Raw genomic sequence first — 224998 nt, 5'->3', positions numbered from 1 at the left:
GCACCCGCATCCTGGCTCGTGCCAGGTTGAGGGCGGCCGAGAGACCTGCTGGACCGGCTCCGACGACGAGCGTGTCCACGCGATTCGGATCTGTCATCGTCAGTGGCTCTGTGGTGGGAGTGCGCTGATGATGGGGTGGTCTTTGGCGATGACGCCGATCTTGGCTGCGCCGCCGGGTGAGCCGATGTCGTCGAAGAACTCGACGTTGGCGGTGTAGTAGTCGGCCCACTGCTCGGGGAGGTCGTCTTCGTAGTAGATCGCCTCGACGGGGCAGACGGGTTCGCAGGCTCCGCAGTCGACGCATTCGTCGGGGTGGATGTAGAGCGAACGCTCGCCCTCGTAGATGCAGTCGACCGGGCACTCGTCCACACACGCACGATCCTTGACATCCACACACGGAAGAGCGATGACATAGGTCATGGGGCGACCAATGCTCCCTCGCGCGAGATCTCGAGCTGCTCGTCGCGCGGGACGACCTTCACTCGTTCGCGCACCACCGTGCCGCCGGCCTCCTCGGTGAAGGCGGAGCCGAGGGCTCGCTCGTGGGCGTCGAGCGCGAGCCAGCCCTCCCAGGAGGTGTGTCGCACCTCGCGGCTGTCGAGCAGCTCGACGATCGCGGCGGGGTCGGCGTCCACGGGTTGCGGCAGTGTCTCGCGGTCGGCGACGAGGTTCGCGATCGTCTCCATCGCGTCGCCCTTGGTATGGCCGATGAGGCCGACGGGGCCGCGTTTGATCCAGCCGGTCGCATAGAGGCCGGACAGCAGTGCGCCGTTCTCATGCGTGACCCGCCCGCCGACGTTGGGGATGACCCCGGCGCGCTCGTCGAATGGCACTCCGGACACGGGCGAGCCGAAGTAGCCCACGGCGCGGTAGACCGCCTGCACGGGGTAGTCGACGAGCTCGCCGGTGCCGCGCACCGAACCGTCGCCCTGCGGTGCGTTCCGTTCGAACCGTATGCCCTCGACGCGGCCGTCGCCATAGATCTCGACCGGGCTGTGCAGGAAGTGCAGGTGCAGGCGGCGGGATGCCGCGCCCCTCTCCCGTGCGCGCCAGCCGTTGAGGGTGCGCACCATGACCTTCACCTGATTGTTGCTGGCCAGTAGCTGCTCGGCGTGCTCGTCGAGCACGAAGTCCTCGTCGTAGACGACGATGTCGACATCGGGAACCTCGCCGAGCTCGCGCAGCTCGATCGGCGTGAACTTCACGTGTGCCGGTCCGCGTCTGCCGAACACGTGCACGTCGGTGACGGGAGAGCCCTGCAGACCCGCGAAGACGTTGGCAGGGACGTCTGTCTGGAGCAGATCCGCCGGGTGCTTCGCCAGAACCCGCGCGACGTCGAGGGCCACGTTGCCGTTGCCGATGACGGCCACGTCGGTGGCGTCGAGCCGCCACTCGCGGGACACGTCGGGGTGGCCGTCGTACCAGGAGACGAGGTCGGCGGCGCCCCAGGAGCCGGGGAGGCCGATGCCCGGAATGTCCAACTCGGCGTCGCGGATCGCTCCCGTCGCGAAGACGACCGCGTGATAGTAGGCCCGCAGCTCGTCGACCGTCACATCGACACCGACGGTGACGTTGCCGATCAGGCGGATGCTGCCGGAGTCGAGCATCTCGTGCAGCGAGTTGACGATGCCCTTGATGCGCGGGTGGTCGGGAGCGACGCCGTAGCGGATGAGGCCGTATGGTGCCGGCAGCGATTCGAAAAGGTCGATCGACACCTCGCCGCCGATGTCGTGCACCGATCTGCTGAGGATGTTGCCGGCGTAGATTCCGGCCGGGCCGGCACCGATGATGGCGACACGGAGAGGGCGGGTCATGCGAGTGCCTTTCGAGGGATTCGGGAGTGTTGAGCGTGCGGGCTGAGGGTTACGACGTCGCCGATCACGATGACGGCGGGCGAACGGATGCCGCGTTCCGCGGCGAGCGCTTCGATCGTGTCGAGTGTGCCGATCGTCACGCGCTGTCTGGGGCCGTAGCCGTCTTCGACGACGGCGACGGGGCATTCTCCTCCGCGGTCTCCTGCGGCGAGAGCCGCTGCACTGGTGCCGAGGGCGCTCACCCCCATGAGCAGGATGACGGTGTGATCGCGCCCACCGGGGATGGCGGTGAGCTGCTCGTGTCCGGTGATGACGGTGAAGCCGTTCGCCACCCCGCGGTGGGTCACCGGGATGCCGACTGCTGCGGGCACCGAGATAGCACTCGTGACACCAGGAACGACCTCGACGGGGATGCCGGCGGCGCGGCAGAACTGTTCCTCCTCGCCTCCGCGCCCGAGCACGTAGGGATCGCCGCCTTTCAGGCGCACGACGATGTTTCCGGCGCTGGCGTGCTCGACGAGCAAAGCGTTGATCTCGTCCTGCGGCACGGGATGGTGGCCGGGCAGTTTGCCGACGTCGATCACGAGCACTTCTGGCCCGAGTTCGGAGAGCAGCGAGCGGGGGCCGAGGCGGTCTGCGACGACGACGTCGGCTTCGGCGAGCAGGCGGCGGGCGCGCACGGTGACGAGTCCAGGATCGCCGGGGCCGCCGCCGACGAGGAACACGCGGCCACCGGCGGCGGCGACTCGCCTGCCGGGGGCGCTTGTCGGCTGGCTGTGCGTGCCTGTCCGTCGGCTAAGCGCGTCCGTCAGCTGATCCTGCGTGCCCGTCCGCTGATCGAGCCTGTCGAAATCAGAGTTTGCGATGTTGGTTTCGACAGGCTCAGTCGGCGTGCGGGGCTCGACCGACATGTCGGGCTCCACCGGCGGCGGAGGCTCCTCCGCCGATGGGGATCCGATTCGTGCGGTGGTGCCGAGCGCTGTGCGCGACCCGGCGGTCGGCCGACGGTGGCGGCGCAGAGGAAGCTCACCTGTGTCGAGCGCGTGAGCCACCGCGTCGCGAATGGCCATGGCCCTGCGGGGGTCGCCGCCGGCGGAAACGCTCACGGTCACGTCGTCGCGGCGCGTCACCGCCGGCACCCAGGCAGCCGATGCGCGGTGGTCGGAGGCATCGACGCACCAGAGTCGTGCGGCTTCGGCCTCGGTCGCGACCCGTGTGTCGACGTCCCGGATTCCGGTGGCCGTGTGCACGAGCCACGCGCCCTCGAGGTCGGTCGTGCGGTAGGGGCGTGCCCGCCAGCTGAGTGCGCCGGTGCTCGCGAGCGCGCGCAGTTCCGCGCCGGCTTCAGGAGCGACCACCGTGACGAGTGCACCGGTGGCGATGAGAGCAGCCGCGCGGCGAGCGGCGACGGGTCCGCCGCCCACGACGAGGACGGGGCGACCGGAGACCTTGAGTCCGAGAGGGTAGAGCTCGGTCATCGTGTGCCTCCCGGCTGCAGCCCACGACGGCGCAGCAGGCGCCGTTCGACGGGGGCGAAGACGAGCAGTTCCACGAGGATTCCGATCCCGAGGATGAGCAGGATGGTCGCGAGCACGCTCGCGAGGTCGGCGAGCTCCCGACCTTGCTGTAGCAGTGAGCCGAGTCCGAAGCCGATCGTGCCGCCGACGGCGATGATCTCTGCAGCCATGAGGGAGCGCCAGGAGAACGCCCAGCCCTGTTTGAGCCCGGCGAGATAGCCGGGGAGGGCGGCGGGGAGCACGACGACCGTCGCGAGTTGGAGCTTGCTCGCGCCGAGCACTGTTCCAACACGGCGCAACTGCGGAGGCACCTGGTCGACTCCGGCGACGAGGCCGTTCACGATCGAGGGCACGGCGCCCATGAGCACGACGAAGTACACGGTGGCGTCGGTGAGGCCGAACCAGATGATCGCAGCGGGAACCCACGCCACAGAGGGCAGCACCTGCAGGCCGGAGATGAGGGGGCCGACCGCTCGTCGCAACGGGCGGACCTCTGCGAGCAGGAGGCCGAGCGGGGTTCCGACGGCAACGGCGATGAGAAATCCGAAGACGCCACGCTCGAGGCTCGTCGTCGCAGCGAGCTGCAGGCGACCGCTCTGCCAGCCGTCGCCGAGCGCCGCCACGACATCGAGCGGGCCGGGGTACAGATCGGGGCGTGGTTGGGCGATCACTACCCAGAGCTGCCAGACGGCGATGAGCGCCACGAGGAACACCACGGGCGGGAACACACCGTCGAGGATCCGGCGCCAGCCGCTCCGCACGACGATCGTGCCTGTCTGCAGACGGTCCAAACCGGCCTCGAGGGAGCGGAGCTCATCGGGGTCTTGGTTCGCGGCCGAGGGGGCTTCGACAGGCTCGGGCTGCGGGGTGGAGGCAACCGGCACGGTGGAGGCAACCGACACGGCAGGGTCGATTGGCGAGACGGGGTCGAGCTCAGGATCTGTGGTCGACCGGGTTTCGACAGGCTCAGCGGGTGGGGCGCTGTCAACCGGAGGAGTGGTCGGCGCCACGAGCGACAGGTCATGCGGCATTGCGGCGGATCTCCTTTCGGAGCTGCTCGGTGATCTCGATGGACAGACGCGAGACATCTGGCGACTCGATCCTGCGGGGCCCGTTGTCGGCGACCCGCCATTCGTTGACGACGCGGCCGGGCCGACTCGACATCAGCACCACGCGTTGTCCGAGCCGGGCGGCCTCGCGCACGTTGTGGGTCACGAACACGATGGTCCGCGACATCTCGCGCCACACCCGCTCGAGCTCCTCGTGCAGAAGGTCGCGCGTGATGGCGTCGAGGGCGGCGAACGGCTCGTCCATGAGCAGCACCTCACGGTCCTGTGCGAGAGCCCGCGCGAGTGCGACCCGTTGACGCATGCCACCAGAGAGTTCGTGTGGGCGCTTCTCCGCGGCGTCCGCGAGGTTGACCACGTCGAGCAGCTCGAGCGCGTGCGCGCGGCGCTCACCACGGGGTACCCCGCGCAGACGCAAGGCGAGCTCCACATTGCGGCGAGCGGTGAGCCAGGGAAACAGCGCGGACTCCTGGAACATGACCGCGGCGCTGCCGCTCGCCAGCTCTACGGAGCCGCTGCTCGGCTGTTCGAGGCCAGCGATGATGTTGAGCAGCGTCGACTTGCCACAACCGGATGCGCCGAGCAGGCAGACGAACTCGCCGCGCTCGATCGTGAGGTTCACGTCGTCGAGCGCAGGAAGCCCAGCCGTGCCGAAGCGCTTGCCGAGCGCTCTCACGGTGATCGCCGGCTGCGTGCCCACGCTCACTCCGTTCCGAGCCCGCCGGCCGAGACGGGGTCCTCACCGGCGTCGGCGCGTAGCGCATTGAGAATCGACAGCGCGAAGAGCCCATCGAGCTCGCCCTTCTTGGCGGTCCCGGCCGTCACCCCGGCCTCGAGCAGCTGGGGGAAGGCGGCTGCGACGGGGTCGGTCGTGAAACTCACGTGGTGGAGCGCCCGCTGCAACACCTCATTGGAGAGGGCCTTGCCCGTGTCCGCGGTGAGGCGCGCGTTGATCGAGGCTGCCGCGGCATCCGGATCATCGTTCAGCCAGGTCACGGATGCCGCGTGCCCGGCAACGAGGTCGCGCACCGTCTGCGGATGCGCGTCGAAGAACTGCCTGTTCACGAGCAGCACCGTCGTGGGGAACGAGCCGTCGTCCCAGAGCTCGGCCTCGTCGACGAGCACGTGGGCGCCCGCCTCGAGCACGAGCCGGGAGACCCACGGTTCCGGCAGCCAGGCACCGTCGAGCTGCCCCGACTGGAACAGGGCGAGCGCCTGGGCGTTCTCGGTCGGGGTGATATGCACATCCCCTCCGCCCATCGTGTCGGTGGTGTAGCCCTCGGCGGAGAGCCAGGAGCGCAGGGCGACATCTTGCGTGTTGCCGAGCTGCGGCGTCGCGATGGTCGTTCCGGCGAGGTCGTCGGCGCTATCGATGCCCTCGCGCACGACGAGGGCCGCGCCGCCGCTCGCCGCACCGGCGACGACGACCGCCGATGCGCCTCCGCTCTTGATGAAGGTGTTGATGGCGGGGTTCGGACCGATGTAGGTGGCGTCGATCGCCCCCGCGCTGAGTGCCTCGATCGCCGCCGGACCCGCGTTGAACACCTGCGTGCTCAGCCGGGTGTCGCCGAGGGCGTCCTGCAGGAACCCCTCCTCAACGCCGACGAGCGCCGGTGCGTGGGTCACGTTGGCGAAGTAGCCGAGGCGCAGCTCAGCGGCGGCCGTTCCGGCGCTCGTCGACCCTGAGGAGGCCGGAGAGCCGGCTTGGGTGGCGTTGGCGAGAGCAGCGCAGCCGCACAGCATTACTGCGGCGGCGAGTCCGAGTGCTGTTTCGATGATGGCTGTGCGGCGTCTCATGGGTGCCTCCTACGGTTGAGTGAGGGTGATGCCGGCAGCCAGAGTGGCGCCGGATTGGGGATCGATGACGAGGAAGGCGCCGGACCGCCGATTGACGGCATAGTCCTCGAGCGGCAGCGGGGAGGCCAGTCGCAGTCGAGCGTGCCCGATGTCGTTGGCGTCGAGCCGGTCGGCCGCCTCGATGGTGAAGGTGTCGAGGTTGTGGCGTCCCGTGATCTCGCTCACGAGCATCTGGACCGTCGCGGTTCCGGCCTTGATGAGCAGCCGCGCACCGGGCGCGAGGTGTCGCTGGTCGAGCCAGAACAGTGCCGCATCGACGTCCTGCCGGGGGTTCGGCAGAGTTCCGGATGCCGCAATGACGGCGCCGCGCGCGATGTCGAGCTCGTCGCGCAGGCGCAGCGCCACCGATTGCGGGGCAACCGCCTCGTCGAGCATGGCTCCCGCGACATCGATGCCCGTCACGACCGTCGTCGCGCCGCCGGGGAACACGCTTACCTCGTCTCCGACGCTCACCGACCCCGAGGTGAGCTGTCCTGCATACGCGCGGTAGTCGCGGTAGGCTCCCGCCTCCTCGGCGGGCACGGCGAGGGCGCCCTGCGGGCGGATCACGAGTTGCACGGGCAAACGGAAGTCCTCTGGCCCTGCTTCGAGGTCGTCGATCGCCGGCAGCTCCTCGAGCAGCTCGAGCAGGGCCGGCCCGTCGTACCAGGGGGTGTTCGGCGAGCGGTCGACGACGTTGTCGCCCTCGAGTGCGGATACGGGAACGATGTGCACCCCGTCCAGCCCGAGTTCGTTCGTGACATCTCGCACCTCGGTGGCGACGTCTGCGAATGCGCTCTCGTCATAGCCGAGCAGGTCGATCTTGTTGACCGCGACGATCACGTGCGGAACGCGCAGCAAGTGCACGACGGAGAGGTGCCGACGGGTCTGCTCGAGCACTCCCCTGCGTGCGTCGACGAGCACCACGACGGCGTCGGCCGTCGTCGCGCCCGTGACCATGTTGCGCGTGTACTGCACGTGACCGGGGCAATCGGCGAGGATGAACGATCGCCGACCTGTGCTGAAGTAGCGGTAGGCGACGTCGATGGTGATGCCCTGCTCGCGCTCCGCCCGCAAGCCGTCGGTGAGGAGCGCGAAGTCGAGGCCGCCGGCGTCGCCGCCGAAGCCGCGCTCGGCCGAGGTGCGCGCCACCGCTTCAAGCTGGTCGGCGAGGATCGCCTTCGAGTCGTGCAGCAACCGGCCGACGAGGGTCGATTTGCCATCGTCGACTGAGCCGGCCGATGCGAAGCGGAGCGGTGATCGGCCGGTGGGCTTGGTGTGTGCGATCGACGGTGCGTCGAGGGGGGCTGCAGGTGCGTCGAGCGCGTTCGACGGCATCTCGGACGAGTGTGTCGAAGCGTGGAGGTTGGATGCGCCGGCATGCGCGCCGACCGAGCCTGTCTGCGCGCCGGCCGAGCCTGTCTCGACGTTGATCGAGCTCGTCGAAGTCGTCGCCGAGGTTTCGACGGGCTCGACCGGTGGAGCGGTGTTCCCAGCCGGCGGAGTGGCATCCTCGATCAACGGTGAGTCCTCAAGCAGGTCGTGAGTCTGCGGCATCAGAAGTATCCGTTCTTCTTGCGATCTTCCATCGCCGCCTCCGAGATGCGGTCGTCGGCACGGGTGGCCCCGCGCTCGGTGAGGCGGGAGCGCCCGACTTCGCGCACGACGTCGGCGACGGATGCCGCAGACGACTCGACGGCGCCGGTGCAACTCATGTCACCGACGGTGCGGTAACGCACCGAGCGGATCTCCACCTTCTCGTCGGCGCGCGGTTCCGAGACGGGGCCGACGGCGCGCCACATGCCGTCGCGACGGTACACCTCGCGCTCGTGGGCGAAGTAGAGCGGCGGCAGTTCGATGCCCTCGCGCTCGATGTAGCTCCAGACGTCGAGTTCGGTCCAGTTGCTGATCGGGAAGGCACGCACGTGCTGACCGACGGTGTGCCTGCCGTTGTAGAGGTTCCACAGCTCGGGGCGCTGGTTGCGCGGATCCCACTGGCCGAACTCGTCGCGCAGGCTCAGGATGCGTTCCTTCGCCCGCGCCTTGTCTTCGTCGCGGCGCGCGCCGCCGAACACGGCGTCATGGCGCCCCGCGGCGATCGCGTCGAGGAGTGGTTGGGTCTGCAGCGGGTTGCGAGTGCCGTCGGCACGCTCCTGGAGACGGCCGTCGTCGATGTAGTCCTGCACGCGAGCGACCTCGAGGCGCAGGCCGAGGCGCCCGACCGTGGCATCCCGGAACGCGATGACCTCGGGAAAGTTGTGCCCGGTGTCGATGTGCAGCACCGGGAAGGGCACCCGGCCCGGCCAGAACGCCTTCGCGGCGAGATGCAGCACGGCGACCGAATCCTTGCCGCCGGAGAACAGCAGCACCGGTCGCTCGAACTCGGCCACGACCTCGCGAATGATGTGGATGGACTCGCTCTCGAGCACGTCGAGCACCGAGAGCCGGTTTCGGCGGGTCGTGGTCGTCTCGGTGGTGATCGAGTATGCCGCCCCTTCGGCCGGGACCGCGATTCCGGCCGAGCTTGTCTCCCCCTCGGTCCAGCCTGTTCTCCCGTCGGTCGAGCCTGTCGAAACCGGCTGAGCGACGCCGATTTCGACAAGCTCACTCGGAGTGGGGGTCGGCTTGAGCGGTGCAGAGCTCTGCGGCACGATGGTCGGATCTGGCGGCGCGGCGGCGGCTTCGAGCGGCGCCAGATCGGGTGTGATCGACGAGTTGGGCCGAAACAGATGTCTGGTCATAGATGCAGTCCGCATTCGGTCTTGGCGAGCCCGGCCCAGCGGCCGGAACGGGGGTCCTGGCCAGCGGCGACGGGCTGGGTGCACGGTGCACAGCCGATCGACGGATAACCATTGGCCATGAGCAGGTTCACGGGAACGGAATGCTGTCCGGCGTAGTCGAGCAACTCGTCGAAGCTCCACGCGGCGAGCGGATTGACCTTGACCACCCCGTTGCGCTCGTCCCACGCCACGAGTGGAGTGGTCGCGCGCGTCGGCGCCTCATCGCGGCGAACCCCGGTGAACCACAGCTCGTAACCCGCGAGGGCCTGTTGCAGCGGAGCGACTTTGCGTAGCGCGCAGCATTGAGCCGGGTCGCGTGCGAAGAGCTCTGCGCCATACTGCGCATCCTGCTCTGCCACGGTTTGCTCCGGCAGGACATCGACGACCCGCACCTCCAAGGTGCGAGAGACCTCGTCGCGAGTGGCGGTGGTCTCGACGAAGTGGTAGCCGGTGTCGAGGAACAGCACGTCGACTCCCGGCAGGTGCTGGGCGACGAGGTGCGGTAGCACGGCGTCGGCCATCGAGCAGGCCACGGCCACGGCATCCACCGAGAAGTTCTCGGCCACCCATTCGACGACCCGGGCGGCGGATGCCTTGGCGCCTGCTTCTTCGCCTAGCTCGCGCTGACCGACCTCGACGAGGGCCTGGAGATCCTCGGCGGTCCGCAGCCGGTCGGCCGCGCGCGGGGCGAGTGCGGTGGTCATCGCAAGGACTCCTCGTCGGCGCCGTGCGCCCACTCCGCGAAGGTCTCGCCCTCGGTGCGCTCATCGAGGAAGCGGCGCACGATGCGCTCCACGTAGTCGGCGAGATCGGCCGCGGTCACCTTGAGGCCGCGCACGGTCCTACCGAGACCGGCCTCCTCGCGGTCCACGGAGGCGAGGCCGCCGCCGAGGTGCACCTGGAAGCCCGGCTCCTGGCCGCCGTTGCCGTCGGGCAGGAGCTGGCCCTTGAGTCCGATGTCCGCGGTCTGGATGCGCGCGCAGGAGTTAGGGCATCCGTTCACGTGCAGCGTGATCGGATGCGGCACCTCGATGTCGGTGAGACGGTGCTCGAGTTCGGCGATGGCCTCGGCAGCCGTGGCTTTGGTCTCGACGATCGCGAGTTTGCAGAACTCGATGCCCGTGCACGCGATGGTCGAACGACGGAACAGGCTGGGCCGGGCCGAGAGCCCGAGGGCATCCAGCTCGGCGATGAGCGGTTCGACGTGCTCTTCGGCTACATCGAGGATGACGAGCTTCTGATGCGGCGTGGTGCGCAACCGGGCGGAGCCGTGCGCCTCCAGCGCATCGGCGATGGAGGTGAGGATGCTGCCGGACACACGTCCGACGGTCGGGGCGACGCCGATGTAGAAACGACCGTCCTTCTGACGGTGGACCCCGACGTGGTCGCCCTGGGTCTCCGGGCGCGGAGCGGCGGGCCCGTCGGGCAGTGGCGCGTCGAGGTACTCGTTCTCGAGCACCTCCCGGAACCTCTCGACGCCCCAATCGGCCAACAGGTACTTCAGGCGGGCCTTGTTGCGCAGCCGACGGTAGCCGTAGTCGCGGAAGATGGCGGTGACTCCATACCAGACATCCGCCACCCGGTGGGGTTCGACGAAGGCGCCGAGCCGTTCGGCGAGACGCGGGTTGGTGGAGAGTCCACCGCCGACCCATACGTCGTAGCCGATGCCGAGCTCTGGATGCCGCACCGCGAGGAAGGCGACGTCGTTGATCTCGTGCACAACGTCTTGGCTGGGGTGCCCGGTGATGGCCGACTTGAACTTGCGCGGCAGGTTGGCGAGCTCGGGGTCGCCGATGTACTTGGCGGTGATCTCCTCGATCTGCAGGGTGGGGTCGATCAGCTCGTCGGCGGCGATGCCGGCGACGGGGGAACCGAGCACGACGCGCGGCACGTCGCCGCACGCTTCCGTCGTGCCGAGGCCGACGGCTTCGAGCCGGCGCCAGATCTCGGGCACGTCCTCGACCCGGATCCAATGGAGCTGGATGTTCTGCCGGTCGGTGAGATCGGCGGTGTCACGCCCGAACTCGGTGGAGATCGTGCCGATGACGCGCAACTGCTCGGTGCTCAACTGGCCCCCGTCGATGCGCACCCGCAGCATGAAATAGCTGTCTTCGAGTTCGTGCGGTTCGAGGGTTGCTGTCTTTCCGCCGTCGATGCCGGGCTTGCGTTGCGTGTACAGCCCCCACCAGCGGAAGCGGCCATGGAGGTCCGTCCCGTCGATCGAGTCGAAACCCTGCTTGGAGTAGACCTGCTCGATGCGCTCGCGCACATTGAGCCCGCCGTCCTGCTGCTTCCACTCCTCGTTGCCGTTCAAAGGGGTGGCGCCGTCGACCTTCCATTGGCCGTGCGGCCGTGCTGCAGGGCGCCCGACTGGGCGCACCGGTCGATCCGTCGCTTCCGTCAGCTTGGTTGACACGGTTCTGCTCCTCAATGTTCCCCGGTGTTCTCCGGCGCGAAGGCGGTCTACTGCGCCGGAAGGGATGGGAGCGACGGTAGGCCATGGTGAATCCCCGCCGCCAGGGGTCACGTCACAGCCGGTCTCAGAATGTAGCGTGGCGTCACACGCGCGCGGCCTGCCGCGCAGCGGTCTAAAATGACCGGTTCGCCGCGGTCAGATAGCGGTCGAGCACCAGTTCGACGAGGCCGGGCGGCACGGGTTCGGTGTCGACGAGGAGCGGCGCGGTCGTCACATCGGCGCCGGCCTTCTCGGCGAGCGCCTGGAAGTAGCCGGGGGCGAGCAGATAGCTGCTCGCGACGACACGGCTGTCTGGGTGTTCGGTACGCGCGGCGGCGATCGCCGCTTCGAGGCGCGGTTTCGCGGCGGAGAGGAATCCGAGGGTGACGACGCGGCCGGATGCCTCGGTCAGGCGCTCGGCGACGGCCCGGCAGTCCGCCACGGCGCGTGCGTCGCTCGAACCTGCGGCGGCGAGCACGAGGGTGTCGTCGTCGGTTGCTCCAGCCTGAGTGAGGCGATACCGCAGCACATCGACCAGTCGATCGTCCGGGCCGAGGGCGTCGGCGAGTGCGACTCGGCGGCTGGGTTCGGCCCGCACGGCGCGGCCGAGGTCGACGTGAACGTGGAAGCCGGCCGAGAGCAGAAGGGGCACGACGATCGCGGAACGGCCGGGAGTCAGCTCCGCCAGCACCTGGGTGACGTCGGGGAGCTGTACGTCCACATGGCCGAGTGCCGTATGGAGGTCGGGTCGGTTGTGGGAGACGGCGCGCATGAGCCCGGCGACCGCGGCCTGGCCCGCGGGCGACGAGGTGCCGTGGGAGATGCCCACGAGCGCCGGGAGTGTTGTGTTCATGCCCTCATTGTCATGTCGTCGTGGCCCGACCGCTCACAGTATCTCGATTCGTGACGCCGCCGCGGTTCGTGGTTCGCTAGGGTTCCAGCGCCAGCGCCACCCGGAAGGGAGGCCTTCGTATCGAGGAGAGGTCAGTTTTCCGGATTGGGGCCTCCTCTCCGTGCGAAGGCCTCCCTTCCAGTGAGTTGGTTCCAGTGAGTTGTGAGTTGGTTCACGTGAGTTGTGAGTTGGTTCAAGTGAGTTGGCAGACGGGGCGGCCGGCGATGGGCGGAGTCAGTGGGACGAGAGTCTCTTCTGGCGCGGGTTGACCGGAATCAGCAAAGCCAGGCCCACGGCGAGCACGAGCACGATCCCGAGGATGCCCCAGTAGCTGGAGCCTCCGAGGGTGACGAAGATCGCGAAGGCCATCGGGGCGAGGAAGCTCACGGCGCGTCCGGTCGTCGCATAGAGGCCGAACACCTCGCCCTCGCGCCCCGGCGGGATGAGCCGGGCCAGGAACGTCCGGCTCGCCGACTGGGCCGGGCCCACGAACACGGCGAGCGCGAGGCCGGCCGTCCAGAACACGAGCTCGCCGCCGTCGTGCAGGAAGAACACGATCAGGCCGCACACAATCAGCCCGATGAGGGATGCCATGATCACGGGCTTCGCACCGAGCCGGTCGTCGAGCACTCCGACCGTGATCGTCGCGATACCCGCGACCACGTTCGCTGCGATCGCGAAGATGATCACCTGGCGGGGCGAGAAGCCGAAGACGGATGCCGCGAGCACCCCGCCGAAGGTGAAGACCCCAACGAGCCCGTCGCGGAAGACCGCGCTCGCCAACAGGAAGAACACCGTGTGACGGCTCTCCCTCCAGAGCCGCGCGATGTCGCCGGCAAGCACCGCGTAGGAGCGGAAGAAGCCGACCCGTTCGCGCCGCGCACCGGCCGGAGCCTCGTTCTCCGGTATGGCGAACAGCACGGGCAGGGCGAAGAGGCCGAACCAGGTCGCCGCGATCAGCATGGTGACGCGCACCGAGAGGCCGTTCTCGCCCGTCACCCCGAACCAGCCGACATCCGGCTGGATGAAACCGAAGTACATGATGAGCAGTAGTGCGATCCCGCCGATGTAACCCATACCCCAGCCGAATCCACTGACCGTGCCGATCGACCTCGGCGTCGACACCTGGGCGAGCATCGCGTTGTAGTTGACGGCCGCGAACTCGAAGAACACGTTGCCGGCGGCCAGCAGAAAGAGGCCGAGCAGCAGGAAGCCCGGCTCCGGCTGCACGAAGAACATCGCGAATGTGAGGCCGACCACGAGGTAGGTGTTGACGGCGAGCCAGAGCTTGCGGCGTCCCGAACTGTCGGAACGCTGGCCCGTGATCGGCGCGAGAAAGGCGATCATCAGACCCGCGATGGCGAGCGCCCAGCCGAGCTGCGCCTCGACGTCCGCTTCGTCGCCGAAGGCGTCGCTCGTGAGGTAGACCGAGAAGACGAAGGTCGTGACGACGGCGTCGAACGCGGCGGACCCCCAGTCCCATAGCCCCCAGGCGAGGATGCGCCCCTTTCTGGCGCCTTGCTGGGCGACGGCGGCTACCTGGGCGGTGTCGATGTCGACTGTCGCGGCTGCGGCATCCGCCCCGGTCAGGGGTGTCGGCGGAAAGCTGCGGGGGGTGCGGGCCTCGGCGGCCTCGTCGCCATCTCGCCCCGAGGAGTCGCTCATCGCACCAGGCTAGTGGCGCACAGTGAACTTTCGGTGTCGGAGCAGGAGGAGTTCTTCGGGCGGGTTCTCAAGGGATCCAGGCGGGAATGTCGTATCTGATGAGGCCGGCCCTAAGCGATCGTTGGTGACCCACCGCTCAGCCTGGCGTCGGCACCAGACGATGAGACTTGTCGCCGCGAGAGGGTGACAATCTCTCCGGACTGCTTGGTCGGTGAGGTTGCCGACGCACGCGCCAGTATCGAACTCGACACGGCAGGGATCCGCGTCGCGACCGTCGTGAACGATCCGGTGCTTTGTCGCCTCGCTTGAAAGCCGGAAGGGCTGCGCAGCGATGTGGGAACTCCCGTGGTCGAGTATCGGCGAGCCACAGCCTCGAGGGCTCGAGCCAGCTCTCGGATGCGATGTGACCACCAGTCGTGGATGACTGGAACAGGCGGCGACAGTGACGCCCGACGGAAGGTGCAGTTCATGGTGGCAAGGCGAAAGGAAGCGCAGGAGAAGGCCCTGCGGGTGGTGCTATATGTGCGGATCAGCAGCGATCCGGGCGGGTTGGAGAAGGGCGTGGACCGGCAGGAGAAGGATTGCCGTATTCTCGCGGACTTGCTCGGATGGCAGGTCGTGCGGGTGTTTCGGGAGAACGATACATCGGCGTATAAGCAGAAGACGATAACGCTGCCGACCGGTGAGCGGGTGCGGCGGGTGATCCGCCCGCAGTTCCGGGAGTTGCTCACTCTGCTGGGTCGGCGGGGTGCGGAGGCGTTGATCGCGTACGACTTGGACCGGGCTGTGCGTGACCCGCGCGATTTGGAGGATCTGATCGATACGAAGGTTCTCGCCGGGTTCCAGGTGCGCTCGACCACCGGAAGTCTGCGGTTGGAGAACGATGCGGATGTTGCAATGGCCAGGGTGTTGGTGGCGATGGCCAATAAGTCGAGTGCGGATACCGCGCGGCGGGTGAAGCGGGCATCGCAGCAGCAGGCCGAGGATGGCCGTTGGCATGGCGGGATGGCCCCGTTCGGGTACCGGATGAAAGACTCGTCCCTCATCCCCGTCCCGGAGGACGCTGTTTTGGTGCGGCAGGGTGCGGACAGGATTCTGGCCGGGGACAGCTTGTACCGGGTGGTGCGGGATTGGAACGACGCGAACATCCCCTCGGCGAAGGGAACGAAATGGGCAACCACCGCACTACGGCAGATCCTCACCAACCCGGCGATCACCGGGGTCCGCACGTACCGGCCGATCCTTGATGACGGCTCCCTGTCGAAAGAGGTGGTGTTGACGACGCAGGGGATCTGGGAGCCCCTCCTCGATCGAGAGGTGTTCGAGAAGGTCGGCCAGGTCATTGCCTCCCGGGGTGATGCGTACCGGGTCGAGAGGCGAGGGCGGACGCGCCTCTACCCGTTTTCGGGAATGATCCGCTGCGAGCGGTGCGGGATTGTGATGCGCAAACAATCCGACTTCTACGTGTGTTGCATGCCCGAGCGGGGCGCATGCTCACGGCGCATCAGCTTCGCCCAGACGAACGCTGTGATTCTCGCGCACTCACCGAGGCGTTCTCCGCGCCCGGGATCATGGATCGCCTGACCGGAGCGGCGACGGTGTCCGAGGAAGCGAAACACGTACAGAAGCAACTCGCCACGGACCGCGCCGCACTGTCCAGACTGGATGATGACCACTACGACGGGCTGGTGGATCGGGCGACATGGCTACGGCAACGCGCCCGCATCCAGGACTGCATCGTGAAGAATCAGGCGGTCATCGAGCAGACGACCGCGCTGCTGCCTACAGCCGCGTTTGACGTTGCCACCGTCGCCACTGAATGGGCCGAGCACACCCCGGCCTGGCAGAATCACGCCGCCAGGCTCCTGTTGGACCGGGTTGTGATCCACGCGCACCCGAGAGGGATGGCGTCGACCACGAACCGTCGGAAGGGCGAGACCCTCGAGGGCCATGACGCCCGGCACGCCGAGCTGAGGAAGGAGATCATGGCACACCGGGTCGACCTGATATGGACGCGTTGAGACACTTACCGGCCGCGGCCGGCGTCGGCATCCGCACAGGTACCGGGCGTGCGGAGGGGTCGGGGCGTTGCCACAGTTCAACAAACGCCGCCACGGCTTCCGCATCCTCTACGTGCGCTGGCAGGCCTTGTTCGCGTCGGCTGCGCCCGGCGAGTTCGCTGCCTGCCCCTGCCAGAGCCGCGCGCAGAGGCTCACCGAGCCGGGGTACATCACGTCGGGACTCATCCGATCGCGGCGTCATGGTCCAGGCTGTGGTCCGCACGCGGGAGTTCATACCTGACGGGTGCGCACCCTGACCCACCACATCTGGTGCTTGCACGATCATCGAGGTGCTATATCGCTCCATTGGAGTTGTGGCGGCGGACAACGCCGCGAGATGGGAGTCGGCTCGGGGGTGCCGATTCGGCACCCCCGTAAGGTCAGCCAGATTCTGGCTCACCACCCGGGTCGTTGCTTCCTGCATCAATCCTGGTGGCAAAGTGGGCTATCGGTGCAAGCGTTACCGCTGAATTCCCGGATGGGGCCGTGCCGTCACGATAGCAGGACCGGTGACGGTCAGTCGTTGCCTGGTCCTCTTCTGGCGCCCCACGAGATGCTGCGCGGGAATCGGGGTTGGTGGCTGGTCCGACGGCGGGGCGGCGGGCTGCCCTGCGATCACCCCGTTGCGGGACGACACTGCATTCCCCTGAGGAGGTTACATCCAGCCGGAGGCGTAGACGCCGGCACCGTTGGCTCGGAAGTACGCGATGGCTTCTTTGGTCGACCAGTTGCCTCCGAGTCCGGGAGCGGGACCGCGCTTGACGGTCACCTTGGCGCGAAAGAGGGCCTTACCTCCGCTGAGTTGAGGGGCATAGTCGGACGTCGAGATGTCGGTCAGGGGCTGGTAGTTGTAGAGCACCTGCGAGCCGTTGCCGCGTTCAGCACAGGGCCCTCGGGCGGTCGTGTCGCGAACTACTTGTTGGCGGTGGAGCGCTTCTTGATGCGGAGGTACCAGGCCGCAACAGACCGGCAAACGCCATCTGCACCAGGAAGACACCGATGTGCTGCCCGGTCGTGGATGCAATTGCTATCCCGAGAACAGTACTCCTGCCAGCAACCACGATGACTGTCACGTAGGAGGTGCGCAATTCATTCACCTTGGCATCAGCCGATCCCCGTTAGCCTAGTTGTAGTCCCGGGGATGGGCGTTGACGGGCTCTGACCGTCGAGCTTCATAGGTCTGTCGTACGTAGCCCGGACGAAAGAGCACCTGCATGAAGAGGGCGCCCACACGCGGTGCAGTCTCGCCCAGTTCCTTCGACCAGAGCAGCGTTGAGTATGCCGCTGACGCGAGGATGACGAGGGCAACGAACGTCAACGCAAGCCACAGGTTCGAGGGATCGAGCATAAACAAGGCAAGGGCGACGAGCACTGCCAAGACTGTGGCGCAGATGCCGGACACAATTCTCGGATGTGGCACGCGAGCACAGGCAGACAGGACCCCGATGCAGAGTCCTGCAATGAGTACGGCAGTTAAAAGCAAAGTGAGTTCCTTCCCGGGAAGCCTGAGGGGAGGCCCAAACTTCCTCCACCCAGGCTATTCGACTAGATGCGCAGTGCTAGCGGCAATTGTTGCTGATCCAGCGGAGCGCCAGCGGCGCAGGTACCGCCGCGATGAACACGCATGCATTGGCGTTGGCGGCAAGACTGGCTTGCAAGAACCACTGGGCACCGGCGATTCCGCATGCGAAGGCGAGGGGGCCGGGCAATGCGACACAGAACCCCGTGACCCCGCCCCAGACTGCGAGGTCCTTGGTCTCGTTCTTGCTGAACCCCGCACCGTACGCGGCACTGTACCATTCCCACGTCGGGTGCCGCCAACCGCACGAGTGCCACCGTTGAAGAAAGGGTCCGGAAACGATGGAGCACCACCCCGCACACCCCCGACGGGCTGCAGGAGTGGGCCGAGACCGTCGCTAGGAAGCACGCCGACACGCTCCCCACGGTGGTAGCCGCGAAAGAACATGTTACGCGAACCCGGGCACGCGCAACCGAAGCCGCCAACCGTCATCTCGTCGAGCGGGAACAACTTCGCAAACGCCTCTACGGACCGGCACGCCAGTATCTGCGAGGCGGCGCAGACACGCTCCTGTCTCAATGGCGCGAACACGCTGAGAGCCTCCGCGACGGCCTCAGTATCATCGCGACCCTCCCCGCTGAACAAGCCGCCCAGACCATCCGCGACCGACATGCCGAAGCAGAAGCCCGACAAGCCGCGGCAGAACATGCCCGCGCGCAGCGCCGAGAACAACTAGCCAGCCCGGACGACGGCCCCGACCGGCGGCCAGATCCACACGGTGACCGCGACCTCAGATTGTAACGCCCGCTGCTTCAACCGTAAGCGGTCGGACCCGCCCACCGCAGAGCATCGCGAAAAAATTATGACTTCGATCTCAAAGGCGTCGGTGCGATCCGACCAACCACGGTCCGTCGCGGGAGGATACTTTCGGATGCAAGAGAATAACTACCCGACCGCACCCGATCCAAGAACGCAAGCGCCCAGCGACGCTCAGCGACGAAGGACTCGTACGTCAGCAGCAAAACCTCTTTAGGTAGGACCGGCTGCCGTGATCTGCCGGGTCGTCGATTCGTCGCAGCATGTTGTGGATGGCCGCTTAGCAGTGTCGCTTAGCGTGGTGGTCCGCGGCTTTTGTGTGGCAAACGGCCAGGCGCCTGGCCGCCACGCTATTGTTCTGGATGCGTCCTCTGCTTGCACCTGTTATGATTAACTTGCGCATGCAAGGAGGCCAGCATCAGACTGAGCGAGGAAGTGGAAAGACTGACCGCGGTTGCCAGCGTGCAGCGGTTTCGCGTCATTGCGGAACTCGCAGCGGGGCCTACGCACGTAAGCGAACTGGCCCGGCGTGTAGGTATGTCCCGCGCGCTGCTCTATCTGCACTTGGAACGCCTCGAACAAGCCGGGCTACTCACCGGGCGCCTCATGTTGTCCGACGACGGCAAAGCTCTGAAAGTCTACGAGGTTGAGCCATTCACCATCACTGTGACCCCCGAGAGCATCCGCGCGACGGTCGAATCCGAACCCCGATCTGCAACCACGCGAGAAAGCGAGAACTGACATGAACGACTGGACATGGGTATCGGCACTAATTTGGGGGCTAATCCCTCTCACCTTCATCGTCACATGGGGCATCCGCCGAGTAGTGCCCTCAACGCGGGGGTCAGTAAGGCACAGCTCGACGCGATCAGGCAACAGCTCAACACAATCGACACGCGTCTGGCTTCCCTCGAGAAGATGCTCAACGACATCCCGTGAGCCGGTAGGCGAGACGCGAGCTGCCGCTGGCGCAGCACTGTGAACTCGATCGCAAGAGGAAGCGGAAGGCCAACTGCCGCCACCTACTGGCGTCAAAGGTCCCATGTGGTGTCACCGCGATCCCATACATGCTCGTTGTCAATACCCCTCAATGCCGCTCCGAGCATTGAGGAACCCTCCGGCTCTAAATCTCGAACTTCAGCCCAGGAGCCCCAATATGCGGGCTTTCCTGACGGCGTCGATCCGGGATGTGGCGCCGAGCTTCAGATAAATGTTGGTTGTGTGGCGCTTTACCGTGCCTTCAGCGATAACCAGCCTGAGGCCGATTTCACGGTTCGAGTGCGCTTGAGCCACCATCCGTAGGATCTCGATTTCTCGGATAGAGAGAACGCTCGACGGCTTTTCCACTGCAGGTTGAGGGTTCTCATCGAGGCCTGTGAGTTTCATGCGGGCCGTTCGCACACAGGTTGCCAGTTGTCGCGGGTCGACGTCCTTTGTGAGGTAGTCGACTGCTCCAGCCCCGAGAAGCTGGCTTCGAAGGACATGGTCGTTGTGCATGGTGAGGACAACGACAGCGCTCTGGTACTTCCTTCGCTACTGGGATGGAGGCCCGCATCTACGAGTCAGATTGAGTGGAGCATCGGAGGTCACCCTATCCGCACTCGCACAGCGCTGGAGGACCAATGCCGAGGTCGGGAGAGTGGTATCCACGATCGCCCGGAGAACTTCTACGCGCGATTCGAGGCGGTCTCCTTGAGTGCTTGGAACGACGACGGCATGGTTACTGTTGAAGGCTATGAACCCGAGACGGGCCGCTATGGCGGGCCTGCAGCCCTCCCGCGGGCCGAAGAGTTCTTCTGCGAAAGCTCCAGGATTTCCCTAGCGATCATCGCGAGCACTCGAGACAGCATGTCCAGGCGAGTAGCTATCGCCGCTGACCTGCTCCTCATAGCCTTCGATTCCGCGGGCTGGTCGAACGAGCAGATCGTGCGCGAAACTCGCCGCTACTACGCATCCTGGGACTACTCCGGTGAAGTTGTGGCGTGGGACGCGAGTGCGCTGCGTGCTCACGCCGACCGCAGTTCGAGTCGTCAGAGACCCGCTGGCTCGGTCGCCAGAAGCAGCTCACCGCCGTGACCGCGTTCGGCGGCGATGACCTCTACTCCATGTGGTCGCACTCGCTGCGCAGCTATCTCGAGGACCTCGCCGCAATGGCCCGACGCGAACCGCTCGCCAGCCCAAAAGAGCGCATCCTGTGGTCCCAGATCCACATGCTCCACAATCGGCTCGCGGTGGGGATCGATGATGAGCGGATGCTTGCCTGGCTGATGTCGCGAATCGCATCCGCACAGTACTTCGGCGCCGATCGGTCATCCGGCCCCACCCGCGCCGACCTCGCGTACCTGGACGCCAGTAAGTACGGAGCATCAAAGACAGATCAATTCCCGGTTGACACGGGGCTCCCGGAGTCCACGCGCCCCAGCCTCGGAGCCCTGTTCCCGCTCCTTCCTGGTTCGCTGCCCGGACTCTTGTCGGAGGCTGTCTTCGCGCGGCACAGCGCATACGGGAGCTACGCGGGCTCCCTCGACCTCGAGTGCCTCGCAACCCTGCTGTCATGGTCCGCGGGCATCGTGTCCGCTGGGGGGGCGGCTCGCTTACGCGAGCCCGGGCAAGCGACACCCCACCGAGATCGTCGTGTTGGCCCGCGGCGTCGATGGGCTCCCGGTCGGTGCTTACCGCTTCGATTCAATCACCTCGACCCTTCAGGGCATTCCGGTGCACGTCGAAGATTCGACGCTGCTCGCTGCCTCCCCGTACTTCAGCCTGGACCAACCGTCGACGGACAAGGTGTCGCTTGCCGGGCTGCCCGCGATCGTCTTCCTTATCGTGCGCCTCGATCGCCTCCTAAGATCGCTCTCCGCGAACTCCGGACTGCGATCATCCTTCTCCTCATCTACTGAACCTGCTCCCGGCGCGCCGGACTAACCGAACCAAGTTCTACTAGCCGCTTCAGTGGATACAGAAAGATAGATCGAGCAAGCCTGTGCCTGCGACGTTCCGTGTCGGTCACGCTTTCCGATGGCACGACCACGGTCTCTGTTTCCGTGGACGTCGTCGCGCGCCAGGTCCCGCCCTCACAAGAGGGTCGGAAGACTGACACGCGACCGACAGGCCTGGAAACCGACGAGATGACTCGGAACTACACGCTGCCTCAAGCCACCGGGTGTTCATGCCGTCGGGAGGCAGGCTTCCTGAGAGTTGAGTCAGAGTGACTCAACTCTTTCTCTGTCAGCTTGACAGGGAAAACGCTACCTGCGACACTTGAGTCGTTAAGGCTCAAGTCTTGACATAATGACTTCGGTCGCGGGCCAGGAAGGCCGGGCCAATCGTCGGTGGTGAGACAGGATCTGCGGCCGGCAGAAGGAGAAAACACATGTCACGTGCAGTAGGTATCGACCTCGGAACCACCAACTCGGTGGTCAGCGTCCTCGAGGGAGGTGAGCCCACCGTCATCGCGAACGCGGAAGGATTCCGCACCACCCCCTCTGTGGTCGCGTTCACCAAGGACGGCGAGGTGCTCGTCGGCGAGACCGCCAAGCGTCAGGCAGTGACGAACGTCGACCGCACGATCGCCTCCGTCAAGCGCCACATGGGCACCGACTGGAAGGCCGACATCGACGGCAAGAAGTACACGCCGCAGGAGATCTCGGCGCGCATCCTCGCCAAACTCAAGCGCGACGCCGAGCAGTACCTCGGCGACACGGTGACGGATGCCGTCATCACGGTTCCCGCCTACTTCAACGATGCCGAGCGCCAGGCCACCAAGGAGGCCGGTGAGATCGCGGGTCTCAACGTGCTGCGCATCATCAACGAGCCCACCGCCGCCGCCCTCGCCTACGGCCTCGACAAAGGCAAGGAAGACGAGCTCATCCTGGTCTTCGACCTCGGTGGCGGAACCTTCGACGTCTCGCTGCTCGAAGTGGGCAAGGACGACGACTTCAGCACCATCCAGGTGCGTGCGACCTCCGGCGACAATCGCCTCGGCGGCGACGACTGGGACCAGCGCGTCGTGGACTGGCTCATCAAGAAGTTCAAGGACACCACCGGTGTCGACGTCTCGAACGACAAGATCGCCAAGCAGCGCCTCAAGGAGGCCGCGGAGCAGGCCAAGAAGGAACTGTCGTCGAACATGAAGACGAACATCCAGCTGCCCTACCTCTCGCTCACCGAGAACGGTCCGGCCAACCTCGATGAGACGCTTACCCGCGCCGAGTTCGAGAACATGACGAGCGACCTGCTCGACCGCACCAAGAAGCCGTTCGAAGACGTCATCCGTGAGGCTGGGATCAAGCTGAGCGATGTCGCGCACGTCGTGCTCGTCGGTGGATCGACGCGTATGCCCGCCGTGAGCGATCTCGTGAAGAAAGAGACCGGTCAGGAGCCCAACAAGGGCGTCAACCCCGACGAGGTCGTCGCCGTTGGCGCAGCCCTGCAGGCCGGCGTGCTGAAGGGCGAGCGCAAGGACGTCCTCCTCATCGACGTGACCCCGCTCTCCCTCGGCATCGAGACCAAGGGCGGCATCATGACCAAGCTCATCGAGCGCAACACGGCCATCCCCACCAAGCGCAGCGAGACCTTCACCACGGCTGACGACAACCAGCCGTCCGTCGCGATCCAGGTCTTCCAGGGCGAACGCGAGTTCACCCGCGACAACAAGCCGCTCGGCACGTTCGAGCTCACCGGCATCGCCCCGGCTCCCCGTGGCATCCCGCAGGTCGAGGTCACCTTCGACATCGACGCCAACGGCATCGTGCATGTCTCCGCAAAAGACAAGGGCACGGGCAAGGAGCAGTCGATGACCATCACGGGCGGCTCGTCGCTCGCCAAGGACGACATCGAGCGCATGGTGCGCGAGGCCGAGGAGCACGCCGCCGAGGACAAGAAGCGCCGCGAGTCCGCCGAGACGCGCAACAACGCCGAGCAGCTCAGCTATTCGATCGAGAAGCTCATCAAGGAGAACGACGACAAGCTGCCAGAAGACGTCAAGTCCGAGGTGCAGGGTGACGTCGACGCGCTCAAGAGCGCACTCGCCGGTGACGACGACGACGCGGTGAAGACCGCGTTCGACAAGCTCAACACGAGCCAGGGCAAGCTGGGCGAGGCCATCTACGCTCACAGCCAGGCGGATGCGTCGGCCGCCGCCGGCAATCCAGGAGCCGGGGAGCATCCCGCTGGCGAGCCCTCCTCTGACGAGGACGTCGTCGACGCCGAGGTCGTCGAGGACGAAGAAGAGAAGAAGAAGTAGCCATGTCCGAGCAGAACCACGACCCTTCGACAGGCTCGGGAGAACCGGATCCGGAGACCGGTGAGGTTCGCCAGCCCGATGCCGATGGCGCCGACGAGAGCGTGCCGGCTCCCGAGGGCGAGGAGAGCGAGAGCGCGGAGGCCGACGGCCTGGCGGACGACGGCTATGAAGGCCCAGACGTCGAGACGAGCCTGAGTGAAGCCGACCTGAGCTTCCTCTCCGGCCAAAGCAGCGCCGAGGATCTCGCAGAGCAGCACCTCCACGACCTCAAACGGGTGACGGCAGAGTACGCCAACTACCGCAAGCGCACCGAGGCCAACCGGGAGGTGGAACGGGAGCGCGCGATCGGTGAAGCGGTGCGTGTGCTGCTGCCCGTGCTCGACGACCTCGATCGTGCCGAGAAGCACGGCGACCTCGAGAGCGACGCACCCTTCGCCACGATCGCGGCCAAGCTGCGTTCCAGCATCGAGCGGCTCGGTCTCACACCGTTCGGCAACGTCGGCGACCTCTTCGACCACAACATCCACGAGGCGATCTTCCAGCAGCCGAGCGACGAGGTCGAGGCTGAGATCGTCGCCGATGTCGTCGAGACGGGCTATTATCTCGGGTCGACGATGCTGCGCGCGGCCAAGGTCGTCGTGAAGGTTCCCGCGTAGCTTCGCGGGGAGGCCTCCGTTCGGGGCACCATTGACCACGCGGCGACACAACAGGAAAGGAGGCGTCGGTGGCGAGCCAGGACTGGTTTGACAAGGACTTCTACAAGATCCTCGGCGTCTCCAAGGATGTGACACCGGCCGAGCTCAAGAAGACGTATCGCACGCTCGCCCGAACGTATCATCCGGACTCCAACCCGGGTGACGCTGCCGCAGAGGCGAAGTTCAAGGAGATCAGCGAGGCGCATTCCGTGCTCGCGGATCCCGAACAGCGCAAGGAGTACGACGCCGTGCGCGCCATGGGCGGCGGCGCCCGCTTCACGGCGGGCGGGGCCGGCCAGCACGGTGGTTTCGAAGACGTCTTCGGCGGCATGTTCGGCAACGCCGGCCGAGGTCAGCAGTACACGTTCCAGCAGAGCGGCGAGTTCGACGACCTGCTCGGCGGCGTGTTCGGCACCGGGCGCTTCGGTCAGACGAGCGGTGGATTCCGCGGCTACGGCGGGCCGACGCGGGGCCGCGACGTGACCGCGACGACGACGATCGACTTCGTCACCGCGACGAAGGGCGACACGATCACCCTGCAGGCCTCAGACGGCCGTCCGATCAAGGTCAAGATTCCCGCCGGCGTCGCCGACGGGCAGAAGATCAAGCTGCGCGGCAAAGGTCAGCCGTCGCCGGACGGTGGCGAGGCCGGCGACATCGTCCTCACCGTGACGGTGCGCAAGCACCCCGTCTTCGAGCGCGACGGACTCAACCTGCGGGTCACCGTGCCGGTCACCTTCGCCGAGGCCGCGCTCGGCGCGACGATCGAGGTTCCGACGCTCGGCGGCGATCCGGTGAAGCTCCGGGTCGCGCCCGGAACGCCGAGCGGGAGGGTTCTGCGAGTCAAGGGGCGTGGTGTCTCGACGGCGAAGGGCACGGGCGATCTGCTCGTGGTCGTGCAGGTCGCCGTCCCATCCCGATTGTCGAAGGATGCCGAGGCTGCGCTCGAAGCGTTCACCGCGGCCCTTCCCCATGAGAACCCACGCGACGAACTGCTCGCCAAGGCGCGAGGCTGAAGCCCATGGACGAGTTCGCCCCGATCTTCGTGATTTCGGTCGCGGCCGAACTCGCCGCGATGCACCCGCAGACACTGCGCCAGTACGATCGTCTCGGACTGGTGTCGCCGACCCGCACCGCGGGCAAGTCGAGGCGCTATTCCATGCACGACGTTCTGCAACTGCGTGAGATCGCGCGGCTCGGCGCTGAGGGAGTGAGCCTTGAGGGCATCCGCCGCATTCTCGAACTCGAGAATCGGGTCACCACGCTCACCGCGCGCGTGCACGAGCTCGAGGCGGCGCTCGCCGATGAGATGCTCAACCGCCCCGGGCGGCGCGTTTTCGCCGCCGGGACGGAGGGCGATGTCATCTCACTCAAGACAGGCACCCGCGTGCGTCGGTCCAATGCGGTCGTCGTGTGGCGCCCACTCGATCATTCGTGAACGGGCGGACGCGACGATGCAGCTGACCGAGGCACGTCCCGGTGTCAGCGAGCATGTCGATCCGGTCGCGCTCGCCGATGTTCCGTGGCAGGTGATCGTCTGGAACGATCCCGTCAACCTCATGTCCTATGTGTCCTTTGTCTTCCGAAGCTATTTCGGATACGAGCGCGCGGAGGCGGATAGGCTGATGCTGCTCGTTCACAACGAGGGGCGGGCGGTCGTCGCGACCGGAAATCGCGAGGAGATGGAGCGCCACGCTGAGGCGATGCACGGTTTCGGGCTGTGGGCGACGGTCGTCAAGGCGGACGTGTGATCGGCGTGCGGCTCGAGGCGGACGGCCGGGTGCTCGTGCTTCTCGAGCCTCTGGAGGTCGAGGTCCTCGAGGATCTCGCCAGGCAATACGCATCGCTCCTTGACGGCGCACCGGTCGGCGGCGACCCTGCACTCGGCCGGCTCTTTCCGGATGCCTACCCCGATGACTCTCGGGCATCGTCGGAGTTCAGCCGATTCACCCGTGACGAGCTGCGGGCGACCCGTCTCGCGGGTGTCGACGTGGTCCGTTCGGCTCTCGCGGCTGCGCCACGCGACCCCCACTCGCCGGCGATCGAGATCGTGGTCGACGAGCCCGCGCGCTGGACCTGGCTGCGTCTGCTCACGGAGCTCCGGCTCACCCTCGCCGAGCGCCTGGGCATCCACGACGATGCGGATGCGCCCGACCTCGCGTCGGAGGCGGCCCAGGCCGTGTTTGGCGTCTACGAGTGGCTCGGCATGCTGCAGGAGAGCATGCTGGCCGCCATCGACGCCGAGCATCCGACCCGCGCCGATCGCCCTCCGCACCGGTAGTGCCCAGGGCCCGTGTGCACCTCAAGGGGGAGGGCGACAAGAATTCACTCGGAGGGTGATCCCTGTCACGAGTCATGTTGCAGGTCTCCCCCATAGAGCCGTCGTCGCGGGCTCCGGCCCCGCCCCGTGCAGAAACGCAGGACAAGAGGTGCGCTGGGGCTCCCCTGGTCTCAACGTGCCTCTAGTCCTGCATTCGCTTGGTGGTGAGATCGCAACCCGCGCTGCTGCGATCCCGGTGATGTATCAGAGGGTGATGTATCAGGGTGGGTCGTATGCGTCGGGGTTAGAAGAGCGTCGCTGAGGATGATCCCTTGTCCCAGAGGGCGCGGACGGCGCCGAGTGCTGAGGTGAGGTCGATCCGGTTGGCGTGCGCGGCATCGGCGAGGGCTCGCGCCGCTGCGACCACATCGGCGGGCACTTGCTGGTGGGGTTTGACGCGAGCGGCGCGTCCGCGTCTGGTTTCGATGAGTCCTTTGGTATCGAGTTCGGCGTAGGCGCGCAGGACCGTGCCAGGGGCGATCTGGAGGTCGGCGGCGAGTTGTCGCACGGACGGTAGTTTGTGCTCGGCAGGGAGCAAGCCGGTGCGGATCAGTCCATCGAGTTGGTGGCAAATCTGGTCGAAGACCGGAACCGGGCTGCTCTCGTCGATCGTGATCACGCGTTCACGGTTTCCGGCGTCCTCACCGTCCAGAAGGCGACGACGCGTTTGATCAGGCTCCCCAGCATGCCGGTTGCGGCAACTGCGAAGAGGATCGAGATCCCGATCTGCACGATACCTGCTACCAGGTCGTCTGCTGTCGTCACCGGTGTGCCACTTGCGTCGATGCTCGTAGCTATGCGTGTGGTGGCGGCGCCGCCGAAGGCGAGGACGCCCGCCGCATAGCTGAGTATCGCGCTGGTGGTCAGCAGCACGATGAACCGGGTGGTGCGCTGGCGCCAGTAGTCGTCCGCGATCGCGGACTCCTCATCGGATGGTGCCGGTGCAACTGCGATGCGTCGCAGCGCAATCCACGCGCAGAGAAGAAGAATGATGGTCATGGCGATGAGGGGGGCGGCGTAATACCAGCCGGGGTAAGGGGTCGTGACGCGAGTACTGAGCGGATCCGCTCGGGACAAAGCTCGCGATAGCCCGTCTTGGTCGAGGCTAGCTGAAAGGCCGGTCGTGACGAGGTAGGCGATGAGCGCGACTGCAGCGCTCACGGGCATCAGCAACTCCCAGCGGGCTCCGAAGCTCCACGGCGTGCGGCGGCGCAACGACGCAGTGCGCAGTGGGCTTTTCTGGATGGCAGGCGACGGGTAGACAACGAACGCGGCAAGACCCGCGATCGCAGCGCCGCCGGGAGCAAGCGCCAGAATAAGACCCAGTGCCGTCGGGTGAGATTGGTTGAGAATGACGGCGGTCGCCGCGGAAGCTAATGTCAGGGCGATGCTCAGCGTGATGCGACGCCGCGCAGACCGGATCAGCCCGGAGCGGTCGACGGGGACTGGTCGGGCGGCATCGCTGGCTTGCGGGACGAAGAAACGTAAACGCACCGCGGTCCATACCAACACGAGTATGAGTCCGGCGGTGACGGTGATGGCCGCGATTAGCATGCGGCTCTCCTCTCATCCTGAAAACACCTCTGAACTGTTTTAGGAACTTGATACAGTTCGAACTGTGTCGGTCGACTGTTACAGTTTAGCCGTGGTTAGGGTTTTCGCCAACAGGGTTAGCCAACGGTGATGGCTCGTGCGGCGCGACGGGGGGCGGAGTTCGTCTCCAGAAGTCACGGATCAAGGGAGACATCATCATGACTAGGAAGAGACAGCCTGGCCGGACCGCTCTCGCTTTGAGCGCGGTCGCGCTGCTGACGCAGCGCATCTTGACCCGATCCGCGACGTCGAAGCCGTCGAACGCGTCAATGTCTGGCTACAAGCCGGAGTCCAGGCCGCCGACGAGCGCCTCCGTGACAACGGCATCTCACCCATCCTTTGGGTTACCCCGCGGATATCCGGAGTGCAGCCGGCCGTGACATCACCCGCGCCTGAAGATAGATCCTGGTTTCGGGGCCGACCGTGCTGAGCAACGGAGACCTGGTCGGTTCTCACACCAGATATCCGATCGATCACCCCGGCGCAGACGTGCGATCGAAGACTCGACCGCACGCCTGCATAACCGAGGTCAGGCCTGCAGCTCGTACAGACCGACACCGAGTGGAGGCAGCGTGTCTTGGAACGCATTGTTCGGTGCCGCGATGGTCCGGTTCTCGGCCAAGGCAACGACCGACCGGGCGTGGATGTTGCCGAAGCTGAGTTGCTGGCTCTCCTTCGCGGTGTTCGCAGCGAAGATGAAACGTCGGCCGTCGGCCTCCCGAGTGGTCCAGGTGAGCAAGTCGTCGCTGGCCGTCGTCTTGATGTTCGGAAGCCGCCCGGTAGCGAGAATGATCGGCACCAGCGACCTGATCTCGCTGACCACAGCCTTGGTCTGATCGAGCAGCGTCTGAGGCGAGACACCGCTGCTGTCCGTCACGAGGTCGAAGTAGGAGTAGAAGGAAAGGCCGGTCGCGCCCTTGGCGATGGCTTGCCAGCACATGCTTCGCACTTCGACCTGGGTCGGAGGCCGTACCCCTCGGCCCGGACCGTAGTTGCCCTGGTTGGAAATCTGGATCACGGGCCAGATCATGCGGTTGGGCATCTCTTCCACCGTCGCCCCGACCAGTCGACTGACCCGTTGAGGCCGGTCCGTCGGCAAGCCGAAGATCGGGTACCCGTCGGTGCCATAGGCGTCGGTGACGTACTCCTCGTCGCCGCCGGGCCACACGCGGTAGTCGACCGAATAGGCAGGATGGTCGGGGTCGTTGTTCAAGACCGACTCATACCGTGCACGCAGCTCGGCAGGCCGCGTGCTCAGATCGCCCTCGTCGTTGATGTACCAGGCGAGCAGGGCCGGGTGATTCTTGAACTGCTGCACAGTCGACACGTCGGTGTTCTGATGGATATAGGCGACCGACAGCCCCTTAGCCTGCGTCAGGTCCATCTGGGCCTGGGTCGGCGCCCCGTACGAGATCAGGCTGTTGAACGAGGCGTACGCCAGGTCATCCAGGTTCTGGGTCGTGGGCGAATAGTTGTAGGCGGTCAAGGGGAAGAACAGCTCACCGTTGCGTCGCAGCCGGCCGTGTGAGTCGATATAGGAGGCGGGCACCTCGCTGCTGCGCAGCTTCTTCAGCGAGAGGGTCTCCTGCCGCCCCACGACGCTGCCCGCCGACGCCAGCGCGGACACCCGTAGCGTGTAGTCGCCGTAAGCCAGGTTCGAACTCGAGTACGTGTACCGCAGATCCTGCTGCCCGGCCAGGGTTCGCACATTGACCTGCCCGCCGTTCGCGTCGAGGAGTTCGACGCGCACCCGGTAGTCGTGTGGGGTGTCGTCCGGTGCGAAGAGCTGCACGCGAAGATCGATGTCCTCGGACTCGCCTGGAATCAGTAGGCCGCGATAGGACGGCGTCGCCAGCTTGGCGCGCAGCAGCCTCGGCGCGGATCGGAACACGGCCAGGTCGTCATACCACGCGGTGCCGGCGTGATCGCGGCCCAGGAAGAAGATCACCTTCATGTACGCGGCATCGATCGGCACCGCGAACGGTGCCAACGTCAGCTGCGTCCACTCCGTCGACGAGGTGGAGTTCGTGTAGTTGCCGGACAGATAGCAGTCGTCGGCGGTGTACCACTCGACGCAGAACGAGGCACCTCCGTCGGTGATGCCCGCGGTCTTCACCCAGACCGACGCCGAGATCTCGTCGTAACGTGACGTAGCTCCGGCGATGTGCGGGCCGGTGAACACGTAGCTCGTCGCGTCCGTTCGGGTGTACTTCAGCGACGCCAAACCGCTGTACTGCTGGGCCGTGTCGAAGCTGGTGGCCTGGGTCAGCCAGCTACTGTCAGAGGAGTCCTCGAACGACGTCTGGTAGATGAGTTCGGGGGTCGGCTCCGGCGGGGTGAGGAAAGGAGCTGCGGCGGGTTGGGCGCCTTCGCTGGCGAAAGCCCGGGTGGGGGCCAGCGCCGGCGCGAGCAGCCCCGCCGCGCCGATAGTGAGGCCGGCGTGCAGCACCGATCTTCGGGACGTCCCGCCCCGGGACGGCATGCCCTCGGGGGCGGTTGCCCCCGAGGCCTGCAATGGCTGCTGGTGTGCGTCGTTCATCATTGCTCCTTCGGATCGGATCGGTTACGGGCGGTTGCCGAGCGTCTTGAGTTCGCAGAGCCGGACGGCCAGTGCGGACATTGCCACCCTGAGCGTCGTGTCGGCCGTCTGCCAGCGGCTCTGGCCCAGCTCTCGGGCCTGGAACAGACCGGGAATCGTGAAGGTGGCCTGGCCCTGGTCGCCGTAAACGGGTTGACGGGGAAGAGGTCGTTGCGGCCGTGGCATACGCGAGTGGTCCACAGCACGGAGGGGGTGGTGCTGATGCCGTCAAGCCGCTCGACGGAGAGGATGACGTCGTCCAAGCCCCAGAGCTCATCCGCCACGGTCCGGGCCCGGTCCGGCAGGGAACGGTACGGCTCGCCGCCGGCGTCGCGCTGCAGGTCGAACAGGCCTGCCCGCCGCACCCAGCCGATGTTGTCGGTGGGTCGGCCGGTGACCGGGTAGCCGTCCCTCCTGATCACGTCGGTGGTTCGGAAAGCGAGCAGCAGGCATCCGGCGAGCAACAGGGACCGGATGGCAAGAAGGGGCTGGCACGATTCTGACTCCTGTCGACGGGTAGCTGACCGCGCACGTCACTTGGACATCGGACTGTCGTGTCGACCGCGCTGCTCATCATATACATCGGACTAATCACCGTCAGGTATACCGGATTAAGCGAGCTGGTGGCAAGACCTGCGGCAGATTAAGGATCTAGTCATCCGATGTATATGAGAGGCTGCCTCGAGTGATTGCACCAATTCCGGCGGCCTGACGCCGCGGTGGGAGTACCTCGAGGCGGGAGTACCTCGAGGCGGGAGAAACTGCGCGGCGGAGAGGGTAGAGACCCGCCACCGCCACCTGCGGGGCCCGGCCGAGCGAGCGGAGCTAGCGCCTCTCGACCCCGCCGCCCAGCCCGGTCTGCGATTCGAGCACGGCCGGTCGGGCCGCCACCCAGAAGACCGCCGTGACGGCGACGGATGCCGCGAACACCCAGAATCCCGCCCAACCGCCGTCATCGCGCACGGCGTCCATGTGGTTGAGGTTGCGGGGCGCCCTGTCGCGAACATGAGAGTCACATGCGCGATGACAAACGCCACGAAAGAGACCATGACGGCGGCGTGGATGCTCCTGGCGACGCGTAGCGGAAACACCCGGCCCAGGGCGCGAAGACGGACCGCGAGCCCGAGCGCTGTTCGCCGGAGTGACGATTCAGCGGCCCCTATGAGAAGCTTGCCTCAATCAGCGACTACCCGGTCTCGCAACCCTAGCCATTCTTAATATGCAATCAAGATGCAGATTTGATAGCGTGGAGCAATGCAGCTGACGGGATTCACTGACCTCGCTCTGCGACTCCTGATGCGGCTGGTGGTGCTTGAACCTGGCGTGTCCACGACCACGGAGGCGCTCTCTCAGGAACTCGACGTGCGCTACTCTCACGCTGTGAAAGCAATGGCGGCGCTGCAGAGACTGGGTGTCGTCGAGTCTCGTCGGGGACGCAACGGGGGTGTCCGGCTTGCGGATGGCGCCGGCAGCGTATCGATAGGTTTTCTCGCTGGGGAACTTGAGGGGCCTCGCGAGGTGGTCACGTGCGAGGGTGCAAGTCCTTGTCCCTTGCGCGGGGGGTGCGGGCTAAGGAGTGCACTTCGCGTAGCGCGAGAGGCGTTCTTTGCATCCTTGGACTCGGTGACCGTGGCAGATGTTGCCGCACCGCCTACCCGACAGTTGCTGTTGACCATCGCCGCTCGTCCGGCCTAATTGTCTTTCGTCATATCTTGGAAGGAAAGTCCTTGCTTTCGTCAGCTTCTGCCGCGGTTGTTCGCGCCACGCTTCCCGTCATCGGCGCCGCGATCGGCGAGATCACGCCGATCTTCTACCGCCGCATGTTCGCCGCGCACCCCGAGCTGGAGAAGAACCTCTTCAACCGGGGCAGCCAGGCACAGGGTGATCAGCAGCGTGCTCTGGCAGCCGCAATCGCCGCGTACGCGACATTGCTGGTGTCCGAGGACGGCCAGGATCCGGCCGAGGTGCTACCGCGGATCGCGCACAAGCACGCATCGCTGGGGATCACGCCCGGGCAGTACGTGATCGTCCATGAGCACCTCTTCGCTGCGATCGTTGAAGTGCTTGGTGACGCCGTAACCGACGAGGTCGCCGCCGCTTGGGACGAGGTGTACTGGGACATGGCCCACGCTCTTATCCGGATCGAACAGGACTTGTATGCCTCTGCCGGCGTTGAGCCGGGAGACGTGTGGCAGTCGGTGATCGTGCGCGAGCGTGTGCAGGAGTCGCCGGATACGGTGTCGTTCGTCTTCGCCGCTGCCGACGGCGGCGAGCTTGCCTCGGGCCGTCCGGGACAGTACATCTCCGTGGTGGTGACCGTGCCCGACGGCGCACGACAGATCCGCCAGTACAGCCTTACCGGCACCGCCGCACCGGGACAGGTGAGCATCTCTGTCAAGGCCGTCCCGATGCGCCGGGACGGGGCACTGGAGTCGCCTGCAGGAGAGGTGTCGAACTTCCTGCACCAGAACGTCTTCGAGGGCGATGTGCTGGAGGTGTCGCGACCGTTCGGCGAGCTGACCCTCGATGGCGGCGACGGGCCACTGGTCTTCGCATCCGCTGGGATCGGGATCACCCCGATGATCGGATTCCTCCGCCATCTCATGCGCACTGAGTCCACTCGGACAGTGACGGTCCTGCACGCCGACCGTTCCCCGGCCAGTCACGCGCACCGCACCGAGCTCGCCGCACTGGTCCAGGCGCTGCCGTCGGCGACCTTGCACCGGTGGTATGGCGACTTGGGGTCCCGCGAGCCCGACGAGCTGTTGCGTGCGGGACGCATCGACCTCTCCCACGTCGAGGTCCCGCAGGAGGCGGAGGTGTACCTGTGCGGGCCGTTGCCGTTCATGGCCAGCGTTCACCGGTTCGTGACCGAACGCGGTATTGCGCCCGAACGCGTGCACTACGAAGTCTTCGGCCCCGCCCGCGAACTCTCCGCCACCTGAACGACGAAAAGAGATGCCCAGAGGCGGTCATGCGCCCCAGGGCATCCTTGTCCTGCCCTCCTGCCCTCCTGCCCTCCTGCCCTCCTGCACCCACCCGCGGTGCGGGGTGGCGCGACCTCCGCCTCCCCGCCTCCACCGAGGACGCCCACGACGCGCTACGGGAAGCGCACACGCGAGCTGCATACGAACGGGTCGAGATCGCTTGCGGCGGTGGAATCGGCAGAACAGGAGCTGCGATCGCCGTCCTCGCCATGATGAGCGGACTCCCGGCTGACACCGTCGTTGCCTGGGTGCGCGCGAACCATCACCCACGGGCTGTCGAGACGCGACGTCAACGTGCCTGGATCACCTCCGTTGCGGCGTCGCTGAGCTGACAGCGAGACAGCCGCCTTCGGGCAGACTCTCCGGGTTCATGGCGCTAGACGGCGGTCGGCTCCCGCAATCCGAGCCACGCCTGACGGCGCGCCGCCTGCTCGACGGGGTCTGCAACCGGTGACGCCATAAGAAGCCGCCGGCTGTACGGATGGGCCGGCTCGCGCGTGATCGTCTCCCCCGCGCCCGCTTCGACGATCTCACCCCGGTACATCACGGCGACCCGGTGGCAGATCCGGCGCACGACGCCGAGGTCGTGCGATACGAAGAGATATGAGACGCCCGTGTCGCGCTGCAACTCGATGAACAGGTCGATGATGGCGGACTGGGTGGTGAGGTCGAGCGCGCTCACGGGCTCGTCGCACACGATGAGCCGCGGGCGGCGCACGAGGGCGCGTGCGATGGCGATGCGCTGGCGCTGGCCGCCCGAGAACTCGCTGGGGTAGCGGCCTACGACGTTCCCGGGCAGTCGCACCCGGTCGATCATCTCGGCAACGGCCTTCGCGGCTTCGCGCTTCGAGGTGCCAGAGGCGACGAGCGGCTCCGCGAGGATGTCGCCGACCGTCATCGTGGGATCGAGGGAACCGTAGGGGTCCTGGAAGACCACTTGGATGCTGCTGGCGAGCCGCCGCCGCGCCGCCCCCCTCGCATGCGTGATGTCCTGCCCGCCGAACAGGATGCGACCGCTCGTCACGGGGACAAGGCCCAGGATGGCCTTGCCGAGCGTCGACTTTCCCGATCCGCTCTCTCCGACGAGGCCCACGCATTCGCCGGCGGCAACGTCGACCGAGACGCCGTGCAGGGCGCGGAAGGAGCTCTTCTTGCGGGAATGCCCGTAGTCGATGACGAGGTCTTCGACGGTGAGCAGGGGTTGTGTGGTCATAGCTGCACCGCCTTTCCGGCGTCGGCCTTGGCTGCGTCGAGCTCGCTTCTGCTCTCTGCGCCGTCGAGCGAGGCACCGATCAGTTCTCGGGTGTAGTCGTTCTCGGGATGCCGGAAGATGGCCGACACCTCGCCGACCTCGACGATCTCGCCCTGTTTCATCACCACGACCCGATCGCAGATGTCGGCGACAACGCCGAAGTTGTGGGTCACGAGCACGAGGGCCATCCGATACTCCTGTTGCAGCTCGCGCAGTAGTTCGAGCACCTCGGCTTGCACGGTGACGTCGAGTGCCGTCGTGGGTTCGTCGGCGACGATGACCGACGGCTTGCCCGCGATGGCGCCCGCGATGAGCACGCGCTGCGCCATGCCTCCTGAGATCTGATGGGGATAGGAGCGCATGACCCTGGCTGGGTCGATGATGCCGACCCGCTCGAGCATGGCGACGGCCGTCGCGCGGGCCTCCGCACGTGGCAGTCTGTGCACCGAGCGCAGCGGTTCCATGAGCTGGTGGCCGATGGTGTAGGACGGGTCGAGGTTGGACATCGGTTCCTGCGGGATGTAGCCGAGTTCGGTGCCGAGCATCTTGTGCCGCTCGGCGGGAGTCAGATGCGTCACTTCGCGGCCCCCGATCCAGATGCCGTCGGTGACGTAGTCGCCTCCGGCTGGCAGCAGGTCCAGGATCGAGAACACCGTCTGTGACTTGCCCGAGCCGGATTCACCGACGATGCCGAGCACCTCTCCTGGTGCGACGTCGAGGGTGATGCCGTGCACGACCTCGGTGTCTTCACCGACGCCGGCATAGCTCACTCGCAGGTTCTCGACGCGCACGGCGGACTTCTCGGCGGCATGCGCGACGACACCGGTCGACACGGTCATGGCTCGCGACTCCTCGCCGGGCCTGCGGCTCGCACCGGCGGCGGCCGAACGGCTTCGCGCCGTGCGCCCATCGCGCTTCCTGCGCACTGTCGGCGTGCGCACGCTCACGAGGTCGGCCAGCGTGGAGCCGATGATCGCGAGCGCCGCGATCGTGAGACCGAGGGCGACGGAGGGCCAGAGCAGGATGAGCGGTTGCGTGAGCATGGTGCGAAAGCCGTCGTTCATCATGGCACCCCAGCCCGGGGTGTTGGCGTCGCCGATGCCGAGGAACTGGAGTCCGGCCTGGATGCCCATGGCGATTCCCGCGGTGAGGGCGGTCTGGATGATGACGGGAGCATAGACGGCCTTGACGACGTGCTGCGACATGATGCGCCCGTTGGTGAGTCCCGCGACCCTGGCCGCGTCGACGTAGGCCTCGTTGCGCACGGCGAGCGTCGTCGAGCGGGAGAGGCGGAAGTATCCTGGCGCCATGAAAGCGCCGATCGTGGCCATCAGGATCGTGAAGTCCGAACGGGTTCCTGCGGCGACGATGAGCAGGATGATCATGCCGGGGATCGCCTGCAGGGCATCGCTGATCCAGGTGGTCACCCGGTCGAAGACGCCACCGAAGTAGCCGGCCGCCACGCCGGTGGGAACGCCGACGGCCACGGCCGTGACGATCGTGACGAGCGCGCCGTAGAGCGTGGTGCGTGCGCCCCACAGCAGGCGGCTGAAGATGTCGCGGCCGGTGGAGTCGCCGCCCATGAGGTGCTCGGGGCTCGGTGGCGCCTTGGTGATCGAGAGGTCGACGAGGTTGGGGTCGTAGGGTGCGATCCAGGGTGCGACGAGCGCGACGGCGAGCGCGACGAGGAAGATCGCGAGCGCGACGACCCCGGCCGGCCGGCGTAGGAAGCGGGAGTAGATCGTGCCACGCCGCGTGAGGCGGACGTCGATGTTCTCTGTGATCGCGGTCGTCGTCATTGCATGCGTGCTTTCGGGTTGATCCAGCCGAGGATGACGTCGAGGAGGAAGTTCACGATCACGACGAAGACGACCGAGACGACGGTGATGCCGAGCAGGATGGGGATGTCGCCGATCTGCGATGACGAGTTCGTGAGCTGTCCGATTCCCGGCAGGCTGAAGATCGCCTCGACGACGATCGCACCGCTCAGGAGCCCGACGAACATGAGGGCGAGCACCGTCAGCGCGGCGGGAGAGGCGTTGCGCAGGAGATGCAGCGTCACCCGGGTGTTGGAGAGGCCGCGGCTGCGCAGCGTGCGCACGTAGTCCTGCTTGTTGGCGGAGATGACCGCGTTGCGCAGCTGCTCGGCGACGGAGACGATGGCGCCGAGGGCGAGCGCGACGGCGGGAAGCGTGATGGAGCGCAGCCAGCCGTCGACCGACTGCGCCGGTGTCACGTAGCCGACGGCGGGGAACCACTTGAGCTGTACGGCAAACCACATCACCAGCACGAGGCTCACCCAGAAGCCGGGGAGGGCGAACAGCACGACGGTGCTGGTCTTGACGATGCGGTCGATGACGCTGCCGGGGCGCAGGCCGGAGATAAGGCCGAAGACGGTGCCGAAGACCGCTGAGAGGATCGTGGCGAAGGTCACCACGGAGAGCGTGACGGGTAGCTTGAGCGCGATCTGGCTGCTGACGGGCTGGAAGTTGCGCCAGGAGGTGCCGAAGTCGCCGATCACAGCATGGCTGAACCAGTCCCAGAACTGCACGAGGATGGGCCGGTCGAGGCCAAGCCTAGCCGCGAGGGCCGCTTGCTGGGTTGGGGTCGCCATGTCGCCGAGCAGGCCGGCAGTCGGGTCGCTGATCGCGAGGTGGGCGAGAAAGAACGTTCCCGTGGCCACCGCGAGAAGCAGGATGACGCCCGAGATGAGTCTCTTGACCGTGAACCAGATCATGTCGATTCCTGTGTGAGGGGCGGGCCGTCGCGAGGCGGCGACGACCCGCCCGGCGGTGGGTCAGCCCTGCTGGATGTAACGCAGGGTTGGGAACATCATGCCCGTGACCGGGGTCACGGTGATGCCGTCGGAGCTGAAGTAGGTGTTCTCGGCCTGGTACCAGACCGACCACCAGGCCTTCTTGGTGAGCAGGGTGTCGAGCTCTCCGACGGCCTTCAGCTGGTCGTCGCCCTGAGACGTGGAGATCTCATCGACGAGGGCCTTCACATCGGGGAACTGGTCGTACTGCGGGGCGGGATTGAACCACTGGGCGCTCGTCACCTGGCGGGCGACGGTCGCGAGTGGGTTCGAGTCCATTGCCAGGAAGGTGATGAACATCGGGTAGGTCGGCGCGTTGAGCTGGTAGTCGGGCTGCTGCATGTCGTCCCAGGTCACGGTCACGCCGATCGCCGCCAGCGACTGCTCGGCCACGGCCTGCCAGGTCTGGAAGACGGGCGACATGGGCATGTTCAGCGCGAAACCGTCGGCGTAGCCGGCCTCGGCGAGGAGTGCTTTGGCCTTCTCGACGCTGTAGGCGTACATGTCGTCGAGCGATTTGTCGTCGATGGTGCCTCCGGCCGGGAACACCTGGTTGGAAGCTGCGCCAGCGCCGCTGCCGATCGACTGCAGGATGCTTGCGCCGTCGAAGGCGTAGTTGAGGGCCTGTCGCACGCGTTCGTCGCCGAGCGGCTTGAGCGTTGCGCCGGTGCGGTCGATGAACTGCAGTCCCACCCATCCGGACACCTTCGACGCCACGTTCCAGCCGTTCTCCTCGGCCTGCGGGATGTCGGTCGCGTTGGCGAAGTTCACGTTGATCTGACCCGAGAGCATGGCGTTGTGCCGTGCCGTGGCGTCGATGATCGGGAATATCGTGAGGGTGGTGAACGGATAGGTCTTCGAGTCCCAGTGGTCGGCGACCTTGGCGAAGTGGTACTCAGCGCCGGCGACGCTCGTCGACGCCTCCAGGGTGTAGGGGCCAGAACCGACGGGGGCGTCCTTGAGGCTGTTCGCCGTGATGGCGGAGGGCGACATCATGTAGCTGCGGCCGAGGCCCATGAAGTAGAGCAGGGTGTCGTCGCGTCTGGTGAGAGCGAACTCGACGGTGTCGTCGTCGACCGCAGTGAAGCTGGCGACGCTGAGGTAGGCCTCGCCGGAGCGGGGGCCTGCCTTGAGATGTTTGAGGCTCGCGACGGCCGCCTTCGCGTCGAAGGCCTCGCCGTCGCTGAACTTCGCGTCGGTACGAAGGTTCATGGTCACCGTGAGGAAGTCGTCGGAGACCTTCCAGTCGGTGGCGAGAGCCGGGATCGGGTTGCCGTCGGAATCGAGGGCAACGAGCGGGTCGTAGACGGCGGACAGGTAGGGGCCGTCGAAGCCGATGTCGGCGAGAGCGGGGTCCCAGGAGTTCACGTCGAGGAAGTTGCCGATCTTGAGATCGGTGGTGCCGGTGTTCGGGGAGCCGCTGTCGTTGCTGTCGCTGCCGGGGGAGCAGGCGGTCAGCATGAGTGCTGTTGCGGCCAGTATCGCCGCGAATGATGCCTTCTTCATCGTTTTCTTCTCTCGGTTGCCAGGGCGTTGGTGGTGGGGGTGTGGATCTATCGAGGAAATCGCTCGAGCGGTGCAGCTCGTCCCTCATTCGCGCTCAGCGCTCCGACGGAACGAGGTTCGCGAATGTCGCGGTTCCAGGAACCGAGTCAAACGCCACTCCGATGTGTCGTGGCGGTAATTCTACAGTTGTTGACGAGAAAGGCAATTCTTATTTTTGAACGGTTGCTTTCAGCCCCGATCGTTACGATCAGGGGGTGAATGCCATATGGGACGCCGACGCTCTCCGTCGTTTTCCCGATGTCGAGGCCGCCAATCTGCATGCGGTGGATGCCGCGGATCGTCTCCTGCTCGACGAGGCCGCCGGGGCTCTGAGCCTGCTCGGCCCGGGTGAGCTCGTCGTCGTCGGTGACCACTACGGGGGGCTCGCGCTCGCCGCTGCCGCCCTGCACGGTCTTCGCGGTATCCGGGTGCACCAGGATCCGTTGTCGGGCGAACTCGCGCTCTCCGCGAACGCGGAAGCTCTCGGGCTCTCAGGCAGCTACCGTTCCGCAGACCTCGACGGCGAGCTCTTCTCGGGCGCGCGGCTCGTGCTCATGCAGTTGCCGCGCGGGCTGGCCGCGCTCGAAGAGATCGTGGAACTGATCGCGCTCACCGCCGAGCCGTCGGTCGTCGTGTATGCCGGTGGACGCATCAAGCACATGACGCCGGCAATGAACGACGTGCTGAGTCGGCATTTCGTTCGCGTCGACGTCTCGCTCGCTCGCCAGAAGTCCCGGGTGCTGAGGGCGGGCGAGCTTCGGCGTTCGGTCGTCCGATCCCCGGTCCAGGGGCGGCAGCTCGACCCGGTTTGGCCTCGAGTCCAGTTTCATTCCGACATCGGAATGTATGTCGCGGCGCATGGTGATGCGTTTGCGGGTACGAGCGTCGACATCGGCACGAGGTTCCTGCTCCAGCACCTCGACGATGCGAGTCCTGAGGCGGAGACGGCGATCGACCTCGGTTGTGGCACGGGCATCCTGGGCACGGCGCTGGCGATGCGAAGGCCGGCAATCCGCGTGATCGCAAGCGACCAGTCGGCCGCCGCCGTCGCATCGACTCTGGCGACCGTGCGTGCGAACGAGGTGAACGACCGGGTGTCGGTCGTGCGCGACGACGCGCTCGGCGCGCAGGCAAGCAGCTCCGCGGAGTTCATCGTGCTCAACCCGCCGTTCCACCTCGGGCCCGCCGTGCACGCTGGAATCGCGCTCAAGCTCTTCGAAGACGTCGGCCGCGTGCTCGCGCCGGAAGGCGAGCTCTGGTGCGTGTGGAACTCCCACCTCGCCTATGTTCCAGTGCTCGAACGACTGATCGGATCGACGCGCCAGATCGCTCGGAACAGCAAGTTCACCATCACGGCCTCGCGGCGGCGTGGCTAGATCCCCCGCGGACGCCGGGGAGTCCTTTTCAGGCCACAGGATCCAGAGCATCGATCGCGGCGCCCGCCCGCCCGCGTCTTGCCATGATCCAGAGTTCGCGGATGCACCATCCGAGCAGCACCACGAGCAGGGCGTTGCGCGCCGTGAGCACTCCGGCGACGATCGGATTGAGGTCGATCAGAGCGAGATAGAAGATCGGGAAGACGAGGGTTGTGAGCGTGGCGATCACCGTGAGCAGCAGCACCGGGGCCCGCCAGTGGGGCCAGCTGCTCACGAGTCCGACGGCCACGATGGGCGCGAGCCACAGCATGTACTGCGGCGAGCCGACCTTGTTGAAGACCACGAACGCGCTCGTCAGTCCGAGGGCGCCCACGAGCAGCAGGCGCTGCGGGTCCGCTCCACGCTGCTTCGCCCAGACGACGAAGATCGCGATGGCTGCGACGACCGCGAGCATGAGCGGGGTGAGCACGGCGATCGCTGCGACATCGCCTGGCCCGGTGACCTCCCGCGTCGCGATGTTGTAGTTCTGGTAGACGCGAGTTTTCGGAACCCCGGCGATCGCCATCCAGAGCCAGGGTGTAGCGACGGGTGCTTCGAGCTGCAAGGCTCGGTCGGACTGCATCGTCGCGAAGCCAGCGAGGAAGGAGAGCCCTCCCGCCGCCCAGACGGCGCCCGCTACCCCGAGTGAGAAGAGGGCGGTCGTGACGATGATCGCCCTGCGGCGCACGCCCGCCGTGATCGCGGCCAGGATGACGGCGGCCGGCCAGACCTTGATCCAAGTGGCGGCTGCGAGCATGAAGGATGCCACGACGGGGCGACGCGCCAGCAGCACGATCGCGATGATGACGAGAGGGGCGGTGAATCCCTCGAGCCTGAGCAGGGCCACCGGCGAGAGCAGAAGCAGGATGAGCATCCACCACCAGGCGGCCGTGAAGCCTGCGGCACGTCGTCCGCCGTCGGTGATCACCCAGATCGAGGCCGCGTTCACCGTGGTGAGCAGCAGGAACCAGACCGTCAGGTAAAGGGCCGAGCCGAAGATGTTGGGCAGAACGATCGGCGCCAGTGCGCCGATCGGGTAGACCCATTCGAAGTCTATGCCGGGCCATGAGCCGCTCTCGATGGCGTCCATCGCCCAACGCCGGTAGAGCGGCAGGTCGCCCATCGTCCCACCGTCGATCATCGTCGGGAGCATCGCGCCGAGGAAGAGCAGATGCAACGCGACGAAGCCCCAGAGCAGTGTCCTGGGCCGCTGCATCCAGGCCCACAGTCGCGCCCGAGCGTTCGGCGGGAGACGCTTGCCGATATGCCTGAGTGCCGCCGAACGCCGCTTGTCAGGCGGTGGGGTGTCTGACGGCACGGGACCGGTCTGTGATCGACGGGTCTGAGGTTGGCGGATCATGGGCGAACTCTCGCTGCGGCGGCAGCCCGATTAGGCGCACTCATTGCACCCATCGTAAGGGGTGAGGGTTACGTCAAGCTGAGAATCCGACGAGCGTCGCGCGACGGCCTTCGGATGTGCCGCGCCGTCACTCTCGTGATCCGGTTCATTCCGCTCGGCGGGCGAGGAGGAACACCGGAATGGCGCGCGCCGTCTTCTTCTGGTAGATCTCGTAGTCTGGCCAGGCTGCGACCGCGCGCGCCCACCAGACCGCCTTCTCGTCGCCGAAGAGTTCCCGTGCGTCGTAATCGTGCTTCTCCGGGCCGTCCTGCAGCTCGACGTGCGGGTTGGTCACGAGGTTGTAGTACCACACGGGATGTTTCGGCGCTCCGCCGAGCGAGGCGACGACAGCGTAATCGCCGTCATGCTCGACGCGCATGAGCGGAACCTTGCGCAGCTTGCCGGACTTCGCGCCCACCGAGGTGAGCACGACCACCGGTCGACCGCGCATCGTGGTGCCTGCCGTGCCGCCGGACGACTCGTAGGTCTCGACCTGCTCGCTGGCCCAGTCGGCCGTTCCACGCTCGTACTCGCCCGTGAGTGGCATTCGTTCGCTCCTTCGTGTCGTCGCGCTCAGACGGAGAATCGCCGGGGATCCATGAAGCCCGTCTCGATGGACTGTTCGAGGCCGATGGCCGCCCTGGCGAGGATTTCGCCGAGCGCGGGTGCGTGTTTGAACGCGTGGCCGCTGTCGCCACCGCCCACCACCATACGACGGTGGAGCGGTGAGTGGCCGACGACGAACTGGTCGTCGGGGGAGAGGGTGATCATGCATGGGTCAACGCGCGCGGGCGCGGGATCGATACCCGGCAGGGCCGTGCGCATGAGCCCGGCCACCTCGCTCCAGTCGCTCGACCGCACTCCTCGATCCATCCGGTCGGGATCGAGGGTCGCACGCTCGTGCCAGATATCGCCGACTCCCGTCTTGACGAGGTCGCCGTGGGCTCCTGTACCGACGGAGCCGTGGCCCCAGAGCACATCTCGCAGGCCGAGCTGGCGCACGAAGACGGGGAATCGTTCGATTCGGTAGTCGTCGCCCCCCGCCTTCGGCTCGAACCAGGTCATCGGGGTGCGCACCGGCTGCAGTCGCAGACCGGGAACGGCGGCGGCGAGCCATGCTCCCTGGGTGAGAATCACGCGATCGGCGATCCACTCGCCCTCAGCGGTGCGGATGCGCACGTCGTCGTCGCCGGGGTCGACTTCGAGCACTCGCGTGTTCTCGATGGTGCGAGCGCCGAGCGCCCGAGCGCGTGCGACGGCCGCGACCACGGTTGCCTCGGGAAATGCGATCCCAGCGCCCGGCACGAGCACTCCGACATCGTCCGGGTCGAGGCCGGCGTGTTGGGGGTAGCGTTCGGAGAGCTCGGCGCTGCCGATGCGGGCGGTCTCGACCCCATGGGCGGATGCCGCGGCGAGCGTCCCGCGCACCACGTCGGAGTCCTCCCGCCCGATCATCACGCCGCCGGTCATTCGCAACAACTCCTCACCGCTGTGTTCCTCGAGTTCGCGGAACAGCTCACGCGAAAGCTGTGCGACAGGGGTGAGATCGGGGTGTTCGAGGCAGGCCTCACGGTAGAGCCGGGTCGCTCCGTGCGTGGACCCGAGCGCGTGGCCGACGGCGAACTGCTCGAAGCCGACGGCGGCGACGCCGTGTTCGGCGAGTCGCCAGAGGGCGCTCGCCCCCATTGCGCCGAGCCCCACGACGGCCACCTCGATGTGCTGTGCCGTCATTCCGTCCATCCTCTCTGCGTCTCCCGCATCCGTCTCTGTTTCCCCCGCATTCGTCCATCCTTTCATCCGCCGCGCGCCCACCCCCTCTCCTCCCTATCTCCCCTCCCTCCCCCTCGAGACTGCGTGAATCGTCGAAAAGGAGGCTCTTTTCGACGATTCATGCAGTCTCGAGGAAGGCGGTGAGGGTGAGGGAAGAAGAGAGAGGTCTGGCGAAACCGCGTCGCGCTTGATAAAGTTGAGTCATATCGACTCAACTTTGAAAGGAATTCGCTAATGCAGCCAGGGCAACAGCCTCCGCAAGAAGAAGCCAAGAGCGCCCTCGAGCAGTATGGCGTGAACCTTACGGAGATAGCGAAGAGCGGCAAACTCGATCCCGTGATCGGGCGCGACGCTGAGATTCGGCGGGTCAGCCAGGTGCTGACCCGGCGCACCAAGAACAATCCAGTGCTCATCGGCGAGCCGGGCGTCGGCAAGACCGCCGTGGTAGAAGGCCTTGCCCAGCGCATCGTCGCCGGCGACGTCGCCGAGTCCCTCAAAGGAAAGCAGCTCGTTGCGCTCGACCTCGCCGCACTCGTGGCCGGTGCTATGTACCGGGGTCAGTTCGAAGAACGACTCAAGGCCGTGCTCAAGGAGATCAACGACGCCGACGGCCAGATCATCACCTTCGTCGACGAACTGCACACCCTCATGGGCGCCGGCGGTGGCGAGGGATCCGTCGCGGCCTCCAACATGCTCAAACCGATGCTCGCCCGTGGTGAGCTACGACTCATCGGTGCGACGACGCTCGATGAATACCGCGAGTTCATCGAGAAGGACGCCGCGCTCGAGCGGCGCTTCCAGCAGGTCTTCGTGGGCGAGCCCAGCGTCGAGGACACGATCGCGATCCTGCGCGGACTCAAGGAGCGGTACGAGGCGCATCACAAGGTCGCCATTGCCGACAGCGCGCTCGTCGCCGCGGCATCCCTCAGCAATCGCTACATCACCGCCCGCCAGCTGCCAGACAAGGCGATCGATCTCATCGACGAGGCTGCGAGCCGCCTGCGCATGGAGATCGACTCGGCTCCTGTCGAGATCGACGAGCTGCGGCGCGGGGTGGACCGGCTCAAGCTAGAGGAGCTCGCGCTCAAGAAGGAGAAAGACGACGCGTCTAAGCAGCGACTCGAGAAGCTGCGAGAGGACCTGCACGAGCGGGAGGAGCGACTCGCCGAACTGCAGGCGCGCTGGGACAAGGAGCGTGCATCGCTCAACCGCGTCGGTGAACTCAAGGGTCGGCTCGACGAAGCGCGTGTGAACGCCGATCGTGCGCAGCGTGAAGGCGACCTCGAGCGCGCGAGCCGCCTGCTCTACGGCGATATCCCGGTGATCGAGCGGGAACTCGCCGTCGCGGAGCAGATCGAGAGCGATGGTCCGCTCATGGTCAACGATCAGGTGACTGCCGAGGATATCGCCGCCGTCATCGCCGCCTGGACCGGCATCCCGGTCGGCCGCCTGTTGCAGGGCGAGACCGAGAAGCTGCTCCATCTCGAGAGTGAGCTCGGCAAGCGGCTCATCGGTCAGAAGCGCGCCGTGAACGCCGTGGCCGACGCCGTGCGCCGCACTCGCGCAGGGGTCTCGGACCCTGACCGTCCGACAGGGTCTTTCCTGTTTCTCGGCCCGACGGGTGTGGGCAAGACCGAACTCGCCAAGGCGCTCGCCGAGTTTCTCTTCGACGATGAGAAGGCCATGGTGCGCATCGATATGAGCGAGTATGGCGAGAAGTTCTCCGTCTCCCGCCTCGTCGGCGCTCCCCCCGGTTACGTCGGCTACGAGCAGGGCGGGCAGCTCACCGAGGCGGTGCGCCGACGTCCTTACTCAGTGATCCTGCTCGACGAGGTCGAGAAGGCTCACCCTGAGGTCTTCGATGTGCTGCTGCAGGTGCTCGACGACGGGCGCTTGACGGATGGGCAGGGACGAACGGTCGACTTCCGCAACGTCATCCTGGTTCTCACCTCAAATCTCGGCTCTCCGATCCTTGTCGACCCAAGCCTGTCGCAGGATGAGAAGGAGCAGGCCGTGCAGCAACTCGTGCGACAGGCGTTCAAGCCCGAGTTCATCAACCGGCTCGACGACATCGTCGTCTTCTCCGCTCTGTCGCACGAGGAACTGGGCGAGATCGTCGAGCTCTACATCGACCGGCTGTCTCGCAGGCTCGGCGAGCGGCGCCTGGAGCTCGCCGTGACCCCGGATGCTCGGAGCTGGCTCGCCGAACGCGGCTACGATCCCGTCTATGGGGCGCGACCGTTGCGAAGGCTCATGCAGCACGAGATCGACGACCGCCTCGCACGGGCATTGCTCTCAGGAACGATCCGCGACGGCGACACCGTTCGGGTTGATCTCGCTGAGGGCGGCGAGGGGCTTACGGTCGTGTAGCCCCCGCCCCTCCCCCTTTTCCCCCTTGCGCGAGACTGCGTGAATCGTCGAAAAGAGCCTGCTTTTCGACGATTCACGCAGTCTCGGGGGGAGTGGGAGGCACGGGGGGAGTGGGAGGCACGGGGGAAGGGGGACGGGGGTTGGGGGTGAGGGCTGCGACCGTAGCCTCGGTTCGCGAATGTGTCCTTTTCCGACGACCGTGCCCCACATACCGGACATACTCGTCGGAAGAGGCCACATTCGGCGAGGGGGGCGCGAGGGGGGCGAGGGGGGCGAGCGAGGGGGGCGAGCGCTATGGGCGGGGAGGGAAGATCCCCTGCATGGCGATGATGTAGTTCACGACCAGGTACGGCGGCATGTTGTTGTGCGGAAGGTTACCCCCGGCCACGCCGATCGACTGCGGATGCATCGTCGTGTTGGATGTCGCTGCGTAGTTGCGCTCGGCGGCCCTGCCATAGCGCGGCTCGGCCCACGCGTTCTGGTTGGGTGTGCTCGTGGTGCCGAGCGCTGCGACCGCCTGGGCCACGTGAGAGTGAGACGGCATCTCTGCGGAAAGGAGGGTCACGGACTTCGACCCGCCCTGCTGACCGAGGTCGTAGCTGCTGAGCCCCTGCCCCTGACCCTGGCCGATCGGGCTCGCGCCCTGAAGGTTCGGGAGTGCGAAGGTGGTCTGACCGTTGCCGCCGTAGTTCGTTCCCAGCAGTGAGAAGAGCGCCGTGTTCTGCGAGATCGGCAGGAGCTGCCCGTTGCAGAGCGCCCATCCGGTCGGAGCGAAGTTGAACCCGACGGCTCGGATCTCGCCGACGAATGGATCAGTCATGTGCTGGCCTTTGCTTTCGGGTGCGCAGCTGCGCAATGTGTCGGGTCGTCATCAGTTGCGGCTCGGGAAGATGCCGGTGAGGGCGATCGCGAAGTTGACGACGAGGTAGGGCGGCAGGTTGTTGTGCGGCTGACCGCCGCCGCTCGAGGCGAGCGAGGCCGCGGCGAGCGGCGTGCCGGGGTTCGGTCCGTAGGCGGGCTTCCTCGGCCCTGCCCAGTAGGCGTTCGACGGCGAGATCGCGTCGGCGGTGGTCGCGGCGACCGCGCCGTGCGCGTGCGACGGGAGTTCGTCGATCGTGAGGACGTGGGCGGCTTCGCCTCCCGTCTGCCCCTGGATGAAGCCTGCGCCGACATGCAGGGGGATGCGCTCCCGGAGGTCGGGAAGGGCGAAGGTCGTCTGGCCGTTGCCGCCGTAGTAGGTGCCGAGCAACGAGAAGAGTGCCTGGTTCTGGGCGATGGGCAGCAGCTGGCCGTTGCACAGCGCCCAGCGCTTCGGGGCGTAGTTGAAGGAGACCATACGGATCTCACCGATGAAGGGTTCACTCATGGTCAGTCGCTTTCAGTTCTGCGTCGGGAAGATGCCGAAGAGCGAGATGATGAAGCTCACGGCGAGGTACGGCGACATATTGTCGTGCGGCCGGTTCGCGCCGCTCGGAGAGATCGCGGCGGCATTCATGGCCACCGTTGGTGCGACCGTGCTGTAGGGCACATCGGGCCAGGCTGCCCAGCTCGCGTTGCTCGGATCGCCCGTCGCCGCCGCTCCGGTCGCGGCGAGGGCCGTATGGCTGTGCGGGGGAATCTGGGCCGATGTCAGCGTCACGCTTTCGGTTCCGGAGGCCTGTCCGAGCGGGAGGCCGCTGCTCGCGTGCCTGGGAAAACGCGATTGCAGATTGGGGAGCCCGAATGTCTGCTGTCCGTCACCGCCGTAGGTGGTTCCAATGAGCGTGAAGAGGACATCGTTCTCGGCGATGGACATGAGCTGTCCATTGCAGAAGGCCCAGCCGGCGGGCGCGAAATTGCCTCCGAACAGCCTGATCTCTCCGATGAACGGGGTGCTCATGAGGTCCTCGCGATTCTGTTGTGACCGGCCGTTGAGGGGAGCGCGTCGGGCGCGCGGTGCAGAGAGAGGTAGTCCGGGCGCTCGGCCGCAACCGAGAACCCGAGCCGTTCGTAGAGCCGCCTGGCGGCCCGGTTGCCGGCCCAGACGGAGAGCTCGACCGGGCGACCGGATGCCGAGGCACGCTCGCACACCTCTGAGAGCACTGCCGTTCCGATGCCGCCGTTGCGATGCTCTGACGACACGGAGATGTCGATGAGTCGCCACGCCGTGCCGCTCTCGTCGACGAGGATGCGACCGGCAACGGCACCGTCGACCAGGATCACCTCGTGCCGTGCCTCCGGGTATTGCGCCGAGTACTGCGCCTGCTGCGCCCGGTACTGCATGTCCACAAGTGCGGGACGGAGCCCGGCCGGAAAACCGGAGAAGTCCGCGGACCGCGATTGCTCGAAGATCCGGCGCAGCAGAGACTCGTCGGCGGGCGCGGCGGCGCGCAGCGTGATCGCCCGTGCGGGAGTGAGCGTCGTCATGAGAGCCGATTGACAAGCGCCTGCAGGGTGACCCCCGCCGTGTCGGAGCCGACCTCGGAGAGGAACAGCACGGCCGTCGGCACGCCCGGTCGGGAGACCTCGTAGATGCCGGATGAGATGTCGAGACCCTCGGACTCGAAGATCAGGTTGAACCGGTTCTCGTCGTCCTCCTCGAGGAGGGGGAGCACGTCGTCGATCTCCGACAGCCTGAGCCGGGTGCGTGTCGAGCCGGAGTCAGCGGTGAACGACCGGCCGATGTGCGGGACGAAGTGCGACCTGACCGGAAGTCCGCCGGTCGGCGTCGCCCGCGCGTTCGCATTCGCCGCGAGTGGCTGGGCCGCAGCGCTGAGCGCCGCCGCTCCGGCGGAGCCGACGGCTGCGCTCACGACAGAGCGTCGGGAAATCTCGAGCATAGGTGGCCCCTCCGTTTAACATGAGAATTCTTGCACTTTCACAGTGTGGCTGCCACCATGTTCCTTGTCCAGCATGAACATGCGGAGACGGTCTCCTTCCGTTGCCCCGATCGGGCTACAGCGGTGGGCGCCTCTCAGCATGGCTTGCAGTCGCACCTCCCGCAGTCCGGGCACCCTCATGCTCGCCCAACGGCGTTCGATCCCCAACAGCGCCCAGTCCGAACAGCAGCTCCGGCAGCCCCCCCGGTGTTCGCAGAAAGCACGGTCCGATCCATGAACGTGGCCAGCCCCTCGACCTCGCCTCACGTCCGCGTTCGGGACCGCATCCTCGCCGTTCTGACGGCCTTCGGACTCGCGACAGCGGGAGCCCTGGTCGCCGCCGAGCCGGCTGCCGCGGCGGCGACCTCGCCGATCACGGTTCAGACGACGGCGGATGCCGACGGCAACGGCGCCTGCGCGGCGGGCAGCATCGTCGACACGGCTTCGCCCGTCACTCTCCGCAACGCGCTCTGCGTCGCGAGCAACCTCGGCACCGCCGTCGAGGTCATCGTGCCCGCAGGGACCTATCTGCTCGACGGCGCTCGCGGACCGCTCGCCCTCGGGACGCAGACGGGATCCGCTGTCACGGTGACGGGCGCCTCCGCGGCGGCGACGGTCATCACGGGCGACGGCACGCATCAGCTCATGAACATCGATCAGAATCTCGTCGGCTCGGTGACCGTCGAGCTCAGCGGGCTCACCTTCGACGGCGGTGTCGACAACACCTTCGGCGGCGGCGCGATCATCGCGGGCTCGGGCGGTTCGGCGGCCACGGGCGACACCCTCGTCGTGAACGACTCGGTCTTCACCCAAAACTCGGCCAACACCACCGCCGGCCCGACCGCGAACCCAGGAGGCGCGATCCAGTTCATCGGTGGCGCCCTCGAGGTCAATGACTCGACCTTCCAGAACAACTCCTCGGGCACCAGCTCGGGAGGGGCGATCGCCTACCAGGCGATGGGCCTTCCCGGTGAGCACCTGATCATCACCGGATCGACCTTCACCGGCAACGCCGCGACGTCGACCACCCCGGCCGCCATCGGCGGCGGCGCGCTTGACCTCGCCGTTCTCTCGGGCACGGCACCGCTCAGCATCACCGGCACCTCCTTCGTCGGCAACACGGTCACCGGCGCAGCGGCGAATCCGGCCCGCGGTGGGGCCATTCAGCTCAACAGCGGCACGCTCTCGATCACGGGCTCGAGCATCACCGGCAACCAGATCGCGGGTGGTCCGCCGGCCGCGGGTGCAGGCATCCATGTCGCCGGTGGTGCGCTCAACGCCCACTACAACCGGTTCGACGACAACGTCGGCGGCGTCGCTGTCTTCCAGGGCCCGGGTTCGGTCGACGCGACGAACAATTGGTGGGGCTGCCCTGCCGGCCCTGGGAACTCAGGATGCGATACGGTCGACGTGACGAACGCCTCCGCCTACACCCCGTACCTCACCCTGAACGCGCGTGCGACACCGGCAATGATCCTGCCAGGGGGAACCTCGACGGCCGTGACCGCCGATCTGCTGCTCAACTCCGGCGGCAGCGCGATCGTCGCCTCCGACCTCGGCGCGTTCGCCGGCCTCCCCGTGGTCTGGAGCGATCTCACCCCCGGTGCGTCGAGCGTCGCGTCATCGAGCTCGCCGATCGTGGCGGGGGTCGCCTCGACGACGTACCTCCCGAACGGCGCGCTCGGCCTGGGCTCGGTGAAGGCGAGTCTCGACGACGGTGGAGTGGTCGTGCCGATCGCCATCGCAGGGGCCTCGCTCTTCACGAGCGCCGCGTCGGCGAATGCTCTCGTCGGAGCGCCTTTCACGTTCACCCTCACGACGAGCGGATATCCGGTGCCGTCGCTCGCCCAGACGACGGGTGCCTTGCCGGCCGGACTGACGTTCTCCGACAACGGAGACGGCACGGCGACGATCTCGGGCACGCCGACCGTGACCGGCGCCGTCTCGCTCGCCTTCACGGCGACGAACGGTTACCTTCCTGACGCCGTGCAGAACTTCGCTCTACAGGTCGTTCAGGCGCCGTCGATCACGAGTGCGACGACGACGACGTTCACGGCCGGGGTCGCCGGCAGCTTCACCGTGACGACGGCGGGCTTCCCGATGCCCTCGCAGATATCGACGGCGGACGCCCTTCCGGCGGGAGTGACCTTCACCGACAACGGAGACGGCACTGCGACGATCGCAGGCATCCCGGACGCCGGAACCGGCGGACCTTATCCGCTTGCCATCGAGGCCGTCAATGGTGTGACGCCGGATGCGAGCCAGAGCTTCACCGTGATCGTCGACGAGAGCGCGACGATCACGAGTGCGGACAATACGACCTTCTCCGTGGGCGCGGCCGGAACCTTCACCGTCACGACCGACGCAGGATTCCCCGTCGCAACCACGCTCAACGTTACAGGGGCCTTGCCTGCCGGGGTCACCTTCGTCGACAACGGATCGGGAACCGCGACGCTCTCCGGAACGCCATTGTCAGGCGAGGGCGGCTCCTATCCCCTCACCTTCACCGCCTCGAACGGCACCGTTCCAGCCGTGCAGCCGTTCACGCTGACCGTGACAGAGGCTCCGGTCGTGACCCTGCAGCCATCGCCGCAGACCGTCAACGCAGGCAATCCGGCGAGCTTCTCGGCCGGCGCAAGCGGGTTCCCGTTCCCGACGGTGCAGTGGCAGGTGTCGACGACGGGTGGCGTGAGCTGGGCGGACATCGTCGGCGCAACCTCTACGACCCTCGGCTTCACAGCAGTACAAGCGCAGGACGGCAATCTCTATCGCGCGCTCTTCAGCAATGGGGTCGACGTTCTGTCGGTGTCTGCACTGCTGGTCGTCGGCACGCAGCCGACCATCACGAGCGCGGCGGCGGCGGCCTTCGTCGTCGGGGGCGGAGTGCAGTTCTTCACGGTGACCGCCACGGGCGTGCCCGACGCCTCCTTCACCACAGTCGAAACGCTTCCGGCCTGGCTCGCGCTTGACGACAACGGCGACGGCACGGCAAGCCTGCACGGAATGCCCCCGGCGGCGAGCGGAGGGCAGCACCCCTTCACGATCGAGGCGAGCAACGGCTTCCTGCCGATCGCTTCACAGCCTTTCGTGCTCACCGTGAACGAGGCACCGACGATTGTGGCGGCCACTGGCCTGACCCAGGACGTCGGTGACTCGATCACTGTGCCCGTCACGACGACCGGCTACCCCCTGTCGATCACGCTGACATCGACCGGTGCGCCGCCGGCTGGGGTGACCTTCGCCGACAACGGAGACGGCACCGCGACTCTCGCAGGCACTCCGGCAGTGGGAACGGGCGGAGTATATCCGCTCACCTTCACGGCCTCGAACGGAGTGCAGCCGGATGCGGTGCACGCCTTCACCCTCACGCTCAATGAAGGGCCGACGATCACGAGCGCCGACACCACGACGTTCGTGCGGGGCGCGACGATGTCTTTCACGGTGACGAGCTCAGCCGGCTATCCGTCCGCGGCGAGCTTCAGTGAGACGGGTGCGCTTCCCGCCGGGGTCTCCTTCACCGACAACGGCGACGGGTCGGCGACGCTCTTGGGCATGACGACCGCCATGGTCGGAAGCGTTGCGCTGTCGATCACGGCGAGCAACGGCGTGGTCGGCCTCGATGCCGTGCAGGCGTTCACCTTCGTCGTCGCCGATGCCGCCGTCGTGCCGTTGCCGCTCACGGTGCCTGTCGGCGACGGGGCGCTGGGCGGCGTGCCCTCGACTGTCGCTCCCGGGCAGGTGCTGAACCTGACCGGCACGGGCTTCGCTGTCGGCGCTCCGGTGACCTTCGGCATCTACTCGAGCCCGGTCGCGCTGGCGTCGGCCGTTGCGGATGCGACGGGTGCCGTGACCGTGACTGTCACGATCCCCGGGGACTACGCCGGCCCGCATTCTCTCGTGGCGAGCGGTGTCTCGGCGAGCGGCGGGCCCCGGCTTCTGCGGGCGGACACCGTCGTCGTCGCACCGGCGACGCCTGGCTCCGGCACGACGTTCGGCTCCGGTGCGAAGAGCGGTCTGTCGAGCACGGGGGTCGCGGGGAATGTGACGCTGCTAGCCATGCTGGCGCTGTTCGCCCTCGCGATCGGCATCGTCGCCCTCCTTGTTCTCCGCCGCCGGCGGGTCTGAATCGGTCGGCGGCGCACGAGAGAGTGGGTTGCCGCCGAGCCCTCGGTCTGATTGCCGTGTTCGCCTTGCCCCGGTTTAGCCTGTTACTGCGCCGTGCGACGAACCGTCGTCGGCGGCGAGGAAATGGAGCAAGTCATGGCCGAACACCCCCGCCCGCACGAGCGTCCGGTGCCGCCGGATCACGATCCTGTCGACGATCTCGAGAACAGCAGGGAACATCTCGGCGACCTCGCTCTCTCGGTGCAGGACTTCTCCTCGGAGCAGAAGGGCTACCACACCTCGCTCAAGCCTCGGCAGCTGCAGATGATCGCCATCGGCGGCGCGATCGGAACCGGACTCTTCCTCGGTGCCGGTGGTCGACTGAACATCGCAGGTCCTGGCCTCGTCCTGAGCTATGCGGTCTGCGGATTCTTCGCCTTTCTCATCCTCCGTGCGCTGGGCGAGCTCGTGCTCCACCGGCCGTCGTCGGGATCGTTCGTCTCGTATGCCCGAGAGTTCCTCGGTGAGAAGGCGGCGTTCGTCGCTGGCTGGATGTACTACCTCAACTGGGCGATGACGGCGATCGTCGATGTCACGGCAGTCGCGCTCTATGTGCAGTACTGGTCGGCGTTCACTTCGGTGCCGCAATGGGTGCTCGCCCTCAGCGCTCTGGCGATCGTGCTCGGCCTCAACCTCGTCTCGGTCAAGGTGTTCGGCGAGATGGAGTTCTGGTTCGCGATCATCAAGGTCGTCGCGCTCGTGATCTTCCTCGTCATCGGAATCGTGTTCCTCTCGCTCGGTTTTCCGACGGATGCCGGCGCGACGGGCTTCGGGATGCTCGCCGAGAACGGCGGCTTCCTGCCGCAGGGCCTGCTGCCTGCCGTCGTCGTGATGCAGGGCGTCGTCTTCGCCTACGCGGGGATCGAGCTCGTCGGAACGGCGGCTGGGGAGACGAGGGAGCCGCAGAAGGTCATGCCGAAGGCGATCAATACCGTCATCGTGCGCATCGCGGTCTTCTACGTCGGCTCGATCCTGCTGCTGTCGCTGCTGCTGCCGTACACCGCCTACTCGGCAGACGAGAGCCCGTTCGTCACGTTCTTCTCGCACATCGGCTCGCCCGAGACGGCTGCCTCAGCGGGAACCATCATGAACTTCGTCGTACTGACCGCGGCGATGTCGAGCCTCAATGCGGGGCTGTACTCGACGGGGCGCATCCTGCGCTCGATGTCGATGAACGGTGCCGCACCGGCGTTCACCGCGCGCATGAACAAGCGGGGAGTGCCCTATGGCGGCATTCTGCTGACCGGAGCGGTCACGCTTCTCGGTGTCGCCCTCAACGCCGTCGTGCCGCAGCAGGCCTTCGAGATCGTGCTCAACGTGGCGGCACTTGGAATCATCACCGGCTGGGGAATGATCATCCTGTGCCAGCTGCAACTGCAGCGCTGGGCGAAGCAGGGTCGCCTTCTTCGGCCCGCTTTCCGGTTGTTCGGGGCTCCGTTCACCTCGTATCTGACTCTCGCCTTCCTTGTGAGTGTGCTCGTGCTCATGGCCTTCGACTATCCCGTTGGAACCTTCACGATCGGTTCGCTGGTGCTCATCGTGCCGGCGCTCGTGCTCGGGTGGTTCATCGCCCGCAAGGGCATCGCCGAGGTCGCCGCCGCCCGCGAGGGCTACACGGGTGCGTTTCCCGTGGTCGCCAAACGGCCGGGGATCGACACGGTGAACCGGGTCGATCCCTCAGAGAGGTGACGACCGCTGTGCCTGTCCGGCCGGGTGTCGATCCTGTGCCGAGCCACCGGCGGCTGGCCTCTATACTCGGACAGACGGGCGCCCGAGCGGTCGGCGGCGCCATCTTCGTGAGGCGGCGGAAGGCGATACGTGGTGAGCGAAGCCCCGAGCAGCCCGCCGGACGGACGAGTGGAGCGGATCCCCGACAGGGAGCGTCTCGGGCTGCACGCAGACTGTGCGAACTGCTTCGGCCTCTGCTGCGTCGCGCTCGCGTTCACCGCCTCCTCGGACTTCCCCGTCGACAAGGCGGTCGGTGAGCCCTGCAGCAATCTGCGAGCCGACTTCGGTTGCGGCATCCACCAGCGCCTCAGACCAGAGGGCTTTCGCGGCTGCACCGTCTACGACTGTTTCGGCGCCGGGCAGAAGGTGGCTCAGACGAGCTACGGGGGTGTGGACTGGCGGGCCGCGCCGCGGACCGCGAAGAGGATGTTCGAGCTGCTGCCGATCATGCGGCAGCTCCATGAGCTGCTCTGGTACCTGGCGGAGGCGCTGACGCGCATCGAGGCCCGAGCGCTGGAGGTCGAGCTCAGAGCCGCTCTCGACGAGACCGAACACCTGACGCTCGGCGAGCCGGAGGTGCTCGTGGCACTCGATGTCGCCGCCCACCGTGCGGTCGTCAACGAACTGTTGATACGCACGAGCGGGCTGGTTCGCGCCGGAACCCGAGGCGTGGACAGGCGGGGTGCCGATCTCACGGGAGCCGCTCTCGGGGGTGCGAGGCTGCGAGGGGCGAACCTGCGTGGGGCGTACCTCATCGCGGCCGACCTCCACGATGCCGACTTGCGGACGGCCGACCTCATCGGTGCGGATCTCAGGGACGCCGATCTGCGCGGCGCCGATCTATCGTCATGCCTCTTCCTCACGCAGGCTCAGGTCAACGCGGCGATCGGGGATGCCGGCACGAGGATTCCGGCGCAGCTCGTTCGACCGCAGCACTGGTAGCCGCGGCGCGGCGGATGGCAGGGGTGCGGCTAAGCCCTGCGCAGAACGATCTCGTCGAGCGGCTTGCGGCTGCGGGGTGCGCTCTCGCGCTCCTGCAGGGCCGCGGGTAGCGTTTCGACATCGCCGAGCACTCCGATGGCCATGACCGAGACGACCTCGAGCGAGTCGTCGAGGCCGAAGGCCTCGTGCAGGTGTGCCGCCTCGAACCCGCCCATCTGATGGGTGTGCAGTCCTTCGTGCTGTGCTTGCACACTGAGGTGGGCTACGGCCTGCCCGAGGTCGTAGCGCCCCCAGGGGCGAGGCTTGCCATCGGCATCGGTGACTTCGGCGATGTTGACGATGAGCAGTGCCGCCGAGTCGGCCCAGGCCTGATTGAAGCCCAGGAGACCTTCGTGGATCGTGGTGAACTCGGCGCTGCCGCGTTGTGCGACGATGAAGCGCCAGGGCTGGGTGTTGCTGGCCGACGGCGCCCAGCGAGCCGCCTCGAGAATGGTCTGCACGGTTACGGGGTCGATCACCGCGGCAGGATCGTAGGCGCGCGGGCTCCAGCGTTCGGCGAGCGGGCCGATGAGCGGCGCGTCGGTGGCGGCGTTGCGGGTGGTGATGTCGGTGACGATGGTCATCGTCCTCCTGCTTTCTCTCGGGCGGAATACGGCGGGACGACACTGACCCCGGGTGACTCAACGCCCGGCGGCGGGAGTTATTCCGTGAGGACGCATCGAACTTCGCACGGATTTCGCGCTCCACGAGCGCGGCACCACCCGACTACGCGGCGAGTTCACGCTTGAGAGCCGCGACGAAGGCGTCGATGTCGGCCTTGGTGGTGTCGTAGCTGCACATCCAGCGGACCTCGTTCTTCGAGGCGTCCCAGTCGTAGAAGCGGAAGTTCTCGCGCAGCCGGTCGGCGACGCCGTCGGGAAGCCGTGCGAAGACGGCGTTGGACTGGGTGGCCTGCGAGAACGTCAGCCCCCGGATCGAGCCCTCGGCGATGCCGTTCTCCAGCGCGTCGCGGAGGCGGGCTGCCATGGCGTTGGCCTGGCTTGCGTTGCGCAGATAGAGGTCGCCGTCGAGGAGGGCGATGAACTGGGCGGACGCGAACCGCATCTTCGACGCGAGCTGCATGTTCAGCTTGCGCAGGTAGATCAGTCCGTCGGATGCCTCGGGGTTGAGCACTACGACGGACTCGCCGAACATCATGCCGTTCTTGGTGCCTCCGAAACTCAGTACGTCGACGCCCGCGTCGCGGGTGAAAGCGCGCAACGGCACTCCGAGCGCGGCGGCGGCGTTGGCGATGCGTGCGCCGTCCATGTGCAGTTTCATGCCGAGTCCGTGCGCATGGTCGGCGATCGCGGCGACCTCGTCGACGGTGTACACGGTGCCGAGTTCGGTGGTCTGGGTGATGGAGACGACGAGGGGCTGCGCGCGGTGCTCGTCGCCCCAGCCCCAGGCCTCTTTGTCGATCAGCGCGGGAGTGAGCTTGCCGTCTTCGGTGTCGACGGTCAGCAGTTTGATGCCGCCGATGCGCTCCGGGGCGCCGTTCTCGTCGCTGTGGATGTGCGCCGTGCTCGTGCAGATCACGGCGCCCCACCGCGGCAGCATCGATTGCAGGCCTGTGACGTTCGCACCCGTTCCGTTGAACACCGGGAATGCGTGGACTCCCGCGCCGAAGTGCTTCGCGAACACCTCCTGCAGGCGTGCCGTGTAGGCGTCCTCGCCGTAGGCGATCTGGTGGCCGCCGTTCGCGGCGGCGATCGCGGCCATGATCTCGGGGTGCACCCCCGAATAGTTGTCGGAGGCGAAGCCGCGAGAAGCGAGGTCGTGCAGGGTTTCGGTCACGCCCTCCAGTCTTCCAGACGCTGACGCTGACGCTGACGTATGCGTATGCGTATGCGCAACTGCAGGAGCTGACGCTGTTTCACGACGATCTCGGCAGTCGCCCAAGTGCGGTCTATCGAGCGCCCTCACCGTTGGCTGAGCCCGCCGGGCCTCCTCCACAGGCGGGAGCCTGCGGTCGCCGGCTCGTCGCTCGCACGTGCGACGCCACCACTCCGGTGGCGCCGCTCGCATCCCCTGTCGGTCGCGTCGCCGCCGCCTATCCCTTGAGGGCCTCCGTGAGCGTGACCCTCGCGCCGGTGCGCAGCAGCGAGTTGGAGTAGATCCGTGCTGCGAAGCCGAGCACGATCACGGTCGTCGCGACGAGGATCGCGAGCGAGAGCAGCGGCTCCCACCACTGGGCGGTGCCCAGGAACACGCGCATCGGCATGCCGACGGGTGCCGAGAACGGAACGTAGCTCATGATCGTCAGCACCGTCTCATTGTCGTTGAAGAAGATCACCAGGAAGTACGGGATCATCACGAGCATCGTCACCGGTGAGATGACCGCTCCGACGTCTTCGGCGCGCGACACCAGGGCGGCGGATGCGGCGAACAGGGCCGCCAGCAGCACGAAGCCGATTGCGAAGAACACGATGAACCAGACGATCGGGGCGCCGATGCTGCCGAGCAGCACACGTTGCCCCGTCGCCACCATGCCGATGACGGCGAGGGCTCCGATGGCGACGATCTGCCCGAAGGCCATGATCGAGTTGCCGATCACCTTGCCGGCGAGCAAGGTGCGCACCGGGATCGTCGACATGAGGATCTCGACGATGCGCGTCTGCTTCTCTTCGACGACGCTGAGCGCGATCGTCTGACCGAAGGTGAGGGCCGACATCAGGAAGACGAGGCCGAAGCCCAGGGCGACGAAATAGATGAGAGCGCCGTCCTGCGACGCAGGCTCGAGGATCTCGACCGTCGGGCGCAGGCTCAGGGCGTTGATCACCTCTCGCGGGGCAGAGTCCAGGCCGATGACGGTCACGCCGACGGGATCGCTTCCCGCACCGGATGACACGACGACCGCGGACACCTCGGAGGCGCGCAGCATCCGTTCGCCGGCGTCCCGGTCGGCGGCGTCGATCGCGGTGAGGCCGGGAGTGCCCGCCACGACGCCTGCGGCGGAACCGACCACGGCGACCTTGGGCGCCTCCGCATTCTGGCTGATGAGACCGCCGACGACCACGGAACCGAGCACAACGAGCATGAGGATGGCCGTCGAGATGATGAAGGACCTGCTGCGTAGGCGGGTCGAGATCTCGCGCCCGGCGACGAGTGTGATCGTCGCGAGGGTGCCCGGCGCAGCCGGTCGGGTCTCGGCCGGCGCATCGGCGCGGGCGGTGTTCCGCACGGTGCTCATTTCACGACCTCCTTGAAGATCTCGGCGAGGGTCGATTGCTGGCGGCCGAAGTTCACCACATCGCCGTGGCGGAGCGCGCGATTCAGCACCGCTTGCCTGGCCTCTTCCGAGTCGGACTCGAAGAGAGCCCAGCCGCCGTCGAAGTCCACGACGTGGATGCCGGGAACCTCCCGGAGCCACCCGGCGTCGCCTGAGAGCAGGATCTCGGTGCGGTCCTCGCTGTGCTCACGGCGCAGCCGCTCGCGGGGGCCGTCGGCGCGGATCTCGCCCGCTGCGATGATGACAAGGTCGTCGCACAGCCGTTCGACGATGTCGAGTTGGTGGGAGGAGAACAGCACGGGAACGCCTGCGGCAGTGCGCTCCTTGAGCACGTTCAGCACGACGTCGACGGCCATCGGGTCGAGACCGGAGAATGGCTCGTCGAGGATGAGCACCTCGGGGTCGTGCACGAGGGCGGCGGCGATCTGCGCCCGCTGCTGGTTGCCGAGGGAGAGCCGCTCCACGGGTTCGTTCGCGCGCTCGCCCAGGTCGAGCCGCTCAAGCAGGGCCGTCGCATTGCGCTGAGCGGTGGCCGGGCCGAAGCCGTGCAGCCGGGCGAGGTAGACGAGCTGCTCGGCGACCTTCATCTTCGGATAGAGGCCGCGTTCCTCGGGCATGTACCCGAAGCGGCGTCGATCGGCAGCGGTGAGCGGTGAGCCGTCCAGGGCGATGGCGCCGCCGTCGGCGGCGAGCACCCCGAGAATGATACGCATCGTCGTGGTCTTGCCGGCGCCGTTTCCGCCGACGAAGCCGGTCATCCGACCCCGACCGACGGTGAACGTCACCCGGTCGAGAACGAGCCTGTCGCCGTAGCGCTTGGTGATGTCATGGAGTTCGAGCATTCCTCCACGCTACGGGCAGGGCGGTCGCCGCAGGTCCGCTGTGCGACGGTTAACGCTCCGTCGCACGGCGGAGTCCGGTCGGAGTCCGTTTCTCAGCGTAGAGGGCTGCCAGGCGACCCGGTGTCGGTCGACCCACTCGGAGACCTCATCGAGCGGTGCGGTGCGAATGGTGCACCGCCGCCACTGGGCCTCCGTCGTGCGTTCGATGAGGCCCGCCGACCCGAGCACCGTGAGGTGCTGCGAGATCGCCGGGCGGCTCACCGAGAACGGCTCGGCGAGTTCACCGACCGTCGCCGGTCCCTGGGCGAGACGTGAGAGGATCGCGCGCATCGTCGGATCGGCGAGCGCCGTGAAGACGATACTCAGCTCGTCCCTCACGACCACCATGTAAGCCATTCCTTAATTAGCTGATTACTTAAATTCAGAACGACGGGGAGATGTGGTCAAGGGCTCGTTCGAGGTGAGGCGTCCGGGTTCGCCAGCCCGTGCTCGTAGGCGAAGATCACCGCCTGGATCCGGTCGCGCAGGTTGAGCTTCATGAGCACTTTGGAGACGTGGGTCTTGACGGTCGCCTCGCCGAGATAGAGCCGTCGGGCGATCTCGGCGTTGGAGAGACCGCCGGCGAGCAGGTGGAGCACCTCGCGTTCCCGATCCGTGAGCTCGACGATCGCCGGATGACCGCGTCGATGGCTCAGTCCCTCGCCGGAGACGTCGAACATCGCTGAGGACCGGGCGGGCCGATCGGGTGGCGCTCCGTGGACCGGACGCATCGGCTCCTGAGCAGCGGTCGCCCGCGGAACGGCATCCCGGGCTCGTTCGATCACCTGTCGGGTGACGTCGGGTGACAGCAGGGCGTCACCGCGCGCGAGCACCTGCACGGCGTGCACGAGCTCCTCAGGAGACGCGTTCTTGAGCAGGAAGCCGCTCGCGCCCGCCTTCAATGCGGTGAACAGGTAGTCCTCCCGATTGAAGGTCGTGAGCACCAGCACATGGGCGGCGATTCCGTCGTCGGAGGTGATCATGCGGGTGGCTTCCAGGCCGTCCATGCCCGCCATCTGCACGTCCATGCAGATCACATCGGGATGCAGCTCCCGTGCCAGCCGGATGGCTATCTCACCGTTCTCGCCCTCGCCGACGACCTCGATGCCCGGCTCCGACTCGAGGATGATGCGGAAACCAGCGCGCACCAGCTCCTGGTCGTCGATGAGGAGCACGCGGATCAGGGCAGGGTCAGTCACCGGATTCTCCCTGGCTGTGATCGTCGACCGCGACGGCCGGGGTCGGCAGCGGGAACCGGGCGCGCACGAGATACCCGCCGCGCGCTCGTGGCCCGAGCTCCAGTGTGCCGCCGACCGCGGCGACCCTCTCGCGCATGCCGATCAGTCCGAGGCCGGAGTTGCGGGCGGGGCCGGAGCCGTGGACGGGGCCGAGGGACGCCGTTCCGGTGCCGTGATCTCTCACCTCGAGCTCGAGACTGTCGGGCAGATAGCGCACCCGCAGGTCTGCAGAGGCATCGGGTCCTGCGTGTTTGCGCGTGTTCGTGAGTGCCTCTTGGGCGATCCGGTAGGCAGTGAATCCGATGGTCGTCGGCACGGTGCGCGAGGAGCCGACGGTGCTCATGGTGACGGAAAGGCCCGCCGCAGCGGCATCCGCCACCAGCTCGTCGAGCTGATGGAGGCCACGCGTGCTCGTGCTTAGAGTGGCACCGATGTCTGCCTCGTCTGCCTCGTCGGCACGCAGAGTTCCGAGCAGCAGGTGCAACTCGTCGACGGCCTCGCGCGCGTTCGCCTCGATCGCGCTGAGCGAGGCGGCGGCCTGTGCTGGATCGCGATCGAGCACGCGCCGCGCCGCGCCGGCCTGAACCCCCATGACCGACACGTGATGGGCTACGACGTCGTGCAGCTCACGGGCGATGCGCACCCGTTCGAGCGCTACGGCCTGAGCCTGGGTGCGCTCGCGCTCCGCGGCGAGCTCCTGGGTGCGTCGCTCGAGTTCGTGTCGTTCGCGCGCCGAGCGATAGGCCGCATTGCCGAAGTAGTAGGCGCCGCCGAAGTACAGCACATTGGTGATGATCTGGATGAGGCCGACGGCGAGGTACGGAGAGAGCGTTCCGCTGCGCGACACCTCGGGAAGGTAGTCCGGCTGACCGGCGGCGATGATGAGTTGCGCGAACAGCCAGCCGAACATGCCGACGACGATGACGCCGCGCAGCCAAGCGGCGCGCGCCCGGTTGCGTCCCCAGGCGCCCAGGGAGTAGATCGCCACGAAGAGGCAGATATTGGAGAAGAGCAGTTCGGCGACCTCGAGGGTGACCCCCGCGAAGAAGGCCGCTGTCACGATGATCGCGGCGGCCTCGGGCCAGCGGCGGCGAAAGGCGAGCGGCAGGGACATGCACGCGACCCAGACGGCCGATTGCCACAGCGGCGCGCCGTCGAAGATTCCGGCGGCGCGGGAGAGCAGCACGCTGAGGAGGGTCGCCCCCGCGAGCACGATCGCCACCAGGGCGTCTCGACGATACCCGGCCCGATCGGGTCTGGGCCTGCGCCAGCTGCTCTCAGGAACCACGGTCGTCATGCCGTTCACGCTACCGGGCGTGGGCGTTTGCGCGGATCCGCCGCCTGACGGATGCCATGTCGCGGGTCGGGTTCGACGGACCTAGGATGTCGCGCGATGGAACGATCTCCACGTCATCATGGTCATCGTGCGGCAGCGAGTTCCCCTCTCTGAACCAGGGGCTTGACAGGGCGAGTGGTCTGCGGTCACAGTCGGAGAAACTGTGCTGTCATACCGTGACTCCCCAGTGTTTTACTGGGCTGTTCGGTCAGTGTCGCCTTCCGCCACCAGCATCCGGGGGATGACCGCCCGGTCGCCGAGTCGGCGGGCATATCGGTGGGTAGACCGGGGCCGAGGCGGCGTCAAGCCGGCGTCAAGCCGGTTCGACGCGCGAGCTCGGACTCCTGGGTTCGTTCCGGCCGGTGACGGGGTGCTTCCCAGCGGGACTGGCTCGAAGCGCCCGAGACGAGGATGATGAGCATGTGAGGTGTCGTGGAGGATTCACGTGAGCGGCCAGGCCATGAACGCCGCAGCCCGCCGCATCCAACGCATCTATCTGACGTTGCTGTTGGGCAATACCCTCGCGGCCTCGTTCATCTGGGGCATCAACACCCTGTTCCTGCTCGACGCGGGGCTGAGCAACCTCGAGGCCTTCGCGGCCAACGCCTTCTTCACGGCCGGCATGGTGATCTTCGAGGTGCCGACTGGTGTCGTCGCGGACACCTGGGGGCGGCGTGTCTCGTATCTGCTTGGCACAATCACCCTGGCCGCATCCACCTACCTCTACTACGTCATGTGGCAGATCTCGGCACCGTTCTGGAGCTGGGCCGTCGTGTCGATCCTGCTCGGCTTGGGCTTCACCTTCTTCTCGGGCGCCGTCGACGCCTGGCTCGTCGACGCCCTGCACTCCGTCGGCCACGACAGCGGTCTCGAGACGGTCTTCGGGCGTGGACAGATGATCTCCGGCGCCGCGATGCTCGGCGGCTCTGTGCTCGGCGGGGTCGTCGCGCAGGCGACGAATCTGGGGGTGCCCTTCCTCATGCGCGTCGGTGTGCTGCTCGTCATGTTCGCGATCGCCGCCTGGTTGATGAGGGACCTCGGATTCACCCGCTCGCCCATGGCCCATCCGATCCGCGCGACGCGTACGGTGCTCTCCGAATCGATCGAACACGGCCTGAAGAACAAACCGGTGCGTTATGTCATGCTCGCCGCGCCTTTTACCGCTGGCGTCGGGATCTACACCTTCTACGCGCTCCAGCCCTACCTGCTCGAACTCTACGGCGACTCCCGCGCCTACTCGATCGCCGGACTCGCCGCCGCCATCGTGGCTGGGGCCCAGGTGCTGGGCGGCTGGCTCGCCCCGCGCATCAGGCGGCTGTTCCACAAGCGCACCACGGCGCTCATCCTCGCCACCGTCACGAGCGCTCTTCTGCTCGCGGTGCTCGGCGTGACGCGCAACTTCTGGGTCGCCCTCGTTCTGCTGGCCGTGTGGGGCATGGTCTTCGCGGCAAGCGGGCCGATCCGACAGGCGTACCTGAACGACATGATCCCTTCGAAGCAGCGGGCGACGGTGCTGTCGTTCGACTCCCTCATGGGCAGTGCGGGCGGGGTGGTCGTCCAGCCGGTGCTCGGCCGCTCGGCGGACCTCTCCGGCTACCCGACCTCGCTGCTCTTCGGAGGGGTCATCGAACTGCTGGCCGTGCCATTCCTCTTCGGCAGCCGTCGGCAGAAGGTCGCGGCCGACACGGCCAGTGATGCGTCCGGATCATCGACGCCCGAGGTGACGAGCGAGGTGCCTCCGCAGGCCACGGGATGACGCGGCGTCGTGCGAGGCGTGGCGCGAACTCAGGTGCGATCCGGCTCAGGCGCCGAGGCGGATGCGTGAACCGTTGAGCCGGGCGGCATCCGTCGACCAGAGATCGACGACGGATGCCGCGAGTTCGTCCTCGAGCCCGGCGAGCGCCTTCACCACGAAGATCACGGCTGCCGCGGGAGCCCCGGCCTTGCGAAAACCCTGCCCGACGGCCTTCGTCCACGCTTCGGCGGCCGCCTTCGCCGCCGCATAGTTGGCACCCCCGGCAAGCGGGTTGTCGACGGAGGTCGACGAGACCATCGCCAATCGGCCCGCGGCCGAGGCGAGCAAGTCGCCGTCGAAGACCCGGGTGGTATTGCGCAACGTCGCGAATCCGCTCTCGAGGAAACGCCAGTCCTCGTCGCTCTGACCGGCGAGCCCGCCGCCGCCGCGCCATCCCCCGACGAGGTGGATGACACCATCGACCGGGCCGAACCGATCGTGCACGCGTGCGGCGAGCGCCTCGACGGCGGTGAGGTCGGCGAGGTCGCACTGCTCTGTCTCGAGACCCGGATGCCGCGCCCGGGCCGTCGCGAGATGCTCGGCGTTGGACCCGACCGCGATCACCCGTGCCCCCGAGTCGAGAAGGGCCGAGGCGCACGTGAGCCCCGCGGCGCTGCTCGCGCCGGCGATGAGCACGGTGCGGCCCCCGACCTCGTGCTGTCCCGTGCCCTGTGCCGCGGTATCCGTCACGATGTTCGTCTCCATCCTCGGTCACTTCCGTTGATGCGGCAGAACCCGGGGGTGCGCGGACCGCCGCACCCCCGAAGCTCTGCACCTCGCCGCGAGCACGGGTCAGGCATGTCCGGTGATGCCGACGGTCGACTCGATCACGCGCTTCATCTTCTTGTCGAGTGCTTCGAAGAACATCGACAGGGGAAACTCGTCATCTAGCACGAGGTCGGTGTAACCCTTCGGGGCACCCGCGAGGACCTCCTCCGGCAGGCCTTTCGCCCACATCGAGGCGGGGTTCGGGGTCAGCGTCTCGGCGATCATGTCGTAGGCGGCGAGCCAGTGCGCCTTCTTGGGCCGGTCGATCGACTTCCAGTACAGCTCGTCGATCTGCGCGCCGAGCGCGACCACCACGTCTGGAACGGCATCCCAGTCGAAGGCGAGCTGCGTGTCGGTCCAGTGCAGCACATGGTGCTGGTGCATCCAGGCGAACAGCAGCTGGCCGCCGAGACCATCGTAGTTGCGCACCCGGCTCCCCGTGATCGCGAAGCGGAAGATCCTGTCGAAGATCACCGCGTACTGCACGAGCTTTGCGTGCTTGCGCGCCTCGGCACTCGCATTCTCGTCGCGCTCGATCGCGACCGACTCGCGGAACGCGGTCAGGTCGCAGCGCAGCTCTTCCAGCGAGTACAGGAAGAACGGCATCCGCTGCTTGATCATGAACGGGTCGAACGGCAGGTCGCCGCGCATGTGGGTGCGGTCGTGGATGAGATCCCACATCACGAAGGTCTCCTCGGCCAGGTGCTGATCGTCCAGCAGCGCCGCCGCGTCGTCCGGCAGCTCGAGTTTGGTGATCTCGGATGCCGCCCGCACGACCGCGCGGTAGCGGGCTGCCTCGCGGTCCTGGAAGATCGCGCCCCAGGTGAAGGGAGGTATTTCGCGCATCGCGACCGTCTCGGGGAAGAGCACGGCCGAGTTCGTGTCATAGCCGGGCGTGAAGTCCACGAACCGCAGCGGAACGAACAACTTGTTCGAGTAGGCGCCCGCTTCGAGTCCCTCGATGAACTCGGGCCAGATCACCTCGACCAGCACCGCCTCGACGAAACGGTTGGAACTGCCGTTCTGCGTGTACATCGGGAACACAACGAGGTGCCGCAAGCCGTCGACGCGGTGCTGTTGGGGTTGGAAGGCCGTGAGCGAGTCGAGGAAGTCCGGAACGCCCAGTCCCTCGGCCGACCAGCGTTCGAAGTCTGTCGCGAGCGTGGCCAGGTAGGCGGCGTCGTGCGGAAAAAAAGGGGCCAGCTCACCGATGGCGGAGACGATGGCGGCCACCTTCTCGGTCGCGGCCGGCTTGTCTTCGGTCTCAGACACGGAGCCGTCTTGCGACTGCAGCGACTGCAGCGCGGTCGCTGCAGCCTTGAGGCGCAGCCAGGCCGGGCTGTACGCGACCTCTGCGGCGAGCGCGTTGGTGTCCGATGTCGGCGTGAAGGCGGCGCGGTCCTCGAGAACCTCGGGCTCTCCGACAATAGCTTCGGCAGTGACCTGGGACAGTGCGGCTTGCGACATTGGAACCTCCGTTTCTCGTTGCTCGAGCCTCTTGGCATGACAGACATGACAGAGTCGACGCTGAGATGCGCCATATCCAGCGTAGCCGGGGGATTGCGGTCTTTTCTTGCGAATCGTCGCAAGAGAGTTGCGCGAGCGTTCGAAACGACGAGCACTCTCGGCCGCCGCACTGCTTCTCGTGCGCGGAACGATCGTCGGCGGTTCCCACGATCGCAACCGTTCGCGCGGGCTAGAGTGCGGTCATGTCTACGGATTCCACAGCCGAGCCGTCCACTGCGGCTGGGGTGCGGGCGGCACTTGCCGCCCTGGCCGATCCTGAGCGAGCACGCTCGAGTCAGCGGTTCTTCAAGACCGCCGCCGGGCAGTACGGCGCCGGCGACGTGTTCATCGGCGTGACCGTGCCGCAACAGCGCGTCGTCGCGAAACGGTTCGGGTCGCTGCCGCTCCGCGAGATCGACCTACTGCTCGACAGCGAAGTGCACGAGCATCGGCTCACGGGCGTCATCGTCGCCTCGGCGCAGTTCGAGCGCGCGAGCGGGCCGCGCTTCTGCGACGACGCCGTGCGTGCAGGACTCGCCGCTTGGTATCTCGCGGTCGTGCGCCGTGGTCGCGTCAACAATTGGGATATCGTCGACAGCTCTGCTCCCGTCATCCTCGGCGGATGGCTGTTCGACCGTTCGCGCGCTGTGCTCTTCGAGCTCGCGGGCAGCGACATCCTGTGGCATCGTCGCGTCGGCATGATCGCGACGCAGGGGTTCATCGACCGAGGAGACGCCTCGACGTCTCTCGAGCTCGCCGCCGTGCTGCGCGACGACCGTGAAGACCTCATCCAGAAGGCCGTCGGCTGGATGCTCCGCGAGGTGGGCAAACGCGTCGACCGTGCGCTGCTCATCGCCTTCCTCGACGAGCACGCGAGCAGGATGCCGCGCACCGAGCTGAGCTACGCGACCGAGCATCTCGACCCCGAGCTGCGCGCGCACTATCGAGGTCTGCGTTCCTGAGCCGGATGCGTCCGACCGTGAGCCTGCAGCGTGGTCGTTGACACTTCGGCGCGAGGCTGCCACGATGGCGAACGACAATTGTCAACTTGAGAGCAAGGATCATCATCATGACCGTTCCTCCCGCAGTTCCCTCGCCTGCCCCGGCGGCCCAGGCACCGTGGAACGTCCTGTCCATCGTCGGGTTCGTCCTGTCGCTTATCGGATTCAACGTCGTCGCCGTCATCCTCGGGTTCATCGGTCTGAGCCAGGTGAAGAAGTCGGGTGAGCGTGGCCGCGGATTCGCGCTCGCCGCGGTCATCATCGGCCTTCTCTCGATCGTCGTCTTCGTCATCGTGATGATCGTCGCCGTCGTCATCGCCGCGAGCAACACGGCCGTCACCGGCTACTAGGCTCCTGTGCCGGGCGCCGTCGCTTCGACGCCGTCGTCTTGCAACGAGATCCCCCGCACCCTTCGGCGCGGGGGGTCTCTCGTTTCGTGCCCGCCTCCTCCGGATGAAAGAATGGGCGCATGAGCCGAACCGTTGCCGGTGCAACCGTCCTCGTCACCGGAGCGGCGATGGGCATGGGGCGGCTCTATGCCGAAAGGGCGGTCTTCGAAGGCGCCAGGGTGCTCGTCCTGTGGGATCGGGACGGGGCGCGGCTGGCATCGACGGTGGCCGAACTCGGTTCGCAGTCGCGGGGACGCACCCGGATCCACTCCTATGTCGTCGATGTCGCCGATCTGGGCTCGATCGCACAGGCGGCGCAGAAGGTGCGTACCGAGGTCGGCAACCCCGATGTTCTCATCAACAATGCCGGCATCGTGCGCGGCAACAGCTTCTTCTGGGAGCATGACAACGGCGAAGACACCCGGGCGACCGTTCAGGTGAACACCCTCGCGCCCATGTACATCACTCGCGAGTTCCTTCCCGGCATGATCGCCCGCCCCTACCGCGCGGCCCGCATCGTCAACGTCGCCTCGGCCGCCGGCATGATCGCCAAACCCCGGATGAGCGTCTACGCGGCATCCAAGGCCGGGCTCATCGGCTGGAGCGACTCCCTCCGCCTCGAGCTCGAACAGCAGGACCACGGCAATGTCAAGGTCACCACGGTGTGCCCGAGCTACATCTCGACCGGCGACGGTGCGCGCGGGTCGCTGCTCGCCCCCATCCTGACCCCCGAACACGTCGTCGAGCGGGTGTGGCGGGCGATGCTCGCCGGCAAGCCCATGCTGCTCCTGCCCTGGTCTGTCGGCCTCTCCAAAGTGCTGCGCGGGGTGCTTCCGCTGCGCGCCTGGGATGCGATCGCCGGTCGTGTCTTCGGTGTCTACTCCAGCATGGACCGGTTCACCGGGCGCTGAGTGTTTCTGTGGGCAGCCGAGGCTAGAGCCCCCACTCGGCAAGCCAGTCGCTCAGCACGTGCAGGAACTCGGCAGGATGTTCGACGCTCGGAATGTGTGCGGCGTCGTGGAAGATGCATCCGGTCGCGTTGGGGATCGAGTCCACGAGGTACTCGTACTGGGCGAGCGCAGGCGTGATGTCGTACTCACCAACCATGACGAGTGCGGGGGCCTCGATGTCGACCACCCGATCATAGGCGGGCGGATCGAGTGGGAGGGGCGTCGAAACCTCCTCGGCGTGCACGACGTTGACGCGGTTGAGCGCATATGCCTGGCTGACGAAGTCTGGGTCCAGGTCGTGCTCGCGGCGGAGCGGACCGAAGTCCCAGAGCGAGGCCTCGAGTCGTGCGAGCTCCACCCAGTCGCCGGCCTCGAATACGGCGTCCAGCTCGTCGAAACGACGGTCCTCCTCGGCGGTCAGCTCGATCTCGGGAAAGCCGCTCGGTCCCGAGCCGATCGTCACGAGCCCGGCGACGCGTTCTGGCGACTCGACGGCGAGGTCGATGGCGATCGCACCGCCGCGGGAGCACCCGATGAGCGTCGCCCGCTCGACACCGAGGTGGTCGAGCAGGCCGAGCGCATCGGCGCGGTTCGAGAACTCCACGTCGCTCTGGGAGGTCTGCCCGAAACCCCGCGTGTCGAAGCGGATGACGTAGTGGTCGCGGGCGAGCGTGTCGACCTGAGGGTCCCACATGCGCAGACTCGCGATGCCGGCGTGGATCAGGAGCAGGGCGGGAGACGATGCCCCGCCCGCCGTCTCGTAGTAGAGGCTCGCACCGGGCATGTCGAGATGAGGCATGGTCAGAGCCTATGGGCTGCGAGTGGCGAGTGCATCCGCGGATTCCGGCGACCGGTTCGGCAGCGAGCGGGCCTCGGCGGCCGGGTGCCGCGACGGCTCAGAACGTCGCGCCGGGAATGGAGGCGATGACGAGCCACACGCCGAGGAACCAGACCCCGACGACGAGGACGATTCCGGCGAGCGGCACCCAGAACGCCCGGCGGCGCAGGATCAGCAGGATCACACTGATCACGAGCACGATGAGGGTGAACACCCCGGGCGAGGCAAAGGCGATGAGCCATCCGACGTCGAACATGCCGATGTCGCACTCGACGGACGACCCGCATGAGTCGGACGCCATCACCAGGAACGCGCTGAACAGGGTGGCGACCGCGGCGATCCCGACGAGCATGAGGTCGAGCACGATCGTCAGTACGAGGTCCCAGACGGCGAGGCGCCTGGTCGGCGTCGTCGTCGCGCTCATCGGTCCTCCCGGAGGGTTGGGTGTCGTCATCGGTGAAGCAGGCCCGTCATGGGCTCACGGTAGCACGCGACAAATATGCACTGATCGCGTCGCGATTGCGCGATAGGCAGGAGATCCGGCGTTCGAGCTGCTCGCGGCGCTGATCGAGGGTCTCGGCGAGCTCGCGCGCGATGACGGGTGCGTCGACGATCGCGGGGTCGCAGAGGCACGGGATCATGTCGCGGATGACCGCGGTAGGGATGCCGGCCTCGATGAGCCCGCGCAGCTGCGAGACGCGGTCCACGGCGTCATCGGCGTATTCGCGGTAGCCGTTCGTCTCACGCCGCGCCGAGAGAAGCCCCTGCTCTTCGTAGTAGCGGAGCAGGCGGGTGGGGACGCCGGTGAGTGAGGAGAGTTCGCCGATGCGCATGCCGCCTCCGGATGTCGATTTGACCTTAACACTAGTGTGAAGGTTCGACACTGTCGACATGGTATCCATTCTCGCCGATCCGGCGCCGTCCGTTTCTTCCCCGCCTCGCACCCGGCTCCCGCTCGGTGGCCTCCTCGCGCTCGCCGCCGTGGTGTTCACCGGCGTCGTCACCGAGATACTCCCCGCCGGGCTGCTTCCGCAGATGACCGCGGACCTCGGCATCTCGGAATCCCAGGTCGGCTCGCTTGTCGCGGTCTACGCGATCACCACGGCGATCACCGCCATCCCGCTCACGGCACTGACGCGAGGAGTACCGCGGCGCCTGCTGCTCGTCACGCTCGTGCTCGGCTTCGCCCTCGTCAACGCCGCGACCGCCGTGGCCGCGAGCTACGTCGTGATCCTCGTCGCCCGCATCGTCGGCGGGATGCTCGCGGGTCTGCTCTGGGCCATGGCTGCCGGCTACGCCATGCGCATGGTCGAGCCGGAACGCGCCGGCCGGGCGCTGTCGGTCGCCATGGTCGGGACCCCGCTCGCCTTCGCCTTCGGCTTGCCCATCGCGACGGCGCTCGGAACGGTCTGGGGATGGCGCGCATCGTTCGCGATCATCGCCGTCGTGAGCGTCGGTCTCGCACTGTGGGCTGCTATCGCCCTGCCGCGTTTCGCTGGGGAGCGCGCCGGACAGCGTCCGTCGCTCCTCTCGGTCCTGCGCCTTCCTGGCCTCGTCGGCGTGCTCGCGACGACGGCGGCCTTCGTGCTCGCACACAACGTCGCTTACACCTACATCGCGCCGCTCACGGTGGCGTCGGGCGTCGTCGTCCGTCTCGACGTCGCGCTGCTCGTGTTTGGGGTGCTTGCCGTCGGCGGGGTGCTCACGGCAGGCACCCTCGTCGACCGTCACCTGCGTGCCATGGTGCTGATAGCCGCGGCGCTGCTCGGGGCGGCGATGGCGGCGATGGGTGTCGCCGGTTCGAACCCGGCCGTGATGTTCGTCGCCATCGGGCTGTGGGGTTTCTGCTACGGCGGCGCGCCCGCGCTGTTCCAGGCGGCGCCAGCGCGCATCGCCCGCTCGTCCGCCGATGTGGCTCAGTCGATGGTCGTGGCGACGTGGAACGGGTCGATCGCTATCGGCGCCTTTGTCGGTGGAATCGCCCTCGACGGGTACGGGGTGGGGCTGCTCCCCTGGCTGACGCTCGCGCTGCTCGGACTGGCCGCCCTGATCGCGGTCGCTTCGCGTTCGGCCTTCGCCAGACTCGACTGAGCGCGCTGCGAGCCGGCGAGCCAGAACTAGAAGATCATCGGCCGGTCGTCGTCGTCCGCATCGAGTCCGAGATCGATGGCGATGGGAACGTGATCGCTGGGGGCGTCGCCCTTGCGCTCCTCGCGGTGGATGGCGGCATCCGTCACCGCCTCGGCGAAGGCAGACGAACCGAGGATGAAGTCGATGCGCATGCCTTCGTTGCGGGGGAACCGCAGCTGCTTGTAGTCCCAGAAGGTGTAGCCCTGCGGCACGAGCGGACGCACGACGTCCTGCACCCCAGCGGCCTCGAGCGCCTCGAACGCGGCGCGCTCAGGAGGCGAGATGTGCGTCGAGACGCCGGGAACGAAACTGGGGTCGCCCATGTCTGCGTCGGTCGGCGCCACGTTGAAGTCGCCCATGAGCGCGAGGGCGAGCCCGGGATGCCGCGCGAGCTCCTCACGCGTGTGCGCGGTGAGCGCGGCATACCAGTCGAGCTTGTAGCGGTAGTGCGGGTCGTCGAGCGCCCGTCCGTTCGGGACATACAAGCTCCACAGCCGCACGTCGCCAACGGTGACCCCGAGTGCGCGTGCCTCGAGCGGAAGGCCGGGCCCCTCCTCGCCCTTCAGGAATCCCGGCATGCCGGGAAAGCTCGTCGTCACGTCGTCGAGGGGCAGCCGGCTCGCGAAGGCGACGCCGTTCCACTGGTTGAGACCGTGCACGGCGAGTTCGTAGCCGGCATCCTCGAAGGCAGCGGCCGGAAACTGCTCCGGCTTGCACTTGATCTCCTGCATGGCGAGCACGTCGATGTCCTCACGCACGAGCCAGTCGACGACACGGCCGACGCGGGTGCGGATCGAGTTGACGTTCCAGGTGGCGATGCGCATGATCCCAGCCTATTGTCGACCGCCGGCATCCAATGGCGCCTGCAGACGGTCGTCGGCGCGAAGCTGACGGAACCGTTGCCCTGGAGCCGGCTTCACATCGGGCGCGGTCGCCCGACGCGGCTCCGGGGCATCCGCTGCGGGCCGCTGATCAATGCTCGGTTCCGGCCGACCGATGCGAGGACTCCCCGGCGACTCGTTCGAATTCGGCAGCGGATTGCTCGGTTGCAGGATCGAGCATCATCGCGAGCAGCACGGGGACGTCGGCGGTGATGTGGCTGACCCCGTTGAGCGCAAGGGTCGCCGCGGCGTTAGGGGAACGCACGCTTGCCACGAGCACCCGGGTGCGGGTTGAGGAGAGCACCTGAGTCATGTTCGACACCTTCGAGAGGCCGTCTTCTCCCGAGTCGACGAGTCGCCCGAAGTACGGAGCGACGTAGTCGACACCCAGTGCGGCGGCGAAGGTGGCTTGGGCGAGGCTGTAGACCGCTGTCAGCAGCACCCGTACGTCGCGTTGCTGTAGCTCGCGAGCCACTCGGAAGCCGTCGGGGGTCGCGGGAACCTTCACCACGATGCGGTGGCCGAAGTCGGCAATGCGAGAGGCATCTGCGAGCAGCTCTGCGCGTGAGCCGCCGGTCGCCTGCATGAAGATCTCGTCGGCCCCTGCGGCGCCGAACTCGTCGTACAACCGGGGCAGATCGTTGCGGGTGAGTCCGTCGCGAGCGATGATCGAAGGGTTGGTCGTCACCCCGCGAATGAGGCCATCGCGAAGCATCGGCACCACTTGCGCGGTGTCGGCGCTGTCTGCATAGAGCTTCACGGCGTCCTCCAGCCCGGCTCGGGGGCAGACGGTGTCAGCGATCGACACGAATACGGGAAGGTCGGCATCGGATGCCTAACGCGGACTCTTCGAGGGTGCCCTCTGCCCCCGGCGGTGGGGACTCGAACGTCGGTCGACATTGCTCTCCGCTCACAAGTGAATAGATAGCTCATAAGAGCATAACGTCACAGTACACTGGCTTTCGGGTCGCGTCAAAGGATCGGCGCCAGGCAAAGGACGAGGTGATGACCGACGAACCGCACCGCGACCGGCCGGCTGTCTCGCTCGAAGCGGCGATCGTGGCGCGACGCTACTATCTCGACGACAAGCAGAAGAACGAGATCGCCGCCGAGCTGGGGCTCTCACGCTTCAAGGTCGCCCGTCTGCTCGACGAGGCCAAGGCCAGCGGAATCGTGCGCATCTACGTCGATATGCCCGCCGACATCGACCTGCCCATCGGCGAGGAGCTCGCTCGCGCCTTCGGCATACATCGCGCCATCGTGGTGCGCACGATCGATCAGGCGCCGGATGCGACGGGCTCGCTGATCGGCGAGGCCGCGGCGCAATACCTCGGTGGCATCGTGGGCTCCGACGACGTGCTCGGCATCTCTTGGGGCACGAGCCTCACCGGTCTCGTGGATGCCGTCGCCACGCTCGCACCGGCCGACGTCGTGCAGATGGTCGGCGGCGTGCGTGCGGCCGCGATGGACGTGAGCGGCGTCGAGCTCGTCCGTCGACTGACTCGCAAGACCGGGGGGCGTGCGTATCCGCTGCACGCTCCGTTGCTCGTGCGCAGCGCGTCGATGGCCGAGGAGCTGCGGGGCGATCCGAGCCTCGCCGACTCGATCGACCGCTTCGCCCGGCTCTCGATCGCCCTGGTGGGCATCGGCTCTTGGCAGCCGCCGAAGTCCTCGCTCTACGGCGAGTTCACCGAGACCGAGCGCGCGCAGCTGCTCGCCGCGGGCGCGGTCGCGGATGTCTGCGCCGTCGTGTTCGACGCCGACGGCGTCGCCCTCCGGTCGCCGGCTCTCGAACGGGCGATCGGCATCAGCTCCGACGAGCTCCGAGCGGTTCCGGAGGTGATCGCCCTTGCCGGCGGCGAGCAGAAGATCGCGGCCATCTCTGCGGCGCTCCGCAGCGGCGTGATCACGACCCTGGTGACGGATTCGCGCACCGCGTCGGCTCTTCTCACGAAAGGCCGATCTCCTGCACCACGGTGAAAGGCGGGCGCGGCAGACCGGCGGCGTCAGGAGCCGCTACTCGCGGCCTTCGCTGCTTGTCGGACTACGTCGAGGGCTCCGGGTGGGCGGCGTTCTCGATGGTGGCGATCATGTTCTGGAATCGAGGTCACGCCGAGCGCGCGGCCGCCGAGAGCCGCGCCGGCAGAGGTTTGCCCGCCTCGAGCAACTCGGCCACCAGCAGGCGACCCATCGCCGAGGCGTCGAGCTCGCCGTACAGGCGGCGCTCGTCGGCCAGCGGGAAGTCGGGGTCGACGTCGACGATCCGCATCCGGTCTGTCTTGTAGCGCACGAGGTGCACGCCGCCCTGATGCCCGCCCGCAGTTTCGTTGTAGTCATTTCGAGCTCTGCAACGATCCTCGAGAGCGCACTATGACCGGCTGAAACAGCCTGCTCTCTCGACACGCCATCGGCCATCGGCCAACGCGCCTCACGTCTCTCGTAAGGTCAAGCGCTCTCTAGGCTGAGAGGATGCTGCGATTCGTGGACTGGTGGGGCGCGCACCAGGTCGCCCTGTACGTCGCTGCGATCGTCGTCGGAGGCGTGTTCGGCTTTCTCGCCCCGAGCGCAGCTCCCGTACTCGCGGCTGCGACGAATCCGGTGCTCGCGATCCTGCTGTTCGCCACATTCCTCGGCGTGCCCATGATCGAGGTCGGACGATCGTTCAAGGGCGCCCGATTCCTCGGGACCGTGCTCGTCGTCAACTTCGTGCTCGTACCGTTCGTGGTGTTCGGGCTGTCGCGATTCGTGGCCGATGACAGAGGGCTGCTCATCGGCATGCTCCTTGCATTGCTGACCCCGTGCGTCGATTACGTGATCGTGTTCACCGGGCTCGCCGGCGGCGCGAAAGCACGACTGCTCGCGGCGACGCCGCTCCTGATGGTGCTGCAGATCGTGCTCTTGCCCGCGTACCTGTGGCTGTTCGCAGGCGGCGATGCGGTGCAGCACATCGAGATCGAGCCGTTCATCGAGGCGTTCGTCGTCGTCATCGTGATTCCGTTGCTGGCGGCCGTGCTCGTCCAGGCACTGGCTCGGAGTCATCGTGCCGGCCGAGCCATCGAGCACGTCACGGCCGGCGCGATGGTGCCCCTTCTGATGCTCACCCTCGCCGTGGTGATCGGCTCGCAGATCGCCGCTGTCGGCGGCGAGGCACCCGCGCTGCTCCGGGTCGTACCGCTGTACCTCGCCTTCCTCATCGTCATGCTCTTCGTCGGACTCGCCGCCGGCCGGGTCATCCGGCTCGGCGTGCCTGAAACCCGCGCGCTGATCTTCAGCGGAGCCACCCGTAACTCGCTCGTCGTTCTTCCACTCGCGCTGGCTCTGCCGGCCGAGCTCGCGATCGCTCCGCTCGCGGTCGTGACACAGACACTCATCGAGCTGATGGGCATGGTGCTCTTCGTTCGACTGGTGCCGAAGGTCGCGGCAGAACGCCGCGAGGGTGCGGGCGAGTGAGCCGGCTGCGGCGCGGAGTGCGGGGGTTCAACCGAGTGCAGGGGTGGCATATCCGCCCTCCCGAACCCCTCGCGCCTCCTCCGTCATGCTGGTCGGTCTCTCGCCTGGGCCGAGACCATCGAACGGGTCTGAACGTCAGAGAGCGCTCCGGCCTGCCGGAGCGGAGGCCTTCGCGTGCTCGGGAGGGACATTTTCACCACAATGGCCTCCGCTACCGCCGAAAGCCTCCCGTGCGATGGCCAGACATGAGCGTCGAGCAGGCACGTGGTGCGGTCAGCTCGGGCTGAGTTGTCGCTGAGCTACGCTGCGACACCCGAAGCAGGCGCACGAAGGCGGCCCTCCCTGGGAGAGCCGGCCCTGGTCGTGAGCTCGAGTTATCGCTGCCGAGCGTGGTTGCGTCGACGCACCCAGATCACCAACGCAGTCACTACGCCAGCGAGCAGAACGACCTGTCCTGCGACAAGCAGATGCCATTCGAGCATCTAGATCACCACCAACTCTCAGTTGCCGTGCCGCCCGAGACCTGGACCTGAAGGTTGAACGACGTGGCGTAGGGCACGCCACACATCTGCGCGGAAACGGTCTCGAGGCCGGTGTTGCTGTTCGGACGTCCGAGGTAGGCCAACGACGACGAGCACGAGCCGCCGATCGTCCACGATGCACCCCAGACGCTGGATACGGTGTTGCTGCTGACATTGTAGTTGGCCTTGAGGCCCATCGAGACGAGCCCGACCCAGGTGTCGACGTTGCAGTTCGTGCGTGCGCCGCCGCTTCCGATGTCGTCGCTCTTGGCGAGTTACAGTCGCGCCGGGCGGCCGACTGCGAACCACACAATCGAGCCGATGAACGGTGCCACCAGGACTGCGAGGATCCAGAGCACACGCGTACTCGCGTCTGGGAAGTCAGCTCTGGCGATCTGCGTCAGAGCCAGGATTGCCAGAGTGACGTATGCGACGACCGCGACCAGGACGATCAGTCCGCTGACGATTGATGAGATTTCCATGTTGCGCCGATCCCGTCTGCGTCACCTCGACTATTACCCCGAGACTAGGCCAAGGAGTGCTGCGCTCGGATGCGCTGAGCCGACGTGACGTCCTCGCCGAAGCTGCTCGGACCGCAGCGATGTAGCTGACCCGACTGCCCTCTGGGCCGGCCGCGGTACAGCCCCGCCGTGCTGGTGACCGGCTCGGCGGTGTGGATGTTCGCCGCGGCCGACGCACTGCTTTCGTGGAGATCGAAGCACCTTCGTCACGGGCGAGGCTTGTCGGCTCCGTCGGCCGCGGGTCGTCGCGACGACGATCAGGCAGGAGCCGCTCGCGGGCTGAGGCGGGCCGAGGCGTTCGGGCTCCCGGATGTGGGAACGACGTGCAATGATCAGGAAACAAGCGACAGGCAGGATGGCCCCATGACGGATGTGCAGTTCGGTTACGCGGCGATGCTCGAGCAGTTCGCCCCCGCCGAGGCGGTCGCCCTCTCGCACTACGCCGAAGAACACGGCTTCTCAGGGGTCATGGCCGCCGATCATTTCCAGCCGTGGGTTCCGGCGCAGGGGCAGTCGTCGTTCGTGTGGAGCGTGCTGGCGGCGATCGCCGAGCGCACGAGGGGCGACCTCGGTCCCGGCGTCACCGCGCCGACGTTCCGCTGGCATCCGGCGATGGTGGCCCAGGCGTCGGCGACGCTCGCGTCCATGTACCCCGGCAGGCACTGGCTCGGCCTCGGCTCGGGCGAGGCGCTCAACGAGCACATCGTCGGCCAGTACTGGCCGGAGGCGCCCGAGCGCATCAACCGCATGTTCGAGGCGATCGAGATCATCAAGAAGCTGTTCGCGGCGTCGCTCGCCGGCCGCGACACGAAGCACGCCGGCCAGTACTACAAGCTCGAGTCGACGCGCCTCTGGACCATGCCGGAGGTCGCCCCCGAGATCCTCGTCGCCACCGCAGGCCCCGTCACGGCCAAGCGCGCCGGCAAGACCGTCGACGGCCTCATCACCGTCGGCGCCCCGCTCGAGAAGATCGCGATGCTGTTCGCCAAGTTCGACGAGGGTGCGCGCGAGGCCGGCAAGGACCCGTCGACAATGCCCAAGGTGCTGCAACTGCACATGTCCTGGGCGCCCACCGACGAGGAGGCGTCGCGGAACGCGATGGTCGAGTGGCCCAACGGCGGCATGAGGTTCCCGAAGGGCGACATCCGCTCCCCCTTCGAGCTCGAACAGATGGCGAAGCTCGTGCGCCCGGAGGACTTCGAGGGCCGGATGGTCATCTCCGCCGACCCCGATGTGCACCGGGCCTCCATCCAGCGGTTCGCCGACCTCGGCTTCGACCGCATCTACCTGCACAACGTCGGCCGCAACCAGCGCGAGTGGATCGACGTGTTCGGGCGGGACGTGCTGCCCGCCATCACGCGCTGATGCCGGGCGTCGTGCTCACCGTCTGGGCCCCTGAGGGGATTCCCGAGATCGTCGCGGGGACCGACCTCGCCGCGGTCATCGCGGAGGCCGTTGGCGGCGCCCTCGAGGACGGCGACATCCTCGTCGTCACCTCGAAGATCGTGTCGAAGGCGGAGGGACGCATCGTCGCTGCCGCCGACCGGGAGCGGGCCATCGCCGATGAGACCGTGCGTGTCGTGGCGACCCGCGACACCGGGAACGGGGTCACGCGGATCGTCGAGAACCGGCTCGGGATCGTCGCCGCCGCTGCCGGCGTCGACGCGAGCAACACGCCGCAGGGGACCGTGCTGCTCCTCCCGCTCGACCCCGACGCCTCCGCCCACGCGCTTTGTGCCGCGATCCGGCGACGGAGCGGGACGCGCATCGGCGTGATCGTGAGCGACACGCTCGGACGGCCGTGGCGGGAGGGGCAGACGGATGTCGCGATCGGGGCGGCAGGAGTGCACGTCGTCGACGATTTCCGTGGCAGCACCGACACGCACGGGCGGCCTCTGACCATGACCGTCGCCTGCGTCGCCGATGAGCTCGCCGCCGCAGCGGATCTCGTCAAGGGCAAGACGAGCGGATGTCCCGTCGCGGTCGTGCGGGGGCTCGCCCGGCTCGTCGGCGGCCTCGACCTCCCGGGGGCTGCGAGCATCGTGCGCCCCGCCGAGCGCGACCTCTTTCGCTGGGGAAGCGACGAGGCTTACGCACAGGGGCTCGCTGCAGCACGTGCGGAGGCCGCGCGGAGGCGGGCGTCGGAGTGAGATCGTCCGCCGTCTGGAGCGTGGTCGTCCCCGTTAAGCGCGTCGATGGGGCCAAGACCCGTCTCGATGCCGATCCGGCGGTGCGGGCGGCGCTGGCCTCGGCCTTTGCGCGCGACACGATTCGGGCGGTGCTCGCGGCGTCGTCTGTTGCGCGGGTCTTCGTGGTCGGAGACGATTCGGCATTCGTCGCTGAGCCGGCGCTTCTCGCCGACGGACGGCTGCGCATCGTGCCGGACCCGAACGCGGGGATGAATGCCGCCATCGCGCGCGGCATAGCCGAGGTGCGTTCCGGGCGACAGGATTCCGCTGTCACCGTGCTCGTGGGTGATCTGCCCGCACTCACGGCGGCGGATCTCGATGCGGCGCTCGCCGTCGCCGCGCTCCATCCGCTCTCGATGGTGCCGGACGCTTCCGGGGAGGGGACAGTGATGGTCGCCGCGACAGCGGGCGCCGCGCTGATCCCGTCCTTCGGCGAGGGTTCGGCGGCCAGGCACCACAGCCTCGGCTACGTGCCGCTGCCGGTCGATCCCGCCTCGACGGTGCGGCTCGACGTCGACACCGCCGAGGCTCTCGCCGCCGCGGTACTTCGCGGCGTCGGCCCGGCGACGACTGGCCTGCTTCGTCGGGATCCATCCCACACGAGATGGTTCCACCCGGGCCAGCCGCACTCACCGACTTTTTAGATGCACCTTAGATGCGCGGGTTCCCGGGTTCGAGAATGGCACCCGCCCGAGTGCGCCTGGCGCGACGAGAGGATCAGTACACGTCTCGCATCGACGGAATGCCGGATTGGCAGTGGTCACGGCTGCAACGGCTACGCCCAGCGCGAGTCGAGCGTGTAGCCGCCGTTGCCCGCGCGTGGCAGCGCCGCGGCCGCGAGGGCCGCCGCGACGCCCGTGGCGTCCTCGCGCACCATGCCGACCGTGATCCGCACGAATTCCGGGCTCTCCTGCTCTCCGGCGAGGAACGGCGATCCTGGCGCGACCCTGATGCCCGCCGCAGCGAGTTGCACGAGTGCCGACCGCTCGTCGGCGACCTGCAACCAGGTGTTGATACCGTCCGACCGCACGGTCTCGGCGCCCCACGTCGTCAGCGCGGTCGCGAGCGCACGTTGCCTCGCGTAATACTGCCGACGTGCCTCGCTCACCTCTGCGAGCGAATCGCCGTCGGTCAAGAGCTCGAACAGGATCCGCTGCACCATGCGGGAGGTCCAGCCGGGACCGAGCATGCGCCGGGCGACGATGCGGTCGATCAGCCGGGACGGGCCGCCGACCGCGGCGATGCGCAGATCGGGCCCGTGCGACTTCGAGAAGCTGCGCACGTGCAGCACCCGATCGGGCAGCCAACGACCGAGACTGACATCCGACGCCGTGCTGATCTGCCCGGAGTGATCGTCCTCGATCACGACCAGTTCGTCCGCATGACGGCTGGAACGAATGACCTTCGCCAGCTCGCGCGCCCGGTCCACCGTCATCGACGCGCCCGTCGGATTGTGCGCCCGCGGCTGCAGCACGATCGCGCGCGGGCGCAGCGCGAGGGCACGGGCGAGCTGCTCAGGCAGGATGCCCGACTCGTCGAGCCCCACCGGGAGGCGTTCGGCGCCGAGCGTGTCGACGAGGTCGAAGAACGCCGGGAAGCCGGGATTCTCGAGCACGACGCGGTCTCCGAAGCCGACCACGGCCTCGAGACTGCGCGAGACGGCGTCGAGCGCCCCGTCGACGACCGTGAGCGATTCGGCCGGATACGGCCAGGTCTCCCCAAGCACGCGGCCGAGCTCGGGGATGACGGGCAGCTCATGGTAGCTGCTCACCTCGGCGCGCTCCGAGACGCGGGAGAGGGCGGGACCGAGGGCGGGCAGCAGCAGCGGATCCGGGGTGCCGCGGGAGAGGTCGAGGTGGGCGTGGTCCACGGGGCCGGCCAGTCCCAGCATCCGGGGCGGCAGCCACCCGGGTCGGTCGGACCGCACAAAGCTGCCCGCTCTTCCCCGCGATTCGATGAGCCCCGCTCGCGCGAGCGCCTGCCAGGCATGGCTCACGGTCGCCGGGCTGACGCCGAGCGTCTCTGCGAGCTCGCGCACGGTCGGGAGCCTCTCGCCGGGCGCGAGCTCGCCAGAGGTCATGAGTCGGGCGAGCGCCGCGGCGATCCCGCGCGGCGATGTGTCGTCGATCCGTTCGAGAAAGGTGTCCATGAACTCTTGCCTCCCGACCGGTTGTGGCAACAGGATGATTAACGCGTGCGTCACATAGTGAAACAAAAGAGAAATGTTTACGCCGAACAATAACAGAACGGACGACGTGGTCCGGTTCGGCTCAACCGCTCGGCGTCGGTGACTGCAGGCAGTGCCATCGCCGGCTCGACCGTTTCGACTCGACAGCAGTGGAGGCAAAGGCATGACCGGCAGCAGTTCGACAATCCGCGCGGCGATCACCCAGGCCACCTGGACCGGCGACAAGGAATCGATGATCGCCAAGCACGAGGGATTCGTGCGTCAGGCCGCTGAGCAGGGGGTACAGGTGATCTGCTTCCAGGAGCTCTTCTACGGGCCGTACTTCGGCATCGTCCAGGACTCGAAGTACTACGAGTACGCCGAGTCGGTTCCCGGCCCGACCACCGAGCGGTTCGAGGCGCTCGCCAGAGAACACCGGATGGTGATTGTGCTCCCCGTCTACGAGGAGGAGCAGCCGGGCATCCTCTACAACACGGCCGCTGTCATCGACGCCAACGGAACGTACCTCGGCAAGTACCGCAAGCACCACATCCCGAACCTTGCGCAGTTCTGGGAGAAGTTCTACTTTCGTCCCGGCAACGCCGACTATCCCGTGTTCGACACCGCGGTCGGCAAGATCGGCGTGTACATCTGCTACGACCGGCATTTCCCCGAGGGATGGCGCGTGCTCGGCCTGAACGGCGCCCAGATCGTGTTCAATCCCTCGGCGACCAAGCCGGGCCTCTCCAACCGGCTCTGGCAGCTCGAGCAGCCCGCTGCCGCGGCGGCCAACCAGTACTACGTCGCCGCGAACAATCGCATCGGCACAGAGACCGAGGAGTTCGGGGACGACGCCGTCACCTTCTATGGCAGCTCCTATTTCGTCGATCCCCGTGGCAACTACGTGGGTGAGGTGGCGAGCACCGACACCGAGGAGATCGTCGTTCGCGATCTCGATCTCGGCCTCATCCGCGAGGTGCGCAACTCGTGGCAGTTCTACCGGGACAGGCGACCGGACTCCTACGGCCCGATCGTCGCTCCGTAACCGGCATCCGCGCAGAGGAGGCAGAGTCTGATGACCACGACACTCGTCACAGGCGGAACCGTCGTGAGCTCGACCGGCCGTGGCCGGGCCGATGTGCTCATCGACGGCGAGCGCATCGTCGCGGTACTGGAGCAGGGTAGCGTGCTGCTCGGCTCCGACCTCAAGGCGGGCGTCGATCGCGTGATCGACGCCACGGGAAAATACGTCATTCCGGGAGGGATCGACGCCCACACCCACATGGAGCTGCCGTTCGGCGGCACAGCGGCATCCGACACCTTCGAGACCGGAACCCGGGCTGCCGCCTGGGGCGGGACGACGACCATCATCGACTTCGCCGTGCAGAGCCACGGTCAGCGCGTGATGGACGGGCTCGCGGCCTGGCATGAGAAGGCCGCGGGAAACTGCGCCATCGACTACGGTTTCCACCAGATCATCGGCGATGTCGACGCCGACTCGCTGCAGGCCATGGACGGCCTCGTCGACGAGGGCGTCACGAGCTTCAAGCTGTTCATGGCGTATCCCGGGGTGTTCTACAGCGACGACGCGCAGATCCTGCGAGCGATGCAGAAGTCGCACGACACGGGACTGCTCACGATGATGCATGCCGAGAACGGCCCGGCGATCGATGTGCTCGTCGAGCAGTTGATCGCCCAGGGCAAGACAGACCCGTACTACCACGGAGTGGCCAGGGCCTGGCAGATGGAGGAGGAGGCGACGCACCGGGCGATCATGCTCGCCAATCTCACCGGGGCCCCGCTCTATGTCGTGCACGTCTCGGCCAAGCAGGCCGTCGAGCAGCTCGCCGCAGCGCGCGACGACGGCCAGAACGTCTTCGGCGAGACCTGCCCGCAGTATCTGTACCTCTCGCTCGAGGACAACCTCGGGGCTTCCAGTGCGGAGTGGGGCAACTTCGAGGGTGCCAAATGGGTGTGCTCGACGCCGCTGCGCTCCAGACACGAGCATCACCGGGACGAGCTGTGGAAGGCTCTGCGCACCAACGACCTGCAGATGGTCTCGACCGATCACTGCCCGTTCTGCATGAAAGGCCAGAAGGATCTCGGCCTGGGCGACTTCTCCAAGATCCCCAACGGCATCGGTTCCGTCGAGCACCGCATCGATCTGCTCTACCAGGGCGTCGTCGACGGTCGGATCTCGCTGGAGCGCTGGGTGGAGATCACGAGCGCGACGCCGGCACGGATGTTCGGCCTCTACGGCCGCAAGGGCGTCATCGCGCCGGGCGCGGATGCCGATGTGGTGATCTACGACCCAGACGGGCACACCTCCATCGGGTATGGCAAGAGTCACCACATGAGTATGGATCACTCGGCCTGGGAGGGTTACGAGATCGACGGTCATGTCGACACCGTGCTCTCGCGCGGCAAAGTCGTGATCGACGACGACGCCTACCTCGGCGTAGCGGGTGACGGACGCTTCGTCAAGCGCGAACTGAGCCAATACCTGATCTGAGTCACGAGCCGGTCAGGTCCGGAACCGAACTGAGGAGTCACATGGAATTCGGAGCAGTACTCCAGTGCAATCCGCCGTCGGCGCGGACGGTGCAGCTCGCCAAGCTCGCCGAAGACCACGGCTTCACGCACGTGTGGACCTTCGACTCGCATCTGCTGTGGCAGGAGCCGTATGTGATCTACAGCCGGATCCTGGCCGAGACGCGCAAGGTCATGGTCGGCCCGATGGTGACGAATCCGGCGACGCGCGACTGGACGGTCACGGCGTCGATCTATGCGACGCTCAACGAGATGTACGGCAACCGTACCATCTGTGGAATCGGGCGAGGCGACTCCGCGGTGCGGGTCACCAATGGGGCGCCGACGACGCTCAAGACGCTGCGCGAGTCGATCCACGTCATCCGCGAGCTCGCCAACTCGCGGCCGGTCGAGTACAACGGGGCCACCCTGCGGTTCCCGTGGAGCACCGGTTCGCAGCTCGAGGTATGGGTAGCCGCCTACGGCCCGCTCGCGCTCAAGCTCGCGGGTGAGGTCGGCGACGGCTTCATCCTGCAACTCGCCGACCTTGACATCGCGGCCTGGATGATCGCGGCCGTGCGGGATGCAGCCGACAACGCCGGGCGCGACCCGATGTCGATCACGTTCTGCATCGCCGCCCCGATGTACATCGGGGCGGACTGGGGGCACATGCGCGAGCAGTGCCGCTGGTTCGGCGGGATGGTGGGAAACCACGTGGCCGACATCGTGGCGAAGTACGGCGACCCTTCGACGGGCTCGGGCGGCGGTGGGGTGGGCTCGGGCAGCGGTGTGGTTCCGCAGGCGCTCACCGACTACATCCGCGGGCGCGAGGACTACGACTACAACGAGCACGGCCGGGCGGGCAACACCCACACCGCCTTCGTGCCCGACGAGATCGTCGACCGCTTCTGCGTGCTCGGCACGGCCGATGATCACATCGAGAAGCTCACCCGGCTCAAGGAGCTCGGCGTCGACCAGTTCGCCGGATACCTGCAGCACGACAACAAAGAGGAGACTCTGCGGGTCTACGGGGAGACCATCATCCCCGCCCTGTCTGAGCACATCACGGCGAAGGCATGACCGCCGGCGTGGCGCGCACGAGCTCCTACGGGCTGGCGGCCCCGAGCAGTGGGCCTTCGACGAGCCAAGCCGTGATCCGCGACCGCTCTCCCGGCCGGGCCTGGAGTCGCTTCGGCGTGGCTGCCGCCGGCATCCTGCTGCTGGCCGGGGCCTGGGAGCTCTACAAGTTTCTCGGGCCGGCCGATGGAGTCGTGATCGCGAGAGTCACGGTGCTTCCCCGCACGACGGATCTCGCGATGCCTCACGTCTTGGACATGGTCACCCGACTGTTCGAGCCCGTCTCGTCGGCTGCCGGTTCGCTGCCGATGTGGCTCGCCGTGCTGCAGGCGTCGGCCTTCAGCCTCGGCATCGCCGCGGTCGGCTGGTTCACCGGCCTCGCCGTCGGGTTGCTGCTCGCTCTGCTCATGCAGCGTTTCCGCACAGCCGAATCCGCGTTGCTGCCCTGGATCATCCTCAGCCAGACCGTTCCGCTCATCGCGCTCGCGCCGCTCGTGCGACGGTGGGGGTCTCAGCTCGAGTTCGGGGATCTCCAGTGGCAGAACTGGATGTCGGTCGCGCTCATCGCCTCTTATCTGGCGTTCTTCCCAGTCTCGATCGGCGCGCTGCGGGGGCTCGGCTCGCCCGACACGAACCACGTCGAGCTCATGCACAGCTATGCCGTCGGCTGGTGGCGCACCCTCCTGCGGCTCCGGCTGCCGGCTAGCGTGCCCTACCTCCTGCCGGCATTGCGTCTCGCAGCGGCATCCGCCGTGATCGGCACGATCGTCGCCGAAGTGTCGATCGGGCTGCGTGGCGGGATCGGCCGCATGATCGTGGAGTTCGCCGCGGCAGCCGGCGGCGACCCGGCCAAGCCGTGGGCGCCCATCTTCGGAGCTGTGCTCGTCGGACTGGTCGCCGCCGGCTGCGTCGGAGTACTCGGGCTTTTCCTGCGCCGATACCGTCGAGGAGAGGTGCCAGCATGATCGAGTCCGTTCCGGCCGGGTCCGGCGTCGCGTCGACCGATCCTCTCGACGCCGGATCGCCCGCCGTGGTCGTCTCGGGAGTAGGTCGCATCTTCGCGGGCAAGAGGGCCGAGAGAGCGGTGAACGCGCTCGAGCAGATCGACCTCGTTGTCGCTCCGGGCGAGTTCGTCTCGCTGATCGGCCCATCGGGTTGCGGCAAGAGCACGCTTCTGCGCCTCATCGCGGATCTCGACACCCCCACGGCCGGAACCATCACCGTGTTCGGCAAGAGTGCGCGTCAGGCGCGCATCGACCAGGAGTACGGCATCGCGTTCCAGCAGGCCGGACTGCTGCCGTGGCGTTCCGTCGCGGCCAACATCGAGCTCCCGCTCGAACTGCACGGGGTCGGCGCCGCGGTGCGCAAAGCCCGTGCCTCGGAACTGCTCGAACTCGTCGGCCTGGGGGACTTCGCCGAGAAGTTCCCCGACCAGCTCTCCGGCGGCATGCAGCAGCGCGTCGCGATCGCTCGTGCCCTCGCCGAGCGTCCCAGGCTGCTCCTCATGGACGAGCCCTTCGGAGCCCTCGACGAGATGACTCGCGAGCGCATGCAGAACGAGCTCGTGCGCATCTGCGCAGAGACCGGCGCCGCGGTGGTATTCGTCACGCACTCGATCCCCGAGGCGGTGTTCCTCTCCGACCGTGTCGTCGTGATGTCGCCGCGGCCCGGGCGCATCCGCGAGGTGCTGCCGGTCAAGCTCGGCACCGCAGACGCCCGAGGTGAGGCGCTGCGCGAGCACGCCGCCTTCTTCGAGTCGGTCGGCGCGGTTCGCGAACTGCTCCACGGGGCGCCGACGTCGGGTGCATTGGGGGTCGAGCGATGAAGGGCTCCGTCGCCCGGGGTCGGGCGGTCGCGGCCCCACTCGTGCTCGGCCTCGGCGCCGTGGTCATCTGGCAGCTGTCTGTGATTCTGCTGCAGATCAAGCCGTTCGTGCTGCCGAGTCCTGTCGCGATCGGAACGCAGTTCGCGAACAACCTGCCCACGGTGTGGGAAACGTCGGTCGTGACCGGTGCGAACGCCATCGTCGGCCTCCTCATAGGCGGCATCCTCGGCGTGTCGTTCGCGACCGTCGCGGCTGTCGCGCCCGTCGTCGACGAGCTGTCCGTCGCGGTCGTCGCCGCGCTCGCGGTCATCCCCATCGTCGCACTCGCCCCCGTGCTCTACACGATGTTCGGGGCTGGTGCAGAGACCGCGCGGCAGATCGTCGCGGGGATCGCCGTCTTCATCCCCGTCTACCTGAACTCGTTGCGCGGCCTGCGCCAGGTGCGTGCCGTGCATCGCGATCTGATGAAGGTCTACGCGGCGAGTCCATGGCAGGCCACCCGAGCCATCACCCTGCCCACGGCGCTGCCGTTCGTCTTCACGGGGCTGCGCGTCGCCTCGTCGCTCGCCGTCATCTCGGCCCTCGTCGCCGAGTATTTCGGTGGCCCGGTCGGCGGCCTCGGCAAGGCGATCACCTCGGCGGCGAGCGCGAGCAACTACGCGCTCGCCTGGGCCTACGTGCTCGGCTCGATCGTGCTCGGACTCGTGTTCTACTGCGTCACCCTCGGTCTCGAAAGCCTCGCCTCCCGGCACCGTCCGGCCGCCTAGACGTCCGTCCTGAACTCACGACGGCGAAGCACCACACCATGTCAGCACCAGTCAGCACCAGAAGGAGGAACAGATGAAGCACAGCACGAAGCTCATCACCGGGATCGGCGCGCTCGCCGCGGCATCCGCGTTGATTCTGAGCGGATGCAGCGCAAGCGGGCCGGCCACCGACAGCGGCAGTGGCGGCGGACTCACTCCCGTGAAGCTCCAGCTCCAGTGGTTCGCACAGGCGCAGTTCGCCGGTTACTATGCGGCCGTCGACCAGGGCTATTTCGAGGATGAGGGCCTCGACGTCGAAATCCTCGAGGGCGGGGCGGACATCGTTCCACAGGATGTGCTCGCCGCCGGCGATGCCGACTACGCGATCTCCTGGGTTCCCAAGGTGCTCGGATCGATCGAGCAGGGAGCCAACATCACCGACGTCGCGCAGATCTTCGAGCGCAGCGCCACGACGCAGATCTCGTTCACGGACAAGAACATCACCACCCCGGCCGACCTCAAGGGCAAGAACGTCGGCAGCTGGGGTTACGGCAACGAGTGGGAGCTCTTCGCCGGCATGCAGAAGGACGGCGTGCAGTTGAGCGACATCTCGCTCGTGCAGCAGGCCTTCGACATGAATGGATTCCTCGCGGGCGACATCGACGCCGCACAGGCGATGACCTACAACGAGTACGCCCAGGTGCTCGAGACGATCAACCCGACGACCGGCAAGCTCTACCAGCCGTCCGAGCTCAACGTCATCAACTGGAACGATGTCGGCACGGCCATGCTGCAGGACGCGATCTGGGCGGATGCGGACCGGCTCGCCGCCGACACGGCCTACCAGGACACGACGGTCAAGTTCATCAAGGCCGCGATCAAAGGCTGGATCTTTGCGAAGGACAACCCCGAGAAGGCCGCGGAGATTGTCACGGCATCCGGATCGACGCTCGGCGCGAGCCATCAACTGTGGATGACGAACGAGGTCAACAAGCTGATCTGGCCGTCGGCCGCTGGCATCGGGCTGATCGACAAGGCCTCGTGGCAGCAGACGGTCGACATCGCCATGAAGACGAAGAACGAGACCGGCGCGACCATCATCACGGCAGAACCGCCGACGACCGCCCACACCAACGAGTACGTGCAGAAGGCATTGGATGAGCTCCTGGCGGACGGCGTCGACGTGAAGGGTGCGGATTTCGCGCCCATCGAGGTCACCCTCACCGAGGGTGGCAACTAGTAGTCCGTACCGGCGCGGCGTGCGGCATCAGCGCACGCCGCGCCGCAAATGAAAGATGGAACAGACATGTCAGACACCCCGAGGCCGGAGCTCGACGAGCTCGCTCGTGAACTCGACCGGGCGCACGTGTTCCACTCCTGGTCGGCTCAGGCCGGTCCCGACCCTCTCGTCATCGCCGGCGGCACAGGCTCCCGCGTCTGGGATCATGCCGGACGCCGCTACCTCGACTTCTCGAGCCAGTTGGTCAACGTGAACATCGGGCACCAGCATCCTGCCGTCGTCGCCGCGATCAGGGAACAGGCCGAGCTGCTGACGATGGTGTCGCCGGCGACCGCCAACCTGGCTCGCGGTGAGGCGGCCAAGCGCATCGCCGCCCGGGCGCCAGCGGGGTTCGAGAGGGTGTTCTTCACGAACGGTGGCGCGGATGCCAACGAGAACGCGATCCGCCTCGCTAGGCTGCACACGGGTCGGGACAAGGTGCTCTCGACGTATCGCTCCTACCACGGCAATACCGGCGCGGCCATCGTCTCGACGGGTGACTGGCGGCGTTTTCCCAACGAGTTCGCGCGGGGGCACGTGCACTTCTTCGGCCCCTACCTCTATCGCAGCGAGTTCTGGGCGGAGACGCCGGAGCAGGAGTCGGAACGTGCTCTGCGTCACGTGGAGCGCGTGGTGCAGAGCGAGGGCGCCACGACGATCGCGGCCATCCTGCTCGAGACGATTCCCGGCACGGCCGGTGTGCTCATCCCGCCGCCCGGCTACCTCGTGGGGGTTCGGGCGATCGCTGATCGCTATGGCATCATGCTCATCCTCGACGAGGTTATGGCGGGGTTCGGTCGAACCGGGCGCTGGTTCGCCTTCGACGGCTACGACGTCGTGCCCGATCTGATCACCTTCGCCAAAGGAGTCAATTCCGGCTACGTGCCGGCGGGCGGAGTGGTCATCTCGGAGCCGATCGCACGCGACTTCGACGAGACCGTCTTTCCCGGCGGGCTCACCTACAGTGGGCATCCGCTCGCCATGGCATCGATCGTCGGCGCACTCGACGCGATGGAGTCGGAGGGCATCGTCGAGAACGCAGCGCGCGTGGGCAGAGAACTGCTCGCAGACGGTCTCGCTCACCTCGCCGAGCGGCATCCGCTCGTCGGTGAGGTGCGCGGTGAGGGCGTCTTCTGGGCGCTCGAGCTCGTGGCCGACCGTGAGACGCGCGAGCCGGTGAGCGCGGCCGTGATGGCCCGGCTGAAGGCCGAGCTTCTGCGGCGCGGACTGCTGCCATTCCTCGCCGACAACCGCATCCACGTCGTGCCGCCGTGCGTCGTCACCGACGACGAGGTCGCTGAGGCGCTCGCGATCTACGACGAGGTGCTCGGCCTCGATCTGCCGTCAGCCGGCTGAGCATGCCGGAACCCGGCCGCATCCCGTTGCTCGTCAGAGACCTCGCTCGTCGGAGATAGACAATTAAAAGGAGTCATTCATGACCGACATCCCCGTGCTCGACCACTGGATCGACGGCGCGAGCGTCGCGGGCGAGTCCGCCCGTACCGCCCCCGTCTTCGACCCGGCGAAGGGCGTCGTGCAGAAGAATGTGCGACTCGGCACTGCCGCCGATGTCGCAACGGCCGTCGCGGCCGCCCTGACCGCGTTCCCGGCATGGAGCGATACCTCGATCGGCAAACGTCAGCAGGTGATCTTCGCATTCCGAGAGCTGCTCGGCCAACGCAAGTCCGAGCTCGCGGAGATCCTCACCGCAGAGCACGGCAAAGTGCTCTCCGACGCGGCCGGCGAGATCGCCCGCGGGCTCGAGGTGGTCGAGTTCGCTACCGGCATCCCGCAATTGCTGAAGGGCGAGTACTCCGAGAACGTGTCGACCGGCGTCGACGTCTACTCCGTGCGTCAGCCGCTGGGGGTCGTTGGTGTCATCAGTCCGTTCAACTTTCCGGCGATGGTGCCGATGTGGTTCTTCCCGATCGCGATCGCGGCGGGAAACACGGTCGTGCTCAAGCCGAGCGAGAAAGACCCGTCAGCAGCCAATTGGATGGCGGCGCTCATGAAAGAGGCGGGGCTGCCCGACGGCGTGTTCAACGTCGTCCACGGCGACAAAGAGGCGGTGGACGCACTGCTCGTGCATCCTGACATCGCCTCGATCTCCTTCGTCGGCTCCACCCCGATCGCGCACTACATCTATGAGACGGCGAGCGCCAACGGCAAGCGGGTGCAGGCCCTCGGCGGGGCGAAGAACCATATGCTCGTGCTGCCGGATGCCGACCTCGATCTGACCGCCGACGCCGCCGTCAACGCCGGCTTCGGCTCGGCCGGCGAGCGCTGCATGGCGATCAGCGTCGTGCTCGCCGTCGACTCGGTCGCCGATGAGCTCGTCGCCAAGGTGAAGGAGCGCATGGCCACCTTGCGCACGGGCGACGGCCGCCGGTCCTGCGACATGGGACCGCTCATCACGCGGGCGCATCGCGACAAGGTGGCGACCTATATCGACGTCGCCGCAGCCGACGGTGCGACGGTCGTCGTGGACGGTCGGGTCGTAGAGGTCGACGGCGACGCATCCGGATTCTGGCTCGGCCCGACGCTCATCGACAACGTTCCCACCGACTCGAAGGTCTACACGGAGGAGATCTTCGGCCCGGTGCTCTCGATCGTGCGCGTCGCGGGCTATGACGAGGGCCTCGCCATCATCAACGACAGTCCGTACGGCAACGGCACCGCCATCTTCACGAACGATGGCGGCGCGGCGCGGCGGTTCCAGCGTGAAGTGCAGGTCGGCATGATCGGCATCAACGTGCCGATCCCCGTGCCTGTCGCCTACCACTCCTTCGGTGGCTGGAAGGCCTCACTGTTCGGCGACGCCAAAGCGTACGGTCGGCAAGGCGTGCAGTTCTTCACGCGCGAGAAGGCTGTGACCTCACGGTGGCTCGACCCGAGCCACGGTGGCATCAACCTCGGGTTCCCGAGGAGCCATTGAGCGTGCCGTGCCCGGCATGATGTCGAAGAGCTGCAGATCGCCCGCCGGCATCGGCCTCTCGGGGATGCCTGGCGACATACCTGCCTTTCGCCCTATCCTGGGCGGGCGGCCGGGGCGTGCGCGGCCTGCACGCGGGTGGCGTGCGAGAGCAGCGCGTCGGCGACGGTGCGCACGGCGAGTCGCTCGGCGATATCCGGACGCATGAGCGCCACGATCTGACGCTCGGCGTCGACGCCGAGCAGGGGTTTGAGCACAAGGCGGGCGGCCTGGCTGCCGCCTGATGTATACCGTGGAACGAGGGCGATGCCCAGGCCGGCCGTGATGAAAGCCTCGACGACGTGCATGTCGGAGAATCGCTGCGTGACGGTCGCCCGTCGCCCCACGATCTGCTCGATCTCGTGCAGGATCCGCTCGAAAGGAAACCCAGCCGGCACGCCCAGCCAGGTCTCGTCTATGACGTCGTCCGGTGTGAGGAAAGGGCGCTCGGCGAGACGATGGCCGAGCGGAAGGCCCACGTCGAGGGGCTCGGTCATGAGCGGCAGCACGCGCAAGCCCCGACCGCCCCAGGCGATCTGGCCGCGCATCGTGTGCGCGAGCACGATGTCGTAGTCGGCGGTGAGGGCGGGGAAGTCGGCGAGCTCAGGGTCGAGGTCGGTACAGCGCACGACGAGGCCGGGAACGGTGGCGAGGTCTTGCAGCGCGCCGGGCAGCAGCATCTGCCCGGCCGTCGGAAAGGTGACGAGGCTCACCTCGCCGCTCGGATGGTTGCGGAACTCGTCCCACAGGGCGGATGCCCGTTCGAGAGCGACCGAGACGTCTACAGCGCTGCGGGCGAGAGCGTGCCCCGCACTCGTCAGCACGATGCCGCGCCCAGAGCGCTCGGTGAGCGGCATGCCGGCCTCGCGTTCGAGAACCTTGAGCTGCTGCGACACCGCGGACGGCGTGCGGTGGGTCGCGACTGAGACCGCCGTGATGCTCCCGCGTTCGGCGAGCTCACGCAGCAGATCGAGGCGGCGCACATCCATGTAGTCAAACTATATGGTCAGCGCATAATTATGCGATTGTGCTGCACGGTTTATCGGCGTGTAATGGACGGGGTCGAATACGCGCAATGGGGCATCCAGAACTCGACGAATCCAACTCTTGAAAGGCACTGACGTGTTTGCATTCCTCGTCGTTCTCGGCATCATCGCCGCCGCCGCGATCATCGGCGGCCTCATGCTCGTCGCTCGCGACGGTTACGGTCGCGTTCCCGAGCGTTCGTTCGTTCGCATCTTCTGAGTGGTCGGCATCGCCTGAACATCGGCGGATGCCGCGCCAACGTGCCGTCCGGATGGCCAGCTCGCTGCGGGAGAGGCCGAGGTGATTGGCCTGCTGCGACGGCATTCTCTCCCGCCTGCATCCGCTCCGGCCGATAGAACCTCGCCGCGAGGGGCTCGCGATCTTCCCCATGCGGTTGCCGTCGTGTGAGAGCCGCAGCCGGGCGAACCGCCGTTCTAGAAGCGTCTTCTTCGGTGTGGGCAATAGAGTTGTGGGCGTGACAGATGCACGACAGCAGCTCATCGACTACATTTCGGCCGAGGCCGTGTTCCACGGTGACTTCATCCTCACGAGCGGCAAGAAGGCGAGCTACTACGTCGACCTGCGCAAGGTGAGCCTCGACCATCGCGTTGCGCCGCTCATCGGACAGGTCATGCTCGACCTCATCGCCGAGGTTCCGGATGTCGCCGCCGTCGGCGGAATGACCATGGGTGCAGACCCCGTCGCCGCCGCCATTCTGCACCAGGGTGTCGCCCGCGGCGCCTCCTACGACGCATTCGTCGTGCGCAAGGAGCCCAAAGACCACGGGCGCGGCAAGCAGGTGGAGGGGCCTGAACTCGCGGGCAAGCGCGTGATCGTGCTCGAGGACACCTCCACGACGGGCGGTTCCCCGCTCGCAGCGATCGAGGCCCTCGAAAAGGCCGGTGCCGAGATCGCGGCCGTCGCCGTCGTCGTCGATCGCGACACCGGGGCCCGTGAGGTGATCGAAGCGGCCGGATACCGCTATTACTCCGCGATCGGCCTGAAAGATCTGGGGCTCTCCGATGGCTGACGAACGCGACGAGCACGCGGGCCTCGAGCCCGAGCTGGGCGGAACCGACTGGCTGCTCTCGCAGTTGAACGGCGGACGGAATGCGGCCTCCGCTGCGGGCGCTGGCAGACCCGAGACCGGCGAGGATGCCACCGCGGACGCCGCCGACGGAGGCCGACAGGGTGCCCGGCCGATCACGGAGCCGGCTTCGGCCGGAGCTCCCGTGGCCGATGCGCCACCGATCGAGCCCATCGCCCCCACGACAGCGGGTCCCGCCCCGGCGCCGACGGTCTCGTTCGCGCCGCTCGAAGCCGCGCCCATCGAGCCGGCCCTCCCCGCCGAGACGACCGTCCCGTTCCCGCAGTCCCCGGTCGCGGCGACAACTCCGCCATTCGGGACCACCCAGCCCGACTTCTTCGAGACCGCTGAACCCGCCGCTCTCCCTGGTGCCGCCTCGCGCCCCGCCTCGCCCGTGGTTCCGAGCTATCCGCCCGCACCCCCGGCCTTCGTCCCGGCGAGCTACCCGGCTTTTCCCGGCGAAGTACCGCCGGTCGCCCCAGGGGCCAAGGCCTCGTCATTTCAGCCTCCGGCTCAGACCGATGCGGACGCAGAGCCACCGTTGTTCCAGCCTCGGGCGGCTCCGGCCGAGACTCGCGGTGCCGCGCAACCGCCGTTGTTCCAGCCCCCTGCTCCGCCGGATGAGCATCCGGCCGTCACTGCGCCGATTCCCGCGGTGCCGATCACCCTGTCGACGGATTCGGGGCCTCTGCCGCGCGCGTCTGAACCGGACCCTTCGGCGGACATCGAGCCGGATGCGGGAAGGCCTGGCAAAGCGGGTTTCACCTGGGGTCTCAACCCCGGAGACGCGGTGCCTACGCCGGCGCAGACCGCCGCGCCTGTCCCGGTCGCGCCTGTCCCGGTCGAGGAGCCGAAGCCGGAACCACCTCTCGCTGAACGGTCGCTCCAACCGCCAGAGCCTGCCGCCGGAGCGGGCTCTGACGACGATCTCGCCTATTGGCTCGCGCCGAGCGTGGCCCGTGAGCCGGACGCCGTCGACCGAGGCGGCGATGCCGCTCTGGAGGCCGATACGCCGACGATGCGTCTCGAGCAGTCGCAGTACCTCGACAAGACTGCGGCCACTCCAGAGGTCTCCGCCTCTGCGCTGCCTCCCGTCGGATTCGCGTCCGCCGCCGCTCCCACTGTTTCGGCTTCGATCGGCGCCCCTGGGCCAGAAGTTTTCACTGCCGCATCCGCGATCCAGCCACCCTCTGGGCCTGTCGCGCGTTCCGGCTCCAGAGCAGCTAGCAGGCCGGCGAGGGGGAGCAAGCGCACGACGCGCACGCTGATCTGGCTGGCATCCGCTCTCCTCCTCGCCGTGGTGCTGATCGGTCTGTATGTCTTCGGCACCAAGCTGCCTGCTCTCTTCGGGGGCCAACCGGTCGCGGCTCCTCCCTCGGCGACGACGAGTGAGACGCCGACGCCGACCCCGCCTCCCGTGCCGACAGGGCCGCAGGCCGCGGGAACGCACGACTGGGACACCCTCTTCGGCGGAGAATGCATCGATCCGTTCACATCGCCGTGGGACGGGACCTTCACGGTCGTCGACTGCGGTGCACCGCATCGTTCCCAGCTCGTCTATCGCGGCTCCTTCGTCGGCGACGCGGCGACCGTGTTCCCCGGCGAGGAGGCGCTCGCCTCGCAGATCAATCTGTTGTGCAGTGCCCCCGGTGTCATCGACTTCACCGCGGCGGCGCCGTTCCCCGATCTGCAGCTCCAGGGCAGCTACCCGGTCACCGCCGAGCAGTGGACGGCCGGGCAGCGCAACTATTACTGCTTCATCACGCGATCGTCGGGTGAGCCGATAACCGCGAGCGTGGCAGGTCCCGGCCCGGCGGCATGAGCGTGAGCGACGCGCTCATCGCCGTCGGCTCGCATCCCCGTCTCCTGGGCTGAGTTCCGCGCCATTTCGCGCCTTTCGCGCCGTTACCGCTGGCGCGGAAGGCACGAAATGGCGCGCATGACCCAGTCGCGGCGTCGCGGTACGCCTCAGAGATCGCTTTCGATGGGCTCGGAATGCACCAGCTCGTGCACTCCGCTCAGGATCTCGTCGGGGCGGAACGGATAGCGGTCGATCTCAGCCTGGTCGCTGATGCCCGTGAGCACGAGGATCGTGTGCAGGCCCGCCTCGATGCCCGCGACGATGTCGGTGTCCATCCGGTCGCCGATCATCGCCGTGTTCTCGGAGTGCGCGCCGATCTTGTTCATGGCGGAGCGGAACATCATCGGGTTCGGCTTCCCGACGACGTAGGGATCCTTGCCGGTCGCCTTCGTGATGAGGGCCGCGATGGCGCCGGTCGCCGGGAGCGGGCCGTCGGCGCTTGGTCCCGTGGCGTCCGGATTCGTGACGATGAATCGCGCACCGTCGATGATGAGGCGGATCGCCTTGGTGATCGCCTCGAAGGAATAGTTGCGCGTCTCGCCGACGACCACATAGTCGGGACTCGTCTCGGTCATGATGAAGCCGGCCTCGTGGAGCGCGGTGGTGATGCCAGCCTCGCCGATCACGAAGGCCGAACCGCCGGGGATCTGTGAGGTGAGGAAGGCCGCTGTGGCGAGCGCGCTCGTCCAGATCGCCTCCTCGGGCACGATGAGGCCCGAGGCGCGCAGCCGGGCGCTCAGGTCGCGCGGCGTGAAGATCGAATTGTTGGTCAGCACGAGGTGTGGTGCGCCCTCCTGGCGCCACTGCTCCAGGAGTTCCGCAGCTCCTGGCAATGGGTGGTTCTCGTGCACGAGCACACCGTCCATGTCGGTGAGCCAGCATTCGATCTCGTCGCGTCTCCCCATCTGCATCCTTTCGTCGATGTCTCAACCCTAGGGCGGATGCCGTGCCCACGGGTTAACGCGGTGTCACGGTTGCGTTTCCGCGCGATGGTCGGAATACATGCTCCGTGCCGTGCGCCATTTTCTGCGTTCTGCGCCGTCGGAAGTGGCGTGGAATGCGGGAAATGGCTGGTGGTGCGAGCGGAGAGGCGGGGGCTGGTGGTGCGAGCGGAGAGGATGCTGCTCGGGTGCGAGCGGGTGCGAGCGGGTGCGAGCGGGTGCGAGCGGGTGCGAGCGGGTGCGAGCGGGTGGCGGTGGATGCGAGCGGGGGCCGTTGGGGTGGACGCGGACGGGGCTACGACGTCACCCAGATCGACGCGTGGGTCTCGGGTGCGAGCGGAACCTCGGCGCCCGATGGCAGGCGCACGACGCCTGCATCCAGAAGTGTGAGCACGGCGTCGAGGCCGATTCCGTGTTCGGTGAGCAGGCGCAGCACTTCGGGGTCGCGGTCGCTGATGCGCACGACCGCACCGGTGTGGCCGGTCGCGGCGTCTGCCAGCAGCACGGTGCCGATGCGCGTGACGATCCCATCGGCCGAGGGGATCGGGTCGCCGTGCGGGTCGCGGCTCGGATGCCCGAGACGGGCGTCGATCGCCGTCAGCAGGCGGTCGCTCAGCGCGTGCTCGAGCACCTCGGCCTCGTCGTGCACGGCGTCCCAGGTGTACCCCATCTCGCGCACGAGCCAGGTCTCGATGAGCCGGTGACGTCGCACGACGTCGAGCGCCCGGCGGGTTCCGACATCCGTCAGTACGACCGCGCCGTAGGGAACATGGTGCACGAGCTCCTGCGCCGCCATCTTCTTCACCATCTCGGTGACCGACGATGGCGCCACTCCGAGCCGGCCGGCGAGCACCGACGGCGTGACGGGCTCCGGCTGCCACTCGGTGTGCGCGTAGATGGTCTTGAGGTAGTCCTCGACGGCTGGCGTGGTGTGCTTCATGGCCAGCCCAGACTATCGGCAGGCCGAAAACCTCACACCCGGCGTCTCACACCCGGGCGAGAAGCTCGATGTCCTCGAGGAACTCGGCGGCGATCTCCGCAGACACGGTCGTCCTCGTCGAACGGATGGCCTCCACGTAGTCGTTCGTGCTCGGGCCGTGCACGCCACCCGACACGGCGGAGAGGGCATCCTCGAACGCGCTCTGGGACGCCCTGCGTGCGGCGTACTCGATGTCGGCAGGGGAGAAGCCGGCGCTCTTCTCGACGAGCATGTCGAGGTTCACCGTGTCGACGATCGCCGATGGCACGTAACGCTGCCAGATCGCGAGTCGGGCCGCATCGTCGGGCAGGCCGATCGGAATCACGTAGTCGAAGCGACCATGGCGCAGGAACGCGGTGTCGAGCGCGCGGATGAAGTTCGTGGCGCACACGAGCAGGCGGCCGGGTTGCTCGCGGAAGGCCGGAATGATCTTGAGCAGCTCGTTCGTCACCCCCTGCAGCGCCGACGGCGGCTCGCCCTGACGCTGGGCCGCGATCTCTTCGACCTCGTCGATGAACACGACTGCGTGCTCGAGCTCGGAGATCTTGAGGAACGTCTCCCGCAGGGCTCCGGCCAGGCCGCGGGGGTCAGCCGCGAGGCGCGAGGGGAACACCTCGACGAACGACCATTCCAGGCGCGACGCGATCGCCTTGGCGAAGGTCGTCTTTCCCGTTCCCGGCGGGCCGAAGAGCACGACGGCACGTGGTGGCACGACCCCGTATTCCTCCGCGACATCGGGTTCGGCGAGCGGCATCACGAGGCGCCGCTCCAGCAGTTCCTTCTCGCGCTGCATGCCGCCGACGGACTCCCAGAGGTCCCGCGGCAGAATCCGCCCGCCGAGTTCTCTCAGCGAGCTGAGCTCCTGGCGTTGCACCGGAATCCGGCGCTCGAAGTAGCGCAGATTCTTCTTGACCTCGAAGCCCTGGTGCAGGAAGGCGTCGACCCGGGTCTCGCCTTCGGGGATGAGGGTCGAGAGCTTGGTCAGCCCGTGCGGCGCCATGCTCTTCTCGAGCGCGGCGAGCATGGCAGAACCGATTCCACGGTTGCGCCATTCCTCGGCGGTCGCGAGGAACACGATCCAGCCCTGATCGTGCGCTGCCCGACCGACGGCGGCGCCGACGACCTCGTCTCCGTGGACGGCGACGACGGCGTGGTCCTTCTGACAGGAGGCCAGCACCTCGGAGAGCGCGTAGACCGGTTCGGCCTTGGCCGCCCGTAGCGCCTCCCAGAGATGGAGAATACCGTCAAGGTCGTCCGCATGAAACTCCCTGAGCCGCCAGCCCGTCATTCCAGCTCCCTCGTCTCGGTGATCCGCGCCTCAATCTACGGCCAACGCGGCCGTGCCGGTGCCGGTGTTGCGCAGAAAGGCCATCAGGAGCCCGTGAAGACGAGCGCGAGCAAGGTCACATTGAGGGCGACGAGAAGCACGGATGCCGTGAGGCCGGCAACCGTGGTGAGCCATCGGTTGCGGTACTCGCCCAGCACCCCGGCCTGGGTTGTGACCCACACGAGAGGGATGAGCGCGAACGGGATGCCGAACGACAGTACCACCTGGCTGAGCACGAGCGCCTGTGTGGGTTCGAAGCCGCTGCCGAGGATGACGAGCGCGGGGATGAGGGTGACCAGGCGGCGCAACAGGATTGGGATGCGCACATGCAGCAGGCCGTGCATGATCTCGGCGCCTGCGTAGGCGCCCACCGAGGTGGACGCGAGCCCGGAGGCGAGCAGGCCGACGGCGAACAGGGTCGCCACGACCGCTCCCATCGACTGCTCGAGAGCCACGTACGCGCCCTCGAGGCTGTCGGTGCCCGCCATGCCCTGCAGGCTCGCGGCCGCGAGCAGCAGGATGCACAGATTGACCGAGCCCGCGATGACCATCGCGATCGAGACGTCCCACCGAGTGGCCGTGAGCAGACGGCGCGTCGTGAGGGAGGGGTCCCGCCCGACCCAACGGTCGCGGGCGAGGGCCGAGTGTGCGTAGATCGCATGCGGCATAATCGTCGCGCCGAGAATCGAGGCGGCGAGCAGCACCGAGTTCGCGCCGTCGAAGCGTGGGACGAGCCCCCCGAGCACTCCGCCCGGTTCCGGTGGCGCGATGAAGACGCCGGCGCTGAAACCGATCGCGATGATGGCGAGCAGGCCGATGATGAGGCGCTCGAAGGTGCGCGGTCCGTGGCGCGTCTGCACCGCGAGTACGGCCATCGAGACGGTGCCTGTGATGATTCCGCCCCAGATGAGCGGCAGATTGAAGAGCAGGTTGAGGGCGACGGCGCCGCCGATGATCTCGGCGAGGTCGGTGGCCATCGCCACGAGTTCCGCCTGCAGCCAGTAGGCGCGACGGGCGAAGCGATTGCCGATGCGCTCGCCGAGCAGCTCGGGCAGGCTCTTGCCCGTGACGACTCCAAGCTTGGCGGAGAGGTACTGGATGAGCCATGCCATTGTGTTGCCGGCCACGACCACCCAGACGAGCAGGTAGCCGTACTCGGCCCCAGCGGTCATGTTGCTCGCGACGTTGCCCGGGTCGAGATAGGCGACACCGGCGACGAGCGCAGGGCCTAGCAACCAGAGAATACGGTGTCCGGGTGCGACGGAGCTGCGCGACATCCGCTGGTCGACGGCGATCTCGCTTTCAGATATTTTAGGCATGCCTAAATATTAGTCATATTTAGGCAGGCCTAAAAGCTCCTCTCGCATTTTTCTCGCGGAGGGGACCATGCCGAGGGACTCGTGGCCTGACGGCCGCGCGGGGAGACTCGTGGCCCTGACGGCCGCGCCAGCGGACTCGTGGTTTCGAAGGCCGGAGTGCTGCGTCGACGGCGAGGTCGGCGGACGTGTCGGTGGCTGCGTCGAAGCGGGCCGCATCGGATAGCCGCATCGGGATACATTTGAGCGGTGGAAGAACAGCGGCCAGACGACGCGGAGCCGAGGGTTCCTGGGGCCGTGGATCGGCCGGAAGACCATGCGGCAGCGGCGGATGGGAACCCGAGCCACGAGCTCAGCACTCACGGGGTCGGGCCGTGGCGGGGAGAGTGGCCGGACGATCCTCACTACGACCAAGAGCTCCTACGCCATGGCGACACTCGCAATGTCATCGACCGCTATCGCTACTGGAGCATGGACGCCATCGTCGCCGACCTCGACGAGCACCGGCATCCATTCCACGTCGCCATCGAGAACTGGCAGCACGACATGAACATCGGCTCGATCGTGCGCAGTGCCAACGCCTTCGCAGCCGACACCGTGCACATCGTTGGCCGCAAGCGTTGGAACAAGCGCGGTGCGATGGTCACCGATCGCTACCAGCACGTCATGCACCACACGGATGTCGCCGCCTTCCTCGCCTGGGCGCGTTCCGATGGCCTACCCGTCGTCGCCGTCGACAACGTGACCGGTTCCGTGCTCATCGAGACCTTCGACTGGCCGGAGCGGTGCGTGCTGCTCTTCGGCCAGGAGGGACCGGGGCTCTCGCAGGAGGCCATGATGGCTGCCGACGTGATCGTCGAGATCTCGCAGTTCGGCAGCACCCGCTCCATCAACGCGAGTGCCGCGGCGGCCGTCGCCATGCACTCCTGGGTGCTGCAGCACGCCTTCGGGCGGTGAGGTGCCGCGGTCGTGAGTCGTGAGTCGTGAGTCGTGGGTCCATGGGTCGCGGACCCCCACCCCTCGAGACTGCGTGAATCGTCGAAAAGAGCCCCCTATCCGACGATTCACGCAGTCTCGAGGGGGTTGTGGTGTGAGCGGTGCCTCCGCCATACGATCTTCAGGCCCGACCAGGCGTCGTCGAGCGCGGCGACCTTGATGTCGACGAGGCCGAGTTCCAGTGCGCCGTCGCGCACGATGTTCTCGGTCATGGCGCTCACGTGTCCCGTCGCCTTGCGTGGCCATGCCACCCAGATGCATCCGTCAGGATGGATGCGTTCGGCGAGCTTCGGCAGCTCGTGCAGATAGTCGGCCGGTTCGCGGTAGAACGCGAGCAGGTGAGTTGCCTCGCCCTTGTCTGCTTCAGTCGGCAGCCAGCGCACCGCCGGCGCATCCGGCACCTGCCAGCCAGACGGCGCATGCACGAGCTGAGCGATGGACTCGTCCGTGAGCCCGAGCTTCTTCCAGAGCGGGGTTCCCGAGTATCCGGTCATGGTGCCATCGTAGCGACAGCACTTGAGCAGCCCTCACTTTGGGGGCAAAAGGGAGCAGCGCTAATCGTGTTCCGGCATTGTCGATCATGTCGCTCGAGTGCTTTGATTGGGACACGAGCACCCTCGTAGCCCAAGAGGATTCGTCTCGTTCGAGGCCGTGGTTACCCGAGCCCGGCCTCGAACGGGCAACTCTTCAGGATGCTGTCGCACAGCCGTTCGAGCCGAACCGCATAGTAGGCGTCGTTGAGTTCCGTGTAGTTCCCGCTCGTCACCGCGATCACCTTGCCTCGCAGGTTGAAGAGCGCTCCACCGGAGGAGCCGCCGTTGGTCGCGGCATCCGTCTGGTACTCGCGGTCGTCGAGGTAGGAGATGATGCCGGAGGTGACGGTGCCCCAATAGTCGTCGGCCGACGACACTGTGAAGACCTCCTCGCCGAGCTCTGCGGACGTCGCCGTCGCGACCGGTTCGAACGGAGGAGGCGACCGCGCACAGTAGGGCGACCAGCGGCGAGCACGAGGGCTGCTATGGCGAGACCTCGGCCCGGTTGCGGCGCGGGGGCGGCAGGCGCGTTCGGCGGCTGCACGAGGTTCTGAATGGGTGAGGAGCCGGGGTAGGCGGTGTAACCGGGATGCTCGGGAGCTGATCGATCGTACTGCAGCACGTCGCTCTGCAGCTGCGGCTGCAGCAGCGGCTGGGTTCGGGAGGCGGGCGGCTGGCCCGGCAGAGGAGGGTTCGGCGTCGGCAGAGAACGCGGGTCTCCGGGTGTCACGCTCATGTTCCCACGGTAGTGCCGCGATAAGGTGGAGTGTGACTGGCGACGATTCGCTCGGCTCCGCCGAGACACAGCTGCCCGAGATGGCGTCCGTGCGCGACGCTCTGGTTTCGACGAGCCGCGAGGACGTCGCGGAACTCGTCCTTCGGTATCCCGCATCGCCGCTCGTCTGGGCGGAGCTCGCGAACGTCGTCCACTCCGAGGGTCGTCTGCTCGAGTCCTACGCCTACGCGAGTGTCGCCCACCAACGTGGTCTCGACGCCTTGCGCGCCGTCGGCTGGAACGACGGTGACGCCGTTCCGTGGAGCCACGAGCCCAATCGCGGCATCCATCGGGCTGCCTATGCCTTGCGTCGGGCTGCGTTCGCGATCGGCGCCCACGACGAGGGCAACCGGTTGAGCGACTTCCTCCAGGCTGCCGATCCGGACGCCATTGCCCGCATCGAGGCGGAGCACACGTCGACCCAGCTCCTCGCCGTGATCAAGCCGGGGGCCGTAGCGCCGCCCACCGAAGCCTTCGTCATTCGAGGAGAGGACTAGCGGACATGCCAGCGATCGTTCTGATCGGCGCTCAATGGGGCGATGAGGGCAAAGGCAAAGCGACCGACCTGCTCGGTTCCCGCGTCGACTACGTGGTGAAGTTCAACGGCGGGAACAACGCCGGGCACACCGTCGTGGTCGGTGACGAGAAGTACGCGCTGCACCTGCTGCCCTCCGGCATCCTGACCCCCGGGGTCACGCCCGTCATCGCGAACGGGGTCGTCGTCGACATCGAGGTTCTCTTCGACGAGCTCGAGGCGCTCAACTCGCGCGGGGTCGACGTGTCCAAGCTCAGGGTCAGTGCCAACGCGCACGTCATAACGAGCTACCACCGCACCCTCGACAAGGTCACGGAGCGCTTCCTGGGCAAGCGCCAGATCGGAACCACCGGCCGTGGGATCGGGCCGAGCTACGCCGACAAGATCAACCGGGTCGGCATCCGCATTCAGGACATCTTCGACGAGAACATTCTGCGTCAGAAGGTCGAGGGCGCGCTCGACCAGAAGAACCATCTGCTCGTCAAGGTCTACAACCGCCGGGCCATCACCGTCGATGAGGTCGTGGAAGAGCTTCTGAGCTATGCCGACCGGCTGCGGCCCATGGTCGCCGACACCTCGCTGCTGCTCAACGACGCGATCGTCGGCGGCAAGACCGTGCTCTTCGAGGGCGGCCAGGCGACGATGCTCGACGTCGACCACGGCACCTATCCCTTCGTCACCTCGTCGAATGCCACCTCCGGAGGCGCCGTCACCGGTTCCGGAGTCGCCCCGAACAAGATCGACCGGGTCATCGCCGTCGTCAAGGCGTACACGACGCGGGTCGGCGCCGGGCCGTTCCCGACCGAACTGTTCGACGACTCTGGCGAGTTCCTGCGCGCCAAAGGGTTCGAGTTCGGCACCACGACGGGCAGGCCGCGACGCACCGGTTGGTACGATGCGCCCATCGCACGCTACACGGCACGCATCAACGGCGTCACCGACTTCGTGCTGACCAAGCTCGACGTGCTCACGGGACTCACGACGATTCCCGTCTGCGTGGCCTACGACATCGAGGGACGCCGCGTCGAGGAGGTTCCCGTCTCGCAGACCGACTTCCACCACGCGAAGCCGATCTACGAGGAGTTCCCCGGCTGGTCGGAGGACATCACGGGCGTGCGCGAGTTCTCGGAGTTGCCGAAGAATGCGCAGGACTACGTGCTCGCGATCGAGACGATGAGCGGTTCGCGCGTCTCGGCGATCGGTGTCGGCCCCGGCCGCGACGCGATCGTCGTACGCCACGATCTCCTCGACTGACGGCCCCGTGGCGTCGCCTCGCGGCGTGCTGCTCTCGATCACCGGTCTCGTGTCGCTCGGTCACCTCCGCTGCCCGGCGTTGAAGCCGGTAGGGCAGCCGTGGTTCGGGCATCGGCTACGCGATTTCGAGGCCGGCATGGCCTGCGGCTGCGACGGCCACTTCGCCGATCGCCTCAGCCACCGTCGTCACATCGCGCATGACTGTTCGAATCGCCCCTCGATACCGCGAGCACATCGGCGTAGCGTTGGCGACGAAGTGACGAGCCGAACAAGGGAGGTCTCCAATGGCCGAGCTCTCACCCATCCAGCCGTGTCTGTGGTTCGACGACCGGGCGCGCGCGGCGATGCAGTATTACGTCGACGTCTTCCCGGACTCCCGTATCACCTCGATCGAGGAGTATCCTGACGAATCGCTCGACGAGCACTTCGTCGGAATGACCAGGAAGGTGCTCAACGGGCAGTTCATCCTGAACGGGGTGAGTTTCGTCTGTCTCGACGGCGGCCCGTTGTTCACCTTCAACGAGTCGATCTCGTTCGTCGTGTCGTGCAAGGACCAGGACGAGATCGACTACTACTGGTCGAAACTCTCGCACGTGCCCGAATCGGAGCAGTGCGGCTGGTGCAAGGACCAGTTCGGCGTGAGCTGGCAGGTCATCCCATCGAACATGGACGAGCTCGTGCGCCGGCCTGAGCAGATCCAGGTGATGATGCGCCAGAAGAAGGTCGTGATAGCCGAGCTCGAGAACGCCTGAGTCGCGCGTCTTACCCGATGGTGCCCGTGTTATTCGGCGGCGGGGTTCGTTCGACGGGAAGTTCGCAGGCCGCGGCCTATCGTGAGGGCTTCGCGACCAGTGCAGGCGCGAGGCAGTAGAGCTTACGAAGCGCTACTCGTCGGAGAGCGTGATGAGTACCATCACCTCGCCGCGGTGCAGGGCGCGGTAGACGCGATCGCGTAGCACGTTGGCCTCGGCATCCGTCAGTGTGCGGTCGAGGGGTCGCAGGGTCAGCCGCACGAGGGCGTTCACCTGGCCCGGGCGGATGCGCAGGCGTCGCCGGGCGGCCGTCGGCAACTCCGTCGGCGCCGTCTCTGTCAACACCACGAGGGACTCGAGCACGTCTGCATCGCAGCCAAGAGCCTCCCGGGCAGGGTCGCCGAGCAGCTCGTCGAGCTGTTCCCCGTCGGCCGGTGCGTCGAGCACGAGCGAGAGGTCGCGCCGAACCTCGGGTTGCGCCGAGACCGGCTGCCACGGCTCGAGGTCGAGCATCTGCTTCGCGATCCGCGGGTTGGCGGCCCGTAGCATCCGAATGTCGGGCACTCCCGTGCGCAGCATGACGGCACGGTCCAGGCCCATGCCAAGCGCGAGCCCGTTCCACAGCCGTGGGTCCAGGCCCGCCCGCCGAAGCACGGGTGCTGCCACGACGCCGCACTCGGCGAGCTCGACCCACTCCTCGCCGCGTAGCACGTCGATCTGATGACCGTCGATCGTGTAAGGATGGGTGGCGGGCACCGCCCTCCACCGCGCTCCTGGGAGCACGGCCTCGACGAGCGCTTCAGCCATTTCGAGAAGTTGCACCCGGCCGAGGCGAGCGGAGTCCGTCACCCGCCAGAGGTCGAGCTGGTGCGGGGTTCCGACATGCAGGCGGTCGACCGAATCGCGGCGATAGCAGAGACCCGGGAGCGCGATCACCTCGTCGTGGGAGCGTGCCCGTCGGCGCGCAAGGTCGCGCAGCACGGGCGGAACGCCAGCGGAAGTGTGGCTTCGCAACATCACGTCGGCACTGAGATAGCGGGTGTAGCGTGCTTGCCTGGTGACATCCTCGGCGGAGTAGCCGAGGTTGTCGTAGTTGTCGGCGACGGTCGCGATGGGACTCGGGCGGAGGACGCGCACAGGAACGCGCCAGAGGGAGGCAAGAGCCTCGCACGCGCCGTCGAGCAGAAGTTGCATCGCGTGCGGGCCCGAGGCGGGGTCGCTGAGATCGCGAATCGCGAGCGCGTCAACGAGCTCGGTAGCACCGATCGGCGCGGGCGCGGTAGAAGGGATGACGGTGGCGGATGCCGAAGACATGAAGATACCTTTCGCGGGAGTTCGAGGGGGGAGTCACCCCCGACCGCTCGGTCGCGAAGAGGTTCGGCAGCGCGTGGTCGTCGCGAATCAGCGGGCGCGCGTCAACGAAGTCCCCGGACCGGAAACCGGTCGGGGGCTCGGAAATCGCTGCGCCAAGGCCATGTCGACACGTTAGCACGGCGCGGCGGCGTCGCCGTATGTTCACCCTGTCGTCATCGAAGCGGATACCCGGGCGGGCCGCGGCGTGGAAAACTGGTGGGATGACCGCCGTACGTCCGGAGCTCGCACCGATCGCGGGCCGTTTCATCAGGTTGGAACCGCTCACCGTCGAGTTCCTGCCGGAACTGCATGCCGCGATCGGGCATCCGCTGGTCTTCGCCGGCGGCTACGGAGGCGGACCGGCCGGTTACCGTGCGGAGGTCGGCGAGTTCGTCACCTGGGCGAAGGGATACCTCCAGCTCGGAGCGGGTAACGTCTACGGCGTCCGGCTGCTGGGCGGACCGCACGACGGCGAACTCGTCGGCACGAGCACGCTCGGGGACATCGACCTTGCCCGGGCGTCGGCCCACATCGGCTGGACGGCCTACGACCCGCGCGTCTGGGGCAGCGCCGTCAACGCGGAGGCCAAGCTCCTGCTGCTCTCGCTCGCCTTCGACCATGGCTTCGGCCGGATCAAGATCCAGGCGGACGCTGCGAACGCGCGTTCCCGGTCCGCCATCGAACGCCTCGGCGCCGTCTACGAGGGCACGATCCGTCGCGAGCGCCCGCGTGCCGACGGCAGTTGGCGTGACACCGCGGTCTACTCGATTCTCGCCGAGGAATGGCCGGGCGTTCGCGCCGGGTTGCTCGAACGTCTCGAGAGGTACACCGAACCCGTCGCCTACCGTGCCGCCGCTGAGCCGCTCTCGGCCTGAGCGTGATCCGAAGGGTGCCATCCTCCGGTGGATAACGGACAGCGTGCCACCGCCGGGTTCGCGAGGTCGGACCGGCGCGGTATGGTCTGTGGGTGAGCGTCCTCCCACTCGAGAACCGAAGCTTCGGCAGAGTCTCTATCGCCGTGCAATTCCTCGCGATGGGCGTCATCTGGGGTGCCAGCTTCCTCTTCATGAAGATCGCCCTCGACGGCGTCTCCTTCGGCCAGATCGCCTGGTCGAGACTCGTGCTCGGTGGGCTCACGCTCGGCCTCATCGTGCTCATCACGAGACCGCGGGTCGGCACCGGCACAGTGCTGCCGAGGGAGAGCATCGTCTGGCTGCACTTCACGGTGATCGCGATCAGCGGATGCGTCATCCCGCACCTGCTCTTCGCCTGGGCCGAGCAGTACGTGTCGTCCAGCCTCGCGAGCATCTACAACGCCGTCACGCCGATCACCACGGCACTCATGGCGACGCTCGCCTTCCGGGTCGAGAAGCTCGATCGCGACCAGATCCTCGGCATCCTCATCGGCATCGCCGGAGTCGTCGTCATCATCGCGCCGTGGCAGTATGCCGCGCTCACGGGTGATCTCTGGGGCCAGCTCGCCTGTCTCGGCTCCGCTACCTGCTATGGCTTCACCTTCGGATACACCCGCAAGTTCCTCAGCCAGCGGCCGATCGCAGGGTCGACGTTCGCGTTCCTCAACATCGGGCTGGCCGGCCTCGCCATGATCCTGCTCACGCCCGTCGTCGCCTGGCAGCCGGTCTCGCTGAGCTGGCAGATCGTTTCGAGCCTGCTCGCCCTCGGCGCGCTCGGCACCGGACTCGCCTATATCTGGAACATCAACGTGTTGCGCGCCTGGGGCCCGACGAATGCGTCGACGGTCACCTACGTCACGCCCGTGGTCGGGGTGCTGCTCGGCGTGCTGCTTCTGAGCGAACGCTTCTCGTGGCATGAGCCCCTCGGTGCGCTGCTCGTGCTGCTCGGCATCCTGCTGACGCAGCGGAGGATTCGGCTGCCCGGCGGGGCGTTGCGCGTGGCGCGTTCCGTCCGCGCCGAGGTCCGCGCCGTCGCCGAGACGGGTGCTGCGCTGCGTTCCCCGTTGGTGGCGGCAGATGTCATCCCGGCGAATGACACCTCCGACTCGCGATCAACCCTGCGAGCGACGCGCGGGTCGTAGCCGAACCGCGAGGGTGGAGGCATGACATCCTTCATCCTCGAGGCCGCAGGACTCGGCAAGACCTTCGGGGCGACGCCCGCGCTCGCCGGGGTCGATCTCGTCGTGCGTCCCGGTGAGTCGCTCGCGATCATGGGCGCATCGGGCTCCGGCAAGACCACGCTCCTGCACTGCCTTGCCGGTATCACCGTCCCGGATACCGGGCAGGTGCGCTTCAACGGCCCGAGCGGCTCCGTGCTCGTGAACACCCTCAGCGAGACGGTGCGCTCGCGCCTGCGACGTGAGGCCTTCGGCTTCGTGTTCCAGCAAGGACTGCTCATCCCTGAGCTCACAGCGATCGAGAACGTCGCGATCGCCCTCATGCTGCGAGGGATGCCACGTCGGGAGGCCGAGCGGCGGGCGGCGACCTGGCTGGCGGTGCTCGGACTGACAGGGCTCGAGCACCGGCGCATCGGTCAGCTCTCCGGCGGTCAGGCGCAACGCGTCGCCATCGCGCGGGCTCAGGTGACCGGGGCGTCCGTCGTCTTCGCCGACGAGCCGACCGGAGCGCTCGACTCGCGCACATCGACAGAGGTCATGGACGCCCTACTGGGCTCGACGGTCGGACAGGGCCGCACCCTCGTGCTCGTCACCCACGACGAGGAGGTCGCGGCGCGCTGCTCCCGCACGGTGCTCGTGCGCGACGGCCTCATCGTCGGCTCTCGCGAGAATGCCGCGGAGGTGATCGCATGATCCTCCGGCTCGCGTGGCTGCTTTCCCGTCCCGGTTCGACGAGCCCGGTGGTCGCCCTGCTGCCGATCGTCGCCTTTGGGGTCGTGACAGCACTGCTCCTTGCGGTTCTCGGCGGCGCGCAGCGCTTCTGGAGCTGGACCGACGATCTCGCCTTTGTCTACCAGGCACTCGCGGTGATCGCGCTCATGCTGCTCGTGATTCCGCTCGCGACCCTGGGCGGGTCGGCCGCCCGCCTCTCCGTGCGGCGGCGCGACGACCGGCTGGCCACCTTGCGTCTGCTCGGAGCCACGCCGCGCACGGTGGCGGCCATCACGGTCCTCGAATCCGGCGCGCTCGCTCTAGCAGGCGCGTTCGCCGGGGTGGTCGTCTACCTGGCCCTGCTCCCCGCTCTCGCTCTCATCCACTTTCGCGGCGAGGCGCTCGGAACGGCTTCGGTCTGGCTCGGCGTGCCCGTCGTGCTCGCGACCGTCGCGGGGGTGATCGCGCTCGCCGCGGTAAGCGCGGTGCTCGGGCTGCGCCGGGTGATCATCTCGCCGCTCGGCGTCCGCACCAGACAGGACGCCCCGAAGGAGCACCGGGTCAAGCTCGCCCTCGGAGCGGCCGTCATCGTCATCTCGGTTCTCGCGATGTCGGCGTTGCAACTCGCTGGGAGCGCCGTCGTGTTGATCGTCGTGCTCGCGGTGTCGTTCGGCGGCACGCTCGCGGTGCTCAACCTCATTGGTCCGGGGATCATCGGTGCCATTGCCAAGGGGCAGGCGCGCCGGGCGAAGACCCCGGAACGCCTGCTTGCGGCACGCGGCGTCCTCGAGTCGCCGAAGGCCGCCTGGCGGCAGGTGAGCGGCATCGCGATGACGAGCTTCATGGCGGTGTTCGCGGGAACCGGTGTCGCTCTGGTCGATGTGGTGAGCAACGGCGCCGGCGGCGAGTCGATGGATCCTGAGTCATACGCCCTCTTCTTCGACATCCGCACCGGCGTCGTCATCACGGTCGTTGCCTCGTTTCTCATGATTGCCTGCTCCGTCGGCGTCAACCAGGCGGCGTTCGTGCTCGACCGTCGCGAGTTGTACCTGAGCCTCAACCGTCTCGGCATGCCGGTGACGACGATGGATGCCGCACGCGGACGCGCCGTCATGTCGCCGTTGCGCATCACTGCCGTCGGCTCGGCCCTGTGCGCGACCGTGCTGCTGTTTCCGCTCGTGGGAATCACCCTCATCGTCGCACCACTCTCGTTGCTCGTGATCGCCGGGGTGCTCTCCGTGGGCATCGGCCTGGTCTGGCTCGGTCTGCGGGCGACGCGACCTGTGTTGACCCGCGTGCTCGTTGAAGCGTAGCGGGTGCTGCTCGTCCGAGTGCGGCACGCGTGCCCGGCTGGCTATTGGGGGCCGGCCGGGTTGCGGCGGGACTCGCCCGTCGAGACCTTCTTCTGCGGGGGGCAGGAAGGGCTCGATCGGGCGCGGCACTGGACTTCTCGCAGCCCGCAGTCCACCCGAGCGTTAATCCCTGCGGCTATGCGCTACTGGTGTGCGTGCAGTGTTCGGCCGCACGAGTAGCGCGCAGTCGGTGTCCGGTGTCCGGTGTCCTGTGCCCGGTGTCCGGTGTTTGGTGCCCGGCGCCCGGTGCCCGGATTTCGGGCAGGGACAGGGAGCGTCCGCCCGAGCTAGAGGTCGGCGATCCTTGCCGAGCGGCGTAAGCGCGGCGACAACAGCCGAAGCCGTCCGTGCGCAGCTCAGGCAGAACATGCACACGCTCGCTGCTTTTCGCCTGCCTCCAGGCGAGGATGCGGCCCGATCCGGACTCTTCCTGAGTTGTGAACCGCGAGGCTGGGTGACTTCCGGTGTCGCGCGGTTGCTCGATCCGGTCGTCTCCTCGAGGGGGCAGGCGTTAAGGTCGATGCATGGCAGTTGAGGAGAACCGGCCCGTCGCGGCAGACCCGTCAGTGCTCGAGGAGTTGCAGGGCATCCGGCGCAGCATTGACAACATCGACGCTGCACTCGTGCACCTGCTTGCGGAGCGGTTCAAGTTCACGCAGCAGGTCGGTCGCCTCAAGGCCGTGTATGGTCTGCCTCCGGCCGACCCGCAGCGCGAGGTCGAGCAGATCCAGCGGCTGCGCGCGCTCGCCGAGGATTCTCACCTCGACCCGGCCTTCGCCGAGAAGTTCCTCACTTTCGTGATTGCGGAGGTGATCCACCACCACGAGCGCCTCGCGGGTGAAGTCGTCGATGAGCCTCAGGAGACCTGGCCCGATGGTGCATCGGACGTGACGGCTGCCGCTCCGGACGCATCGCCGCCCGACATCTCTTGATGGCCTCGATGGCCTCGCGCGACGCCGGCCGCGCGACGCTCGGCTGGGATCCGGCGATCCTGCCGTCGCAGGCAGGCAAGGTCTTCGTCGTAACGGGCGGGAACGCCGGTCTCGGCTACTTCACAAGTGAGCAACTCGCCTCGGCCGGAGCGCATGTCGTGCTCGCTTGCCGCAATCCGCAACGGTCGGACGCCGCAGCCAACGCTCTTCGCGGGCGTGTGCCCGGCGCATCCGTCAGCGTCATCTCGCTCGATGTCGCCGATCTGCACTCGGTGCGCGCAGCCTCGAGTGCGCTGCTCGAACTCGACCGGATCGACGGTCTCGTGCTCAACGCCGGCATCGTTCACCCTCCCCGTGATCGACAGGTGAGCCTGGACGGTCACGAACTCGTGTTCGCCACCAACTACCTCGGTCACTTCGCCTTGGTCGCGCGGATGCTGCCCGCGCTCGTTCGCACGCGGGGGAGTCGCGTTGTCGCGCTCGGCTCGATGATCTCGCGCGTGATGGACTCGGCACTCGACGATCCGCAGCTCGAGCGTTCCTACCAGCGGTGGCGCGCGTACGCCCAGTCCAAGATCGCCATGCAGGTGTTCGGCTTCGAGCTCGATCGCCGGCTGCATGCGGCCAATTTGCCGGTGTCAGGGCTCGTCGCGCATCCCGGATACTCGGTCAGCGGGCTCTCCCCGCGCATAGCGGGCGTGAATGACCCGTCTCGTCTCGACCGTCTCGTCGACAAGCTGCAGGGGTGCACGGCGCAGAGCAAGGAGGCCGGGGCGTGGCCGATCGTGCGCGCTGCGATCGACCCGGATGCCGTCGGCGGACAGTACTGGGGTCCGCGGCTGCTCACCAAGGGGCGACCCGTGCTGCAGACCCCGACCCGCACCTCTCGCGATGCGGCCATAGCCGCCCGGCTCTGGCAGCGCTCCGAGGAGTACTCCGGGATCGAGTTCGTGATGTAGAGAGGCCGGTTTGGTGACTGCGATGTTGAACCCGGTGAGGAGCTTGTCGGCCGGCCGTGCTTCTGTGCTCGCACGGCCGGATTCTCCCGTGTCGAGTTCGGCTACCCGTTTCTAGACCGCTGGGGGGCTGGGTCGCGTGGACGATTGTCTCTGGGGCGGGTCAATGAGATCGCGGAGGAGCGGGAAGTGACCCGAGGCAGGGTCGGGGAGGGGAGCGACCAGCTTGGGCGCTCCCCTCCGATCGATCAGGTGAAGGTGATCGCAGTCTTGTAGGTCCAGTAGGTCGAGCTGCTGTCGTTGTCAGTCACCGCGATCTCGCAGAGGTTCCCGTCACAGTAATGGGTCAGCGGCTGACAAGGAAAGCCGACTCCGTAGTGCGTGTTGGTGAACGTCTCGGTCAACGTGATCGGGTGGGTTACCGGTCCACCGGTTCCGGTGAACGTGATCCCGAGATAGGCGCACGCGGGAACACCGCTGAAACTCGTCCTCGAACACAGACCGACGCGGTAGGTGTGTCCGACCTCGGTGTCGTTCACCGTGATTGTGGTTGAGAATTGCGCGGAACCGGAGTTCGGGGTCACCGAGACGGACGAGATTGCCGAGGCTGGCGTCGCCGTCGCGACTACCAACGCAACCGCTGCGAGAAGGCCCGCGACCGCACCGGCGAGACATCGTGTCATGGTGCGCTTTCTCCGTGTCTGATCTGTCATCTTCTCCACTCCTCCTTAGGGTGCGGGTTCAGCCTCGCGGCTTCGCCCATGCTCGCGGATCCACGAAGGTGGAACCGCCATGAAGCCGCGCGGTCGTCGGAGCGAACGTCTTTCCAGGGGCTTTCGCCTGGGCACCAAACCCTCTTTTGAGAACCTTTTGGCTTCACACTTCTGGATGTACAGGAGCATCAGAACCGAAACGCGCATATGGCCTGCACGGATTCTGTGATCCCCTATACCTCCGTGAAAAACGTGGGGTGACCTTTCACGCCCGACAGTAATACATGCAGAACCATTGAGGCAAGGCTTACCTAATCTAGATAGGGTGTCGCCACCTGAACCCAGCAATCTGTCCTACGACCTGTTCGCAGCCTGCGGTATTGCTCTTGTCGACGTGCGCGTGGGCGCCGAGCAGGCTTTGCGTGCTGCTGAAGACTGGAGCCCCGCGCTGGTCGCGGAGATGCGCGGAACGTCGACCGGCGCCGGGGTCGAAAGCGCGGCCCTCATCACAGGCCTACCCCACGTCGACGTTCCTGATCTCGGTCCCTGGACGGCTGTGGCCGCTGGGACGCCCCGAGCCATCGGCTCTGGGCATCCGCTCTATTGCGTGCGGTCAGGGATCAGCGGTGCACGCGCAGGTCTACCCACACGAGCCGGTGGTCGCTGCTCGGGAACGGGAACGTGCCCGTGAGCGCCGAGAGCGGTTCGGCCTGCACCGGCCAGAACACGCCCGCGTCGGTGACGCGCAGGTCGCGCGACGGCAGCACGTAGTCGGTGCGGAGGTTGCCCGGTGCGGGGTTGTCGTTGAAGTCGGCGGTGTCGAAGGCGGGGTCACCCTCGTGCGCGAGGTTCGCGCCGTTCTGCAGCAGTGCGGCCTCGACGGCGCCTTCCGACGTCGGCAGCGGGTCGGTGATGCGCGGGTGCTCGAGGAGCTGCTGAATCGCGGCATCCACCGAGTCGCCGTCGAGCGGATCGGCGTTCTGATCGCCGAGGATCACGAATGACTCGCCCGGCTTCAGCCCACCGGTCGTGCCGGCATCGTCGTAGATGTACCGCGATGCCTTGCCCGGCGTGACGTAGTCGGCCCAGAAGCGGATCTCGTCATGGTTGCGGAGGCCGTTGCGATCCTCGGCGCCGTCGAACGTTGGCGGCGTGGGATGCGAGGCGAGCACGTGCACGGTGTTGCTGCCCACCTCGACCGGGACATCCCAGTGCGACTTGCTCGACAGGCGGAACACCTCGAGTTCTTCGGCGGAGTACCAGTCGGCCGGCGCGGGCGTCGCGGGGTCGTCTGGGAGGAATGCACCCGGCATGTCCTTCCATAGAAAGTGCTGGAAAGTGCGCACCTCGTCGAGGACGATCGGGTACTTCGAGAGCACGGCCATACCGAACTGGCCCTCGAAAACGCCGAAGCCGAATGCGTCGTCGCCACCGGCGATCACGCCGTTGTTGTTGAGGTCGAAGCCGCTCGGGATGCCGGTATTCGACGGCGCGACGAACGCGTACGGGTAATCGACCGGGTCAGCCCCGCCCTGGGAGACCTCGAGGTAGTTGTCGCGGAACAGGTCGGCCGCAACGCCGCCCTCGACGAAGTCGAACTCGTTGAGCAGCACGATGTCGGGGTTCGTGCGCTGGATGATCTCGGCGACCGTCTTCGCCTGTGCGTTCGTGCCGGTGCTGAGATCGGCGACGAGCAGTCCGGGAGCGTTGCGGTTGAGGGAGAGGTTGTAGGTCGCGACGCGAAGGTCGGTCGGGCCGTGCGATTGCTCGGCGGCGGCTGGGCCGGCACCGAGTGTCGCTGCGGTCAGGACTCCGACCGCAGTCGCGGTCAGGGTAGCGATCATCGGGCGTCTCGTGGACATCGGGCTCTCCTTCGTCAGCGTTCGTCAGCGTCGGTGCAGCGAGTCGAGTGGCGCGAAGCGCGATCGACGCCTCCAACGGTAGGCGTGTCAAGTGACGACGGGAAGAAGCAGAGGTGAACTGGATGCCGCCCCCGACGCGTCTGCGCCCGGCCGGTGACTCCACGGTGAGACCCGTGCCGAGCATCCCGATGTATGCGGCGATCGTGTCGAGCATCGTCGTCGACGACAAGCATCGACTCGCTCTCGGAGCTCGCTCTCGGAGACGGCTTAGAGGCTGCGCAACGATTGCGTCGATCAGCGCCAGGCACGGCGAGGCAATTGCACTGAAGTTCAGCGCGGCAGTTCGGTGCGGTGGTTCATGTTGGGGTTCGGTTCCGCCGACGTCTACATCGACAGAGGGTGCTGGGGTGACGCCACTGTCATGAGTGTGGTCCTTTGTCATGAGTGTGGTCCTTTGTCATGAGTGTGGTCCTTTCGATGCCACGACGGTGGGTCGGTGAAGAAACCATATGGCGTTCGGTTTTCGAATCGCAAGGGGCTACCATGCAGTTATGGCACGCAGAGGCTCGTATGCGAAAGGCATCGCGAAGCGCGAGGAGATCCTCACCGTCGCACTCGACGTCATCGCGCGCACTGGCTACCGCCGCGCCTCCGTGCGCGAACTCGCCGAGGCCGTCGATCTGAGCCAAGCCGGACTCCTCCACTACTTCACCTCAAAGGAGGAGCTCTTCCAAGAGATTCTCCGCAAGCGCGACGACGTCGACCTGGCCACCTATGGCGGCGAGTCAGTCCACCCGATCGATGGACTCCTCGGTGTGATCTCCCACAATCAGGAGGTGCCGGGACTCGTGCAGCTCTATGTGCAGGTCTCGACCGATGCCTGCGACCCCGAACATCCTTCGCATGCGTTCTTTGTCGAGCGCTATGCGAGGATCCGCGATGTCTTCGCGCAGTTCGTCCGCGCCGAACAGGCCGCGGGCCGGATCGACGACGACGTCGACCCCGAACGCGTGGCCGCGCTGTTCGTCGCGGCCGCAGACGGCCTGCAGACCCAGTGGATGTTGGACCCGTCGATCGACATGGCGCAGCACATGCTGCATCTCTGGCACCTCATCACGCGCCGGGTCTGACGAGCGCTTTCGCGGTTCTGCGACAACGACCCCGCTGCACTCGGGGGTGTCGGGTGACCCCGGCGTTTGATGCTTAGCATCCTGGTCAAACGTTTTAGCTCGCGAGGGGGGTTGTGCGGATGTGGTCATCGGAAGCTAGTAGTCAGCCGTTGACCCAATCGATGAGGATTTGGGGCGATAAACTGAATGTGTTTTCCCGTGAGGGCTTGAGGAATCCCTGATGGGCTAGCGTGCTCCCCGCTCACGCGGGGATGATCCCCCGGGAGTGGGAAGACCGGGCCGGAGACTCGGGTGCTCCCCGCTCACGCGGGGATGATCCCGGTGATCCTGTGCATCTGGTTCTCGATGGCAAGTGCTCCCCGCTCACGCGGGGATGATCCCTCGAGCTGCTCACGCGTGACGACGTAATCGAGGTGCTCCCCGCTCACGCGGGGATGATCCTGCGAACATCAGGCCCCAGACGGCGTCGATCTTGTGCTCCCCGCTCACGCGGGGATGATCCCGCGTTCGGCGACTCGATCGTGACACCGCCAGCGTGCTCCCCGCTCACGCGGGGATGATCCCCCGTTCGACCTCATCATCTGGGCGCTCACGGCGTGCTCCCCGCTCACGCGGGGATGATCCGTCTGCCCACGGCCGAGCGACAGGCTGCCCGTCGTGCTCCCCGCTCACGCGGGGATGATCCAACTCGGTGCCGGGGTGGCGCAGTCGGTGGATTTCGTGCTCCCCGCTCACGCGGGGATGATCCCCAGCAAGGCCAGATGTCGCTCGAGATGATCGCGTGCTCCCCGCTCACGCGGGGATGATCCCCCGCGTACGCCCCGTTGCCTGTGATCTGCTCGGTGCTCCCCGCTCACGCGGGGATGATCCGTGCGGAGGCCGCCGCAGATCTCCGCGGCGTCCGTGCTCCCCGCTCACGCGGGGATGATCCCGGGCCTTGGAAGTAGACGACCTGGTCTCGCGGGTGCTCCCCGCTCACGCGGGGATGATCCCGCATTCGGCATGGTCCAAGCCGGCGTCCCCTAGTGCTCCCCGCTCACGCGGGGATGATCCCACCCGCAACACCACCGCACGAGCAACCCTCCTGTGCTCCCCGCTCACGCGGGGATGATCCGGCCCAACGGCAGTCACCATCGCAGCAGGCGAAGTGCTCCCCGCTCACGCGGGGATGATCCCCGATGTGGAAGGGGTCGACCGTGGCTGAGTGGGTGCTCCCCGCTCACGCGGGGATGATCCCTTCGAACCGGCGCATCCTCGGATGTTGATGATGTGCTCCCCGCTCACGCGGGGATGATCCGCGGACCGGCGTCATCAAGGCTTCGCCTTGGTCGTGCTCCCCGCTCACGCGGGGATGATCCCGACGGTTTGATTGACCTAATTCGTGCCATCAGGTGCTCCCCGCTCACGCGGGGATGATCCTGCGGCCGCGGCGTGCCTGGCATCCAGTGGCACGTGCTCCCCGCTCACGCGGGGATGATCCCGCCGGGCCGAACATCGCACCGGCCAGGAACAGGTGCTCCCCGCTCACGCGGGGATGATCCGTGACGCAGCCGGCCGCGCTCCAGCTCACGGAGGTGCTCCCCGCTCACGCGGGGATGATCCCATCCACACGCTGGCCCGGATGGTCTGTCCTCCGTGCTCCCCGCTCACGCGGGGATGATCCCCGGTCATATCCGGGTGGGATTCAAAGGTTCGCGTGCTCCCCGCTCACGCGGGGATGATCCGCAGAGAAGACTCCCGGATACAACCAAGACACAGTGCTCCCCGCTCACGCGGGGATGATCCGGCGTCGAAGGTGCTGGAGGGCACTCCCGAGGGGTGCTCCCCGCTCACGCGGGGATGATCCGTGGGATGCGGAGATTCGCCGGTTCGACACTGCGTGCTCCCCGCTCACGCGGGGATGATCCGGTCGACGATGTCGCAGAGTCATCCGTGACCCTGTGCTCCCCGCTCACGCGGGGATGATCCCATTCGGGCACAACTCCTCTCGTCGGGGTTATGGTGCTCCCCGCTCACGCGGGGATGATCCGCAGATGCTGCGGCCGACGCGTGGCGTGCCGGTGTGCTCCCCGCTCACGCGGGGATGATCCTCGACCATGCACTCCTCCAAGCCCCCGAACTCGGTGCTCCCCGCTCACGCGGGGATGATCCCGTTGAGGGGCCGGATGACATCGAGGAGTTCGAGTGCTCCCCGCTCACGCGGGGATGATCCCTCGACCCGGCGCATGAGCACGAGCTCCTCACCGTGCTCCCCGCTCACGCGGGGATGATCCCCGTTCGGGTAGCGGTCGGCGGCGAACTTCGAGGTGCTCCCCGCTCACGCGGGGATGATCCCTGACCGGGCGCTCCGTGCAGACCACGACACTGGTGCTCCCCGCTCACGCGGGGATGATCCCTGGTCGCGGGCCGCCTTCGCATGCTGCCTGGTGTGCTCCCCGCTCACGCGGGGATGATCCGACTGATGCGTCCACACCCAGCATCAGCTCACCGTGCTCCCCGCTCACGCGGGGATGATCCGTGACTGGCATCTCAATGTCGGTGCTCGAATCTGTGCTCCCCGCTCACGCGGGGATGATCCGAACGATGCGGCGAGCTTGTCGTTCGACCACTGGTGCTCCCCGCTCACGCGGGGATGATCCCTTCACGACGGTGTCCCAGTTCTGGACCAGCAGGTGCTCCCCGCTCACGCGGGGATGATCCCGGATTGTGCGATACAAAGTCGCTGGTCAGAGCGTGCTCCCCGCTCACGCGGGGATGATCCCATCGTGATGCCTGCGATTCAGGGCATCGGCGCGTGCTCCCCGCTCACGCGGGGATGATCCCTCGAAGGACACGGCGAAGCGCATCAACCAGACGTGCTCCCCGCTCACGCGGGGATGATCCCTTGGCGACCTCGTTCTCGCCGCTCGGGTTGGCGTGCTCCCCGCTCACGCGGGGATGATCCTGCGACGGCACCTGCGACCTCTGGGAGGAGTGCGTGCTCCCCGCTCACGCGGGGATGATCCGCGGAGGGTCGCTGAGGCCGAAGCTGAGAGGGTGTGCTCCCCGCTCACGCGGGGATGATCCCTGCTCTCGCACGCCGATTCAAGGTCGACGTTTGTGCTCCCCGCTCACGCGGGGATGATCCCAGCGACGCGCAATCGACTGCGCCTGCACCATCGTGCTCCCCGCTCACGCGGGGATGATCCGGACACGTCCAGGATGGTCCCAATGTCTCGGAGGTGCTCCCCGCTCACGCGGGGATGATCCTGGATCACCGTCGCCGAAGCGGCCACGCTCGTCGTGCTCCCCGCTCACGCGGGGATGATCCGATTCCGGCGCCGGCCGCGATGACACCGGCGATGTGCTCCCCGCTCACGCGGGGATGATCCGCGCGGAACGCTTGTGCCATTACTCGGTCTCTTGTGCTCCCCGCTCACGCGGGGATGATCCGAGCTACTACAGAATCCAGGAAGGACTCATCATGTGCTCCCCGCTCACGCGGGGATGATCCCGAGAGGCCTGGGACGGGGAAGGCGATGGCGGCGTGCTCCCCGCTCACGCGGGGATGATCCGCGCGGAACGCTTGTGCCATTACTCGGTCTCTTGTGCTCCCCGCTCACGCGGGGATGATCCCGAGAGGCCTGGGACGGGGAAGGCGATGGCGGCGTGCTCCCCGCTCACGCGGGGATGATCCGCCGGACTCCTCCTCGGTCGTTGCACCCGCCGAGTGCTCCCCGCTCACGCGGGGATGATCCTCCTCCCCGACATAACGAAAGGCACACCATGTCGTGCTCCCCGCTCACGCGGGGATGATCCGGTGTAGTAGTCGCCGACGATCTCACCCTGGAAGTGCTCCCCGCTCACGCGGGGATGATCCGCACCGCCTGAACGCCCGGCTCGTCGAGTGGATGTGCTCCCCGCTCACGCGGGGATGATCCCGGGGCGCCCTGGTTCGTGTAGTCAGCGGCGAGGTGCTCCCCGCTCACGCGGGGATGATCCGGACCATGTGGCGTCCCGGCCGCGCCCCAGCTCGTGCTCCCCGCTCACGCGGGGATGATCCCCTGCGGGGTGCGGACATGGAGGGCGCGAACCTGTGCTCCCCGCTCACGCGGGGATGATCCGCTCTTGGACTGCTTGCACCAGGGGGATGCACAGTGCTCCCCGCTCACGCGGGGATGATCCCATGACCGACGACTACGGCCCCCGTGCTGACACGTGCTTCCCGCTCACGCGGGGATGATCCCTCGGGTCGCCCGTCCGTGAGCCGCAGAACGATGTGCTCCCCGCTCACGCGGGGATGATCCCCGCTGGCGCTGGGGCCGCAGCATTCGCGCATGGTGCTCCCCGCTCACGCGGGGATGATCCCTTCCCCCAGCTCAAGGATCTCGCGGGTAAGAAGTGCTCCCCGCTCACGCGGGGATGATCCCGCGACCAGGCGTCGCCGAAGAGGTGAAACATGGTGCTCCCCGCTCACGCGGGGATGATCCGTACCGACGCCCCACGAGATAGTTTGTCGTGGTGTGCTCCCCGCTCACGCGGGGATGATCCCGCGCCTTCGTCGACGAGCGCAGCGCCGACGAGGTGCTCCCCGCTCACGCGGGGATGATCCCAGCGGTCGCTGACGCAGCCGGGATCACACGCCGTGCTCCCCGCTCACGTGGGGATGATCCCCATAGAGATACATGAATTGGCGCGAGTAACCGGTGCTCCCCGCTCACGCGGGGATGATCCGATGATCTCAAGCGACGCCTGCCGCTGCTCGTCGTGCTCCCCGCTCACGCGGGGATGATCCCCCACTCGGTTTTGTGTCGGTTTGGTCTGGGTTGTGCTCCCCGCTCACGCGGGGATGATCCGCGTGCCGCTGTCGTGTGGGCTGTAAGGGCGGAGTGCTCCCCGCTCACGCGGGGATGATCCCGGCGCAAAGCCTGTATTTCAAGCTCACGACACGTGCTCCCCGCTCACGCGGGGATGATCCGAACAGCAGCGGATGCGCCGCGAGGATCCCGAGGTGCTCCCCGCTCACGCGGGGATGATCCTCACCCGCGACGGACGCATGTTCACCCTTTGTGGTGCTCCCCGCTCACGCGGGGATGATCCCACGTCGAGGTTGGATGCGTTGGTTCGGTGGGGGTGCTCCCCGCTCACGCGGGGATGATCCCTTCCGGTATCGGGGTGCCCCATCTGGCGATCAGTGCTCCCCGCTCACGCGGGGATGATCCCCACGTGCCGACGGGCGGGCATCGGCTGCGCCGGTGCTCCCCGCTCACGCGGGGATGATCCCGGCGACACCGTCCTCGTCGGCGCCACAGCCCTGTGCTCCCCGCTCACGCGGGGATGATCCGGACTCCGATCGCGACGACTGTGATCAGGGTGAGTGCTCCCCGCTCACGCGGGGATGATCCGTACCCGCCCAAGGTGTCGTTCTACCAAGACCCGTGCTCCCCGCTCACGCGGGGATGATCCGTGGTAGGACAGGTCGCCACCGTCGACCTTCCTGTGCTCCCCGCTCACGCGGGGATGATCCCGCGAGATGGTAGGTCCAGATGATGTCCACGATGTGCTCCCCGCTCACGCGGGGATGATCCCAGGAGAAGAACCATGGATTTCACTCAGCTCATGTGCTCCCCGCTCACGCGGGGATGATCCCGACATGACGGCGCCGACGTCGTCGGCAGTGCCGTGCTCCCCGCTTACGCGGGGATGATCCCGAGTTCGCCCCTTGAGCGTTGGTGGTGGCGACGTGCTCCCCGCTCACGCGGGGATGATCCCCGATACCTGCACACGGGGTAGCCGAGGTACCTCAAACACACTCACCTGTGATCGTGCGCACGTGCGCACGTGCGCGGTTTCAGCGTATCGGCGAGTCGTGACACGCGGCCGAGCGGCACTCTCCTTGCCCACAACCGCGGGGCCGGGCGTCGTACCGTTGAGGGATGGAGAGTTTCAACGGGCGGTGGAATCACAACGTTCACTATCCCTCATGAGTCGTCTCATGAGAGGGAGGTGCGCACGCCCCACCCACGGTGGCATACGTGCATCAGCTCTAAACAAGGAACGCGCGTCTGACACCAGCCGTGCAGGGAGGTTTGTCGACGGCTCGTGACGGGCATGCCGATGGTCGACCGGCGCGGACAAGCAGCTCTGTCGGGGATCACCGTTCCGGGTCAGTCCGTACGGCAACCATCGAGTGGCTGCCGGCCGTGTGGAGTGCCGTGCACACTTACGGAACTCGCCTTGCGTCACGGACCGTTTGACGCATCGGCCGGGACGACCAGCGGGACATGAGGCGCACGACCTATCGCATGCACGCTTCATGCGCTCGGGGGCGCCCTGCCCAGACCCCGGTGGACATCCCACGGAACCACAGCGGGATCATCACCTGACTGGCCCTTCCTCATCGGCACCTCAAAGAAAGCCACCCTGTCGCCTGCACGTGAGGGAAGCCCTCGCCGATCGCCAGGTCGAGCAAAAGCGGCTGACCACGGACGCCCGTCGGCGCCAGCAAGACGAAGGCGTCAAGGCCCCGCAAGCCTCGTCGCCGCGGTGTCCAAGTGCTATTGGATTGCTGAGCGCTCGTCGACTCACCCACTCAGGGGCAGATCTGCTACATATGTAGCATAAAGCAACGCGTTGTGCTACATATATAGCAGTTGCTTCGCGGAGGGCGGGGCTCGCTGGTCGATGGGGTAGCGAAGTGAAATGGATGAAGTCGGGGTTATCGGTGCTGGGGGCCTTGGTCCTTGCGCTCGGATTTGCGATCGCGCCTACGGCAGGGGCGAGTGCAACTGAATCGACCCCCGAGCTTGATGAGCTCGAGGCGGATGTCCGCGCGTTCTTCACGGAGTACGGCGTCGCTGCACAGACTCAGAACGACCTTGTCGACGAGTTGCGTGCCGGAGAACTATGGGACTCGCTGTCGGGCGCGTCTCCTGTCAGCGAGGTGACGACACAGACAACGACCCACCATCAGGCCATCAGCACATTCGCAGACGGCTCGATAGCGGTCAGTCGGGTCGAGAACGCCGTTGCGTCTGAGAATGACAGTTCGGCGCGCGGCGTGACGGGGTGCTCCGCATGGACGTCAGGCGCCAACCAGCATCGCGATGGTTGCAAGGTCGACATGTGTGGGTGGGCGCGGTCGCGATGTCCTTCTACTCCGATTTCACGTTTGTCGACAACGGTTATGACTACATCCGGAGTGTCTACTCGGATGGATGGAGCGTCGGATGTGCAACGAGCGTGAGCCGACAGAGTTTCGGAATCGTCAAGCAGTACGAGAACGCTGGCGGCCCGGCCGATGCGCGACTGGTGATCAGCGCCCAGAACTGCGCCTACCCCTTCAAATGACGTTCACCCTCCGCCTGCGCGTCGGCGCGTCGGTGGGGGCGGCGTCAGCGACGAGTGGTGACACGGCGGTTGCTATGTCGTGTTGAGCGCTAGCCGGTTTCGTACGAGACTAAACGGAAGGAGATGAAAGAGATGAACTTGATCGTCTGGAACCTGGTGTCCATCGGCGGATCGATCGCGGCGGCAGGAGTCATCGCGGGAGTGACGGTGTTTGTTGTCGGTCGATACCGGCGTGGACGCCTCGCACCCGCGAGCGGACAGAACGACTAACGAGCGAGGGGCGGGGCCGTAGGACTGTCAGGTCCGCGGCCCCGCCATCCGATTTGAGAGGGGATCAAGACGATGAGAGTCACGGCAGCCTTCCTCGAAGTGCTCAGATACCTCACGTCACAGTCGGAGTCGATCTGGGGCCTACAGGTCTGCAAGGCCACGGGCCTTCCCTCCGGGACTGTCTACCCGATTCTCAGCCGCCTTGAGGAGTACGGGTGGATCGAGGGCGTGTGGGACGAGTCCGATAACAAGGGGCCGAGAAGGCGCCTGTACCGGTTCACAACGATCGGGAAGTCCGAAGTAGCGAAGTTGATCGAGTCGCGGGCTGAGAAGTTTCGAGTGGTCCCGCAACGGAAGGCCGTGACGACGTGATCGAGCGAATGACGTTGACGTTCGCCGTTGCGATCGTGCCGGCACGGCAGCGCAGGGATCGACGTGAGGAGTGGTCCTCTGACCTCACATTCGCGCGAGAGTTGGGGATGCGCCGAAGCTCGGTTCTCTGGGGCATCGTTCGTGTGGCAATGCGTGCCGCTCGGCTCAGGCCGGTCATTGCGATCGTGAGTTGCGCTTTCGTGGGGGTTGCGGTGATGCTCGCCACCGTGTCCGGCCTTCTCACCCTCATCGAGATAGTCCCCATCATCGCGTTGACGGGTCTGCTCGTCGTCCCGTCGACCGGTCCTTGGGACTCATTCACGGTTAAGAGCGGGATCGCTGCTGTCGTGTGTGTCTTCGTTCTAACGACCTTTTCTCGGGCGCCTCATCTGGTCGATGTGAGCAGTCCTACGACGGCGCTCGTGCTAGGCACGACCTACGCTGGGCTCTGGCTCGCCACCTGGCGGGTGGCCCTCTCCATCTTCGAGTCGTTCCTAGGTCTTCAGCGATGGCACCAGATGACCGGCTCAGGGGGATCATCGCTCGCTCTGCTCGGCCTGGCCACCGTCGGCCTTCAGCGGAGCACGTCACCGAGCGATCCAGCAACGACCATGGCGACCCTATTGGGGCTAGCGATGCTCACCCTGGGTATCCTCGTCGCGGTGGCGGTCACAACTCCGGCTGTGGCGCGGCGGCTGCGGCTCCGTGCGCGCGCGACGCACTGAGTCGCCCGGGGCGACATCCGTCAACCAGGGGTCTGTCCGCTAAACGGCGTGTGGGGTTCGGCGGTCCTCAGGCGCGGTAAGCAGCACGGCGGACGTGGAACGCCTCGACAGACTCGTTGCGGCGGCGTGCAGGTGTCGCACCGTTCATGCCATCCGGAAGGGCGTGGACGAGCACGGCTTCGAGGATCAGACTCGCCGCCTGGTACTGCCACAACGGAGTGCGGCCCACCCACTCCGCGGCAACGGTCGTCACATCGATGCCCGGCCCCGCCTGCTCGGGTAGTGCGGCGTTGTACTCGCGACGGGTGCGTTCGATCCGTTCCGCGATCCGCGCCCGCTGATGCACCCACATCGCCTTGTCGATCAACCCGTCGTAGTGGTCATCATCCAGCCTGGCCAGGCGTTCCCGGTCGATGTCGAGTCTCGTGGCGAGGCCGACCCGCGCGGCCGGATCCGCGGCGGGCGTCGCACGCCTGGCCGGGCCGAGGGTGATCTGCTCGAACGCCGCGAGCACCGCTTCCTCCACGAGCTTTTCAATGTCGGTGGAGCGGATCGAACGGTTGCACCCGCCCGTCGTAGCCTGCACACACTGATACACCCCGCCTCGATGAACCATCGCCCGCCCGCAATCAGAGCAGCGGATCAGCCCCGAGAACGGATACATGCGTTTCGCCACCCCGCTACCGGGCTGATGGAAGTTCCGAGCCTGCTTACGGGCCGCGACGTGCGCGATTGACCGGGTGCGGCACCGAGCCACCAATCGCATGCGGCCCTCGGGAGTCAGAGACGCATTGCGATGCGTGCGCGTCATGGCCGGAACCGATCACCCCACTGGTCGAGAGCGTTCAGCATGAATGCGCTGTCCAGTGAGTAGATCCGCTCTCGACCTTGCAGACCGACCCTGATAAGTCCCGCCTCTTCGAGCTGGCGGAGGTGGCGGCTCGTGGTCTGCCAACTGTTATCCATTCGGCCAGCAATCTTCCCTGAGGTCTGCGAACCGCCGTTTGCCAGCAGGGTCACCAAGATCGCGCGTCTAGTTCGGTGCGACAGCGCCGCGAACACTGAATCCAAACGGTCCAGGTCTGCGAGGCCAGGGATGCGGTCAGGCGTCGGCATTCAGCACAACCGGCACAAACTCGTCGAAGACCAGCCCACGGTCCACAACCTCAGGGGTATGGGGCTCGACGAGGTTCGCGAGCCGCGACCAGATTGGGATCAGATCGGGATGCTCGTGCGCGGGACCCATCACGCCGGGGACCCATTTAGCAAGCTCGATGTACCGCAGTGGGGCGGACACCGAACGGAACAGCAGCGGGGGCTCTTCAGCGATGAAGCCCAGCCGATGCAAGGCCGCCCAGCTTTCTGGCAGCACGCGCTCGAACTCTTCGGCAGCGCCCGTTGAGACGTAGTACGTGCCGAACGTCACCTCTTCTTCAAATCTTTGATCAGCCATGTTGCTTACTGTAAGCGAAATTGCTTAGCGACTCAAGGGCAGAAGGCGAAGCTTCAACAACCTCATGGCCAGCATCAGCACGTGCTCCCCGCTCACGCGGGGATGATCCCCGGGTCATCGTGGAGGCGTATCGGGCGAAACCACTGTTCGACGCGTACAAGGACGACCCCGAGTTCGGGCACCGGCTGCTTGCCGGCGACGCCCGCGACGCCCGCGACGCCCGCGACGCCGGCGAGCGATGGTGGACCGGACGGCGTGGCGGATCTGCACGGACAACTCCTGGTGGAGCGTGTTCGGGAAGAGGCGCGGCCGCAACGGCAAGAAGCCCGGCCCGCCGGTCCACGACGACCTCTGCACCGTGACCGACAAGACGTGACCGACGAGAAGGGTCGCGTCAGGCACGAGTTCACCGCCGACGGGCCGAACGAGCTCTGGCTGATCGACATCACCGAACACAGGACCGCGGAGGGCGAGATCTACCTCTGTGCGATCAAGGACGCGTTCTCGGGTCGGATCGTCGGCTACTCCACCGACTCCAGGATGAAGTCTCGGCTGGCCGCATCGTTGTGCGCGGCCCCGCGCGTCCGTGCAGCTACTCTCGCCGCCCGCTACAACACGTTCTGAGATTGCAACCATTCCACGAGTGGGGGTGAGGGGTGTGGCCCGTTTTCCTGTGCGATGGGGTTTGAGTTCTCGTTGAATCGAGAGTGATCGCGGTGGGTGACGCTGCCTCCAGTTGGCGGTGGTGCTCTGCTTAGCCGAGGATCAGAGTGATCACGCCCGCGAGGACGCTCACATGGACGATGGTCCAGGTGAGCGTTCTTCTGCGTGTTTTGTCGGGGTGTAGGAAGGGAAGTGACGGCCATCTCAGGGTGGTGGCCGCGATGCCTGTTGCGTACACTGCGACGGGCAGCAGCCACAACCATGGGGAGATGTTTCCCCATGGCGTCAGCGTGCGTGCGATCAGCAACAGTGTTGCGGCGTCGAGGGCGCTCATCGTCAGTTCGAGTCGGCTCTTCGGCGCGAACGGCTTGTTGCGTGTGAACGCGGTGATTGTGAAGAGCGCGGTGAACGCGAGAGCGAGTGTTCCGGTGAGGTATTCCATCATGAGGTGCCCAGCAGCATGAACCCGAGGTCGTCGACGGGTGCGGCGGTGTTGTTCAGGATAACGACGGCTCGTTCTGATTCGCGGTCGAAACCAATCCAGCTGGTGAATCCGCCGGTGGCTCCATTGTGCCAGGTGACGTTATCGGTCGTGATCCAGGCGTAGCCGATGGTGCGCCCCTTTCCTGCCTGGCTGTGCGGGAACGTGGCCTTCACCCCCGGCGCTGTCTGGTGGAGTTGCGCAGTGGCGTATCTGACCATGTCTGTCAGAGTCGATCGCACGCTGCCTGCGGGGGCGTCTGCGCCGAGGGTCCACGGATCGCTCGTCCGGCCGGAAGCGGTGTAGCCGGTCGGGGCATCGGGGGCGAGGTCATCGGGGGATGTGGGGGCGAAGGAGCCCGTCATCCCGAGCGGTTCGAACACTCTCTCTGAGAGAAGGGAGGGGTAATCGGCGTCGGCGGCTGAGGCAAGTGCTTGGCCCAGGAGCGCGAAACCGAAGTTCGAGTAGAGGAATTCCTTCTCGTTCAGCTGGGCGTCGCGAGCGCTTGCGAGCAGTTCAGCGACGCTGGCACCGTAAGGATCGCTGGCGCGAAGCTTGGAGATGATTGCGGAGAGAATCTGACCGGGAGAGGCGGCCAGTCGAGGTAGGCCGCTGTGATGGGTTGCGAGTTCGGTCAGGGTGATCGACGCTGCCGGGGTTGTGCCGAGATCGAGAAGCTCCCCAAGGGTTGTGTCGGCCGCAACCTCACCCCGGTCTATCGCCTCGGCGAGCAATGATCCCGTCATCGTCTTGGTCACTGAGCCGATCTCGTACTCCGTGCCGCCGGTGGCTCCGAAATGCGCTTCACGCACTGTCCCACCATCGATCACGGCGACGCTCACCCGGTCACGCACGCTTGGCGACTCCTCGAGCAGCTGACGCACCTCGGCAACGAGCTCGGAGTCGCCGCTGGTCACGGTGGAAAGCGCGGGCGGGCGGGGGATCGCCACCGCGCCGACAGTGAACGTGGCGATAGCAGCGACGATCGCGACCACGATCGTTCTCCGCGCGCGCATCATGAGGTTCTCCGGGCTGCGGCGAGGATCACGAGCAGGGGAACGACCCTCTCTGGCGGAATGGCGTACCGTCCCCGCCCAGCGGCGGCGAGCCATCCCTGCGCGAGGAGTTGATTGAGGTGGTGATAGAGCTGGCCCGTCGTACCCATGCCTTCGCCAGCCGACAACTCTGCGACAGAGCTGGCACCCTCGATGACTGCGTGCAGGAGCTTGAGACGAACAGGATTCCCCAGGGAGGCGAGGCTCGACGCGGCGACGCTCCACTCTTCTCCCAAAAGCCGCTCCACGGGAAGTCCGATCTGCCATTCGACCGGGCCAGCCGCGGTATGCACAACACCCGCATAGAACACCGCGCCCGGGGCTGACACACGTCGCTTGATGCCATCGAGCACCCACATCGTCCCAGACGATTCAGCTGGCGATCGTTCGAGAGCCTGCTCCGCGTTGGCCTCAAGAGCCTCCACCCTGCTCGCGAGCGCGGCCAGTGCCGCAGACACCCCACCATCCGGCTCCATAAGTCCAGTATTACGAAGTTACATACATGTCGCAAACTGAAAGCGTTGACGAGGAACTAGTCCAGGCCCACGGTCGCGGAGTGGATCAAGGACGATCAGTGGCGTCATCGCCGTTCCGGTTGTTCTCAGGCGGCCGGTTCTGAGCGGGCGGGCCCTCGGGTGGGCTGGACTCGCGCGGTGGGCCCAGGATTTCGTGGCGGAGTTCTTGGGGCATCCCTTGGGGCCGGTCGCCTGTCTTGCTTCGCCGTGAGTCCCGGACTTCCAGGCCGCCTAGTACTACGGTTCAGGACGAACTGTGCCTCTGTAGCCCTACAAGCCCATTCCTCGCTTGCGCATCTGCGAGGCTTTGCTCCAGCCGCTGCGGCGTCCGCCGATGCTTTGTCGGTCTTCGTCAGGCCTCATCATGAGTGTGATCCCGTCGAAGTCGACGGGCTCCCAATGATGACCATGCACCCGAAACTCGAGTCGCTGTTCATTGCGCGCAGAGATCACGAGAATGGCGCGACCTGCGCCCACCATCATGATGGTTTTCTCCCACATAAGTTCGCGCACGCGCTTCGACACGTGCCCCACGAAGACCCCTGCCGATACCTCGAGCAACCACCGGGTGAGGTATCCGCGCAGGCCCGGTGGACAAGCGGTGAGGACGAGCACCATCATGGCTCGTCGTCTCCATAGGCTGTGCCACCTGCAACCGCCTTCCTGGTGCCATCCCAAAGCTGCACGACATTCTCGCCCAGACCCATGTCGATATCGTCAGGGTTCTCTGTTGGTAAAAGCAGGTGCTGGATGTCTCGCACACAACGATTCAAAAATGCCCCGCCGCGAAAATGATCGCGCAGCGAGTGGCGTGCGGCGCTCGCGATGTCGAGCGCCGACTGAGCTGCGAGGTCGAAGGCGAGGGGGATCGTGAGTTCGGCCTTGTAGAGATCTGCGACATCATAGACGAACGAACGAACATGGCCGGTGTGGACGAAACCAAGTCCAGGTGAGCAGCCAAGCGCCACGACAACGGAGTGCACGACCCCATAGAGACTTGTGTTCGCAGCCGACAACGCTTGGTTCACGGGGTCGCTGTCCTCGAACACGTCGATGTCGTAGTCGCGACCAGCCCACGGGATACCTGTTCGTTCGGAGTGCTCCCGATAGGCGCGCCGAACTCTGGCTCCCTCACGCCCGCGCAACTGCTGCATCGTCAAACGACTTGTGTCTTCCCCGGGAAAACGCATTGCGTACATTTCACGTGCGACACGCAGCCGGGAACTCTGATTGGCGAAGAGGTTCGCCTGAGCTTCGAGAAGCCGTGAACTGTGAGCGAGGCTTCGCCCGTGCGCGTAGTAGCGCACCCCCTCTTCGCCGACCCATACTGCGGTGGATCCGCTTTCCGCGAGGAGCACCATGGCCTGCTGGCTCACTGTAGTACCTGGCCCAAGAAGCAGGGTGCCGAGCGAGGCGGCGGGAATGTGCACGGTTCCGCGCTCATCGCGTGCTGTGATCGCGTTGCTCTCCCGGTGGATCACACATCGTTCCAGGTAAAGAAAGGAGAGCCTGTCTTGTGCGCGAACAAGCTCTGGAAGTGACGGTGGTGGCGCTCCCCGGTTTGGCATGTCAACGCACCGGTGCCACCGTGAGCAGTCCGCATCCGTAGCCCTTTGCGCGGCCTAGGCCATGGGTCAGCGTATGTATGAAGCGTTCCCGGTCGGAGACGGTGAGTATTCCGTCGAAGGTCGCGATTCGCAGTGTGACAGCGGCTGTTCCCCGCCGAAAATTCAGTGTTTCCCGTCGCGTGACGCCAACGGATGCTTCTCCGCCGGCGTTCCTCATGACGGCGAAACCTGCGGCATTCTCACGCTCGAGAAGCCAGCCGAGTTGCTGCGACGGGGTGACGTGGCCGAGTGGTTTTCCTCGTTGTCCCGCTTGCACGCGCACGTTGCGCACGGGGTTAGCCGTGAGTCGGAACGCCCATTCCTGACCCGTTGCTAACTGTGCAAGAAACTGTGAGTACGGCCGGGACTCCCACGAGATGAGGCTTGGCCAGCCAGCCTGTTCATTGAGATGCTCGAGGTCGGGCTGGTCCGGGCTCGAGATGTAGAGCACGGCACGTGGGCCACCGGAGTCGAGCCGCCAGAGAATCCGTCCGCGTTCCGAACCGGACTCGGGCTCCGGGAATCCCGCGAGCACGGCAGCATGCATCGCGTGAGGCGAGGAGAGGAGCTTCGCGGCCCCGCGTCGACGCGGGTTTATGGGAAAGCGCGTGAGAAACATCATTCGCCTTTCTCGAGATGGCCGATGGGGTCGTGGGGGTCATCGATGGGATCGACGGGACGACCTTTCCGGTGGGGGTTCTCGACGTCGATGTAGAACGAACGGACGCTACGCCAGCCGTGCTCACGCCGTCGAGGGTCGAAGCTTAGCGGAACGTCTCGCTGTAGTCCGGTCGAAGCGTCTCCCTGGGCGGCATCCACGATGATCTCGATCGAGCGCGTGGCCTCCGCCACCGAGCGTTGATAGCGTTCCCGCGCTCGCCAGGGGGTCTCACGAAGGGCGTCCTCGATCGTGCCGTGGTGATGCGACACCCATAGTGGTCCTGCCGGTGGAAAGGCGCGACGCCCCAGATAGAGCGGATACACCGGTCGAGCGAGCGCTTCTGCGAAACCGCGCAGCTGCGCTTCCGGACCTTCTAGCGCCGCGAGGAAGACCGCATCGGCAAGGTAGTAGCGCTGCGAAATGGGCATAGCCTTACCGCCGTCAAGCGGGACCGCGGTGTGAAAATCGCGTTCGACCGCACCGGGCTGGTCCACGCGAACGCCGAAGCGAAGCCCATCGAACTCGTCCAGACCCTCACTACGATCCATGCCGAGTGCGGCCGCGATGAGACCGATCACTCCGCTCTTCGTCGGTGCCATCTCGGTGGCTCGTGTGGAGAAGCGGCTGCGGGACCCCCACGATTGCATGGGACCGGTGAGCTCGATGAGCAGTGTGCTCACTGCTGCTCCGGAAGTCGGGATGCCACGAACTCGCCCAGATTGGCCACGAGAGCGTCGAGGGTGACTTTCTCACCGAGTTCGTTGAGTGCGTCCGTTTTCCCCGTCGATACAACCCAGCTCTTCACGGGCTTGGTGCCGTAGTTGCCATCGATGTCCTTGACGTGCTCGACGAGCCGCTGTGCCGCGCTGCGGATGCGGTCGGTCTCGACCGGCTCCTCGAACGCGCCCACAAGATTCACGGGCTGCGTGTCGCGCACGCTCACCACGACGGCGTCCGGAAGCGTGCGATTGGCGAAGGTGTTCTGCTTACCGGTGGGCATGCTCGTCACGAAAGCAAAGAGGAAGGCCTCCACGGCTCGGCGGGTCACCTCGGTATTGCCGAGGTTGACGAACAGAGCATTCGCGTCGATCGTCGCGTAGCGGTAGAGCGTGGAGGAATTGAACTCGACTGTGCCGATCATGCCAGCGCCGGCATCCTCTTTCTCTTTATCGTCGGCCTTGTGATCGTCGATCGCCGTGAAGTAGTCGAATTCGCTCTCCACTTTGTGAACGCCGATCGCATGAGCGACCTGAACGGAGGCATCCACATTGAGGTCGCTCATCTCGGCGACCATGCGACCGAAAAGCGAGATGTCTACCGAGTGCTCGGTGTTAAGTGCTTTCTTGAGTTCCGCCGACTTGAGGGACGCGATCGCGTCATCGCTCGAGTTCGCGGTCACTGCTGCTTCGGCGAGATGGTCGAGCTGGCGGTTGCTGAGGAACACCAGGTACCCGGTCTCCTCGGGGAGCGGATTCTCCTTGGTCGACTTGCGGGGCGCCGTCAGCTTGAAGCCGGCGGCCTTGAAGGCTTCGGTGGCGAGTTCCTGAGCGCGTTCGGCCTTGATCGAGGCATCCGCGGCGACGATTCTCTCGCCGAGAAGCTCTACAACGCGTTTCGTGCGCACTCCCAACTCGCTCACAGCGAGGCGCTGGTTGAACGCGAGTCGCGTGGCGCGCTTCCACGCCTGGCTTGAGACGCGTGCGCGCTGCACGCCGCCGAAGAGAGCGGTTTTCGGACTCCCGGTGTCGTCCCGGTTGAGGTTGCTCGGTGGAACGGTGTGGAGGATGCTGACATCGATGATGGTGCGGTTCATGAGATTGCTCCTGTCGTAAAAAGGTGTGCGGGTCCGTGGGTCAGTTCGTCGGGCTCAGGACGGCATCGCCGTCGGAGTCCTGAAGGGAGGTGTCGTCGGCATCGTCTTCGACCCAGCGAAGTCGGTAGAAGTCGCGCCCCCATGAATTGCGCACCGCCGCGGCGAAGCGCGGCTGCTGCAAATGGAGCAGATCGCGGGCGAAGCGCTCGTAGTCGAGGGGGACCGAGTGCGCCCGGAATTGCTGGACGAGCCCTCGCGCATGGCGTGTGAGTTCATCCCAGCCTGACGCCGTCGCGAGCGCGGTGAAACGCCGCCGCACCGCCTCCTCGCTCGTGTGTTTGGCCAGGAGGCGGGCCGAGCGGCCGAAGGAATAGCCGGTCCGGTGCATCCTGCCCTCGCGCTGCGACTGCTGATGCACGGCGAAGAGGGTGAGAGCGGCGTAGACGGCTCGCTCCGCGTCTGTCGGTGCATCCGGCAGCCGGAGATCGTCGGGGTAAAGTCCGGCCGTGGTGTACTCGATGAGCCGCACGTCGTCGCCAGGAGCTTTTCCGACGCCGCGTCGCAGCAGCGCCAAACGCGCGACATCCGATGAGGCGTCACGATCGACGTATCCCGACTGCAGCCGGCGAATGATCGTGCCGACGTGCGTGCCGACGTCCGGGTAGAGGGTCTCCCTGTGTTCGCTCGTCATGCCGTTTCCTTCCGTGTGGTGAGGTCGAATGCCGCGTGGATGTCGCGCTGGAACCAGTTGTCGGCGCGCGAGCTGGTGATCAGTTCCGTGTGACCGCCTAGGCCTGACACGTCGCGCCCGGCCCAGGCAGCCGGCTTGGCATTGGCGAGCAGGGCGCCGCCAAGCGCGAGCAGGATTCCGCGTGCGATGGACTTCCATTCCTCCAGTGCATGCGTCGGGTCGGTCGCTGTCGAGAGCTCGGCCAGCCAGCGGCGGTAGGGGACGTCGAGGCCTGCATAGGCCGCCGTCTCGGCGGATGACCTGGCCGCGTCGGCCGCACCACCCGCGGCCTTCTCCAGGTTGCCCGCGAGATTCTTGAGCGCACGCACCCCCTCGTCGGCCAGAGAGACCGCACGTTCCGCACACTGCCCCAGCTGAGGCTGCTCGCTGTTCAGCACGGCTAAGGGGACGAGCATGCGGTCGTCGATCACCTCGTCGATCACCGAGTTGTTGCTGCCGTAGATGACTCCGATGGCCCGTATCTGCACCCCGAAGTCGCGGGGGAGTCGCTCGTTGTTGACGAGCTGGGAGACCCACTGAACTGAGGTGGGCGGAAGAAACCTGTCGGCGGTCTTGCCCGTCGTTACGAACGTCGTGCGCGGAAGGAGCGCAGAGATGCCGCGCCATAAGGCACGTGCAGGCTGATGCTCCCGAGGCATGTAGACCGTGTGTCCCGCTTTCTTGCTTTGGGGATCGCTGAAACGCCAGGCCGTCATCGGCTCCTTGAGTTGCATGCTCTGCGGCGTGAGAGGGTCGCCATAGCTCAGCAGGGTCTCTACGATGCCGTCTCCATCGGAGACGAGACGGATACGTCTGCTCTGCCAGGTATAGAGGCTCACCGGCCCGTGGGGAAGTGCGTCGCGGCGCCCCGAGGAGGTGTCGGCCTCAGCTCGTTCCCAGGGTGCGACGTCTCGATCCGCTTCCGGCTCGAGATAGCTTCCGGCACCGACCAGATTGAGCAGCAGGGTCTCTCGCAGAGAGGCGCCCTCGAGCACGAGCCCGCCCAGGTGGCCGGACCAGGCGATCCCGAGTGGATAACCCTTTCCTCCCTTGACACGTTCGTCACCGACCGCCCCCGACTTGATGCCGCTCGCGTCGAAGGCCTGCGCATTCACGAGCCAGCGGGCGGCTTCGGCAAAGCTCAGCCGATCGATACCATCTCCGGCCCGGTTCGTGAAGAGCCGACTGTTGCTCGGCAGATCGAAGATGAGCTGGGTGACATCTTTCAGCTCGCCTTTCTTTGTATGCAGATCGGCGACCTGAAAGAAAGGACGCGTCGGATGGAGAAGGTCGAACCGCTCGCGACATGGCGTCAAGTAACGCTCCACCACACCGGCGGGCAACCCTTCGTTCCACATCCGCTCCCAGCTTGCCGAGCTGAGGTCCTCGTCGAGGGCGCGGTAGAGGATCGCGAGCAGCAGGCGGGTGAGGGCGAAGCTCTGCGTGGCGATCTCTCCGGTGATCTCGCGAATGTCGTCGGCTTGTCGAAAGGCTTCGAGTAGCGAGACATCGTGTTCTCTGCCGTCGCGATAGAGCACGGTGATCCATGGTTCATCGAGGAGATTGAAATTCGTAGTGCGCTCTGGAGTCATTGTCATCGGGGATCGCCTCCAATCCGGTTTCGGGGTTGTAGTGAAGGGCGTGGTGTGACAGCCGGGCGTTGCCGTCCTGGTCGAGCACGACGAGGAGCTCCCGTCTGAGGGCGTAGCTGGAGTTCCAGGCGGCAGGTCTGTGCGGACTGTTCTCGAGTTCGGTGATGAGACCGTCGATCAGCCATGGACGTGACATTCTGGCGGGCAGGCGGATGGCGCATCCCAGGATCGTCTCTGCGAGCCATTGGGGAGGCGGCGCGTCCTGCGGCACCTCGAGATCCTTGTTGTTCGCCAGCCATGTTGGGGTTCGAAGCACGCCGTTCTCGTCGCGTTGCAGGACGAGCACTTCTACGGTGTCTTCGCCGTCTCGAACCGAGGCACGCCCGCGCTGCTCTGAGGCAGGGTCGTCGGCGTGCGCATGCACCCAGCCGATCATGCTCGCGTCATTGCCGGGTTTCGGCACGGGGCCGAGCAGGAATGCGCCGGCATCGTTGCGCTTCTTGTCTTCTACCCGTTCGTGGGTGTCATGGGCGTTCGCGATCACATCTTGCCACTCAGCCGGTCCGAGCTGCTCCTCGCCGTACACTGCCTGCACCAGCCGAGGGATGTCGTCGGGGAGCGAAAGCTTGGTCACCTCGCCGATCGCCGCGAGTGTGCGATAGAGCACGTACGGACTGTAGACCGCCATCGAGCCTCTGACGGGCTCGGGCGGCGTCTGCGCCCAGTCGACTCCAGTGAGAATGAGCCGGGCGGTGCGCGCCGGCACCGGGCGGTTGCTCTCCCCGGGACCGCGTCGATGCCGATGCAGTCGGCCGGCGCGCTGCAGCAGCAGATCGACGGGAGCGAGGTCGCTGACCATGAGATCGAAGTCGATGTCCAACGATTGTTCGATCACCTGGGTGGCGACGACGACGAAGCGCCGCGGTCGGTTCGCCCGCCCAGGCGGGCCGAAGAGGTTCAAGAGGCGGGCATCCTTGGCCGCGCGGTCGAGCGCCAGAAAGCGCGAGTGGGCGAGCAGTATCTCAGTATCGCTATCTGCGAACTCAGCCGCGAGGTGTTTCGCTGTGTCTTGAGCACGCCCGACGGTATTGCGGATCACTGCAGCGCAGCCACCGTCTCTGAGCGCGTCGCGCAGGGCGTGGCCGAGAATATCGAGTGAGTCGTCGAGACGGTCGATGACGACCACTCTGCTCTCGCCGCTCGGTTCCGACACCGTGGTGCGGGTGCCGTCAGCGCCCAGCGAGAGCGTGACTGCTGGGTATCCGCTCGACGTCATGTCACGCTCCGGATCTGAGTTCCGTCGGCGGGAATAGCCGCCCGCGGCCTTTTTACCGCTCTGGTAGGCGGCAACCAACTCGGCGCGGCGGGCCGTGGGGAGAGTGGCTGAGAGCATGACGACAGGCACCTCGTAGGCCGCCAGCCAATGTAGAACTCGGTCAAGGTAGCGGCCCATGTAGGCGCTATAGGCATGGACTTCGTCGATGACGACCACTTTTCCCGCAAGTGAGAGGTGGCGCAGCATCAGGTGTCGGCTGCGCAATCCGGCGAAGAGCGCCTGGTCGATCGTTCCGATCACGAAGCTCGAGAGCGGGCCGCGTTTTGGACTGGAGAACCAATGGTGCGCGACTGCGCTCTCAGCCGATATGAGGTCGCTCGAATTCGACCTCTTACCGGTTCCGGCTGAGTCCTGCTCGCCCGAGAGAAAGTGGAAGTGGCGGCCTTCTCGACTGAGTCTTGCGAACTCCTGGTTGAGCGCATTCTTGCCGTGGGCCAGATAGATACTCTGCGGCCGATCGAATCCCAGCTGCTGGGTCCATTTCATGATGCGAGCGAACATGCCGTCGGAGGTCGCCTGCGTCGGCAAGCCTATGAAGACGCCTCCAAGCTTGAAGCGTGCGGCGAGGATCTCGGCGGCCGCGAGAGCTGCCTCGGTCTTGCCAGCACCCATCTCGGCCTCGACGATGAGAAGCGACGGCGACTCCATCTCCCATGCCGCCGCAGCCACGTCTCGTTGAACGGGGCGCACGCGTGCACCCGCGGGGAGTGCGAAACGCGCTGCGAAGAGTTCATTCGCAGCGCGCGGTGGGGGCTCCGGTACCCACGGGCCGGGCAGATCGAGTCTCGACCATGCCGCCTCCAGCCGGCTCGCAGTCGAAGTGCCAGGATGCTCGTCCAACGGTGAGAGGGGAAAGAGCTCGTCGTTGCTTGCGATCCAGTCGGCCACGATCACAAGGCCACTCAGGATCACCTGGCAGTGGAGGGGAATCTCGGTGAACCGCAGATGCTTGGCGAGTGCCGGTGTGCCGTGCAGGCGCCAAGCTCTGTCGAGGTATTCCCTTCGCACGGATTCCCAGAGCCCGTCGCCCACGAGCCAGGGTTTGGACTGCGTGGCCTTGAGATGCGTGTCGCTCGTCGCGAGGCCGTGATGGGCCGCAAGCACGCTCGCGTACGGGTTGGCCACGTGCTTCTTGGTACTGAAACGGTCGACGAGCCAGTCTCGGGCCGCTATATGGCTGACGATCTCGTGCCGGGCCGTGCGTCGTTCGTCGCTCCCGGCGAGCGTATGATCGAGATCGAAACCGCTACGCACCATATCGCGCGCGAGTTTCGGCACCTGCACCGCGAAAGCGGGAGAGACCTTGCCGACATCGTGGATGGCTGCGAGCCATGCGAAGAGTGCTCGCGCGGCGGAGTCGTCTCCATCGATCGCGCGCCCGACCACGTGCTTGAGGGCGTTCGGCACCCACTCGTTCCAGAGTCTTCCCGCCACGGCCGCAGTGTCGTCCAGATGCTGGTAGAGCGGAAGCCACGCGACGACCTCGACATGCCTCTCATCGTCGGACTTGCTTTTCGCCCACGCGCTCAGCGCTGCCTCGCTCAACGAGGGTGCTCCCCCCTGTAAGGGAGGTATGACGCTGTCTGTGGTCACTGGCATCCTGGCCTTTAGACGGGGGGTGATGCGTTCACGGTAGCAGAGATGATGTGCGACGGCTAGCTCAAGTTCGCCCTTACATTATCCCACAAGCTCACAACTTGGATTATTGGCTTGACCTCCAACGCGCCTGCAGAATTGACTTACTCCATGGGGCAGTTTCAACTCTCAGAACCCCGCGTAGGCAGGGAGCACCGCATCCCACTAGCACACAATGGATCACCTGCGCCGCGGCGCAGAAACAAGACAGGATGCCTAACAATGCTACGGCTGCTTCCGGAGCTTGATTGTTCATTGTTCGGGGCGTCGAACCGCATGAGATCTGTGTTCGCGGATGAAAGCAAGAGGGCGAACTACCTGCTTGTCTCTGTGTTTGTAGTTGTTTCTGTGTTTGTAGTTGTCTCTGGGCTTGTAGTTGTCTCTGGGCTTGTAGCCGACGAGCCGCAAAAGATCCAACTGCGTAGACTTAATGACTTGACTGCGGTGCCCCAGGCAGCGGCGCATCCATTTTGTCAATGGGAGTGACGGCTCCGGTGATGCGATTCACCGTCAGGCCGTTCGGCTTCGACTACACACCTGGCTGGATGTCGACGCCCGAAACGAAGGATCCGCTGCCGACGAACTCGGACCCGATGGACCGCTGGTCGGGCTCGGTGGTCTTAGTAGGTGGCGGCGACTCGTCCGTATCATCGTCAGGTGGTTGTGGGAACGCGCATCCGGACAATAGACCGACGATGGCAACGGCGGCAATCAGGTGTCTCATGCGCCCAACGTAAGACGCGAGCTACTGGTTTCGCAAGGAAGTGCTCCCCGCTCACGCGGGGATGACGCAAACGACCGGTGCGAAGGCCAACGGGGCGACAAGTGCTCCCCATTTCATGTGGGGATGATCCCACGCGCGGCACCTCGTCCGGCCCAGTCGGAGTGTTCCCCCTTCAGCAGGGACAGGCTTCAGTAGGGACAGAACCGCGAAAGGGCGGTACTCATATGCTGGATGCCTTCTATGCTGGATGCCCTCGGCGCGAGCGGCGGTCGCTGACCGCCAGCAGCATCACCGAGATCGAGCTGATTCTCTGCGCCGCGCTTGCGCCGTGAACCGAGCACTGAGCGAACGAGCACTGAGCGAACGAGCCATCCGATCACTGTGGCCTCGGCTCCGATCCTCTATCGTCCTCGCGACCGACATATGCTCCCCCTCCCTCATCCTCGCGACCGATGCGCGCTCCGCCTCCGTCCTGTGAGGCTGAAAGCATGAAACGTGCAATCCTTCCGACAGCCATCGCCGTCACCGTGACGGCTGCCATGACCTTGACCGCTTGTTCCGCCGTGTCCGCGTCGTCCGCTTCTTCGCGGGCGGGCGGGGTCGAGTGGGGCAGTTGTGCCACCTTCCTGAAGGAGGTCACGGAGGCGTATGAGCTGCCCGAGCAACCCTCGACGCTAGTGGAAGACCGGGAGAGGCTGGAGTGTGCCTCGATAGAGGTTCCGGTCGACTACGGCAAGCCAGACGGACGCAAGCTCGGCATCCAGCTGACCCGGCTTCCGGCGACCGACACGGAGGCGGGCGTGGTCGTCACGAACCCGGGCGGGCCGGGGCTGGAGGGGCGCACGATGCCGATCGCTCTGCTGTATTCGAGGATGGCGTCGCTGAACAAGACGCGGACGATCGTCGGCATGGACGTGCGCGGCACGGGTAAGGAGGCGCGCTCCTGCGACGCGGTCGACAAGGTGGAAGCGCCGGCCGAGAAGCCTGTCACCGAGTCTTCTGCGAGCATCTACGCCGGTGAGCTCGCGAAAGCCACCGCGAGCTGCGTCGAGACCGATCCCGAGTTCTTCGCCAACCTCACGACGGCGAATGCGGCACGTGACCTCGATCGGGTGCGTGAGGCGCTCGGACTGCAGAAGATCAGCTACTACGGCGCATCCTGGGGCACCGAGCTCGGCATCGCGTATCGTTCGGCTTTCCCCGAGCGAGTCGACCGGATGCTGCTCGACAGTGTCGTCGACATTCGTGGCAACATGCGGCTGGCGTTCGACGACCTGGTGGCGACCGCGGCGGAGTTCCCGATGCCGCCGGAGTCGGCCGGCGACGGCCAGGCGATCCCGGGATACCTTACCCTCTCGCGGTTCACCCGGACGGCTTACACCTGCAATGGCACGACCGACGCCACCGACTTCACGCAGCAGTGGGCCGACTTCCAGCGGCGCGCAGCCGAGTATCCGACGACGGGGACAATGCGTCCACGTCACCCGGTGAGCGCTGACATCCCCGGCGTGACGATGTGCATGGGCTGGCAGGGCACGGCCAAGCCGGTCGAGGCGAAGCGGATCGACGGTTCGCTTCAGCTGGTCGCGCATCGCACCGAGACGACGACACCGGCCGCGTGGGCGCGGCACGCTCAGGAGACCGTCGGAGGGCGGCTCTTCACGCTCGACGACGGAAACCACGGATCGTTGAACTCGAGCGACAAGGCTGCTGCCGCCGTCGACTATCTCACCACCGGCAAGTACATCGAGTAGTTGGGGAGGGGTTGGGGGTGGTGAGGAGGGTCGGGATCGATAGGCGGGCGGCAAACGAGTGCTGGCCGATCGTCTCTTCGAGGTCGTTCTCGTGCAGCTCTTCGCTGGATGCTCGACCACGCCGAGGAGCTTGCGCCGCCCTCCCGGCTGACCGGGCACTTCGATGAATGCCTCGCCCGCACGCTCGTCGCCATCCACGAATCGCCGGGCCGGCTCTGGACGCTCGTCACCATGGCTTAGGAGACGTGCACGTCCTGCTCCTTCGCCGCCTAGGACCCGCCGATCGCCCCGAAGTGCTCGGCGAGCGTGCCGCGATGCGTGTCGCGCAGCTCGGCGATCGGAATGGAGAACAGCTCCTGCACGTCGAGGCAAGCGGCGGCGGCGTCCGTCACGCCGATGCGCAGCACGGGGTAGTCGCGTCCCTCGCACAGACCGCGAAACTTCACGTCGTCTTCGCGCGGCACCGAGACGATGACGCGACCAGTCGACTCCGAGAACAGCGCGGTCGACACGTCGATGCCGTCTCGCTCGCACACTTCGCCGAGCCAGACGCGCGCGCCGACGCCGAAACGCAGCACCGATTCACCGAGCGCCTGGGCGAGGCCGCCGTCAGCGAGGTCATGGGCGCTGTCGATGAGGCCTTCGACGGATGCCGCATGCAGCAGCCCTGCGAGACGCGCCTCGGCCGCGAGATCGACGGCCGGCGGGCGACCGCCGAGATGGCCGTGCACGACGCCGGCCCACGCCGATCCGTCGAGCTCGAGCGCGGTGGCGCCGAGCAGGTAGATGTTGTGGCCGTCGTCCTGCCAGCCGGAGGGCACTCGGCGAGCGACGTCGTCGATCACGCCGAGCACGGCGACGACGGGGGTCGGGTGGATCGGCACGTCGCCGGTCTGGTTGTAGAAGGAGACGTTGCCGCCGGTGACGGGGATCTCGAGCTCCAGGCATCCGTCTGCGAGGCCTTCTACGGCCTCTTTGAACTGCCACATGACCTCGGGGTTCTCCGGCGAGCCGAAGTTGAGGCAGTCCGAGACGGCGACGGGCACGGCGCCGGTGCTGGCGACGTTGCGATACGCCTCGGCGAGGGCGAGCCGCGCACCCTGCTTCGGGTCGAGCTGGCAATAGCGGCCGTTGGCGTCGGTCGCGACGGCGAAGCCGAGTCCGGACTCCTCGTCGACGCGCACCATGCCGCCGTCGTCGGGGAAGGAGAGCGCGGTGTTGCCGAGCACGTAATGGTCGTACTGGCCGGTGACCCAGCCCTTGTCGGCGAGGTTCGCACTGCCGAGCAGCCGCAGCATCTCGGCACGCAGCGCATCCGGTGCGGTCGCACGGGGCAGCGCCGCGGCGGAGTCGGCCTGCAGCGCGTCGATCCAACTTGGGTAGGCGACGGGGCGCTCGTAGACGGGCCCATCGATCGCGACGGTGCGCGGGTCGACGTTGACGATCTCCTCGCCGTGCCAGTCGATGACGAGGCGGCCGGAGTCTGTCACCTCGCCGAGCACGGATGTCTCGACATCCCACTTCTCGGTCACGGCCAGGAACCCCGGGAGCTTCTCGGGCGTGACGATCGCCATCATGCGCTCCTGGCTCTCCGACATGAGGATCTCCTCAGCGGTGAGGGAGGGGTCGCGCAGCAGCACGCGCCCGAGCTCGATGTGCATGCCGCCGTCGCCGTTGGAGGCGAGCTCGGAGGTCGCGCACGAGATGCCGGCCGCGCCGAGGTCCTGGATGCCCTCGACGAGCTCTCCTCCGTAGAGCTCGAGGCAGCACTCGATGAGCACCTTCTCGGCGAAGGGGTCGCCGACCTGCACGGCTGGGCGCTTGGTCGGCCCGCCCTCGTCGAACGAGTCGGAGGCGAGAATGGATGCTCCGCCGATGCCGTCGCCGCCGGTGCGGGCGCCGAACAGCACGACCTTGTTGCCGACGCCGCGGGCGTTGGCCAGGTGCAGATCTTCGTGGCGCAGTACGCCGACCGCGAGCGCGTTGACGAGCGGGTTGGCCTGGTAGACCGAGTCGAAGTAGGTCTCGCCGCCGATGTTGGGCAGGCCGAGGCAGTTGCCGTAGAAGCTGATGCCGCTCACGACGCCGTGCACGACGCGCGCGGTGTCTGCGTTGTCGATGGCGCCGAAGCGCAGGGCATCCATGATCGCGACGGGGCGGGCGCCCATCGAGATGATGTCGCGCACGATGCCGCCGACGCCGGTCGCGGCGCCCTGGAACGGTTCGATGTAGCTCGGGTGGTTGTGGCTCTCGATCTTGAACGTGACCGCCCAGCCCTCGCCGACGTCGACGACGCCGGCGTTCTCTCCCATGCCCACCATGAGGTTCTTCTTCATGGCCGGGGAGACCTTTTGGCCGAACTGGCGCAGGTAGATCTTCGACGACTTGTAGGAGCAGTGCTCGCTCCACATGACCGAGTACATGGCGAGCTCACCCGAGGTGGGGCGGCGGCCGAGGATCTCGCGGATCCTCGCGTACTCGTCCGGCTTCAGGCCCAGCGCGGCGTAGGGCTGCTCCCTCTCCGGGGTCGCAGCGGCGTTCTCGACGGTGTCCGCGACGCCACGGGTTCCCGGGGCTGACGTCATAGACATGGCGGGGGTTTCGGTCACGAGTGGATCTCCCAGTACAAGGGCACGGCTGACGGATGCCTGCGCCCCCAAGTCTATCGGCCGGTTCTGGTGTCGCTGAGAGGGTCGCCTTCGCTCACGCTTCGCCCACACGGTAAGGCGGGATGACCACCCGGGTCATCCCGCCAGCACCCTCAAGCCGTGGCGTACTGCGCGGGATTGGCGTCGAAGAGGGGACCGCATCCGGCGCAGCAGAGCCAGTACTGCTTGCCCTCATACTCGCGTACGAGACCGGCGGCCTCCGCCTCTGCCTTGTCCACCATGCTCCCCTTCATGACCGGGCATTCGGCCACGTCGGCGCCATCGGTGGCGAGGAGGTTGTGCGCGGACTCTGACATCGCGGCGTCGGTGGTGTCGGCGGCCTGGTGGCCACAGCAGCTGTCGCTCATAGGGGTGTTCCTTCAACGGTGAAAACATGACGGTCATGCGTTCTGGAGGGAGCGCGGAGCGGGAGTGCTCTGCGAGGCGGCACCGGTGGTGTCAGCGTGGGAGCGGAAGGATCGCAACCGCAGGCTGTTGCCGACCACGAAGACACTGGAGAAGGCCATCGCGGCACCAGCGAGCATGGGGTTCAGCAGTCCGATCGCGGCGAGGGGGATTGCCGCGACGTTGTAGGCGAAGGCCCAGAACAGATTCGTCTTGATGGTTCCGAGTGTGTGGCGAGCGAGGCGGATGGCATCCGCAGCGGAACGAAGGTCGCCGCGCACGAGGGTGAGGTCTGCGGCTTCGATGGCGACATCGGTGCCCGTTCCCATGGCCAGGCCGAGGTCGGCCTGAGCGAGAGCCGCCGCGTCGTTGACACCGTCGCCGACCATCGCCACGACCTTGCCTTCTGCCTGCAGGCGGGTGATCACATCGACCTTGTGCTTGGGGAGGACCTCGGCAAAGACCTGATCGATCCCAAGCTGCGCGGCGACTTCGCGGGCGACGGTCTCATTGTCGCCGGTGAGGAGCACCGGGGTGAGGTCCAGCTTGCGCAACTCAGCGATCGCTTCGGCGCTCGTGCTCTTGATCGCGTCTGCAACGACCAGCACACCGCGGGCGGCGCCATCCCAGGCGACCATGACCGCGGTCTGCCCCTTCGACTCGGCGTCGGCCTTGGCCACGCTGAGCTCCGGATCGATCGCGACGGCCCATTCGGCCAGCAATGTCTCCCTGCCGACGAGAGTGAGGTGGCCACCGACGACGCCCTGTACGCCCTTGCCTTCGATGTTCACAAAGGACTCGACGGTCGGCAGCGAGCCGATGCGCTGGGTGGCGCCCTTGGCTATTGCTTGGGCGATCGGATGCTCGGAGGCATCCTCGATGGCGCCCGCGATACGAAGCAGGAGCCCCTCGTCGATGTCGCCTAGAACATGGATCCCGACCAGCGTCATCTTGCCGGTGGTGACGGTGCCGGTCTTGTCGAGAACGATGGTGTCGATCTTGCGTGTGGACTCGAGCACCTCCGGGCCCTTGATGAGAATTCCGAGCTGGGCGCCCCGTCCGGTTCCCACAAGCAGGGCGGTCGGCGTGGCGAGCCCCAGCGCACACGGGCACGCGATGATGAGCACGGCCACCGCCGCGGTGAAGGCGGCTTCGACGGGGAAGCCTCCTCCGAGCCACGCGGCGAGGGTGGCGACGGCGATCGCTATGACGATCGGAACGAACACGCCGGAGACACGGTCGGCGAGACGCTGGACCTCGGCCTTGCCCGACTGCGCGTCTTCAACGAGCTTCGCCATCTGCGAAAGCCGGGTGTCAGACCCCACCCGAGTGGCATGCACCAGCAGCCGTCCGCCGGAGTTGACCGTGGCGCCGACTATGGGGTCGCCCTCTGAGACCTCGACAGGCACGGATTCGCCGGTGAGCATCGAGGCGTCGACGGCGCTGCGGCCGTCGACGATGATCCCGTCGGTGGCAACCTTCTCGCCCGGGCGAACCACGAACTCGTCGCCGACCTTCAGGTCTTCAATGAGGACACGGGTTTCCACGCCGTCCCGGATGACGGCGACATCCTTGGCGCCGAGCTCTAACAGGGCGCGAAGCGCGGCGCCGGCCTGTCGTTTGGACTGCTTCTCAAAGTAGCGACCTGCGAGCACGAACATCGTGACACCAGCGGCCACCTCGAGGTAGATGTTGGCGGCGCCATCGCTTGGTGCGATTGAGAGCTCGAAGGCGTGCGTCATACCAGGCATCCCGGCTGTGCCCAAGAAGAGCGCATAGAGGGACCACAGCAATGCGGCAAGGGTTCCAACCGAGATGAGGGTGTCCATGGTCGCGGCTCCGTGACGGAGGTTGGCGAACGCGGCCTTGTGAAACGGCCATGCGGCCCAGACGATCACCGGCGCGGCGAGGGCGAGGGACAGCCACTGCCAGTACGTGAACTGGAAGGCGGGAACCATCGCCAGCACGATTACGGGAGCCGAGAGAATGACGCTGCCGATGAGGCGGTGCCTGAGGGCGATGAGCTCGGTGTCTGGGCGCTCCTCGGAGTCGGCTTGCTTCGACCCCTGTGCTGCAGGCAGGCTTGCCGTGTAGCCGGTCTTCTCGATCTCGCCGATGAGCACAACCGGGTCGAATCCGGTGGGGACCGTGACCCGCGCCTTCTCGGTCGCGTAGTTGACGGTGGCGAGCACGCCGTCGAGCTTGTTCAGCTTCTTCTCGATGCGCATTGCGCACGATGCGCACGTCATGCCACCGATCTCAAGCTCGATGGCACCACCCGGTGTGAGGGGCCGAGCTGGGGGCGTCGTCATTGAAGGTCTCCTGAGTCTACGGTGGTCAATGGCCTGCGGAATCGCCGCTCATGTTTGAGTGGTCCATCGGCAGTTCCCAGCTCGCCGACCACTCAGCAGGGATGAGCAAGTGGGCGGCGGTGAAACTGGCCACGAAGACGATGGCCAGTCCCGCCGTGTAGAGCGTGAGCTTCAGAAGCGCGTTCATGTCAGCCACGTACCGCCGAGTAGCCGGCCTCCTCAACGGCGGCAGGCACTGCCGTGTCGTCGAGGTCGCTCTCGCTCGTGACGATGAGCGCTCCGCTTGCGTGAGAGACGTCAACGCTCTGAACACCGGCGATCTGGGCGACCTCTTCGCGGATGGACATCTCACAGTGTCCGCAGGTCATTCCGGTCACGTGGTAGGCGGTCGTCGTTGTCATGATCTTTTCCCTAATCTAATACGGGGGTAGGGTATTCAAGTTCTCTTGAACATAATACCCCTGGTGGGTATTGTTGCACGTGCTTTCAAGAAAGAATTCATGTCATCGAAGAGGCCAAGGATTGTCGTCGTCGGACGGGGGCGGCGTCTGGGAGGTGACGCCGGGCACCTTCACGAGCACCCGGGTCGGTTACCACAAGATGTGCCAGATCGTCGCGGGTTCGGCCACCATCGTGGAGCCCGATGGTCGCGGCTTCGAGATCTCGACGGGTTCGCTCTTCATTACGCCGGAGGGTTGGGAGGGAACCTGGACCGTGCACGAGACCCTGCGCGAGAGCTGGGTTGTGATCCCGCTTCTGCCGTAGGGAACGTGCCGAGCGGATGCGGGCGGGCTCGAAGGGCAAGCGTGCTGACGTGGTACGAGTTGGAGCGCCCGCTGTGAGGGGTGGTTCGAGGCGTCGGTGAGCCGATTCGTTGTGAGGGGCTCGCAACTGTTGTTAATCTGGTGGGATGGGCACAAGCTCCCCCTCTCCCGTGCCCCGCCTGCGATCGGTCGGGTTGCGGGTCACCGCGTTGCGGGTCGCCGTCGTCGAGTTGCTCTCCGGCGGCGGTCACCTGAGCGCTGAGGTGGTGTTCCAGCGGGTTGTCCAGCGACTTCCCGGCACCTCGCTCCAGGCGGTCTACAACGTGCTCGCCGTTCTCGTCGAGAACGGGATCGCCCGCCGGGTCGAGCCGGCCGGCTCGCCCGCACTCTACGAGCTGAGTCTCGGCGACAATCATCACCACCTCGTCTGCCGCGTCTGCCGCCGGGTCGTCGACGTGCCGTGCATGGTCGGCGCAGAGCCGTGCCTGACGCCGGGTGAGGCGCATGGCTTCTCTGTCGAGACCGCCGAGGTCACCTTCTGGGGCGTCTGCTCCGATTGCGCATGATCAGACTGCGCCTGCTCTGATTGTGCCTGAGCGAACCCGCCGCTGCGTGTGTGCGGTCTTCGCGCCGCCCGGCGCAGACAACCCGCTGCCTCACCATCTTATTTCTCTTGAATAATTCAAAACACCACGTAGCGTAGTAGTCATGACTTCACACGATCGGGATGGCGCGTACGGTTCTCCGAACGACGCAGGGGGCGAACTCGACCGGCAGCGGCTGGCCAGGGGATTCGCCGCTCGGCCCGCGAACAGCTCGCGAGTCGACACATCGCCTCCTGAACCGACAGGTCATCCGGACGATCCCGTCTCCGCGCCGCAGCGCGACCGCGCCAGGCAGGGAGTTCGTCCGGGCGAGATGCCTCAGCATCCGGATCGCCCGCCGGGCGGTCTCAGTCGAAGCACAGAAAGGCAGCAATGAGCGACCACACCACCACTCAGTCCGGGATGCCCGTCGCAAGCGACGAACGCTCCCTCACCGTCGGGGCCGACGGCTCCACGGTGCTGCATGACCAGTACCTCGTCGAGAAACTCGCCCAGTTCAACCGCGAGCGCGTTCCTGAACGGATCGTGCACGCCAAGGGCGGGGGCGCCTTTGGGCGCTTCGAGGTCACCGGCGACGTCACCGCATACACGCAAGCGGCCGTGTTCCAGCCCGGCGCGAGCTGTGAGACCCTCATGCGCTTCTCGAGTGTCGCAGGCGAGCAGGGCTCGCCCGACACCTGGCGCGACGTGCGCGGTTTCTCAGTGCGTTTCTACACCGAGGAGGGCAACTACGACATCGTCGGCAACAACACCCCCGTCTTCTTCGTGCGCGATGGCATCAAGTTTCCCGATTTCATCCGCTCTCAGAAGCGCCACCCCGGCTCCGGTCTGCGCGACGTGACCGCGCAGTGGGACTTCTGGACGCTCTCTCCGGAGTCGTCACACCAGGTCACCTATCTCATGGGCGACCGCGGCCTTCCCGCATCCTGGCGGCAGATGCCGGGGTACAGCTCGCACACCTTCCAGTGGGTCAATGCGGCCGGCGAGCGATTCTGGGTGCAGACGCACTTCCGGCCGGAGCAGGAACCGCATCTCAGCGGCGATGAGGCGGTCGTGATCGCGGGCGTAGACGCCGACTTCTATCGTCGAGACCTCTATGAGGCGATCGAGCGCGGCGATTTCCCCAGCTGGACGCTGTCTGTGCAGGTGATGCGGTACGAGGACGCCAAGAGCTACCGCTTCAATCCCTTCGATGTCACGAAGATCTGGCCGCACAGCGACTATCCGCTCATCGAGGTGGGCCGGCTCACCCTTGACCGCAACCCCGAGAACTTCTTCTCGGAGATCGAGCAGGCCGCCTTCTCCCCCGGCAACCTCGTTCCGGGCATCGGCCTGAGTCCCGACAAGATGCTGATGGCACGAGTCTTCGCCTATCCCGACGCCCAGCGTTACCGTGTCGGCACCAACTACAACCTGCTGCCGGTCAACGCCCCTCATGCGGCCCCCGTGCACAGCTATGCCAAAGACGGCGCCCAGAGGCACACCTTCAATCCGCCGAGCGTTCCCGTCTACGCGCCGAACTCCTTCGGAGGCCCCGTCGCCGATTCGCGCCGCGCTAGCGAGGTCGGTTGGGAGAGCGACGGCGAACTCGTTCGCGCCGCCGCCACGCTCCACTCCGAGGACGACGACTTCGGGCAGGCGGGCGCACTCTACCGGCATGTGTTCGACGACGCTGCGAAGGCCCGACTGCTCGAGACGCTCACCGGTCAGTGCATGCAGATCACCGACGACGGCGTGCGTGAGCGCTTCTTCGGCTACTGGACGAATGTCGACGCCGGGTTGGGGGCGGCGCTCCGCGCGGCCTGAGCACTCGCTGGAGATCCGCGGCTTTGGCCCCGCATGCAGCGGGGCCAAAGCCGCGGGCTCGCAGCTAACCCCGGGGTGATCCGGAACCCGACGTCGTCGATCCGGTGCCCTGGATAGCTGCTCCGGCGGCACCGTTCAGACGATCCATCCGAGTGTGTCCGTTTCCGACGAGAATCCCCGGTGTGCCGGCCACCCTCGTCGGAAACGGACACACTCGGGCGGATAGGCCAGGCGCGCGGCTCAGGCGTCGACGAGGGCGGTGCGGATGACGCTTGTGAAGAAGGTGAGGCCGTCGACGCCCGAGCGCATGGCGAGCTCCGTGTCGGGTCCGAAGCCCGGCTCGACCGCGTGCTCGGGATGCGGCATCAGCCCGACCACGTTGCCACGTGCGTTGCTGATGCCCGCGATGTCGTTGAGGGACCCGTTCGGGTTGAGGCCCGTATAGCGGAAGACCACCTGACCCTCGCCCTCGAGCCTGGCCAGCGTCTCGGCATCGGCGATGAAACCGCCCTCGCCGTTCTTGAGCGGGATGGTGATCTGCTGCCCCTGCTCGAAGCCCGAGGTCCAGGCCGTCGAGGTGTTCTCTACACGCAGTCCTTGGTCGCGGCAGATGAAGGTGCCGTGGTCGTTGCGGATGAGTCCGCCCTCGACGAGGCGCGCCTCGGCGAGCATCTGGAAGCCGTTGCAGATGCCGAGCACGGGCATCCCACCGCGGGCCGCGTCGATGACCTCGGTCATGATGGGCGAGAGGCTCGCGATCGCGCCGCAGCGCAGGTAGTCGCCATAGCTGAAGCCTCCGGGAAGAACGAGCGCATCGACGTCTTGCAGTTCGTGGTCGCCGTGCCAGAGGGCGACAGGCTCGGCGCCGGCGAGGCGGATCGCGCGCTGCGCGTCACGATCGTCGAGGGATCCTGGAAAGGTGACGACGCCGATACGCATCAGTGGGTCTCCCCGGCCGGTGCGTCGTAGCCGCCGGAGGTGTGCGCCGCCGCGAGGGCATCCGCCAGGTCGCCGGCGTCTCTGTAGTGGATGCCGACGACGTCTTCGATCACCGAGTTCGAGAGGATCTCGGCGGCGATGGCCTCGACATCGGCACGGACGGCGTCGTCGATCGGTCCATCGACGGTGATCTCGAAGCGTTTGCCGATGCGCACGCCCGCGAAGCGGTCCTTGCCGATGCGGGCGAGGGCGCTTGCCACGGCCTTGCCCTGCGGGTCAAGCAGTTCTGCCTTCGGCATGACTTCTACGACGATGGTGGGCACCGAGTATCTCCATCCGGAGTCGAGAGGGGCTGGATACCTCAGATTCTACCTGCCGCGCGAAAACGCCGCCGCCGCCGGTCCCGGCCACGGAGGACGCATCCGAGCGGTCATCCACCATTGCCCCTGTCGGCTGCAGGCGGTAGCGTCGCGCGCATGAACTTCATTCAGGCTCGAGGCCTGGTCAAGATCTACACTCCGAAAGGATCGGAGCCGGTGCATGCCCTCGACGGCGTCGACCTGGATGTCCGGCATGGCACGGTGCGTGCCCTGCTCGGCCCGAACGGGGCCGGCAAGACCACGATGGTCAAGGTGCTCACGACGCTCATCAAGCCGGACGCCGGCACTGCGACGATCAACGGCATCGACGTCGTCAGGCGCGGCCATGACATCCGGCCCATCATCGGGGTGTCGGGGCAGTACGCCGCCGTCGACGAGAACCTCACGGGGCTCGAGAACCTCGACATGGTCGGCCGGCTCTACCACCTGGGGGCACGCGCCTCGCGTCGGCGGGCGAGGGAGCTCATCGAGCTCTTCGACCTGACCGAGGCGCAGAATCGCCCGGTCAAGGGGTTCTCGGGCGGCATGCGCCGCCGTATCGACCTCGCCGGGGCGATCTTCTCACGGCCGCAGGTGCTCTTTCTCGACGAGCCGACGACCGGGCTCGATCCGCGCAGCAGGCTGAGCATGTGGGATGTCATCACGAGCCTCGTCGGCGAGGGAACGACCGTCTTCCTCACGACGCAGTACCTCGAGGAGGCCGACCGTCTCGCCGACGACATCTCGGTGATCGACGGTGGCAAGGTCATCGCGGAGGGCACGGCCGACGAGCTCAAGGCGCAGGTCGGCGGCCAGCAGATCGAGCTGACACTCGTCGACGACGCACAGTCGGAGACGGCGAGGGCGGTGCTCGAGCGTTTCGGCTCGGCGAGGCCCAACGCCTCGGCCGACGGACGGAACCTCTCTGTCGGCGTCAACGACGGGCCGCTCGCGCTCGAGCGCGTGCTCGGCGAGCTCAACCGGGGCGGGGTGCGTTTGCACGACGCCGGCATGCGGCGTCCGACGCTCGACGACGTGTTCCTCAAGCTCACCGGCCACCTGGCCATCGACGAGAACGGCGAGGAGGCGGCATCGTGACGACGACATCGACGACGACTGCGGTGGATCCCGCCGATCGACTGCCCCACGCCGCGGCCGTCAAGCCCTCCCTCGCCACCTGGCTGAACGATGGCTGGATCACCACGCGGCGCAACCTCATCAAGATCAAGCGCGTGCCCGACATCCTCGTCTTCACGACGTTGCAGCCGATCATGTTCGTGCTGCTCTTCACCTATGTGTATTCCGGGGTCATCAAGATCCCGGGCACGACGTACACCGAGTTCATCATGGCCGGGATCTTCGCGCAGACCGTGGTGTTCGGCTCGACCTATTCCGGCTCGGCCATGGCGCAAGACCTCAAAGACGGCATCATCGACCGGTTCCGCACGCTGCCGATGAGCTCATCGGCTGTGCTGATCGGGCGCACGAACGGCGACCTCTTCATCAACACGGTCTCGATGGCGGTGATGATGACAACCGGTCTCATCGTCGGCTGGCGAATCAACTCGAGCTTCTGGGAGGGGGTCGCGGGGGTCGCGCTCCTGCTGCTGTTCGCCTACGCCTTCTCGTGGGTGATGGCGTTCCTGGGGATGAGCGTGCGCAGTCCCGAGGTCATCAACAACGTCTCGTTCCTCGTGCTCTTTCCCCTCACCTTCATCTCGAACGCCTTCGTGCCGAGCGAGACGCTTCCGACGCCGCTGCGTATCTTCGCCGAATACAATCCCGTGTCGGCGCTCGTGCAGGCCGCGCGCGAGCTTTTCGGAAATGTGCCGCCCGGCACGCCGGAGTCGGATGTCTCGACCCAGCAGTACCCGATCGTGACGGTGCTCGTCGGCGTGGCCCTCATGCTGATCGTCTTCGTGCCGCTGTGCATTCTCAAGTTCGCCCGGGTGAGTTCGCGCTGAGCTCGTCGAAGCGCTTTCGGCTCAGGGCTCTCCGCGCCGAGGGGCGTGCATAGGAGACCGTTGCCAGCTCAAGCGACGAATAAGTGCCAGAGGCCTACGCGCTTCTCAGAAAGTTCTCAAGGCTGTCCTGCTGCAGCACCATGCTCGTGGGGCACATGTGGCTCGCGTGAATTTCTGGGGAGAGATCGGGCGCATGACAGAGAGAAATGAAGGGAAACGAATTTCTCTGTCGATTGAAGTCCTTGAGAAGCAGCTCGAGAACGTTGAGCAGACTATTCGCGTCAGCGCCAGGCCCATTGGGCTCACTGACTCCAATACACCCATTGTGGGGGTCTGGGGGCACGCCGCAATGGGTCCATCGACAGTGTTTCGATCTGACGCGCAATCCCGTTGCGTCGGGAAGGAAGCAACGGGTCTGTACGAATGACAGGGGCGACCCGGTCGCATGGCTCGGCTTGACCCGCCCACTCTCGACGTCGGCACGGCTTGCGGTGTGAGACGGTACCGAGTCCTCGAGACGGTGTCGGGGGCGAACGATAGCCTTGAGGACCGTGGTTCTTTTCAGGCTTTCAGCCGACGACGTGGTCGCAGCTGGTCGGGGCCTTTTGGCGGCCGGCTCCCGATGCACGTATAGCTCCCAATGCACGCACAGAACGAAGGAGTGACGATGGAAAACGTAACCAGACCCTGGCCGGCCTTATGGGCGCTCGTGTTGGGATTCTTCATGATCCTCGTCGACTCCACGATCGTCTCGGTGGCGAACCCCGCCATCCTCGAGGATCTCAAGGCCGACATCAACAGCGTCATCTGGGTGACGAGCGCCTACCTCCTCGCCTATGCCGTGCCGCTGCTCATCACCGGGCGACTCGGCGACCGATTCGGACCGAAACGGCTCTACCTGATCGGACTCGTCGTCTTCACCGCGGCATCCGCCTGGTGCGGTTTCGCCGGCGACATCGACGGCCTCATCCTCGCCCGCGTCTTCCAGGGGCTCGGAGCCTCCATGATGACTCCGCAGACGATGGCCGTGATCACCCGCATCTTCCCACCCGACCGGCGCGGTCAAGCCATGGGCCTCTGGGGCGCCGTGGCAGGCGTGGCCACCCTCGTCGGACCGATCCTCGGCGGAGTGCTCGTGGACGCCGCGGGCTGGGAGTGGATCTTCTTCATCAACGTTCCCGTCGGCGTCGTCGCCTTCGTGCTCGCTTGGCGTCTCGTGCCGACCTTGACGACCCACAAGCACCGCTTCGACATCCTCGGCGTCGTGCTCAGCGCCATCGGCATGTTCCTGCTCGTCTTCGGCATCCAGGAGGGCCAGAGCTACGATTGGGGAGTGATCTGGGGGCCGATCACGGTGTGGGGTCTCATCATCGCCGGAGTCGCCGTGCTGATCGGATTCGTCGTGTGGCAGGCGTTCAACAAGGGGGAGCCGCTGCTGCCGCTCTCCGTGTTCCGCGACCGCAACTTCTCGCTCTCCAATGTCGCCATCACGACAGTGGGCTTCGCGATCACGAGCATGGCCCTGCCTCTCATGTTCTACACCCAGATCGTGCGCGAGCTGACGCCGACGCAGTCCGCGCTGCTGCTCGTTCCGATGGCGATCCTCTCGGGTGGCCTCGCCCCCGTCGTCGGCAAGCTCGTCGACCGCACGAATCCCAAGTACATCGCCACCACAGGCCTGGTCTGCTTCGCGGTGGCGCTCGGATGGCTCGGAACCATCCTCTCGGCGGATGTTCCGCTGTGGATGCTGCTCTTTCCGATCGCACTGCTCGGACTCGCCAACGCCGGCATCTGGGCGCCGCTCGCCTCCACGGCCACGCGCAATCTGCCATCGCACCTCGCCGGCGCTGGTTCCGGTGTCTACAACACGACGCGCCAGTTCGGGGCGGTGCTCGGAAGCGCGAGCATCGCCGCGCTCATGCAGGCCCGCCTCTCGGCGGAGCTGCCGGGCTTCACCGAGGGCGGCGCGAGTGGTCCCGGAGCCGCAGGCGCGGCCCTGCCCGAGCAGTTGCATATGGGCTTCAGCGCCGCAATGGGGCAGTCGCTCCTGCTGCCGGCGTTCGTCGCCCTGCTCGGCGCCGTCGCAGTGGCCTTCTTCGCCAAGCCCAAGCGCAAGGACGGCTGGGCGGACGTCGCGACCGGGGCGGTGGATGCCGCTCCAACCCCCACCGCTCCGGTCGCCACCGCTCCGACTCCCACCGCGGAGTGACCGTTCCGTCTTTGCCGCACTCGCTACCCCTGCGGCCGTCCACCCTGCGGTCGTCCGCTACTCGTATGCGGGGCAGGCACGTCCGTATGGAGCGCGCACGGGTGTCTTAGGGGCTCGGCGCGATCGATCGGCTCGCAGCCGGCTCACAGTCCTCTCCCCGCCGGCACCGCGCCTCAGGCGAGTCCGGACTGCTCGAGCAGCACCCCCTTGAGGGTGTCGCGCACGGCGGCCATGCCCAGATACGTCTCCTCGAAACTCGTGCTGAGCGGCGAGAGCCCGATGCGCAGGCCGTGCGGATCGCGATAGTCGGGGATGACATCCCGCTCCCAGAGTCGACCAGTCACCTCCCGCATCGCCGGGTGATTGATCGTCACGTGCCCACCGCGGCGCGCGGCATCCCGCGGGCTGGCGATCGTGGCGCCGAACGGGGCGAGCCATTCGTCGGCGAGAGCGATCGTGAACTCGGTGAGCGCGATCGACTTGCCACGGACGGCGTCGATGCCGCACTCCTCGATCATCGCGATGGTGTCCTGCATGGCGAGCATGCCCACGATCGCGGGCGTTCCGCTCATGAACCGACGGATGCCGGTAGCCGGCACGTACTCCGGCCCCATTGCGAAGACGTCCTCGGTGCCCATCCAGCCCTGCACAGGTTGTGCGAGCACCTCCTGCAGATCGGCACGGACATAGCCGAAGGCTGGTGAGCCCGGCCCGCCGTTGAGGTGCTTGTAGGTGCAGCCGACGGCGAGATCGACCCCCCAGGCGTCGAGCTCGATAGGAACCGAACCGGCCGAGTGGCAGAGATCCCAGAGCACCAGGGCTCCGGCCGCATGTGCGATACGGGTGATCTCGGGCAGTTCGGCGAGATGACCGGAGCGGTAGGCGACATGGCTCAGCAGCACGAGCGCCGTCTGCGGCCCGACGATCGCTGCCACCTGGGCTGGGGTGACTCCGGCACTCGGGTCCGACTCGATCCAGCGCAACGTCATGCCGCGTTCCGCTGCGATGCCCTCGAGCACGTAGCGGTCGGTCGGGAAGTTGTCGGTGTCGAGCACGATCTCGGTGCGCGGGGTGGCCGAGCCGTTCCGTCGGCCGCCGACCCTGGCGTCGACGGCGGCACGCGCGAGCTTGTAGAGCATGACGGTCGTCGAATCCCCGACGAACGTCTGACCCGCGGCGGCGCCGAGAGCGGCATGTCCGAGAGCGTCGCCGATCGTGAGCGGCAACTGCATCCAGTCCTCGTTCCAGCCGCGGATGAGCCGCGAACCCCAGGCCTCGGTGAGGAACCGCCCGATGCGGTCGATGCTCGCGAGCGTCGGGCGCCCGAGTGAGTTGCCATCGAGATAGGCGACGACGGAGGCGGTCTCGCCCGTTCCGGCGGAGTCGTGCACTCCGAAGAATCGCCGACGGAAGTGCCCCAGGCCGTCGCTGCGGTCCATACGGCGGGCGAAGGCCCGGTGGGCGTCCATCCCGCCTGAGTGCGTCGGATTCATACGAGGGTCTCCTCCAGATAGTCGATCGTCGTCCCGCGTGCGGTCGCGAGCCAGCGTGCTGCGTCGTTCGCCGCCCCGGGCGGCTGCCCGGGGACCCAAGCGAACCGCGGGCCGATGGTCGAGGGATGCCAGGAGCCCGCGATGCTCGCGACGAGGGCGTCTCGGCTCAGCCCGGCGGCGGCGAGCGCCAGTAGCTCCCGCTCGTTCACGCCGAGGGAAAGCGGACCGTTGCCGAGATCTGTGCCGTAGAGCATTCCGCCGCCGAGGGCTGTGAAACGGCGCACGTTGTCGCTCGCGACCGAGAACTCCGGGGTCTGCTCGCCCCAGCCATGGATGTCGAGCGTCGAGATCCAGACCATGTCGGCACGTCTCATCTCCAGAAGGAGTCCATCGTCGAGCCGTTCGGAGAACGGCGCATGCGCGAGCATGGTGGCACCGGCGGCGAGAGCGCGAGCGGCCTGCCCGATGCCCTGTGCATGGGCGGCCACGGGTACGCCGTGTGCCTGGGCGGAGGCGACGACCGCTGCCGCGAGTTCGTCACTCGGCGTAGGACCGGCATCGCTGTTGAGGGTGAGTTTGATGACGGATGCGCCGAGCGACAGCTGCGCGGTGACTGCGCGTTCGACCTGCGCGACACCGGAGAGCTCCACGGTCGCTCCGGCAGGCGCCCACCCGCTCCATGCCGGATACCCGCCGACACAGCTCAGGAGGCCGCCGGCGATGCGCACCTCTGGCAGGGTCGAGCCGGGGTAGGCGCTCGCCGCGTGCCAGGCGGCGGCCACGGCGGGGATCCAGCCCAGGTCGACGACCGCCGTGATCCCTGCGGGCAGCAACGCCTCGGCGTCGATCAGGCCGAGGTGCACGTGGTGGTCGGTGAGACGTGGAAAGAGAGTCCCGGGGAGTTCGATGTCCGCTGTCGGTGGAACGGAGCCCGCGGGGGTGACCGCAGGGCGCAGGAGGCCGTCGCGCGCGACGAAGACGGTCGGTCCGCGCTATCCGCCCGCCCAGTAGTCCTCGGTCGAGATGAGCTGTCCCTCTTCGATCACCGCTGAACCTCGCGGTCTGGTCGTGTCACCTCGGTGCCCCGATCTCGGTGCGCACCGTGTAGAGCTCGGGGAAGGCGCTGAGTTCGAGCGTCTTCTGCAGGAACGCGGCCCCGCTGGGTTCCCCTGTTCCCGACTTCATGCCGATCGTGCTGCAACAAGAGCGGCTCATCGTGGCGTTCCGGCAGGCCGATGGTTCTCTGGGCGCTGGCAGGGTCGTGAGGTCGAGATGCCCGCTGTAGCCCATGCGCTCGCCGAAGTCGGCGGTGATGTCGGGGTCGAAATCCCGGGTGTCCTTCTCGACGGTCACCCTTGCCTCCTCGCATAGCGGCTCGGGCGGTCACTTCATGAAGCCGGCCTATTGCATCCTCGTGCCGATGCTATGCGATTGCAATCTCGGATCCGTGGGAGCGCGGGGTCCCTCGTACCGTGGTGCTGCATGCCGTGGCCTGTCGTCGAGTCGCCTTCGCGAGCTTTGTCTGCCCGACCGCCGTCGCGGTCGGGCAGACGGGCCGCCGAGTCCCCGGCGACCGGATCCTCCTACTTTCGGGTAAGCGGAGGATGTCCTCCTAATGTTAGCGGGGCGGCGACATAGACTTGAATCCATGAATGCACAGTCCGGCATGGATCCATGGCCGGAGCGGAGGCCTCTCAGGCGGGATGCCCAGCGCAACTATCATCGTCTGCTCGACGAGGCGCGCGTGGTCATGGCCGAGCAGGGACCGGACGCCTCGCTCGAAGAGATCGCCCGCCGCGCGAGTGTGGGCATCGGCACCCTCTACCGCCACTTCCCAACCAGAGACGACCTCATCCGGGCCCTCTACGACCGTGCGCTCGCCGAACTCGCCGACATCGCGCCCGAGGTGCTGGGAGCGCCGACGGCGTGGCAGGGGCTGGTGGTCTTCATCGAGCGCGTCTCCGAGTGGATCATCGCCGACCCCGGGTTGCCCGCGATCATGCAGCGCATGGCCGTGATCACCCCAGACTACCGGCCGGCCGGCCGCTTCGAGGAGCCGATCGCCGCGCTCGTGGCGCGCGCGAAGGCCGAGGGCGAGTTGCGGGCGGACGTCGATCCGGTCGACGTGACCGTGATCGTCACTATGCTCGGTTCGCTCGGACGCTACGGCGACGGCTACCGCGAGCATTGGCGACGTCAACTCGCCATCGTCCTCGACGGGTTGCGAGCGCCGGGGCACGAGCCGACCGAGCTGCCGGGCGTCGCGCTGCACGTCGACGACTTTCACCGGATCGTGCACGACGCGGAGCGGGTTTCGCCCGAGTGAAGGGGTTGCCTTGTCTTGCGCGACGACGGTGCCTCTCCCCAGGCCCTAAGCCCCGCGCGACGAGCCCGAGCGACGAGGCGCGCAAGAGAGCCTAAGCCGTTCGTACCACCACGCGGTTCGCCCAGGGGTCGTCGAAGCTCAGCATGCGCCCGTCGTCCCTGGTCTCGACGCCGTAGTGCCGCATCCGCTCGCCGAGCGCGCCGAGGTCGTCAGTGCCCGGCACGACGATGTCGACCTCGCCGAGACCCAGCGTGAGACGTCGTCTTCCGGCGCCCGAGCTGTTCCAGGTGTTCATCGCCATGTGGTGGTGATAACCGCCCGCAGAGACGAAGAGAGCCGAGCCGCCTATCTCCATCGTGGTCTCGAAGCCGAGCTTGTCGACGTAGAAATCGCGGGCGCTGGCGATGTCACCGACCGAGAGGTGCACGTGGCCGACGGCCGCGCCGCCGATGATGGGGTCTGCGATGCCCCCCTCCGTCAGGTGCTGCCGGAGGTAGGCGTTCGGGTCGAGGTAGAGGGTCGCCATCGTGATCGTGCCATGCGCCCAGCTCCATGCGGTGCGGCTGCGGTCCCAATAGAGCTCTATGCCGTTGCCTTCCGGATCGGTGAAGTAGAACGCCTCGCTCACGAGGTGATCCGCGCTGCCGATGAAGGTTCCCGGGTGCTTCGTGGTGACCGAGTATACGGCCGCGGCGAGCGCCGCCTGTGTCTCGAACAGGATGGCCGCGTGGAACAGGCCCGCCGCGCGTGGTTCGGGGGCGGTGAGTTGCGGAGCATGCTGGAGGATGACGATCGGCGTGGATCCGCGGCCGAGCACGGCAGAATCCGTCGCCTGGCTGATCAGCTGCAGTGTGACTGCGTCACGGTAGTAGTCGATCATGGCGTCGAGGTCGCCGACGCGCACGGTCACCGCACCCATCCCCGTATCCGGGGCGAGCACGTCATCGGCGGATCGGGTCATGAGTGCTTCAACGGATGCCGCAGCGGCGCTATTCCGCTGCGCTCCGCCGCCGGTCGAGCCCAGGCCGCCGGTCGAGCCCAGGCCGCCGGTCGAGCCCTGTCGGGACGGGGCCAGCGTGCGCGATGGGTTTCGCTGGTTGAGCGTGTCGAAATCGGCATGCGGGGCTCGTCGATTTTCGACAAGCTCAATCACCGGACGAGACACGCCCTGCTCGGCGAATCGTGCGGCCCGCACGCGCCGTTCGGCTGGGGCTCGTTCCTCGACTTACCCGACCAGGGTCCGTTCGTCCTGGTGCAACTGGATGAGGTTGCCGCAGGTGTCGTCGAAGATCGCCGAGACACCATACGGATCGCTCGTCGGTGCTCCGAGAAAGCGCACTCCGAGACCGCTGAGACGATCATACTCGGCCTGCACGTCGGGCACGCCGAGCACGATCGCGGCCATATCGCTCGCGTACAGTCCTTCCTTGTAGACCTTGGCGATCGGGTTGTCGCTCGGCTCCAGAAGCAGGCCGACGCCGTTCCGGTCCTCGGGAGACCGCACGATGTAGAGGAAGTACTCCGGCTTCACCATGAGCGGGTCGAAGCCGAGCACCGTCGTGTAGAACTCGAAGGCCGTGGCCGGATCGTCGACGTGGACACTGCACATCTTCACTCGCATAACGGAAGAATATGCCCGGCGCGGGTATTCCGTCATCAGGGTGTCGCCACGCGCTCACGACGTGAGCCCGCTCCTCGGCCGGTCGAGCCCACCGAAACGGACTGCGTGGGTCGGCGTCGGCCGAGGGTACCGAAACGGGACTGCCGCCTCGGTGATCTCGACGAGCTCGATCATCGGATACGGTGCCGGGATCACGGGGATTGATGCGCCCGTTCGCCGGTGGCCGTAGCCCGTATCGGGCGTGATCGCTCAGCTACGCGTCAGGCGCTCCAGCAGCTCCCGGTAGCGGGCGGCCGTCTGTGTCACGATCTCGGGTGGCAGCCTTGGCGGTGTGCCACCCTGGTCCCAGTTGGCGGTGAGCCAGTCGCGAACGATCTGCTTGTCGAAGCTCGACATGCGCTCCTCGGGCGTCGACCCCGAGGCGTAGGCCTCGGCATCCCAGTAGCGGCTCGAATCGCTCGTGAGCACCTCGTCGGCCAGGCGGACGACGCCGTTCTCGCGGTCGGCACCGAACTCGAACTTGGTGTCAGCGAGGATGAGCCCGCGGGCTTCGGCGATCGCCGAAGCCTCGCTGAAGATCCCGAGCGAGAGCGAGCGCAGTTGGCTTGCGACGTCGGCGCCCACGAGTTCGACGGTGCGCTCGTAGCTCACGTTCTCGTCGTGCTCGCCGAGCGGGGCCTTCCACGCCGGAGTGTAGATCGGCTCGGGCAGGCGGTCGCCGTTCCGCAGGCCGGCGGGCAGCGCGATCCCGCACACCGTCTGAGTGGACTGATACTCCTTCCAGCCGGAACCGGTCAGGTAGCCGCGTACGACGCATTCCACCGGATACATGTCGAGTGTGCGCACGAGCATCGCCCGACCGGCGACAGCCGAGGGGATGAGGCTCAATACGCCGCCGTCGAGAGTATGGTCGGCGAGCAGCTGGTTCGGCACGTCGAGCCGGTCGAACCACCAGAGGCTCAAGGTGGTCAGCAGTTCGCCCTTGCCCGGGATACCGGGTTCGAGCACATGGTCGAAGGCGCTCACCCGATCCGTAGCCACGACGAGCACCCGATCGCTCGTGGCGAGAGGGTCGCCCGTCCAACTGTCGTCGTCGGACATCGTCGTCGTCGGAACATAGAGGTCGCGCACCTTGCCGGAGTAGACATGGGTCCAGTCAGGGAGTTCGTCGGTCACCGCAACAGTCTACGGGCGGGACCGCTCGCGTCGTCTGCGTCGTCTCGTGGCCGTTCGCGCTACCCGGCGTCGCGCGCTGACCGAGAAAGACGCACGGATGATCGGTTGCTAGCCGGCGACGCAGGCCGCGATGTCGGTGCGGTACTGGGCGCCGTCGAGGTGGATGCGGCCGAGCGCGTCGTAGGCGCGCGCGCGGGCTGTCACGAAATCGGCGGCGACCGCGACGACGTTGAGCACGCGACCGCCCGTAGCGATGAGCGACCCGTCGGACTCGGCGGTCGCGGCGTGCGCGAGGTGTACGCCTTCGACGCCCAAGGCATCCTCGAGCCCTTCGATGGCACGACCGGTCACCGGGACGTCTGGGTAGTTTTCGCTCGCGAGCACGACGGTGACGCAGCTCTGTGCCGAGAACTCTGGGCGTTCCCGACCGGCGAGAGCACCCGTGGCCGCGTCGACGAGCAGGCCCGAGAGCGGGGTCACGAGACGCGGTAGCACGACCTGGGTCTCGGGGTCGCCGAAGCGTGCGTTGAACTCGATGACGCGGATCCCGGCAGGGGTGAGGATGAGCCCGCAATAGAGCAGCCCGATGAACGGGGTCTGCTCGGCGGCGAGCCGGCGCACAGTCGGCAGGGCGATCGTGTCGATGACCTCGTCGACGAAGGCCGTCTCACTGCCGAATCGCTCGTCGAGCCAGGGCAGCGGCGAGTACGCGCCCATGCCGCCGGTGTTCGGTCCGGTGTCGCCGTCGCCGAGGCGTTTGTAGTCCTGGGCAGGAGAGAGCGGCAGCACCGAGTGGCCATCGCTCAGGAAGAACAACGACACCTCCTGGCCGTCGAGAAACTCTTCGATCAGCACGCTGCCGTGTTGCAGCCACCGGGTCGCGTGCGCGATGGCGGCGTCCCGATCCCGACTCACGAGCACGCCCTTGCCTGCTGCGAGACCATCGGCCTTGACGACGTAGGGAGCGCCGAACTCGTCGATCGCGGACACGGCCTCGGTGAGAGTCGAGGCGCGCGCGGCACGGCCCGTTGGCACGCCGGCCTCGTCCATGATGCGTTTGGCGAACGTCTTGCTGCCCTCGAGCTGGGCGGCGGCCCTGCCCGGCCCGAAGGCGGGTATGCCACGGGTGCGCAGTGCATCGGCGACACCGGCGACGAGTGGAGCCTCTGGGCCGACCACGACGAGATCGATGTCATGCTCGATCGCGTAGTTGGTGACGGCCGAGGGATCCTCGATGTCGAGGGCGACGGTCGCGACGTCGGCCGCGATGCCTGCGTTTCCTGGGGCAGCCGTGATGTGGTGGCCCGCGTTCTCGGCGAGGAGCGCAGTGATGATGGCGTGCTCGCGTGCACCCGAGCCTAGAACGAGGATCCTCACCGCATCAGGCTAACGGATGCATCATCCGTACGGTGGTGAAAGTCGCTCGACCGGTGCGAGGTGCCCGTTCCCGGGCGTGGAACGTCCGCTCTCCGCGCGGGTCGACTCCGAGTGCGCTCCGGCGAACGCAGCTGACGGGGTCGTACCTGCTGTCGCGTCCCCGGGTGCACGCCGAGAGGCATCGCCGCCGCAGACAGCGACCGGGCGCTCGGGTAGCGTGATGGCATGGCCCGGTCACGCATCGACGACGCGCAGGGCACGGCGGCCGTGCGGGCGTGGCAGACCGGCGTGGCCGGTGCACGCCGCGACATCCTGGCCCTCGCCGTGCGCTACACCCTGCAACTCCTCGCCGAGAAGGCGCCGGGCAATGCCGTTGAGATGCGCGTTCCGCCATTCGGAGCGGTGCAGTGCATCGAGGGACCGCGGCACACCCGTGGCACCCCGCCGAACGTCATCGAGACGGATGCCGCGAGCTGGCTCGCCCTCGCCCTCGGCTCCCTGCCGTGGGCCGAGGCCGTCGCCTCCGGTCGCGTGCACGCCTCCGGCCAGCGCGCCGATCTCATCGGGCAGCTTCCGTTGCTCTAGCCATGTGCGGCAGACCCGCTCATGATGGCCTGTTGGTCAGGGTAGCGCTCCCGGGGCACTGAGTAGCGCGCAATACCGACCGTCGTCGACGTGCTCGGCCGCTGCCCAGCAGGACCGCTTGGTGACGGGCGTGTCGGGGGAGCTGTTTCGCGATCTCGATGAGGCCCTCCGCGACTGTTTCTGAAGTCCCTGTCATATCCAGAATCCGAAGGGCGTTCACGATGGCCGGCTGGAGGCTGATGGCCGGCCCCGTCCGATGGATGAGACAATGGACTCGTGAGCGATATCGAGAACGAACCAGAGGGAGCTGTCGACGAGGTCACCGCAGGCACGGTGATCGTCCGTCGTGCGCCCCGTTACTTTCGGTTCATGCTCGTCGGTGGCGTCGTCGGCGCGATCGTCGCTCTGATCCTCACCGTGGAGTTCCCCGAGAATTCGCAGTACGACAGGGGGCAGGTCTTCGGCTTCCTGCTCCTGCTGTGCGCCACCGTCGGTGTCGCGCTCGGCTCGCTCATCGCGCTCTGGATCGATCGCCGGGCGTCCCTGTCCCCTGCCACCGTCGTGGCGGATAGACTTGACGTGCATTCGAGCGGCAACTCACAGTAAGGGGACCTCGGCTTGGCCGGAGGCGACGGACTTCTCAGCCTGGATCTACTCCAGGGCGAAAAGGGCCCGCAGGATGCCTGCGGCGTCTTCGGAGTCTGGGCTCCGGGCGAGGAAGTGGCGAAGCTCAGCTACTTCGGTCTTTATGCTCTCCAGCACCGCGGCCAGGAGTCGGCCGGCATCGCCACGAGCGACGGCAAGAAGATCCTCATCTACAAAGACATGGGACTCGTCTCGCAGGTCTTCAACGAGACCGCGCTCAACACGCTCGTCGGCCACATCGCCGTCGGACACACCCGCTACTCGACGACGGGCTCGTCGAGCTGGCAGAACGCTCAGCCGACGCTCGGCCGCACGGCCGGCGGCACGGTCGCGCTGGGACACAACGGCAACCTGACCAACACGGCGGAGCTGCTGCAGCTCGTGCACGATCGCCACCCCGAGACCGATGGTGAACTCGCGCGTGGCAACACGACCGACACGGCCGTGGTCACTGCGCTTCTCCGCGGCGATCTCGACCACACCCTTGAGGCCACGGCACTCGAGGTGCTTCCGCGGCTCCGCGGCGCCTACTGCCTCGTCTTCATGGACGAGACCACGCTCTACGCAGCCCGTGACCCGCAGGGCGTGCGCCCGCTTGTTCTCGGCCGCCTCGAGCGCGGCTGGGTCGTCGCATCCGAGACCGCGGCTCTCGACATCGTCGGCGCGAGTTTCGTGCGCGAGGTCGAACCGGGCGAGCTGATCACGGTCGACGAGAACGGTCTGCGCTCGCAGCACTTCGCCGAGCCGAAGCCGGCCGGATGCGTCTTCGAGTACGTCTATCTGGCTCGTCCCGACACGGCCATCGCCGGTCGCGGCGTGCACGAGGCCCGTGTCGAGATGGGCCGACGGCTGGCTACGGAGCATGCGGTGGAAGCCGACCTCGTGATCCCGACTCCGGAGTCGGGAACCCCGGCAGCCATCGGCTACGCACAGGCCAGCGGCATCCCCTTCGGACAGGGCCTCGTCAAGAACTCCTACGTCGGCCGCACCTTCATCCAGCCGTCTCAGACCATCCGCCAGCGTGGAATCAAGCTCAAGCTCAATCCGCTCAAAGAGGTCATCAGGGGCAAGCGTCTCGTCGTCGTCGACGACTCGATCGTGCGCGGCAACACCCAGCGCGCGCTCGTCTCGATGCTGCGCGAAGCCGGTGCCGCCGAGGTGCATGTGCGCATCTCGAGCCCGCCCATCACTTGGCCGTGCTTCTACGGCATTGACTTCGCCTCCCGTGCGGAGCTCATCGCGACAGGTCTTGGTGTCGACGAGGTGCGCCAGTCGATCGGGGCGGACTCGCTCGGCTACCTCTCGCAAGACGGCATGATCGCCGCGACGGAGCAGCCGCGCGAGCGGCTGTGCACCGCCTGCTTCACCGGCGAGTACCCGATCCCACTGCCGGAGGCGCAGCATCTGGGCAAGAACCTGCTCGAGCGCACGCCATCTTCCAACGGCTGCGATCCGGGTCCGGATGCCGATCTCGAGGGCATGCTCGAGACGACGCCGGCGTCGGATGTCGCACTCGCCTTCGGCGACCCCGGTCGCCAAGAATAACTGCTCGCGCGTCTGCTCCTGAGCACACTGATGGCTTGATGGCTCGAGGAACGAGCAACCGAAGCCTCCCTGCCCTGCGCCGCTCAGGCGATCTCGGAGATGATCGGCCGCAACGCCGTGGCGTAGGCCGTCGCGTCGTTGCGGAGCGAGTCCGTCACGGCGACCGTCGAGTTGCCGATCCACCACGCGCCCCGCTCGGCGAGCGGCAGCACCTCGACGTTGAGCTCGAAGGCGTGGGCGCGTCGCCCGGTGGTGCGTTCGTGCTCGGCGACGAGCCCGGCATAGGCGAGATACTGCGAACCGTGTGGTTCCGTGGCGCGCGAACTGAACTGTTCGTGCGTCGTCCTGGTCCATTCCTCTGCGGCGGCTGCGAATGGCACGATCGCACGCCTGAGCAGTTCGGCCCCGCCGATCGGCAACGCGATGTCGAAACCGAACTCCTCGACGAGTTCGAGGGGAACGAGCGAGGGATGCCGTTCCGGCTCGATGGCGGTGAGCCACCAGCGTTCCCACTGCGCGTCCAGCTCCTCCTGCTCCTCCGGGGTCAGAACGAGGCCTTCGCCGGCGCGGACATCCCGCAGCCGAGGCAATCCCAGCGGCGTCTCGATCGCGAGCGCGTCGCGCAGATAGAGCGCGAGGAGGATCTGGCGACTCGCATCTTCGCGAATGGTCCACGATCCTGCACCGGAGGCGTGCATGACGCCAGTGTAATCGGCGGGCCGGGCGTTGCGCCGGTAACCTAGTGAAGTGACCGAAAACTCCTATGCCGCCGCCGGTGTCGACACCGCCGCAGGCGACCTCGCGGTCGAACTCATGAAGGCGGCCGTGGCCAGGACCCACGGACCGAACGTGCTCGGCGGCGTCGGCGGTTTCGCTGGTCTCTTCGACGTCTCCTTCCTCACCTCCTATACGCGTCCATTGCTCGCGACCTCGACCGACGGCGTCGGAACGAAGGTCGCGATCGCCCAGGCGATCGACAAGCACGACACGATCGGTCAAGACCTCGTCGGCATGGTGGTCGACGACATCGTCGTGGTCGGTGCGAAGCCCCTGTTCATGACCGACTACATCGCGTGTGGCAAGGTCGTTCCGGAGCGGATCGCCTCGATCGTCGCCGGTATCGCGCAGGCCTGTTCCGACACTGGCACTGCGCTCGTGGGCGGCGAGACGGCGGAGCATCCGGGTCTGCTCGGAGCCGAGGACTACGATGTCGCCGGTGCGGCCGTCGGCGTCGTCGAGACGGATGCCTTGCTCGGGGCACAGCGCGTGCTGCACGGCGACGTCGTGGTCGCGATGGCCTCGTCCGGCCTGCATTCCAACGGTTACTCGCTCGTTCGTCATATTCTCGCGCAGCGTGGCATCGGCTATACCGATCACTCCGCTGAGCTCGGTGGCGTGGTCGGTGAGGTGCTGCTAGAACCGACCCGTCTCTACACCGGACCGCTTGTGCGTCTGCTCGACGATCCAGCAGTCGGGGGCGCCGTGCATGCTTACAGTCATGTGACAGGTGGCGGGATCGCCGCGAATCTCGCGCGCGTGCTCCCTGTGGGCTCCTGGGTCGAACTCGACCGCTCGAGCTGGTCGCCGAGCCCGGTCTTCCGGGTGCTGAGTGACTTCGCCGGTGCCACGCTGGAGAGCACTGAGGGCACCTGGAATCTCGGAATCGGCATGTTCGCGGTCGTCGCCCCGGATGCCGCGTCGAGCGTGATAGCCCGACTCGAGGCGGAAGACATCCATTCATGGGTGGCCGGTCGTGTCTCGACGAGCCCGCGTGATCTCGGCGGTTTCGAGCAGGGTGCCAAAGGCGTCGATGGTGGAGCAGTGCGTCTGGTCGGGGCATACGCCTCGTAGTCGGGGCCTGCGCCTATTCAGTGGTGCACAGCTTCAATGGTGCACATCGTTGCCCGTCGCGCCGATCTGGATGCCCGATCTGGATGCCCGATCTGGGTTGCCCGTCCGTCCGTGCCTAACTCAGGCGGTTTTCGGATCTAGTCGGAAACGTGTCCGCACCGACGGTGACGGCTCCGCTCCTCGCCGAAATCTGCCTGAGTTGTGAACACTGGAGTCGATCTGCGATGACGCTACGCTCTCGCGGGAGCGGATCGAGGAAGGCCAGGAGCGCCGCCAGCATCGATGCCCGCAGGATCGATGCCCGCAGGATCGATGCCCGCAGGATCGATGCCTAGTGGGTGGCTAGGCGCGCTTCTGCTCGTCCTCGGGGGCGTAGTGGTCTTCGTACTCGTCGGCTTCGTACTCCGGCCATTTGGCCAGGTCCTCGTCGAGACGGTTGTCACCGTGGTTGGTGAGCTCTCGCTCGAGCGCGCCATAGTTGGTGTCAGGGCTGAAGTACTTCAGCTCGCGAGCCACCTTGGTGTGCTTTGCTTTTTGACGGCCGCGCCCCATGCGAGACCCCCTTACGATGCCAGGCCGGGTACGTGGCGAACCCGGGATTTACCGAACGGACAGTGTGAAAACTAGCCGCTAGTTTAGCATGTAGGGCTCCCTGCCCCGATGGGCGCTTCGCGGGTCGATGTGCTGGGATGAGGTGTGATGTCAAGCGACCAGATCGTCAAGGTCGTCGTCATCGGCGCCGGACAGGCCGGACTCTCCGTCGCGTACTACCTCAGGCGCTTCGAATTGGAGGCCGGAAGCGATTTCGTCGTCTTCGACCGTGGGCCTGGTCCGGGTGGCGCCTGGCAGCATCGCTGGGAGTCGCTGCGTCTGGGCACTGCGCACAAGGTCAACGATCTGCCAGGAATGTCGGAGCTTGGACTCAGCTTCGAGACCGCGGATCGTGCCTGGCCGGCGAAGGAGATCGTAGCGGCGTACTACGGGAGCTATGAGCAGCATTTCCAGCTGCGCGTGCAGCGCCCGGTTGCGGTGACGGCCGTCGAGAACCGCGGGGCGGACCTGCTGGTGCGGCACAGCCGCGGCGAGACGATTACGCAGATCGTCGTCAACGCGACGGGCACCTGGGGAGCTCCCTTCGTGCCCTACTACCCGGGGATGAACACTTTCGAGGGACGGCACGTCCACACGGCTGACTACGTCTCGGCCCAGCAATTCCGGGGTCAGAATGTCGTGGTGGTGGGTGGGGGAACCTCGGCGATCGGGTTCATGCTCGAACTCGAGGATGTTGCCGCACAGCTCACGTGGGTGTCGCGACGGCCGATCGACTGGCTCGACACCCAGGAGCTCGACGTCGAGGGCGCGTCTGCCGCCGTCGCGATGCAAGACGAGGCCGCACGTTCCGGGCGGGCGTTGCCGAGCATCGTGAGTGGCACAGGGGTGCCGAAGAGTCGCCGCATCGCCGCGGGCATCGCGCGCGGCCTGCTGGTCGCCAGACCTATGTTCGACCGGATAGAACCGGATGGGGTTCGCTGGTCGGACGGCACATTCGCGCCGGCGGATGCCATCGTCTGGGCGACCGGCTTCCGGCCCGAGCTGCGCCAGCTCTCTCCGCTCAAGCTGCGCGAGAAGGCGGGCGGTCTCACAGTGGCCGCCGGAGCCTCATGGACGGATCCGCGCGTCTTCCTCGCCGGTTATGGGCCGCAGGCGAGCACGATCGGCGCGAGCCGGGCCGGGCGCATGATCGCTCGCCAGATCATGGCGATGATGTGAACGCCTTTCGCGATTCGGGCCGAGGTCACGCGAAACGCTGAAACACGGATGGCGCAGTCAAGTGGTGTGCGGCGCGGGGCTTCTAGGCTGCCTCGAGCAGTTGAGCAAGCCGTTGGGCGGGGGTTTGCAGATCGAGTGCGGGGGCCCGGGGGCGTCTCAGCGTGCGATCAGGTAGGCGGTCGCCGTGACGATAATGCCGAGTGTGAGAGTGAGCCCGGCGTTCAGCAGGGCGGCGCGCCAGCGGCCGCTGGCGACGAGCTCGATGGTCTCGACGGTCCACGTGCTGAAGGTGGTGAGCCCGCCGCAGAGGCCGGTGAGCAGAACGAGCCGCCACTCGGGCGAGAGAGCAGCCCGTTCGGCAAGGCCGAGGACGCCGCCGCCGACGGCCGAGCCGAGCAGGTTCACGGACAGGACGCCCCAGGGCAGATGCCTGGCGCGCACCGGGAACGCGCGAGCGAGCAGGTAGCGCGCGACTGCCGCGAGGGAGCCGCACGCGAGCACGGCGACGACAAGCCATCCGTTCACAGCGTGCTGCCCTCATCCGTGATCTCGCTCGGCAACGGGCGATGGGCGATGTGGGAACCCGCCCAGAGTCCCAGGGCCGCCGCGCCGAAGCCGAGCACGATGCTCACGCCTGCATAGCCGGCGGCGAGCCAGAACAGGCCGGCGGACGTCTGGGCGACGAGTGAGACCATCACAGCCGAGAATGTCGTGAAAGAGCCGAGCAGACCCGGACCGATACCAGCCTTCACCCAGTGCGGCACCGAGGGTCTGGTCCAGAGGCCGCCGACGAGCCAGCCGAGCGCGAGGGCGCCCAGGATGTTGATCGCGAGTGTCGACCAGGGGAAGTCGGCGTCTCCGTGTGGGAGTGCGGTGTCGAGGGCAAGCCGCAGGCCGGTGCCGATGGCGCCCCCGAGCAACACTCCGATCAGCGCAGGCATGATGCCCAGAATAGCGTTGTCGCGACGGACGTCGATTCTTCGAACCGCTCCGCGTTCGGTGGGCTGTGCTTATGGGCGTGGGTTCGTGGGTCTGTGGGTTCGAGCTTGTGGGCCTGAGCTTGTGGGCCTGAGCTACTCAGGGGAGGAATTGGGTAGCAGGGGAGGCCCAACTCAGGGGTCGGGGCCTCCGTTCCGTGCGAACGCCTCCCTTTCGGGTCGGCGGTGGTGCCTGCTTGCACTGCGGTGTCTGCTGTACTCCCTGTTTGCGCTTGCGGCGATGCCTACTTGCGCTTGCGGCGACGCGATGCCGACGGACGCGAGGTGGTCACTTTCGGAGGCTGCGCCTGCGGTGCGCCTCCGGCGACCGTCGCGGGTGCGATCGGTTTGCGCGGGACCGGGCGCACCGGCTCGCCACGACGGTCCTGGCCGGGGATGGGCCGCGAACGGCGCCCGTAGATGAGCTCCGAGGAGTCGAGCAGCCAGGGCACGAGCGCGATCGTCACACCGTGCACGAGCATGAGCTTCTGGCGCACGCGACGAGCCTTGTGGTTGTGCAGCAGGCTCTCCCACCAGTGCCCGACGATGTACTGGGGCATGTAGATCGTCGTGACCTCGGAGCCGAACTCTTCGCGGCGGCCCTTGATGTACTGGATGAGCGGATAGCTGAGATCGCGATACGGCGACGAGATGATGCGCAACGGAACCTGGATGTTCATGCGCACCCAGTCCTTCTTGAGTCGCTTCGTCTCGTCGTCGTCGATCGAGACGTGCACGGCCTCGAGACTCTCGTGACGGGCCGCGATCGCGTAGTCGATCGCCTTCAGCACCGGCTTCTGCATCTTGCCGACGAGCACGATCGCATGGTCGTGGGCCGAGCCGAACGTCGTGGTCGGGTCGACCTCGACCTCCTTCGCGACATCCCGGTAGTAGCGGCTCACGCCCAGCATGAGCATGAACAGGATCGGCATCATGAGGAACACGAGCCAGGCGCCGTGCGTGAACTTCGTGATCGTCACCACGAGCAGCACGACGGCGGTCATCCCGGCCCCGAGGGCATTGATCGCCAGGCCGCGCACGACCGAGCCGCGGTCGGCCTTGGGCTTTCTGAGTTCGAGGATCCAATGCCGCACCATGCCGATCTGCCCGACGGTGAATGACACGAAGACGCCGATGATGTACAGCTGGATCAGCACCGTGAGGTTCGCCTGGAAGACGATCAGGATGATCGCGGCCGCGAGGGCGAGCAGCACGACCCCGTTCGAGTAGATGAGGCGGTCGCCGCGGGTGCTGAGCGACTTCGGCGCGTAGCCGTCCTTCGCCAGCACCGATCCGAGCAAGGGGAACCCGTTGAACGCGGTGTTGGCCGCGAGCAGGAGCACGAGGGCGGTCGTCGCCTGGATGAGGAAGAAGGGAAAGGAATTGTTGCCGAAGGTCGCTGCGGCGACCTGGGCGATGAGGCTCCGCTGCGGCTCGGTCGCGCACCCTGCCCAGCCGATCAGATTGCACGGGTTCTCGGCGTAGTGCACGTGCGAGATGAGCGCGATCGCCGTGAGGCCGGCGAACAGAACGATGGCGATGCCACCCATGAGCACGAGGGTGCGCTGCGCGTTCTTGATCTTCGGGAGCCGGAATGCCGGCACGCCGTTCGAGATCGCTTCGACGCCGGTGAGCGCCGAGCATCCGCTCGCGAAGGAACGCAGCAGGAGCAGCACGATCGCGGCCTGCGTGAGCTGTTCGCCCCGCACGTCGAATCCGGCGGATTCCGCGATGGGCGCGTCTCCCATCAGAGTGCGGGTCAGACCGACGACGATCATGACGAAGACGCTGCCGATGAAGAGGTAGGTCGGCAGGGCGAAGGCTTTACTCGACTCGCTCACGCCGCGCAGGTTGATCGCCGCAAGGATGACGACGAACACGACGGCGATCTCCACGCGGAACGGGTTGAGCTCGGGAATCGCCGAGATGATGTTGTCGACGCCCGATGCGACCGATACCACGACGGTCATGACGTAGTCGACGAGCAATGCGGATGCCACGACGAGCCCGGCCTTCTCGCCGAGGTTCTTGTATGCGACTTCGTAGTCGCCGCCGCCGGAGGGGTACGCCTTGATGAGCTGCCGGTAGCTCGCGACGACGGTGACGAGCAGCACGATGACCGCAAGCGCGACCCACGGCGCGAAGGTGAGGAAGGAGAGGCCGCCGATCAGGAGGATCAGGACGAGTTCCTGCGGTGCATAGGCGACGGAGGAGAGCGGGTCGCTCGCGAAGATGGGCAGGGCGAGGTGCTTCGGAAGCAATTGGCCTTCGAGATACTCGCTCGGCAGCGGGTCGCCGATGATCCAGTGCTTCGCCGATTTGAGCTCAGGAGGAGGGGTAGTCCCGTCGTTCGTCACGGGGGTTGACATTACTCCCGCGCCGCGCGCTGTCAAGTTCCTTGTGGTCCCCTAACGGTTTCTTAACACGGCTGGACAGTCGGAAGTCGGGTCTCATGGCCGTCGAACGGCTTCGATCATTCGGGTGAGCGAGTCGCGCATGAGCCGCAGCTCATCGAGACTCATGCCGAGTCGTTCGATCACCTGCGGCGGGATGCGCAGTGCCTCGAGCCCAGCGCGGTCCCGGCGTCCGTCCCGTTCGTCGAGCGCCGTGAGTCCCGGTCATTGAACCTGCCGAAATGAAGCCGCCGACACCTGAGGAGCTGACTTCGACAGGCTCGATCGGCGGGTCGGCCCGTCGATCCGTGGACGGTCCCGTCGTTCGTGAACGGCTCCATCGTTGGAGCAGACGACGAGGAGGTTCGTCGGGCGATCCAAAGAATTACATAGACCGGATGATGCGCGCGGCGGGATCATCTGCCTACGGTTGATCAGTGAGCGCTTCTGAACTGACCTCATCCTCTCCATCCGGCCGCCGTCAGATGACCGGCCGCATCGTCGGCATCGATCTCGCCCGGTTTCTCGCTCTCGCCGGGATGATGGCCACTCATCTCTGGACAATACTGGCCGACGATCCTTCGGCGAGGACATGGTTGAGTGAGGTCTTGGCGGGTAAAGCTGCGGCGCTGTTCGCGCTGCTCGCCGGAGTGGGCATCGCCATCACGACGCGAGGCTATCTCGCCGCGGGTCGAGCGGCTTCGGCGCGTTGGGCGGTGTTCGGGCGCGGCTTTGCCCTCGTGCTCATCGGCATGACGCTCGGACTGGTGCCGGGCGGGATCATCGTGATCCTCGTGTACTACGGCGTCACATTCTGGTGCGTGATTCCCATGCTGCGCTGGTCGAACACCGTGCTCCTCGTCGTTGCCGCGGCCTGGGCGGGGTTATGGCCGTTCTTGTCGTCGCTCATCCGCAACGGTCTCGAGCAGCAGTCTGGGCTCGGCTCCGCGAACTGGGCGAAACTCGATGATCCGGCTGGGTTCGTGCGCGGACTCCTCGTGACTGGCGCCTATCCGGTGGCCACCTGGGTGGTCTACACGATGGTGGGCATCGTCGTCGGCCGGCTCGTGCTGGCTGCCAACAGGCAGCAGGCCAGGCATGCGCTCGGATTCCGTCTCGTCGTCGTCGGCTCGGCGCTCGCGGCGGCCGCCTTAGGGCTGAGTCTTCTGCTGCTCGGCCCGCTCGGCGGGATCGACAACATCGCATCCACCCTGCCGAGCCTCCCCGAGTACCCCAATCCTCAGGAGAGTGCGCGGATGTTCGTCTACGGCGCGATGGTAGGGACCGTTCCAGGGGGAAGCATCTGGTGGCTGGCCTCTCCAGCCCCGCACAGCGGCACCTTCTTCGACCTGGCGATCACCAGCGGCATCGCTGTTGCCACGATAGGACTCTGCCTTCTCGTCGGCGCGATGCTCCGCCCGCTGGCTCGGCGCATCCTCTCGCCGGTGTCCAGCGCCGGGTCCGCGCCGCTCACGGTATATGTTCTGCACGTGGTCATCGTCGGGGCGGTGACGGGGCGTTATTACGAGACCGGGATTCCCGAGGGTGTCGTTCCCTGGGACTATTCGAGTCTGGAGCTCTGGCTGCTTCACATCGCGGGCGCGCTCGTCATCGGAACGCTGCTCGTCCTGCTCGGCCGGCGCGGCCCGCTCGAAACGCTCGTGAGCTGGGTGGGCAAGCAGGCCGCGCGCCTCGGTCGTCGGCCGGCCGGCGCGGATGCCTCTGCGGAGCTACCTCCCACCGAGCGAGGCGAGCACGTCGGCGCGTAGTTGCGCGAGCCGTAGTCGCAGCGTATCGACCGTCTCGGCGGGCACCCGGGACCGGGCGGCGTGGGTGCGCAGATCGGTGCGCACCTGCTGACGAAACTCGTTGAGAACGAGGTCAGCGTCGTGCAGGACGCGGTTCGACTCGGCGTGCAGGTTGACGGATGCCGCCGACTTCGACGAGCGCTTGGACTCCCGCGCTGCGCTCGCCAGGTCGGCGCGCAGGCTCCGCATCGCCTCGTTCACGCCGGCCCGCACCTCGTCGGCCAGGCGCCGCACCGAGTCGGTGAGCTCGTCTTCGATGGACCCGAGCTCGCCCTCGCGGACCGTGAGTTCGGCGCGTCCGGCATCCGTGATCGAATAGGTCGACTTGCGTCCGTCCGACTCCTTGGTGACGAGGCCTTCCTCGTCGAGCTTCGCGAGGCGCGGATAGATCGTTCCGGCGCTCGGACTATATGTGCCGCCGAAGCGCTCGCTCAATGCCTGGATGAGCTCGTAGCCGTGCCGTGGCCGCTCGGCGAGCAGGCTCAGCAGGTAGAGCCGCAGCTTGCCGTGGGCGAAGACGGGGGGAGTCATTCCGTGTCCTCGCCGGCGGGGGAAGCGTCGTCTGTGGCGCCAGCGGAGGCTGATCCGTCCCGAACCGTCGGGCCGCTCGGGGAGCGCCGCACGACGGAGATGTCCCCCGAGACCGAGTTTGCGGCAAGGTCGAGCCATTCGCCCTCGAGTTCGCCGACGACGCGGTCGAAGCCCTTGCCGAGGGTGCCCTTGATCGTGATGTCGTCGAGGTGGAGCGTGCCCGAGACGGTGTTCACGCGATAGCGTTCCCCGCGTCCAGGATCGAGGCGCAGGGTGAGGTCGCCCGAGACGGTGTTGGTGTTGACCGTTGACGGGGTGCCGGTGATGTCGAGGACCATGTTGCCCGAGACGCCGTCAGCGTTGAAGGTGGTGATCGCCCCGCTCGCTGTGATGTCGCCCGAGACCGTGTGAGCCACGATCTTGCCGCGGTGGTTGCGCACCGAGATCTCGCCACTCACGCCGTTGAGTTCGAGCTCTCCTGCCATGTCGTCGACGACGATCTCACCGGTGACGGTGTTGAGCTTGGCGTCGGTCTCGAACCCGGTGACGAGGGCATCGGCCGAGACGACTCCGAGTTTGATGGCGACATCGCGGGGCACGAGCACGCTTACCTCGGCCTTGGCGTTGCCGCGGAATCCCTTGAAGACCTCCACGAAGTTGTCCCAGCGCAACTGTGGATGATCGATCTCGAGGGTGTCGCCGTCGATCTCGATCTTGAGTTCCTTGCCGCTGACCGCGTGGACTTCGACGCGGGCACCTGGCTCCTCGTGCGCGACCACATCGATCTTTCCGCCAATGAGTCCTACCTTGAGCTTGCGCACGACCTCGAGGTCGATGACCTTGCTCTGACCGGGCGCGACCACCCATTTCTCGATTGCCATCGTTTCTCCTCTGTCGGGGTGTCCGCGACGGCTCGGCGCTGGAGCCACGGATACCGGAATCCTCTTATTCGCGATATATCGCGTCTATTCGTAACTCACGATATATCGCGTTTTTGGATTCCGCAACCCTCGTCGCGGCGCGTTTGCGTCGTCTGGAGCGGAGGACTTCGCACGCGCGGGAGGCCCTTCTTCGCGATTGCGGTCTCCGCTTCCGCCGAAGGCCTCCCCTGCGGTTGCGCTCGGCTGTTCACGCCGCTCTCGTGGCCTGTGTCAGTCGACGCGACGCGACGGCTGCCGACGGTAGCCGTCGCGCCAGGTGACCGTCACCGTCGCGACGATGCCCCAGATCGCCACGATGCCGAGAAAGCAGAGGAATGCGAAGAGGGCGGTGGTCATGTTCTGGTCTCCTTCAGATCGCGGGGGAGTCGAGCACGGCCGGTGCTCCGGGTGCGGTCGAGCCTTCGAGCTCGGCCTCTGTTGCGTCCGCGGCGGCGGCGCGAGGCAGGCGGACGGCAAAGAGCGGGATCGTCCACTGGCACAGCGGGCCGATGAGCAGCGCGAAAGCGAGCGTTCCGAGGCCGACGTTCCCGCCGAGAAGCCAGCCGGCGGCAAGGACGACGACCTCGACGATCGTGCGGCCGACCCAGATCGGCCATCCGGTGCTCCGGTGGATCCCCGTCATGAGGCCGTCGCGCGGGCCGGGGCCGAAGTGGCTGCCGATGTACAGGCCGCTCGCGACGGCGAGCAGAAGGAGGCCAGCTGTGAAGACGAGGATTTGCTGCCAGGGCTCTGTAGCCGGATGGATGAGCCAGAGCCCGAGTTCGATGCTCGGGCCGATGAGGAGGATGTTCAGCACCGTCCCGATGCCGGGCCGCTGGCGCAGGGGGATCCAGAGCAGGAGCACGAGGAGGCCGATGACGTTCGTGAGCCAGCCGATGCCGATGCCGGTGCGCAGTGAGACGCCCTGCGCGAAGACCGTCCAGGGATCGACCCCGACCGCCGCGCGGATCATAAGGGCGTCAGCGAGGCCATAGAGAACGAGACCGATGAACAATTGCGTGGCTCGTCGTGGCAGGAGCAAGCGACTGGAGGCGATGACAGTGGGCATAGAAGCAATCCAATTTCATGATTGGCTCTTGCGTATATAGCCAATTCATCTAAAGTGGCTATATGGCGGGTACCCAGCTCAGCGCGCGAACCCTCGCATCCCTTCTCGGCGACTGGCGCGATTCCGGTGCCGCCTATGCCTCCCTGGCCGATCGCATCCGCTTGCTCGTGATCGACGGACGCGTTCCCGTAGACAGTCGGCTCCCGGCCGAGCGCGAGCTGGCCGAACGCCTGAGCCTCAGCCGAACGACCGTGACGGCCGCCTATCGCCGGCTGCGGGATGCGGGCTTTCTCAGCAGCGTGCGCGGCTCCGGGAGCGTCACCCGCCTCGCCGGCGCCCCGACCATGTTGTCCGTTCCGGGCGACGGCGGATTCCTCGACCTGAGCAAGGCGACGATGCCTGCCTTGCCCGGCCTCGTCGACGCCGCGCGTCGTGGGCTCGATCAGCTGCCCTGTCACCTCGGCGGCCCAGGCTTCGATCCCGTCGGCACGCCGGAACTGCGCGCCATCATCGCCGACCGTTACACGGCCCGCGGTCTGCCGACCCGATCCGACCAGATCATGGTGACGATCGGCGCACAGCATGCCATCGCGCTGCTCGCCCGCACCCTCATTGGCCGGGGCGACCGCGCCCTCATCGAGCAGCCCACCTATCCGCACGCCTACGAAGCCTTGCGGGCGGCGGGAGCCCGGCTCGTGCCCGTGAGCGTCACCGCGGACCCGGACGCCTCCGCGGGCGGCGGCGCCGAGGGATGGGACGTCACCGAGATCGAGCGGGCCATCCGACGCACCAATCCTGCCATGGGATATCTCATGCCCGACTTTCACAACCCGACCGGTCGCTCGATGTCCGCCGGGCAGCGCGAGCGCGTGCTGGCCGTAGCGGCCCGGCAGGGCACCGTCGTCGTCGCGGATGAGACCACGGCCGAGCTGAACATCGATCGAGAGGATTCCCCGCTGCCCATGGCCGCCTATGGCGATGCCGTGCTCATCGGATCGGTGGGCAAGACGGTGTGGGGCGGACTGCGGGTGGGGTGGATCCGCGCCGAGCAAGCGCTCATCCGCAAACTCATCGGAGTGCGGGCACCGAACGATCTGGGCACTCCGATCCTCGAACAGCTCGTCGTCACGGAACTCCTCGGCCGTATGGGCGAGATCCTGCCGTTGCGCCGTGAGCAGTTGCGCGCCGGACGTGATCGTCTCGAGAGTCTGCTCGTCGCACGCTTCCCGGAATGGCGGGTTCCGCATGTGCATGGTGGTCTCGCCACCTGGATCAACCTCGGTTCGCCTGTGAGCTCTCAGCTCGCCCTCGCCGCACGCAGTCACGGCCTGCTGATAGCGGCCGGTCCACGATTCGGCATCGACGGGGCCTTCGAGCGCTTCCTTCGTGTTCCGCTCTGCTATCCCGTCGAAGAGACGGAGCGTGGGGTCGACGCCCTCGAGGCGGCCTGGGGCTCGCTGCTGCGGCATCCGGTGCCCGAAACGGGCTACCTGGCCGACGTCGTCTGAACATGCTCGAACGGCGACCTGACGCCGCAACCCTCGAGGCGTCGACGGCGTTCGCAGCGCTGCGGCATCGACCAGCTTCGATGTTGTCGAGAGAATATCGCCGGATCGGCGCGGTCGTCTAAGGCTCGATCCAGTCGTAGCACCTCCCGAAGGGGGCGATGTTCAGCCGGCCGTTACATGACCAATGACATACTGAGCGCGTGCATCTCCTCGCCGTCCTCAGCATGAAGAACCGTGCCCTCATCGCCCTCGTCACCGTCGTCGTGGCGGTCTTCGGCGGTATCGCTCTCACCAGCCTGAAACAGGAGCTGGCGCCGTCCATCAGCTTTCCGCAACTCGTCGTGATGACGCAGTATCCAGGCGCGGCGCCCGAGGTCGTCAACGACGACGTCTCGAGCCCGATCGAGAGCGCGATCCGGGGGATCGCGGGCCTCGAGTCGACGTCGACGACGAGCACCACCAACCTCTCGATCGTCAATGCCACCTTCGCCTATGGCACGAACCTGTCGACGGTCGAACAGAAGATGACATCGGCGATCAACCGGATCAAGTCACGGTTGCCTGAGAGTGTCGACCCTCAGGTGATCAGCGCGAGTTTCGACGACTTCCCGGTGCTCCAGATCGCGGTCACGGGTGCTGACGACGCGAGCACGCTCTCCGACGAGCTCAAGCGCACGACCCTCGGCGAGATCCAGGATGTCGACGGTGTGCGCGAGGCTGCCCTCGTCGGCGACGTCGGCAAGCGGGTGACGATCACACCGGATGTCGCCGAACTTGTCGCATCGGGGCTCACGAGCCAGGCCATTCGCGACGCGCTCCAACAGAACGGTGTGCTGATCCCGGCCGGGTCGATCACGCAGAACGACAAGACCCTCTCCGTTCAGGCGGGCTCCAAGCTTGCTTCAGTCGACGACATCGCCGGGCTTCCGCTCGTCTCGAAGACGGTCGCCCCCGGCGGAACGCGGATGATCGGCGATGTGGCGTCCGTCGCCGTGACCGGCAACCCCGTGACGAGCATCTCGCGCGTCGACGGGAAGCCGGCTCTCACGATCGCGGTGACCAAGCTGCCTGCCGCAAACACCGTCGAGGTGTCGAAAGCGGTGCGCGCGATCCTGCCCGACCTCGAGGCGTCGCTCCAGACGACCAATCCCGGTGCTACGCTCACCGTGGTCTTCGATCAGGCTCCGTTCATTCAGCAGTCCATCGATTCGCTCGCGACCGAGGGTCTGCTCGGCCTCTTCTTCGCCGTGATCGTGATTCTTGTGTTCCTGCTGTCGGTGCGTGCGACGCTCGTGACCGCGATCTCGATCCCGACCTCGGTGCTCATCACCTTCATCGGGTTGCAGGTCGCCGACTACACGCTCAACATTCTGACGCTCGGTGCGCTGACGATCGCGATCGGGCGTGTCGTCGACGATTCCATCGTGGTCATCGAGAACATCAAGCGGCACCTCGTCGACGGGGTCGACCGTGGGTCGACGATCGTGCGTGCCGTGAGGGAGGTGGCCGGCGCGATCACGGCGTCGACGATCACGACGGTCGCCGTCTTCCTGCCGGTCGCCCTTGTCGAGGGCGTGACGGGCGAGTTGTTCCGGCCGTTCTCGCTCACGGTGACGATCGCCTTGCTCGCCTCGCTCTTCGTCGCGCTCACGATCGTGCCCGTGCTCGCCTACTGGTTCCTGCGGCCGGCGCTGCGTCACAAGCATGCGGGCGAGTCGACCGAGGCGCTCGAAGTCGAGGACGGCGTCGACGAGCTCGAACACCCGAGCCGGCTGCAGCTCGGCTACCTGCCGATCATCCGCTGGACCCTCAGGCACTCCGTGGTCACGATCGTCGTCGCACTGCTCGTGCTGGGCGGAACGGTCGCGCTCACCCCCCTCATGAAGACGAACTTTCTCGGCGACAGCGGTCAGAACACCTTCCGGGTGTCGCAGACGCTTCCGGTGGGCACGAGTCTCGAGGCGATGGACGCCGCGTCGAAAGAGGTCGAGCAGGTCATCCGCGGCGCGACCGGGGTCGAGATCGTGCAGACCTCGATCGGCTCGAGCGGTAGCCCCCTGCGCGACGCCTTCTCCGGCGGCGGCTCCGGCGCGATCACCTACTCGGTCACGACCGACGAGAATGCCAACCAGGTCGCGCTCCAGGACGAGGTGCGCGCCTCGCTCGGCAGGCTTGGCGATGTCGGCGAGATCTCGATCGCGGCGTCGAGCGGTTTCGGGGCGTCGAGCGATATAGAGGTCGACGTGACGGCGTCGAACCAGGAGGACCTCTCTGCGGCGACGGATGCCGTGCTCGCCAAGGTCTCCGAGCTGTCGAGCATCAAGCAGGCCAGCTCCAACCTCGCCGAGTCGCGACCGTACATCGGTGTGGTGGTCAACCGTGCGTCCGCCGCATCCGTCGGCTACAGCGAGGTCGCGCTCGGAGGTCTCGTCGCCCAGGCCATGCAGCCCTCATCGGTGGGCTCGGTCGTGATCGACGAGACCTCGCTCACGATCTACATCGCAACGGAGACGCCGCCGGCGACCGAGGCCGAGCTCGCGGCGTTGCAGATCCCCACCCCGGCCGGCCCCGTCGCCCTCGACACTCTCGCGACGGTATCTCAGGTCGACGGACCCGCATCGATCACGACGGTGCGGGGCTTGCGCAGCGCGACCGTCTCGGCGACACCGGACAGCGACAACCTCGGCACGGCGAGCACCGACGTGCAGCGGGCCGTGAACGCTGCCGGGTTGCCGAACGGCGCATCCGCCTCCCTTGGCGGGGTGACGGCCGACCAAGGCGACGCTTTCTCGCAGCTGGGTATCGCACTGCTCGTCGCGATTCTCATCGTCTACATCGTGATGGTGGCGACGTTCCGCTCGCTGCTGCAGCCGCTGTTGCTGCTCGTGTCGGTGCCGTTCGCCGCGACAGGCGCGATCGCGCTGCAGGTCTTGACGGGAATCCCGCTCGGAGTGGCTTCGCTCATCGGCGTGCTCATGCTCATCGGCATCGTCGTGACGAACGCGATCGTGCTCGTCGACCTCGTGAACCAGTACCGTCGCCGAGGGATGTCGGTGGAGGACGCGCTCGTGCACGGCGCATCCCGTCGTCTGCGGCCGATCCTCATGACGGCCCTCGCGACGATCTTCGCACTGCTGCCGATGGCCATCGGGCTCACCGGGCACGGCGGCTTCATCTCGCAGCCGCTCGCGCTCGTCGTGATCGGCGGACTGGTCTCCTCGACAGCTCTCACCCTCGTGGTGCTGCCCGTGCTCTACAAGTTGGTTGAGGGTGGAAGGGAGCGCAGAACGGCCAAGCGCGCCTCTCGCGGCGCGACCCAGGCCGATGCCGACGACGCGGCCGAGCTCGTTCAGCCCTTCGTGGACTGAGCGCTCGTCCTGTCACTCGACATGACGCAGACCGTCGACCGATCCGCCTCGGCGACAGTTCGCGACATCAGAGTGTGCGGAGCGACCGGAGGCGACGGCGACGATCGTTCCGACATCCGACATCCGAGATGGTGTCGGGTGGGTGCCCGTCCTCCTGGCATCAGCCTACGAGCTCCGCGTAGCCGCCCGTGCGGCCGGAGCCGACCCGTGTGTCGGGTCGGTCGACATCGCCGAGGTCGATGCCACAGCCGATGCGGAGGACGGACGCACGGTGCGTCTCGCAGCACTGTGCGTTCTCGAGGTCGCGGCCGGCGTCGCCCTGCGCTGAGCCTCGCCGCTCGAGTCCGATCCTGTTCGAGTCTCGCGGCCGACGGCCGCTACTTCACCTGCTATTCCATCGTGATGCAGCCAGCCATGACCACCTCTTCGAGATCCACGGCCGGATGCCCCTCCTCATCCCTTCCGACTGCACACGCGAGTGGCCGACAAGCGATGAGCCGGCTCGATCACTCACGGAAGCGGCGCTTCAGGCTGCCCACCCTTTATCGCACGTGTCAACGTCCACCTGGCTGCCGCTCAGTGACGCCGCTGTGGCTCCGGGAACGCCTCAGCGCCGGGCCGCCGCCTCCATTGCCGAGCGTCGTGTCGAGGCACCACAGCCGGCAGCGCAAGCACCGTGAATCCACAGAGAACGATGAACACCGGGGCGGCCGTGGCCACGAGCGAGCAGTACGCACTCGGACTGTCGAACGGGCCGGCCAGGTCGCCGGAGATCACGCCTGCGCTTGGAAGGCTGGACAACGCAGCATCGAGCAGCACGCTGCCGAACGGTGTGAGCAACCAGGCCATGAACCACGCCAGGCACATGACGGCGCTGACCTGAACCCGCGTTTTCGCGACAGTCGGCCGCTCTCTGAGAGCAGTGAAGGCTGCGCCCGCCCCAATGACGAGCGCAACCGGGACCACTCCGAGGACGACATACAGAAAGAAGATGCTCACACCCGGGGCGAAGAGGAACGGCAGGCCCCCGAACGCCGTCACTCCCAGAATCGGGAGCGCGACCGCCAGGGTCCGCTTTCCAAGCGACAGATGAGCGGCCGGGCTAGCTTCAGCTGGCCCGTTGATGTTGTCGGTCCCGGCGATGATCTATTCCCTTAGTAGTTGGGATTCTGGGCCAACTTCAGCCACTGCCACCACACAATGTTCGTGTAGGTCCCTGCGAGTTCCCTTGGGAAGCTGGTCTGGCGCGTGCGGGATGCATTCTTGAGGGGCCCGTCGAGATTACATCTGCGCTGCTTGACGTTTCTTTGCGATGGTAGGCCGTGACGCCTTCGTGGGACGCTCGGGGCAGGCGCCGGGGCGGGGGCAGGACAGTCAAGGAAACCACGCTTCGCCGATCCGGCCGGGCTATCGAGCTCTAACGCAACGATGTGTTGCATTTACGGCGGCTCAGCGGGAGGAGTGCTCCACGCGCGGGATGCCGTCCTTCCAGACACGCGAGATCAGTGGCACGCCCGGTCGGTAGGCCAGGTGCACGTAGGACGGCGTCTTCAATTGCACCAGGTCGGCCCGGGCGCCGGGCGACAGTCGGCCCACATCCGTGCGCCGAAGGGCCTGTGCACCGCCTGCGGTCGCCGCCCAGACCGCTTCGGCCGGGGTCATGCCCATCTCGCGCACGGCCAGGGCGATGCAGAACGGCATCGAGGAGGTGAAGCTCGACCCCGGGTTGGTGTCGCAGGCGATCGCCACGGTGACCCCGGCATCGATCAGCCGTCGCGCATTCGGATAGGGCTGCCGGGTCGAGAACTCGACGCCGGGCAGCAGGGTCGCGACGGTCTCGGAGCCGGAGAGGGCGGCGACATCCTCGTCGTCCAGATAGGTGCAGTGGTCGACGGACGCCGCACCGAGCTCGACCGCGAGCCGCACCCCCGCGCCCGGCCCGAGCTGACTCGCGTGCACACGCGGACTCAGTCCGGCGGCCATGCCGGCTTCGAGCACTCTCTTGCTCTGCTCAACCGTGAACGCGCCTGTCTCGCAGAAGACGTCGATCCATCTCGAGTGCGGTGCACAGGCGGTGAGCATCTCGCCCACGACGAGGTCGAGGTAGTCGTCGGCGCGGCCGGCGAACTCGGCCGGGACGACGTGCGCTCCGAGGAAGGTGACCTCGTCGGTCACCATCGCGGCCAGGCGAACGAGCCGGGCCTCGTCGGCGGCCGAGAGTCCGTAGCCGCTCTTGACCTCGATGGTCGTCGTGCCCTGCGCGATCATCTCCTCGACGAAGCCGTGCAAACGCGCGAGCAGCTCGTTGTCGGTCGCTGCCCGTGTGGCCGCGACGGTCGAACGGATACCGCCCGCCTCATAGGGGCGCCCGGCCATCCGAGCCTCGAACTCGGCGGAGCGGTCGCCGCCGAACACGAGATGGCTGTGGCTGTCGACGAAGCCGGGGATCACGGCCGAGCCGCGCATGCTCGTGACGTCGGCGGAGTCGAGCATGGCAGCCGGGATCTCGGACGAGGCGCCGACCCACGCGACGCGACCGTCCTGGATGAGCAGCGCGGCATCCCGGAGCTCGCCCGTCTTCTCGCCGGCACCTCCGAGGCGGGGGTCGTTCGTGACGAGCAGCCCGATGTCGCTGAGCAGTGCGGCGGTCATGGCCTCTCCCATTCTTCGCGCCGGGATGCCCGATTCACGGTGCGCGCATCGACGTCCAAGAAATCGAGTATCTCAATGGTGTCACGGATCGCGGATCCAGGATCGGAGTGCGCGGGTTGCGCTCGCGGGCGATCTCGATGGCACGGTGGTCGGAGCGATCGACGGCCCGCGTCCGTCGATCCGGCCGAGGCGGATGGCGCCGCCACGCACTCGATGGACGGATGAGGCGTCCGCTGGTCTCGCGCTGCGTTGCTCGGAGTCGTAGCGTTGGAGGCGCCACGACGAGAAGAGGTGCTCAGTGAGGACGCTCGTGCTGATCCGCCATGCCAAGTCGAGTTGGGATACGGTCGGGCTCGCCGACCACGACCGGCCGCTGAACGACCGAGGCAGGAGAGACGCCCCGCGCATGGGTCGGCGGCTTGCCCGGCGAGGCACCGTGCCTGATCTGATCGTCACGAGTTCCGCGGTGCGGGCGCGTTCGACCGCGGAACTCATCGCGAGCGAGCTCGGCGCGGGCACCGTCGTCGAAGCTGCTCGTATCGCCGTCGACGAGCGGCTCTATGCCAGCTCGGTCGAAGAACTCGCCCTGGTCATCCGCTCGCTCGACGACGATCTCGGGTGTGTCGCGCTCGTCGGGCACAATCCCGAGATTTCCGAGCTTGCTCGCCGCTTCTCGAACGAGATCGACGAGATGCCGACGACCGCCGTGGTGGAACTCTCATTCGACCTCGCCTCTTGGGCAGACTTCGGGGTGACCGCTCCGACGATGGTGCTGTTCGACTCGCCGCGGAGGTCGCAGTAAGCATCTCGGTCGCGGTGGGCGTCGACGATCGACCGGGCTAGGCACGCGAACTACTGTAAAGGTAGCTTGACAGTGGCCCGTCTGTGTGTAAAGCTACCTCTACAAAATCGAAGGGGTGGATATGGCGAGGAGATGGCTGGCGGTCGGTGTGATCGCGATCGTGGCGGGCGTCGGTATCGGGCTGCTTGCAGGTGCGTTCACGCCGAGCACGAACAACTACTGGATCAGCGCAATCGCGAGCGGTGCGATCGGTGCACTCGGAGCCGGAGCGGTCGCCTGGGCGCTCCTCGTAGCCCCGCACGACGCGACGGTGAAGCTTGCGCAAGCAGAGAACTCGATCGAAAGGTCCTGGACGATGCAGGCATCCGCCGGAGCGTTCACCGACACGATCATCGTTCTCGGGGTCATGCTGAGCATCGTGAGCATCACGGGGTTGAGCATCGACACACGCACCGCCATCAGCGTGCCGCTCGTCATCGGCCTGCTCGACATGGCCATCCGGCGGCAGTGGCTGCAGTCGCGGCAGTCGTGATGCTGAACTCGGTCCTCCAGCGACGCCAGGAAGCCGGGTGGTCGCAGCAGCGACTGGCTGAGCTTCTCGGCGTCTCGCGCCAGACGATCATCTCCATCGAACGCGGTCGTTACGACCCCAGTCTCGACCTGGCCTTCAAGCTCGCCGTCACTTTCGAGTGCGCCATCGAGGACCTCTTCTCCCCCGAGCTCGATGCTGGGCGGCGGTGACCGTCACGGTTCCGTTTCTTCCGGGCCGGATCACCGGCCCGGCCGGTCTGCGAGGTACACGGGACTCGGCGCCCGCTGGGGCACGAGGCAGGGGCACGAGGCAGGGGCACGAGACTGGAGTATGAGGCAGGCGATACCCGCGAGCGCGGTACCGGATGCCTCGGCTATTCCTGCATCGGAATGCGCAGGCCGCGCTCGCGGGCGACCTCGATTGCGCGCTCATAGCCGGCGTCGACGTGCCGCATGACGCCGGTCCCCGGGTCGTTCGTGAGCACACGCTCGATCTTCTCGGCGGCGAGCGGGGTGCCGTCGGCGACGATCACCTGGCCGGCATGGATGCTGCGGCCGATGCCGACGCCGCCGCCGTGGTGGATCGATACCCACGTCGCTCCTGACGCCGTGTTGAGCAGGGCATTGAGCAGCGGCCAGTCGGCGATCGCATCGGAGCCGTCGGCCATGGCCTCGGTCTCGCGGTAGGGCGAGGCCACGGAGCCGGAGTCGAGGTGGTCGCGGCCGATCACGACGGGTGCCGAGAGTTCGCCTGAGGCGACCATCTCGTTGAACCTCAGTCCCGCGCGGTGGCGTTCCTTGTAGCCGAGCCAGCAGATGCGGGCGGGCAGTCCCTCGAAGTGCACCTTCTCGCCGGCGGCCGTGATCCAGCGCCGCAGGTGCTCGTCCTCGGGGAAGAGCTCGAGGATGGCCCTGTCGGTCGCGGCGATGTCGGCGGGATCTCCTGAGAGCGCCGCCCAGCGGAACGGGCCCTTCCCCTCGGCGAAGAGCGGGCGGATATAGGCGGGCACGAAGCCGGGAAAGTCGAAGGCGCGGTCGTAGCCGCCGAGCGCCGCCTCGGCACGGATCGAGTTGCCGTAGTCGAAGACCTCGGCCCCGGCATCCTTGAACTCGACCATCGCCTTGACCTGCTTGGCCATGGATGCGCGCGAACGTTCGGTGAACTCCTCGGGCTTCGCTGCGGCGTATTCCCGCCACCCTTCGACGGTGACGCCCTCGGGCAGGTAGGCGAGCGGGTCGTGGGCGCTCGTCTGATCGGTGACGATATCGATCGGGGCGCCGCGGTCGAGGAGTTCGCGGAATACGGTGGCCGCATTGCCGACGAGTCCGACCGAGAGGGCGCGGCGCTCGTTCTTGGCTGAGACGACGCGGGTGACGGCGTCGTCGAGGTCGCTGGTGTACTCGTCGAGATAGCCGTGCTCGACGCGGCGGGCGAGGCGGCTCTCGTCGACGTCGACGACGAGCACGGCCCCCGCGTTCATCGTGACGGCGAGCGGCTGCGCGCCGCCCATTCCGCCGGCGCCGCCCGTGAGAGTGAGGGTTCCGGCTAGAGACGCACCCACGGTGTCTTCGCCGCGCCGGGCGGCGACCTTCGCCGCTACCGCCGCGAAGGTCTCATAGGTACCCTGCAGGATGCCCTGCGTGCCGATGTAGATCCAAGAGCCGGCCGTCATCTGGCCGTACATGGTGAGGCCGAGTGCCTCGAGGCGGCGGAACTCGGGCCAGGTCGCCCAGTCGCCGACGAGGTTGGAGTTGGCGATGAGCACGCGCGGTGCCCACTCGTTGGTGCGGAACACGCCGACGGGCTTGCCCGACTGCACGAGGAGCGTCTCGTCTTTCTCGAGTGTCTCGAGCGTGCGCACGATCGCGTCGTAGGCCTCCCAGTTGCGGGCGGCCTTGCCCGTTCCGCCGTAGACCACGAGGTCTTCAGGGTGCTCTGCCACCTCGGGATCGAGGTTGTTCATGAGCATGCGCAGGGGACCTTCAGTCTGCCAGCTCTTCGCGGTGAGCGTCGTGCCGCGTGCGGCGCGGACGGTGCGGGATTCTGACACGGTGTCACTCCTCATGGTGGCTGCGACGACCACGCTCGATCCGGAGCGGATGCGGCGGGCGCCGTGAAAGTCGTTAGTGAGATTGCACACCACCGGAGGGCGGCGGGCAACGGAGTATGCTCGGCCTGTGTCTGGGATACAAGACGCGCTACCCGGTCGGCGGGATCGTCGGCCCTGGCACGTCTCATGACATCCCGATGGGCCCTGGGCGTGCGCGAGCTCGCCCCGTGGCGACCTCCGCGTGAGCGGCCGAAGACTCCTCTTTCCGGCCCCTCGCGCGCTCGTGACTCGTGGTCTCCCACGCCGGTGTGGCGTGACCTCAGCCGCCCAGCACGATCCCCCGAGCGAGCATGAACGGTTCGGGATCGACCCTGGCGCCGTTGATGCGCACCTCGAAGTGCAGATGACAGCCGGTCGAGGTCCCCGTCGAACCGGTCAGCGCGATCGGCGCTCCGGCCGTCACGGTGTCACCCACCGAGACGACGATCCCGCCGTCGACGATGTGCGCATAGCCGGTTTTGACGCCGGCGCCGTGATCGATGAGAACCCAGTTGCCGAGCCCGCCGTTGGGGCCTGCCTCGACGACAGTGCCTGAGCTCGCCGCGCGGATCCAGGCATTGCAGCCGCTCGAGATGTCGGCCCCGTAGTGAAAGGGACCGGCGCCGGCCGGCCGTGCCGGACGCGGACCGAAGCCGTCGGTGACGGCGCCTGCGGTGGGAAGAGCCCAGTTCTGGTCGCTCAACTGCCCGGTGTCACTCGGGACCACGGGCAGGGGGCGCACCTCGATCGCGGCGACGACGCTGGGCTGCAGGGCGGAGAGCTCTGCGGTCGCCGTGTCGACGGCGGCTTTCGCGGCGTCCATAGCCGATCGTCGCTCGTCGAGCGGGATGTCGGCGGTCGCCGCGTGAGCCGCATCGGCCTGCGCTCGAAGAGTCGTTGCCCTCTCGCTGTCGCGGTTGGCACGTCTGGCGAGACCCTCGAGGTCTCCGGAGACCTCGGCGAGTCTGTCGGCGGCGCCGAGCTGGTCGAGCAGCCGGCCATCTGAATTGCCGCCGAAGAGCACGTCGAGCGAGCCCGGCGTGCCTCCACCGGGCCGCAATGACCGGAGGAGGAGGCGGGTCGATCCGTCGGCCACCGTCTTCGCCTCGAGGGCGAGGGCGTCCAGCCTGGCGGCGGTGGCGGCGGTCGCGTCGTATTCGGACTTCGCCGAGTCGTAAGCCTGCTTCGCGAGCCCATAGGCCGACCGGGCGTTGGCGAGCGTCACGTGCGCAGCGGCGTAGGCGACCGCCTGTTGGAGTGCGGCTGCCCTGGCCGCGGTGGTCGATGCCGCGTTGTTCGGTGCCGTGGAAGCGGAACCGCCGGTGCGCGGGGTCCTGATCTGTGGTTCGGCTGGTGGCGTGGGCGGGTCGGACGGGGGCGCCGCGACAGGGGGCGCTGTGAGTGTGTCCTTCGGTGGAGAGGTCGCCGGGTTCGCGGGTGGCCCGGGGGGTGGGGTAGGGGGTGAGGTAGGCGGTGTCTTGGGCGGGTCTGTCGGTGCTGCTATAACGGGCGGGTCTGTCGGCGGGATGTTCGACGAGGTCGGCGGCGGCGGGGTGGTCGTCGTCGGGTCGGTCGACGGCGTCGCGGGCGAGTCGGGTGGTGTCGTCACCGAGTGCGTTGTGCCCTCCGGGGCAGGACCGGAGGGCGGTTCAGAAGACGAGTCCCCTGGAGCGCTCTGCATCGACGTGGGAACGCCCGCGTCGGCCGTGGGAACTTGCGGGGCGGGACTCGATACGGTGGGATCGACGACGTCGGACGATGCGCTCGTCGTCTCAGGCGCAAGAAAGCCGTCGGCGAAAGCGGGCGCGGCGGTTTCGCCGAAGATCAGGCCGACGGTCGCTACCGCGCACGCTACGGTCAGCCGGACGCGTTTCGTCGAGAGGCGTCGCAGCCCGAAAGAAGACGCTCGTTCATGATGTGGCGACATGACAAGAAACCATCCATCTTCGGGTTATGGACAGCCGGCTCGATAGGCTCAGCGTCGCCAGTCTGGCATGCGTCGTGCGATGACACAATGCCTCGACCAGTGAACATTCAGGAACGTGATGCCGGCGTTTTGGCGATCCTCACCGAAGCCCGCCGATGACGGACGCCGCCGCTGCGGCGATCGCTCCCGACTGCACGCTCCCGACGACGCCCTCGATCTCGGGTGAGAGGAAACGGTCCTGGCCGGGGCCGTCCGCGACGGTGCGCACGAGCGCGACGACCGCACCGGTCGCGACGCCCGGCACGAGGGGGGCGCGCAACTCGAGACCGCGGGCTGCGGTCATGATCTCGATCGCGAGCACGCGGCCGAGGCCGTCGATCGAGCGCCGCAGCTTGCGGGCGGCCGCCCATCCCATCGACACATGATCCTCCTGCATCGCCGAGGACGGAATCGAGTCGACGGAGGCCGGAACCGCGAGTCGCTTGAGTTCCGACACGATTCCCGCCGCGGTGTACTGGGCGATCATGAGACCGGAGTCGACACCGACCTCGTGGGCGAGGAACGGCGGGAGGCCCTGGTTGCGGGCCCTGTCGAGGAAGCGGTCGGTGCGGCGCTCGCTCATGCTCGCGACGTCGGCTGCGGCGATCGCAAGGAAGTCGAGCACGTAGGCGATGGGTGCGCCGTGGAAGTTCCCGTTCGATTCGACCCGGCCGTCGAGGGTGAGCACGGGATTGTCGACGGCCGAGGCCAGTTCGCGCTCTGCGACGATGGTGGCGTGCGCGATGGTGTCGCGTGCAGCACCGTGCACCTGCGGGGCGCATCGCAGGGAGTAGGCATCCTGCACGCGCGTGCATTCCGGGCCACTATGGCTTGCGACGATCGGCGACCCGGAGAGCAAGGCGCGCAGGTTCGCGGCGGAGAGCGCCTGCCCCGCCTGCGGGCGCAAACGATGCAGATCCTCGGCGAAGACCGCGTCGGTGCCCAGGAGGCCCTCGACGCTCATGGCCGCAGAGATGTCGGCGGTCGTCATGAGCCGACCGAGATCGTCGAGCGCGAGCGCGAGCATACCGAGCATGCCGTCGGTGCCGTTGATGAGAGCGAGCCCCTCCTTCTCGGCGAGCCTGAGCGGAACGATGCCGGCAGCGGCCAGCGCCTCCCCCGCGGACATCAGGGTTCCGGCGTCGTGGCCGGTCGCACGTGCCGTGCTTGTTGCCGCAGCCTCGAGGGGCGCTGACCGGGCTTCCGCCTCTCCGGGGTGAGTCTCGCCGACCCGGACCTCGCCCTCGCCCATCGCGACGAGCGCGCAGTGTGCGAGGGGGGCGAGATCCCCGGAGCAGCCGAGCGAACCGTACTCGCGCACGACGGGGGTGATCCCCGCGTTGAGGATGGCCGCGTAGGTCTCGGCGGTCACGGCACGCGCTCCCGTGCGCGCCGTCATCACCGTGGAGAGGCGCAGCAGCATGAGCGCGCGCACGACCTCGCGTTCCACCTCGGCGCCGGAGCCGGCGGCATGCGAGCGGACGAGACTCGCCTGGAGCTGCGCCCGGCGCTCCTCTGCGATGAACGTCGTCGCGAGGGCGCCGAAGCCGGTCGAGATTCCGTAATGGGGCTCGACATCCTGGGCGAGGTCTTCGACGATGCGTCGGCTCGCCGCCACGGATTCGAGCGCGGACGGATCGAGTGTGACTGTCGCGCCGTTGCGGGCGACGGCGACGACGTCCGCGATGGTCAGCGCCTCCTGGCCGACGACGACGGACGGGGACGCGGAGGTGGCGTAAGCGACGGGGATGCTCATGGTCTGATTGCACAGCATGAGCGGTCGGTCGACAACGGGTCTAGACTCTGTACTGTCTGGGATTCCAGACTCGAGTCATGGTCTGCCGGCACGGAGATCGCACGAGACGGAGGAGAGACGGGATGACGGCCTCGCAGGTTCCCGCGGCCGATGCGACGCTCCGCATCCTCTCGCATCTGGCCGCACAGCGGGGACCCGTACAGGCGTCGACGATCGCGACGGCGCTGAACCTGCCCCGGTCGACCGTCTACCATCTGTTGGCCGTTCTGCAAGAGCATGGATTCGTCGTGCATCTTCCCGAGGCGCGCCGGTACGGACTCGGCGTCGCGGCCTTCGAGCTGAGCTCAGGCTTCTCCCGTCAGCAACCGCTCTCGTTGCTCGGGCGGCCGCTCATCGCCCAACTCGTCGATCGCATCGCCGAGAGCGCACATCTCGCCGTTCTGCACGGCAGGGATGTGCTTTACATCGTTGAAGAGCGCGCACCGCGCCGCCCTTCTCTCGTGACGGACGTCGGGGTGCGACTGCCCGCCTACTTGACGGCGAGCGGACGGGCGTTGCTCTCCGCCCTCCCGCCGGCGCAGTTGCGTGCGCTCTATCCGAACGCGGCTGCCTTCGCCAAGCGCGGAGTGGTCGGCGCCGCGGGCGCCCCGAGGAACTCCGCCGAGCTTCGTGCCGTGCTCGAGCGGGTGCGCTCCGAGGGATTCGCCGTGGAAGACGGAGAGGTCACCGAGGGGCTCGCCTCCGTCGCCGTCGTCGTGCGCGATCATTCTGGCTGGCCGGCCGCCGGGATAGCGACGACATTCCCGCGTGAGAATATTTCCCGTGAACACTGGTCGGAGCTTGCCGCGCAATTGGGCCGCACCGCCGCGGAGCTGTCGCGCCGCATCCGCGGACGAAGCTGAGCCGCACCGGATCCGTGCTCGCGTGAGCACGGCTCGGCTTGGCGCGACACGGCTTCGGCGCGGCGCGGCTTCGGCGCGAGGATGCGAGGATGCGAGGATGCGAGGGGAGGACGATCCGGGCGTCCACCCCGCCGGCTATGACGGTTGCGGGTCGGGGCCGGTCTGCGTCGGAGCCTCGACGATCTCGCCGCGCAGGGCATTCAGACGCGAGCGCACCTCCTCGACGACATCCAGCGAGGCGCCAAGAGCGAGCAATGTGACGGCAAGGTGCTCGGCGAGGGCGTCGAACGCCGCATCCGTCACGCCGAGTCCGGCATGCGCCACGCGCAGCGATCGCCCGCCGTACTGAGCCGGTCCGCCTAGGGCGGCGGTGATGAAGGCGCGCTGATGCATCGCGAGCCTGTCGAGATCGACGCCCTCGAACCACGCCGAGAGCGTGTCGTCCTTCAGGACGCGTTCGTAAAAGACGGTCACGGCTGTCCTGACAGCCGTAGCGCCGCCTACTTTTTCGAAGATGGCTATGACCTCCCCCCTTGGACGGTCTCTCCCTCTGCGGTATTCGATTGAACTTGCGCAAGATTGTCGCAGAAGAACGGGTCGAGGGCACTACCCCAAGCATGGGGCCATCATTCAGGTGTCGGGCAGGTGAGGCATCCGTTCGGCGGAGCGTGTGGGGATGTGCACGCGAAGAAATCCGACATCCGCTCCCGCATCCGCCCGTCGAGGATGCCGATGCGAAGAGCGTGAGCCGAGCCGAGATCAACTCCAGTCCGCGCCTGTCGACCGCTGACGCGGTCAGGCCGTGTCGAGGTCCTTCGCGAAACACACGCTGAACACCTCGCCGACGTACTGACCGAACTGGGGGATCGGCAGGTAGCCGTGCCGGGCGTAGAGGGCGAGGGCCGCCTCATGCCTGGGTCCGGTCTCGAGCAGTAGGCGTCGGATTCCGCCGGCGCGGGCATCCATCTCGATCCGTTGCAACAGCAGGCTAGCCACTCCGCGGCCCCGTGCGGCCTCATCGACGAACATGCGTTTGAGCTCGGCCTCTGGGCCGATGGGGAGCGCACTCTGGGTTCCGTCGAGTTTGATGAGCCCGGCGACGCCGACCGCTATGCCGGCTTCATCGCGGGCGACGTAGAAGGAGACCCCCGGGCGTTCAAGCTCCTCGATGCTCAGCAGGAAGTTGCTCTCGGGCGGGTAGAGCGCCTGCGCGAAGCTCGTGCTTCGGTCCAGGAGATCGAGGACCTCCGCCTGTCGGGGGGCTTCGATGGCGATCGTCACGGACATGCCGTCACACTATGGCTGCAAGATTTCGCCGATGTTTCGTCGGATCGTGCATCGCGTTTCACCGGCGTCGAGGCGGAATCCGGCCATCTGGAGGTCGGTCGCTCCGCGAAGAACTCCACGGCCCTGGCGAGCACGAGGTCTGGTCTCTCGTCGACGATGAATGCGCTGCCCCGTCGACGAAGGAGGCCTCGAGCCGGTCGGCATACGCCTCCTCGCCTCGCGGGGCTGGCTTTCTATATATGACTGACGCATAGATATATGGGCGTCAAGTGTTTCCTGCTTGGAGGCCCGTAACAAGTGACCGTTATTAGCCAATAGGGGGAAAAATATGTTCTGAGTGATCAATGGAATCAGTGTTGACGAGCTAGACATATGATCAACGCATATATATTTTGAGAAAATGAACAGAACGTCCAATTTGCTCGGCGCCTTGTCGATGGTGCTCGCCGACGAGATGCGCGAAGCCGTCAACGACACACTCCGCACAACGGGCGAAACGGCCGCCGCGCTCATCATGGTTGGCGCCCATCCGGACGTTCACATCGCAGAAGTGGCCGAAGCACTAGGTCTCACCCATAGCGGCGCCGTGCGCCTTGTCGATCGGCTGGAGAATGAAGAGCTTGTTACGCGCAAGCCCGGACCGGACTCGCGGACTGTTCTGCTCCGCATCACGCGCGAAGGCGAAAGGCGACGACAAGCAGCTTTGCGCCAGCGCGCGCGTGTGCTCGGGCGCGCCCTCGCGCATCTGTCGGCTGACGAAGCGGAGCTTCTCGGGTCCTGCATGGACAAGATTCTGCGCGGATATTTGACCGAGCGACAGCAAGGCTACCGGTTCTGCAGAATGTGCGACGAGGACACCTGCGTTCCGTACCACTGCCCCGTTGAAGAGAAGTGGGAGGAACTTTTCGGATGACAAGCGAAGGAGCCGCGACATCGATCACCGAGACAGCAACGAAGCGGCGTTGGATCGCCGTTGCCGCAATGATCGGATCCGCGGCGTGCTGGGGGTTCGCAACCGTCATGTCCCGCGACCTCCTCAGCACAATGACATCAACGTCGCTGCTCGTGATTCAACTGGTCGCAAGTGTCATCACCCTCCTCTGCCTCGCCATCCCGCATATGCCATGGCGATACCGGTCGACGGGCATTACGCGCGCGGCGCTGATTGGTATCCTCGAGCCTGGCCTCACCTATTCGATCGGACTGGTCGGGCTTTCTCTGACGTCCGCCGGCAGTGCTTCGGTCATCAGCGCCACGGAACCGATCCTGATCGTCCTGGTCGCCTGGCTGCTGCTACGACAACGTCCTTCGCTGCGCCTCATCGGCTGCATAGCCGTTGCCGTCGCTGGCCTCCTCATGGTGTCAGGGGAGGCCCTTCTCGAACCCGAGCAAGCTAGTCCCCTCGGAGACGGGCTGATTGTGCTCGCGACCCTTTTTGGTGCGAGTTACGTCGTTCTCTCCTCCAGGGTCACCGCCAACTTTCCCGCGGCGACACTTGCCTCCGCGCAACAGATCGTCGGTCTCATCTTCGCGATAGGTGTCTTCGCCATCGTTCAGGCACTGGGTCTTGAGCGACAATTGTTTGCGCAGCTCTCTGCTTCAACCGTCGCCTATGCCGCCCTGTCTGGTGTCGTGCAGTACGCGCTAGCCTTCTGGCTCTATCTGATAGGCCTTCGCTATCTTACCCCCGCGGCCGCGGGCCTCTGGCTGACGCTCGTGCCCGTGTTCGGGCTCTTCGGTGCCTATGTCTGGCTTTCTGAGGTGCCCTCGTTCCTCATGCTTGCCGGCGCGAGTATGATCATCGTTGCGGTCGTCATGGGGAAGGCGGAGGAGTAGCCGTTCGGGCGCGACAACTTGTTATGACATTGCACGGATGATGCGACTCTAACCACGAAATGAGAAGTCGCGATATGCAGGAATCCCTACCCCAAACGCCTGTCACCATCCTACCGGCTACCTCGGCGCCGGGAAAACTACGCTCCTCAACCGAATTCTGACCGAGAACCACGGCAAGAAATACGCCGTCATCGTCAACGAATTCGGTGAGGTCGACGATCTGATCGTTAATGCCGACGAAGAAATCTTCGAGATGAACAACGGCTGCATCTGCTGCACCGTGCGCGGAGACCTCATCCGCATCATCGACGCAGCACCGAACAGCAGCACCGAACAGCAGCAGGGCGGGCATGCGGAGCCGCAGAAGTGAGGGCCTCACCCTGCATCGGATCGCCGTGAACGACTCTGTGGAGATCCGCCCACCGGTCGTGGCCATCGTGCGCGCTTGTTTCAATCCCGGTCTTTCGATCCCTGTCGCGAGCGGTGAAAGCGCCCGGGCACGCGATCGCAAGATTGTCCGTGACTTCTCAGGATTCATCCGGTAATGTAGCGGAGTCGGCTCTAGGCACCGCGAATGAACGCGGATGGGTTTGTAAGTCTGGTGGGCCGGTTTCGCAGCAATTCTGCTGGCGAATGATCACTGTATGTGAACGGCCCCGGTCGAAGACTGCCCGGGTTCTCAGTTGCGATACGCGCAAGCGTAGCGCTGTTCTGCCATGTACTCGAGAACAACCCAGGAAAAATGTCTATGCCCAAGAACAAGAAGCCCGCCGGTGATCGTCCGGCCAAGAACTTCGATCCTTCCTATGCCAAGGGCGGAAGCAAGGGCGGCCCCAAGGCCGGCTCGCGCAGCCCCGGGCACCGTGGATTCCGCGCCGATGAGGGCGCGCCCAAGAAGCAGCGCTGGAACGCGGATGAGCGTGCCACTCGTTCAGCGTCCGGCACCGCTGGCCGTTTCGAGCGTCCGGCGTACAGCGAGCGTCAGGACCGTTCCGAGCGTCCGGCCCGCGGCGAGCGTCCGGCTTATGACGGCCGTGCCCAGCGCGGTGAGCGTCCCGTCTACGACGACCGCCCGCGTCGCGACGTCGGCGCTCGTGGCGATCGACCCTCATATGGTGATCGTGCTCCACGTGGTGACCGTCCGGTGTACGGTGACCGCCCGCAGCGTTCCGAGCGTCCGGCTTATGATGGCCGTGCCCAGCGCGGTGAGCGTCCCGTCTACGACGACCGCCCGCGTCGCGACGTCGGCGCTCGTGGCGATCGACCCTCCTATGGTGATCGTGCTCCACGTGGTGACCGCCCGGTGTACGGCGACCGCCCGCAGCGTTCCGAGCGTCCGTCGTACGGCGACCGGCCGCAGCGTGGTGACCGTCCGTACGGTGACCGGCCGCAGCGTTCCGAGCGTCCGGCCTACGGCGACGACCGTGGCCACCGTCCCGTGCATGGCGCCGCCCGCCAACGTCGCAACGACGATGAGCGCCCACTGCGTCGCGACGGCTTCGACCGCCCGGGCCGTGATTTCGGTCAGCGTGGTCAGCGGAGCGACCGTCGTGACTCCGCGTTCTATCCGAACCGCGACGAGAAGTCCCGCTTCACGCCGCAGGACGACGTGGTGCTGGAGCGCCTCGAGGCTGAAGCGATCCAGGCATCCGACGTCGAAGGTGTGACCTTCGCCGACCTCGGGCTCGGCGGCAACATCTCTGCGGCGCTCGCCGAACTCGGGGCCCTCGCCCCCTTCCCGATCCAGGCCGCGACCATTCCCGATGTGCTCGCAGGCAAGGACGTTCTCGGTCGCGGCAAGACGGGCTCAGGAAAGACCATCGCCTTCGGCGCCCCGGTCGTCGAGAGGCTCATGGAGAACGGTGGAGGCAAGAAGCGTCAGATGGGCCGCAAACCCCGTGCGCTCATCCTCGCCCCGACGCGTGAGCTCGCCCTGCAGATCGACCGCACCGTGCAGCCCATCGCGCGCTCGGTCGGCCTCTTCACCACCCAGATCTACGGTGGGGTCCCCCAGCACCGTCAGGTCGGCGCGCTGCAACGCGGCGTCGACATCGTGGTCGGAACCCCCGGCCGCATCGAAGACCTCATCGAACAGCGTCGGCTCGATCTCAGCGAGGTCGCCATCACCGTCCTCGACGAGGCCGACCACATGTGCGACCTGGGCTTCCTCGAGCCGGTGCAGCGAATCCTTCGCCGCACCGCTGACGGCGGCCAGAAGCTCCTCTTCTCTGCCACTCTCGACAAGGGCGTCGCCGCGCTCGTCGCCGAGTTCCTCGTGGACCCGGCTGTGCACGAGGTCGCCGGTGAAGACCAGGCATCATCGACGATCGACCACCGTGTGCTCGTCATCGAGCACCGCGACAAGGGCGCCATCATCGAGCAGCTTGTCGACCGCGAGGGCAAGACGCTGATCTTCGCCCGCACGCGTGCCTTCGCCGAGCAGCTCGCCGACCAGCTCGACGACGCCGGCATCCCCGCCGTATCGCTGCACGGCGACCTCAACCAATCCCGCAGGACGCGCAACCTCCAGCAGCTCACCTCGGGCCGGGTCAACGTGCTCGTCGCAACGGACGTCGCCGCTCGCGGCATCCACGTCGACGACATCGACCTCGTGATCCAGGCCGACGCGCCGGACGAGTACAAGACCTATCTGCACCGTTCCGGCCGCACTGGCCGCGCCGGAAAGCAAGGCACCGTCGTCACGCTCATCCCGAAGCAGCGTCAGCGTCGCATGTCTGAGCTGCTCGACCGCGCTGAGATCACCGCCGAATACGTTCCCGCGTACCCCGGAGACCAGCTCATCTCGGACCTCGCAACCGCGTAGACGTCTCACCGGTCCTCCCGTTTGGGCCACCGCAGGGGAGGCCTTCGGGCGAGACGGAGGCCGCAATCGCAAAAGAGGGCCTCCCGCTCGTGTGAAGTCCTCCCCTGCGGTGGCTTGTTCGGCTGTGCAGAGTTCAGCGTTTGCTTCTAGCAGGATCGCTCAGCCCCGAGGCGGAGCCGGCGAAAGCCGGGGAAACGGCGTCAGCCGGAGCGGACCCCTGTTCCGACGAGGGTCGTCACGTCGATGTCTTGCGCGCCCCGCGCGGCCAGCCCGGCGAGGTACGAGGCACGTACCTCCTCGAGCACCGGGCCTTCGAGTTCGCCGAACATCGCTCGGAACGCCGTGCCGCGTGCCCATGCCCAGGCGGTTCTCGGAGTGAGCTCGAGGCGCCTCTCATGCACTCCGACGCTCACAGAGGTGAGTCCGAGTCCCCTCAGCCAGTCCTCGAAGTTGTCGGCATCTCCGATCGTCTCGATGAGTGGTCGCTCGAGCGGCCGGCGATATTCGGTCATCTCAGGGCGATGCGGGCGCAGCGCCTCGACGAGGGCATCGCCGACGGGGCTGATCGCTCCTTGCCGCCAGATCGTGAAGGCGATCCGGCCACCGGGCATCGCCTTGGCGATGAGCGTCTCCGCACCACGGGTGAGATCGGGCAGGAACAGGATCCCTAGCACGCACTGCACGAGGTCGTAGTCGCGGCCGGGCCAGTCGAGAACGTCGCCGACCGAGAGATGCAATTGAGGCAGCTCAAGCGCTCGAGAGTGGGCCAGGGCGAGGAGCGGCGCGGAGAGGTCGACCCCGTCGACGCGTCCGCGCGGTCCGACGAGCATGGCTGTCGGCACTGCGGATGCGCCGCTGCCGCAGCAGGCATCGAACACGCGTTCGCCGGGCCGAGGCCGACTCATCATGAGTGTTCCGAGCGAGATCGGAAGCCAGAGGCTCGTGTCGAGCGCCGAGTAGGCGTCGGCGTCGGTGAACGATCCCGCATAGTCGGGCTGCAATGCCTTCATAGCTCCAGTGTGCCGCTTTCCGCACCTGAGCGTTCGACATGGAGCGTTCGCCGAGATGAGCCGTCGGCATCTGTGGAGTGCGAAGCCGGACGCAGTCCAGGAGGTCCTTGCCGCGGTGCCACGATCCGGCTGATAGGCGCGGGAGCACTCCCGGAACGGATCGCCACAACAGATCGCGGACTGACGGCACGATCGAGGAATACGACACACGGTGGTCGCGTTGTATCGATGTTCGTCGGAATCCGTGCGCTCGGAGTCCGTTCGGCAGCAACACGAGAGGAGCGGGCCATGAGCACCAACTACGTCGACATCGAAGACGAGCACGGTGTCGTGCTGCGCTACCGCCGTCATGCCAACGGGCGGGGCCTGGTCGCAGCCATGGCTCACGCCGATGCCTCTGCCTTCATTGGGAGCGGCGCCTACGTCGACCCCGGGGCCGAGATCGGCAAGCTCGTCATCGTGGCAGCAGGCGCCTGGATCGAGCATGACGCGATCGTCGCGGAGGCCGCCGAGATCGGGGCGGGCGCTCGTGTGGGTCATGGCGCCGTGGTCGGCCGAGGCGCGGTGATCGGGGCACGAGCCAGCATCGGCGCGCGTTCACGTGTCGTCGACGGCGCACGCGTCGAACGGGACGCGGTCGTCGCGGAGGACGCGCTCTTCGGTCGCGCGCGGCGACCAGGTTCCACGCTCGGCGTCGCTGCCTAGATCGCCGCTGCCACCCGGCCCGAGGAGTGGGAAAGCCACGGCCGGGCCTGCCGACATGCTCGTGCTGAGCCTGCCGAAGTACTGGTGCTGAGCCTGCCGAAGTAGAGCGCCCGCCTCCACGAGTCGGTGCCGTGGCCGGCCTGCACTACGCTCGGACGGGTGAACCCTGTGCTGCCCATCGCCGATCCGGTGGGACCATGACGGGAGTGCTCACCGGCTTCGCCGTCATCGGTGTTGCCATCGTCGTGGGCTACCTCGTCGGACGGACGAACGTGCTCGGCCCGCATGCTCGCGCCGTGCTCAGCCGCCTCGTGTTCTTCGTGCTCTCGCCGTTCCTGCTGTTCAGCGTTCTCGCCACGGCCGACGTTCGCACGCTGTTCTCGGCGCTGCTTCCTGTGTCGGCGTTCGCCGCCATCGCGATGTTCGCGATCTTCTCGGCGATCGCCCTCCTCGTGTGGCGCCGGCGTCTCGCCGAGACCGTGATCGGCTCTCTCGCTTCCGGCTATGTCAACGGCAACAACATGGGCATCCCGATCGCGCTCTACATGCTCGGCGACGCGGCGTTCGCGGCGCCGATCGTGCTTGTGCAACTGCTGGTCTTCACCCCGATCGCCCTCGCGATTCTCGATGCACGCGTGAACGGCTCGACCTCGATGCCGCGTATCCTCGCCCAGACGTTTCGCAACCCGATCATCATCGGCTCGCTCGCAGGCCTCCTCGTAGCGTTGAGCGGTCTCAGCCTGCCGGCTATCGTGCTCGACCCGATAGAGCTCATCGGGCACGCGGCTGTGCCGATCATGCTCATCAGCTTCGGGATGTCGCTCTCCGGTCAACGGCTATTGCGCCCAGGGAGCGGGCGCCGCGACATCCTGACCGCCTCGACTCTGAAACTCGTGTTCATGCCGCTTGCGGCATGGGCGCTGGGCGCCTTCGTCTTCGGGCTCGAGTCGCACGCTCTCTATGTGGTCACGGTGCTCGCGACGCTGCCGACCGCGCAGAACGTCTTCAACTATTCACAGCGCTACGGGGTCGCGGAGATCGTGGCTCGCGACACGGTTTTCATCACGACCATCGGATGCGTCCCTGTGCTGTTCGTCGTCTCGCTGTTCCTCGGGTGAGCGGCCGGAGCCTTCGCACCGCAGATGGTGGTGCCCGCGGTGCGAAGGCTCCGGCCGCTCGTTCCTCGGGCCATCGGTGCATGAGTCACTGGACAGTGTGTCGCGCTCGGGCCATCGGTGCGTGACGGATGCGCCGGTCATCCGTCCTCCTCGCGACCGTGTGACTTCCCATCCCCGCCTTCGACGAGACGGATGAAGGCACTCAACTCCGCCACTCCGCGTGGCGTCGGCGGCAGGTATTCGGTGAGCGCCGGCGAATGCACGAGGTAGGCGGCCCACTGTGCTCGCGAGACGGCGACGTTGAGCCGGTTCTTCATGATGAGGAACTCCATGCCGCGCGGCACGTCAGCGGCCGACGACGCTGCGAGTGTGATGATCGCGACCACCGCCTCCTGGCCTTGGAATCTGTCGACGGTGCCCACCGGAACCTCCGCGAAGCCCGCGGCGTCAAGCGCCTCCCGTACGAGCAGGAGTTGCGCGTTATACGGCGTCACCACGATCACGTCACCCTGGGAGAGGGGCACAGACGCCGCACCCGCCGCCGCTCGCCACGGCCGCCCGAGCGCCGTTCGCACGAGACCGACCACCGCCTCGGCCTCTTCGGAGGAGGCGGTCGCGTTGCCCTGGTGCTGAACCTGCACCGTGTGCAACCCCGGCTCGACCCCGCCCAGAAGCCGCTCCCCCGCATCCGGATGCGACCGTAGCTCGCCCTCGTAGGACAAACGCGAAACGGGCGCGGCCACGGCCGGATGCATCCGTCGGCTCTCGGCCAGGAAGTATCCGAGATCGTGCGGAAGCACCTCGTGCCCATCAGCGATCCAGCCGAGTGCCGAGGTGTCGATCGGCTCGGGATGCGTGCCCTGGCTCACCTGTGGGAGCTGTTGCGGGTCGCCGAGGAGCAGCAGCCTGCGTGCGGAGACGCTCGCGGCGATCGTGGACGCGAGCGAGAACTGCCCGGCCTCGTCGACGACGAGCAGGTCGAGGGAACGTCGTGGAACCCGCGCGGGGTTGCTGAAGTCCCAGGCGGTGCCACCGACGACGAAGCCGGACGCCGCGTGTTCGGCGGCGAACAGCAGCTGACCGTCTTTGGGGAGCAGGGTGTACGGAGCGTTCGCGACCGGCTTGCCCGCCAGCGGCTCTCCGGCCTTCGGAACCTTGCCGACGAGCCCGGGATCGAGTCCGGCGGCGGCGACGGCCCGTAGCACGTTCTCTACGACGGCGTGGGACTGCGCGACGACCCCGACCTTCCAGCCGTGGTCGCGCACGAGTCGCGTGATCACGTGGGAGGCCAGGTAGGTCTTGCCGGTTCCGGGTGGCCCCTGCACCGCGAGGTAAGAGGCATCGAGGTCGAGCAGGCTCGCGACGACCGCGGTGTCGTAGCGTTCGTCGACCATCGACGCGAGTTCTCCGCTACGCGTGCGTGGAGGCATCCGACGCAGGATGTCGACGACGGGGTCGCGCGGCCAGCCTCCGTTCACGTCGACGATCGCTCGCGCCCACCATTCGATCGCCGGCTTCTGCTGGCCGGGAAGAGGCGGAGCCGCCGGTGCGAGGGCGGTGGGTTCGTGGGCGTAGCGCGCGACATGCTTGCCGAGCGTCTCCTCCACGAGCACATCGCCCTCGTCCGTGACCTCGAGCACGCGCACCGCTCGCGCCGAACGTGCGCCGGGGTCCGCCAGCGGATCCACGAACGGACCCGGGAACTCGTAGAGCAGGAACGGTCCCGTCCGGTCCGCCGCGGGTAGGCCGCTGCCAGGCGCCCAAACTCCTTCGAGCAGCAGGTGGCGACGCTCCGAGCGCTGGCCGTCTTCACGATGCCAGTCGCGCACGAGCCTGCTCCGTGTGACGCGCAACACGTCGCGGGTGTCAGCCCACTCCTCGATCGGATCGACAAGGCGCGCGAAGTGACCCCACCAGAAGCTCTTCTGCTCTCGACGGTGGTAGTCGATCGCGGCTGCGGCCAGCGCGGTGGCCGTCTGGTCGTGGTTCCGTTCGTGCAGGGCATCGCCGGATCGGGCGAGCAGAGCCAGAGCGAGAGGCGAGGGTTCCAACTCGGCGCGGGCATCGGCATCGGGTTCGTGCACGCCTGCGCGGATGCCGTGACTCTTCGCTTGTGCGAGCAGCCAGTCGCGCAGGGCGCGCGTCGACCGGCAATCGTACTCGTTGTAGGCTGCGATCGAGTCGAGCATCCGCTGCCCGCCTGCGGTGTCACCCGATGCGGCGAGCGCCCGCGCCTCGACGTACTCCGTGATCGAATCGCCCGCTGTCGTGACCTCGCCGCTGCGCCCGCCCCGCATGTAGAGCGGTTCGAGCTTCTTGATCGAATAGGAGCGACTGCCGACGCGGAGGGCCTTGCGAACGACGGGGTAGAGGTCGACGAGTGCATGGTCGCGCAGCAGCCTGTCGACGGCGTCCTCTCCTACACCGTGCCGCGCCGCCAGCGAGAGCAGATGGGCGCGCTCATAGCTCGCGTAGTGGTAGATGTGCATGTCGGGATGCCTGCGTCGACGCTCGGCGATGTAGTCGAGGAACCCCTCGAGAGCCTTGCGCTCCTCGGCGAAGTCGTGCGCCCACCAGGCGCGGAAGGCGCCGTCGGCCTCGACGAGGCCGAACAGGTAGTCGAGACCCCACCGATCGGCGGTGCCCTCCGTATAGAGCGGGTCGCCCTCGAAGTCGAAGAACACGTCGCCGGGGTTCGGCCGTGGGAGGGCCCCGAGCACGCCGGGGTGGTGGAACTCGAACGGCGGTGGGGCGTCGCCGGATGCCGCGAGCTGCAGCCGAGCCTGCGAGCGGAGTGCGGCCAGCGTCGATGGCCCGATACCGTCTACATCGCTCGTGCCCTCGGCGAGCTCGTCGATCGTGATGATGCCCGCGGTATGCAGACGTTCGCGCTGCAGCACCCGCAGACCCGCGACGAGCAGCACATCGCGGTGCGCCTCGACCTCGGCTGCGCACGTTTCGCAATGCCCGCAGACGGTGTAGCGCGGATCCCCCCACGCCACCGCGTCGTCGTCGGCGAGACGCTCGGCCACGATCCGCAGCAGGCGGTGCCGCCGTTTGCGGTACACGGGCATGATGTCGTCGACGCGGTGCTCGCTCACGATGCCGTCACCGAGCAGCAACTGCACGGTCGGCGCATGCGGTATCCCGGCCCTGGCGAGCTGATCGACGTAGGCGGCGAGTTGCAGCAGCGCTGTCACGCGAGCCCGGCGCGCGAGTTTCGTGTCCTGCACGAGATAGCAGCCGCCGGGTTGTCGCACGATGAAGTCGGCGAAGCCGAGGAAGGACCCGTCGAAGAAGGTGGCCTGAAAGACCACGTCGGCGCCTTCGGCGAAGGCCTGTATCGTCGCGTCGACAGCGTACTCGAGCGTTTCGGCGGTCAGGCGTGGTGGACGAGCGATCTCGGCAACGCCGTTGCCGAATCGGTCGCGATAGTCACCCAGCACTCGCTCCTCGTGGCGATCGCCGAGACGGGCGGCGCGTTCGAGTATCGCGTCAACGGCATCGGGGACCGCTTCGATGCGCCCGAGTTTGGCGTCGAGCTTGCGCAGGAAGGCGAACTCGCACTTCGAGGCGCTCGTGAGGTCGCTCGCGCTCGTGACGACCACTCCGTCGAGCAGGAACACGGTACCTCCGATCCCGGCGCTCCCACACGCCTGTTTCGACGATAACCCTCGGAAACGACATCGGCACGGCGACATCCGTTCATCGTCTATCTCCAGCATTGAGACGCTCGCGCACGGTAGCGTCAGTAGAGAACGAGTCGTTGTAGAGGCGGTGGGCGATGTGGTTTCGTCGAAGACGCAGAGCATTCACGCCCTTTGACTATTCGGCGCTGCCTGAGCCAGCGACGGCCAGCCTCGACGAGGCTGCCGACGAGGGGGTCATGCTTGCGGAGTTCGCCGGCCGGATGGCGATCAAGAACCAGATCCTGGTCGGAACGCTCACTGAGCCCGGGCCGTACGATGCGGCCCGCTATGCCGAAGCCGCGCGAGCCGTGCTCTACGAGCTCATGCAGGAGTCGGACGAGTCGGCGACCCGCATAGCGGGACAGCGTGCGACCGCGGAGCTGCGCGCGGGTATCGCCCGGGACCACCACGACTACCGGGCTGACGACGCCGAGAACCTCCGCCGGCGGGAACGGATGTTCGCTGATGTCGCCGAGCGGCTGTGGCGGCTGCGTGGCGATGACGCCTATGTGGACCGATTCGTCGAACGCGCCCGTGAGGACGCCTGGGGGGAGATCGCGGCCGAGATCGAGGCGGCGCTCGATCGGATCGCAACGCCCGTCGTGCTCGATGACGATGAGCGTTCGCGCGCCAAACGGATCCGGCAGTTGCAGAAGGACCTCGCGCGGCTCGTGCGCGATCACGCGAACTGACGATCCGGTCGTAGGGTCGCCGCTCTCGTAATCCGACTCCCGTTCCCCCGGTTAAGTTCCCCCGTTAAACGGACAAACCCGTACCCGCGCGCGAACCGGCAGTAGTGGCCCTTATCCGTCGTCTATTGCGGCATCTGCTGCCGGTTCGACGGCGGTGGGAGGAGGGGTGCCGGAAAGGGAGAGGATCAAGCTCGCATGCGCCGTGCCATCCGCCGCCGTGTGATCTCACCGTAGCCAGCGAAGAGCCGCGGCACCACGAGGTAGACCGCGATCGGGACCACGATGAGCGTGAGCACGAGCGCGCGTAGCACGGGATGCCAGGTGTCGGTCACGGGGCCGAGCAGCGTCATCCCGACGGCGACGAGCGGGAAGATGGCGAGCCAGGTGATCGCCGCGCGCACGTGCACCGAGGGTGTCGGGTGTGTCGTCGGGGTGCCGAGGGCTGTCGGTGGTGACGGGGTCGGGGTCGGCGCCGGAATAGCGGGCCCGGTCGGAGCATCCTCGCTGGACCCGGTGTGCGTGGGGGTGATGACGTGAGCCGTCGCGGTCTCGGGGTTCGGGAAGGTCATGATATCTCCAACTAATTAGTTGCTTATGAATGAGTTCAGGATAGCGTCTCGTCCGCGAGTTCGCAACTATTCGGTTGGAGTCGATTACACTGGACTCATGGCCTGGGATACCGAACGCACCAGACGCCTCCTCCTGGAGGCCGCGGCCGTCGAATTCAGCGCTCGCGGGCTCGCGGGTGCCCGGGTGGACCGGATCGCCGCCCAAGCGGGCGTGAACAAGGAGCGCATCTACCAATACTTCGGCAAGAAAGACGAACTCTTCGACACGGTGATCTCCACACAGCTCAAACACGTGATGGATGAGGTGCCGATCGAGGGTTATGGTCCGAAGGCGATGGCCGACTATGCCGGGCGCCTCTTCGAGCATCATCGGGCGGACGACTCTTTGCCGCGCCTTCTCTTCTGGGAGGGTCTTGAGCGTGGTGAGTACGTGATCGATCGAGCTGACCGTGCCGACCGCTGTGCGAGCAAGGTCGATCGCGCTCTCGAGGTGCTTCCCGGGATCTCCCGCGAGGATGCCGCCGACCTGCTGCTCACGATCATCTGCCTGTGCGACGCGTGGGCGGTGCTCCCCGAGCTCGACGGCCTCATGGCGGGCAAGACAACGGGGCGCGTCGAGCGACGGCGGGTCGCAGTGATGCGAACGGTCGAGCTGATGGCGGAGGCCCTCGTCGTCTCGCTCGAAGGCTCGCGATAGCACACGGCGAGGACGGGCGACTGCGCCCTCGTCGTCTCGCCTGCCTAGCCCAAGCCGCGGCCGTCACACCCTACGCAGGAACCACGCCCCGCGCAGGAACTCTGCGACCGGCCCGGCCAGCGATGCTCCGACAGCCTCAGGTGTGCGTCTCTGGCCTGCGATCTTGAAGGAATCGTGGTGTCGCTGCTGGACGGCTTGGTCGTGAACCTGTACGAGCTGAGTGGAATCGACAGTGAGCGCCAGGCGCTCGTCCTCGCTACGATGGCTCACGCGAACGGCTCCCATGAGCACAGCGGCATCGCGTTCGACAGCGACGGCAAGCCGACCGGGTTCTACAAGCTCGACTCGCTGTTTCCCTCGCCTGACACCGACGCCACACCCAGCCCGGCTTGACAAACCTCGAAGGGTCCTCAGGGAACAGCTGGCGCGCGTAGCGCCGGGACGCACGAGCCCAACAGCAGGGCCGAAACGGGCTGCCTCAACGTCGCCGAGGCAGCCCGTTGGGACTCGGCCAGTTTGACCGGATCCCTCCCGATGCTCGCGGTGTCGCGCGAGTCCAGGGCCAGATGCTACGACACCTGGTTGTTGTTCTCGCCACGGTCCCGGCTGATCTCTGTGCGCAGCGCGCCGAGTTCGTTCTGAAGTCCGCGCATGCCGCGAACGAGGACGACGAGCACTACGACGGACAAGACGGTTGGGACCGACAGGATCAGCACGCCGAAAAGCTGCAGCAGCGGGTTCATGGTTGGTTCTCCTCTTCGACTATTCGATCTACCAGTTCGCGTTCACGTTGGCGGCCGTCGACGTGACATCGAGGTCAAGGTAAGGGTAGGACGAGCCGATCCCGGTGACAACGGTGCAGTGTGCACGGAGTCGCGACTTCTGGCCCTTCTGCTGGTTGGCGGTGCCGCGCTTGCACGCACTGGCGTTGCGATCGCCGACGACTTTGGGGTAGAGGTCTGCGCGGACAATACCGTGAGCGCGGTCGAAGCTACTGGCAAGCCGCTGGATTCGGCCCGCCTCGACCTGATGGTTGCCGCCGTGCAGAGAATCTGCGATGCCGAGTCAGGGAAGACCGCTGTTCGGAGCAAAGCCTTGACCTGCGGCATCCCTCGACGTATGCTCTTAATCAATCAAATAATTGATCAAGTGAAAGATTGATAATGATTGTCGACCCGGAGGCAGAGAACCGGCTCGGCCGTGCCTTCATGGCGCTGGCCGACCCGGTGCGGCGCGGGATCATCGCCCGTCTCAGCCGAGGCCCGGCGACGGTCAATGAGCTCGCGGAACCCTTCGACATCAGCAAACAGGCGGTGTCGAAGCACATCCAGGTGCTCGAGCAGGCGGGGCTCGTCACGCGCACGCGCGACGCGCAACGCCGGCCAGTGCACCTGGATGCCGCGGCACTCGAATCGCTCACCGCCTGGATCGACAAGTACCGGTTGATTCACGAGCAGCGGTTCCGGCGTCTCGACGCCCTGCTGAGCACGATCGCACCGAACACCAACAAGGAGGAAGAGAAATGACCAACGCAACCAACCCCGTCACCATCACGGCCCCGGAGGGCGTGCCGTTCATCGACATCGAGCGCGAGTTCGATGCCCCGGTGGCCGCCGTCTACCGCGCTCACGTCGAGCCCGAGCTCGTGAAGCAGTGGCTCGGTCCCAACGGCTACGACGTGGAGATCGAGCGCTACGACGTGCGCACGGGCGGCGGCTACCGCTACGTGCACACCAACCCAGCAGGTGAGTCCTACGCCTTCAACGGCGTGTTCCACGTGGCCCGGCCGAACGAGTTCATCATCCAGACCTTCGAGTTCGAAGGCTTTCCGGATGTCGTCTCGATCGAGTCGGCGACCTTCGAAGACCTCGAAGACGGTCGCTCCCGGGTGCGTGCCCATGCCGTGTATCCGAGCCTGGAAGCCCGCGACGGCATGATCTCGAGCAACATGGAGGTCGGTCTCACCGAGGGCTACGAACGTCTCGACGGAGTGCTCGCCGCTCTCTAGCGGCGGGCGATCGCAGCACGGAGGGGAGGGGACGGGACAATGGATTGGACTCTCGAAGTCGTCGTGCTCCCCGTGAGTGACATCGACGGCGCGATCGAGTTCTATCGCGACAAGGTCGGATTCGAACTCGATCACGACACCACGAACGAGTACATGCGGGTCGCGCAGCTCACACCGCGTGGCTCCGGATGCTCCATCGTCGTGGGGGATCTGCCCTCGCAGAGTGAGATGGCGCCGGGATCGATGCGTGGCCTTCAGCTTGTCGTCGCCGACGCCGCGGCCGCACGTGCGGAACTGCTCGAGCGTGGCGTCGAGGTGGGCGAGATCACGGTGTTCGACGAACGGGACGGCGGAACCCTCTTCGGGTTCGCCGATCCGGAGGGCAATACCTGGGCGGTGCAGCAAATCCGCGCCCGTGCGGACAGGCCGCTCATCCCTGTGGAGGCACGTGGTCGCTTCGGCGAGGGCTGAGGAGGCGCCGGCATCCGAATGCCGCGACCGCCCTCACACCGGGGCGGCTCGCGGCATCGGTCTGCGCCGCGACCGCCTAGAGTAGTGCCGTGCCGATCCTCGACAAGGACATGACCCTGTGCATCTCGCTCTCAGGGCGACCGAGCAACATCGGAACGCGCTTTCACAATTACCTCTACGACGCGCTCGGCCTCGCCTACGTCTATAAGGCGTTCACCACAACAGACCTCGCCTCGGCGATCGCGGGCGTTCGCGGCCTCGGCATCCGGGGCTGCGCCGTCTCGATGCCGTTCAAGGAGGCCGTGATCCCTCTCGTTGACGAGCTGGATCCCTCGGCCGCCGTCATCGAGTCGGTCAATACGATCGTCAACGACGATGGTTTCCTCCGCGCCTACAACACCGACTATCTCGCGATCGTGCGCCTCGTGGAGCGCCATGGGATCGCGCGCGGCAGCGTGATCGTGCGCGGCAGCGGTGGCATGGCCAAAGCGGTGACGGCGGCACTGCACGATTCCGGCTTCGTCGCGGGCACAATCATCGCCCGCAATGAGTCGGCCGGCAGGGCGCTCGCCGCACGACACGGCTACGCCTGGCAGCGGGAACTCGGCGAATCCACCGCTGATCTTCTCGTCAACGTCACTCCGATCGGCATGGCAGGCGGGGCGGACGCCGGTGGGCTCGCGTTCCCCACCCCCGCGATCGCCGCCGCATCCACGGTGTGGGATGTCGTGGCGATGCCCGTCGAGACCCCGCTCGTGCGTGCGGCGCGCGCTGCAGGCAAGCCTGTCGTGACCGGTGGCGAGGTGATCGCCATCCAGGCCGAGGAGCAGTTCGTGCTCTACACGGGCGTGCGCCCGAGCCGGGAACTCGTCGCCGCGGCCTCTGAGTTCTCGCGCGCCGGGTAGCTCGGTAGTTCGGTGATGGAAGGCTTCGGATCGACCGTGGGTGCCGGACGGTCGGGGTGCCGGGTGGTCGGGCGCGCGGGTGGCAGGGGTGCCGGGTGGTCGGGGTGCCGGGTGCCGGGTGCCGGGCCGGCGTGGCCGCGGTCAGTGTCCGGCGCGCCAGTAGCCGCTGAAATGGATGTGCTCCTTCGGCACGTGCGCCGCGACCAGATGGCGGCGCACCCCCGTCACGAGCGATGACTCGCCGATCGCGAAGACGTAGCGCTGGGGCGAGGGTATCGGCAGTCCCCTGATGTACTCGAGCGTCGCGGCTCCTGGCGTCGCGCCCGGGTCGTGGTGGTCGGCGCGCACGACCCAGTGCACGGTGAAGCCCGTCGGCTCGCCGAGATCGCGACGGTCGGCGGCATCCGGGATCTCGACGACCGCATCGCCGCCGGTGTCGCGCGGCAAGGTTCGCAGAATGCCCTCGACGGCGGGCAGGCCCGTCTCGTCGGCCACGATCATGCTGCCGTCGGCGGATGCGTGCGGCGAGTACATCGTGCCCTGGTCGAGGAGGCCGAGCGGCGCCCCAGGCTGCGCTGCGAGGGCCCATGAGGCTGCGACACCCGTGACGTGCCATTCGCCCGGTGGGGTGTGCAGCACGAAGTCGATATCGAGTTCGCCTGCCTCGGGGCGGATGGCGCGCACCGTGTAGTTGCGGCAGTCGGGCCGCTTGTCGGACGGGGTCGCGAGCCATTGCGCATACCAGAGCGCCGATGTCCTCGTCGGGAGCCGATAGTCGGCCTGCCCGGCCCGAGGCAGGAACATGCGGAACCACTGGTCGTAGCCCATCGGCGCGAAGTGCCGCAGACCGTCGCCGCCGACCGTCACACGTTGAAAGCTCGGACTCACGCGTTCGCTGCGCAGAACCTCGAGCCGGAGCACCCGCGGGTCGCTCGGCTTGCTCGTTTTGACGCGGACGGAACGGGACATGGATCTGATCTCCTCAGGTGCGAGCGAGCTGGCGGATCGACGAGGCGACTAATAATAAGGTTAGCCTAAGCTAACCAATGAGGGAACTTCGTCCGATCCGTACCCGCGTCCGCCCCCGGCCCCGCCCCCGCGAGCACTTCCTCCCGCTATCCGTGCGGACGAGCGCGCCTCGCAGACGGAGAGCGACCGACCGGTCGGATGGCGCTCGGGGAGACGAGGAGAGGAGAGGGGAGAGGGAGCAAATGATGAGGTGGGAGAGGGAGGATGAGCGTGGAGAGGGGGTCGTAGAGGCGAGGGGGGGCAAATACCTATGGACATTACCTATTAATATAGGTAATGTGGGACTCGGTGACGCGATGAAGCGTCCCGGCTGAGAGCGGAAAGGACCTCGATCAGTGGCACACACCACCCCCGCACCCCACAGGGCGGCACTCGAACTCGTCGGTGACTTCTCCCTGGAGATGACCGGCAAGGACATCCCCGGGCTTGTCGAGGCGAGGCACAGCATCCCCGCGGGGACGAAGATCAACGTCACTTTCCTCGGCAACGAAGACCTCGACATGCGCGTCGCGGCTGCCGGTGCCGTTCGCGATCTCGGATTCATCCCGGTCCCGCACATCTCCGCGCGGCGTCTGCAGTCGCAGGATCAGCTCGAGGAGTTCCTCTGGCGCCTGCAGGAGGTCGGTGCGACGGAGCACGTCTTCGCTGTCGGTGGTGACCCGGCCACTCCGGCGGGTCCCTACGAGGACTCGTTCGCGGTCATCCGCTCGGGCGTGCTCCCGAAGTACGGTGTGCGCGAGGTCAGCATCGCCGGCTACCCCGAGGGCCACCCGGACATCTCGCAAGAGACGCTGTGGCGCGCGCTGGAGGACAAATCCGCGTCGCTGAAGGAGCAGGGCCTGGATGCCGTCATCCTGACGCAGTTCTCCTTCGACACCGATCCCGTCATCGAGTGGATCGAGGCCGTCCGAGCGAAGGGCATCGACTCGACCATCCGCATCGGAACCCCCGGTCCGGCCGGTGTCAAGCGGCTTCTCGGCTTCGCGCGCCGCTTCGGCATCGGCGCGAACGCGATGATCGTCAAGAAGTACGGATTCTCGCTCACCAACCTGATGGGCACGGCCGGTCCCGATCGCTTCGTGACCGACCTCGCGGAGCAACTCGCCGCACATCCCGCCTCGGGCAGCGTCAAGCTGCACTTCTACACGTTCGGCGGGCTGCTCGCATCGTCGGAGTGGGCACGCACCTACGTCGCGTCGCGTTCGTAGCACGAGGACCGCAGCGATGGCCATTCATCAGGAATCCCTCCGCGACCACGCGTGCCTCATCGTGCACGGCCCCGACCGGCCGGGCATCGTCGCGGCCGTTGCAGCCTTGTTGACCCGCAACGAAGGCAACATCGTGTCGCTCGACCAATACTCGGACGATGCGAACGGAGGGGCGTACTTCCAGCGCGTCGTCTTTCACCGGCCCGGCCTCACGGGGGCGATCCCCGCCATCGAGGCCGATCTGACGAAGACACTGGGCGAGTTCGGGCTGGAGTGGACCCTCACCGATCAGTCGATCCCGAAGCGGATGGCGATCCTCGCCTCCACCTCGGATCACTGCCTGCTCGAGCTGCTCTGGCGTCACCGGCGAGGGGAACTGCCCGTCACGATCCCGATGGTGATCTCGAATCATACGAATACCGCGGAGGACGTGCGCTCGTTCGGCATTCCCTTCTTCCACGTGCCATCGCAGGGCGCAGACAAGTCGGCGGCTGAGTCCGAGATCATGAAACTGCTCATCGGAAACGTCGACTTCGTCGTGCTTGCGCGGTATATGCAGATCCTCTCTCCCGACTTCCTCGACGGCATCGGCGTTCCGGTGATCAACATCCACCATTCGTTCCTGCCCGCCTTCATCGGCGCCGCGCCCTACCGCAAGGCGAAGGAGCGCGGGGTGAAGCTCATCGGCGCGACCTCGCACTACGTGACCACCGACCTCGACGAGGGTCCGATCATCGAGCAGGACGTCGCGCGCGTGACCCATGCGCATTCCGCGCCCGACCTTCAGGCCCGTGGCGCCTACGTCGAGCGCGCGGTGCTCTCGCGAGCCGTGCAATGGCACGCGGAGGACCGCGTCATCCGGCACGGCAATCACACGATCGTCTTCTAACCACGGGCGTCTCAGCCGAGGCGCTCATCGACAGAACAGAGAGGTTCACATCGTGGCCAAGAATCTTCAGGAGCTGCTGGACGAGAAGGGCAGCGCGGTCGACCTGCTGCGCAACTCGCAGATCGGCTCGTACATCTACCCGGTCGTCCCGTCCGACTTCCAGAACTGGATCAAGGAGCAGACGGCATGGCGCAACACCGCCGTGCTCTACGACCAGTCGCACCACATGGACAACCTGTTTCTGAAGGGCTCGGATGCGATCCGGTTGATCTCCGACACGGCGATCAACTCCACGGCGACGTTCCCGGTCGACAAGGCGAAGCAGTACGTGCCGACCACAGCAGCGGGCCACGTCATCGGCGACGGCATCCTGTTCCGTGAGGCCGACGACGAGTATGTCTACGTCGGCCGTGCTCCCGCCGCGAACTGGCTGCTCTACCATGGCGAGACGGGCGGCTACGGCAACCTCGACATCACCGTCGACCGTCGCTCGCCCTCGCGTCCATACGGCCACCCCGTGACACGCCAGTACTATCGCTTCCAGATCCAAGGCCCCAGCGCCTGGGCGGTCATCGAGAAGCTCAATGGCGGCCCGGTGGAGCAGTTGAGGTTCTTCAACATGGCGACCATGAACATCGGCGGCACCGAGGTGCGCACGCTCCGGCACGGCATGGCCGGAGCGCCAGGCCTCGAGATCTGGGGTCCATACGCCGACCACGATCGCATCCGCGATCTGATCGTCGAGGCGGGTTCGGAATTCGGACTGGTCCCCGTCGGTTCACGCGCCTACCCGTCGAACACCCTGGAGTCGGGCTGGATCCCCTCTCCGCTCCCCGCGATCTACACGGGCGAGGCAGAGCGCGGCTACCGCGAGTGGCTCGGTGCCGACAGCTATGAGGCGACCGGCACGCTCGCCGGCTCGTTCGTGTCCGAGAACATCGAGGACTACTACCTCACGCCCTGGGAGCTCGGCTATGGCTCGTTCGTGAAGTTCGACCACGACTTCGTCGGCCGCGACGCGCTCGAGAAGATCGACCCGGCGACCCAGCGCAAGAAGGTCACGCTCGCCTGGGATGCCGAGGACGTCACGAAGATCTTCGCATCGCTGTTCGACGTCGAGGGAACCAGTTACAAGTTCTTCGACCTGCCCCTGGCGAACTACGGCTCGGCGAACTACGATTCGGTCGTCGACGCCGACGGCACGGTGGTCGGCCACTCGATGTTCACCGGCTACAGCGCCAACGAGCGTCGAGCGCTCTCGCTGGCCACCGTCGACCCGAACGTGCCGGAGGGCACCGAGCTGAAGGTCGTGTGGGGTGAGCCGAACGGCGGCTCCAAGAAGGCTGCCGTCGAACCGCACCGGCAACTCGAGGTGCGCGCGGTGGTGAGTCCCGTGCCGTACTCGAACGTCGCCCGGCAGGCGTACCAGGGTGGATGGCGCACCAACTACCAGTCGGCCTGATCTGCAATACTTGAGGGGGTCCGGGCGGTGCTCGGGCCCCCTCGCACCGCACCAAGAGTCCGTCTAAGGAGGCCACGATGAGCCTCCGCTACGCCCTGCTCGCGCTGCTGCGGGTTGGGCCTCTCTCGGGCTACGACCTGCAGAAGCAGTTCTTGGCATCGGTGGGGCATGTCTGGCACGCTCCCGACTCGCAGATCTACCCCGAGCTTCGCAAGATGGCGGTCGAGGGGCTCATCGAGGCTGAGGAGCAGACTCGCGGCGAGCGCGGCACGCGGCGGATGTATCACGTGACGGCTACGGGCGAGCGGGCGTATCTCGATTGGATGGCCTCGCCGCTGGAGTACCAGCGCGTGCGCGATCCGGCGCACCTTCGCGCAGCCTACCTGGAGACGACGACCCCCGAGGCGGCGCGCGCGTTCTTGAGCGCGCATATCGCGCAGTGGGAAGGCGAGCTCAAGCAGTGGGAGGGCGAATTGCGCCGTATCGACGCGTTGGAGAACCCCATGCTGGTGCGGCGGCTCGCCGCGACGCCGGACTCCGAGCGTGAGCGTACGGTCGCATACAAGCGGTTCGCCTACGAGGGCCTCGTGGAGCGGGCCCGCGGCGAGATCGAGTGGGCTCGGCGAGGGCTCTCGCTCGTCGACCGTCTCGGCGACTGAGACGCGCCTTCTGCGCCTCCACCGTGATCGCCGACTTGTGCCTCTCCGATGTGGAACCCGCCGCCGAGGCGGGGTCGACTTCTCGGCTATAGACGACATCTATATCGCTCATAGTCGATTGGCGTCTTCCTCGCCGTCGCTCCCGCGCGGATGCTGGTGAGACGCAAAGGCGCGTCGAGGTGGCCAGTCGATCTGGCCCGCGCTGGTACACGATGAGGAGTCCCGGTATGAACAGATCTATGTTGTCTCGACGAGGTGGCGTGGTCGCCACGATCGCCTCCATCGCGCTGGTGGTCAGCGCGTGCAGTCCCGGCGGTGCCGAGCCCACCCCGTCCGGCGGCGCCAGCAGTGACAAGCCGATGGAGGCGGTGGCGCTGACCGTCGGCGCGGTGTTCACGACGGCCGCCGTTCCCCTGTGGATCGCCGATGAACAGGGCATCTTCGAGAAGTACGCGCTGGATGTCACGATCACCCAGTCGCCGAACTTCGCCGCATCCGCCCCCGCTCTGCTGAACGGCCAGATGCAGTTCGCGAATGCCGCGACGGCGCCGGTCATCACGGCGGTCGACCAGAACATGCCGATTCAGATCGTCGCTGGTGTTCAGGCCGAACAGGACGACCCGAGCATCGGCACCAACCAGGTCATGGTGCCGAAGGGGAGCACCGTCAAGCGCCCCAAGGATCTCGAGGGGAAGACGGTCGCGACCAGCGCCGTGGGCTCCGGGCCCTACGTCGGCGTGATGGCCAACTACCTCGCGGACGGCGGCGCCAAAGACGGCATCAACTGGGTCGTCATGAGCCTCAGCGAGCTGCTGCCGGCATTGGAGTCGGGACAGATCGACGCGGCTATCATGTCCGAGCCCTTCACGGCGTCCGCGCGGGACGCAGGATTCACCGCAGCGTTCAACGCCTACCACGCGAAGGGCGTCGATGCCATACCGGTAGGGTTCACCGACGCAGTGCTCGTGGCGAGCTCGGACTACCTCGCCAAGAACGCGGGGGTCGCCGAGCGGATGCGCAGCGCGATGATCGAAGCCAACCGGTACGCGCAGGACAATCCCGACGCGGTGCGCGCCCTGCTGGTGAGCAGACTCCAGCTTGACAAGACCACCTCCGAGAAGGTGAACCTCCCGGCCTTCGTGGGCGAAGTCCAGCCAGCCGACATCCAATCCATGGTGGACGCGATGCTCAAGGTCGGCCTTATCAAGGCTGAGCACGACGCCGCAGACATCGTCTGGCTCCCGTGAGGCGAGCGCCCCGGGCGGCGGGTTCGTTCCCGCCGCCGGGGCCCACCCACCACGTCCAACCCGAGTGAGACGCGATGTCCGAGAAGAGCGGAGGAAACCGATGGGACGCATGAGCGCCGGCCACCTGAAGGGCGGTCTCTCACGGCGCACGGAGGCCTTTCTCGGGGTCGTCGGACTCGCCGCCATCATCGCGATCTGGTGGATCGCAAGTGCGACGGGGGCCCTGTCGCCGAATGCCGTGCCACCTCCTGGCGAGGTCGCCGTGACGTTCGGCCAGCTCTTGACATCGCTCGACTTCTGGGTAGCTGTCCTGAACACCGTGCTGGTCGCTCTGATCGGCGTGGTGACGGTGATCGTCATCGCCGTGCCGCTTGCGATGGCGATTCACCGCAGCCTCCTCTTCCGTGAGTCGACGTGGTTCCCGCTCGAGTTTCTAAAGCCGATCCCGCCCGTCGCTCTCATTCCGCTCACCATCCTCCTGTGGGGACCGACCAAGACCGTGGAGCTCTTCCTCGTCGTCTTCGCGGCGCTCTGGCCGATGCTGACCCAGCTCGTCTACGGTCTCCGTGAGGTCTCGGGAACAGCGCTCGACATGGCACGCGTTTATCGACTCACCTCCTGGCAGCGCACGACGCGCATCGTCGTGCCGAGCCTGACGCCGTTCGCCATGACGGGCCTGCGCATCTCGATCACCATCGCGCTCGTGGTGGCCATCGTCACCGAGTACATCGTCGGTATCCCGGGTCTCGGGGCCATGCTCTCCACCAGCCAGATCAACGGGCTGATCGACAGGATGTACGCACTGATAGTGGCGATGGGCTTGCTGGGCATCGCGTTCAACGGAATCCTCGCGGCTCTGAACCGGCCCGTTCTCTTCTGGCACGCCTCGCAGCGAGAGCGGGTGACGGCATGATGAACACGGCGCTCTTCCATCTGCGATCGTTCTTCCTGCGGGCATGGCTCCCCCTCGCGATCGTGCTCCTGTGGTGGTTCACGAGCCAGGCGAATCCCTCCCTCTATTACCCCCCGCTGTCAGAGATCGTCGAGGAGATCGTCGGCCAATGGATCTTCGGCCCGCGTCTGACGAAGGATCTCCTCCCTACTCTGGCGAACTTCGCCATCGGCCTGGTGATCGCGCTCGTCGTCGGCACCGTCCTCGGGGTGATCCTCGGCCGGAGCCCCGTGCTCCGGGCATTTCTGGCACCGATCATCAACTTCCTGCGATCCCTCCCCTCCCCCGCCCTGATCCCGATCGTGCTCGTGCTGTTCGGGCTCGGAAACTCGATGAGCATCGCGCTGATCGCGGTCGGCGCCGTCTGGCCCACCCTCCTGAACACGATCGACGGGGTTCGCAGCGTCGACACGCAGGTGCGGGACATGGCACGTTCCTATCGCCTCAGCCCCTGGCAGAACATCCTCAAGGTGGTTCTGCCCGCCGCGGGTCCGCAGATCGTGGCGGGGTATCGTATCTCGCTGCAAATCTCGATCATCCTCATCGTCGTCAGCGAGATGGTCGGCGCCACCCGCGGGCTCGGCTACTTCGTACTTGAGTCCCAGCAGTTGTTCCGCGTGCCCCAGACCTGGGCGGGCACCATCATGCTTGGCCTGCTCGGCTATGCGCTGACCTCGATCTTCGTGATCGTCGAGCGACGGGTGCTGCGCTGGCAGATCACGATGCGGCAAGCGACCGGGGCGGCGTAAGCGGGCTGCACCACACCCCGGCACGAGAAGAGAAGGTGAGACCACATATGGCTGAGAACCACATCCTGGCCGTCAATGAGCTCGGCAAGGCCTACGTCACGAATGACACTCGTGCAGAGATCCTGGATGGCGTCGACTTCGTCGTCGACACGGGTGAGTTCGTCTGCGTGGTCGGGCCCTCCGGCTCAGGAAAGACGACGCTCCTGAAGTGCATCGCGGGTCTCATCCCGCCGTCGAGCGGCAGGGTAGTGTTCGAGGGCGAGACGGTCACGGAGCCGCCTGCGAAACTCGCCGTGATCTTTCAGGACTACTCTCGGAGCCTGCTGCCGTGGATGACTGTCGAAAAGAACGTCGAGCTCCCTCTGCACAAGGCGAAGTTCCCCAAGGCCGAGCGCCCGGCGATCATCGCCGAGGCCCTCGCGAACGTGGGGCTGGCAGGCAAAGGCAAGCTACACCCTTGGGAGATGTCCGGCGGAATGCAGCAGCGCGCGGCGATCGCACGAGGCCTGGCCTATCAACCCGACGTGCTTCTGATGGACGAGCCGTTCGCGGCCGTCGACGCTCAGACGCGCATCGAGCTGGAAGATCTCGTTCTCGAGATGAGCCGCCGCCTGAAGATGACAGTGCTGTTCGTCACCCATGACATCGACGAGGCGGTGTACATGGGCGACCGCGTGATCGTGCTCTCTGGCGCGCCTGCGAAGGTCGCGCGGGACATCGCCGTCGATCTTCCCCCCGAGCGCCACCAGCTCCACACGAAGAACCTACCGCGCTACGGCGAGCTGCGCGCCGAGGTGTTCGAGCTCATCCAGCAGGCGAAGCGTCCGGTCACTCAGAACGTCGGCGTGGTTCGGGCATGAGCACTGCGCCTCACGTCATCGCCCTCGGCACGGCGGGCGGGCCGGTGTGGAGTGCCGATGGCAGTAGGACCGGCATCGCGACGGCCGTCGTGGTCGGCGACCGCACCTATCTCGTGGACGCGGGTTCCGGCGTCGGAAGACAGCTGGTGCGCGCGGGGCGACCGCTGGGCGGCATCCGGGCGGTCTTCATCACCCATCTGCATTCCGACCACATCGTCGATCTCGGTGCTCTGATGGTCTTCGGCATCATGCGCATGCCGAGCTCGCCCACCCACCGCATCCCGATCGTCGGCCCGGGACCGCGCGGGATGCTTCCGCCGGCGAGCGTGCGCGCGACGGGGGGCATCGAACCGGTCTTTCCGGAGAACCCCACTCCCGGCATCTGCGACAGCGTCGAGCTCCTGCTTCGCGGCTTCGCGACCGACATCAACGATCGGCGGTTCGACTCGTTGCGGCCGACGCCCCTCGACTGGTTCGAGCCACGCGAGGTCGACATTCCCACCGCGGTGGGCTTTCATCCCAACGACAACCCGACACCCGACATGGAGCCTTTCGTCGTCTACGAGGATGACGCTGTTCGCGTCTCGGCCACACTGGTCAAGCATGCCCCGATGGCACCGGCGTTCGGTTTTCTGTTCGAAACAGAGGGCGGCTCCGTCGCCATCTCGGGCGACACCGGACCGACCGACAACATGGTGCGACTGGCCTGCGATGCCGACCTCCTACTGCACGAGGCCCTCGACTTCGAGTGGGTCGAGGAACAGTACGGGCGCATGAGAGATGAATCGGCCCGCGCGATTCGGGATCATCACTACGCCGCCCATACGTCTCCGCGCGATGCGGTCGTGATCGCGGAGGCCGCGGGTGCGCGTCAGCTCGCACTGCACCACCTCGTGCCCCGCTCGTCGCCCGGCGTGCTGTGGGAGCGGGAGGGGGGCGCCTTCTCGGGCCGGTTTCTTGTGCCTTCAGACCTCGACGTCATCGGCTTGCGTTGAGGATGCCGCGAGGCCTCCCGCGCGTGCGACCTCGCGTGCGACGAGCGCGAACTTCTGCACGGACGGCGTCACAGCGCGACCCGGCCGATGCAACAGCGAGATGTCGAGCGGCTCCGGACCGTCGATGATGCAGCGCAGCGCGAGCTCGGGCGAGGTGATGGCATCGCGCATGCCCTCGGGAATGATGCTGACGGCGATTCCTGCCATCGCAAGCGGGATCGCCTCGAACAGGGAGGGGACGTCGCGTATCCGCGGCGTCGGGAGGTTGGCGAGATCGAACGCACGCAGGAGTCCGGCACGCAGGCCGTAGGTGCGGGCGGACGGGGGCGGGAGCGCGATCTCCTCGTGGGCGAAGTCGGCGAGCCGGATCGGGTCTGGGCTGCTCGCATAGCGGTCCGGCAGTGCCGCGATCAGATCGACCGTTCCGAGATGCTCCACCACGAGGACATCCCGGTGAAAGTCGCGCAGGTGCGCGGTCGACGCTGTCGCCACGAGGCCCACATCGACCACCCCTTCGAGGAGCAGCTCGATCACCTCACTGACATTGCGCTCGCTCAACGAGAGCACGACGTCAGGTGAGGCGGCCGTGAACGCTCGCATGACGCTCGGCCCGAACTGCCATGCGAGAACCGGCACCAGACCGAGCGTGAGGGAGCCAGCTGTGCCACTGACCATCGACCGCACCGTGTCGCGCATGCCCTCGACGTCGCGGAGCATACGCTGCGCTTGACGGACGACGTAGGCTCCCGTGGCGGTGAGCGACACCCCTCGGGTGCTGCGCTCGAACAGCTGGGCACCGAGCTCCCGCTCCAGTTGGGCGATCGCGGCGCTCAACGACGGCTGGGTCATGCGCAGATCGGCGGCGGCGCGAGAGAACGAGCCCGCTTGCGCGACGCGCACGGCATATGAGAGGTGGCGCAGTTCCACGGCATGTTCTCCCTCCGTAGGATGGCCATGATTCGAACGCTACAGCAGTTGCCTCGGCGGTTGCTGCGACCGTTCGCTCAACGCGCGATCGCGGTCGAGCGGGCTCTGCGCCGTGACGGTTTTCCAGGCGGCCGACACCCCGCTGGAAGCCTTCCTGGCCCGCTCCGGCCCTCGGACCGTCCTGCACTCAGTCGAAGCGCGGCGGAGCGAACCTCTGCTTGAAGACCGAATAGCCGTCGTCGACGTGCACGACGGTGCCGTTGATGGCGGAAGCCTCATCCGAGGCGAGGAACGCGACCGTGTCGGCGATCTCCTCGGGCTCGGTGAGCCTGCCGCTGGCCTGCTGCTCCGCGAAGAGGCTTCCCAGCTCGGGACCCAGCCGCTGGATCATCGGGGTGTTGACCCGCCCGGGCGTGATCGCGACGGCGCGGATGCCATGCGGGCCGAGCTCATAGGCGGCCGAGCGGGTGAAGGAGATGACGGCGGCCTTCGCCGCGCCATACGCGAAGGCGTTCTCGGCCGCGGACTCGCCGTAGATCGACGAGGTGCTGATGATCACGCCGGGGGAGCCCTGTGCGACGAACTGACGGGCCGCCGCGAGGATGCCGAAATAGACGCTGTCCTGATCGATCCTGATCATCGGGAAGTAGTCTCGCTCCGGATCGTGCTCGAGGAGGGGGCGCCCACCGGCGATGCCCGCGTTGTTGAACATCACGTCGAGTCGCCCGAAGGCCTCGACCGCGCGCGCGACGAGTGCCTCGACCTCGGCGAAGACCGAGACGTCGACGCGTTCTGCTATGGCCGCGTCCGCCCCCACCTCGTCGACAACCGCCTGGGCCTGGTCCAGCGCCAGGTCGGCGACGACGACGCGAGCCCCCTCCGCCACGAGTTTGCGCACGGTCGCCCGGCCGATGCCGCCAGCTCCGCCGGTGACGATCACGACCTTTCCGTTCAATCGCATGTGCTTTCCTTCCTGTAGCCAGGTTCCATCATCGGATGTCTCCCAGATCGTTGCAGCGGATGACCACCTTGGGGTGGCGACCGCTCAGGTGCGCCTCGAACGCTTCGCTCGCGTCCTCGAGGGGGAAGACCGCCTGGGTCAGTTCTGTCAGTTGCAGCTGCGGCAGGAGCTGCATCGCCCGTGGGAACGCATATGGCGCGACGAAGACGCCGGTCAGCGTGAGTTCGCGCTGATAGAGGTAGTCGGCGAGATTGAGGGGCAGTTCGTAGTCGTTCGGGTACATCGCGCCGTACAGGACCGTTCCGCCCTTCGCCGCGAGATCGAGCAAGCCGCGCACTGCGCGCGTGGATCCCGAGGCATCCACCACTAGGTCGTAGCCCCGATCGTCGGTCAGCTTACGCATGCGTGTGAGCTGGTCTTCGGCGGTCGGGTCTATGACGTGCTCGGCTCCGGCTCGCAGGGCCATCTCGCGACGCTCGGCGACCGGCTCGATCATGGTGAGGCTCGTCGCACCGCCGATCTTGAGCACCTGGAGGGCGAGTTGGCCGATGGGTCCGCCGCCGCAGATCGCCACGCGATCGCCGACGCGGATGCGCGCCTTGTCTGCAATGCGCACCGCGATCGAGGTGGGCTCAAGAAGACATCCCTCCAGCAGGCTGACGCTGTCGGGAAGGCGGTACACCTGAGACTCGTGCCAGACCACCTCCTCGCTCATGCCGGGGCGGCGGTAGTCTCGCGTGTGCTCGCAGAACTGCTGCCGCCCGTCGAGGCACGGACGGCAACCACCGCAGAACCTGAGAAAGTTGCACGCGACACGGTCGCCCACCGACAGCGCCAACTTGGTCGCGCGCTCCCCGAGTTCCGTCACGAGGCCGGACACCTCGTGGCCGAGCCCGAAGGGCACGTCCTTCCGGAAATAGCCTTCGGCGACGTGCGGATCCGATCCGCAGATCGCCGCGTATGCGACCCTGATGCGCACATCCTCGGGCCCGAGGTTCTGTCGTGGGAAGTCGACGACCTCGATCCGCCCACAGCTGGACTCGTTTGGGTCGCGTAGGCTGCCGATCTTCGTGACGGCGACGGTTCTCATGCTTGTTCTCCTCACGGTCTCAGGCCCGCGCGATGCGTCGCGCGGTTTCGATGGACTGGGTCAGATCGTGGCCGTGCCCCTCACGCAATTCCGCGGTCGTCGACGAGGTCGTTGATCGAGAGGTGCTTCTCGACTCGTCTCATGCCTCTCCTTCGAATGACACGGATGCCGCCGACGACGTCTGCGGGGTCGGCCGGACGATCTCGCCGACGACAATGTGGAATCTACCATAAACACGTATAGATATAAACATGTATAGGAGTAAACTTATCTTTCGCCGGGTGTCCGCCCGACCGGTCGAGCGAAGACGCGAGAGAGGTGGGGTCCGATGCCAGAGACCACCGCACGCGAGTGCATACGTACGGGGCTGTTCATCGGCGGTGAAGAGCGGTGGACGGCCGAGACTCTGCCGGTCGGCGACCCTGGCAGGTCGGGCGAAATCGTCGGCCGTGCGGCGTCCGCATCGAAGGAGGACGTCGCGGACGCGGTCGCGGCTGCGACCGCGGCGTTCCCGCTGTGGGCCGCCCTCTCACCACAGGACCGGGCGCGACTGATCTCTGAGTCGGTGGTCGTGAGCCAGGTGGACCGGAGCGAGGATGCGCGGATCCTCTCGCGCGAGAACGGCAAGATCCTCTCCGAATCGCTGCGCGACACGTCGATGCTCGAGCGGCGGACGCGCCAGACGACGGCGCTCTCCGACGAGATCGACCGATGCTGGATCCTGCCGGTGGCCCCCGGAATCCCTGTCACGACGGAGGTGGCCTATCAGCCGCTCGGTGTGGTCACGATCATCGTCCCATTCAACTGGCCCATCGGCATTCTCTCCTCGGCGCTGCCGCATGCGCTGCTGGCTGGGAACACCGCGATCGTGAAGCCGCCGCCCTCGGCGCCGCTGGCCACGACCCGGCTCGTGCAGCGGGTCGCAGAGAAGC

The 224998-nt window shown here is 66.7% G+C and carries 214 protein-coding genes, 3 pseudogenes and 1 CRISPR repeat array (1 of these 218 cut by a window edge); of the genes and pseudogenes, 104 read left to right on the top strand and 113 right to left on the bottom strand.

What is annotated here, in order from left to right:
* From ACFQB0_RS08740 to ACFQB0_RS08680, 13 genes are all read right to left on the bottom strand, one after another.
* Positions 1-97 carry the beginning of an NAD(P)/FAD-dependent oxidoreductase gene (locus ACFQB0_RS08740; RefSeq protein WP_386730270.1) on the bottom strand. Its footprint begins 869 nt before the window's first position, so only the first 97 of its 966 coding nucleotides appear in the window; it begins with the start codon at positions 95-97; its stop codon lies off the left edge, out of view.
* 2 nt (positions 98-99) lie between these two features.
* Positions 100-420, bottom strand: a complete 321-nt coding sequence (gene fdxA / locus ACFQB0_RS08735; protein WP_386727262.1) for a ferredoxin — start codon at positions 418-420, stop codon at positions 100-102.
* Positions 417-1814: an FAD-dependent oxidoreductase gene (locus tag ACFQB0_RS08730; RefSeq protein WP_386730268.1), complete on the bottom strand. Its 1398-nt coding sequence runs from the start codon at positions 1812-1814 to the stop codon at positions 417-419. The genes fdxA and ACFQB0_RS08730 overlap by 4 nt, the downstream gene beginning before the upstream one ends.
* The gene (gene cobA / locus ACFQB0_RS08725; protein WP_386730266.1) at positions 1811-3292 is read right to left on the bottom strand and encodes a uroporphyrinogen-III C-methyltransferase; all 1482 of its coding nucleotides are present in this window, start codon (positions 3290-3292) and stop codon (positions 1811-1813) included. Before cobA ends, ACFQB0_RS08730 begins: the two co-directional genes overlap by 4 nt.
* Positions 3289-4362, bottom strand: a complete 1074-nt coding sequence (locus ACFQB0_RS08720) for an ABC transporter permease (protein ID WP_386730264.1) — start codon at positions 4360-4362, stop codon at positions 3289-3291. Before ACFQB0_RS08720 ends, cobA begins: the two co-directional genes overlap by 4 nt.
* On the bottom strand, positions 4352-5098 hold the full coding sequence (locus ACFQB0_RS08715) for an ABC transporter ATP-binding protein (protein WP_386730261.1): 747 nt from the start codon (positions 5096-5098) through the stop codon (positions 4352-4354). Before ACFQB0_RS08715 ends, ACFQB0_RS08720 begins: the two co-directional genes overlap by 11 nt.
* A 2-nt stretch (positions 5099-5100) precedes the next feature.
* On the bottom strand, positions 5101-6195 hold the full coding sequence (locus ACFQB0_RS08710) for an aliphatic sulfonate ABC transporter substrate-binding protein (RefSeq protein WP_386730259.1): 1095 nt from the start codon (positions 6193-6195) through the stop codon (positions 5101-5103).
* Positions 6196-6204: 9 nt separating this feature from the next.
* The gene (locus ACFQB0_RS08705) at positions 6205-7791 is read right to left on the bottom strand and encodes a sulfate adenylyltransferase subunit 1 (protein ID WP_386730257.1); all 1587 of its coding nucleotides are present in this window, start codon (positions 7789-7791) and stop codon (positions 6205-6207) included.
* Positions 7791-8714, bottom strand: coding sequence for a sulfate adenylyltransferase subunit CysD (cysD, locus tag ACFQB0_RS08700; RefSeq protein WP_386731523.1), 924 nt, complete (start codon positions 8712-8714; stop codon positions 7791-7793). The genes ACFQB0_RS08705 and cysD overlap by 1 nt, the downstream gene beginning before the upstream one ends.
* 257 nt (positions 8715-8971) lie before the next feature.
* On the bottom strand, positions 8972-9718 hold the full coding sequence (locus ACFQB0_RS08695) for a phosphoadenylyl-sulfate reductase (protein WP_386730254.1): 747 nt from the start codon (positions 9716-9718) through the stop codon (positions 8972-8974).
* On the bottom strand, positions 9715-11430 hold the full coding sequence (locus ACFQB0_RS08690; RefSeq protein ID WP_386730252.1) for a nitrite/sulfite reductase: 1716 nt from the start codon (positions 11428-11430) through the stop codon (positions 9715-9717). The genes ACFQB0_RS08695 and ACFQB0_RS08690 overlap by 4 nt, the downstream gene beginning before the upstream one ends.
* 172 nt (positions 11431-11602) lie before the next feature.
* On the bottom strand, positions 11603-12322 hold the full coding sequence (locus tag ACFQB0_RS08685; RefSeq protein ID WP_386730249.1) for a sirohydrochlorin chelatase: 720 nt from the start codon (positions 12320-12322) through the stop codon (positions 11603-11605).
* A 273-nt stretch (positions 12323-12595) separates the two neighbouring features.
* Positions 12596-14026 carry an MFS transporter gene (locus ACFQB0_RS08680; RefSeq protein WP_386730248.1) on the bottom strand — a complete coding sequence of 477 codons (1431 nt, stop codon included), beginning with the start codon at positions 14024-14026 and terminating at the stop codon, positions 12596-12598.
* Positions 14027-14494: 468 nt separating this feature from the next.
* Between ACFQB0_RS08680 and ACFQB0_RS08675 the strand changes: the two genes are divergently transcribed.
* Positions 14495-15610: a recombinase family protein gene (locus ACFQB0_RS08675; protein WP_386730245.1), complete on the top strand. Its 1116-nt coding sequence runs from the start codon at positions 14495-14497 to the stop codon at positions 15608-15610.
* Positions 15598-16047 carry a hypothetical protein gene (locus ACFQB0_RS08670; protein WP_386730243.1) on the top strand — a complete coding sequence of 150 codons (450 nt, stop codon included), beginning with the start codon at positions 15598-15600 and terminating at the stop codon, positions 16045-16047. Before ACFQB0_RS08675 ends, ACFQB0_RS08670 begins: the two co-directional genes overlap by 13 nt.
* 694 nt (positions 16048-16741) lie before the next feature.
* On the opposite strand, the gene ACFQB0_RS08665 is transcribed toward ACFQB0_RS08670, so the two are convergent.
* Entirely contained in the window at positions 16742-16945 is a 204-nt protein-coding gene (locus tag ACFQB0_RS08665) for a hypothetical protein (RefSeq protein ID WP_386730240.1), read from the bottom strand.
* A 264-nt stretch (positions 16946-17209) separates the two neighbouring features.
* A complete protein-coding gene (locus ACFQB0_RS08660) occupies positions 17210-17458 on the bottom strand; it encodes a hypothetical protein (RefSeq protein WP_386730238.1) in 249 nt (82 codons plus the stop codon).
* A 1398-nt stretch (positions 17459-18856) separates the two neighbouring features.
* Between ACFQB0_RS08660 and ACFQB0_RS08655 the strand changes: the two genes are divergently transcribed.
* Positions 18857-19162, top strand: coding sequence for an ArsR/SmtB family transcription factor (locus ACFQB0_RS08655; RefSeq protein WP_386730236.1), 306 nt, complete (start codon positions 18857-18859; stop codon positions 19160-19162).
* A gap of 396 nt (positions 19163-19558) precedes the next feature.
* Here ACFQB0_RS08655 and ACFQB0_RS08650 read toward each other — a convergent pair whose 3' ends face one another.
* The gene (locus ACFQB0_RS08650; RefSeq protein ID WP_386730233.1) at positions 19559-19807 is read right to left on the bottom strand and encodes a response regulator transcription factor; all 249 of its coding nucleotides are present in this window, start codon (positions 19805-19807) and stop codon (positions 19559-19561) included.
* A gap of 109 nt (positions 19808-19916) precedes the next feature.
* On the opposite strand from ACFQB0_RS08650, the gene ACFQB0_RS08645 reads away from it, so the two are divergent.
* From ACFQB0_RS08645 to ACFQB0_RS08610, 8 genes are all read left to right on the top strand, one after another.
* A complete protein-coding gene (locus tag ACFQB0_RS08645; protein WP_386730230.1) occupies positions 19917-20117 on the top strand; it encodes a lantibiotic dehydratase C-terminal domain-containing protein in 201 nt (66 codons plus the stop codon).
* A 20-nt stretch (positions 20118-20137) separates the two neighbouring features.
* Positions 20138-20497, top strand: coding sequence for a lantibiotic dehydratase C-terminal domain-containing protein (locus ACFQB0_RS08640; protein ID WP_386730228.1), 360 nt, complete (start codon positions 20138-20140; stop codon positions 20495-20497).
* 1297 nt (positions 20498-21794) lie between these two features.
* Positions 21795-23666 carry a molecular chaperone DnaK gene (gene dnaK, locus ACFQB0_RS08635; RefSeq protein WP_386730225.1) on the top strand — a complete coding sequence of 624 codons (1872 nt, stop codon included), beginning with the start codon at positions 21795-21797 and terminating at the stop codon, positions 23664-23666.
* Positions 23667-23668: 2 nt separating this feature from the next.
* Positions 23669-24322: a nucleotide exchange factor GrpE gene (locus ACFQB0_RS08630; protein WP_386730222.1), complete on the top strand. Its 654-nt coding sequence runs from the start codon at positions 23669-23671 to the stop codon at positions 24320-24322.
* Between the two features lie 68 nt (positions 24323-24390).
* Positions 24391-25377: a DnaJ C-terminal domain-containing protein gene (locus ACFQB0_RS08625; RefSeq protein WP_386730219.1), complete on the top strand. Its 987-nt coding sequence runs from the start codon at positions 24391-24393 to the stop codon at positions 25375-25377.
* A gap of 5 nt (positions 25378-25382) precedes the next feature.
* On the top strand, positions 25383-25799 hold the full coding sequence (locus tag ACFQB0_RS08620) for a heat shock protein transcriptional repressor HspR (RefSeq protein ID WP_386730216.1): 417 nt from the start codon (positions 25383-25385) through the stop codon (positions 25797-25799).
* 16 nt (positions 25800-25815) lie between these two features.
* Positions 25816-26112, top strand: coding sequence for an ATP-dependent Clp protease adapter ClpS (gene clpS, locus ACFQB0_RS08615; protein ID WP_386730214.1), 297 nt, complete (start codon positions 25816-25818; stop codon positions 26110-26112).
* Positions 26109-26642, top strand: coding sequence for a DUF2017 family protein (locus ACFQB0_RS08610; RefSeq protein ID WP_386730212.1), 534 nt, complete (start codon positions 26109-26111; stop codon positions 26640-26642). Before clpS ends, ACFQB0_RS08610 begins: the two co-directional genes overlap by 4 nt.
* Positions 26643-26925: 283 nt before the next feature.
* Here the strand turns inward: ACFQB0_RS08610 and ACFQB0_RS08605 are convergent, their stop codons facing one another.
* The 4 genes from ACFQB0_RS08605 to ACFQB0_RS08590 form a co-directional block, all read right to left on the bottom strand.
* A complete protein-coding gene (locus ACFQB0_RS08605; RefSeq protein ID WP_386730210.1) occupies positions 26926-27300 on the bottom strand; it encodes a GntR family transcriptional regulator in 375 nt (124 codons plus the stop codon).
* A complete protein-coding gene (locus tag ACFQB0_RS08600; RefSeq protein ID WP_386730208.1) occupies positions 27297-28235 on the bottom strand; it encodes a hypothetical protein in 939 nt (312 codons plus the stop codon). Before ACFQB0_RS08600 ends, ACFQB0_RS08605 begins: the two co-directional genes overlap by 4 nt.
* A 568-nt stretch (positions 28236-28803) precedes the next feature.
* Complete coding sequence (locus ACFQB0_RS08595) at positions 28804-30816, bottom strand: hypothetical protein (protein ID WP_386730206.1); 2013 nt, start codon at positions 30814-30816, stop codon at positions 28804-28806.
* Positions 30817-30837: 21 nt separating this feature from the next.
* Positions 30838-31038, bottom strand: a complete 201-nt coding sequence (locus ACFQB0_RS08590) for a hypothetical protein (protein ID WP_386730204.1) — start codon at positions 31036-31038, stop codon at positions 30838-30840.
* Here ACFQB0_RS08590 and ACFQB0_RS08585 point away from each other — a divergent pair.
* Positions 31032-31355, top strand: coding sequence for a hypothetical protein (locus ACFQB0_RS08585; RefSeq protein ID WP_386730202.1), 324 nt, complete (start codon positions 31032-31034; stop codon positions 31353-31355). The two genes, ACFQB0_RS08590 and ACFQB0_RS08585, sit on opposite strands and share 7 nt — an antisense overlap.
* A 322-nt stretch (positions 31356-31677) precedes the next feature.
* Here the strand turns inward: ACFQB0_RS08585 and ACFQB0_RS08580 are convergent, their stop codons facing one another.
* Complete coding sequence (locus tag ACFQB0_RS08580) at positions 31678-31824, bottom strand: hypothetical protein (RefSeq protein WP_386730199.1); 147 nt, start codon at positions 31822-31824, stop codon at positions 31678-31680.
* A 282-nt stretch (positions 31825-32106) separates the two neighbouring features.
* Here ACFQB0_RS08580 and ACFQB0_RS08575 point away from each other — a divergent pair, with 282 nt between their 5' ends.
* Genes ACFQB0_RS08575 through ACFQB0_RS08565 form a run of 3 tightly spaced genes read left to right on the top strand, consistent with a single transcriptional unit; the run spans position 32107 to position 34171 of the window.
* Positions 32107-32547: an Rrf2 family transcriptional regulator gene (locus tag ACFQB0_RS08575; RefSeq protein WP_386730197.1), complete on the top strand. Its 441-nt coding sequence runs from the start codon at positions 32107-32109 to the stop codon at positions 32545-32547.
* A gap of 32 nt (positions 32548-32579) precedes the next feature.
* Positions 32580-33797, top strand: coding sequence for a globin domain-containing protein (locus tag ACFQB0_RS08570; protein ID WP_386730194.1), 1218 nt, complete (start codon positions 32580-32582; stop codon positions 33795-33797).
* A gap of 29 nt (positions 33798-33826) precedes the next feature.
* Entirely contained in the window at positions 33827-34171 is a 345-nt protein-coding gene (locus ACFQB0_RS08565) for a protein-tyrosine phosphatase family protein (RefSeq protein WP_386730192.1), read from the top strand.
* A gap of 44 nt (positions 34172-34215) precedes the next feature.
* Here ACFQB0_RS08565 and ACFQB0_RS08560 read toward each other — a convergent pair whose 3' ends face one another.
* From ACFQB0_RS08560 to ACFQB0_RS08545, 4 genes are read right to left on the bottom strand one after another with little or no spacing between them, the layout of a single operon-like run.
* Entirely contained in the window at positions 34216-35052 is an 837-nt protein-coding gene (locus tag ACFQB0_RS08560; protein WP_386730189.1) for an ABC transporter ATP-binding protein, read from the bottom strand.
* Positions 35049-36890 (bottom strand): dipeptide/oligopeptide/nickel ABC transporter permease/ATP-binding protein, encoded by a 1842-nt coding sequence (locus ACFQB0_RS08555; protein WP_386730186.1) that lies wholly within the window; start codon positions 36888-36890, stop codon positions 35049-35051. The genes ACFQB0_RS08560 and ACFQB0_RS08555 overlap by 4 nt, the downstream gene beginning before the upstream one ends.
* Positions 36887-37828 carry an ABC transporter permease gene (locus ACFQB0_RS08550; RefSeq protein WP_386730183.1) on the bottom strand — a complete coding sequence of 314 codons (942 nt, stop codon included), beginning with the start codon at positions 37826-37828 and terminating at the stop codon, positions 36887-36889. The genes ACFQB0_RS08555 and ACFQB0_RS08550 overlap by 4 nt, the downstream gene beginning before the upstream one ends.
* A 60-nt stretch (positions 37829-37888) precedes the next feature.
* Positions 37889-39412 (bottom strand): ABC transporter substrate-binding protein, encoded by a 1524-nt coding sequence (locus tag ACFQB0_RS08545; protein WP_386730181.1) that lies wholly within the window; start codon positions 39410-39412, stop codon positions 37889-37891.
* Positions 39413-39666: 254 nt separating this feature from the next.
* Here ACFQB0_RS08545 and ACFQB0_RS08540 point away from each other — a divergent pair, with 254 nt between their 5' ends.
* A complete protein-coding gene (locus ACFQB0_RS08540; RefSeq protein WP_386730178.1) occupies positions 39667-40827 on the top strand; it encodes a class I SAM-dependent methyltransferase in 1161 nt (386 codons plus the stop codon).
* A gap of 28 nt (positions 40828-40855) precedes the next feature.
* Here the strand turns inward: ACFQB0_RS08540 and ACFQB0_RS08535 are convergent, their stop codons facing one another.
* From ACFQB0_RS08535 to solA, 3 genes are all read right to left on the bottom strand, one after another.
* Positions 40856-42226, bottom strand: a complete 1371-nt coding sequence (locus ACFQB0_RS08535) for a hypothetical protein (RefSeq protein WP_386730175.1) — start codon at positions 42224-42226, stop codon at positions 40856-40858.
* A 145-nt stretch (positions 42227-42371) separates the two neighbouring features.
* A complete protein-coding gene (locus ACFQB0_RS08530) occupies positions 42372-42812 on the bottom strand; it encodes a nitroreductase family deazaflavin-dependent oxidoreductase (protein ID WP_386730172.1) in 441 nt (146 codons plus the stop codon).
* A 26-nt stretch (positions 42813-42838) separates the two neighbouring features.
* Positions 42839-43996, bottom strand: a complete 1158-nt coding sequence (solA, locus tag ACFQB0_RS08525) for an N-methyl-L-tryptophan oxidase (RefSeq protein WP_386730168.1) — start codon at positions 43994-43996, stop codon at positions 42839-42841.
* Between the two features lie 273 nt (positions 43997-44269).
* Between solA and ACFQB0_RS08520 the strand changes: the two genes are divergently transcribed.
* On the top strand, positions 44270-46405 hold the full coding sequence (locus ACFQB0_RS08520) for an ATP-dependent Clp protease ATP-binding subunit (RefSeq protein ID WP_386730164.1): 2136 nt from the start codon (positions 44270-44272) through the stop codon (positions 46403-46405).
* 292 nt (positions 46406-46697) lie between these two features.
* On the opposite strand, the gene ACFQB0_RS08515 is transcribed toward ACFQB0_RS08520, so the two are convergent.
* Genes ACFQB0_RS08515 through ACFQB0_RS08495 form a run of 5 tightly spaced genes read right to left on the bottom strand, consistent with a single transcriptional unit; the run spans position 46698 to position 49224 of the window.
* On the bottom strand, positions 46698-47225 hold the full coding sequence (locus tag ACFQB0_RS08515) for a phage tail protein (protein ID WP_386730162.1): 528 nt from the start codon (positions 47223-47225) through the stop codon (positions 46698-46700).
* 51 nt (positions 47226-47276) lie between these two features.
* Positions 47277-47771 (bottom strand): phage tail protein, encoded by a 495-nt coding sequence (locus tag ACFQB0_RS08510; protein WP_386730159.1) that lies wholly within the window; start codon positions 47769-47771, stop codon positions 47277-47279.
* Positions 47772-47783: 12 nt separating this feature from the next.
* Entirely contained in the window at positions 47784-48284 is a 501-nt protein-coding gene (locus ACFQB0_RS08505; protein ID WP_386730157.1) for a phage tail protein, read from the bottom strand.
* On the bottom strand, positions 48281-48811 hold the full coding sequence (locus tag ACFQB0_RS08500) for a GNAT family N-acetyltransferase (protein ID WP_386730154.1): 531 nt from the start codon (positions 48809-48811) through the stop codon (positions 48281-48283). The genes ACFQB0_RS08505 and ACFQB0_RS08500 overlap by 4 nt, the downstream gene beginning before the upstream one ends.
* Complete coding sequence (locus ACFQB0_RS08495; protein ID WP_386730152.1) at positions 48808-49224, bottom strand: DUF6916 family protein; 417 nt, start codon at positions 49222-49224, stop codon at positions 48808-48810. The genes ACFQB0_RS08500 and ACFQB0_RS08495 overlap by 4 nt, the downstream gene beginning before the upstream one ends.
* Positions 49225-49497: 273 nt before the next feature.
* Here ACFQB0_RS08495 and ACFQB0_RS08490 point away from each other — a divergent pair, with 273 nt between their 5' ends.
* From ACFQB0_RS08490 to ACFQB0_RS08480, 3 genes are all read left to right on the top strand, one after another.
* Complete coding sequence (locus ACFQB0_RS08490; RefSeq protein ID WP_386730149.1) at positions 49498-53388, top strand: beta strand repeat-containing protein; 3891 nt, start codon at positions 49498-49500, stop codon at positions 53386-53388.
* Positions 53389-53523: 135 nt separating this feature from the next.
* Positions 53524-55116, top strand: a complete 1593-nt coding sequence (locus ACFQB0_RS08485) for an amino acid permease (protein WP_386730146.1) — start codon at positions 53524-53526, stop codon at positions 55114-55116.
* A 132-nt stretch (positions 55117-55248) separates the two neighbouring features.
* Positions 55249-56097, top strand: a complete 849-nt coding sequence (locus ACFQB0_RS08480; RefSeq protein WP_386730143.1) for a pentapeptide repeat-containing protein — start codon at positions 55249-55251, stop codon at positions 56095-56097.
* Between the two features lie 29 nt (positions 56098-56126).
* Here ACFQB0_RS08480 and ACFQB0_RS08475 read toward each other — a convergent pair whose 3' ends face one another.
* From ACFQB0_RS08475 to ACFQB0_RS08445, 7 genes are all read right to left on the bottom strand, one after another.
* The gene (locus ACFQB0_RS08475) at positions 56127-56720 is read right to left on the bottom strand and encodes a nitroreductase family protein (protein WP_386730140.1); all 594 of its coding nucleotides are present in this window, start codon (positions 56718-56720) and stop codon (positions 56127-56129) included.
* Between the two features lie 142 nt (positions 56721-56862).
* Positions 56863-57933: a threonine aldolase family protein gene (locus tag ACFQB0_RS08470; protein ID WP_386730136.1), complete on the bottom strand. Its 1071-nt coding sequence runs from the start codon at positions 57931-57933 to the stop codon at positions 56863-56865.
* A gap of 256 nt (positions 57934-58189) precedes the next feature.
* On the bottom strand, positions 58190-59329 hold the full coding sequence (locus ACFQB0_RS08465; protein WP_386730134.1) for an ABC transporter permease: 1140 nt from the start codon (positions 59327-59329) through the stop codon (positions 58190-58192).
* On the bottom strand, positions 59326-60210 hold the full coding sequence (locus tag ACFQB0_RS08460; RefSeq protein WP_386730131.1) for an ABC transporter ATP-binding protein: 885 nt from the start codon (positions 60208-60210) through the stop codon (positions 59326-59328). Before ACFQB0_RS08460 ends, ACFQB0_RS08465 begins: the two co-directional genes overlap by 4 nt.
* A 9-nt stretch (positions 60211-60219) precedes the next feature.
* Positions 60220-60597 carry an ArsR/SmtB family transcription factor gene (locus ACFQB0_RS08455; RefSeq protein WP_386730128.1) on the bottom strand — a complete coding sequence of 126 codons (378 nt, stop codon included), beginning with the start codon at positions 60595-60597 and terminating at the stop codon, positions 60220-60222.
* Between the two features lie 56 nt (positions 60598-60653).
* Positions 60654-61448: a response regulator gene (locus tag ACFQB0_RS08450; RefSeq protein WP_386730125.1), complete on the bottom strand. Its 795-nt coding sequence runs from the start codon at positions 61446-61448 to the stop codon at positions 60654-60656.
* On the bottom strand, positions 61441-62784 hold the full coding sequence (locus ACFQB0_RS08445) for a sensor histidine kinase (RefSeq protein WP_386730122.1): 1344 nt from the start codon (positions 62782-62784) through the stop codon (positions 61441-61443). Before ACFQB0_RS08445 ends, ACFQB0_RS08450 begins: the two co-directional genes overlap by 8 nt.
* A gap of 499 nt (positions 62785-63283) precedes the next feature.
* Here ACFQB0_RS08445 and ACFQB0_RS08440 point away from each other — a divergent pair, with 499 nt between their 5' ends.
* Positions 63284-64579 carry an MFS transporter gene (locus ACFQB0_RS08440; protein WP_386731521.1) on the top strand — a complete coding sequence of 432 codons (1296 nt, stop codon included), beginning with the start codon at positions 63284-63286 and terminating at the stop codon, positions 64577-64579.
* A gap of 45 nt (positions 64580-64624) precedes the next feature.
* Here the strand turns inward: ACFQB0_RS08440 and ACFQB0_RS08435 are convergent, their stop codons facing one another.
* Both ACFQB0_RS08435 and ACFQB0_RS08430 read right to left on the bottom strand, forming a co-directional pair.
* Positions 64625-65323 carry an SDR family NAD(P)-dependent oxidoreductase gene (locus ACFQB0_RS08435; RefSeq protein WP_386730120.1) on the bottom strand — a complete coding sequence of 233 codons (699 nt, stop codon included), beginning with the start codon at positions 65321-65323 and terminating at the stop codon, positions 64625-64627.
* 87 nt (positions 65324-65410) lie between these two features.
* The gene (locus ACFQB0_RS08430) at positions 65411-66853 is read right to left on the bottom strand and encodes a DUF6421 family protein (protein ID WP_386730117.1); all 1443 of its coding nucleotides are present in this window, start codon (positions 66851-66853) and stop codon (positions 65411-65413) included.
* Between the two features lie 242 nt (positions 66854-67095).
* On the opposite strand from ACFQB0_RS08430, the gene ACFQB0_RS08425 reads away from it, so the two are divergent.
* The 3 genes from ACFQB0_RS08425 (at position 67096) to ACFQB0_RS08415 (ending at position 69193) form a co-directional block, all read left to right on the top strand.
* Positions 67096-67854 carry a DNA alkylation repair protein gene (locus ACFQB0_RS08425; RefSeq protein ID WP_386730114.1) on the top strand — a complete coding sequence of 253 codons (759 nt, stop codon included), beginning with the start codon at positions 67096-67098 and terminating at the stop codon, positions 67852-67854.
* A gap of 107 nt (positions 67855-67961) precedes the next feature.
* Positions 67962-68243 carry a DUF4190 domain-containing protein gene (locus ACFQB0_RS08420; RefSeq protein ID WP_386730111.1) on the top strand — a complete coding sequence of 94 codons (282 nt, stop codon included), beginning with the start codon at positions 67962-67964 and terminating at the stop codon, positions 68241-68243.
* A 119-nt stretch (positions 68244-68362) separates the two neighbouring features.
* Positions 68363-69193, top strand: coding sequence for an SDR family NAD(P)-dependent oxidoreductase (locus ACFQB0_RS08415; protein WP_386730108.1), 831 nt, complete (start codon positions 68363-68365; stop codon positions 69191-69193).
* A 22-nt stretch (positions 69194-69215) separates the two neighbouring features.
* Here ACFQB0_RS08415 and ACFQB0_RS08410 read toward each other — a convergent pair whose 3' ends face one another.
* From ACFQB0_RS08410 to ACFQB0_RS08400, 3 genes are all read right to left on the bottom strand, one after another.
* A complete protein-coding gene (locus tag ACFQB0_RS08410) occupies positions 69216-70031 on the bottom strand; it encodes an alpha/beta fold hydrolase (protein ID WP_386730106.1) in 816 nt (271 codons plus the stop codon).
* Positions 70032-70128: 97 nt separating this feature from the next.
* Entirely contained in the window at positions 70129-70494 is a 366-nt protein-coding gene (locus tag ACFQB0_RS08405) for a hypothetical protein (RefSeq protein ID WP_386730104.1), read from the bottom strand.
* A gap of 46 nt (positions 70495-70540) precedes the next feature.
* Entirely contained in the window at positions 70541-70903 is a 363-nt protein-coding gene (locus tag ACFQB0_RS08400; RefSeq protein ID WP_386730103.1) for a MerR family transcriptional regulator, read from the bottom strand.
* A gap of 58 nt (positions 70904-70961) precedes the next feature.
* On the opposite strand from ACFQB0_RS08400, the gene ACFQB0_RS08395 reads away from it, so the two are divergent.
* A complete protein-coding gene (locus ACFQB0_RS08395) occupies positions 70962-72161 on the top strand; it encodes an MFS transporter (RefSeq protein ID WP_386730101.1) in 1200 nt (399 codons plus the stop codon).
* A 26-nt stretch (positions 72162-72187) separates the two neighbouring features.
* Here ACFQB0_RS08395 and ACFQB0_RS08390 read toward each other — a convergent pair whose 3' ends face one another.
* The gene (locus ACFQB0_RS08390; RefSeq protein ID WP_386730099.1) at positions 72188-73024 is read right to left on the bottom strand and encodes an exodeoxyribonuclease III; all 837 of its coding nucleotides are present in this window, start codon (positions 73022-73024) and stop codon (positions 72188-72190) included.
* Between the two features lie 148 nt (positions 73025-73172).
* Entirely contained in the window at positions 73173-73841 is a 669-nt protein-coding gene (locus ACFQB0_RS08385; RefSeq protein ID WP_386730096.1) for a transaldolase family protein, read from the bottom strand.
* A gap of 245 nt (positions 73842-74086) precedes the next feature.
* Here ACFQB0_RS08385 and ACFQB0_RS08380 point away from each other — a divergent pair, with 245 nt between their 5' ends.
* The gene (locus ACFQB0_RS08380; RefSeq protein WP_386730093.1) at positions 74087-75061 is read left to right on the top strand and encodes a sugar-binding transcriptional regulator; all 975 of its coding nucleotides are present in this window, start codon (positions 74087-74089) and stop codon (positions 75059-75061) included.
* A 127-nt stretch (positions 75062-75188) separates the two neighbouring features.
* On the opposite strand, the gene ACFQB0_RS08375 is transcribed toward ACFQB0_RS08380, so the two are convergent.
* A complete protein-coding gene (locus ACFQB0_RS08375; RefSeq protein ID WP_386730090.1) occupies positions 75189-75380 on the bottom strand; it encodes a hypothetical protein in 192 nt (63 codons plus the stop codon).
* Between the two features lie 170 nt (positions 75381-75550).
* Between ACFQB0_RS08375 and ACFQB0_RS08370 the strand changes: the two genes are divergently transcribed.
* On the top strand, positions 75551-76531 hold the full coding sequence (locus ACFQB0_RS08370; RefSeq protein ID WP_386730088.1) for an arsenic resistance protein: 981 nt from the start codon (positions 75551-75553) through the stop codon (positions 76529-76531).
* A 487-nt stretch (positions 76532-77018) separates the two neighbouring features.
* On the opposite strand, the gene ACFQB0_RS08365 is transcribed toward ACFQB0_RS08370, so the two are convergent.
* Positions 77019-77249 (bottom strand): hypothetical protein, encoded by a 231-nt coding sequence (locus ACFQB0_RS08365; protein WP_386730085.1) that lies wholly within the window; start codon positions 77247-77249, stop codon positions 77019-77021.
* 78 nt (positions 77250-77327) lie between these two features.
* Positions 77328-77534, bottom strand: coding sequence for a PLDc N-terminal domain-containing protein (locus ACFQB0_RS08360; RefSeq protein ID WP_386730083.1), 207 nt, complete (start codon positions 77532-77534; stop codon positions 77328-77330).
* 402 nt (positions 77535-77936) lie between these two features.
* Here ACFQB0_RS08360 and ACFQB0_RS08355 point away from each other — a divergent pair, with 402 nt between their 5' ends.
* Genes ACFQB0_RS08355 through cofC form a run of 3 tightly spaced genes read left to right on the top strand, consistent with a single transcriptional unit; the run spans position 77937 to position 80406 of the window.
* Entirely contained in the window at positions 77937-78938 is a 1002-nt protein-coding gene (locus tag ACFQB0_RS08355; protein WP_386730080.1) for a TIGR03557 family F420-dependent LLM class oxidoreductase, read from the top strand.
* Positions 78938-79723 (top strand): coenzyme F420-0:L-glutamate ligase, encoded by a 786-nt coding sequence (locus ACFQB0_RS08350; protein ID WP_386730077.1) that lies wholly within the window; start codon positions 78938-78940, stop codon positions 79721-79723. Before ACFQB0_RS08355 ends, ACFQB0_RS08350 begins: the two co-directional genes overlap by 1 nt.
* Positions 79720-80406: a 2-phospho-L-lactate guanylyltransferase gene (gene cofC / locus ACFQB0_RS08345; protein ID WP_386730075.1), complete on the top strand. Its 687-nt coding sequence runs from the start codon at positions 79720-79722 to the stop codon at positions 80404-80406. The genes ACFQB0_RS08350 and cofC overlap by 4 nt, the downstream gene beginning before the upstream one ends.
* A gap of 131 nt (positions 80407-80537) precedes the next feature.
* Here the strand turns inward: cofC and ACFQB0_RS08340 are convergent, their stop codons facing one another.
* Positions 80538-81911 (bottom strand): aminotransferase-like domain-containing protein, encoded by a 1374-nt coding sequence (locus ACFQB0_RS08340; protein WP_386730073.1) that lies wholly within the window; start codon positions 81909-81911, stop codon positions 80538-80540.
* Between the two features lie 202 nt (positions 81912-82113).
* Here ACFQB0_RS08340 and ACFQB0_RS08335 point away from each other — a divergent pair, with 202 nt between their 5' ends.
* The 9 genes from ACFQB0_RS08335 to ACFQB0_RS08295 all read left to right on the top strand — a co-directional run bounded on the left by ACFQB0_RS08335 (position 82114) and on the right by ACFQB0_RS08295 (position 92320).
* Positions 82114-82974: a nitrilase-related carbon-nitrogen hydrolase gene (locus ACFQB0_RS08335; RefSeq protein ID WP_386730070.1), complete on the top strand. Its 861-nt coding sequence runs from the start codon at positions 82114-82116 to the stop codon at positions 82972-82974.
* A 30-nt stretch (positions 82975-83004) separates the two neighbouring features.
* Positions 83005-84441 (top strand): dihydropyrimidinase, encoded by a 1437-nt coding sequence (gene hydA / locus ACFQB0_RS08330; protein ID WP_386730068.1) that lies wholly within the window; start codon positions 83005-83007, stop codon positions 84439-84441.
* A 41-nt stretch (positions 84442-84482) separates the two neighbouring features.
* Positions 84483-85538 carry a TIGR03842 family LLM class F420-dependent oxidoreductase gene (locus tag ACFQB0_RS08325; RefSeq protein WP_386730065.1) on the top strand — a complete coding sequence of 352 codons (1056 nt, stop codon included), beginning with the start codon at positions 84483-84485 and terminating at the stop codon, positions 85536-85538.
* Positions 85535-86500, top strand: a complete 966-nt coding sequence (locus ACFQB0_RS08320) for an ABC transporter permease (protein ID WP_386730063.1) — start codon at positions 85535-85537, stop codon at positions 86498-86500. The genes ACFQB0_RS08325 and ACFQB0_RS08320 overlap by 4 nt, the downstream gene beginning before the upstream one ends.
* Positions 86497-87360, top strand: coding sequence for an ABC transporter ATP-binding protein (locus ACFQB0_RS08315; protein WP_386730060.1), 864 nt, complete (start codon positions 86497-86499; stop codon positions 87358-87360). Before ACFQB0_RS08320 ends, ACFQB0_RS08315 begins: the two co-directional genes overlap by 4 nt.
* The gene (locus tag ACFQB0_RS08310) at positions 87357-88127 is read left to right on the top strand and encodes an ABC transporter permease (protein ID WP_386730057.1); all 771 of its coding nucleotides are present in this window, start codon (positions 87357-87359) and stop codon (positions 88125-88127) included. Before ACFQB0_RS08315 ends, ACFQB0_RS08310 begins: the two co-directional genes overlap by 4 nt.
* 73 nt (positions 88128-88200) lie before the next feature.
* Positions 88201-89346 carry an ABC transporter substrate-binding protein gene (locus ACFQB0_RS08305; RefSeq protein ID WP_386730054.1) on the top strand — a complete coding sequence of 382 codons (1146 nt, stop codon included), beginning with the start codon at positions 88201-88203 and terminating at the stop codon, positions 89344-89346.
* Positions 89347-89412: 66 nt separating this feature from the next.
* Entirely contained in the window at positions 89413-90741 is a 1329-nt protein-coding gene (locus ACFQB0_RS08300) for an aspartate aminotransferase family protein (RefSeq protein ID WP_386730052.1), read from the top strand.
* Positions 90742-90820: 79 nt separating this feature from the next.
* A complete protein-coding gene (locus ACFQB0_RS08295; protein ID WP_386730050.1) occupies positions 90821-92320 on the top strand; it encodes a CoA-acylating methylmalonate-semialdehyde dehydrogenase in 1500 nt (499 codons plus the stop codon).
* A gap of 92 nt (positions 92321-92412) precedes the next feature.
* Here ACFQB0_RS08295 and ACFQB0_RS08290 read toward each other — a convergent pair whose 3' ends face one another.
* Entirely contained in the window at positions 92413-93345 is a 933-nt protein-coding gene (locus tag ACFQB0_RS08290; RefSeq protein WP_386730049.1) for a LysR family transcriptional regulator, read from the bottom strand.
* Positions 93346-93478: 133 nt separating this feature from the next.
* Here ACFQB0_RS08290 and ACFQB0_RS08285 point away from each other — a divergent pair, with 133 nt between their 5' ends.
* The 3 genes from ACFQB0_RS08285 (at position 93479) to ACFQB0_RS08275 (ending at position 96291) form a co-directional block, all read left to right on the top strand.
* Positions 93479-93601, top strand: a complete 123-nt coding sequence (locus ACFQB0_RS08285) for a hypothetical protein (RefSeq protein ID WP_386730046.1) — start codon at positions 93479-93481, stop codon at positions 93599-93601.
* A 256-nt stretch (positions 93602-93857) separates the two neighbouring features.
* Positions 93858-94412, top strand: coding sequence for an orotate phosphoribosyltransferase (gene pyrE, locus ACFQB0_RS08280; protein ID WP_386730043.1), 555 nt, complete (start codon positions 93858-93860; stop codon positions 94410-94412).
* Positions 94405-96291 (top strand): hypothetical protein, encoded by a 1887-nt coding sequence (locus tag ACFQB0_RS08275; protein ID WP_386730040.1) that lies wholly within the window; start codon positions 94405-94407, stop codon positions 96289-96291. The genes pyrE and ACFQB0_RS08275 overlap by 8 nt, the downstream gene beginning before the upstream one ends.
* Before the next feature lie 146 nt (positions 96292-96437).
* Here the strand turns inward: ACFQB0_RS08275 and ACFQB0_RS08270 are convergent, their stop codons facing one another.
* The 4 genes from ACFQB0_RS08270 to ACFQB0_RS08255 all read right to left on the bottom strand — a co-directional run bounded on the left by ACFQB0_RS08270 (position 96438) and on the right by ACFQB0_RS08255 (position 100854).
* Positions 96438-97235: an HAD-IIA family hydrolase gene (locus ACFQB0_RS08270; RefSeq protein WP_386730038.1), complete on the bottom strand. Its 798-nt coding sequence runs from the start codon at positions 97233-97235 to the stop codon at positions 96438-96440.
* A 331-nt stretch (positions 97236-97566) separates the two neighbouring features.
* The gene (locus ACFQB0_RS08265; RefSeq protein ID WP_386730036.1) at positions 97567-98211 is read right to left on the bottom strand and encodes a metal-dependent transcriptional regulator; all 645 of its coding nucleotides are present in this window, start codon (positions 98209-98211) and stop codon (positions 97567-97569) included.
* A gap of 46 nt (positions 98212-98257) precedes the next feature.
* Entirely contained in the window at positions 98258-99538 is a 1281-nt protein-coding gene (locus ACFQB0_RS08260) for an ATP-binding protein (protein WP_386730034.1), read from the bottom strand.
* 83 nt (positions 99539-99621) lie between these two features.
* On the bottom strand, positions 99622-100854 hold the full coding sequence (locus ACFQB0_RS08255) for an Nramp family divalent metal transporter (RefSeq protein WP_386731518.1): 1233 nt from the start codon (positions 100852-100854) through the stop codon (positions 99622-99624).
* A 336-nt stretch (positions 100855-101190) separates the two neighbouring features.
* On the opposite strand from ACFQB0_RS08255, the gene ACFQB0_RS08250 reads away from it, so the two are divergent.
* A complete protein-coding gene (locus ACFQB0_RS08250) occupies positions 101191-101850 on the top strand; it encodes a TrmH family RNA methyltransferase (RefSeq protein WP_386731517.1) in 660 nt (219 codons plus the stop codon).
* Positions 101851-101957: 107 nt separating this feature from the next.
* On the opposite strand, the gene ACFQB0_RS08245 is transcribed toward ACFQB0_RS08250, so the two are convergent.
* The gene (locus tag ACFQB0_RS08245) at positions 101958-102383 is read right to left on the bottom strand and encodes a DUF3052 domain-containing protein (protein WP_386730031.1); all 426 of its coding nucleotides are present in this window, start codon (positions 102381-102383) and stop codon (positions 101958-101960) included.
* Positions 102384-102544: 161 nt separating this feature from the next.
* On the bottom strand, positions 102545-103027 hold the full coding sequence (locus tag ACFQB0_RS08240; protein WP_386731514.1) for a trypsin-like peptidase domain-containing protein: 483 nt from the start codon (positions 103025-103027) through the stop codon (positions 102545-102547).
* Positions 103028-103190: 163 nt separating this feature from the next.
* On the opposite strand from ACFQB0_RS08240, the gene ACFQB0_RS08235 reads away from it, so the two are divergent.
* The 3 genes from ACFQB0_RS08235 (at position 103191) to ACFQB0_RS08225 (ending at position 105738) form a co-directional block, all read left to right on the top strand.
* On the top strand, positions 103191-103694 hold the full coding sequence (locus ACFQB0_RS08235; protein ID WP_386730028.1) for a DUF3151 family protein: 504 nt from the start codon (positions 103191-103193) through the stop codon (positions 103692-103694).
* Between the two features lie 5 nt (positions 103695-103699).
* A complete protein-coding gene (locus ACFQB0_RS08230; RefSeq protein ID WP_386730025.1) occupies positions 103700-104986 on the top strand; it encodes an adenylosuccinate synthase in 1287 nt (428 codons plus the stop codon).
* Positions 104987-105270: 284 nt separating this feature from the next.
* Positions 105271-105738 (top strand): VOC family protein, encoded by a 468-nt coding sequence (locus ACFQB0_RS08225; RefSeq protein ID WP_386730022.1) that lies wholly within the window; start codon positions 105271-105273, stop codon positions 105736-105738.
* A 132-nt stretch (positions 105739-105870) separates the two neighbouring features.
* Here the strand turns inward: ACFQB0_RS08225 and srmL are convergent, their stop codons facing one another.
* Positions 105871-107052, bottom strand: a complete 1182-nt coding sequence (gene srmL / locus ACFQB0_RS08220; protein ID WP_386730020.1) for a PheS-related mystery ligase SrmL — start codon at positions 107050-107052, stop codon at positions 105871-105873.
* A 260-nt stretch (positions 107053-107312) separates the two neighbouring features.
* Between srmL and ACFQB0_RS08215 the strand changes: the two genes are divergently transcribed.
* The 6 genes from ACFQB0_RS08215 (at position 107313) to ACFQB0_RS08190 (ending at position 113137) form a co-directional block, all read left to right on the top strand.
* Entirely contained in the window at positions 107313-107966 is a 654-nt protein-coding gene (locus tag ACFQB0_RS08215) for a GNAT family N-acetyltransferase (RefSeq protein ID WP_386730017.1), read from the top strand.
* A 92-nt stretch (positions 107967-108058) separates the two neighbouring features.
* A complete protein-coding gene (locus ACFQB0_RS08210; RefSeq protein WP_386730014.1) occupies positions 108059-109147 on the top strand; it encodes a DMT family transporter in 1089 nt (362 codons plus the stop codon).
* Between the two features lie 21 nt (positions 109148-109168).
* Positions 109169-109876 (top strand): ABC transporter ATP-binding protein, encoded by a 708-nt coding sequence (locus ACFQB0_RS08205; protein WP_386730012.1) that lies wholly within the window; start codon positions 109169-109171, stop codon positions 109874-109876.
* Positions 109873-111207 carry an FtsX-like permease family protein gene (locus ACFQB0_RS08200; RefSeq protein WP_386730009.1) on the top strand — a complete coding sequence of 445 codons (1335 nt, stop codon included), beginning with the start codon at positions 109873-109875 and terminating at the stop codon, positions 111205-111207. Before ACFQB0_RS08205 ends, ACFQB0_RS08200 begins: the two co-directional genes overlap by 4 nt.
* 563 nt (positions 111208-111770) lie before the next feature.
* Complete coding sequence (locus ACFQB0_RS08195; RefSeq protein WP_386730007.1) at positions 111771-112178, top strand: chorismate mutase; 408 nt, start codon at positions 111771-111773, stop codon at positions 112176-112178.
* A complete protein-coding gene (locus ACFQB0_RS08190; RefSeq protein WP_386730005.1) occupies positions 112178-113137 on the top strand; it encodes an SDR family NAD(P)-dependent oxidoreductase in 960 nt (319 codons plus the stop codon). Before ACFQB0_RS08195 ends, ACFQB0_RS08190 begins: the two co-directional genes overlap by 1 nt.
* 245 nt (positions 113138-113382) lie before the next feature.
* Here ACFQB0_RS08190 and ACFQB0_RS08185 read toward each other — a convergent pair whose 3' ends face one another.
* Together ACFQB0_RS08185 and ACFQB0_RS08180 are read right to left on the bottom strand one after the other, a co-directional pair.
* Positions 113383-113847 (bottom strand): hypothetical protein, encoded by a 465-nt coding sequence (locus ACFQB0_RS08185; protein WP_386730002.1) that lies wholly within the window; start codon positions 113845-113847, stop codon positions 113383-113385.
* 620 nt (positions 113848-114467) lie between these two features.
* A complete protein-coding gene (locus ACFQB0_RS08180) occupies positions 114468-115709 on the bottom strand; it encodes an endonuclease/exonuclease/phosphatase family protein (RefSeq protein ID WP_386730000.1) in 1242 nt (413 codons plus the stop codon).
* 551 nt (positions 115710-116260) lie between these two features.
* Here ACFQB0_RS08180 and ACFQB0_RS08175 point away from each other — a divergent pair.
* The 4 genes from ACFQB0_RS08175 (at position 116261) to ACFQB0_RS08160 (ending at position 125535) form a co-directional block, all read left to right on the top strand.
* Complete coding sequence (locus ACFQB0_RS08175; protein WP_386729998.1) at positions 116261-116839, top strand: TetR/AcrR family transcriptional regulator; 579 nt, start codon at positions 116261-116263, stop codon at positions 116837-116839.
* Between the two features lie 230 nt (positions 116840-117069).
* A CRISPR array of direct repeats spans positions 117070-122589; the repeat unit is 28 nt; unit sequence GTGCTCCCCGCTCACGCGGGGATGATCC.
* Positions 122590-124300: 1711 nt separating this feature from the next.
* Positions 124301-124438 carry a hypothetical protein gene (locus tag ACFQB0_RS08170; protein WP_386729996.1) on the top strand — a complete coding sequence of 46 codons (138 nt, stop codon included), beginning with the start codon at positions 124301-124303 and terminating at the stop codon, positions 124436-124438.
* Between the two features lie 72 nt (positions 124439-124510).
* Positions 124511-124810 (top strand): helix-turn-helix transcriptional regulator, encoded by a 300-nt coding sequence (locus ACFQB0_RS08165; protein ID WP_386729993.1) that lies wholly within the window; start codon positions 124511-124513, stop codon positions 124808-124810.
* Positions 124807-125535: a hypothetical protein gene (locus tag ACFQB0_RS08160; protein WP_386729991.1), complete on the top strand. Its 729-nt coding sequence runs from the start codon at positions 124807-124809 to the stop codon at positions 125533-125535. The genes ACFQB0_RS08165 and ACFQB0_RS08160 overlap by 4 nt, the downstream gene beginning before the upstream one ends.
* A 67-nt stretch (positions 125536-125602) precedes the next feature.
* Here the strand turns inward: ACFQB0_RS08160 and ACFQB0_RS08155 are convergent, their stop codons facing one another.
* From ACFQB0_RS08155 to ACFQB0_RS08145, 3 genes are all read right to left on the bottom strand, one after another.
* Positions 125603-126199, bottom strand: a complete 597-nt coding sequence (locus tag ACFQB0_RS08155; protein WP_386729988.1) for a zinc ribbon domain-containing protein — start codon at positions 126197-126199, stop codon at positions 125603-125605.
* A gap of 143 nt (positions 126200-126342) precedes the next feature.
* On the bottom strand, positions 126343-126651 hold the full coding sequence (locus tag ACFQB0_RS08150; protein WP_386729985.1) for an ArsR/SmtB family transcription factor: 309 nt from the start codon (positions 126649-126651) through the stop codon (positions 126343-126345).
* Positions 126638-126988 carry a hypothetical protein gene (locus tag ACFQB0_RS08145; protein WP_386729983.1) on the bottom strand — a complete coding sequence of 117 codons (351 nt, stop codon included), beginning with the start codon at positions 126986-126988 and terminating at the stop codon, positions 126638-126640. Before ACFQB0_RS08145 ends, ACFQB0_RS08150 begins: the two co-directional genes overlap by 14 nt.
* Before the next feature lie 259 nt (positions 126989-127247).
* Here ACFQB0_RS08145 and ACFQB0_RS15405 point away from each other — a divergent pair.
* A pseudogene (locus ACFQB0_RS15405) lies at positions 127248-127552 on the top strand (DDE-type integrase/transposase/recombinase); the annotation flags it as partial.
* A gap of 190 nt (positions 127553-127742) precedes the next feature.
* On the opposite strand, the gene ACFQB0_RS08135 reads toward ACFQB0_RS15405, so the two are convergent.
* The 11 genes from ACFQB0_RS08135 to cas3 form a co-directional block, all read right to left on the bottom strand.
* On the bottom strand, positions 127743-128096 hold the full coding sequence (locus tag ACFQB0_RS08135) for a hypothetical protein (protein ID WP_386729978.1): 354 nt from the start codon (positions 128094-128096) through the stop codon (positions 127743-127745).
* A complete protein-coding gene (locus ACFQB0_RS08130) occupies positions 128093-129151 on the bottom strand; it encodes a serine hydrolase domain-containing protein (RefSeq protein ID WP_386729976.1) in 1059 nt (352 codons plus the stop codon). The genes ACFQB0_RS08135 and ACFQB0_RS08130 overlap by 4 nt, the downstream gene beginning before the upstream one ends.
* Positions 129148-129663 carry an ArsR/SmtB family transcription factor gene (locus ACFQB0_RS08125; RefSeq protein WP_386729973.1) on the bottom strand — a complete coding sequence of 172 codons (516 nt, stop codon included), beginning with the start codon at positions 129661-129663 and terminating at the stop codon, positions 129148-129150. The genes ACFQB0_RS08130 and ACFQB0_RS08125 overlap by 4 nt, the downstream gene beginning before the upstream one ends.
* Before the next feature lie 309 nt (positions 129664-129972).
* Positions 129973-130323 (bottom strand): type I-E CRISPR-associated endoribonuclease Cas2e, encoded by a 351-nt coding sequence (gene cas2e / locus ACFQB0_RS08120; protein ID WP_386729970.1) that lies wholly within the window; start codon positions 130321-130323, stop codon positions 129973-129975.
* Entirely contained in the window at positions 130320-131270 is a 951-nt protein-coding gene (gene cas1e, locus ACFQB0_RS08115) for a type I-E CRISPR-associated endonuclease Cas1e (RefSeq protein ID WP_386729968.1), read from the bottom strand. Before cas1e ends, cas2e begins: the two co-directional genes overlap by 4 nt.
* A 1-nt stretch (position 131271) precedes the next feature.
* Positions 131272-131928: a type I-E CRISPR-associated protein Cas6/Cse3/CasE gene (gene cas6e, locus ACFQB0_RS08110; RefSeq protein ID WP_386731511.1), complete on the bottom strand. Its 657-nt coding sequence runs from the start codon at positions 131926-131928 to the stop codon at positions 131272-131274.
* Complete coding sequence (gene cas5e / locus ACFQB0_RS08105; protein ID WP_386729966.1) at positions 131928-132650, bottom strand: type I-E CRISPR-associated protein Cas5/CasD; 723 nt, start codon at positions 132648-132650, stop codon at positions 131928-131930. Before cas5e ends, cas6e begins: the two co-directional genes overlap by 1 nt.
* Entirely contained in the window at positions 132647-133783 is a 1137-nt protein-coding gene (gene cas7e, locus ACFQB0_RS08100; RefSeq protein WP_386729963.1) for a type I-E CRISPR-associated protein Cas7/Cse4/CasC, read from the bottom strand. Before cas7e ends, cas5e begins: the two co-directional genes overlap by 4 nt.
* 40 nt (positions 133784-133823) lie before the next feature.
* Positions 133824-134474, bottom strand: a complete 651-nt coding sequence (casB, locus tag ACFQB0_RS08095) for a type I-E CRISPR-associated protein Cse2/CasB (protein ID WP_386729961.1) — start codon at positions 134472-134474, stop codon at positions 133824-133826.
* A complete protein-coding gene (gene casA / locus ACFQB0_RS08090; protein ID WP_386729959.1) occupies positions 134471-136111 on the bottom strand; it encodes a type I-E CRISPR-associated protein Cse1/CasA in 1641 nt (546 codons plus the stop codon). Before casA ends, casB begins: the two co-directional genes overlap by 4 nt.
* Complete coding sequence (gene cas3, locus ACFQB0_RS08085; protein WP_386729956.1) at positions 136065-139034, bottom strand: CRISPR-associated helicase Cas3'; 2970 nt, start codon at positions 139032-139034, stop codon at positions 136065-136067. Before cas3 ends, casA begins: the two co-directional genes overlap by 47 nt.
* 1254 nt (positions 139035-140288) lie before the next feature.
* Between cas3 and ACFQB0_RS08080 the strand changes: the two genes are divergently transcribed.
* Together ACFQB0_RS08080 and ACFQB0_RS08075 are read left to right on the top strand one after the other, a co-directional pair.
* Entirely contained in the window at positions 140289-141554 is a 1266-nt protein-coding gene (locus ACFQB0_RS08080) for an alpha/beta fold hydrolase (protein WP_386729953.1), read from the top strand.
* Positions 141555-141662: 108 nt separating this feature from the next.
* A complete protein-coding gene (locus ACFQB0_RS08075; protein WP_386729950.1) occupies positions 141663-141794 on the top strand; it encodes a hypothetical protein in 132 nt (43 codons plus the stop codon).
* A 29-nt stretch (positions 141795-141823) separates the two neighbouring features.
* On the opposite strand, the gene purL is transcribed toward ACFQB0_RS08075, so the two are convergent.
* The 5 genes from purL to ACFQB0_RS08050 form a co-directional block, all read right to left on the bottom strand.
* The gene (gene purL, locus ACFQB0_RS08070; protein ID WP_386731508.1) at positions 141824-144139 is read right to left on the bottom strand and encodes a phosphoribosylformylglycinamidine synthase subunit PurL; all 2316 of its coding nucleotides are present in this window, start codon (positions 144137-144139) and stop codon (positions 141824-141826) included.
* Between the two features lie 176 nt (positions 144140-144315).
* Positions 144316-144570, bottom strand: a complete 255-nt coding sequence (locus ACFQB0_RS08065; RefSeq protein ID WP_386729947.1) for a hypothetical protein — start codon at positions 144568-144570, stop codon at positions 144316-144318.
* Between the two features lie 33 nt (positions 144571-144603).
* A complete protein-coding gene (locus ACFQB0_RS08060) occupies positions 144604-146919 on the bottom strand; it encodes a heavy metal translocating P-type ATPase (RefSeq protein ID WP_386729945.1) in 2316 nt (771 codons plus the stop codon).
* Between the two features lie 25 nt (positions 146920-146944).
* On the bottom strand, positions 146945-147115 hold the full coding sequence (locus ACFQB0_RS08055) for a hypothetical protein (protein WP_386729942.1): 171 nt from the start codon (positions 147113-147115) through the stop codon (positions 146945-146947).
* The gene (locus ACFQB0_RS08050) at positions 147108-147320 is read right to left on the bottom strand and encodes a heavy-metal-associated domain-containing protein (protein ID WP_386729939.1); all 213 of its coding nucleotides are present in this window, start codon (positions 147318-147320) and stop codon (positions 147108-147110) included. The genes ACFQB0_RS08055 and ACFQB0_RS08050 overlap by 8 nt, the downstream gene beginning before the upstream one ends.
* Before the next feature lie 121 nt (positions 147321-147441).
* Here ACFQB0_RS08050 and ACFQB0_RS08045 point away from each other — a divergent pair, with 121 nt between their 5' ends.
* From ACFQB0_RS08045 to ACFQB0_RS08035, 3 genes are all read left to right on the top strand, one after another.
* Positions 147442-147684 carry a cupin domain-containing protein gene (locus ACFQB0_RS08045; protein ID WP_386729937.1) on the top strand — a complete coding sequence of 81 codons (243 nt, stop codon included), beginning with the start codon at positions 147442-147444 and terminating at the stop codon, positions 147682-147684.
* Between the two features lie 145 nt (positions 147685-147829).
* Entirely contained in the window at positions 147830-148249 is a 420-nt protein-coding gene (locus ACFQB0_RS08040) for a Fur family transcriptional regulator (RefSeq protein WP_386729935.1), read from the top strand.
* Between the two features lie 411 nt (positions 148250-148660).
* Complete coding sequence (locus ACFQB0_RS08035; RefSeq protein WP_386729932.1) at positions 148661-150094, top strand: catalase; 1434 nt, start codon at positions 148661-148663, stop codon at positions 150092-150094.
* A 240-nt stretch (positions 150095-150334) separates the two neighbouring features.
* Here ACFQB0_RS08035 and purQ read toward each other — a convergent pair whose 3' ends face one another.
* Together purQ and purS are read right to left on the bottom strand one after the other, a co-directional pair.
* Positions 150335-151033, bottom strand: coding sequence for a phosphoribosylformylglycinamidine synthase subunit PurQ (gene purQ / locus ACFQB0_RS08030; protein ID WP_386729929.1), 699 nt, complete (start codon positions 151031-151033; stop codon positions 150335-150337).
* Positions 151033-151356 (bottom strand): phosphoribosylformylglycinamidine synthase subunit PurS, encoded by a 324-nt coding sequence (gene purS / locus ACFQB0_RS08025; protein ID WP_386729927.1) that lies wholly within the window; start codon positions 151354-151356, stop codon positions 151033-151035. Before purS ends, purQ begins: the two co-directional genes overlap by 1 nt.
* A 153-nt stretch (positions 151357-151509) precedes the next feature.
* Here purS and ACFQB0_RS08020 point away from each other — a divergent pair, with 153 nt between their 5' ends.
* The 3 genes from ACFQB0_RS08020 to ACFQB0_RS08010 all read left to right on the top strand — a co-directional run bounded on the left by ACFQB0_RS08020 (position 151510) and on the right by ACFQB0_RS08010 (position 155565).
* Complete coding sequence (locus ACFQB0_RS08020) at positions 151510-152490, top strand: ATP-binding cassette domain-containing protein (RefSeq protein ID WP_386729924.1); 981 nt, start codon at positions 151510-151512, stop codon at positions 152488-152490.
* Positions 152491-152513: 23 nt separating this feature from the next.
* Entirely contained in the window at positions 152514-153356 is an 843-nt protein-coding gene (locus tag ACFQB0_RS08015; RefSeq protein ID WP_386731505.1) for an ABC transporter permease, read from the top strand.
* A 667-nt stretch (positions 153357-154023) separates the two neighbouring features.
* Positions 154024-155565, top strand: a complete 1542-nt coding sequence (locus ACFQB0_RS08010) for a DHA2 family efflux MFS transporter permease subunit (protein WP_386729922.1) — start codon at positions 154024-154026, stop codon at positions 155563-155565.
* Positions 155566-155738: 173 nt separating this feature from the next.
* Here ACFQB0_RS08010 and ACFQB0_RS08005 read toward each other — a convergent pair whose 3' ends face one another.
* From ACFQB0_RS08005 to ACFQB0_RS07995, 3 genes and pseudogenes are all read right to left on the bottom strand, one after another.
* On the bottom strand, positions 155739-157034 hold the full coding sequence (locus tag ACFQB0_RS08005) for a kynureninase (protein WP_386731502.1): 1296 nt from the start codon (positions 157032-157034) through the stop codon (positions 155739-155741).
* Positions 157035-157054: 20 nt separating this feature from the next.
* Positions 157055-157921, bottom strand: coding sequence for a hypothetical protein (locus ACFQB0_RS08000; RefSeq protein WP_386729919.1), 867 nt, complete (start codon positions 157919-157921; stop codon positions 157055-157057).
* Between the two features lie 208 nt (positions 157922-158129).
* Positions 158130-158267, bottom strand: a pseudogene (locus ACFQB0_RS07995) (tryptophan 2,3-dioxygenase); the annotation flags it as partial.
* Between the two features lie 439 nt (positions 158268-158706).
* Here ACFQB0_RS07995 and ACFQB0_RS07990 point away from each other — a divergent pair.
* Positions 158707-159384: a TetR/AcrR family transcriptional regulator gene (locus ACFQB0_RS07990; RefSeq protein WP_386729916.1), complete on the top strand. Its 678-nt coding sequence runs from the start codon at positions 158707-158709 to the stop codon at positions 159382-159384.
* A gap of 91 nt (positions 159385-159475) precedes the next feature.
* On the opposite strand, the gene ACFQB0_RS07985 is transcribed toward ACFQB0_RS07990, so the two are convergent.
* The 4 genes from ACFQB0_RS07985 to purD all read right to left on the bottom strand — a co-directional run bounded on the left by ACFQB0_RS07985 (position 159476) and on the right by purD (position 163558).
* Positions 159476-160345 (bottom strand): VOC family protein, encoded by an 870-nt coding sequence (locus tag ACFQB0_RS07985; protein ID WP_386731500.1) that lies wholly within the window; start codon positions 160343-160345, stop codon positions 159476-159478.
* A 264-nt stretch (positions 160346-160609) separates the two neighbouring features.
* Positions 160610-161005 (bottom strand): VOC family protein, encoded by a 396-nt coding sequence (locus tag ACFQB0_RS07980; RefSeq protein ID WP_386729914.1) that lies wholly within the window; start codon positions 161003-161005, stop codon positions 160610-160612.
* A 249-nt stretch (positions 161006-161254) separates the two neighbouring features.
* On the bottom strand, positions 161255-162181 hold the full coding sequence (locus ACFQB0_RS07975; RefSeq protein WP_386729912.1) for a phosphoribosylaminoimidazolesuccinocarboxamide synthase: 927 nt from the start codon (positions 162179-162181) through the stop codon (positions 161255-161257).
* Positions 162182-162289: 108 nt separating this feature from the next.
* Entirely contained in the window at positions 162290-163558 is a 1269-nt protein-coding gene (gene purD, locus ACFQB0_RS07970; protein ID WP_386729908.1) for a phosphoribosylamine--glycine ligase, read from the bottom strand.
* A gap of 225 nt (positions 163559-163783) precedes the next feature.
* Between purD and ACFQB0_RS07965 the strand changes: the two genes are divergently transcribed.
* The 3 genes from ACFQB0_RS07965 to purF all read left to right on the top strand — a co-directional run bounded on the left by ACFQB0_RS07965 (position 163784) and on the right by purF (position 166333).
* Entirely contained in the window at positions 163784-164143 is a 360-nt protein-coding gene (locus ACFQB0_RS07965; RefSeq protein ID WP_386729906.1) for a sterol carrier family protein, read from the top strand.
* A gap of 276 nt (positions 164144-164419) precedes the next feature.
* Positions 164420-164749, top strand: coding sequence for a hypothetical protein (locus tag ACFQB0_RS07960; RefSeq protein ID WP_386729903.1), 330 nt, complete (start codon positions 164420-164422; stop codon positions 164747-164749).
* A gap of 12 nt (positions 164750-164761) precedes the next feature.
* Positions 164762-166333, top strand: coding sequence for an amidophosphoribosyltransferase (gene purF / locus ACFQB0_RS07955; RefSeq protein ID WP_386729901.1), 1572 nt, complete (start codon positions 164762-164764; stop codon positions 166331-166333).
* Between the two features lie 83 nt (positions 166334-166416).
* Here purF and ACFQB0_RS07950 read toward each other — a convergent pair whose 3' ends face one another.
* Positions 166417-167031 carry a zinc-binding alcohol dehydrogenase gene (locus ACFQB0_RS07950; RefSeq protein WP_386729898.1) on the bottom strand — a complete coding sequence of 205 codons (615 nt, stop codon included), beginning with the start codon at positions 167029-167031 and terminating at the stop codon, positions 166417-166419.
* A 49-nt stretch (positions 167032-167080) separates the two neighbouring features.
* On the opposite strand from ACFQB0_RS07950, the gene purM reads away from it, so the two are divergent.
* Positions 167081-168184, top strand: coding sequence for a phosphoribosylformylglycinamidine cyclo-ligase (gene purM / locus ACFQB0_RS07945; protein WP_386729896.1), 1104 nt, complete (start codon positions 167081-167083; stop codon positions 168182-168184).
* 342 nt (positions 168185-168526) lie between these two features.
* Here purM and ACFQB0_RS07940 read toward each other — a convergent pair whose 3' ends face one another.
* Entirely contained in the window at positions 168527-168736 is a 210-nt protein-coding gene (locus ACFQB0_RS07940) for a DUF3073 domain-containing protein (RefSeq protein WP_386729893.1), read from the bottom strand.
* A gap of 147 nt (positions 168737-168883) precedes the next feature.
* On the opposite strand from ACFQB0_RS07940, the gene ACFQB0_RS07935 reads away from it, so the two are divergent.
* Positions 168884-169954, top strand: coding sequence for an FAD-dependent oxidoreductase (locus tag ACFQB0_RS07935; protein WP_386729890.1), 1071 nt, complete (start codon positions 168884-168886; stop codon positions 169952-169954).
* Positions 169955-170110: 156 nt separating this feature from the next.
* On the opposite strand, the gene crcB is transcribed toward ACFQB0_RS07935, so the two are convergent.
* The 3 genes from crcB to ACFQB0_RS07920 all read right to left on the bottom strand — a co-directional run bounded on the left by crcB (position 170111) and on the right by ACFQB0_RS07920 (position 173300).
* Positions 170111-170479, bottom strand: coding sequence for a fluoride efflux transporter CrcB (gene crcB / locus ACFQB0_RS07930; protein WP_386729887.1), 369 nt, complete (start codon positions 170477-170479; stop codon positions 170111-170113).
* Complete coding sequence (locus ACFQB0_RS07925) at positions 170476-170895, bottom strand: fluoride efflux transporter FluC (protein ID WP_386729884.1); 420 nt, start codon at positions 170893-170895, stop codon at positions 170476-170478. The genes crcB and ACFQB0_RS07925 overlap by 4 nt, the downstream gene beginning before the upstream one ends.
* 281 nt (positions 170896-171176) lie before the next feature.
* Positions 171177-173300, bottom strand: coding sequence for an APC family permease (locus tag ACFQB0_RS07920; protein ID WP_386729882.1), 2124 nt, complete (start codon positions 173298-173300; stop codon positions 171177-171179).
* Positions 173301-173761: 461 nt separating this feature from the next.
* On the opposite strand from ACFQB0_RS07920, the gene ACFQB0_RS07915 reads away from it, so the two are divergent.
* On the top strand, positions 173762-175093 hold the full coding sequence (locus tag ACFQB0_RS07915) for a heparan-alpha-glucosaminide N-acetyltransferase domain-containing protein (RefSeq protein WP_386729879.1): 1332 nt from the start codon (positions 173762-173764) through the stop codon (positions 175091-175093).
* On the opposite strand, the gene ACFQB0_RS07910 is transcribed toward ACFQB0_RS07915, so the two are convergent.
* The 4 genes from ACFQB0_RS07910 to yczE all read right to left on the bottom strand — a co-directional run bounded on the left by ACFQB0_RS07910 (position 175055) and on the right by yczE (position 177652).
* Entirely contained in the window at positions 175055-175663 is a 609-nt protein-coding gene (locus ACFQB0_RS07910; RefSeq protein WP_386729876.1) for a PadR family transcriptional regulator, read from the bottom strand. The genes ACFQB0_RS07915 and ACFQB0_RS07910 overlap by 39 nt on opposite strands.
* Positions 175660-176544, bottom strand: a complete 885-nt coding sequence (locus ACFQB0_RS07905; RefSeq protein WP_386729874.1) for a DUF4097 family beta strand repeat-containing protein — start codon at positions 176542-176544, stop codon at positions 175660-175662. The genes ACFQB0_RS07910 and ACFQB0_RS07905 overlap by 4 nt, the downstream gene beginning before the upstream one ends.
* 270 nt (positions 176545-176814) lie before the next feature.
* Positions 176815-176940 (bottom strand): hypothetical protein, encoded by a 126-nt coding sequence (locus tag ACFQB0_RS07900; protein WP_386729871.1) that lies wholly within the window; start codon positions 176938-176940, stop codon positions 176815-176817.
* A gap of 13 nt (positions 176941-176953) precedes the next feature.
* Positions 176954-177652: a membrane protein YczE gene (yczE, locus tag ACFQB0_RS07895; RefSeq protein WP_386729868.1), complete on the bottom strand. Its 699-nt coding sequence runs from the start codon at positions 177650-177652 to the stop codon at positions 176954-176956.
* 62 nt (positions 177653-177714) lie between these two features.
* On the opposite strand from yczE, the gene yczR reads away from it, so the two are divergent.
* From yczR to ACFQB0_RS07880, 3 genes and pseudogenes are all read left to right on the top strand, one after another.
* Positions 177715-179160, top strand: a complete 1446-nt coding sequence (gene yczR / locus ACFQB0_RS07890) for a MocR-like transcription factor YczR (RefSeq protein WP_386729865.1) — start codon at positions 177715-177717, stop codon at positions 179158-179160.
* Positions 179161-179360: 200 nt separating this feature from the next.
* Positions 179361-182528, top strand: coding sequence for an efflux RND transporter permease subunit (locus tag ACFQB0_RS07885; protein WP_386729862.1), 3168 nt, complete (start codon positions 179361-179363; stop codon positions 182526-182528).
* A 163-nt stretch (positions 182529-182691) separates the two neighbouring features.
* Positions 182692-182856, top strand: a pseudogene (locus ACFQB0_RS07880) (formimidoylglutamase); the annotation flags it as partial.
* A gap of 248 nt (positions 182857-183104) precedes the next feature.
* On the opposite strand, the gene ACFQB0_RS07875 reads toward ACFQB0_RS07880, so the two are convergent.
* Together ACFQB0_RS07875 and hutI are read right to left on the bottom strand one after the other, a co-directional pair.
* Positions 183105-183569 (bottom strand): hypothetical protein, encoded by a 465-nt coding sequence (locus ACFQB0_RS07875; protein WP_386729859.1) that lies wholly within the window; start codon positions 183567-183569, stop codon positions 183105-183107.
* A gap of 408 nt (positions 183570-183977) precedes the next feature.
* Positions 183978-185180, bottom strand: a complete 1203-nt coding sequence (gene hutI / locus ACFQB0_RS07870; RefSeq protein WP_386729856.1) for an imidazolonepropionase — start codon at positions 185178-185180, stop codon at positions 183978-183980.
* A 298-nt stretch (positions 185181-185478) separates the two neighbouring features.
* Between hutI and ACFQB0_RS07865 the strand changes: the two genes are divergently transcribed.
* The 3 genes from ACFQB0_RS07865 to ACFQB0_RS07855 all read left to right on the top strand — a co-directional run bounded on the left by ACFQB0_RS07865 (position 185479) and on the right by ACFQB0_RS07855 (position 186723).
* Positions 185479-185982, top strand: coding sequence for a SixA phosphatase family protein (locus tag ACFQB0_RS07865; protein WP_386729854.1), 504 nt, complete (start codon positions 185479-185481; stop codon positions 185980-185982).
* A gap of 121 nt (positions 185983-186103) precedes the next feature.
* Positions 186104-186514, top strand: coding sequence for a hypothetical protein (locus ACFQB0_RS07860; RefSeq protein WP_386729852.1), 411 nt, complete (start codon positions 186104-186106; stop codon positions 186512-186514).
* Positions 186514-186723, top strand: coding sequence for a helix-turn-helix transcriptional regulator (locus ACFQB0_RS07855; protein ID WP_386729849.1), 210 nt, complete (start codon positions 186514-186516; stop codon positions 186721-186723). Before ACFQB0_RS07860 ends, ACFQB0_RS07855 begins: the two co-directional genes overlap by 1 nt.
* Before the next feature lie 164 nt (positions 186724-186887).
* Here ACFQB0_RS07855 and hutU read toward each other — a convergent pair whose 3' ends face one another.
* Positions 186888-188564 carry a urocanate hydratase gene (gene hutU / locus ACFQB0_RS07850; protein ID WP_386729846.1) on the bottom strand — a complete coding sequence of 559 codons (1677 nt, stop codon included), beginning with the start codon at positions 188562-188564 and terminating at the stop codon, positions 186888-186890.
* Positions 188565-188883: 319 nt separating this feature from the next.
* Complete coding sequence (locus ACFQB0_RS07845; RefSeq protein ID WP_386729844.1) at positions 188884-189828, bottom strand: M23 family metallopeptidase; 945 nt, start codon at positions 189826-189828, stop codon at positions 188884-188886.
* Positions 189829-190081: 253 nt separating this feature from the next.
* On the opposite strand from ACFQB0_RS07845, the gene ACFQB0_RS07840 reads away from it, so the two are divergent.
* Complete coding sequence (locus ACFQB0_RS07840) at positions 190082-190519, top strand: hypothetical protein (protein ID WP_386729841.1); 438 nt, start codon at positions 190082-190084, stop codon at positions 190517-190519.
* 150 nt (positions 190520-190669) lie between these two features.
* Here ACFQB0_RS07840 and hutH read toward each other — a convergent pair whose 3' ends face one another.
* Positions 190670-192325, bottom strand: coding sequence for a histidine ammonia-lyase (hutH, locus tag ACFQB0_RS07835; protein ID WP_386729838.1), 1656 nt, complete (start codon positions 192323-192325; stop codon positions 190670-190672).
* Positions 192326-192447: 122 nt separating this feature from the next.
* Between hutH and ACFQB0_RS07830 the strand changes: the two genes are divergently transcribed.
* Positions 192448-193227 (top strand): IclR family transcriptional regulator, encoded by a 780-nt coding sequence (locus tag ACFQB0_RS07830; protein WP_386729836.1) that lies wholly within the window; start codon positions 192448-192450, stop codon positions 193225-193227.
* Between the two features lie 135 nt (positions 193228-193362).
* Here the strand turns inward: ACFQB0_RS07830 and ACFQB0_RS07825 are convergent, their stop codons facing one another.
* Positions 193363-193743 (bottom strand): group I truncated hemoglobin, encoded by a 381-nt coding sequence (locus ACFQB0_RS07825; protein ID WP_386731497.1) that lies wholly within the window; start codon positions 193741-193743, stop codon positions 193363-193365.
* 279 nt (positions 193744-194022) lie between these two features.
* Entirely contained in the window at positions 194023-194514 is a 492-nt protein-coding gene (locus ACFQB0_RS07820; RefSeq protein ID WP_386729833.1) for a GNAT family N-acetyltransferase, read from the bottom strand.
* A 400-nt stretch (positions 194515-194914) separates the two neighbouring features.
* Between ACFQB0_RS07820 and ACFQB0_RS07815 the strand changes: the two genes are divergently transcribed.
* The 4 genes from ACFQB0_RS07815 to ACFQB0_RS07800 all read left to right on the top strand — a co-directional run bounded on the left by ACFQB0_RS07815 (position 194915) and on the right by ACFQB0_RS07800 (position 199174).
* The gene (locus tag ACFQB0_RS07815) at positions 194915-195427 is read left to right on the top strand and encodes a MarR family winged helix-turn-helix transcriptional regulator (protein WP_386729830.1); all 513 of its coding nucleotides are present in this window, start codon (positions 194915-194917) and stop codon (positions 195425-195427) included.
* Complete coding sequence (locus ACFQB0_RS07810) at positions 195424-196350, top strand: DMT family transporter (protein WP_386729828.1); 927 nt, start codon at positions 195424-195426, stop codon at positions 196348-196350. The genes ACFQB0_RS07815 and ACFQB0_RS07810 overlap by 4 nt, the downstream gene beginning before the upstream one ends.
* Positions 196351-196432: 82 nt before the next feature.
* Entirely contained in the window at positions 196433-196720 is a 288-nt protein-coding gene (locus ACFQB0_RS07805; RefSeq protein ID WP_386731494.1) for a CobW family GTP-binding protein, read from the top strand.
* Between the two features lie 378 nt (positions 196721-197098).
* Positions 197099-199174, top strand: coding sequence for a DEAD/DEAH box helicase (locus ACFQB0_RS07800; RefSeq protein ID WP_386729825.1), 2076 nt, complete (start codon positions 197099-197101; stop codon positions 199172-199174).
* A 200-nt stretch (positions 199175-199374) separates the two neighbouring features.
* Here ACFQB0_RS07800 and ACFQB0_RS07795 read toward each other — a convergent pair whose 3' ends face one another.
* A complete protein-coding gene (locus ACFQB0_RS07795; protein WP_386729822.1) occupies positions 199375-200184 on the bottom strand; it encodes a methyltransferase domain-containing protein in 810 nt (269 codons plus the stop codon).
* A gap of 288 nt (positions 200185-200472) precedes the next feature.
* Between ACFQB0_RS07795 and ACFQB0_RS07790 the strand changes: the two genes are divergently transcribed.
* Both ACFQB0_RS07790 and ACFQB0_RS07785 read left to right on the top strand, forming a co-directional pair.
* On the top strand, positions 200473-200889 hold the full coding sequence (locus ACFQB0_RS07790) for a DapH/DapD/GlmU-related protein (protein ID WP_386729821.1): 417 nt from the start codon (positions 200473-200475) through the stop codon (positions 200887-200889).
* Positions 200890-201086: 197 nt separating this feature from the next.
* On the top strand, positions 201087-202007 hold the full coding sequence (locus ACFQB0_RS07785; RefSeq protein WP_386729819.1) for an AEC family transporter: 921 nt from the start codon (positions 201087-201089) through the stop codon (positions 202005-202007).
* A 137-nt stretch (positions 202008-202144) separates the two neighbouring features.
* On the opposite strand, the gene ACFQB0_RS07780 is transcribed toward ACFQB0_RS07785, so the two are convergent.
* Positions 202145-205633 (bottom strand): TM0106 family RecB-like putative nuclease, encoded by a 3489-nt coding sequence (locus ACFQB0_RS07780; RefSeq protein WP_386729816.1) that lies wholly within the window; start codon positions 205631-205633, stop codon positions 202145-202147.
* Between the two features lie 158 nt (positions 205634-205791).
* Between ACFQB0_RS07780 and ACFQB0_RS07775 the strand changes: the two genes are divergently transcribed.
* Positions 205792-206388: a hypothetical protein gene (locus ACFQB0_RS07775; RefSeq protein ID WP_386729814.1), complete on the top strand. Its 597-nt coding sequence runs from the start codon at positions 205792-205794 to the stop codon at positions 206386-206388.
* 185 nt (positions 206389-206573) lie between these two features.
* Here ACFQB0_RS07775 and ACFQB0_RS07770 read toward each other — a convergent pair whose 3' ends face one another.
* Positions 206574-206957, bottom strand: a complete 384-nt coding sequence (locus ACFQB0_RS07770; protein WP_386729812.1) for a hypothetical protein — start codon at positions 206955-206957, stop codon at positions 206574-206576.
* Positions 206958-207054: 97 nt separating this feature from the next.
* On the opposite strand from ACFQB0_RS07770, the gene ACFQB0_RS07765 reads away from it, so the two are divergent.
* Both ACFQB0_RS07765 and ACFQB0_RS07760 read left to right on the top strand, forming a co-directional pair.
* Positions 207055-207654 carry a TetR/AcrR family transcriptional regulator gene (locus ACFQB0_RS07765; protein WP_386729810.1) on the top strand — a complete coding sequence of 200 codons (600 nt, stop codon included), beginning with the start codon at positions 207055-207057 and terminating at the stop codon, positions 207652-207654.
* Positions 207655-207828: 174 nt separating this feature from the next.
* The gene (locus ACFQB0_RS07760) at positions 207829-208047 is read left to right on the top strand and encodes a hypothetical protein (protein WP_386729808.1); all 219 of its coding nucleotides are present in this window, start codon (positions 207829-207831) and stop codon (positions 208045-208047) included.
* 176 nt (positions 208048-208223) lie between these two features.
* Here the strand turns inward: ACFQB0_RS07760 and ACFQB0_RS07755 are convergent, their stop codons facing one another.
* Complete coding sequence (locus ACFQB0_RS07755) at positions 208224-208397, bottom strand: hypothetical protein (protein WP_386729805.1); 174 nt, start codon at positions 208395-208397, stop codon at positions 208224-208226.
* On the opposite strand from ACFQB0_RS07755, the gene ACFQB0_RS07750 reads away from it, so the two are divergent.
* From ACFQB0_RS07750 to ACFQB0_RS07730, 5 genes are all read left to right on the top strand, one after another.
* Positions 208396-208815 (top strand): hypothetical protein, encoded by a 420-nt coding sequence (locus ACFQB0_RS07750; protein ID WP_386729802.1) that lies wholly within the window; start codon positions 208396-208398, stop codon positions 208813-208815. The genes ACFQB0_RS07755 and ACFQB0_RS07750 overlap by 2 nt on opposite strands.
* Before the next feature lie 2 nt (positions 208816-208817).
* Complete coding sequence (locus ACFQB0_RS07745; RefSeq protein ID WP_386729799.1) at positions 208818-209180, top strand: ArsR/SmtB family transcription factor; 363 nt, start codon at positions 208818-208820, stop codon at positions 209178-209180.
* The gene (locus ACFQB0_RS07740; protein ID WP_386729796.1) at positions 209177-209662 is read left to right on the top strand and encodes an SRPBCC family protein; all 486 of its coding nucleotides are present in this window, start codon (positions 209177-209179) and stop codon (positions 209660-209662) included. The genes ACFQB0_RS07745 and ACFQB0_RS07740 overlap by 4 nt, the downstream gene beginning before the upstream one ends.
* Positions 209663-209701: 39 nt before the next feature.
* Positions 209702-210133: a VOC family protein gene (locus ACFQB0_RS07735; RefSeq protein WP_386729793.1), complete on the top strand. Its 432-nt coding sequence runs from the start codon at positions 209702-209704 to the stop codon at positions 210131-210133.
* An 89-nt stretch (positions 210134-210222) separates the two neighbouring features.
* On the top strand, positions 210223-211038 hold the full coding sequence (locus ACFQB0_RS07730; protein WP_386729791.1) for a shikimate 5-dehydrogenase: 816 nt from the start codon (positions 210223-210225) through the stop codon (positions 211036-211038).
* A gap of 141 nt (positions 211039-211179) precedes the next feature.
* Here the strand turns inward: ACFQB0_RS07730 and ACFQB0_RS07725 are convergent, their stop codons facing one another.
* On the bottom strand, positions 211180-212007 hold the full coding sequence (locus tag ACFQB0_RS07725) for a siderophore-interacting protein (RefSeq protein WP_386729788.1): 828 nt from the start codon (positions 212005-212007) through the stop codon (positions 211180-211182).
* A gap of 395 nt (positions 212008-212402) precedes the next feature.
* On the opposite strand from ACFQB0_RS07725, the gene ACFQB0_RS07720 reads away from it, so the two are divergent.
* From ACFQB0_RS07720 to ACFQB0_RS07680, 9 genes are all read left to right on the top strand, one after another.
* Positions 212403-213275 (top strand): methylenetetrahydrofolate reductase, encoded by an 873-nt coding sequence (locus ACFQB0_RS07720; RefSeq protein ID WP_386729785.1) that lies wholly within the window; start codon positions 212403-212405, stop codon positions 213273-213275.
* A gap of 16 nt (positions 213276-213291) precedes the next feature.
* Positions 213292-214164 (top strand): formyltetrahydrofolate deformylase, encoded by an 873-nt coding sequence (gene purU / locus ACFQB0_RS07715; RefSeq protein ID WP_386729782.1) that lies wholly within the window; start codon positions 213292-213294, stop codon positions 214162-214164.
* Between the two features lie 52 nt (positions 214165-214216).
* Positions 214217-215626, top strand: a complete 1410-nt coding sequence (gene ligM, locus ACFQB0_RS07710; RefSeq protein WP_386729779.1) for a vanillate/3-O-methylgallate O-demethylase — start codon at positions 214217-214219, stop codon at positions 215624-215626.
* A gap of 77 nt (positions 215627-215703) precedes the next feature.
* On the top strand, positions 215704-216285 hold the full coding sequence (locus ACFQB0_RS07705; RefSeq protein WP_386729777.1) for a PadR family transcriptional regulator: 582 nt from the start codon (positions 215704-215706) through the stop codon (positions 216283-216285).
* Positions 216286-216512: 227 nt separating this feature from the next.
* The gene (locus ACFQB0_RS07700; protein ID WP_386729775.1) at positions 216513-217532 is read left to right on the top strand and encodes an ABC transporter substrate-binding protein; all 1020 of its coding nucleotides are present in this window, start codon (positions 216513-216515) and stop codon (positions 217530-217532) included.
* Positions 217533-217632: 100 nt separating this feature from the next.
* A complete protein-coding gene (locus ACFQB0_RS07695; protein WP_386729772.1) occupies positions 217633-218445 on the top strand; it encodes an ABC transporter permease in 813 nt (270 codons plus the stop codon).
* Positions 218442-219233, top strand: a complete 792-nt coding sequence (locus ACFQB0_RS07690; RefSeq protein WP_386729769.1) for an ABC transporter permease — start codon at positions 218442-218444, stop codon at positions 219231-219233. Before ACFQB0_RS07695 ends, ACFQB0_RS07690 begins: the two co-directional genes overlap by 4 nt.
* 47 nt (positions 219234-219280) lie before the next feature.
* Positions 219281-220093: an ABC transporter ATP-binding protein gene (locus ACFQB0_RS07685; RefSeq protein WP_386729767.1), complete on the top strand. Its 813-nt coding sequence runs from the start codon at positions 219281-219283 to the stop codon at positions 220091-220093.
* Complete coding sequence (locus ACFQB0_RS07680) at positions 220090-221088, top strand: MBL fold metallo-hydrolase (protein ID WP_386729765.1); 999 nt, start codon at positions 220090-220092, stop codon at positions 221086-221088. Before ACFQB0_RS07685 ends, ACFQB0_RS07680 begins: the two co-directional genes overlap by 4 nt.
* Here the strand turns inward: ACFQB0_RS07680 and ACFQB0_RS07675 are convergent.
* The 3 genes from ACFQB0_RS07675 to ACFQB0_RS07665 all read right to left on the bottom strand — a co-directional run bounded on the left by ACFQB0_RS07675 (position 221059) and on the right by ACFQB0_RS07665 (position 224066).
* Positions 221059-222015: a LysR family transcriptional regulator gene (locus ACFQB0_RS07675; protein WP_386729762.1), complete on the bottom strand. Its 957-nt coding sequence runs from the start codon at positions 222013-222015 to the stop codon at positions 221059-221061. The two genes, ACFQB0_RS07680 and ACFQB0_RS07675, sit on opposite strands and share 30 nt — an antisense overlap.
* A gap of 187 nt (positions 222016-222202) precedes the next feature.
* Positions 222203-222976, bottom strand: coding sequence for an SDR family NAD(P)-dependent oxidoreductase (locus ACFQB0_RS07670; protein ID WP_386729761.1), 774 nt, complete (start codon positions 222974-222976; stop codon positions 222203-222205).
* A 28-nt stretch (positions 222977-223004) separates the two neighbouring features.
* The gene (locus ACFQB0_RS07665) at positions 223005-224066 is read right to left on the bottom strand and encodes a zinc-dependent alcohol dehydrogenase (protein WP_386729758.1); all 1062 of its coding nucleotides are present in this window, start codon (positions 224064-224066) and stop codon (positions 223005-223007) included.
* A gap of 328 nt (positions 224067-224394) precedes the next feature.
* Here ACFQB0_RS07665 and ACFQB0_RS07660 point away from each other — a divergent pair.
* Positions 224395-224998: aldehyde dehydrogenase family protein (locus ACFQB0_RS07660; RefSeq protein WP_386729755.1), on the top strand; the 604-nt coding region annotated here is incomplete at its 3' end.

It is taken from the genome of Luethyella okanaganae (assembly GCF_042660285.1).
Taxonomy (GTDB): domain Bacteria; phylum Actinomycetota; class Actinomycetes; order Actinomycetales; family Microbacteriaceae; genus Luethyella; species Luethyella okanaganae.
The sequence above is the reverse complement of the archived record's forward strand: the minus strand, read 5'-3'. Positions and strand labels throughout refer to the sequence as shown.

Excerpts from the sequence above, each read along its gene's own strand:
- fdxA (WP_386727262.1), bottom strand. The coding sequence starts at position 420 with ATGACCTATGTCATCGCTCTTCCGTGTGTGGATGTCAAGGATCGTGCG.
- ACFQB0_RS08730 (WP_386730268.1), bottom strand. The coding sequence starts at position 1,814 with ATGACCCGCCCTCTCCGTGTCGCCATCATCGGTGCCGGCCCGGCCGGA.
- cobA (WP_386730266.1), bottom strand. The coding sequence starts at position 3,292 with ATGACCGAGCTCTACCCTCTCGGACTCAAGGTCTCCGGTCGCCCCGTC.
- ACFQB0_RS08720 (WP_386730264.1), bottom strand. The coding sequence starts at position 4,362 with ATGCCGCATGACCTGTCGCTCGTGGCGCCGACCACTCCTCCGGTTGAC.
- ACFQB0_RS08710 (WP_386730259.1), bottom strand. The coding sequence starts at position 6,195 with ATGAGACGCCGCACAGCCATCATCGAAACAGCACTCGGACTCGCCGCC.
- ACFQB0_RS08705 (WP_386730257.1), bottom strand. The coding sequence starts at position 7,791 with ATGCCGCAGACTCACGACCTGCTTGAGGACTCACCGTTGATCGAGGAT.
- ACFQB0_RS08695 (WP_386730254.1), bottom strand. The coding sequence starts at position 9,718 with ATGACCACCGCACTCGCCCCGCGCGCGGCCGACCGGCTGCGGACCGCC.
- ACFQB0_RS08685 (WP_386730249.1), bottom strand. The coding sequence starts at position 12,322 with ATGAACACAACACTCCCGGCGCTCGTGGGCATCTCCCACGGCACCTCG.
- ACFQB0_RS08680 (WP_386730248.1), bottom strand. The coding sequence starts at position 14,026 with ATGAGCGACTCCTCGGGGCGAGATGGCGACGAGGCCGCCGAGGCCCGC.
- ACFQB0_RS08675 (WP_386730245.1), top strand. The coding sequence starts at position 14,495 with ATGGTGGCAAGGCGAAAGGAAGCGCAGGAGAAGGCCCTGCGGGTGGTG.
- ACFQB0_RS08670 (WP_386730243.1), top strand. The coding sequence starts at position 15,598 with ATGGATCGCCTGACCGGAGCGGCGACGGTGTCCGAGGAAGCGAAACAC.
- ACFQB0_RS08650 (WP_386730233.1), bottom strand. The coding sequence starts at position 19,807 with ATGAAACTCACAGGCCTCGATGAGAACCCTCAACCTGCAGTGGAAAAG.
- ACFQB0_RS08645 (WP_386730230.1), top strand. The coding sequence starts at position 19,917 with ATGGTGAGGACAACGACAGCGCTCTGGTACTTCCTTCGCTACTGGGAT.
- ACFQB0_RS08640 (WP_386730228.1), top strand. The coding sequence starts at position 20,138 with ATGGTTACTGTTGAAGGCTATGAACCCGAGACGGGCCGCTATGGCGGG.
- dnaK (WP_386730225.1), top strand. The coding sequence starts at position 21,795 with ATGTCACGTGCAGTAGGTATCGACCTCGGAACCACCAACTCGGTGGTC.
- ACFQB0_RS08630 (WP_386730222.1), top strand. The coding sequence starts at position 23,669 with ATGTCCGAGCAGAACCACGACCCTTCGACAGGCTCGGGAGAACCGGAT.
- ACFQB0_RS08620 (WP_386730216.1), top strand. The coding sequence starts at position 25,383 with ATGGACGAGTTCGCCCCGATCTTCGTGATTTCGGTCGCGGCCGAACTC.
- clpS (WP_386730214.1), top strand. The coding sequence starts at position 25,816 with ATGCAGCTGACCGAGGCACGTCCCGGTGTCAGCGAGCATGTCGATCCG.
- ACFQB0_RS08600 (WP_386730208.1), bottom strand. The coding sequence starts at position 28,235 with ATGCTAATCGCGGCCATCACCGTCACCGCCGGACTCATACTCGTGTTG.
- ACFQB0_RS08595 (WP_386730206.1), bottom strand. The coding sequence starts at position 30,816 with ATGATGAACGACGCACACCAGCAGCCATTGCAGGCCTCGGGGGCAACC.
- ACFQB0_RS08590 (WP_386730204.1), bottom strand. The coding sequence starts at position 31,038 with ATGCCACGGCCGCAACGACCTCTTCCCCGTCAACCCGTTTACGGCGAC.
- ACFQB0_RS08580 (WP_386730199.1), bottom strand. The coding sequence starts at position 31,824 with ATGGACGCCGTGCGCGATGACGGCGGTTGGGCGGGATTCTGGGTGTTC.
- ACFQB0_RS08575 (WP_386730197.1), top strand. The coding sequence starts at position 32,107 with ATGCAGCTGACGGGATTCACTGACCTCGCTCTGCGACTCCTGATGCGG.
- ACFQB0_RS08565 (WP_386730192.1), top strand. The coding sequence starts at position 33,827 with ATGCGCCCCAGGGCATCCTTGTCCTGCCCTCCTGCCCTCCTGCCCTCC.
- ACFQB0_RS08560 (WP_386730189.1), bottom strand. The coding sequence starts at position 35,052 with ATGACCACACAACCCCTGCTCACCGTCGAAGACCTCGTCATCGACTAC.
- ACFQB0_RS08555 (WP_386730186.1), bottom strand. The coding sequence starts at position 36,890 with ATGACGACGACCGCGATCACAGAGAACATCGACGTCCGCCTCACGCGG.
- ACFQB0_RS08550 (WP_386730183.1), bottom strand. The coding sequence starts at position 37,828 with ATGATCTGGTTCACGGTCAAGAGACTCATCTCGGGCGTCATCCTGCTT.
- ACFQB0_RS08545 (WP_386730181.1), bottom strand. The coding sequence starts at position 39,412 with ATGAAGAAGGCATCATTCGCGGCGATACTGGCCGCAACAGCACTCATG.
- ACFQB0_RS08535 (WP_386730175.1), bottom strand. The coding sequence starts at position 42,226 with ATGATCCGCCAACCTCAGACCCGTCGATCACAGACCGGTCCCGTGCCG.
- ACFQB0_RS08530 (WP_386730172.1), bottom strand. The coding sequence starts at position 42,812 with ATGCCACTCACGGGCGAGTACGAGCGTGGAACGGCCGACTGGGCCAGC.
- solA (WP_386730168.1), bottom strand. The coding sequence starts at position 43,996 with ATGACGGCACAGCACATCGAGGTGGCCGTCGTGGGGCTCGGCGCAATG.
- ACFQB0_RS08520 (WP_386730164.1), top strand. The coding sequence starts at position 44,270 with ATGCAGCCAGGGCAACAGCCTCCGCAAGAAGAAGCCAAGAGCGCCCTC.
- ACFQB0_RS08515 (WP_386730162.1), bottom strand. The coding sequence starts at position 47,225 with ATGACTGATCCATTCGTCGGCGAGATCCGAGCCGTCGGGTTCAACTTC.
- ACFQB0_RS08510 (WP_386730159.1), bottom strand. The coding sequence starts at position 47,771 with ATGAGTGAACCCTTCATCGGTGAGATCCGTATGGTCTCCTTCAACTAC.
- ACFQB0_RS08505 (WP_386730157.1), bottom strand. The coding sequence starts at position 48,284 with ATGAGCACCCCGTTCATCGGAGAGATCAGGCTGTTCGGAGGCAATTTC.
- ACFQB0_RS08500 (WP_386730154.1), bottom strand. The coding sequence starts at position 48,811 with ATGACGACGCTCACTCCCGCACGGGCGATCACGCTGCGCGCCGCCGCG.
- ACFQB0_RS08495 (WP_386730152.1), bottom strand. The coding sequence starts at position 49,224 with ATGCTCGAGATTTCCCGACGCTCTGTCGTGAGCGCAGCCGTCGGCTCC.
- ACFQB0_RS08490 (WP_386730149.1), top strand. The coding sequence starts at position 49,498 with ATGAACGTGGCCAGCCCCTCGACCTCGCCTCACGTCCGCGTTCGGGAC.
- ACFQB0_RS08485 (WP_386730146.1), top strand. The coding sequence starts at position 53,524 with ATGGCCGAACACCCCCGCCCGCACGAGCGTCCGGTGCCGCCGGATCAC.
- ACFQB0_RS08475 (WP_386730140.1), bottom strand. The coding sequence starts at position 56,720 with ATGACCATCGTCACCGACATCACCACCCGCAACGCCGCCACCGACGCG.
- ACFQB0_RS08465 (WP_386730134.1), bottom strand. The coding sequence starts at position 59,329 with ATGAGCACCGTGCGGAACACCGCCCGCGCCGATGCGCCGGCCGAGACC.
- ACFQB0_RS08460 (WP_386730131.1), bottom strand. The coding sequence starts at position 60,210 with ATGCTCGAACTCCATGACATCACCAAGCGCTACGGCGACAGGCTCGTT.
- ACFQB0_RS08455 (WP_386730128.1), bottom strand. The coding sequence starts at position 60,597 with ATGGTGGTCGTGAGGGACGAGCTGAGTATCGTCTTCACGGCGCTCGCC.
- ACFQB0_RS08445 (WP_386730122.1), bottom strand. The coding sequence starts at position 62,784 with ATGACGACCGTGGTTCCTGAGAGCAGCTGGCGCAGGCCCAGACCCGAT.
- ACFQB0_RS08440 (WP_386731521.1), top strand. The coding sequence starts at position 63,284 with ATGAACGCCGCAGCCCGCCGCATCCAACGCATCTATCTGACGTTGCTG.
- ACFQB0_RS08435 (WP_386730120.1), bottom strand. The coding sequence starts at position 65,323 with ATGGAGACGAACATCGTGACGGATACCGCGGCACAGGGCACGGGACAG.
- ACFQB0_RS08430 (WP_386730117.1), bottom strand. The coding sequence starts at position 66,853 with ATGTCGCAAGCCGCACTGTCCCAGGTCACTGCCGAAGCTATTGTCGGA.
- ACFQB0_RS08425 (WP_386730114.1), top strand. The coding sequence starts at position 67,096 with ATGTCTACGGATTCCACAGCCGAGCCGTCCACTGCGGCTGGGGTGCGG.
- ACFQB0_RS08420 (WP_386730111.1), top strand. The coding sequence starts at position 67,962 with ATGACCGTTCCTCCCGCAGTTCCCTCGCCTGCCCCGGCGGCCCAGGCA.
- ACFQB0_RS08415 (WP_386730108.1), top strand. The coding sequence starts at position 68,363 with ATGAGCCGAACCGTTGCCGGTGCAACCGTCCTCGTCACCGGAGCGGCG.
- ACFQB0_RS08410 (WP_386730106.1), bottom strand. The coding sequence starts at position 70,031 with ATGCCTCATCTCGACATGCCCGGTGCGAGCCTCTACTACGAGACGGCG.
- ACFQB0_RS08405 (WP_386730104.1), bottom strand. The coding sequence starts at position 70,494 with ATGAGCGCGACGACGACGCCGACCAGGCGCCTCGCCGTCTGGGACCTC.
- ACFQB0_RS08400 (WP_386730103.1), bottom strand. The coding sequence starts at position 70,903 with ATGCGCATCGGCGAACTCTCCTCACTCACCGGCGTCCCCACCCGCCTG.
- ACFQB0_RS08395 (WP_386730101.1), top strand. The coding sequence starts at position 70,962 with ATGGTATCCATTCTCGCCGATCCGGCGCCGTCCGTTTCTTCCCCGCCT.
- ACFQB0_RS08390 (WP_386730099.1), bottom strand. The coding sequence starts at position 73,024 with ATGCGCATCGCCACCTGGAACGTCAACTCGATCCGCACCCGCGTCGGC.
- ACFQB0_RS08380 (WP_386730093.1), top strand. The coding sequence starts at position 74,087 with ATGACCGACGAACCGCACCGCGACCGGCCGGCTGTCTCGCTCGAAGCG.
- ACFQB0_RS08370 (WP_386730088.1), top strand. The coding sequence starts at position 75,551 with ATGCTGCGATTCGTGGACTGGTGGGGCGCGCACCAGGTCGCCCTGTAC.
- ACFQB0_RS08365 (WP_386730085.1), bottom strand. The coding sequence starts at position 77,249 with ATGGGCCTCAAGGCCAACTACAATGTCAGCAGCAACACCGTATCCAGC.
- ACFQB0_RS08360 (WP_386730083.1), bottom strand. The coding sequence starts at position 77,534 with ATGGAAATCTCATCAATCGTCAGCGGACTGATCGTCCTGGTCGCGGTC.
- ACFQB0_RS08355 (WP_386730080.1), top strand. The coding sequence starts at position 77,937 with ATGACGGATGTGCAGTTCGGTTACGCGGCGATGCTCGAGCAGTTCGCC.
- ACFQB0_RS08350 (WP_386730077.1), top strand. The coding sequence starts at position 78,938 with ATGCCGGGCGTCGTGCTCACCGTCTGGGCCCCTGAGGGGATTCCCGAG.
- ACFQB0_RS08340 (WP_386730073.1), bottom strand. The coding sequence starts at position 81,911 with ATGGACACCTTTCTCGAACGGATCGACGACACATCGCCGCGCGGGATC.
- ACFQB0_RS08335 (WP_386730070.1), top strand. The coding sequence starts at position 82,114 with ATGACCGGCAGCAGTTCGACAATCCGCGCGGCGATCACCCAGGCCACC.
- hydA (WP_386730068.1), top strand. The coding sequence starts at position 83,005 with ATGACCACGACACTCGTCACAGGCGGAACCGTCGTGAGCTCGACCGGC.
- ACFQB0_RS08325 (WP_386730065.1), top strand. The coding sequence starts at position 84,483 with ATGGAATTCGGAGCAGTACTCCAGTGCAATCCGCCGTCGGCGCGGACG.
- ACFQB0_RS08320 (WP_386730063.1), top strand. The coding sequence starts at position 85,535 with ATGACCGCCGGCGTGGCGCGCACGAGCTCCTACGGGCTGGCGGCCCCG.
- ACFQB0_RS08315 (WP_386730060.1), top strand. The coding sequence starts at position 86,497 with ATGATCGAGTCCGTTCCGGCCGGGTCCGGCGTCGCGTCGACCGATCCT.
- ACFQB0_RS08310 (WP_386730057.1), top strand. The coding sequence starts at position 87,357 with ATGAAGGGCTCCGTCGCCCGGGGTCGGGCGGTCGCGGCCCCACTCGTG.
- ACFQB0_RS08305 (WP_386730054.1), top strand. The coding sequence starts at position 88,201 with ATGAAGCACAGCACGAAGCTCATCACCGGGATCGGCGCGCTCGCCGCG.
- ACFQB0_RS08300 (WP_386730052.1), top strand. The coding sequence starts at position 89,413 with ATGTCAGACACCCCGAGGCCGGAGCTCGACGAGCTCGCTCGTGAACTC.
- ACFQB0_RS08295 (WP_386730050.1), top strand. The coding sequence starts at position 90,821 with ATGACCGACATCCCCGTGCTCGACCACTGGATCGACGGCGCGAGCGTC.
- ACFQB0_RS08290 (WP_386730049.1), bottom strand. The coding sequence starts at position 93,345 with ATGGATGTGCGCCGCCTCGATCTGCTGCGTGAGCTCGCCGAACGCGGG.
- ACFQB0_RS08275 (WP_386730040.1), top strand. The coding sequence starts at position 94,405 with ATGGCTGACGAACGCGACGAGCACGCGGGCCTCGAGCCCGAGCTGGGC.
- ACFQB0_RS08270 (WP_386730038.1), bottom strand. The coding sequence starts at position 97,235 with ATGGGGAGACGCGACGAGATCGAATGCTGGCTCACCGACATGGACGGT.
- ACFQB0_RS08265 (WP_386730036.1), bottom strand. The coding sequence starts at position 98,211 with ATGAAGCACACCACGCCAGCCGTCGAGGACTACCTCAAGACCATCTAC.
- ACFQB0_RS08260 (WP_386730034.1), bottom strand. The coding sequence starts at position 99,538 with ATGACGGGCTGGCGGCTCAGGGAGTTTCATGCGGACGACCTTGACGGT.
- ACFQB0_RS08255 (WP_386731518.1), bottom strand. The coding sequence starts at position 100,854 with ATGTCGCGCAGCTCCGTCGCACCCGGACACCGTATTCTCTGGTTGCTA.
- ACFQB0_RS08245 (WP_386730031.1), bottom strand. The coding sequence starts at position 102,383 with ATGACCGGATACTCGGGAACCCCGCTCTGGAAGAAGCTCGGGCTCACG.
- ACFQB0_RS08230 (WP_386730025.1), top strand. The coding sequence starts at position 103,700 with ATGCCAGCGATCGTTCTGATCGGCGCTCAATGGGGCGATGAGGGCAAA.
- ACFQB0_RS08225 (WP_386730022.1), top strand. The coding sequence starts at position 105,271 with ATGGCCGAGCTCTCACCCATCCAGCCGTGTCTGTGGTTCGACGACCGG.
- srmL (WP_386730020.1), bottom strand. The coding sequence starts at position 107,052 with ATGTCTTCGGCATCCGCCACCGTCATCCCTTCTACCGCGCCCGCGCCG.
- ACFQB0_RS08215 (WP_386730017.1), top strand. The coding sequence starts at position 107,313 with ATGACCGCCGTACGTCCGGAGCTCGCACCGATCGCGGGCCGTTTCATC.
- ACFQB0_RS08205 (WP_386730012.1), top strand. The coding sequence starts at position 109,169 with ATGACATCCTTCATCCTCGAGGCCGCAGGACTCGGCAAGACCTTCGGG.
- ACFQB0_RS08200 (WP_386730009.1), top strand. The coding sequence starts at position 109,873 with ATGATCCTCCGGCTCGCGTGGCTGCTTTCCCGTCCCGGTTCGACGAGC.
- ACFQB0_RS08195 (WP_386730007.1), top strand. The coding sequence starts at position 111,771 with ATGGCAGTTGAGGAGAACCGGCCCGTCGCGGCAGACCCGTCAGTGCTC.
- ACFQB0_RS08190 (WP_386730005.1), top strand. The coding sequence starts at position 112,178 with ATGGCCTCGATGGCCTCGCGCGACGCCGGCCGCGCGACGCTCGGCTGG.
- ACFQB0_RS08185 (WP_386730002.1), bottom strand. The coding sequence starts at position 113,847 with ATGACAGATCAGACACGGAGAAAGCGCACCATGACACGATGTCTCGCC.
- ACFQB0_RS08180 (WP_386730000.1), bottom strand. The coding sequence starts at position 115,709 with ATGTCCACGAGACGCCCGATGATCGCTACCCTGACCGCGACTGCGGTC.
- ACFQB0_RS08175 (WP_386729998.1), top strand. The coding sequence starts at position 116,261 with ATGGCACGCAGAGGCTCGTATGCGAAAGGCATCGCGAAGCGCGAGGAG.
- ACFQB0_RS08170 (WP_386729996.1), top strand. The coding sequence starts at position 124,301 with ATGAACTTGATCGTCTGGAACCTGGTGTCCATCGGCGGATCGATCGCG.
- ACFQB0_RS08165 (WP_386729993.1), top strand. The coding sequence starts at position 124,511 with ATGAGAGTCACGGCAGCCTTCCTCGAAGTGCTCAGATACCTCACGTCA.
- ACFQB0_RS08155 (WP_386729988.1), bottom strand. The coding sequence starts at position 126,199 with ATGTATCCGTTCTCGGGGCTGATCCGCTGCTCTGATTGCGGGCGGGCG.
- ACFQB0_RS08150 (WP_386729985.1), bottom strand. The coding sequence starts at position 126,651 with ATGCCGACGCCTGACCGCATCCCTGGCCTCGCAGACCTGGACCGTTTG.
- ACFQB0_RS08145 (WP_386729983.1), bottom strand. The coding sequence starts at position 126,988 with ATGGCTGATCAAAGATTTGAAGAAGAGGTGACGTTCGGCACGTACTAC.
- ACFQB0_RS08135 (WP_386729978.1), bottom strand. The coding sequence starts at position 128,096 with ATGATGGAATACCTCACCGGAACACTCGCTCTCGCGTTCACCGCGCTC.
- ACFQB0_RS08130 (WP_386729976.1), bottom strand. The coding sequence starts at position 129,151 with ATGATGCGCGCGCGGAGAACGATCGTGGTCGCGATCGTCGCTGCTATC.
- ACFQB0_RS08125 (WP_386729973.1), bottom strand. The coding sequence starts at position 129,663 with ATGGAGCCGGATGGTGGGGTGTCTGCGGCACTGGCCGCGCTCGCGAGC.
- cas2e (WP_386729970.1), bottom strand. The coding sequence starts at position 130,323 with ATGATGGTGCTCGTCCTCACCGCTTGTCCACCGGGCCTGCGCGGATAC.
- cas1e (WP_386729968.1), bottom strand. The coding sequence starts at position 131,270 with ATGCCAAACCGGGGAGCGCCACCACCGTCACTTCCAGAGCTTGTTCGC.
- cas6e (WP_386731511.1), bottom strand. The coding sequence starts at position 131,928 with ATGTTTCTCACGCGCTTTCCCATAAACCCGCGTCGACGCGGGGCCGCG.
- cas7e (WP_386729963.1), bottom strand. The coding sequence starts at position 133,783 with ATGAACCGCACCATCATCGATGTCAGCATCCTCCACACCGTTCCACCG.
- casB (WP_386729961.1), bottom strand. The coding sequence starts at position 134,474 with ATGACGAGCGAACACAGGGAGACCCTCTACCCGGACGTCGGCACGCAC.
- casA (WP_386729959.1), bottom strand. The coding sequence starts at position 136,111 with ATGACAATGACTCCAGAGCGCACTACGAATTTCAATCTCCTCGATGAA.
- ACFQB0_RS08080 (WP_386729953.1), top strand. The coding sequence starts at position 140,289 with ATGAAACGTGCAATCCTTCCGACAGCCATCGCCGTCACCGTGACGGCT.
- ACFQB0_RS08075 (WP_386729950.1), top strand. The coding sequence starts at position 141,663 with ATGCTCGACCACGCCGAGGAGCTTGCGCCGCCCTCCCGGCTGACCGGG.
- purL (WP_386731508.1), bottom strand. The coding sequence starts at position 144,139 with ATGACGTCAGCCCCGGGAACCCGTGGCGTCGCGGACACCGTCGAGAAC.
- ACFQB0_RS08065 (WP_386729947.1), bottom strand. The coding sequence starts at position 144,570 with ATGAGCGACAGCTGCTGTGGCCACCAGGCCGCCGACACCACCGACGCC.
- ACFQB0_RS08060 (WP_386729945.1), bottom strand. The coding sequence starts at position 146,919 with ATGACGACGCCCCCAGCTCGGCCCCTCACACCGGGTGGTGCCATCGAG.
- ACFQB0_RS08050 (WP_386729939.1), bottom strand. The coding sequence starts at position 147,320 with ATGACAACGACGACCGCCTACCACGTGACCGGAATGACCTGCGGACAC.
- ACFQB0_RS08040 (WP_386729935.1), top strand. The coding sequence starts at position 147,830 with ATGGGCACAAGCTCCCCCTCTCCCGTGCCCCGCCTGCGATCGGTCGGG.
- ACFQB0_RS08035 (WP_386729932.1), top strand. The coding sequence starts at position 148,661 with ATGAGCGACCACACCACCACTCAGTCCGGGATGCCCGTCGCAAGCGAC.
- purQ (WP_386729929.1), bottom strand. The coding sequence starts at position 151,033 with ATGCGTATCGGCGTCGTCACCTTTCCAGGATCCCTCGACGATCGTGAC.
- ACFQB0_RS08020 (WP_386729924.1), top strand. The coding sequence starts at position 151,510 with ATGAACTTCATTCAGGCTCGAGGCCTGGTCAAGATCTACACTCCGAAA.
- ACFQB0_RS08010 (WP_386729922.1), top strand. The coding sequence starts at position 154,024 with ATGGAAAACGTAACCAGACCCTGGCCGGCCTTATGGGCGCTCGTGTTG.
- ACFQB0_RS08005 (WP_386731502.1), bottom strand. The coding sequence starts at position 157,034 with ATGGACGCCCACCGGGCCTTCGCCCGCCGTATGGACCGCAGCGACGGC.
- ACFQB0_RS07990 (WP_386729916.1), top strand. The coding sequence starts at position 158,707 with ATGAATGCACAGTCCGGCATGGATCCATGGCCGGAGCGGAGGCCTCTC.
- ACFQB0_RS07985 (WP_386731500.1), bottom strand. The coding sequence starts at position 160,345 with ATGACCCGATCCGCCGATGACGTGCTCGCCCCGGATACGGGGATGGGT.
- ACFQB0_RS07980 (WP_386729914.1), bottom strand. The coding sequence starts at position 161,005 with ATGCGAGTGAAGATGTGCAGTGTCCACGTCGACGATCCGGCCACGGCC.
- ACFQB0_RS07965 (WP_386729906.1), top strand. The coding sequence starts at position 163,784 with ATGGCCCGGTCACGCATCGACGACGCGCAGGGCACGGCGGCCGTGCGG.
- ACFQB0_RS07950 (WP_386729898.1), bottom strand. The coding sequence starts at position 167,031 with ATGCACGCCTCCGGTGCAGGATCGTGGACCATTCGCGAAGATGCGAGT.
- ACFQB0_RS07940 (WP_386729893.1), bottom strand. The coding sequence starts at position 168,736 with ATGGGGCGCGGCCGTCAAAAAGCAAAGCACACCAAGGTGGCTCGCGAG.
- ACFQB0_RS07935 (WP_386729890.1), top strand. The coding sequence starts at position 168,884 with ATGTCAAGCGACCAGATCGTCAAGGTCGTCGTCATCGGCGCCGGACAG.
- ACFQB0_RS07925 (WP_386729884.1), bottom strand. The coding sequence starts at position 170,895 with ATGCCTGCGCTGATCGGAGTGTTGCTCGGGGGCGCCATCGGCACCGGC.
- ACFQB0_RS07920 (WP_386729882.1), bottom strand. The coding sequence starts at position 173,300 with ATGTCAACCCCCGTGACGAACGACGGGACTACCCCTCCTCCTGAGCTC.
- ACFQB0_RS07910 (WP_386729876.1), bottom strand. The coding sequence starts at position 175,663 with ATGACTCCCCCCGTCTTCGCCCACGGCAAGCTGCGGCTCTACCTGCTG.
- ACFQB0_RS07905 (WP_386729874.1), bottom strand. The coding sequence starts at position 176,544 with ATGGCAATCGAGAAATGGGTGGTCGCGCCCGGTCAGAGCAAGGTCATC.
- ACFQB0_RS07900 (WP_386729871.1), bottom strand. The coding sequence starts at position 176,940 with ATGACCACCGCCCTCTTCGCATTCCTCTGCTTTCTCGGCATCGTGGCG.
- yczE (WP_386729868.1), bottom strand. The coding sequence starts at position 177,652 with ATGCCCACTGTCATCGCCTCCAGTCGCTTGCTCCTGCCACGACGAGCC.
- yczR (WP_386729865.1), top strand. The coding sequence starts at position 177,715 with ATGGCGGGTACCCAGCTCAGCGCGCGAACCCTCGCATCCCTTCTCGGC.
- hutI (WP_386729856.1), bottom strand. The coding sequence starts at position 185,180 with ATGACCGCCGCACTGCTCAGCGACATCGGGCTGCTCGTCACGAACGAC.
- ACFQB0_RS07860 (WP_386729852.1), top strand. The coding sequence starts at position 186,104 with ATGGCGAGGAGATGGCTGGCGGTCGGTGTGATCGCGATCGTGGCGGGC.
- ACFQB0_RS07855 (WP_386729849.1), top strand. The coding sequence starts at position 186,514 with ATGCTGAACTCGGTCCTCCAGCGACGCCAGGAAGCCGGGTGGTCGCAG.
- hutH (WP_386729838.1), bottom strand. The coding sequence starts at position 192,325 with ATGAGCATCCCCGTCGCTTACGCCACCTCCGCGTCCCCGTCCGTCGTC.
- ACFQB0_RS07830 (WP_386729836.1), top strand. The coding sequence starts at position 192,448 with ATGACGGCCTCGCAGGTTCCCGCGGCCGATGCGACGCTCCGCATCCTC.
- ACFQB0_RS07820 (WP_386729833.1), bottom strand. The coding sequence starts at position 194,514 with ATGTCCGTGACGATCGCCATCGAAGCCCCCCGACAGGCGGAGGTCCTC.
- ACFQB0_RS07815 (WP_386729830.1), top strand. The coding sequence starts at position 194,915 with ATGAACAGAACGTCCAATTTGCTCGGCGCCTTGTCGATGGTGCTCGCC.
- ACFQB0_RS07810 (WP_386729828.1), top strand. The coding sequence starts at position 195,424 with ATGACAAGCGAAGGAGCCGCGACATCGATCACCGAGACAGCAACGAAG.
- ACFQB0_RS07800 (WP_386729825.1), top strand. The coding sequence starts at position 197,099 with ATGCCCAAGAACAAGAAGCCCGCCGGTGATCGTCCGGCCAAGAACTTC.
- ACFQB0_RS07795 (WP_386729822.1), bottom strand. The coding sequence starts at position 200,184 with ATGAAGGCATTGCAGCCCGACTATGCGGGATCGTTCACCGACGCCGAC.
- ACFQB0_RS07790 (WP_386729821.1), top strand. The coding sequence starts at position 200,473 with ATGAGCACCAACTACGTCGACATCGAAGACGAGCACGGTGTCGTGCTG.
- ACFQB0_RS07785 (WP_386729819.1), top strand. The coding sequence starts at position 201,087 with ATGACGGGAGTGCTCACCGGCTTCGCCGTCATCGGTGTTGCCATCGTC.
- ACFQB0_RS07775 (WP_386729814.1), top strand. The coding sequence starts at position 205,792 with ATGTGGTTTCGTCGAAGACGCAGAGCATTCACGCCCTTTGACTATTCG.
- ACFQB0_RS07770 (WP_386729812.1), bottom strand. The coding sequence starts at position 206,957 with ATGACCTTCCCGAACCCCGAGACCGCGACGGCTCACGTCATCACCCCC.
- ACFQB0_RS07765 (WP_386729810.1), top strand. The coding sequence starts at position 207,055 with ATGGCCTGGGATACCGAACGCACCAGACGCCTCCTCCTGGAGGCCGCG.
- ACFQB0_RS07750 (WP_386729802.1), top strand. The coding sequence starts at position 208,396 with ATGGTTGGTTCTCCTCTTCGACTATTCGATCTACCAGTTCGCGTTCAC.
- ACFQB0_RS07755 (WP_386729805.1), bottom strand. The coding sequence starts at position 208,397 with ATGAACCCGCTGCTGCAGCTTTTCGGCGTGCTGATCCTGTCGGTCCCA.
- ACFQB0_RS07745 (WP_386729799.1), top strand. The coding sequence starts at position 208,818 with ATGATTGTCGACCCGGAGGCAGAGAACCGGCTCGGCCGTGCCTTCATG.
- ACFQB0_RS07740 (WP_386729796.1), top strand. The coding sequence starts at position 209,177 with ATGACCAACGCAACCAACCCCGTCACCATCACGGCCCCGGAGGGCGTG.
- ACFQB0_RS07735 (WP_386729793.1), top strand. The coding sequence starts at position 209,702 with ATGGATTGGACTCTCGAAGTCGTCGTGCTCCCCGTGAGTGACATCGAC.
- ACFQB0_RS07725 (WP_386729788.1), bottom strand. The coding sequence starts at position 212,007 with ATGTCCCGTTCCGTCCGCGTCAAAACGAGCAAGCCGAGCGACCCGCGG.
- purU (WP_386729782.1), top strand. The coding sequence starts at position 213,292 with ATGGCCATTCATCAGGAATCCCTCCGCGACCACGCGTGCCTCATCGTG.
- ACFQB0_RS07705 (WP_386729777.1), top strand. The coding sequence starts at position 215,704 with ATGAGCCTCCGCTACGCCCTGCTCGCGCTGCTGCGGGTTGGGCCTCTC.
- ACFQB0_RS07700 (WP_386729775.1), top strand. The coding sequence starts at position 216,513 with ATGAACAGATCTATGTTGTCTCGACGAGGTGGCGTGGTCGCCACGATC.
- ACFQB0_RS07695 (WP_386729772.1), top strand. The coding sequence starts at position 217,633 with ATGGGACGCATGAGCGCCGGCCACCTGAAGGGCGGTCTCTCACGGCGC.
- ACFQB0_RS07690 (WP_386729769.1), top strand. The coding sequence starts at position 218,442 with ATGATGAACACGGCGCTCTTCCATCTGCGATCGTTCTTCCTGCGGGCA.
- ACFQB0_RS07685 (WP_386729767.1), top strand. The coding sequence starts at position 219,281 with ATGGCTGAGAACCACATCCTGGCCGTCAATGAGCTCGGCAAGGCCTAC.
- ACFQB0_RS07680 (WP_386729765.1), top strand. The coding sequence starts at position 220,090 with ATGAGCACTGCGCCTCACGTCATCGCCCTCGGCACGGCGGGCGGGCCG.
- ACFQB0_RS07670 (WP_386729761.1), bottom strand. The coding sequence starts at position 222,976 with ATGCGATTGAACGGAAAGGTCGTGATCGTCACCGGCGGAGCTGGCGGC.
- ACFQB0_RS07665 (WP_386729758.1), bottom strand. The coding sequence starts at position 224,066 with ATGAGAACCGTCGCCGTCACGAAGATCGGCAGCCTACGCGACCCAAAC.